This window comes from Desulfurococcus amylolyticus Z-533 (assembly GCF_000513855.1).
Taxonomy (GTDB): Archaea; Thermoproteota; Thermoprotei_A; order Sulfolobales; family Desulfurococcaceae; genus Desulfurococcus; species Desulfurococcus amylolyticus.
The window spans coordinates 803170-1033855 of record NZ_KI911318.1 but is presented as its reverse complement, the minus strand read 5'-3'; the positions used below and the strand labels follow the sequence as shown (position 1 = coordinate 1033855).

Here is a 230686-nt window from a genome sequence, read left to right as displayed (position 1 = left end):
GAAACGTGTTCAGAATCCCGTCGACATGTTTAAAATCCTGGAGGAAACCCTTATCGAGGATGGATACTCTGAAATATTAGTATTAAAAACATAGTGGAGTATTTTTCACTGCTTAGACTTTAACATAGGTGTACAATAGCTAGGGGGTTTAGGTCTTATATAGGTTTATATAAGCTTGTTTCATCCCATCGTTTTTGTTCCCCTGTATCCTGCTTGGGCTTGCATACGGCTTAGGGATGTTCGCGGGCACACCGGAGCCCCGTACATCTTGAATTAAGGGATTTAAGGAATAGATTCATGCGATTACATTCTTCAATACAATAAAAGAATTCAATAGTAAACCTATATGGAAACAGAAACAGCATATCGAGGCGGTAAAAAATATAATCCCAGTCCTGGATATTAAACAGTAAGCCTGCCGCCGTAGCTCAGCCTGGTGGAGCGCTGCCCTGGTAAGGCAGAGGTCCCGGGTTCGAATCCCGGCGGCGGCTTACCAACCAATCTCCTTTGGGCTTACACTATCTCCAGCTAGATAGGTTTATGTATTACTGGTTACAGGTATAGTAAACAGGTTCGAACCCATGGTGAGTAAGCTATGCATACTTACCTGGTTTTAAGGCTTAGGAAGAAATGTGCTAGGAATTTCTTAGTATTCCTAGTATTGATTCTACTTGTTTCGACATACGTGCTTGACACCTCGCAGCCTAAGCTGGTGGTTTCAACATATGACTTACTAGTGGATCAAAAATACAGTGATGTATTCTTACTAGTGGATGCAAACGGATACATCACTCCTCCAGGTCCATTCACTGTAAGGCAGAATGAAACAGTAGTTGTTAAACTACTCGTTGGCAACTTATCCCTTCCAATAAGCGAGTTATTGAACACTAATGGGACAGACCTATATGTTATAGATAATCAAACCAGTATATTTTTACCCTGGAAGAGAATAGAGAACCTCACGCTTGTAACGGATATAAGATTAGACCTCGGGATAAAACCCTACTATCCATACCCGCCAGCGTTTATCACGCTACTTGAACCAGGCCACTGGCTAGTGAACTTTCAATCCCCCTACCTATTTAACGTGTCAATCAACCTCTATATTTTACCCGTGGACCCAGTTGTAGAAATACATAATAATGGATGGGGAACGTGTAAAACCTATATAAAGATATATGGAGCGAGTACATTCATCAACACGATAAGCATCCGCGTTGATCCCAGGTCCAGCAGGACCATAAAGATAAATGGGACAGGGCAACCGGTAGTAGTGAATAGCGAGGTTTTATGGGGTCCCATGGTCTTCTCAATAGAGGATGGAAAACTAATTATGAATCTTCAATCATATATAATTCCAATACTCACTCTAGAGACTCTCATCACGGCTATAGTAATGTTCGCTGTATGCAGGAAGAAACAGGGTACTGGAAAAGTTAGGAGGAAGTAGCGGGGGGTGGATTTGAACCACCGACCTCGGGGTTATGAGCCCCGCGGGCTACCAGGCTGCCCTACCCCGCTATGATGCCCCGCTGTTTTCTATGTAATTATAACAAGGGATTATAAGTTTTTACTGTTTGCCATAGTCTAGTTATTAAATCAGTCAGCCGGCGGTATTTCCGCCGGCTGGGAAAAGCTGTAGCCTACCCCCGGATATCCTAGCCAGGCCAAACCCTCGGATATCCTTTAAACCCCGTAGGGTCCTACCCAGCTTTATACACTAGTTAATCTAGTGCATTTATAGCTGGGTTGCCTGGCTTCGGGGCTGGGGGTAATTAGCCGCTAATAAAATATTATTTTAAACCTACTAATAAATTTTTACAGCTAGAAGCCTGCCCTTATAGAGCTGAGAAGGCTGGGGCATGCTTTCACAGGTGAAGTAGAATGGGTTTAAAGAGGATTTGTGGTTGGATTATAAGGAAGAAAAGTATTGGAAGGATAATTATTATTGAGGTAAGTAGCGACAGCGTGAAACCAAGTGTCCTGGTATTAAAGGAGGAAAGGGAGCCTGAATTATTTAAGCTGGGGATGGAAATCGATATCGGCACAGCTCTCTGCTTCGAGGGGGAGGAGGCCCCAGAGCAAAGGAGTGCGAGAGGAGTAGAGTATATAGCTAGGAAGATAGAGGTTTACGCGAAACCCATTGAACCCCTCCCAGTCGACACCATGGGTAAGGTACCGGCTTTACTCGATACGAGGATAAAGTACAGATGGCTCTTAGTGAGAAACCCCGTTGAGAAGGCGATATTCATTATTAGGAATAGCTTACTCAATGCAGCCAGAGAGTATTTCTCCAAGAACGGGTTCATAGAGGTTCAAACCCCGAAGATCGTGGCTGCTGGTGCTGAAGGCGGTGCAACACTGTTTAAGATCCGGTATTTCGAGAACGATGCGTATCTTAGCCAGAGTCCCCAGTTATTTAAACAAATGTTGATGGCTGGCTTCACAAGGGTCTATGAGATAACCCCGTATTTCAGGGCTGAGAAATACAATACGACGAGACACCTGAACGAGTCATGGGGTATAGATGTGGAGCAAGGCTTTATAAATAGCGTCGAGGATGTTCTCCAAACGCTTGAAAACCTGATTACATACATCATAGAGTATGTGTCGAAGAACAATAAAGAGGAGCTGGAAATACTCGGCGCCACGCTTAAGAAACCCTCGTCACCGTTTAAGAGGCTAAAATTCCAGGAGGCAGTCGATATACTTAGAAGCGAAGGACTCGAGATCTCGGAGGCAGAGGACCTAAGCGACTACGCTGAGAAGAAGCTGGGAGAAATAATGACCGAGAAGGGATATGAGCTATACTTTATAGTGGGATTCCCATGGGCTTCAACGGGCTTCTACTACATGAGGGATGAGGACGGGGTCTACACTAGGAAATTCGATCTCGATTACCGCGGGCTGGAGATAGCGAGTGGAGGACAAAGGGAGCATAGGTATGAGAAGCTATTGAAAGCGTTGAGGGAGAAAGGTCTTAACCCGGAGAACTTCAGCTTTTACCTGGAGGCTTTCAAATATGGTATGCCACCACATGGCGGGTTCGGGCTAGGTGTTGAGAGATTATTGATGAGAATGCTCAACCTGGAAAACGTTAGGGAGGCCATATTATTTGTTAGGGATAGAACAAGACTGGTGCCTTAACCTTTTTGACACCATTTCTCCCTAGGTGTTCGCTCTAATTATACTATGTTCATGGTTTCACCTAGGGGGCTCCACCCAGCCCACCAACCCATATAAACCCCTCCTCTAAACACACAAAAAGATTTCAGCTCCTATAGAGCTTAAGTCATGTATCGGCTTTGTGTCCTCTTTGTAGCTAAAGCTTTTTAAACTATATTTATGATCATAAATATAGGTTGAAACCATGAGTACATCGAGAGCATATATCAGGCTCGTTAAAAAGCTCACGGTGGAGAATCTATGGCTCTATATAGTCAAAATACTCATGGAGGAGGGTAGGCCGTTGAGGGCATACGATATAAAGGTTAGGTTGAGGGAGAAATTCAGTATAGATCCTCCCGCTGTAACCGTGTATACTGTCGTATACAGGATGAGCCGGGATGGACTACTATCCCGGAGACAGGAAAACGGCGAAACACTGTACTCTGTAACAGAGAGGGGGATCAATGCATTCAAGAATGCGCTTGTATTGATCGAGGAGATTCTTAGTAAGCTTAAATTATAGGTGGTCGCCGTGATTCGTGTGGCTATAATAGGTCAAGGATTGGTTGCACTACACTTCGAGGTTGGATTAGAGAGATTAAAGAACAATGAGATACCTGATTACGGGGTTCCTCTGAGGGAGTGGCTTCCTTACAAGTATAGTGATATAGAAATAGTGGCGTCATACGATGTAGATGAATCAAAAGTTGGGAAGACGGTATACGAGTTGGCGAGAAGGGATTACCCGGGTGACTCGATACCTGGATCCCTGAAGGACATTGTCGTAAGCAGGGGTATTCATTTAAATAGCATGAAGGGACTCCCCTTCAAGGCTAGGGGGAGAGAAGAGGATAAGGGTATTGATGCCGCGTTAAACGAGTTGATCGATGAATGGAGGAATCTCAACGTAGACGTATTAATCAACGTTATGACTACTGAACCTGTTGAAGCCGTTGGTGATCCAAGGGAGATAGAGAGGAGGGCTTTGCACGGTGATCTAACCGCTAGCCAGACATACGCTTATGCTGCAACGCTTTACGCGGCGAAATATAGACCTGTAACATTCGTGAACGCGATACCCTCACCTCTAGCTAATGATCCAGGCTTCATCAAGCTATGTACTGAGAGGAAATGCACCATACTAGGTGATGATGGCTCAACTGGGGCAACACCCTTCACAGCCGACCTACTGGAGCACATGTATGAGAGGAATAGAAAAGTCATTGATATAGCGCAGTTTAATATAGGTGGCAACACCGATTTCCTTGCATTGAACCTGCCTGAGAGGAATATCATGAAGAAGAAGACGAAGAGCGGTATCGTAGAGGATATACTTGGCTATGAAGCCCCCAACTACATCAGGCCAACCGGGTATCTCGAGCCATTAGGGGACAAGAAGTTTGTTGCCATGATTGTTGAGTACTACAGCTTCGGCGAGTTCAAGGATGAGTTCTACATATTAATGAGGATAAATGACAGCCCGGCGCTGGCCGGTCTACTCGTAGATCTTGCTAGAATAGGAAGGATAGCGCTTGATAGACAGGCTTACGGCACGATCTACGAGGTTAACGCATTCTATATGAAGAGGCCTGGCCCCCATGGGTCGAGAGCGGTCTCGAAATACCATGCGTTCCAGAAACTATTGAACTGGCTCGGTATAAGTGATCCTAGGTATAAGGCATAGTTTTCACTCTCAGCCAGTATTCTCCATAATAATTAAATTACCGAAGATGAATCAATACTTAATGAGGTGGCTTTTAGTGAAGATAGTCTTAATAGGCGCCCCTGGGGCAGGTAAGGGAACCTACGCGCAGATACTAAGGGAGAAGTACTGTATTCCCCACATTTCAACCGGCGATATATTCAGGGAGGAAATAGCTAGAGACACCGAGCTGGGACGAGTGGTCAAATCCTATATAGAGAAGGGGTTACTGGTTCCAGATGAGATCGTTATAGAAGTTGTAAGCAAGAGACTGAAGCAACCCGATGCATTAAGAGGCTTCATCCTAGACGGATTCCCGAGAACCCTAGAGCAGGCCAAAGCCCTCGATAAAATAGTGGATGTCGACGCCGTGGTACATCTTGTTGTCTCGGAAGAAGTGGCTGTAAGGAGATTAAGCGGGCGGAGAATATGTCCAGTATGCAATAGAGTATATAATATATACTATGAGCCGAAGCCCAGGGAGGATGAGAAATGTGATTACGATGGAGCACAATTGATCAAGCGCCCAGATGACGAGCCAGAGGTAGTTAGAAACAGATATAGAGTGTTCTATGAGACGTTTAAACCAATAATCGAGTATTACAGGGTAAGTAGTAAGCTTATTGAAGTAGATTCAAACAAGTCTATCAAGGAGGTATTCCCGGTGCTGGAGGAGGCCTTAAGGAGGAATAAGATACTCCAGCTACAACCATGCAAAGAAGATGTTAGAGTAGGGTAGTGTTAATGCGTAAGGAGAAGAGTGTTGAATACGTTAGAAGTCTCATCTTGAAACTCTATGATAACCGGGATTACTATTTCTACGGCGATGAATTGAATAGTGAGGGGTGGAAGGTATTCGGGGAAATAATTTATCACACCCTTAAACAAATGCCGTGGTACAGGAGGAGAATAAGAGATCTAAGGAGAAAGCCGACCTATGAAAATATATTCGTATTCACCAAGGAGGCTTACGGCGTTCCATGAAGCCCAGAACCATTCTTAACCCTATTCCTGAGCACGGGTATACAGTTATTACATGGCGGATGATTGCACTCAGGATTGGGGTTCCTTATCTGGACTTTAAAGTCTGGGTGGAGCCTCCCGTATTCCACGTATATTTCAAGATCCCCGCCGGCTTCATCTCTCAATACATCTATAACTGATACAATATCACCCTTGTCTTTTCCATAGATCACTAGGATGGCCTCATCATCGCTCACCTTTAGGCCTGTTATAACCCTATTACATTTCGAGGCACTCGACAACAATTTCTCCACTTTATGTCCCTTCAACCTAACCAAGGCTGCAGTGTTTCCGGTGATAAGCGGTGAAACAGATAGGATGAAGCTTATCAAGCCCTTATAGGATAGCTTCCTAATCCTATCCCTTAAAGCAGTGTAATTCATATCTAAGTCGTCGGCAAGCCTCTTAATACTTATCCTTGGGTTTGCAGCAAGCTTCTTTGTTAGTTCTAGCTCCTTGTTTTCCAAGTCCTCGGTCACCATCGGGTTGAAGATTTATGTAAACCCTATTTTATTCCTTATCCACTATACCAGCAGGGGTCTGCCTAAAAGACGTGGAGGGCTTGCCTCGATAACTAGGCGTGTTTTCTCAGGTATTCAAGGTCATCGATACTCATCCACCAGCCTATTGAGCCCAGTATTTCCTTTACATGCTCTATATTCTCTGTCTTAGGCACGGCTATAACATTCATATGGCTCACCAGGTAGTTCAATGCCACCTGTATAGGTGTTTTACTATATTTCTCAGCCATTTTCTTTATGACGTTATTTATCACTACGTTCCCTCTTTCAAGAGGGGTATATGCTTGGAGAGCTATCTTCTTCTCAATACAGTAGGGTAGGAGTTCTTTCTCAACATAGTGCCTGTTGAATACACTGTAGTGAACCTGGTTTGCAACTATCTTGTACTTGCCTGTAGCCTCTATGGCTTCTCGCAGCATGGCTGGTTCGAAATTGCTTACCCCTATATACCTGGTTAAACCTTTCTCAGCGAGCACCTCGAAGTTTCTTACTTGCACCCTTATCGGGAGGCTTTCGTTGGGCCAGTGGATTAAGTAGAGGTCTACATATGGTACACCAAGCCTCCTTAAAGCCTCCTCAGCCGCCCTAATAATCTTCTCCTTGTCATCGAGTCTATTTGGTAGCATCTTGGTCGTTATGAATACGCTGTCCCGTCCAACCTCTTTAACCACTCTTCCAATGAACTCCTCAGCTCTCCCACCATCATACATTTCAGCAGTGTCAACCAGGTTTATGCCATGGGTTAATGCATAGATGAACGCGTCAAACGCCTTATCATAACTCTTGATACCATATGTGCCGAGCCCTATTGCTGAGACCTTATCGGACCCGATTACCTTCCACTCCTTGAACTCATACATGATGCATCCCTTAATAGTACATTTTTTATTACGTAGTGGAAACTAATTAAGTTTAGAGAAATACATGCAGGTAGGTTACTGCTGAAGGCACACCTGATCTATTACGGCTTCAAGGGCGCTGATAGGCTCGTAGCCCTTGTTAAAGATGTAATCGTAGAGAAGCCTATAGTGTATTGTTACCTCCTCGCTAAATTTTTCCAGCTCACTCCACGGTGGCTCCATCTCCTCGCCCACCCCGATACCAGGGCATATCCTTGAGACATACATCTTATCCTTTATCGAGGGGGAGATGGGTATGAAAGGGAATAGCCTGCATCTCCTCGGCCTAGCCGGGTAGATACTACATGTCGGCAAGCTGTTACTGGTTTGGAGAAATACGCATCTATTGTTGATGCCTCTTAAAACAGGTATGGGGATTTGATCGGCTATAACAGCGTAGATATATCTGCCAACCAGGCTCCTCCACTCTGTGTTAAGGAACCTGGCTATTCTACATATATCGAAGGCTGTTAAAGCCACATTAGGCCCGCTGCCGCAGCAGGTGCCGCTCCTGATACACTTATACCTTATCCTCTCCCCTCTCGAGACTATGCGCTCCAATATGGATTACCCACATAATCCTTTAAGTGGGCATCTAGCACAAGTGCTGCAACCGTTTGTTAAACTATATATTATTTCTTCATCGGCGTCGTCGAGTATCACGCCCGGGACGAATCGGTACTCCTTCTCTTTCTCCTTGTTCTTCATTATTTCCCCACCACTACTCCCTGCCATAATCGATTGGTTTTAACCCTATTATAACTTGTTTATACAGCGGGTCATCTTTAAGATCGGTTGACACGGGTTTCAAGGGTTAAAACGTGTCTAAACGGTGAGTTATCGGGTACTATATGTAGCCAATCGTCTTCATTGATGTATCCACGTGTTATCGCCACCTCACCTAAATCGCTGTTGATTATGCATGTATCGTCCTTAACCGATCCAAGGCTTTCACAGGCATCTAAGACTGGTTTCATTAATCCCTCTCTTAAACCTGTTTGTAAAAGCAACCAGTCTTCTAACCTTCCTTCTACATAGCTGCCTCCACTGGTGTATGGCTTCAGGTAGAATTTAAACACCATGGTGTTAACTATGTCGAGGGATAGCGGTCTTAAGCCAGCCTCTAAGAGAATATAAGTGCCTATTCCACCGTAGAATGACGCGTTTAATGAGAGATCCATCACGATGTTACCGGTCGATTTAATGCCATCTGCGATGCTTCTACATGTATCGAGGCATCTCTTATACCATTGAGGCTCGCGTATATTTGTCACAGTCCTCCATGCATCGCCCCTTCTGAGTATTGATACCCTGTAGTTGAGTATTGGTAACACCGACCACCCCTTATACCCCCTGTACGTAAAGGTTCCTAGGATTACTGTAAGCGGGCAACTATATAGCTCGCTGTACATCCACATAGTTTACAACCTTTATACCACTATTTCACTAGAGATGATGTTTAATAATTATTAACCTAACTTTATTATAGGAAAAACAACGGTGTTTAACGTGTTTACCTGGAGAGGTTTAAACCCATACCTGTTACTGCTGCTAGTACTCTGCATGCTCACTGGTTTAACCCATGTAGTGCTGGGTACGCAGCAGGGGATCGAGAGTGTCGAGTACGTTGTTTTCTATAACCCGATCGAGGGGACAGGGATTCTCAGTGTCTCGATCACTATGTCGCTCACGCCTGGTGAGATAGGTAATGTGGATCTACCCATCAAGATATTCAGCGACGCCTCCCTCTACTTCTTTAACTACACTATGAATCCTCCAACAGGTTCTCTGGTGGTAAATTACGATGATAACAGTGGGGTTGCATCACTCCTCGTATCCAATGCTTCGACGGTGACGCTGTATTTCACGGTCAGTAACTTAACTGAGGAAGCCTCGATAGGTTCTTATACAGCGACGCTGGATTTACTGGATTATGCCAGTGGAGCAGTGAACGTATCCGTGGAGATATACTTGACCGGAATATATGACGTCATAATAGACTCCTACCCTAGGGTATCTGGTTACAGTATTCAGACGTTAACTAATACAACAGTGATCCGAACACATGATCCAGCGATATATTTCATAGTGTTGAAGATACCCGTGAACACTGCATCCCCTTCCTCCACTCAATTCAATCTATTAAACTTACTGTTCCCCTTACTACTAATACTAATAACAGTAGTCGCGATAGTGATCATTGTTCTAAGGTGGAGGAGGACCAGTATAGGTAGAATCGAGAAGGTCGATGTCTTAAATGATCCCGTTTCGAGAAGCATATTAAGGGCCCTAGGTGAGGCTGGAGACGCTGGATTAACTCAGGCCGAGATAACGAATAAGACTGGGATACCTAAGTCAAGTGTGAGCAGAAGGATAAGGAGACTCGAGGAAGAGGGATTCATAACAGTTGCTAGGACTGGTAAATATAATTACTTAAGACTAACAGATAAGGGTAAGGAAGCATATAGGAGAATAGTGGAGAAAAAATGAGGGAGCCCAGACCCCTTTACGGCATGGGTTTCTTCCATGTATTGGAATCAGGCTGGATCAATGAAGTGGTGATTTTCGATTACCACGACCCGGATCACTACTACCATGGTTTAACAAGCGATGAGCTAGCGGAGGAAAAAGAAGCACTGGCTAAAAATATGCAGTTCTACCTTGACATGGAGGAGGTTAAACTCAACGGTAAGCCGTGTTTTCCAAGAGTTATAGGTGTCGACATAGGTTTTAGAGGTAGCATTGAATACCCATATATAGTCTTCATAATTGTGTTTAAAGGAGAGTTGAAACCAGGTGTAAACGTGTTCGAGGATATCTACGAGGAGGAAACGGTTGAATATGGCTATAGAGTATACTGGATGCTCCCTGAAACGGGTAGATTCATCGAGGCTGATCTAGGGGTTCCATATGTTATAACCAGTGGGGGCAGGCTACTGGTATTCAACGTGGAACCCGGTGTAAAAGTAAGAGGCTATGAGAAAATAGTTTTCGAGGTTAAAAGAATTAAATAGCCTGTTGCAGGTTCTGAATCCTCTCTGAATTCCTTGTAGATATTTTGGATGTGTTTATTCTCTTGGCGTCCTCACTCGTTTTCATTGATGACCATTACTTTTCTCCCGTGTGGTTTCTTCAGCTTCCCCCGGTGTTCTCTGGATGGGTATACTGGGTGTTTACACCTGATTTAACTATCTTCCCCCTCAAACACGTATACCCTGGTCAGGGAGCCCATCCAGGGTGACCCAGCGTCTAAAAACTTATAAACCTGTATACTCCTACTGTTACTGCTGGCTGAGAGCTGTACAAGCGTATGCAGGGGTGCCCGGGACCACCCCAAATCGCTCCCCCAGTGAACAATGAAGCCCGAGGAAGGGGGAGAGCAAGAAATAAGGGGATGAAGTAATTAAAAATATCTACAAGCGATTACAAATATCCACTAGACCCGAACCCTCAGTGGGTATAGGTCTACAACGCGGGAATGATGTATGGGGACCTCTATTGAAAATAGGGGTCGTCTGAAGAGTGATGTGGGGCCAAAGCGCTGAGCCCGCCTCCTATATATTTTATTTATGGTGATGAGTACGCTATCGGATGAACCGTGATTAAAACAGACCCCTCTGAAGAAACATATATGCCCAAAACATGTTCACATTGTTACAATAATATAACCACGATTATATCTCTCGGTATTTATACAACTAGGTAAAGGGAGGTAGAATGGCTCACATAGACTTGATTAAATACCCCTTTGTAGCTGGCCCCAGCGACTTTAGTCCAAGTAGGTTTGGATTACCTCGGGACACTGATTCCTCAACGATTATATCGATAATCATTAGAGGCGCCCTCGACAGGCTTCGCGAAATATTTCCATTAGTTCTCACAGATATTCTCTCAGAGAGAATGCGGGTTAACACGAAGATTTTCATGGATGAATATGAGAGTATCGCATGTTATAAGCTTCTTCTAGCGGTGGCTAAATCCATCGGGGATAGGAAACTAATTAATAGGATTGCCCTAGCATACGCTAAGTCAGCGAGGAGAAGTCTCTTCAAAGAGGATGACTCCGTCATCCTCTCCATAGCATCAAAAATAGGTCTCCACCTAGTGTACGTCGAGAATCCACCTGCGCTCCCGGTATTCACTAATAATGTTGGCGGGGGGAAGAATAGGGCTAGAGGTGCATTCTTACCGCTTAACTATTCCCTCCCGGTGATAGAGTTCACGGGGATCGTGGCGGAGAGGCTTTCACAGGACCCTGCATACTCTTTAGAGAATAATGTTGTCTCGGAGGGGAAGGTTTATATGAATAAGAGAATGATTCTGAGAATCCTTGAGGAAGCGGTGATCAAGCATATAATCACTGATGCTGTGTCTATGGATATTAGTTCACTGAATATACCTCTCCAGGATTTCATTGATAAGGCCAGGGAGAAACTAGTAGATGCCGGGTGGTTTAAATCCATCACTGCGAGAGGAACCATGGAAACCAGTGAAGTAGGCGGCCTGATCACCGAAGCCCTTCCACCATGTATATCTAGGATAATTAGTATTGTTGAGTCAGGGGGGAACCCGAGTCATGAGGAGAGATTTAACCTTGCAGCATTTCTAGCTAATATAGGTCTCGACGTGGATTCTATACTGGAGTATTTCAGGAAGACACCGGATTTCAATGAGAAAATAGCCAGGTACCAAGTAGAACATATCTCGGGTATGAAGGGTAGTAGGAAGAAGTACATGCCTTACAGCTGTGAGAAAATGAAGTCTACGAATATATGTCCTATAAGTGATAGGTGCAAGGGCGGCAGGAACCCGTTGTCTGTATACAGGTATAATTTGAAGCATGGTTTAAAGCGGGAAAGATGACATCATAGTACTTCTTGATGAGCCAGTTGATCACGGAATATACTATATATAAGACCGCGGAGACAGTCATTATAGTGAAAATAATCGAATCCATGCCCGGCTGTATATACTTAGGGGGTACTCCCTTCTCGCTCGCCACCGGGCTTCCCCCTGTATTCATGGGATTACTTAGATTAAACCATAGGATTTTACACGGGGTCTTCATACTATAATATATGGTTAACCCGTTGATCGTGGAATACCTGTATAACTCTATATTAGAGCTGATGTTCACCAGAGGGTCAAATGGACCGGCCTCTATGAAACAGTATGTGGGTTCATCGAATAATATAGTTATGGAGTTGTTTGTTGAATTTATGCGGGGGATATCATTTGAATTACCCAATGAGTTCAGATACACCAATATGATGCTGGGAGTGGTCGAGGAGTTCAGAGGTCTTAAATCTATTACCTCTCTTTTTACGATATCATAGAATATATCCTGGTAATTATTCAGCATCAACGTTAATGAGTAGAAGAAGACATCACCCTCGGGGCTTCTATTATTATATACTTGCGTATAGTATATTACTATCCCTGATAAGGGCTCGTAATATAGACTCCAGAAGCTCGAGTATATGGTGTGATTAAGCGTTAAGAAGGGGTTACCGCCTACCAAGTGCACTGTATCCACGTCTAGCCTCGTGATACCTGTCATGGTACCTGTCTTAGATATGTTATCCAGGGCTATCTCACCATTCCTGATGAATAAAACCAGTGGCGGATTAATACACTCATCCCCTTGTAGCTCAATACTATTACTCCATGAACCCAGTTTTTTTATCCAGTTTTCTGGTAGCTGTGTCGACCCTGTTACAGATACTATGTAAATGTGTATACTGCACGCGTAAGGTGTTAGCTCAGGGTGTGTAAACGAGATGTTTTCCTCAACCTTATATGTTATTGAAAGTGAAACTGGGCTTGAAATATTGAGGCCTATGACGTCTTTAATGGATTTACCCATGAGAGATAGCTCTATAACCCCCTCGTAGATAAGGGTCTTCACCACTAGATTACCGATGCTTCCCTGCGCCATGGGGATTATAAGTAATAGTATGGCTAGTACACTGATCACGCTACAGGCTATTCTAGGCGTCTCAACCACCATTAGTATATTAACTGTAACCAAGACTATTATGGCTTATTGTTTTAAGGGTTGCCCTAGATAATAGTGTTAGGGTGACCTAGTTTGAACGGGGAAGAATATGAAATAAGCCATACATCTACAGTAATATATGCTAGACTACCGGATGGGAGCAAGGCATATATAAGGTACAGCGTTGAAAACAACGTCATGAAGCTTATATCCACGTATACTCCTCCCCAGCACAGAGGTAGGGGTGTAGCGGGGAAGCTCATGAAGTATGCTGTAAAACTAGCCAGGGAGAATAAGTGGCTTATGGAGCCGATTTGCAGCTATGCCGTATACTTCTTCATGAAGAACCCCGGGGAAAGAGATGTATTACTGGAGAAATACAGGGAGTTAAGTGACGAAGAATGGAGAAGGCTACATGAGGAAGCATTAGCAAGGGAGAGAAGCAATGAAGGTGAGAGTTAGATACATGCTTTGGTTGGAGAGTAAGGCAGGCACTGGGGAGGAGGTTATAGAGTTGAATAAAGGGAGTACTCTAAGAGGACTCCTGGAGATTGTTAGCGAGAGGCATCCAGGGTTAGCTAAGTATATTAGTGAATTACTGCAGGGTACATCGCAGATTATAGTACTACATAATTCGAAGACTCCTGGAAAAGGCCTTGACACAGTCCTAATGGATATGGATACAGTTGTCTTAATGCCCCCTGTATCAGGTGGTTGAGGGAATATTTTTAAATCACTTAGCCTATGACTATCTGGATAGATGTGTTTACGGGTGTTAGACTTGAGGATACCCAAGGTCATAATAACGTACTGCCCTAAATGCAGGACCCATACCGAGCATAGCGTGACGATATATAAGCATGGCAAGAGGAGGAGCCTCTCAGAGGGAGAGCGGAGATACGCCAGGAAGAAGAAGGGTTATGGTTCCAAGAGGAAGCCTGAGCAGAAGAGGTTTGCCAAGGTAACAAAGAAGACAGTGTTGAAGCTGAAATGCTCGAAATGCGGGTATATAATACACAGGGAGGGCATCAGGCTTAAGAAGGCTGAGCTAGTAGAGGTGGGAGGGCGTTGAAGAAGACGAAGATATTGATACCCGCCCCGAGAAGCAGATTCTACAAGGTTATCTGTAGGACCTGTGGTGCCGAGAACATAGTATTTAGTCATTCGACATTTCCAGCGCGCTGCAAGGTTTGTGGAACACAGTTGGTTCAACCAACTGGCGGGAAAGCCAGGATACTCAGGGATAAAGCCGAGATAGTTGCTGAGCTGGGCTAGCTTTAACATCCTTTTCATATTTATTTATATATATTTCTCCTTTTATGAATAATACATGGATATTAATTAACGGGGGTTAGGGTTTTGAGTAGGGATCAAGTGATTGGATGGGGCCTGCTAGCAATATCGATCATTGTAGTGCTAATCTATGCCTACGTATTATTCTTCACACAGTATTCAGGGCTATTAATGCAGTTAACGCTACTAATAGCTGTTGCAGGAGTCTTCGGAATACTTGGATGGATAGGGTACACACTTGCAACAACACCTCCTCCTAAACCCATTGAGGAGATAGAAAAGGAGATCGAGGAGGAAGCAAAGAAGGAGAGCAGTGGACCTCAATCCCAGTCCAGCTAGTTTTCAAAAACAGTTTTTTCTAATCTTGTATATCCATGAATTAGTTGGTATCTAGAGGAATCCTCGGCTGGTTTAAAGTATGTCTTATACACTTGGTTTATAAGTACTATATGTTATCTCTTATCATGGCCGAGCTGATTTAATTATGCATGAATATGAAATTAGTATTATCGTGTTCGCATTACTGCTTATAGCAGTCATTACTGCTTCAGCAGGATACTCAATGTGGTATGACAGCTTAAAGGCGAACATTTACATTCATATAAGGAAGCCGTATCTTGAAATAGGCTCTTGGAAAGTATTTGCAGCAAATGAGTACGTGTGTAAAGGCGTGAATGATGTGGTTCTTTCAACCGATAATAGGTCACTTATGATCCATGTGGATAATGCATCCACGGTATGGGTTGGACTTGTCGTCGAGAACAATGATGTAGTTACAGCAACCCTAAGGAATATCAGTGTATCAATAGCTACTCGTGAAGGTGCAGTAAATCCCGTAATACAGATATACGTCTACCCTCCGGTTAAAACAGGTATTGGAAACAAGCCTTATTGGGGAGAAATAAAATGCAGTAACCTGCCTGTTCCAGGATATATTGGTAATTCGCTTAACATTGATGTCGAGGCAGGATTCAAGCTTGTTTCATGGATCGAGATAGTGACGGGCAATATTGTTAGCTATACCGCGAATATATCTATTAATTGATAATATAAAGATAATAGCGTATTAGGTAATTACTCAAGTTATTTAATATATATGTATAAACAATACATAAAAAATATTAATAACTAAAATACTATTTTAATCAGCAGCCGCTATTTTATTTCGTGTGCGTGGTAGTAATGAATAAGCAACATAGATCGAGCATTGATATTGTGGAATGTATCCTAGAGAATCTACGTAGGGAAGGAAAAAGCATCAAGACCCATATGCTGTATGCTTCAAACCTTAACACCATGGTATTCGAGAAGTATTTATCGATGCTCATTAGGAAAGGCTTCATACTGAAGATAGGGGATGCTTCAGAGTACATACTAAGTAATAAGGGTAAAATACTCTTAGAGCGGATAAGGAATTTAAAGAGAATGCTTTTGGAAGGTGATGAAGGCGACGGGCTTGTGGACAAGAAGTTAAACACTGTTATAGAGCGTAATCTGGGTTGTATGGTAAAGGTGCATGGATGGCAAGGGTACAAGGGTGTATCCGGGGCTTACCACTATGTCTATACTATTAAGAACTCGTCGGGAAGCTATATTGTGGATACTGTATTAAGTTGTGAACCAGATATACTTATGGAGGCGTGTATAAGGATGCTTGTGATATCCACCGATATAGGGGTCCCGGCTATACTGGTAGTTAAGGGGTCTAGTGAGAAACATGTTGTCACGGATCTCCTGGGAAAAATAGATGCGTCGAAAATAATGGTATTATCCATGTAGCTTTGCTTTATGTATTTTAAATATATATGTTAGATATGTAAATAATTTGGCTTAGATATTTAATAATCAAGGTATAATATGAAGTTCTTGGTGTAGTAAAATGAAAGCATTAAATACCGTAATGGGATTAGCCCTTGCAGGGCTAGCAATCCTAGCATTAGGAACAGCTATGGCAATGTGGTATGAAACACTACTAGTAAACACGTATGTCGAGACAGGGGAAGTCAAGGTAGCATGGGCCGATTGGCAATGCAGTGATAAGGGCCCAGACCCGCAGTTACCAGGCTCAAACTTCCATAACGATGAAGGAAAAGACGTGGCTCAATGTATAGTGGAGCCTGAAGAATACGATGGGGAGGGAAATGTGGTGAAAGTACATATAACACTCGTGAACGCGTATCCAGGTTATAACCCGGTTATAACCCTTACCGTGAAGAACATTGGCACGATACCAGTTAAACTCTTAAACCACGTCTTCACCGATGGTGGATATGATAACCAGGCCTTAAGCGTTACTATCACGGTACCCGAGAACACACAGCTCCATCCAGAAGGCACACATGACATAACAATTAATATAACGGTGTTGCAAACTGCTAGTGAGGATACAGATTACAGTTTCGGGCTTGAATTCACATATGCACAGTGGAACGAGGTACCATAAATCACGACAGTCAGCTAACCAATTCATGTAATACTAGGATCATTAATATATGCTTTTTCAAAGGCAACGGGGCTCATACCCGGACCCATTTAACACATAGCATTAGGTGTATTAGATATGAATAGAATATATGTAATAGTATTGGCCACCCTATTAATCATAGTAGGACTACTGCTTGGAGCATCAATGTGGCTGGATATATTAAGAGCAAACACATATGTTGGCACTGGTGAACTAGACTGGGAGATTGTGAAAGGGTCAACCATATGGCTGGATGCATGCGGGCTCCAGCCTGGCTTCGGATCCTATAAAGGTAACGACTGGAATGCCACACACCTACCTTCACCAGGCGTTCTCCAGCTTGATAAGGATGTAGGATGTACTGATGTAGCATTGATAGATAGTGATGGCGATGGAGACATGGATACCATGAATGTGAGATTGTATAATGTTTATCCATGGTATTATACCCACATAGCCATGAAGGTTCACAATGATGGTTCAATCCCATTGAAGATATGGAGAGTAATAATAGATGGACGATACTACTACGAGTTGAACGAGCAAGTGCTACAACAGGGTGTCGAATTAGATTTAAACAATGATGAAGCACCAGATATATTGATCTGGTGGGGAGACAACTTCGGCGCTCAGCTCCATCCCTGTCAATCAGCTGATATAAGCTTTGATCTAACAGTACTGCAGAGTGCTCCACAGAACACGGTACTTAGTTTCACGATAAGCTTGCAGGCTGTTCAGTGGAACGAGTACAGTGTCCCGGCGCAATCTCCATAAGTTGAATACGAGGTGGCTTTAATTGAATAGTCTTTTTTCCCGTAACACCTATCTAATTTCTTTGCTACTTTATGTGTCATGGATTATTTTCACGGCTTTATCAAAGTTTACCGGGTTACTCTACGGGTTCTCTTATTACCTGGTTCCATCCTCAATAGCCGTTGTCCTTGTAAGCGTATTCAGCACCTTGATGCCTGGAACCCGTGGTAGTATGGGTTTATACTACTATATAGCGTTTGCCTCGATACCTATCTCTTATATTGTTGTAGGGCTTCTAACAGGCTTTGGCATAAATACTCTCATATCAAGTCTTCCCCAGCATCTTGCCTCGATCTTCTATTATGTTTCCTCAGTAACCCTGATAGAATCATCAAGGAAAATTATTCTCACGCACGCACCAGCAACCCCGAACAATATTCTATTATACTCCACCTCGGTAGTTCAAGGCTTAGCTTATCTGTTTCTCCTTGAGAATGTTGATGCCTCGATATCAGTTGTGGCGAAGTCTTTGTACTGGATTGCATGGGGGATCCTTGGCACGATTACATACATTAGCAACGGGTTTAAGGCATCCCTATGTTTGTCCCTTATACAGGTATCAATGTATAAGCTCTCACCTGTTCTTCCATTGAGGATGAACGTGTTTCTAGCATATCTTCCTCTATTGGTCTCAACCATCCTTACTGGATTACTACTATTCATGGATCGCGCTGGAGCAATAGCTAATAATAAGATGCGTGGAATCCGCAGGCATGAACCCGCTTATCCTTCACTTATTCTCCTAGTAGTAGCATTACTCCTCGTCTTCTCTTTTCTACAGGGCTACAGGCTCCTAGTGATTTCCTCGGGAAGTATGACTCCAAGCCTTGGTATTGGTGATATAGTGGTTATTGAGCCCAAGAGTATCAAGAGTATCTCAGTTGGTGATATAGTAGCGTTCTCTAATGGGGTAAATATTGTTGTACACAGGGTTGTAAATGTAACCAGTGATGGTAGCTGCCTGATTACACGGGGCGATGCAAACAATGTTGACGACCCCTTATGGGCATGTATTAATACTATACTGGGTAGAGTGGTTTTTAGAGTTCCCTATATAGGTTATCCATTCATCATCGCTGTGGGTGCTATAGGCAGCGTTTACACTGTTCTTTTCCTGGCTTCATGTTTATTATGTTTAACCTTTATTATTTATATTGTTAAAAATATGTTGAGGTATACTTATCTTGGCGAATAAGTTACTAGTGAAAACAATGAGAATCCTAACTATTACACTTATCCTGGCACTCGCCGTAAGCATCGTAGTTATGGCTGTATCCTACAGGATCGAACCCTACAATGTGGTTGAACACGTGGTGAAGTACACTGATATAAATGGGGATGCATTGTTCACCATGGGTGTGAAGCCATCTATAATATACGACAATGCCTCAGTAATCTCCTCCAGCAGGGTCTTTCTCTCACTGGCACAATACTCCCTCTACAGGTTGAATGCTAAGGTGGTAATATACAATAACACGGAGCATGGTGAAGCAACCAGTATTGAGTGCAATATCAGTGCTTCAGGTGTCTTAAGATCCTCCCTATGGAGTAAAAGCCTCGAGCCCCAGTTAACACTTTTCTGTAGCCCTGGGAGCGTATATGTGAATGGCTCGGTTAATATAGAAGAGATATTGGAACTGGCCTCACGTATCGACAGGGAGATCTCCTCGGCATCCTTTAAGCTTGACTACGGGGTTGACATTAATGCCTCTTATACTGTTAAATACTCTGATGGATATATTGCTGTCTATCAATACAACCCCATAATACTATTCAGCATCGATAAACCAAACAACATATTGTCTGCATCATCATCGAATACAAGCAGTAGCGAGACCAGGACGGTGAAAAACATTGTGGAGAAAAACATGCCCCCGCCCTTTAACTTCATAAGTATTTATTCGGCAAGAGTATTAACACTATACTCAACACCCATCCTAGCTATTCTCACCGGTGCACTGCTCTACTTGAATAACCAGCATGAGAGAGTAAAGCATGGTATTCAGCACAGGCTACCTAGAGTGGCTCTTGATAAATCAGTGTTCAAGACTATACTAGTTGAAAAAGAGGAGACAATATACATGCTTGCGAAGAAAGGCTACGGGATCCCGGTAGCTAGCATAAGCGGTGATGAAATATACTTGCTAACAGGCACAGATGTACTCTATGTTTACAACCGAAAGCCTCGCCATTTATAGCGGGGGATAAGGTTTACAGGCTCTGTATTCTCTATCTTGTTTTTGGTGGTAAGTGTAGAAGCAGTGGGTATGAGGGTTGCCCCAACTACTGGATGAGGGTTCGGCAACCCCGATAAAACTCCAGATGGGGGATCTCTGGCCACCCCGGCTGCCCCGCAGATAACGTAAACCCTGAATAGATGCGGGGAACCAGTGAACCACCTAAAGGGCTGGGAAGGGGGGTCAGAGGTATCTCATGGTCGATCATAATCTATGGTCTGATCTCATTCCCGCCATGAAGGGACCTAGATCTTTTCAGTTGTGGTGTCACTGAACGTGTTTATTAATCCATTCTATTATATCCTCCAATACCTTCAACCATTCTGGCTCGTTGAGGACTTCATGGCGCATTCCCGGGTATATCTTTAATTCCTTATCGCTTACGCGTAGCCTATCATATAGTCTACGACTACCCTCGGGGTTCACTATTCTATCGTTTTCTCCATGTATTATCAGTACCGGTGTGTCTATCTCTTCGACAATCCTCCAGATCTCCTTCGATGCCCTGTATAATTCATATATTAGCTTGAGAGTTGGCTTCTTTAACACTAGTTCATCCATGGCGTATTTCTCCCCGACGCTTGGATCACTCGATAATAGTCCAGGATCTATCGGTAAATCTATCCTCTTCCTCGGGCTTAGCATGCTCATTAATTCAAGGAGGATTCTCTGTAGAACCGGGTATATAATCAATGTAGCGGCCCCGGTGACGACAGCGGCTTTAACCCTCCTGCGTCTTTTAGCCAGATAGTGGAGAACGATTAACCCACCCATACTATGTCCTAATAGTATAGTGCCCTGTATGCCTGAGTCCCTGATTGCATAGTCCATGAATGAGTCTAGGTCATCTATGAACTCGTTAAAGCTATCTATGTAGCCGGGTTCCTCTCCCCTGCTCTTGCCATGCCCTCTTAAATCATGGATGTAGAATGCATAGTTGTACCTACTTAATGCCTCGCCTACATGCAGATATCTTCCACTGTGCTCCGCGAATCCATGTACACCGATTACGAGTCCCCTGGCTTTATCCTCCGGTAGCCAGCTCCTGTAGAAAGCGTTTAATCCGGTGGGTAGTTCAACGTAGCCCTCTTTATACATGGCTCCCACACGTATGTATTTCATCCTTACCAAATATATTAGCTTTTACTACACGGGTTCTTTGATACTGTTTAAATTCCTCAGGTGTTGATCTAGATATCAGGAGGTACCGGTCTTGAGTGATGGCTATATTTTATCCATAGATCAAGGCACTACAGGCACTAGGGCAATCCTCTTCAATCATGAAGGTCTACCTGTTAAAATGGCTTACAGAGAACATAGACAAATATATCCGAGGCCTGGCTGGGTCGAGCATGATCCCCTGGAGATATGGGTTAACACGAGGTATGTTATCAAGCAGGTTCTCGAGGGTAGCGGTGTTAATCCAGGTGAGATTAAGGCTATAGGGGTCACGAATCAGCGGGAAACCATACTCCTCTGGGATCCCGAGACAGGTAATCCTGCCTACAATGCTATTGTGTGGCAGGATAGGAGGACTGCTAGGGAGGTTGAATACTTAAAGAGTAAATACATAGATCTCATACGCTCTAAGACCGGGCTTGTACCCGACAGCTACTTCTCTAGCACTAAGATATGGTGGATCCTAGACCACGTGCCTGGTGTAAGGGAAAAGGCGGTAAGCGGCCGGGTTATAGCCGGCACCATTGATACGTGGATTATATGGAATCTGACAAGGAATTCAAGAGATGTGTTGACACCAGAGAAGAAGGGGGCTCATGTAACCGATTACTCGAACGCTTCTAGAACCATGCTCTTCGACATACAGAGGATCGATTGGGACAGGGAGCTACTTGAGGTACAGGGTAGGATACCCTTGGAAATACTCCCGCTTTCACGCCCCTCAAGCGATAAAAGTCTTTACGGCTATGTGGGTCCAGAGATCGCTGATGAATTATTCCATGGATACAGGGTACCTATAGCTGGAGCTGTGGGTGATCAGCAGGCTGCATTATTTGGTCAAGCTGGATTCGAGCAAGGCGATATAAAGTGTACTTATGGCACCGGGAACTTCATACTGGTTAACACTGGGGCTACACCAGTTTTCTCTAAGCATGGATTGATCACAACGATCTACTATAGTATTGAACCTGGTAAAGCAGTATACGCCCTAGAGGGAAGCATATTTGTAACCGGGGCGGCGATACAATGGCTGCGCGATGGGTTAAAGATAATAGAGGTCTCAGCCGAGGTCAACCCGCTTGCAGAATCGGTGAGCGATACAGGTGGAGTATACTTTGTCCCAGCGTTCACCGGCCTAGGTGCACCCTACTGGGATCAATACGCTAGAGGCCTCATAATTGGTATAACAAGAGGCACCGAGAGGAAGCACCTGGCAAGAGCGGTACTGGAATCCATAGCCTACTTAACCAGGGATGTTGTTGAAATAGTGAAGCTTGAAACAGGTTCGGAGATAAAGGTCTTAAAGGCTGATGGTGGTGCATCTAGAAGCGACTTCCTGATGCAGTTCCAAGCTGATATATTGAATACAAAAGTAGTTAGGCCAATGGTGTATGAGACTACATCGCTTGGTGCAGCATATCTAGCAGGACTAGCTGTCGACTACTGGAGAAGCATTGATGAACTACGTAGATACTGGAGGGCCGAGAAAGAGTTTATCCCGAGAATCAGTGAGGAGATAAGGGAAAGGCTCTACAAGGGGTGGAAGGAGGCTGTTAAGAGGGCGTTAGGATGGGCCCGTGAAGTACCATGGGCCTATGGATATGAGTAAAGACGTTTAATCCCTTGCCTGATTATAGACTGATCATAGATTACGGGAGGATTCATGAATGAGGATAGTTATCATTGGAGCCGGTGTAGTAGGGTTATCCATCGCAAGAGTCCTCAGCATGTATAAGGGACTAGATATAGTTGTTGTTGAGAAAGAGCCCGATGTAGGCTGGGGGGCCTCTAAGGCTAATACATCTATAATTCACCCGGGACACGAGGAAGACCCCGAGTTACACCCTCTTAGAGCGAGACTCTGCGTGGAAGGTAACAAGCTCTGGCGTCAATGGGTTAAGGAGCTGGATATACCGGCAAAGTGGCCTGGTGAACTAATGGTCTTCACTAACAGCGAGGAAGAGAAGGAAGCGCTGAGATATATTGACACAGCCAGAAGAAACAATGTGCCAGGGGTTAGGGCGGTATATGGAGATGAATTAAGGAGACTTGAACCAGCTATAAGCCCGATGGCCGTGGGGGCAGTATATGCACCCACAGCTGGTAATATATCACCTTTTGAAGCTGTTGCCGCGCTAGCCGAGAACCTTGTTGAAAATGGTGGGAGAATACTCGTGAATACACTGGTTAAATCAGTCAGAATTAAAGACAAAGCTGTTGAAGGAGTTGAAACAAGTGGAGGGTTTATTCAGGCCGACATAGTGATTAATGCTGCGGGTGTTCATGCCGACGAGATTTCCCACAGCGCTGGTGTCGAAGAGGACTTCGTGATAAGGCCTAGGAAAGGGGAATATATAGTATTTGATGAGGATACCAGTGTTAAACCCTTAAGGCTTCTGCATACAACACCTACAAGTTTAACCAAAGGAGTTTACGCTATCACGACAACCGGGGGAGACTTACTCATAGGTCCTACGGCAGTGGACATGCCATACGAGTTGAAAGAGGATACCTCAACAACACTTGAAGGCATCGAGTATTTACTCAGGGAAGCAGGTAAACTACTGAGAGAGCTACCTCCTAGATCACTTATCACGAGGACATTTGCTGGTGTAAGACCTGAGCCCCCACATGGTGAATGGCTGATTAAAGTATACGAGGAGCCATGGGGCTTCATCAATGTTGCAGGGATAAGATCCCCAGGGCTCACAGCAGCCCCTGCAATAGCATATTATGTAGCAGACATGATCTCTAAATCATACGCGGTGAGCCTGGAGCACAGGAGTGACTGGAAGCCTTATAGAAGAGGATTCCCCAGGCTTCACGGTAAATCCCTACGGGAAATAGACGAACTAGTATCGGTAAACCCTGATTACGGCGAGGTAGTATGCTACTGTAGAACCGTATCAAAGGCGGAGATACTTGAAGCGGTTAAGAGGATTAAGACCATAGGAGCGCAGGTAACCCTTGACGGTGTAAAGTTTAGGACTAAAGCTGGATTCGGCAGGTGCCAAGGCTCCTTCTGCAGGTGGAGGATAGCGGGGATTATTGCTGGGTTGGAGGGTAAGGAGATGCATGAAGTTGTAGTCAAGATGGAGAGATATGGTTTGGGAGATGTTAAAAAGATGCTGAGAGAGGGGGCCTAGGATGGAGACCCTTGTATACGATGTAGTCGTCATCGGGGGAGGCCCTGCCGGGATAGCCTCAGCAATAAAAGCCGATAGCCTTGGCTTGAAGACAGCACTGATAGAGAACAGGGATATACTTGGGGGAATACCGCTTCAATGCATACATCCCGGCTTTGGAATACACTACTTTAAGGAGGATTTAACAGGGACAGAGTTTATTGAGAGATTGATTGATAGACTCCGTGTATCCAGTGTAGATGTATATACTAAAACCCATGTCCACGCAATAGATGTAATAGCCCATGATGAGAAAATAGTGAACACGGTTAGAAGAAGCGGTGTCACACGGTTTGTAGCAAAGACGATAATATATGCCACTGGTGCAAGAGAGAGACACCTATATGAAATAGGAGTAGTAGGAGATAGACCCGGCTCGGGCATCTATACAGCTGGCGAGGCTCAGGCCTTAATGGATATCTATGGTGTCCTCCCAGGTAGAGAAATAGTGATAATCGGCTCAGGCGATGTAGGACTCATAATGGCTAGGAGATTCAGTCTGGAAGGAGCCAGGGTGAAAGCTGTAGTGGAGATGCTCCCGTATCCAGGTGGGTTAACTAGAAACATTGTGCAATGCCTCTACGACTTTAATATACCTCTTTACCTAGGACATGTGGTTACAGGGGTTAAGGGTAGAAACCGTGTAGAGAAAGTCATAGTGGCTAGAATCGGTGAAAACGGTAAGCCGTTGAAAGAAACAGAGTTCGAGATACCCTGCGATACTGTGGTGGTTGCAGCTGGATTAATACCCAATGTAGGTTTACTCGAGAAAATAGGGGTTGCAATGGATCCCGCTACTAGGGGGCCGGTTGTAAACGAGCTCCTCGAAGCATCTATCCCAGGTGTATTCGTAGCAGGTAACGCACTCATTATAAACGATCTAGTGGACTACGTCGTTGAGCAGGGTGAACTAGCTGCTAAAGGAGCTAAGCTATTCATAGAGAATAATGGAGTACCATCAGTAGACTGGGTTAGAGTCGAGAAGGGCAGGAATATAAGGCTAGTTGTACCACACTATATCAGCGGCGAGAGAGACGTGGTTATTTATGCCAGGGTTCAACAACCAGAGAGAAACGTGTATGTCTCAATCCCTGAGATAGGGTACTTTATAAGGCTTACTAGTGTAAAGCCAGCTGAGATGCTTAGACTATGGATACCTGGGAGAATCCTCTCCAGGGTCGATACTAGAAGGATAACACTGGAGGTGAAGCCGGCTTGACTACAAGGGAGTTAACCTGTATAGTATGCCCCATTGGATGCACGCTAAGAGTAACAATCCTCGGAGATGGTAACATAAAGGTTGAGGGAGCTATGTGCAACAGGGGAGTAGAGTATGGTAAGCAGGAAGCAATCCAGCCTAAGAGGATAGTCATAACGGTTGTAAAAGTGAGAAACGGCGAGTTTCCAACAGTATCCGTTAAAACAAGTAAACCGGTGCCAAAAGAGTGCATATGGAAAGTTATGAAGGCAACAGCTAACATCGAGGTGGAGGCTCCGGTGGAAATAGGTGATGTAATAATGAAGGATATATGCGGAGCCGATCTCGTTGCCACAAGGAGAGTTAGGAGAATTATTTCACAAAAGGATTAACCGGGATCCTGGATTAAGGTTTTATCTCTAGGTAGTTTCTGATTCTAACAGGGTCATTCACTATGGCCTCATCAATTAACGAAGCTATTTCCCCATATAATGAATAATCGTATTTATACTCCTCGGTATCCCATACAACAACCCTGAGACCTAGTTCCCTGGCCTCCCTAACGTATTCCCTGAACACGTTGAACCCTATGACTAACGGGGCTACCACAGGGAGGTTGACACTGTAGAGTTTTATATTCCTATGTAGCTTTAATGCTTCCCTGGCTTCCTCGAGGCTTGCAACATTTAGTGCAAGCCTTAAACCGGGATCTAGTTTCCTGAACTCCACTAGTACATCCCTGATAAAGCTGAGGAAGACAACATCGCTGACCCTCTTATGCTTGACGGTTGCCTCATACACCTTATGGATGGCGTCAATATCTTTTACTTCAACATATAACCTGTATCCTTCTGGAACAGCCCTGTACACGTCTTCCAGTGTAGGTATACCCTGCCCCATTCCGAGATACAGCCTTCTAATTTCTTCAATGGTAGCGTTCTTTACATCTAGTTCTACTCCAGCTACTCTCCTTGTTGATCTATCATGGATCACGACTGGTACTTCATCCTGGGTTAACCATACATCCAGCTCTACTCCATGAGCACCATGGAGTATAGCGCCGAGGAAGCCGGCAATGGTGTTCTCAGGATATTTAGCGGGGAATCCCCTGTGACCTATTATAACATGTTTTAAAGCCATACCCGTTTCTCCTCCTCTCGCCCTGAAGAGGGTGCTTTCAGTCGTAAACTTAATTAATTTAGATCATAAATATATCTATTGGTGGGGATCTTGTGGGCTCTAATACTGCTCGGTGTAATAATACTATTTATACTCCTCGAAATACTACTAGCGTACATCGCATCCGTGAAACTAGCTAGACCCCCGAGGGAGATGGGTGGATGGAATCCTGGAGACCTAGGGTTGCAATACACTAGTATTGATGTAGTTACAAGGAATAACACCAGGTTAAAGGGGTGGCTGATCAAGGGTGGCAAAGCCTCCACAATCATAGTACTTCATGGGTATACGGCTAGCAAATACAATGAAACCTATATCAAGCCTGTTGTAAAGCTTCTCAGTGATGAGGGCTATAATATCCTAGTATATGATCAACGGGGGCATGGCGAGAGCGAGGAAGCATACACTACACTAGGCTATAGGGAGGTCGACGACTTAAACGATGTCATAGAGTGGCTTAGGAGAAGTCACCCTGAGATCGCTGGGAAAATAGGTGTAATAGGGTATAGCATGGGTGGCGCGGTAGTATTAATGTATGCAACTAAATATGGCGGTGTAGATGCCTACATAGCCGACAGCCCATACATTGATGTATTCGAGAGCGGGAAGAGATGGATTAAGAGGAGTAAGGAGCCGCTTAGAAGCATGCTTCTCCTAGTATTCCCTCTGATAGTTAAGTTTACTGAGGGTAGAGTAAGAGTGAAAAGCGAGGAGTTAAGGCTCTACAAATACGCGAAAACATTGAAGGATAACAGGATACTGGTTATAATTGGTAGGAGAGACGATCTTGTTGACGTAAGCGAGGTCACTAGGTTTGTTGAGGAGGCCAGGCAGGCTGGCGCCGAGGTAGAGTTATGGATAACTGATTCGATGCATGTGAGGAGCATTATCACCAATCCTGGTGAATACCGTGAGAAAGTTATAGGCTTCCTAGAGAGGTGTGGGTTATGAGTCAGGGGAGAACAGGATTAGTAATTCTAGCCCTAGCAATTCTGGTGCTACTCTACTTCTCGGCGGGCTATCTACTAGCATTCATTGTCGACGTATTGAAGAACAGCCCCATCATACCCGGGGTTGAAAGCTATGAAAAAGAGGCCTATATAGGGTATTTAAAGAGTATTCCACAGATTATTGGAACAGTGCTATCTATTCTCTGGGGTATTCTGGCAGATACGATTGGTAGAAGAAAAACAATGTCTCTAATGATAATGTTCATGTTTACAGGACTAGCCATCATACCTTTCGCAGTGAACTATGTGATGCTCCTAACATCCTTCATCATATTCGGGATCGGGTACACTGGGATAGCTCCAATAGTATATGCTTTCATAGCTGATGTACTGCCACCAGAGAAGAGGGGTGCCGGCTATGCTGCATACTATGCATCCAGTGTCCTCGGCTTTATAGGAGCATATGTGTTCTACCTTGCTGTGAAGCCGTGGCAGACTACTTACGGTGTTCTCGGTGCAATGGTGCTCCTCACAGGGCTCCTGCTACTAGCCGTGTCAAGAGGTGTTAGGATAGGGGGTGCTGAGAAAACCTCCGTGATAGAGTTCAAGCTAAGTGAAGCTGTTTCATCATTTAGAAAACCTAGCGTTATAGCTATCTTAGTGATGATTGTTTTCTGGACTATCCCGTGGGGGATGCTGACCACGTTTGCGATAGACTACATAATGGTGAAATGGGGTGTGTCAAAGACCATTGCGTCACTAATATTAATAGTCTCGGTGGTATCGATAGCCATAGGACACATTGTAGGCGGGATCTTAAGTGACAAGGTGGCTAGGAAGAAGGGTCCAGCAGGCAGAGTCTTCATCTCTATACTAGGCATAGGGATAGGCCTACCAGTGATGCTCTCCATGATAATATACCCGTATCCATGTGGTAATGTTGAATGGTCTATAGTGATACAGCCACTGCTCCTAGCAGCTTTTGGAATGATGTTCACGACTATAGCTTATCCTAATATAACAGTTGTCTTAAGCGATGTAGTCAGGGCTGAGCACCGCGGTACAGTGTTCTCAGTATACAACATACTCAACACACTTGGCTGGGCTATAGGGCCACTGCTATATCCTACACTGGCATACATCTACATGCCACCCGATATCAGAGCAAGCGACCTGCCTAGACTGATAACACTTTATGACCCAGAATCTATGAGGTACATCAATTCATGTATGAGTGAAATGGCGCCAGTGAGAAACGCTTACATGTACTCAGCTACAACCATAGTGTTATTGTGGATAATATCATTGTTAATATGGATTACGATCAAGATAACCTATGAAAAAGACCGTGTCTACAACTAGCTAAGTATATCGCTCAGGGGCCAGCATGTAGAACACACGTAGATCACAAGAGAGTGGCCAGAGGATTACTGAAGTGCTTCAAACACAGTAAAGAGTGTTCAACATGGTGTCAAAACACATACCCCTGAGTCCTTTAGGGCTGGAAGGGGGTCGGAATAGCTGGAATCACTAAAAGAGGCTGAAATAATGGGGGTTTAGGTCTTATATAGGTTTATATAAATTGGTTTCATCCCCTCGTTTTTGTTCCCCTGTATCCTGTTTGGGCTTGTATATGGCTTGATGGCGTTCAGGGTGACCCTGGGCACCCCACATCTTGAGTACTTTATGAATAGGTTTATGCATGCGATTACATTACTTCAATAAAAGAATTCAATAGTAAACCTATATGAAAGCAGAAACAGCATACCGAGGCACGGGCATTCACTACTCCTGCTATGAAGGGTGGGAGCATTAATGCTATGTCGAGGTAGAGGCTCCACATGATCGAGTCTTGTGATATCTCACGCGTGCCACTGGATATGTTGGCGTTATTTAAGATAGTGTTTAACCAGTAAGCCTTATCCTCTAGGTCTCCATCTGCAGGGGTGAAAAGCGAGATCCTGACATATAGGTTTCCCATGCTCGTTGGATACATGTATACGCTGTAAGCCAGGAGGAGCCTAATAGAGTCCTTCGATATCACAGCGTACACGATAGTTGTATTCCTTACCTTGCTCCACCATTTTTCAATATTATAGCCTTGATTAATTAGGCAGATCTGCCATCAATGGAACCTACTCGGCGACTCAATTACTTCAACATACCCCATGCCTATGTTACTGCCTGAAGAAATACCTATATTATACACTGATAAGGCGTCGAGCGCCTTACCTAGAAGGGGCTGGGCATATTCATCCTTAGAGAGGCTCGCATTAAGTATTGGGGTTTATCACTAGCACTAGTTCCATTAATAGGACTCGTGTTAAACTATACTCCATGGAGTATACGGTTAACCCCTGTACTGGTCTCTCTCACAGTGTACCCAGCAATACTGGCTTTCACAGCATCCTATAGGAAATTACGTGTTGCTGAGGAAAACAGCATCCCGTGGCCTATCAAAATCCGGGAAAAATAACATATACTTATTTCCAAGGAAATAAATAATAGCTAGATAGTTGTAAATGATGATCAAGGTGACCATTAATGAAGAGTATAGTTATAAGAGAAGACATAGAGAACCTACAGAAGCTGATACCGCTGAGTAAACTATTGAACATATTAGAGGTAGAGATTATCGAGTCAGTAATGCTGGAAGGAGGAGGGAAAATATTACTAGAGGTTGTAGGCAGGTATGCATCTGAGAATGAATATTATATGACCTACATCACTAATCAGGAAGGCACTTCATGCATGCTTCTCATGAGCGGCGATAGGATTCTTAACGCTGAGTGCCATCGCCCAGATGGAGGAGAAATCCCTGTTAACCCAGAGCTTATTAAAGGCCTCCTATACTCCAGCAATGTGAGGAAACTAGATATGTACAGGGTTAAATCGCCGTTTGTGAGGTGGGCTGAGAAATACAATATGGGAGTAGAACCTCTTGACACTGCACACAGGAATATGTTTGAGAAGTTCAATATGGTGATCAAGTATATACTAGATGGGGAATTAGGCAAGATACAGGAAGCCTTCAGAGAAGCATACAACGCCTCCATCGCACATTTCGAACTCGAGGAGGAACTCCAGGATAAATGTATGTATGATAAAAGAAAGAAGGAGTCCCATGTAAAGAGACACTTAGAGTTCAAGATGCTTATGGATAAACTGGCCTCCACTACTCATGCATCTCAGTTTGTCAAGTTGCTCACGGATCTATATACTTATATCGCATCATACCTTGACTATATGTTAAAGGATGACTTAGAGCTGGCAGAGCACTTGAAAAAATGCCTGGAGAAGGACGGGGACTGACCTCCCCCACTCCAAAGGGCGAGGGTTCCCTTTAGGGGGTTCACTGGTTCCCTCCATCTATTCGGGGATGTATCTTTTATCTGGAGGGCAGTCGATGGGGCCAGAGATCCCCCATCTGGAGCTTAGCTAGTGTTCTTCTCTCAATGTCTAGAATCACTATGCGGTCTCTGTCTCCCTCAAATCCGCACTTAGGACACTTAAATTTTCTATAACCATTTTCTCTCTCAGTTTTGCTCCACACTTCGGGCACGTGGTTTACGTCCCTCTCGGATCGACAGCTACTACTAGCACACCATGTTTTTCCGACTGCCAATCGATCCAGTACACAAGCTTTCTATAGGATAACAGTATTAGTTTCTTCCTATGGCTCTTCGGGGGTTCTCTCAGAGACTCTACTAGACTATTCAGATCCTCTCTAGCTACTCCATATAAATGATTCTTAGCTGCTCTAACAATCAGTAATCATAATTGCCTCTCTATAGCAGTCCTGGGCGATTCTAGAAGGCAGGTCGAAGTATTTCCTCAAGGTTTCATAGAGTAATTTATGGGCTCTAGAGATAGATGTAGTTTTGCCCTCTAACCCTCATCCCAACCGTTAGGGTTAGCACTCCCTCACCGCCCACGGCCGGGACACCAAAATATCTCTAAGGAAAAAAGCTTAAAACCTCTATTCCAGCCCTAAAGGACGAGGCTTTCGGTTGTAACACTGGTCTCTCCGGCTTAACCCTTTCCCAGCTTCTCCTTAACAGGTCTAACCTTGCCCTCTATCGATAACTCCTTATCCACCCTGTAGTCTATTGATAAATCTATTGAGACTCGTTTAACGCCTCGGGCAACCAGTTCATCCACCACCGACTCCAGTATCTTGGAGACCTCGCCTAGATCGCTGAGCTCTATTATCGTTGCTGAAGCCGTCAAGACATGCTTTAATCCAAGGGACGATAACACTTTCTCCACTTCAGCCACATAGCTACTAAGACTCGTAGAACAGGTTCCTATGGGTATAACCCTTAGTGTTAGAAGATATCTCACGTTCATCCCCAGGGTTCGGATCTGGTGGATATTTGTAATTGCTTCACCCCCTTATTTCTTATTCCCCCGTTCTGTCCGGCTTCACCCTTCACAGCGGAAGTGCTTTGGGTGACCCCCGGCACCCCTGCATACGCTTGTAAAGCCCTCAGCCAGCAGTGAAGGGAAGATAGTTAAACCTGGTGCAAACACCCCGTATACCCATCCAGAGAACACCAGGGGAAGCTGAAGAAACCACACGGGAGAAAAGTAATGGTCATCAATGAAAACGAGTGAAGACGCCAAGAGAATAAAACACATCCAAAATATCTACAAGGAATTCAGAGAGGATTCAGAACCCACAACGGGCTAGGACATGTTTTTAGGGGGCTTCGGGCTTCATAGGGTTTGATATCGAGTCCTCTGCACCTGGCTTCACTGCCCTCGGTATTCGTATCACTGGGCTCCGCTCGCTCGGAGTGACCCCAGCCCACGGCTCGCCCCTCATAGCTTTTCGAGGTCATAGCTGTGGGAAACCCCTGCACCCCGATTCACCTTCAACATACTCACTCTTCAATAAAAGAGTTCTATACCAACCTTCATAAACCTAAAAGTATGAAAACAGAAACAACAATCTGAGGCTTTGTTTGTGTTGTGGGAAAGATAGTGGGAAACATATTTAAGCATATTAATACATAATATACTTACCGGGGTGAAAGCATACAATGCTGGTGAAGCTATATGCTCCCCTGCAACCGGGAAGCAAGGAGGAGATAAGGCTCCTCGAGGCAGTATTATACACAGCGACAATATTCGGGCCAGGCCTCACTACACTGCTCTCCAGCAGCGAAGATAAGTCAAGCATTATCAAGGAGCTCTCCACAGCAGCAGCCGTCTTCGCGAGGTTCAAGGCCAATTACTCCTATGGCTTAATAAGCGAGGAGCTCGGGGTACCCGAGAAAACTGTTAGGAAATACCTGAGTATCAAGGACGCCCTCAGCAAGGCTGTTTCAGACGTGTTAAAAAAACTGGAGACTGGAAACGGCTTCATCGAAGTAGACATACCTGATGTAGAATCCTATGTTGCGAAACTAAGTAGCCTAGAAAGAGAAAACAATGAGTTAAGGCAGAGAAACCAGGAACTGGAGACACGGCTAGCAGAGTTAAGTGGGAAGCTGGAACTGGTTAAGAAGCACTTGGATGAAGTCTATAAGATGCTCTAATCATCATACCTTAAACGCTTAACATCGATACTGGATGTCATCAGGTATAACTACGCGCAGGCGGAGTCTACTGTATCTTTGAGTAATCTACGCGTCAATGGGGAAGCCTATTTATTTAGCATGGAGAATTAATTATTCCGGGTGCATCCACTTGAACCCGCCTCTAGTAGATCTCCACGAGGATATAGCGGCCTATGTTCTCTCAGGAAGCCTGCTCAACCCATTCCCATTGAAACCCTTTGATATCGATGAACCACTCCGGCACGCTGATATCCCGAAGTACCTCGCCAGCAACACAAGGCTCGTTGTCGCCAGCATCTTCCCCATGATACCCTGGTACTCCCGTGGTGGGAGGATATCTTACAAGCATTATCCGAGCCTTGAGCCGGTTTACGCAGGGTTGGACTTATACAGGAATATTGTGTTAGCCCACAGAGAGTTCAAGCTTGTATTAGGTAGAGACCAGCTTCAGGGACTCTTCAATGAGAAAAATGGTAGCATAGGCTTGCTTGTAGGGCTTGAAGGGGCTGATTCCTTGAGGAGCCCAGAGGACCTGGATCTCTTATATGCTGGCGGGCTACGTGTATTAGGGTTAACCTGGAACTATAACAATAAGTACGCTTCATCCTGTAGGACACAGATCGATAATGGCTTGACGAGGGAGGGTTTAGAGCTCATTGGGAGAGCCGTGGAGCTAGGGGTAGCAGTGGATCTAGCCCATGCAAGCGGGAAAACGGTGAAAGACACATACGAGGCAACAAGAAAGCCCGTAATAGTCAGTCACGCCAATACCAGATCGGTTCATAACCATCCTAGGAACCTTGATGACAAGACGCTGGAAGTAGTGGCAGAGAGCAAGGGGGTTGTAGGACTAGTATTCATAGCTTCATTTGTGTCAACGGGTGTACCAGATGTATCCAGCCTGGTCAGACACGCGGTATATATAAGAGATAATTATGGAGTGGACATATTAGCAATAGGCTCAGACTACTTCGGCTCACTTGATGCACCGCTTGTTAAAGGACTGGAATCCATCGATAAAATAGGGAGCTTATGGAGCAAGCTACTCGAGGAAGGCTTCACTAGAGAAGACATCGAGAAAATAGCCTGGAGAAACCCGCTCAGAGCACTTACAGCATGGCTGAAATAACTCATAATCCAACCCTACTCCAGTCCACGTAGGCCTTATAGCTAGGTTTTTATAGTTATACATAGAGATATATCTTGGGGAGGGTTATCCATGGTTAAATGCCCGTTCTGCGGAAGCGAGGTCAACGTGGCCCCCATTAAGGAGTGGAGATTCAGGTTCTACATAGTGAATGCATATATATGTCCCAGCTGTAAAGGCAGGTTCAACTACTATCACGGTGTAAGCCCCCGTGGTAGAGAATCATCATTCACAATAAGGGTGAAACCAAGGCCGAAGAGGGTAGTAGCAGAGGGTTAAGAGGCCACCTCTATCTCAAGTATTTTACTGAGTTCTCTTAGCAACGTATTTACTTTCTCATCTATATCTTCCCTATTGGCTCCATATACCTGTATCGTGATTTCCACAGGTTTCCTCGCATGAGTCTTTATATATGCCCACTTATACTTTACTCTCAGTGGTTCTAACAGTTTGTCTACCTCAGCTTCCACCTCATGTTTCGTGATCACTTTGAGAGTTGTAACACTTGTACCGGTTAACCTGGCTAGCCTCGGCATTACCTCCCCCTCGAATATGTTCTCCATCTCGGCTGGTACCCCAGGAAGTATGAATAGGTGTCTTCCATTGTAGACCAGATGGAATCCAGGTGAGACACCAACAGTATTCGAGAGAGGCTCGGCTCCTTCAGGAGGATAGACTACCTCGAGGTGCTCTGGTATCCTGCCTACAAGTCTATTCTTAACCATCTCGTAGACTACTGGCGAATAAACTCGCTTCAATCCTAGGGATTCAGCGATTACCGGTATCGTTATATCATCACTTGTGAAGCCCAGACCCCCGGTTGTAATCACTATATTGCATGCCTCAATGCAGGCTCTGAGAGCCCATGTTATCTCACTCATATCATCCGGTACCACGATAATCCTTCTTACATCAACCCCAATACTGGTCAGCCTACGAGCAAGCCAGTGAGAGTTAGTGTCCTGTATTATTCCCCTCGTGATCTCTGAGCCAATAGCTATGATGCAAGTGGTTAACCCGGTCAAAACCTCTCACCCTGTACCCTCACTGATAGCTTCAAGAGTCCCCTAACTCTCTCAACCCCATTGATCCTTTTAATGAACTCGGCTACGCTTGAGGGTACGAGGCTCTCCCAGTCTCCATCCTCAGCCATGAGCCTCCTAACCATGGTGCCACTGACACCAGGTAATACTGGTGTCTCAAGGGTTTCTAGTCCAAGTATTTTGAAGAGCTCCTGCACAAACCTATTGTTGCTGAATACTGTGTCAACCCTGGGTACATAGCTGAGGAGGTGGAGTGGCCAGAGGTAGTTGTTTGAAATATTATCAACTGGGATCACATAGCACCTTGAGTATAGGTCGCCTAGTCCAAGCTTAATCATCTCAACGCGCTCGCCAGCTGTGAAGGGGTTGTCCGCTGTGTAGTTGTATTGGGCGGCTGCCACAGCGATCACGGCTTCATCAAACCTCTCTAGTATATATCTGAGGGCATGCAGGTGGCCATTGTGAAACGGTTGAAACCTACCAATGAATAAAGCCCTCCTCAAGCATTACACCCATGAATAACTATATCATAGTGAAACAAAAACCATCTTCTACTGCTGGAGATCAATCCAGGGATGGTATCGAACCCCCCGCTGAGTGCCGAGGTCAACTGTATTCACCCATTTATTTCAAGGGCTCCTTGCTATCCTCCTTGGCTTTCAATATTATTGACTCCAGTGTTTTAAATGCCTCCACAGAGTCTTTTCTATCGATTACTATGATAGTGTCACTGTGAGCCGACATTATTTGGAGTATGTTGATCCCTTTCCTGGCTAGGAGTGTTGTTATATAGGATATAAAGCCCGGTGTCTCAATATTCTCGATTGGGCTTACTATTATGATTGCCGAGACATCTCTCTCAAGCCACACCGGCTCCTTATCCATCAGGCCAACTAAGTTATCTAGTAACTCAGTGTTCACTATTATAGTTATATTGTCTATGCCCTGTGAGATAGATATGAAGCGTGTCCTGCCAGCTAGCTCATGAACGCTCTTGAACACCTTATGGAGTACTGTATAATCATATGTCACTATAGCTAGGCCTGTCTTAAGCTCTATATTGCTCCTGGCTAGAACCCTAAAGATCCTTGACTTAAGGGATTGCCTAGCTACACTGCTCCTGCTGCGCAGTAGCGACATTTTAATGGAACTAGGTGTACATGATACCCCATACTCCTCTCTGATAACTTCGGCAAGCCTCTCCGATAGCTTGCTATAGTTCACGTATCCATTACTCAATGCTTCCACTAGGCATGGATCGCTCTCGACGATCTCCCTCACAATGTTGCTTACACTCGTGTTTCCCCTGGGCATGGCACCACCTATGACTAAATGTAACAAATATATTCCAAAATGTAACACTTCTTTTTAAAATGTTTCATATATGTAAAAAAGCTTTTATCTCTGTTCCATGAAGCCTTTTCTAACCATTGGTGGATAACTATGAATGCCAGGGGTACAATTGTCAAAGCCGTAGCAGTAATAGTGGCTTTACTACTGGTTGCACCATCAGTCAGCACAGTATCTACTGCGCAGTCTCAGAGCGTTTTCAGGGTAGGGTGGGGTGGTACCTCGCTAGATACATTCAACCCGTTTACAACCTATGCACAGATATCAACATGGATAACCCTTGACATCTATAGCAGGTTGGTAAGGGTCTCCAGCAATTATTCAACATATATCCCGGACCTGGCTGCTTCATGGGAGGTTATCGGTGGAGACACCGTTAGATTCCATCTTATAACCAATGCAACATTCCACGATGGAGTACCGATCACGGCTTCCGATGTAGAGTACAGCTTCCACCTAGCTAGTGAACCATGGTCATCCAGGGCGGCGAACGTCAAGATCGTTGAATCTATAAGAGTCATAGATAACTACACCATAGACTTCACCGTATCATCTATACCGTTATTCTTCGCCCTTGCAGCCAGCAATATACCAATAGTGCCGAAGCATATATGGAGTAATATAAGTGATCCATCAACATATAGCGGGTACCCACCCATAGGTTCCGGCCCCCTCAGGCTCACCGAGTACAAGGAGGGACAATACGTTGTGCTGGAGCCGTATAACAGGTTCTACTATCCATGGTATCTACCTAGGGTAGACCGGATCATAGTTAAGTTCTACCCCGATGTAACCAGTGCAGCCAACGCGCTGATAGCCGGGGACATAGATGCTGTTGGACCCTATATCCCGATGGCGATGCGTAATGTCCTCGTGAACAACCCGGGGTTCAAGGTGTTTACATCCCCTGGGACAACATACTTCTACATAGCATTCAACGTGGACCCCAATGGAACAGGTAATCCAACCCTGAAGGACTTGAATGTTAGAAGGGCCCTAGCCTATGCTACAAATGTAACTTACGTCTGTGATACAGCGTGGCACGGGTATTCAAAGTCGATAGCTTCTATTCTCCCAACCTCGAATATATATTATAACCCGAACCTCAAACCCTACGAGTTCAATCTTAACAGGGCAGCAGAAATACTGGATCAAGCCGGCTACAAGCTGGGCCCTAACGGTGTAAGGGCTTCCAGCAATGGTGTTCCGCTCTCATACACTATACTTGTGCCCAGCAAGTTCCCCGAAGCAGTTAACGCGGCACAGGTAATCGCGAACTGGTGGAAGCAAATAGGCGTCAACGTGGAGATCAAGACGATGGATACTGGTAGCATGAGCGCCATTATATGGAATAATGTGAATGGAGTTGTCAGGCTTGGACACGATATAGATATATGGGACTGGATAGTAAGCCCCAACGATGTATCACAATTCGACGTGTTTGCAACCGGGCGCACCCTCACAGGTGTCTCCGATTCAGGGTACAGTAACCCCGAGTATGATTCCCTCTATGAGAAAATATATAATGCGTCAAGTATGGATGAGATCAAGAATATAGCGTGGATGCTCCAGGAGATACTGTACAACGACCTACCATACATACCTCTCTGTGAAATAGAGGCTGTACAAGCACACTCAGTGAAATTCACCGGCTTCGACTACGGGTGGCCTGGCGGGCCATTCGGAGGTGATGACTGGCGTACGTTTCTCAACGCAACGCCTGTAGCCACTACTACAGCCCAGGGTGGCAACAGCGACTACCTAGTGATAGGTGTAGCAGCAGGAGTTATCGCGGTGGTTGCAATAGTGGTCTTAATTAATAGATTCAGGAGGTGATACCTGTGAACACCACGTTCCTTACTAGAAGGGCTTTTTCAAGCGTTCTCTCCATCTTCATATTACTATCTATATCATTCATTCTTTTCAGGCTTCTCCCAGGCGACCCTATTTCCCTGATGTTCAGGGATCCAAGGTTGACCCAGGATCAATTAGCTTACCTCAGGGAGAAATTCGGGCTCAATAAGCCGCTGTGGGAGCAGTACTTCATTTACTTATGGAATACCGTGAGAGGAGATCTAGGCATCTCATTCTACTATAAGCAACCAGTAACTGAGATACTATTAGAGAGGATCGTGAACACGCTGATGCTCCTTATACCTGCAACAATAGTGTCTATACTGCTTGGAGTACTAACCGGCGTGGTATCAGCTTGGAGGCATGGTGGTTTAGTTGACAAAGTAGTCAGCGGGTCGGCGCTAGTATTATACACTCTTCCAACCTACTGGCTTGGAGGATTACTAATACTGGCCTCAATAAACTACCTTCATCTCCCAGTTACCGGTATGCGTGACTATGGCGTACACTACTCCTCAATGCTTGAACACCTATACGACCTGGCATCCCACATGATACTACCATTCATAACCCTTGTCCTCGTGAACTACGGTGGCTTCACATTGCTAGTCAGGGCATCAATGCTTGACGTGTTGGGCGAGGACTATATCAGGACATACTATGCAGTTGGCTTCAGGGAGGGAAGAATACTCTTCAAGTACGGGTTGAAGAATGCTATGCTTCCAACTCTCACAGCTATATCTATAGCGATAGCTACCTCGGTTTCAGGTGCTGTACTCACCGAGACTATTTTCGCATGGCCAGGCATAGGAAGGCTAATATATGAAGCCGTATATAATAGGGACTACCCGCTTCTCCAAGGAGCCTTCCTCGTAATAGCCGTCTCAGTTGTACTAGCCAACCTCATAGCAGACCTATTATATGGATTGATTGATCCAAGGGTGAGAACATGACCACGGGTGGAAGCAGTAACAGGTTCGCTACTAGTTTAACAGTATTAGCGAAAGACATGCTATGGGAAATAGTATCGATCACCAGGAGGAATAGTAGTATCAAAATAGGTTTAACAATAATACTGGTATACATAGTGTTAACAGCCCTCGCACCCTATATCACGAGTTATCGACCAGAGGATACTGATCCATCCAGTATATTCCAGCCGCCAAACAGTAAGCACTGGTTTGGAACAGATGAGATGGGCCGCGACTTATTCACCTTGAATATTTACTCGATAAAGACCTCGCTGATAGTTGGCTTGTCAGCAGCAGCTATAACAGCTATAATTGGGCTGGTCGTAGGCCTGATCTCAGGCTATTACGGGGGCTTAGTAGATGAGGTGTTAATGCAGGTCGTGAACTTCCTCTTAACGATACCTTCAATAGTGTTAATGATCGTGATCGGCTCCATTATCGGGTCAAGCATAGCTTCGGTGATACTGATAATAGGCTTGCTGAACTGGAGCCCTATAGCACGTGTGGTTAGATCAATTGTGTTATCGCTGAAGGAATGGGCGTATATAGAGGCGGCTAGATCCCTCGGTGCATCTAATTCCTGGATAATAATAAGGCACATCCTTCCAGCAGTAATCCCTGTGACAATAGCTAATACAGTGCTCTCTGTTTCAACCGCGATATTCTCGCATGCAGCACTAGTGTTCATGGGTGTTGGGAGTATTGGCGACTGGAACTGGGGGTTAATCCTGTATAACGCATACACCTCAGGAGCGCTTGCAGCAGGCATATGGTGGTACTTCATACCACCTGGAACCATGCTGGTCGCATTAGCGTACTCCATAATGCTGATAGGAAACGGGCTAGAAAAGGAGTTTAACCCAAGGCTCCCGCAAACCAGTTCCCAGCATTAAAGCAATTGCCCCTTCCTAAAATACAGGGTCTGTAACTCAAAATATAAGATCGACGGAAATATCTACGCAGACTTTTAAACAGGTGATTAAAGAATGCGGGCCCGCCGGGATTTGAACCCGGGGCCTCCGGCTCCGAAGGCCGGCGCCCTATCCTGGCTAGGCGACGGGCCCTAGTTACTTAAATTATTGTTCGGGTTATTTATCTGGTTTAGTGGAGAAGTAGTTTTAATCACCATGTGAGTGGGAAGGAAATAGTTGAAGCGGGTGACGGATGTAAATTGCTATTGAAACCATTATTCCTGGATAATGACAATATATATCCTGAACTCTGAGCTTATATATCATATCGCGAATAAGTGTAGAGATTTTTGTCCATGTACCTAGATAAGTAGATATGAATTCATAACATCTTCACTACGTTATAACCGTAGCTCCTTGATGCATTTACTCCTGGAGTAGTTGTCTGCCAGGCGTATTGGTAGTGGTAGCTTTAGGTCTGGCTCCATGAGGTGTCTAACTACTTCCACCGCGTCTTCAAGCCTTATTAGGTATCCTATACTCACATATATTTCGCTGCCCTGGTTGGTTTCAACTACCTCACCCACTATTCTTCCATGCGCCCTCACGAGTTTCCTGCCATTTACTTCTTCTACCTCCCCGTAGAGCGGCTTCTTTGCCACCCCTATTGACGGGGTGCTGAGTACGAGACCTATATGTGTTGCTATGCCAAATGCTCTTGGATGGCTTAATCCGTGTCCATCAACCAATATTATATCCGGTTTAGCCGGCAACCTATGCAATGCCTTAATGTATACAGGGGCCTCCCTGAACGCCAGTAGACCTGGCACATATGGTATAGGGGGCTTCGATGCAAGACACGTATATGCCAGGGGCATCTTAGCCCTATAATCCATGAGTACAGCGCTTCCAACCTGAACTCCTCCCCTATATGATGCATCAACCCCTGCAACACTCCTTATTCTCGATGGATCAATCCTTGGAAACGAATCAAGCTCCGCTAGAACCCTCTCAGAGAGTATTCTCTGAAGCATTACAGCCCGCTGATAATCGAAGCCCATTCAAATACCCTTACTTAATTAGTCTGTTGCAGGCTCTAAATTCTTTTTAAATATTTTTGGATGTGTTTTATCTTCTTGGTGTCTTTACCACGGTGGTTTAAATGACTTACAGTATTGATGAACTCGCAGGCATTATGAAGACGCTGCAGGATGAAGGGGTTAAGGCTGTCGTAATAGGGGATACAGTGGTTCAGTTAGCTCTGGGCAGGAAGAGACTAGAAGGTGATGTAGACTTATTCGTGTACGAGCCAAGCCCCCTCCTCGAGCAGGATTACTATCAGGAGCTGGCGTCCAGGCATGGATGGGAGGTATCATCGACGGAAGTGGGCACGGTGAAGTTGATTGCACCGTTGAGCGAGGACTACCTGGAAATCGAGTTATACGAGAACTATATGGATATAGAGATACCTGATGAAATACTTGAGAAAGCCGATGTGATCAGGGTGGGCGGTATAATCATTAACGTGTTACCGGTGGAAGCCTACCTGGTGCTCAAGGCCCGCCAAGGAGTAGACACGGATAAGCTCGCGGAATACATTAAACAACTGAAGAACAGTATAAATATAAAGCTTGTGGAGGAGCTGATCGGATATTACCATGAAGAGGAGCAAGAGATCATAGTGAACAGGCTTAGAGACACTGGCCTGAATATATAGTCCTGGTACCAGGGAAGATTTTTAAATCGCTCAAGGTATTGAGGAGAAGAGTAGAGGGGTGCTTAATATATGCCGGTGAATAATCCAGAGCTACAGAAAATAGTCTTCAACAGAGTGTTAAATAAGATGGTGTGCAGGAGATGTGGTGCCCTGAACCCACCGGGCGCTACCAAGTGCAGGAGATGTAGATCCAAGGGCACGCTACGTCCTAAGAAAGCTGTTAGAACAGCTACAAAAGCAACTTAGAGTTTGTTTAATGTTTTAATGTAAAACCCAGCTTACCCACCTCCTAAGCTTGTTATCATATATTATCAGCGATATCAGCCCAGCCACGATTCCATAGTAATAGTATACAACCCTATACTTCACAACAACCGAGGGATCTAAGACTATTGATAATCCATATTCAGCTGCACCACTTCCACCAGGCGTAGGCAGGGAGCTAAATGACTGCATGATGAAATAGGCCTCGACAACTTTAACCACGGCGTCAACATTAAACACGTGGATGAATGGGAGTGCCGCGACACCCCATATTGTGTGGTAGAGTATTGTCAGCAGCCATAGTAAAGCCTTCTTCCCTAGGGATATCCTTGAAGCCATCTCGCTATAGCTAGAGGCGAAATCAAGGTACATTGCATACAGCTTGTTGAAGTGTTTCCTCATAAATCCAGGTATCCACCTTGGTGCTGCATCGGGTCCGCTAGGCATGTTCCTGCCAGCCCTCACTATTTTAAGCGATATGGAGAGCCATGAGAAGGACATGAATAACGATACTAGTAAGACAGGTGTGCTTAGAGGCAGATATTTAACGCTGAGGAAGGCACCAATAATGTTTACGGCTAATACATCATAGTAAACCTCGTAGATCACTAGTGCATAGGATTTAACAGTATCGACTCCTGTCCTTCTGGACAAGTAATATGCTCTGCCAGGCTCACCGCCTATCGAGGAGGGCGTTATATTCGCGGTTAAACCGCCTATGAGCCTAATAGCCAGGCTGTCAATTAATGGAAGAGTAATCCCCTTCATACTTGATTCAAAGAGTAATTTCAACCTGAGAGCCGATATAATCCATCCAAGCGTTATTACCAGTAGTGAGACAGGGGTATCCATGGAGTATAGTTCCAGTAGCGAGCTAAGGGAGGATGTGATAACACTGTAAGCTAGGATCACGAGGGTTACTACTATCAGGGTGATAATTAAGCCCCCGCCAAGTTTTCTCTCAACCTGCATATCTATGCCCACATATATCATGGGTTTACCTAGATATATTTAAACCCCCCAATATATACCATGTTATCCCGGTGTAAAAGGGATGAGCCTTTAGCTATAGTGAAGACCAAATAGAATCCATGAGAGTGGATAAGCAAAGGTTAAGGGAGATAATTAAGGAGTTGAAGAAGTGGAAGGCCCATGCAACGATATTGCTGAGCCTATATGTGCCGCCGGGTAGACCTATAGGTGATGTATTAAACCTGCTTCGTCAGGAGCTCTCGGTAGCCGATAATATAAAGCTTAAGAAGACAAGGAACGCTGTTGAGAGAGCGTTGTCGATAGCCATTGAGAGGATGAGCAAGATACCCAAGGTCCCTGATAAAGGACTAGTATTATTCGCAGGAGAAGATCCTGATACAGGGAAATCGATAACAGTTATGTTGATCCCACCAGAGGAGGTGCGGGTATTCTTCTATAGGACGGATAAGGTATTCCATACAGAGTTCCTCGAGGAAATGGTCAGCGAATCCAATATAATTGGCTTACTAATAGTGGAGCGTGATGCCGCTACAATCGGCCTGCTTAAGGGTAATAGGCTGCAGGTAGTTGAGGAGCTAGAGGACTATATACCAGGCAAGCATCAGAAAGGTGGTCAGAGCCAGCGTAGATACGATAGAATAATTGAGCAAATGGTTGAAGACTTCTATAAGAGGGTTGGTGAACACGCTAACAACGTATTCCTACCACTACTAGAGCAAGGCAAGCTTAAGGCCCTCCTAGTTGGCGGACCAGCCTATGCTAAATACGATTTCATGGAGAAGGATTACCTGGATTACAGGCTTAAGAAGATAGTGCTGCCAGAGTTCATCGATGTAGCCTACCAGGGTGAACCAGGCTTAAGGGAAATGATAATGAGAGCCGGGGACCTATTAAAGGAGCAAGAATATGCTGAAACACTTAAGGCAATCGAGGAGTTCAAGTATCACTTGGCAAAAGACGATGGGTTAATAGTGTACGGTGAAGAAGAAGTACGCAACGCTCTTGAAATGGGTCTTGTAGGCATCCTGCTAATAAGTGAGCAACGGGAGGATATAGAGGAGTGGCTTGAGCTAGCAAGAAAGCGAGGAGCTAAACCACTAGTCGTAAGCACCGATATACCTGAAGGCGAGTGGTTCGCACAAACCTTCAATGGGTTGGCCGGAATACTGAGAACCCGTGTATCATGGTAGCTTCCAACCGGTCAGCTAATTTAATTTTTAATTAGTAGAAATTATAAGCCTGTAGGAACAATATTAATTATGGTGGGGATTAGGAAATGATAGATCCCTCCTACAGAAGAGAGCTACTATCCCTGATAATTAATGCAGGACTAGAAGAAGACTTCATAGAATGGTTAAGCATACAGGGTATAAGACACCTAGTGGGACAAGTAGACAACATACCAGAGGAACTACTACTGGCATACGTTAAAGAGAAGAAGCTAATAGATACAGAAGAAGAGGATGAGATGAGCCTGAGAGAACCCTCCAGCGAGCCAGATGGAAACATATATATAAAAAGGAAAGGCTAAGCCCCCATCTCAAGGACATTGTTCCCTGATCATTCTAGAGACCCTGAGCCCTATGACTTTCGATTTTTTCTATAGAGTCTATCCAATAGCACAGCTGGATGTGAACAGTTTGGTTTTCGTCGATTAAAAAGCTCGTACTTGAAGCCCTAAGAGTCCGTGTTTTCTATGATGTTTGTTGTTCAATGTGAACGTTCGTGAACAAGCCACTTGTTCCCGTTGTTCGCGAACAACGGTGGAAAAGAATTATGAGCCACACTTACCTAGAACCCCTGGGAGTGTATGCTGGGCAGAGAGCGCACACCCACCTATGCTCTCTAACATTTATATAGCATCTCCAGCCCTCCTTCCTCATCTTATACCCTTTTAAAGGCGATTCCGAGTACCAGAGTGTTCAGCAGCCGTCTTTATCCATGTACTTACACCAGTACTCCGGGTATCCCTTGAGAAACCTACCTTATCAGCTGTATCGGTTAAACCACAAATATTTCTTAAAACATGTTCAGCCAACATATTAGATGAAATATAACACACGTCGGGCTCTACAACAGGGGATTCAACACAGCACCCGGAGCCATCTCCAAAATCAACGTAGAAAGAAGCTATGAAGGAACACGGATCCTCAATAGAGGGATATTCGGCATTGTAGCTAACAGATACAGCATTAATTAAAGATGCACGGGGCGGGATCATAGCGGCAACGAGAAGCGTAGCTATAAAGAGCATTGAGATACGGAACAAATTCTTATTAAACCAGTTACATCTTAACGAAAACTAAAAACCTTTATATCTTTTCTACCCTTATAAGCACGAGAAGCTCTTATCTCGGATGCTTTTATTTTCACCGATAGCTTACTGAAATAACTGCCATACCTGGCCATTATTCCACCGGTTCTACGTAAACCTACATTAATTCTAGTGAAGAAAGAAAGATAGGATAGTAAAAAGAAGTAAAAAGGTATTCAATGATCTAGGCTAGTTTACTAAGGGGGGTATATGTCTTGGCTGGATAGAATGGCAGAATATGTCTGGTTGTTTTAGGCGCATATACAAGTCCTTTCTTCACATAGTTCATTACGTCTTCTTTTGTTAATATTTTACGTATGAATAAATATGTAAGCCACCCTGATTTAAGGTCTTCCAACGCATCTGAGAGCTCACCATAGTATACCAGGGTGAATAATCCCTTCATATTAAGCTCGTTCAATACCTGGGAAACTATCTTCTGGCCTTCAATGCCTCCGCTTATCGCTCTGCAAAGGTTCTTTCCCAGTACTATAAAGGAGGATTCTTCAAGTAGTTTCACATCTATCTCTCCCAGCGTGTTGGGATCGTAGTTGCACATGGAGATCTTCAATCCCCTCCTTGATGCCTCGCTCAGCACTGGTTCAACCTCGCCTATTATGCCGGGTAACCACGTCTTCAGCTTTACCTCGGGGCTAAAGTAGTCTATGATCACGCATGGTATCTTCCTGTATCCGAGTGCTTTTACAGCTGCCCATCTATGGTGCCCGTCAACAATGAGGAATTTATCGGTGCCGGGTATAGGGGTGACTATTATTGGCATGTCTACGGCGTTCTCGCTCCGAATCTTATCAACTAGTTCCCTTAACCTTGCCTCAACTAGTTCCTCGTGGTTAACCAGTTTATCCACATCTATTAGTGTTGGCTCAACATACTTGTAGGGGATGCTTGTCTTAGGTAGCTTAATTATTACTTTACCTGCTTCACTACTCATAACTAGGCACCATGCTTCCTGAAATAGTCTATTATTTTCTCAGCAACCTCTATGCCGGCTTTTTCCTGCGCCTCCACAGTGCTAGCGCCTATGTGCGGAGTTAAAACTACGTTGTCAAGTTTTAGTAATGCATAATCCTTTGGCAAGGGCTCCTCCTCGAATACGTCTAGCCCGGCACCAGCAATCCAGCCTTCTTTCAATGCCTTTATAAGTGCATTAGTGTCTACCACCTGCCCCCTCGAGGTATTTATAAGTATCGCGGTTTTCTTCATGAGCCTTAGTCTCTTCTCATTTATCAAGTGTTGTGTTTCAGGTTTTAGGGGGACATGTATTGAGACCACATCTGATTCCTTTAGAAGAGTCTCTAGATCAACGTATCTAGCCCCCAACTCCCTCTCTAATTGTTCATTTCTACCGAGATCATAATAGAGAATATTCATCCCAAGACCTAGCCTGCATATCTTTGCAACAGTTGAACCTATTCTACCAGCACCAATTATACCAAGGGTCTTACCGTTCAACTCGATCCCCATAGCCTGCTTCTTCGGCCACTCGCCAAGCCGCATACGCCTGTCACTGAAGGCTATCTTCCTGGCCACGGCAATCATTAATCCCACGGCGAGCTCCGCAACGCTCACCGATGATGATGCAGGGGCATTGATGACCTCTATCCCCCGGGCTTTAGCAGCTTCGACATCTATGTTATCTAATCCCACACCGGCTCTAGCGATCACCTTGAGGACGTCGGATGATTCTATCACCCTCTTTGTGACCAAGGGTTTGCTACGGACTATAAGTGCGTGGAACCCCTTTATCATCGAGGCTAATTCATCCTCGCTTGGCTCCTCTCTTACAGTGACATCAAACCCGTTTGATCTCAACAACTCGATTGCCTTCTCATGAATGTGGCTTGCAACTAGAACTCTATACTTGTATGTACTCATCTATATCCCCTACTCATATCATATCATATTACTTCAACCAAATAAAAATATTAAGAAGGAATATAGCCACTCTTACAGCTTGAAAAAGCTTGGGAAAGGATTACTGTTTCCCGCCTACGCTCTAGGTCTTCGTTGGGTGGTTTATCACGGTTCCTCCCCGGCTCCCTCCCCGTAGACAGCCATGGGTCTCGGGGAGCTAAGGAGTCGCCAATAAACTCGTGTTCTTAGCTTGCAAAAACCTAAAGAACCTGTAAAACAAAACAGTATGTCACCCTGGTTTAAAGCCTAGGCTATGCCACTGTGTTTAAGGATAGATGAGAAATAGAGAGCCGCCGGCGGGATTTGAACCCGCGTCCACCGGCTTTCTCGACGAGCCTACCTAGTACTTGCTTACAAGGCCGGCGCTCCACCGGGCTGAGCTACGGCGGCCTATTTGAACCATGATTACTTTCAGGGTTTAAAATTATTTCATCGGAAGAACTAATGCGTTCTATACCCAATAGGTAGGGAGAGCAAGGAGAAGGTGGAGAAGCCCTACGGCAGAAAGTATATACAGTAATCATAGCAGAGGAATGGCATCAAATAATACAAACAAATATCAACAATTATAAACTATAACAGAAACAGTTTGGTTGGGGCTTTATAATTCTACTCAATAATATTTAATCCCGAAGCATGAATAAAGTTCGGTAGGTAATACGAACGGCGTCTATATGTATGAAACATAGGAAAAGAAGATTTAAACAAAGAAGACTACTATATAGAGGTAAATGCTCCCTCGTAGCCCGCAAGTGGGGGCCTGGGCAGTTCGTTATCTTCATGATCCATCCTAGAGGAGAACGAGTACCAATGTCTGTTGCTATAGTCAACGGCTCGAATATTGGGATGTTTATTAAGAAACTGGGTAAGACGAGTATCCAGCTATACAACGAGTTTAGAGTAGGCGATAGACTACTCGCTCTAGCAGGCCTCTTGGAAAGCCTATCGAGTTGAAGAACTACAATAGGGTTATACTAACATCTGACGCTGTATGTGGTCATGCCGAGCAGATCGGTTTAGCAGAGCACTTGATACACGAGTATATTAAATCCAGGAAGAAATGAGATGCTAGATTAGTCACCTAGAGTAGAGTTCGTAGTTTAGAATCTTTGTTAACGCCATTAGAGTAGCGGGCTTGGATCTTACAACAGCGTTTTTAGTCAATATCGATATAACCCCGGTTGAATCCCCTATGTTTCTAACAGAGTAAATACTCTCCACTATCTCTTCCAGTTCTCTAAACCAACCTTTCTCAATATCCTCGACAAACCACCTCGGTATTGCGAATGCGGGTGAGAAGCCTATAGAGCTTACACCATTCTTGTATATTACGTATTATCACTTTGTACACCATCACTATTTATACATCTTGCGGGTCAGCCAGGGGTTCAAGCCGTTCATCAATCACGTGCGGCAGGGCGTCTTCATCCAATAATTACTAAATAACCCTCTAGGAGATTTTATATCAATAGCGCTAGGGGAGTGGATGCCTTAATGCAGGGGGTATTCGATAATATAGTGGATAAGGTATTCAATGGTGATCTCTACATTGTATTTAAGCCTCTTGACCTCCAGCTACATGGATATCATTCAAAGGATAACATAGTGTTGAATATACCTAACAGGAGGAGTAGGAGAATAGGGTTTGGATTACTTGAGGTTGCCACAGAATCGAGTAGTGAGAGTGTTGATTGGAGGCTGAAACTCAACGGTATAAGTGTTACAAAGGAGTTCAAGCCCCATTACATGGTTAGATATAAGGATAGATTAATCTCTAAGTTCGTGTATGATGTAACACCCATCCTAAACACGGAGGAATCAATGAGGAGGGAATGGGTGAATCTAACAGTTAAACACGAGGGGGGTTCACCAGTAAAGCTGCGGAAGATCCAGCTTGCAGCATTATACGAGGATACAGATGCCTCTACAAGCCTTAAATACTGGACAGGGCTGCTCGTCCTATATCCAGGTGAGTCGTATCCTTTAGCAAAATGTAAGAATATAGGGGGCCATGGCATAAGGATTTCAAGCTACATTCCTCAGAGGACCAGTAGATTAATTATGCGCATTAATGGTATGAGGTATGAGCTGACGAGTCCGTATACTGAGGGATTCGAGGAATACATTATTAATAACATTAATACTTCACCAGGGGATGATGCGATAGCATTGGTTAATGAGGGAGAAGGAGGGGCAATCATCACATCCAGCATAATACTGTATTCAATAAGAATGCCTATTCCTGTTATCGAGGTTGAAGATATAAATGCGAGTAGAGCAGGAGGGCAACTCAAGATCACTGTCTCACTGATAAATAAAGGTGAGTCATCACCGGACTTCATTGTTTTCACAGTGCTATATAAGGGAAGCATGTTAACGAGCATGAAGATTGATAAGCCTTTAAAATCCAGTGAACGCAGTATTAGTGAATTAGTCGTTCCCGGCATAGTTAAAACAGGTGAACCCATCACGCTGAGGATTGTTTGGAGCAAGCTATCTAGAACATGGTTCACTGAGAAGCAGATACTCGTGCCCTAGATATATCTCAGGCTAAGCTTCTTCTCAGAGACATACTCCTCTAGTAAAGACCTATGCTCCTGCCTTGTCCCCTTCTTCTCAACTATTACTTCAACCGGTTTCACCACGCTCCTCTCAGTCATCTTATCCAGTACTACACGTGACATGTATTCGAGAGCGTATTTAGCCATTATATGCCCGTAACATACGGGCTCAGCCAACGCTAGCTCTGTATGCTTCCTAGGATAATGTCCACCCCCAATACCTATCACAGGGATGCATTCATCCCTGATGCCTCCCCGGAGAAACCCTATCACGGTATCGCCTACAACAGCGTGGTTTACTCTATCCCTCCATTCATCTAATCCACTGCCAATCTCTATGAATACAAGTGGCTTAGAGAGACTTGTGGGTCCGTGGTGCGTTGCCTCATAACTAACCTCGTACTCGTTTCTACTGTAGGCATCTCTATATGTTTTTAATAGCCTGAGAAGTAGCCAAGCTGTACGTGGCGAAGCAATTCCGAGTTCGCCGGGTCTTCCACCAGATAATGCCTCCCCTCCATAATTCCCGGTATGGTGGACAGTGTAGCTTTTAACCCCTGCCTTACTGCTATGCCGCGAGAGCACAATGTATTCGGAGACCATCGGTAGCCTCTCATCAAGGAAGTCAAAGTATATGACATCCTCATTGAAACCCGCTAAAACAAACCCATCTCCCTCATAGTATTCCATAGCATATGGGTTAGTAGTTCTATGCGGTTTAAGAGCCTCGACTATATATGATGCTATCCCTCTACCAGCCGGATCCTCGACACTATAAACTAGGCCTATCAATTAGCTTCACCCGCTGTCTGTTCTCCACTATTAAAAACCGTAGCTGGTTTTTATTGATTTTTAATTACATTGTCATCATTATTTTAATAGTTTCCCCTATGAATATGATCTTGACTTTCTTTTCCATACAGCTTTAATAGTTTCCCCGGCATTCTTTCAGAGAGTATATCAGGAACTTCCTCATGGTCTTAACAATTTTTGCATCAAACACTTATATGAGACCCGATGCTTTCACCATATTGATGATAGAGCTGACCTCCTCCCTGTCTTGAAGGGTGGTTCACTGGTTCCCGCATATATTCAGGGTTACATCTCTCATTTGCGGGGCAGTCAGGGTGGCGGGACCCCTACATCTCGGCTAGGGCATTCTCCAGCAAGGCAAAACAATATTGAGGAAATTGAGGAATACGAAGTAATCAAAGACATTGGCAGTGGCTTGAATGAAGATAGGAAAGGGTTTAAGAAGATACTGAAGCTGGCTACAGAGAGGAAAATATCCAAGATCGTCGTAGCCTAGGACGAGGAAGATACCTGAAGTACAGAAGCTCGTAGATGAAATATATGGGTTTGTTAGCTAAACAGCTAGCTTACTAACCAGCTGACCCTGGCTCCAGGGTTATAGAGTTATTCGAGAGCATCCCTAAGAGAATGAAGCCGTGGAAACTATTCTCCTAGCGTAACCCTCGACGCCGTACATTGGATCTCAACATCTTCACGACGCCCAGGATTTAAGACGTATTTTAGTCGTTGACCACTTGGATCATTAATACTGACTCTAAATCCCTGCTGTGAAGAATGAGTTATTGAATTATTGAAACACTAATGAAATATACCGGATACCGGGAAACGAATGAGAATATAAATCATACGTGACAAATATTGTATTATTTGGTGTAGCAGTTAATAGGGAGATGAGCAGCAGTGATCGAGGCCATTCTCCTTGTTACTACTAGGGATTGGGTTGAATGTGTTAAGAGAAATTTAGATAGGGTTGATATCTACCAATTTCCTAAACCTAGGAAGAGAAAACCCTTAGCAGGGCCCGGCTCCATAGCCATAATAATCGCTCATAATCCTAGCGAGTCTAGAGGTAACTGGTCTATCATAGGCGAGTTTAAGGTAACTAACGTTAGGTACGTGAGTAGAGATGAGTATGAGGAGCTTAAGAGGTCTGGTAGAGTATGTGAACCGCCGCTGCCCAAATACGGTAATGATGGAAAAGTAGCGGTTATAGAGTTTGAAGATCTCAGGATCTACCCCAGGGAGGTTAAGCTATCCGAGTTATGCGATGTTAAGAAAGCTGGAGCCAGTAAGCCTCTTTGTGAATGGAAAATAACGGGGGAGATGAGTGTTGATGAACAGCTAGTTGAAGGCATTAGGAGGAAGGTCTATGCCGGTACTGGAGAACATAGGGTAGGAGGTGACTTAGCGGAGAAGATCGCCGAGCTGGAGAAGAGGCTGTCTTTTATTGAAAGCCTACTAGGCTTAAGCGGTTCCACAGAGATGTTTCAAACCCATGAGTGTATCGAGCGTATGCTACTAGAGCTGGGAAAGGCGTTAGGGTTCAGAACCTATACTGCGGATCAATCGAGGAAGTGTGGGGACGTGAAGCTCGAGAAATTCGCTGATCTAGCTCAAAGCGATCTACCGCTTCCTGAAAAATTAAAGTACATTGATGTAATATGGCATGGCCAAGACGTCTACTACTTGTTTGAAGTAGTGTTAAAATCCGATATGGAGAAAGCGCTGCTTAGATTCGTTAATGCATCAGAACTTAACGCTAGATACTACATAGTCTCAGATGACAAAGAGTCATTTGACAAAGCAATAAACAGTAAAGTATTTGAGAGGGTAAGGGATAGAACGTCCTTCATAAGCCTAAACGAGTTGAAAAGAGATTACTACATAACCAAGCTATGGAGAACCAATATAGACAAACTCAAGCTACCCTACCTAAGCTGATATAAACAATTACTACGAGAAAAACTATGTATGAGAGTCATGTATAAGGAGAAGAAAGAAGAGAGAAAGATGGAGGTTAAAAAGCTTCCGAAGTGTAGATAGGGTCTTGGACATGAGTGCAATGCAATATTCATCAACAAGAAACACCTACATGAATCCATGGCTATAGCTGCTTAACTAGCGTTTCTATTTCATTGGTATGCTCTTGTGATACAGGGCCCTTGCTGCGAATGCCTTTTCCTATCTCTGCTAATCTTCTGTGAACTGTGTTGCCACTATCATACTTTGGTATCTTAATGCCTGCGGCGACAACAGGGTTGCCATTATGTAGACGCTTCTTCCAAGGTTTCTGTGGCAATGTAGTTTACTGTATAATCTGGTATTAAGCCTTTTCATCGACAGCGGGTGTAAACTCTTTTGCAACGTCTCTCCACATAACCTTGTACTTGGAGAATGCTTCTTTGTGTATTCTTTCAATGTGTCACCACTTCTTGCTCAAATGCCTGCCCGGCTTCTCTAGCGTGCATATACAAGTTACTAGACTTCGTGCTATGGTATGGTCCCATAGGTGTCTTCGTGTTAATGGCGAATGTTGCCGCGGTAGTAGGAGTCCTAGCTGTTTCCGCGTTCGCTAAGTTAATATTGTCATTCTATATAAGCGGCCTCATAATTCTACTGGTAATCCAACCACTAGTACTTGGATTAGTTGCAAGAGTGAACCCGCTTAGATTCTGGAAGAGGTTCTACCCTGCAATGTTGACAGCCTTCTCCACTGCAAGCAGTAACGCCACATTACCGGTCACTATAAGTTGCGCGATAAATGCTGGGATATCAAGGGATGTTGCAACAGTTATACTACCTGTGGCAGCAACGATCAACATGCAGGGAGCCTGTACGACTATCACATTATTCACCTTGTTCGCTTTCCAGGCACTTGGAATACCTATAGGATTCGGTGAAGTAATCACCTTGGTGGTCCTTGGATTCCTGGGTGCAACCGCGGCTGCTGGAGTGCCCGGTGGAGCAGCCATAATTGCCATAGCTACTGCCACAACGCTAGGTATCCCAGTAGAGGCAGCTGGATGGATGGTTGGTGTTCACCCAGCGGTAGATCCATTTGAGACTATGCTTAATGTAATAGGAGACCCTATAGGAGCCCTCATAGTTTCAAAGTACGTTACAAAAGACTTTGATGAAAGGAAGTGGAAACAGTAATAATTTTTTCAATTTCTCTAACCTACTATACCCATAAATACTATAAAATCCCTCCAAGAAAAGACAATTATAGATGATACCCTACAACGAGAGATGATTATATGAAAGTAGATAAGAATACGTGGCTTAAGCGGAAGATGTCCTTTTGGCATAGAATGTGGGAGGACTTAGAGATAGGCTACCTGGATAAAGATCTCCTGCCATTATTAATAGTCTTAAATATTGAGCAGGGGATACATACTATGAGTAGTTGCAGCGGTAGGATCGTTGCAAGCGATTCCAGATCACCATGGAGCCGTGAAAGTGACTCCACTATAATCTTCAAGAAGCATACGCCGGTTAAACCAGAGGAGATACTGGAGCTATATAAGATACCTGTCTACAGGAAGATATGGCTTAACGTTACAGGGCCCATAATCCACTTGTCAACAATGGATTTAGCCACAGCTATAAAAATACTCAGGATAGCTAGGCTAAGCGGCTATAAACACAGCGGTATAATAAGCCTTAGCAGTGATAAAGGGGTAGTCCTTGAATTGACAACGGGAGTCTACATGGCAACGCCTTTAAGAACTAGAAGCAAGGATATTGTTAAACCGGAAGAGGCGCCGGGACTAGTGGAGCTGGTTAACAATATACTGTATGAAGGTAAGAAACGGCTTGCAAAGCTATACGTGGAGTTAAAGAAGGCTCTACCATGGAGACCTGATGAGGAAATAGTTGAATACATCGAGAAACACGGTATAAGGGTTCATGAGAAAAGCCCTATCGAGGTCTTTGAAGAGTTATCAAGTAATTTAAGGGATAACTATAATTAATAACTAATCCAGGTGGCTCCCATGGAATTAATTGGAATAGATGAGTTCCAGAAGATTGATTTAAGGGTTGGACTGGTTAAATCAGCCGAGAAAGTCCCTGGTAGCGAGAAGTTGATCAGGCTCATAGTAGACCTGGGGGAACTTGGCGAGAGGCAGATTATAGCTGGACTCGGTAAGTGGTATCAGCCAGAGTTTTTCCAGGGCAAATATGTTATCATAGTGGCTAATTTGAAACCTAAGAAAATGATGGGTTTTGAGAGTCAGGGAATGCTTCTAGCAACGGATACTGATCCACCTGTTATAGCTACTGTTGAAAAAACAGTTAAGCCTGGGGCGAGGCTTTTCTAGCCTCCAGGTATCTTCTATACCATATCATTTTTGAAAGCGCGTAAACCGCTCTCTCAGGCGATGGATAAGCGGGTATATCATGTCTGTTCAGGTACTTTATTGCCTCATATGTGTCCTCGCCGCCTACGAAGCCGACTACCGTTGTCTTACTTATATGCTCTGATTCATAGAGCTCTACTATGGCCTTAGCTAGTTCGCGCGGATCCAGTACAGCTGTTCTACAATATAGTATGACTATGTTGTCGACCTCGCTTGATTCAGCAGCTATCTTTAATGCTTTAACATAGTTATCTACAACGGCCTGCCCAGTTAAGTCAACCGGGTTCTTAGCGCTACCGAACCACGGCATAGTGGTCTTAAGTCTCTCCTTGAGCTCCTGGCTTGGTTCAAGTAATTTCACATCATTAAATTCCGCGGCATCGGTGGCGAGGACTCCTACCCCGCCGCCATTGGTTATTATTATGGTGTTCTCGCCCCTGGGCAATGGTTGTGCCGCGAAGACTCTGGCTATGTCGAACATCTCCTCCACAGTATATGCCCTAATAATGCCTGCCTGCTTAAATGCTGCCTCATAGAGATTATCGCTGCCCGCCAAGCTACCAGTATGGCTCGCAGCTGCAGCTGCACCGCGTCTGCTTCTACCTGCCTTTATTACTACAACGGGCTTCTTTAACGTGACCTCCCTCATCTTTTTAATGAATTCCCCTCCTCTACCAGGCTTTATTCCCTCGAGATATATTGTTATAACCCTTGTGTCGGGATCATCTGCAAGGTATTCTGAGAGCTCAGCTACATCCAGGTCCGCCATGTTTCCTACGCTTAGCAGCGCCGACAAGCCTATTTCATTCATTATTGTCCAGCCCATTAACGCTATACCTAGTGCCCCGCTCTGCGAGATGAGTGCTATACTGCCTCTTGCAACCTCCAGGGGGCCGAAGGTAGCGTTTATATTTGAAGGCGTATACACATATCCGAAGATATTGGGGCCAAGAATCCTCATTCCATATTTCCTAGCCGTCTCAACAATTTTGTTCTCTAACTCTACGTTACCTACTTCGGAGAATCCAGATGTAATTACAACCGCTACTTTAACGCCTTTCCTACCCGACTCCTCGATTACTTCTGGTACATTATCGGCTGGCACAGTTACTATGGCTACGTCGACTTCATCTGGCACATCTAGTATCGATGGATACGCCTTATACCCCAGTATTTCATCTGCGTGAGGATTTATAGGGTATACTTTACCCTGGAACCCATATCCCTTGATGTTTCTAAGCACTATGTATCCTATTTTTCCTGGGGTGCGGCTAGCACCTATCACGGCTATGCTTCTGGGCCTGAATAATTCCTTAACCATGTTTCCACACCAATCAATGCTAAATAACATATGTATTTAAATATATGATATCTCTCTGTTCTACATGGTTAGAGTTGGAGCCATTCATCTTCTACCCTAATTGCTTAAAAATATTCTTCAAGACGTAAAACCGCCGGCACCCTATTTTAGAAAGATGGAGCTTCTAGGTGTAGATCACGTAGAAGATTTCTGAAGCTAATTATTTCCGCAGCATAGTCACCATCTCTGAATTCCACATATGCTAGGTAGTCCTTCTGAATACTGCCCGGCGCGATCACTCTGCCAGCCATACATGGGTCTCTGCATCCCCCGGCTAAGGTTAGCGATGGATTCACGGCCTCTATTATTCTCCCAGCTACATCACTATAGATGTTACAGCAGTCCATCATGAAGCCGGGTTTAAACGTGGCGAGAACATCTATTTTTCCATATACTTGGGTTATTGGTGAAGCCCCGAGCCCCGTTATTTTATGGTTCTTTAACTCGACTACCCTACCATCTAGTAAGCCTCCAATGCTTTTCAGATACTGGGGTATTGATTCATCGTCAAGCCTACCCGTAACCCCGAGTACTCTGAGGCCGCATTTCTCATAGAGCCATTTAATAATTAACGGGGATACCGTGTCACCTAGAAGAATAACTGCGTCAACGCCAAGGATTCTCGCCGCTAGACATGTAAGCCTGGATAAAGTCCTTGAAGCATTTAGCTCATAGAGTGCGAGCACTCTAAGTATATTGTTCAAGCAGTATCACCAGGCATGATGAATCCTTTCTCCTCCACTCCCCCAACTAGTATTCTACAAGTAGTATTGCTACATTGGAGAAGCCCCTTTACTACGGCTTTGCCACCCTCATAAAGTATGGGGATATACAGTGACTCAAAGCTCTCAATATATGTAACATCCATCAATGGCTTAGCGCCCTCGAAAATAGTATAATTCTCGACACCGCTTACCGAGGGATAGTTTAACGCCTCTATACCCCCCTTAATCTCCACCCTTGCTAGTACGCTTCCAATAGTTTTAAACTCTGCTTCACTAGTGAGAAAACCGCTTATATCATTATTGTACAGGATAGAGTACTCCCTGTCATTAAATAAGCCTCGTCTCCAGTTTCTATATAGGGATAAAACCTGCTTAAGCGTTAAACCTGTCTTACCAGCAATCCTGTGAGCCCATTCCAATAGCTTTCCCCCGGTGAACGGCTTAAATATATCTTTGTTCTCCCTAATCGATTCCACTATATCCACCGCCCTCCTCCACCCGTAAACCACTATATCAACATCACTGTAAAGCGTGTTATGTATACCGGGGAGAATAGAGCCTGAGACGCCGAGCCCCGTTAACCCGTTCACTAGGCTACCGAGTTGCTCTGTGAAGCCAACAACGTGTTCTTCCAAGCTGTCTCTAGGGGAACTAATTATCTCGAGTAAGCGGTTCACCGGGTCATAGAGATCAACTATGAAACCCCTTGGAACATATGGTAGTACTGCATCATAGTGGGGCACATAGATTTTCCACGGTGTAAAGCCGTGAACCTCTCTGACATCATACCATTTGACAAGCCTCTCCAGGGGAACACCTTTAAACACCCATATTGATGAGCCAGCTAGTGATGGACAGTATTTAACATACCCTACGAAGCCGTAGTCTAAGTGCTTGTTCCCTACCACGACGAATAAGCAATTGTTTACTAGCCTCAAGTAGTAGTGATCCAGTATACAGTGGTTAAAGCCTCTCATCCACCGTTATCCCCATGATTTTAATTAGAGTTACACACTGATATAAGTTGGGTGCTTTACATGGCTAAGATAGCTGTTGCATTAGATTACGATGGAGTACTCATCGATAGCTATAGGGGGATACCATTATTCTATCTTGAAGACTTCCCAGCTTTAACAGGGATGACTATAGATTACGCGAGGCAACTACTATACCTTGAGTATTTAACGGAGAGCCTTAGCGTATTAAGGGAGGATTTATGGCCTAGATACATTCCGGACTTCTCGAGTAGTTTATTCGATGAATTAATCACCAGGTATTGGGAGAAAAGGATAGAGTATTCGAGAAGCCTTCCAGGCGTGAAGCCGGTATTAAACACTCTGAAAAACCAGGTGGATCTGTACCACGTGGGGCACAGGGATGACATCTATGGGTTGAAAACACATAGAATCTATATAGATGGGTTTACAGATTATTTCAAATACATATACGTAGTCGAGGAGAACACCGAGTCAAGGCTTAAAGCACTCATGGAAATCCTTGAGACTCATGACCTGGTAATATATGTCGACGATAAACCAGTAAACCTAGCCGTGATAGAGCAAGGTTTGAAAGACCTCAGAGAACACGTAGTACTGGTTAGACAAGTCTTTAAATCCCTCTATGATACGCCATGGATTGATCCGGTTGAAAAATACATAGCTATTAATAATCTCTCCGAGTTAAGCAGGTTGATTAGGAGGCTTAGTCAGTAAGGCTATTCGAGAGAGGGCTCTGGTACCTCTCTAAGCTGCTCGATAACGTATCTCCTAATGTCTTCTATAGTAGGTGGCTTCCTTACCAGTTCACCATTATCAATGTATTTAACTAGAAGCGGGGTATATCCACTGGGTATTTCACCATGGTTCTCCATTAGTGTAACAATGTCATTTAACCCCGGCCTCTTCCTGAATACCTGTTTGGCTCCAGGTAGCTTACCCCTCTTTGTGAAGGGTCTCCATGCATCGTTATCGTATACCTCAACAATATCAGCACTGATGTCGACGCTGGGGGGCATCGATATACTTGTCCCAACACCGAAGGCGTCTACGATGTCTCTGAGCCTCACGATTTCCTTTTCATCCAGCCCTCCGCTTACAACTATTTTAACGTGTTTAAACCCGTTTACATCGAGGGTCCATCTAACCTCTTCCACTATTTGCCTCATGTCGCCGCGTCTACTGCTAGGCGTATCCAATCTAACGCCATATAGCCTATCACCCAATAATTTGGCAGCCATCAATGCTTCCTCGCGTTCATCGAATAACGTATCTACAAGCATAATCCTGGGTACACTAGGCTCTACCACATCATCAAATGCTTTCCACGCCTCTCTCTGATCGCCAAGGACCAGTATTAATGCATGAGGCATCGTCCCCGACGGCTTAATCCCCAAATATTTCTCGCTTAGAACCCCTGAGACGGCATCAGCCCCACCGATGTATGCTGCTCGATCAACCATAGGAGCTATTACAGGGTGGACGGCTCTAAGCCCGAAGAAGAGTATTGTTTTATCCATTGCAAGCCTCTTAATACGTGCCGCCTTACTAGCTATGCTCGAGTAGTGTCTAAGTATGCCAAGCACGGCTGTCTCATATAATGCGAAGTCATCATAGTAGCCTTCTATGATAAGTAACGGCTCGCCAGCCTTAAACAGTGTTCCCTCAGGCATAGAGTATACTGTCACCGGCTTATCCTTCAGTAAGTAAAGTACCTCCTCGAGTCCAGCATATACAGCCCATTCATAGCCCTTGGGCAGCCTCATTACATGGAATTCCATCCTAACCTTCTTCCTGACACCCTTGGCTTTAAGTATCTTATAGGTCCTCGTGAAGTACACGTCTGTTGCGGATCCATCCAGTATCTCGTTCTCGCAGGCTATATAGAACCTCATATCACTCACCAATAACTGTTATCACAACCTCCCTATTTGAACGTGGGCCATCCATTTCAACGAAAAATATATTCTGCCAAGTTCCTCTAGCTATCCTCCCATTTATAACCGGGATGATCCTCTCAGCCCCTATAATTGCTGAGCCAATGTGTGCATGAGCATTATCATCTATCATGTTATGCCTCCACCTTCTGCTTCCCGGCTCCGTGAGATCCCTTAGCTTATCAAGTATATCATTGATTAACCCCTCCTCGTGTTCATTAAGTATTATGGCTGCTGTTGCATGGGGAGCATGAATAAGGACGATACCGTTTAAGACGCCCGATTTAGCCACAGCCTCCTCGACCGTCCTCGTTACATCTATTAATTGGAACTGAGCGTTGGTCGAGAACCTCACAGTGTGATGGTATATTTTCACAGTGATCACCTAGGAAATAATATTATCCGCTAGCGTGTTTAAAATATTATTAAACTTAATATAGGCCGAATACACTATATTTTAGTAGTGGTGATACCCTGTGGAGGATGACTGGTGGTATCGTAGAAGGAGGAGGCCCTTCTGGAGCGAGGACCTCTTCGACGAAATAGACAAGATGTTTGAAGACATGGAGAGAATGGTATTGGATTTAATGCGTAGATTCAGTAGAGGACTCACCCCTGAAGAATTCAGGGAGATAGAGCGCCAGCTTGAAAGACAAGGTATAAGGCCGTATGTATACGGCTTCAGTATAACAATAGGCCCTGATGGAAAACCGGTGGTCAGGGAATTCGGCAATATGAGGAGGGAGCGCGGTAAGCCTGTGATCACAGAGGAAAGGGAGCCATTAATAGATGTATTTGAATCAGGCGATGAAGTCACGGTTATAGCTGAGATCCCCGGTGTAGAGAAAGATAAGATCGATGTAAAGGTATCCGATGACGGTAGAACACTTATCATCAACGCCAGTGATACGAACAGGAGGTATTATAAGGAGGTCGAACTACCGAGTAAAGTAGATCCATCCTCAGCTAAAGCCTCGTATAAGAATGGTGTTTTAGAAGTAAAACTCAAGAAAGCTGGTAAAGGGAAAGAGGGATTCAAGATTAGTGTCGAGTAGTTTCACTTGTGGAACCACGAATAGTTTTTCACAGCGCTTTTAAACCGTGGTGTCCTCGATGATCATTGGTGTATTAAGCGATACACATGACAATATTCATGCAACCAGGAGAATTCTTAGAAGGTTATCTGACCATAATGTAGAGCTCATAATCCACCTCGGAGACATTGTAAGTCCGTTCACCCTTAAAGCTATAAGGGAGGAGATCGGTGGTGTTAAACTTATTATTGTTAAGGGGAATAACGATGGTGACATATACTTATTGAATAAGCTGTCCTCGGGCTATGGATGGATATTCTATAGCGAGCCAACCATACTGGAGATAGGGGGTAGGAGAATATTCATAATGCATGGATACGGAGACGCATCTACAACGGAGAAAATAGTGGACGCCCTCGCTAAATCCATCGACACCGATATACTGCTCTACGGGCACACCCATATAGCTAGGAGTGAACACATAAATGGTAAACTAGTATTAAACCCGGGTGAGGCATGTGGTTACATAACTGGGAGACATACCTACGGGATCATAGATACCATTACCTTAAATACTGAAATATTCGAAGAAGATATAAAGTAAAATACAAGGGGGCAATGAAATGAGTGAGAGGCTCAAGAGCGCGAGTCGCCCCGAAAGCGAGGAGGGTAGACAATACCATTTACAAGTGAAGCCGGGGGATGTAAGCCGTTACATTCTCTTACCTGGGGACCCCGATAGAGTGCCATGGATAGCTAGCTTCTGGGATAAGGCATGGAGTGTTGCAAAGCATAGAGAATACGTGACGTATAGCGGCTATTATAAGGGAGTATTTATCTCAGCTGCAAGTACCGGCATAGGAGCACCGGCTACAGCGATAGCTATAGAGGAGCTTGCAAGAGTGGGTGGGGATACATTTATACGGGTCGGGACAACCGGGGCTCTCACAAGGGGTATAAGTGTGGGAGATATAATAATATCCACTGGAGCGGTCAGGTTAGAGGGGACCAGTAAACACTATGTTATGCCTGAATACCCCGCTGTAGCAAGCTATGATGTAGTCTTAGCACTGATAGAGGCTGCCGAAATTCTTGGAGTAAGATATCACGTGGGGTTAACGGCTAGCAGCGATAGCTTCTACGTGGGGCAGGAGAGACCAGGCTTCAAAGACTATCTACCCCCGTTTCAAAGAGGCCTCGTACAGTATCTCAGGAGCGTTAACGTGTTAAACTTCGAGATGGAGGCAGCCTTAATCTTCACGCTTGCAAATATATATGGGCTCAGAGCCGGAGCCGTGTGTGCAGCCATAGCTAATAGGGAGACCGAGGAATTCGTGGTGAACGCTGGGGTAGAGGACGCTATAAAAGTAGCTAATGAAGCAGTGAAAATACTGAGTGAATGGGATGAAGAGGTTAAGCGGAGGGGTAAGAAGTATATAAGTGCGTCAATTATTAAGCAAGCCGCATCTAAACACTAGGAGAGTCGTGACTATATATGGGTACCCCGATACATGTAAGCATAGGTAATTTTAACATAGACATAGCCGTATACATTGATAAAGCGCCAGGAATAGATGAAAGCGTGAACGCGAGGGACATCGATATAAGGCCTGGTGGGGCAGCCTCAAATTATGCCGTGGCTGTATCGCACTATGGACACAGGGCTGTGCTTGTAGCATCGGTTGCGGATCACCTACTGGTGAAATCCCACCTGGAATCAATAAGGAGACTAGGCGTTGACATATCACATATAACGTACCTCAATGCATCACCAGGGATTGTCATATCGGTGATTTACCCGGATGGCTCGAGATCTATGATTAGGAGCCTCGGCGCTAACGCATATCTATCACCGGATAAGATAAGTCAGGAAATACTTGATTCGGCCAGTGTAGTTCACATGGCTACTTTACACCCTGAGAGAGCAGCCGGAATCGTAGAAAGGGTTCATGGGGCAGTGGTGAGCTATGATCCAGGGATCTACGTGAATACCCGGCGAGGAACATTGGAAGCAGTGTTGAAGCACGTGGACACACTCTTCCTGAATAGTAGTGAATTCAACGAGTTAACTAGTAAAATAAAGCCAGGTGAACTATTTAAACTAGGGGTGGAGGTCTTAGTGATTAAACTAGGCAGTAAGGGGGCTGCTGCTGTACTAGGAGATGGCAGTATATATCACGCATATGTAAAACCCCTGGGCAACCCGGTTGATACAACAGGGGCTGGCGATGCATTTAATGCATTCTTCAACGCGTCGTATATTGATACAAGGGACGTGATGACAGCTCTTAGACATGGAGTGGCTGCAGGAGCATTAAAGACTCTCTGCAGGGGAAGCATTCTATGCTGGGATAGAGATCTATTTATTAAGCACCTAGAGCTAAGTACTATTAGTAAGGAGACTGGAATACCTGGATTCTAGTTATGGGCTATATAAAATGAAGATCAATGAGTTGATTAAAGACCTGATTGGGACGTGGGGGCGTGATTCTTTCAGGATTGAGGCATGTGAGCCCTACATCAAGATAGTTTTCACGGATCCTATACTGGTTAACAAGTATGGGAGGGAGTTATCGATCCTGACGCATACTATACAGCTGGTTCCGCCATTACTAGTGTTTGAGGAATCCGTTAACAGGTTGCTGAAGCTATACAAGTACCTGGCTAGCTTCGCCTCGAGCACAAGGTGCTTTAGCATATTGTTAATAATAAATGATTGTGGCACAGAGGATCAACACGTGATCACCGTTTACACTGCTTTATCGAGGATCATGGGTGCTGGAGAACTAGTGCTAGAGCTAAGCGTCACGATCTCGAAGCTCCTAAGATTCAGTGAGAGACTGAAGGAGCTTCGCAACATGAATGTAAGTGATGAAGAATACATTGAATATCAGAGGCTTCGAGGTGAAATCGAGAGATTAATCCTGAAAGGTATAAGATTAGCTGGTAGTGAAGCCAAGTTATTAAATGCCATCAGGCTAGCTGAAGAAGCCATAAAGAACACTGAAATCCAGGTCAACCATGCTGGGATACTGGACGAAGCATTCAGGCTGCTTATACACGAGAACATAGGGACTGCTAGATTATCCAGCCTCGTTCATAACTGCAGTAAGCCACACCTAGAATTATATCTCTCCGCCTTTAATAGATTATACTCCACGCATATATACACATACCTAGTAGCCACACCAGAATACTCTTTCCTGAAAAATATACCTGGATTAAGCGATAAGCTTATAGTAGTGGATCTAAATGGGCCACGGGATCAAGATATATAGGAATGAAGACGTAGAGGAAATAGTTGCATGCATACCTGAGGGGCATCGACATGTTAGATTAATACTCAAACTAAGCGATCAAATAATAATACTACAGGAGGCAACGGTTGCAGCTATAGTCAGGGCGTATCTCAATATCGCGCTTCACCCAACGCGGAAATACATAAGGCTAGTTAAACGCTGCCTCAGCGATTTAAAACAGGGATTTGCGAAAACCCAATTAATGGAGGAGTCCGAGGATAATAAATGCCTCGATATTCCTCTGGATAAATAGGAAAACGGTTATTAAAGCAGTGGAGACACTGCATCATGCCTCACGAACACTATGGACCAAGCTTTTTCCTCCGTTTCCCTTTAAGCCTTGCTTTAGCCTTATGCCTTGGATAGAATCTTACATCAACATGGTATATTAGTTCAGAGGAGTTCCTGATGGATCTCGTGATCCTCCTCCTTAATTCATGGATTTCATTTATCGTTGTATCTGGATCCACGAGTATTTTCACTGAGACAACGTAGAAGGAGCCTATTTTCCTAGCGTCGACATCATCTATCTCTAGGTTTTTGTTTTTATACTCGTCTATCAGTAGCTCTTTTACCCTTGCCCTTAATTCATAGTCTATGTTGGCCCCGCTCAGCGTCTTCACAACGTCTTTGAAGACCTCGAAGAGACTGTGTGCAACGAATATCATTGACATGAATGTGAATAAGAGTTCGACCGAGTAGTTTTTACTTAAATACGTTAAAACTATACCGAGCGATGCCAGTATAGAGGCTATGAAGTCTATTAGGGCGTGCTGGGCATCCAGTTTCAATAATTCTATTTTATACTGTTGATAATTTCTCTTTTGTATAACATGCATCAGGAGTGTGATCACCCCTCCGCCCACCGTGGCTATCAACGGTGTTAGGCTGCTTGTGGATACTTCCCCTGTTTCCACTATAGAGGAAATGTAATCCAGGAAGAAATAACCGTAAAGCCCCAGGATAACCAGTAGAGCCAGCGTAACAGAGATGCTCTCGATTATTACAATGGACCAGGGGAATTTCCTCCCAATTCTACTCGTTAAGTATATAACCAATAGAAATATTACCTCGAGAACTGTGTCAACGCTCCAATGGAGTAGATCTGTTAAGAGAATTATGCTGGGAGCTATTACAACTATTATTAACTCGATAATGAGCCCTATGAATGAGAGTACGGCAGACTTAATAAAGCCTTCACGTGCACTCCTTAATCTTAGCTCTACATTAGTATTAAACATTACGCCCATATATAATCACCTCTTCAAAAACTTTGAGCTAAAGTAAAAACAATTATGGTGCCTGCCCGGCATCTACCCTAAAATCTAATCAATTTAATTAATGGTTTCAATTATATATTTATCCGGCTCCAACACTACTAGAGCTACAGCTATAGGGGGATGCCAGTGTCCAGGGTATTGTTAATAGCTGGCTACGGCGGACACAGCGGCTTCGCCTATACTATTGGGTATTACCTGGTTAAGAAAGGCGTGGAGCTGGATATCCTTGTGCCCAAGGGTTATGACTGGGTTAAAGAGAAGTTAGGGGGGCTTGGTGAGGTATACGAGGTCACATTACCAAGGAGACCAGCCGAGCCTCTTTACAAGGGGATAGCGAGGTGGTTTCAGGCTTTCGGTGAGTCAGTAAAATTATGTAGGAATAATAAATATCCAGTGGTGTTTGCATCAGGCTCGAATTTTTCTATACCTCCATCACTAGTCTGCTGGTTGAAGGATTCAAGGATCTTAACGATTGAGGATGTAGCAAGGTTCACTAGGAGGTCCAGGGCTACAAGCATTCTCTATAGGCTGGGTGCAGAGGTATTCCTCCACTGGGATGAACAACTACAGCTGTATAGGAGGGGTATAGTAGCTGGGCCAGTATACGAGCCTGCAATATATGAATCAAGGGATGAAGGCTACATATTAGTCACCACAGGGACCTTCGGACATAAAGCACTCTTCAACATGTTGGATAGGCTGGAACCAGGTAGGAAAATAGTCCTGCAAACAGGTGATGTGGATCCGGAGCCGTATAAGAGGAGGCATCCAGAGTGGATAGTATTCCAGTATACTAGCGATATACATAAGTGGATAGCTGGGGCAAGCCTAGTGATCACTCATTATCCAGGCACAACAGCCTTAACAGCCAGGCTCTCATATAGTAAACCCGTTATAATGGTTTATTCCCCTAGACACAAGCTCGCCGCACCCAGGGGGGACTCCATCACCCTAGCTAGGAAACTAGGCGTTATATACCTGGATAGCATTGAACCCGTGAGCCTAGAGGAAGCCATCAGGGAAGCACCGTTATTAAAGCTGCCGAAATACCGTAATGGCGGCGAATACATTGCAGAATATATTATGAGAATACTCCGGGGTGCAGGGTAATGAAGAATTATTTCTCAACGCTCCTAAATGATCCAGAGATAAAGTCCTCTCTAAGAATCTCGTTACCACTGGTATTCGTGGAGCTGGTGAATAGCCTCTACTCATTGGCTGACACCTTCTTCGTTAAAGATCTTGGTAGTGAAGCATTAGCCGCAGTGGGTATCGCAGGCTACTTACTAATGCTATTACAGGTCTTCTTCACATTGTTTCAAACACCCTTACTCATACTGGTCTCGCAGAGTATTGGAGCAGGTTATAGGGATAAAACCAGGCTTATAACCGGTGAGATCCTGGTTGAGGGAAGCATTTGCGTGATTTTTCTATCCATTATATTCTATATAGTGGCGCCGGTATTCATCGCCATACAGTCAGGGGTAGCTGGCCTCGCGTTCCAATATACACTGGATTATCTCAGGATAAGGGTTGCCTGGTTTGTAATATTCTTTGTTTCAGCGTCATTCGATATTGTTTTCGTAGCCAGCGGGAGGTCAGATATATCATTAATATCAAATATCATTGGATTAGTCTCTAACATTATTCTAGACCCCATAATGATCTATGGGCTGGCAGGCTTCCCAAGGCTCGGAGTTGCTGGTGCAGCATGGGCGTCGGTCATCGCTTCATTCTTGACTATACCGATCCAGCTATATTACCTAGGGAAACTCCAGTTGCTACCCATGAGGCCGGGCTTATTTATTCTACCGAGGAAAATAATAGACCTCGGGTTACCAGCCTTCATAGAGAGGAGCGTTATCTCGCTGGGAAACAATATCTATGCTGGAATAATATCAAGGTTAGGCAATACGGTTATGGCGGCCCATAATATTGGGCTTAGAATCGAGAGCATAATATACATGCCGGGCTTCGCATTCGCTATGACGGCCTCAACAATTGTTGGAAGACATGTGGGCGAGGGGGATTTCAAACGTGCTAAGAGGATAGGGGAGAAGGTGATATATATGGGGGCTTCACTAATGGGGTTGCTGGGTGTCGTAGTCGCCTTATCCAGCTATTATATCACGACCCCCTTCGTGCCGACAAGCGAGATCCGTGAGTTGGCATCACTCTACCTTATTCTAGCAGGGTTCAGTGAGTTTGGCCTGGGATTGGCGATGGTTTCCAGTGGTGCTATAAGGGGAGCCGGCAACACCAGGTTGCCATTTATCACTAATACTGTTTCCCTACTATTATTCAGGGTCATCCCCTCACTAATCCTGGTGAAGTCTCTAGGGGTGCTAGGTCCTTGGATAGCGATGTTTATCGAGGTGTATGCGAGGGGTATTATGGCTTACACGATATTCAAACGCTATTTCAACCAGCTGGCCAGAAGACTTATTAGCTAACCTGGAGATAACCGAATAATAGTTAATTAGTGGCGGATCCCTTTGTCTGCAACTATTACCTCACTTATACTGGCAGGGGGTCAGGGTGAGAGGTTCCGCCCCTATACCGATATGATTCCCAAGCCAATGATACCTGTTGGGAGCAATGAGAAACCGGTACTAGAGTTGATCGTGAAATGGCTTAGGAAACACGGCGTAGAGGATATAGTGTTCTTAGTTAACTATAAGTGGAGATATATCTATAACTATTTCGAAGACGGCTCCCGCTTCAAAGTCAGGATAAGGTACTCCATCGACGAGGCAAACGGCTACACAAATACAGGGGGCTCAATACTGAAGGCTCATAGAGAGGGCTTGGTGAATGGGAGGACGCTTATATGGTATGGGGATATACTGGCTCCACTGGACATTCACGACCTACTTAAATACCATGCCGAATCAAAGAGCGATGTAACACTAGTTGTAACCAGTAGATATCGTGTCCCTGTTGGAGTGGTAAGGATGGATAGCGATAATAATATTGTAGAGATGAGGGAGAAGCCTGAACTCGATATAAATGCCACAATAGGCATCGCCGTTATAGAGCCATATATCTTGGAGCTGAAGCTAGAGGATGAGCTGGGCAAGGACTTCGACTTCATGGGGGATCTCGTGCCATGGCTTATTAACAATGGATACCGGGTCAAGGCATACATATATAATGGAGAATGGTTTGACGTGGGAAGCCTTGAGAGATATAAAAAACTGGATATGGAGTGGATTACACGGGTATTTGGCTAAGAGCCGAATGCCCTATCTCCAGCGTCCCCGAGACCGGGGACTATGTATCCTTTTTCATTCACCTCTGGGTCAACCGCGATAGTGTATAGTTTTAAGTCCACTCCGGATTCCTCGGCATATTTCTTCAACCTGCTTATAGCGTATGGTGTCGTTATAACTGATGCTACATAGTATTTCTTAGCAGTCCCCCTCTCCCTTAATTTCTCCAGCACGTTCACCAGTGTCGAAGCTGTGGCAATCATTACATCGCTTATGACAACTATATCCCTGTTTGTTATCCTCGGTGTTTTCACATAGGATACTTCTATCTCGAAGGATCCAGCCTTCATTCCTTTCTCCTCTACACGCCTGGCAACGACTACCCCCTGTCTAGCTGTATACAGGATCTTAATTAATCCCTCGGTTAGAGGCCAGGCTGCTCTAAGCACTGTTATTATTATAACGTTGTCTAAATCCTTTATCCTACAGCCATGTACCCTGGCACCCAGCGGTGTTTCAACCTCAATTGTTTCGCATTCAAGATCCTCAATTATTTCTAATCCAAGTATCCGTCCCAACCTCACTAGTCCCTTGCGGAACTCTATCTGGCTGGTGTTCTTGTCACGTAGAGTAGTGAGGATGGCCTGGGCATACTTCCTATTGACTAATCTAACCTCGAACATCTATACCCTGGTTTAAATATGCCATGGGAATTTTTAAAACTATGACTAGTGCTCTGTGTAGAGTGCCTCATAATATATAGTGTTATCTGGGAGCCCATTATTTAGCTTGGAAACCATGCCTCTAATAGTCTGTATATCGACTTCTGGAGAGGGCTTATATGATTCAACTGCATCGCTTAATACTGAGACAGGTATTCCTGTTACGGCTGAGTAGTAGCTTAGATATCTATATGGGTCCCTAATATATCTGTTAATGGAGTCTAAATATATCTTCCTAATTAACTCCATGGTTTCGCTGTCAAAGATATTGGATGCCGCGAGTGTACAGCAATTCCCAATACTTATCCCGGTTTTACTGGTTAAATCCTGGAACCCCTTATTCTTAAATAAATGATAAAGCGGGTGCCATAGGATAACATATCCCTTAATCCTGTTGGGACTGCTTACTAGGTCGGGATACTTGAAGTAAATTGTTTTAACTGAGCCCCTCAACCCTGATTTCTCAATGTATTCCGATCTAACATAATCCATGGTGCTAATTCTACTAGAGTAAACCACGGTGCCCTCTTCCTCGTTAGGTGACTTAAGAATCTTAAAGCCTCCTGTCATGCCGCCAGCGATTATCCTGTAGGATTTATATAATGGATACATGTATAGCTGGCTAACTAATGGAGAGAGAGCTAGGTCTATTTCACCCTCAGCTAGGGCACGCGTGGTATCTAATCCATCCTTGAATACCTCTACATGGACATTATATCCCTTATCCCTCATTTTATTAGCAAAGTACCCTAGGAATAAGTATTCGCTTGAGTAGACTATGCCGAGTCTAAGTGTTTTTAGCTCGTGCTTGATGGTTTTCTCAGTGATACCTTTTTTGATATAGATAATCTTGCTTCTACCAATGCTTCTCCTCTCTATAAGGCCATCACTCTCGAGCTCCTTAAGTATCTCGCTAACCCTGCTTTTGGAGGCGTTGAGCGCTCTATGTATGTATGACTGTGGTATCTCCCTGCCCTGCATACTGGAGAGTAGTTCCAGTATTGTTCTCCGTAAACCCTTATCCATACCTTATGCCTCTATCCATCTGGTTAAATTTATAAATCGCCCTTCATATTTTTATTTAATCGAACATATGTTCGGTGATCTTATGTTGAGGAGACTCTATATGCTGGGAAGCATAATCGTGATCATGGCTAGTTATATGGTGCCATATCTCATCCTGTATAATGCTAAGGGATTAGAACTACTTCTTTTCTGGGTCCTACTGACGATTACATGGATCATCGTCTCAATAATATACTTGAGACATGCCTAGGGTGAAGCCCATGAATACCTTGTTCATCGATATACTAGTGGTATATGTAATCATGGGCACTGTAATAGCTTATGCGTCCAGGAGAATGAATATTAAGACCACGAAAGACTACATTATTGCGGGAGGCAGGGTCGGCAGTATAGTTAGCTTCGGAACCTATGCAGCCACAACTTATAGCGCGTTTATGATGATAGGGCTAGTTGGATTAACCTATGCAACAGGGGTAGGGGCACTGGGCTTCGAATTGCTATATCTACTAGTAACAGTAATATTGCTTTCAACCATAGGCTACAAGATATGGGAGTTATCGAGGATGAATGGATGGATGACTCCCTCACAAATGCTCAGCGATCTATATTCATCGAGATACCTGGGCATGCTTTCAGCATTCCTCTATTTATTTGTAATGGTGCCCTATACCGCGGCACAAATACAGGGGCTTACAATAATCTTCAACTATGCGGGCCTAGATCCTGCGGTGGGAACCATTATAAGTGCCACTATAACATATACATGGATATTTATAGCTGGAATGTGGAGCATTGCTACAACTGATTTATACCAGGCCATTCTAATGTTGGCTGGTGGATTATTATTCATTGTACAGTTAACGCTTCCCGGAGCTGTATTTAATATTGACCCTGCAAAAGCGTTAATATCCAGCGGTGAGAAAGGCTTCCTCGGGATGACTAGTTTCTGGTCACCTCAGGTCTTTCTAGCATATACTATACCATGGATCTTCTTCGCTGTCACGAATCCGCAAGTTGTTATAAGGTTATTCATTCATAGGGATGAAAAAACCTATAAGAGGGGTGTATCATTATTCGCGTTCTACGGGTTACTCTATACTCTAATAGTCGTATTAGCTGGGCTCCTTGTAAGGGGATTCGCTGAAAACGGGTTGATTCCACAGAATCTTAGACGTGACGAGGTAACTATTTACCTGCTTAACTTATTCAACCCATCGATCGGCTCATTAATAGCTGTATCAATAGTTGCGGCAGCTGTTTCAACAGCCAATAGCATTATTCATGCAGTAGCCAGCAGTATTTATAGAGAGATGAGGAGCCATGGAGATAAGGGTTCCCTAGTGATACTCAACCTAACCAGCCTGGTATTGATTGCCCTCTCATCGCTTCTAGCGTATGCGAGGATAACCTATATCGTCGACTTAAGTGTGATGTCATCCGTATATCTCCTACCGCTAGCCCCGCTGACTATTCTTGGAATCTACCTGAATAAATATATTGGAAAATATACCAGAACAGCTGCCATTACCTCCATTGTAGTAGGGGTTTCCATAGCAGGCGTGAGCACTATTGTGAATGGTGGTAGTAGGGCATTTACATCGATATACATGGGTATCCCAATATCGCTCTGGGTGCTGTTGGTCTCCACGGCGATTCTTCTCATAGGACTCCTTATCGATGCTTATACACGTGTGTAGGCAAGGAAAAATTTAAAAATACTCAATGAAGACGTTTTTATCTAATGGTGAATTACATTGATTAATTTAAAGACTCTACTAGAGAATTTTAGAGAGTTTAAACCCCATGGAATTTATCGTCACGCATGCCCTAATTGTGGGGGTCCTATAGATGATTACAGGCTAATCTTTAAAGCTCCCTGCTCGAAGTGTTTAAATGAGGCGAGATTTAAAGCCGTAATTAAGGATTTAAATGGGGAGATCACTCGTTTTCAGCTTCTTAAACTCTACTATGATAAGTTAAATAAGAAGCTAAAGAAGTCCGGCGACTTAAAGAAACTCATGGATAACGAGAGAATGTTAAATGACTTCGAGGATTTCTTCGAGAAAGCAATAGGATTTAAAATGTGGAGTGCACAGAGAATGTGGGCCCGGCGTATTCTAAAGGGTTTATCATTCAGTATTGTGGCTCCCACTGGCATGGGTAAAACAGTTTTCTCACTTATAGCTACACTCTATCTCGTCTCACACTCTAGAAGCAAAAATAGAGAACAAAGGTTCTACCTAGTCTTCCCAACAACACCTCTCCTGCTTCAAGCCGAGAGGAAGATAAAGGATTTCTCGAGGAACCTCGGTATAAATGTCTGCATGGATGACAACTGGGGTAGTAACTGCCTGAGGATACTCTGCATCCATGGACAACAGGGTAAAAAAGAAAAAGAGGCTGCTTTAACCAGGCTCAAGGAGGGAGACTTCGATATACTCCTCACCACAAGCAAATTCATGCATAAGTATTACGAGCTCCTCAAGAACAAGAATTTCAAGTTAATAGTCATGGATGACGTCGATGCTGTGCTAAAAAGCGGGAAGGCTATCCGGAGAGTATTAAATATTATAGGTATTGAAGACGAATACATTGATAAGGCATTAACCCTGATTAAGGCAAGGTCCAAGCTGGCTGTTCTAAGCAGTGAGGAAAAAAGCGAATTAGAGAAAGAAGTGGAAAGCCTTGAAAAAGAGATCTCCACTGTGAAACAAAATATAAACACTATACTCTTAGTAAACACCGCAACCGGTAGGCCTAGGGGGATCTATCCGAAGCTATTTAAGATATTCATGAACTTCGAGGCCGGATCGAAGCCGGAGGCTATTAGAAACATAGTGGATACTTACATCGAGTCCATTAGAGACATTGAGGAAAAGATGGTTGAGTTAGCCCTTAAGCTCCGTGATGGATTACTGATCTTCGTTCCAGTTGATAGGGGGGTAGAATACGCTGAGAAAATAGCATCACTACTCAAAGAGAAAGGATTGAATGCGGAGGCATTTCACTCTGGGAAATCCGCTAAACTACTAGATGCGTTTGCGAGAGGGGAAATAAACATACTTGTTGGTGTGGCAACCTATTATGGAGTCATGGTCAGGGGGATAGATCTCCCGGAAAGAGTGAAATACATTATGTTCATCGGGGTTCCCAGACATAAGTTCACCCCGGAGCTTGAAGAGTTATCTCCAAGGGATCTACTCAGAATCCTCTCGGTGCTTCGCGATGCCAGCGAAGGGGAGAGGAAAGAAGCCATTGATAGGCTTATTGGTAGGTTATCAAGTAGAATCAGGAGAATGAGCCCCGGCGCATTGATGATGATTAGAGAGGAGCTGGCCAAGAAGCTCAGGGGGGAGCCCGTCGAGGAGACGCCGTTTCTGAGGGATGCTATGGAGGCATATAAAATAATCAAGGAGGAGCTCTCAAAGGATGAGACATGGCATAAAATATCTAGCCTAGGGGATATAGGCGTCATTAGAGAGGGTAATAAGTACTATATGTTAATACCGGATGTCGCAACATATATCCAGGCTAGTGGTAGAGCTTCAAGGCTTTATCCAGGCGGCATAACCAGGGGTTTGTCGATAACATTGGTTGATGATAAAAGACTATTGAACGGCTTAGTGAAGAGGATGAGATGGATTTTCGAGGACTTTAACATGGTGCCACTAGACCAGGTAAACTTAGAGGAATTAACAAGGCAGATAGAGGAGGAGAGAAGAAGGGTTGCCGAGGTCATTAGAGAGGGGATAAAAACCACTACACAGGTTGAACCGGTTAAAACAGCATTAATGATAGTTGAATCACCCAACAAGGCTAAGACCATAGCCAACTTCTTCGGTAAACCAAGTATTAGAGTCGTAAAGGATGTTCTACAAGCATATGAGGTAACTGTTGGAAACTACGTGCTCTCCATAGTGGCGAGCGCCGGGCATGTGTATGATTTAATCACCGATAACCCTGGTGAATCAATGGGTGAGAACCTTTACGGTGTATTAAAGGTAGAGAACAGGTTCATCCCGGTGTACACGGATATTAAGAAGTGCTCCAACGGACATCAATTCACGGATGAAGTTATAGATAATACGAATGAATGCCCCAAGTGTAGAATAAATGGTAAAGTATCCTATGTCACAAGAAAACTTGACATCGTAAAGGCCCTGAGAGAGTTAGCTGAAGAAGTCGACGTTGTCTTAATAGGCACAGATCCCGATGCAGAGGGAGAGAAAATAGCCTGGGATTTAAGGGTATTACTAGAGCCCTACGCCAGCGATATCAAGAGAATAGAATTCCACGAGGTCACTAGAAAAGCAATTCTCAATGCTCTCAAGAACCCGAGAGACTTTGATCTTAAACTTGTAGAATCCCAGATTGTTAGAAGGATAGATGATAGATGGTTAGGGTTCTCTCTCTCAGAGAAGGTTCAAAAATATGCATGGCTGAAATATTGCTCTGAGTACCTTAAGAATAAAACAGTGAAGGAAGAGAAAGACGATTCTGAGCTCCATGAATTCGACTGTTGTACCCAGAATAGGAATCTGAGTGCTGGAAGAGTCCAAACACCTGTCTTAGAATATATTGTTAAGGAGACGGAGGAAAGACGGAAGCCCGAGAGATGGTCTTATAGAATAAAAATATATGTTGAAGACGTAGGCGACTTCGTGGAAGTCACGATACCTTACATCGATGCCGAGGAACTGGGAGTTATAAAATCTCTTAACAAGAAGAAACTCCTACCAGTTGAAATAATAGTTATAGGTGAGGATGTAGAGGAGGTTAACCCGCTGCCACCATTTACAACAGACGCGCTATTAGAGGAGGCATCAAGGAGTCTCAGGCTCTCAGCTGTAAGGGCAATGGAGATAGCGCAGAATCTATTTGAGACAGGCCTCATAACCTACCATAGAACCGATAGTACAAGGGTAAGTGATACGGGCATCTCCATAGCTAGACAGTACCTGGAGGAGAAATACGGGGAGAAAGCTCAATTCTACTTTAAGGCCAGGATGTGGGGAGAGGGCGGGGCTCACGAGGCGATACGTCCGACGAGACCTATAGATGCCGACAGGCTTCTTGAATTGATCAAGGAAGGAGTGTTAACATTGTCTGTAAAATTCACGAAAGACCATATAAGGCTCTACGACCTCATATTTAGAAGATTTATAGCGAGCCAGATGAGGCCGGCTAAACTAAGGAAGTTGAAGTTTAAAGTAGTCATAAAGAACCGTGAATACTATTCTGAGGTATACACTGAAGCCGTTGAAAAAGGATACCTTGAGGTATACAAGAACATCGAGCTGGTCCAGGGCATCAGGTTAAAGCCCAGTGAGCCTGGCGGGAGGATTAACGGGAAGATCCATGAAGGCGAAGTAATTAAGCCGCCAATGCTGAGGTTCCATGATGTAGTGAGATGGATGAAGGAGAATGGCATTGGTAGGCCGAGTACCTATGCTAAAATAATTCAAACAATAATAGATAGGAGATATGTAATAGTAAGTGGAGAGGCGAAAGCCCTGATACCTGTAGAACGCGGTAGATACGTGTTGAAATTCCTTAAAGACCACTATGGCGATATAGTCAGCGTGGATACTACTAGGAGACTCGAGGATCTAATGGAGAAGATCAGTAGAGGCGAGAGGGATTACCAGGAGGTATTAGAAGAGATCTATAGAGAGGTAAAGAATATAGTACTTGAAAACAAGGACATCAATGATTCATTGGAGAAAGAATATAATGAAAGATGCGCCTCAACGACGTGATCCAGTTGAGCATCGAGGGGTTTAAACTAGTTGAACTATATAAAAGTATCTCCGGCCCAAGGCTCGGGATAGCACATATACCAATACTGTTCAACGCCTTCGGGATAAATCTCAACAATATACGTAAAATAGTTTTTTATGCTAGTGAGAGAAACATACATACACTTATCATACCATACTCAGCTGCATTCGGACCCGTTATCGAGTTATACTCGAAAAACATGAGGGCCGAGGAGTTTCGCAGGAGATATGGTATAGATGAGGAGCATCCATATCTTAGAACACTTAAATATCTCTCAGCTAACTACGGGTTGAATATTATTTCCCCCGCAATAATGGAGCGCTCGGGGAGTAAATACTATGTTTCCACGGTATTTATATCCTTCGAGGACGTGGAGGAGCATTCATCCCAGAGAAAAATACTTGTATCAAGCGATGAGGAGAAGATAGGTGTTAACCCTGGACGTGAAATAATAGTCTTCGATGACCATTACCTGAAGTACATGGCTCTTATATCGCGGGAAATCCTAGTACCAGAGTTCGGTAGAATAGGATCTATGAGGGGCTGTAATACATTAGTAGCTACTATATCACCATTAAAACCAGTTGAAAACTATGTCGACATCGTGAAAACACTAGCACAAATGCTGGATAGATGGGTTATTCATGTAGGCGGAATATTCGTTGTTGAAGACAATAAGTATGTGTTAAACTCCATGATAATGGATCCCGAGGGAAGGCTGGTTACAATATATAGTGATTCTGTCCCAGCATTAATATCGATACCCTATAAGGAGATGACAAGTAGAATACATGAGGCAAACAAGGAGGAAACAATAGGTATCCTTAAATTTGTGTCAGGACAATTAAGAAGACTGGAAAAATAAAGGAATATCCGGGATAATATCGGGGAAAGCTGGTGTAGGTGTCCACTTTGGAGGAAGTAGAGAAGGCTGTCCCAATTAAGGTTGCCTCATTAAACGACCTTGTGAGACTTGCAACGTCGACGATGGTTCCACACCAGTTTAACACGTATATTATTAAGTTCAAACACGGAGGGAAGACGTATCTGGGTATGCTAGGTGTTTTCAGAGATTATTATAAGTATTATGGAATCCCTGTATTCTACTATTATTCAACCGATATGGAGGGTATTGAGGAGGCGAACTATATTATAGTTAGCACCAGTGATGAAAAAATAGAGTTCTCCAAGAGCCCTAGGCCAGGCATAGCTATACCTATAATATCACTTGCTGAAAAACCGGTTTTCCTACCGGATGACATCTAGCGGGGACGGATGATAAGTCTCTTACCCATTACGACCCAGTATTCTACCTCTGAGCCTACTCCCAGCTTGTTTCTAATATCCTCCTCTATGGAGTCTTTTTCCACCTCAAAGGTCTCATACGTCTCCATATCCATAACCTGGTACATAGTGCCCATATCAGCTATTATTTGACCTACATGTTTCTCTATAACTGGGACCTCTACCTGGGTGTCGACAGGGGCTACGAGAGTTTTCTTAGCCTTTGAGAATAAACCTATCGCTACTACATTTGCTTTAGCACTTCCGTGTTTTCCCGTCTTAGCACGAGACATCTCGACTATTCTGCATGGTTCTCCATCTATTACTATAAAGCTGCCGACCTTCAGGTTTCCAAGGGTATCATATACCTTACTCATTGAACACCACCTATGCGAATTAGCTCACACATAAGCATTATTACACTATTTAAGCCCTAAAAATAAATTTCTCTTGATTAATACCTGGAATATTGGAACTGAAAGAATTATGGAGCATAAGTGTTACCAGATTAGTGAACTGAGAAAACCGGGTAAATAGCATATGAAACACCCTCGATTAAATCATGCCCCTTATTATAATCATACAGCTTATCCAGGGATATCCATGCATGAATTACGCCAATGAATGGATGAGTACTCACCATGTTTGCTTGCTCCACGTCTATAAGTATCTGGGATTCATGTAGCTGACTCAGCAATGCTGCTAGAGCGTCAAGCGTATCAGATGATGCGAATATTAGGGAGTACATGCCGCTGTCTTTATAAACATATTTCTTGCGTGTTAAGGCCACGGCATGTCTGGTGAAATGGTGGTATGTATCCCTTGCCCCAAGGCTCTTCTTAAGGGTTCCAACCAGGTCACTTGTTCTCCACCTGCCAAATATACAGGGGTTAAAGAGCCTGAATAACTCGAGGGCTATCACTTCATCTGCCTCATCAAGTAATATATCCTTATCAATGAATACGCTGGACTCCAGGAGTGTAAACCCGGGGTTTTGAACCACTTGTATAGGTACTAATACCTGTGATATTCTACCGTAAAACACGATCCTACATGCGTCAGCAGCTATAGATCTGGCATCTATCCCGCTATAGTCGTCTCTCACATAACTTATAATGGTTGGACGCGATGTATACGAGTAATAAGATATAATTAAAGGAGGGTTTCCGAGAAGACACCTCAGGCCCGTTGCCTTCTGCTTAAGTTCCCCAATAACTATGGAAACAGGTGTTTGCAGGCGATCTATAAAGACATTCAAGTATTTAACCAGTAGATTCTTCTTAATTAACGTATTCAGGTGCCTTGACAACTGGGTTCTATTAACACCAAGGGTTTTCGAAACAATGTTGAGGCTGACCCCGTTGTTAAGTAATGCTATAGCATTCATTAAAACCTCATGTGTTATCATTAAATATGCCTCTCCCGTCTCATTCAATAGTGGTTTCAACCCAGTGACTTAACAAGTAACTCCCAGATATATCTCGCCTCTGTTTGAACATTATTTATTCTTAGTGAGAGAACGGTCTCTTCATCTCTTACATCTATTTTCCATCCATCCTCCTCAAGCCGAGATGCCTTTTCACTGCTTAATGAATTTCTTAGAATTATCGTTAACCTAATAGAATTCGTACCCAGTCTAGCTATAACTACACTATCCTCCTTGATACCGTAGATCAGTCTAAAACCCATTGTTCCACTTGTAAGACTCTTCTCCCATATATCTTTAACTATGACCTTGTACTTGTTCTCAGCGAGAACACTTTTTATTGCCTCTTCAACTTCGGAGGCTACCATATCTCATCACTTACCCATCGGGGTATCTGTGCGGCCAAGGATCCTCATCCATTATGATACTGTATTCCTAAGCCTTAAAATAAATATAGTTTAAAATAACTAGCATCCTTTTTCTTTAAAAGAAAGTAGATAAAAGAGCCGCTGCTGATTCTAAATAACTTCTAAATATTTGCCCCGGGTGAGTAAAATAGATAGGATCATGGGTGATATTGAAGTCCTACTGGGGACACAAAACCTATCTTATCTTAAATAGAGTGAAAGCTGTGGAGATAAACGGCTCAGCCAAATGCCTTCTAATCACCACTCATTGACGGGAGTACTCGTCATCGCTGCATGATTTTATTTCAGTATCTCCTTTAATTTCTCTCTAACCTTTTCAGCTACGAGTGCTCCATCTATTCTACCCCTAACAGACTTCATGACCTCGCTCATAACTATCTGGAAGGCCTTCTCCCTTTTAGCGGTGATCTTATCCATGTTCTTCTTTATTGCTTCATTAATCAACTCGTCTAGCTCACTGATTGAGACAACGCCTAGTCCAAGCTCTTTTATAACATCCTTAATGCTCCTGCCCGGGTTCCTCGCTATACTTGACAATACATCTGGTATGGCCTCTTTAGCTATCTCATTGTTTGCCACCGCATCCAGGACATCCTCGATCACGTAGTCATCGATATTCTCGATGGGTACCCCGTCACGCCTCAATGAGGGAATAATGTTGACCAGTGTTGACGCTATAATTGATGCTGGTATCTTACCCATGTATTTCTCCACTAGTCTCTCATAGAGGTCGAGCCTTAAATCATTAATTACTGCTTTAGCTAGTTCCGTGCTTAATCCATGCTCCCTTACATACTTCTCCAACTTCTTCTCAGGGGGCTCTGGGATTAATTTGCTAGCTTTCTCCATGAGTTCTGGGGTAATATATATGGGTGGTATATCTGTCTCTGGATACATCCTGGCTGAGCCGGGGCGTGGACGCATGTATTTCGTTGTACCATCCGGGTTAGCGGCACGTGTTTCCTCAGGTACACCTATAACAGCTATCCTGGCTCTCTCGACCACCGCCTTTAATGCTTCCACAGCCTTCTGCTTGACATCTGCTACTATTACTATGGCATCTATACCTGGATCAGCCCCTGTCTTCACGTATAAAGCCTGAACCTCTTCCCTAGTGATCCCATAGTTTGGCAACTCATCCGTGTGAAAGATTCCGCCAACTCCTCCCCAGATCCTAGCATAGTCGGCTAGTTCGCTTCCAAATCTTCTCCCAGGCTGAATTTCTATCCCAAGTAATCCTTTAAAGCCCCGTAATACAACAGCGTATACACCGCTCCCAGGTATTGAGAGAGCCTTCTTCACTATCTTCGAACCTGTATCCCTGAATACATCTGTGACATCTATTATATTATCTGATATGTTCTCCGGACTCACGCCACGCTTAACTAGCTCGTCACGTATCTCGAGGAGTTTAAGCTGCCTTAACACCTCGTACTCTATCACTTTCGAGATCAAATATAAGTGTTGCACTCCTTTAATCTCTACTTTTGCACCGCCCTTGATACTTATGTTTAGATCCTGCCTAATGGTTCCCAGGCCTCGTTTAGCCCTTCCAGTGAGCCTGATTAACTGTCCTATTTTCAATGCTACCCTGACGGCTTGCTCCGGGTCATGTATATCCGGCGCCGTAGCTACCTCTACCAGTGGAATGCCAAGCCTGTCGATTCTATATCTTACAGTGGTCTCAGACTCATCGATCTTCCTAGCTGCATCCTCCTCCAGGCATAGTGTCTGTATGCCTATTTTCTCCTCGTTATCCATTATGTAACCGTTTACAGCGATTAACGCTGTACGCTGGAAACCACTGACATTACTGCCATCGATAACTATCTTCCTCATCACATGTATTTCATCAATGATCCTCATATTCATGGAGCTGGCTAATGCTAATACAACTAGTAATGCATCCTCATTTATCTCGTGGGGCGGCTCCTCATCGGCTTCAACAAGGCAGCTCGACTCCACAGGGGCCTCGTATTCATACTTCTTGTTCTTCTTCCATTCAAGCAGTGCAGCCCTATCTATCTCGCCTACCTCGCTCTTAGCCGGCCTAAGGTATCTCGTGAATACTTCTCGGGCCTCTGCCTCACTGAGGAGGGTTGGGCATTTACAGAAGAGCTTCCTCGCCGTATCTAATTGCACATGTATCTCGAGGCCGACCTTTAACCCGGTTTCACTATAGTTGATCCTACTCATGATTCCACCTCGGGTAGAGGTCTAGTATATGCCTCTCATTGAATTCTCCAGCGAGATTCGTGAGGAAAACTTTCCTAACTTCCTCAAGGTCCCTTGATACGCTGCCAAGGATCCATGAGAGCTTTACATAAGCTGTCTCGGGAAGTATATCAGAGCCCGGTATCACGCCGGCTTCGAGTAGTCTTCTACCAGTACTATAGACGTAGAGGTTGACGCGGCCGAAAAGGCATTGACTAGTCATTACCACGGGTATATCGTTTTCAACAGCCCTCGCTATAACTGGGATGAGCTTGTTAGGCATGTGTCCCAGCCCGCTTCCCTCTAGGACTATTCCATGGAAGCCCTTATCTATCAACGTCTCAAGCACCTCTGGTTGGAGGCCCGGGTAGACTTTAACCAGTGCTACCCTGTCATCAAACTTATTCTTTAACTGTGCCTCCTTGTTTTTACCACGGTGCTCAATGATTCTTCCCACGATCCGTACCTCCATTGTCTCAGGATACACCTTGGCTATCGGCTTATCGTTTATCGATTGAAATGCATCCCTTCTACTAGTATGCATCTTCCTGGCTTTCACGCCTCTATGTACCAGCGCGTATGTATCGGATGTTTCACCATGCATTACGATTACGGATTCAGCGAAGGACCCCTTGGAGGCAGCTATGAATGCGGCTCTTAGATTAAACGCTGAGTCACTGCTCGGCCTATCACTACTCCTCTGGGAGCCAACAAACACTATTGGAGCAGGCTTATTCACTATTGAGAATGCTAGGGCTGAAGCAGAGTAAGACATCATGTCCGTACCATGGGCTATTACAACGCCATCAACTCCTTCAACGAGCTCCTTATATACCTCCCGGGATAGGTTCTCCCAGTGAAGTGGCTCTATATCCTCGCTGAAAATACTCATTACCTCCCTAGCGTTAAAGACAGCTATTTCAGCCAGCTCCGGTACCCATTCAAGTATCTCGCCAGGGGTGAGGACCGGTGTAACTGCTCCCGTCTCATAATCAACTTTAGATGCGATCGTACCTCCCGTGCCCAGTAATACTATACGGGGTAATCCCTCAGCCCTCCCAACGGCTTCGACACCTACATGGTGATGAACCTGTTTCTTCGAAACCAGCCTTAAATCGCTTACCTCGTCGATGTTTAAACCTATATTATAGCCGTTATCTAGTTTTAAGACCAGCACAGGCCTCCCGGAATAGAGGACCTGACGGGGCATGAGGATCCCGTTGAAAACAGTTCCATCCTTCAACACTACGACTATTTTATCACCTGGTTCAACCCCTATACTTCTAAGTATCCTAGCCACATTACCACTATAACCATAATACAGCTCCATTCAATCACCGGTTAGAAAATATAGAACCTATTCTACTTAAATATCAATAAGTAGCATGATATACCTGCATCATTAAGGGGGCTCACACTTACAATGGATTGGGGTAGTTGATTTCACAATTGATACCATTTACCGTAAAAATAAAGTTATAAATAGACGGGTAAGTATAGTATATATGTCTATGGTGGAAACATATGGTAAAACATTGGGTAAAGGAGTACTATGGGTTAAAGCTCAAAGAATTAATTGAGAGAGGAGAGATATGGGAGATAAAGAGGCTTATGGGCCCCGCTGGTCCCCGTGCTATAGTTGATGGAAGAGAGGTCATAGTGCTTGCATCCAACAATTATCTGAATCTAGCCAATGACCCCAGGCTTAAACAGGCGGCCATCGAGGCCATGGAGAAATATGGATGGGGTCCAGGCGCGGTCTGGGCTATTGCAGGATACCATGAGATACTGGATGCTCTACACAAGAAGATAGCCGAGTTCAAGAGAACGGAGGCCGCGCTAGTCTTCCCCACAGGCTTCGCTGTGAATGCTGGCACTATTCCAGCCATAGTCGAGCAAGGAGACGTCATAGTCTCTGATGAATTAAACCATGGAAGCATAATTGATGGTATAAGGCTTTCAAGGGCTGATAAAGTAATATATAAGCACTGTGACGTAGCAGACCTAGAGGACAAGCTTAAGCAAGTACATGGGAAATACAAAAAGATCCTTATAATAACCGATGGAGTATTCTCAATGGACGGTGATATAGCGCCCCTGAGAGAGATAGTTAGGTTGGCGAGAGAATATAATGCAATGGTGTATGTGGATGATGCCCATGGTGAAGGGGTATTGGGAGAGGGACACGGATCCCCAGCCCATCTGGGTGTCGAGGAGGAAGTAGACTTCCACGTTGGCACGTTCTCTAAAGCCCTCGGCTCCTCGGGAGGCATGATAGGCTCAGACTATGAGGTCATAGAATTTATTAGGAACAAGGCTAGGACATGGCTGTTAAGCACTGGATTCCCGCCTGCAGTAGCCGCTGCCAACCTGAAGGCGCTTGAAATAGTTATGAGCGATGAAGGGAAGGAGAGGATCAGGAGGCTATGGGATAATAGAAACTACTTCAAGAAGGAGTTAGACAACCTTGGATTCAACACAGGGAAGAGCCAGACGCCCATAATACCAGTTATAATAGGTGACACTAAGAAAACACGTGAGCTAGCCAAGTCTCTCTTCGAGGAAGGAGTATTCGTCGTGCCAATAGTATACCCGATGGTTGCTAGAGGGACAGAGAGGATCAGGAATCAAGTCAATGCAGGGCACACCAGGGAAGACCTGGATAAAGCGCTGGCAGCATATGAGAAGCATGGAAAGAGGCTTGGAATAATATAGGGTGAATCTGGTAATATGCCCCATGTACTAGTGATCGGTGCAACAGGGCAGATAGGCTCAGCACTGGTGCCGGCTCTAAGGGAGAGGTACGGTAAATACAATGTTGTAGCAGGCTATCACTCTAAGAAGCCGGAGTTGCCTGAGCTCCTCGATGGACCGGTTGAACATGTAGATGTCTTAAATAGGGATGCACTTGAGAAAGTTATAGAGAGGTACAGTATTGACACGATATACCATTTAGCAGCAATACTTTCAGCTACAGGGGAAAAGAACCCTATGCTGGCATGGAGGATAAACATGGATGGTTTAATAAACGTGCTTGAAGCAGCAAGGGAGCACGGTATTAAAGTGTTCTGGCCTAGCTCGATAGCTGCATTTGGCCCCAGCTCTCCAAAGTACAGTACTCCCCAGTATACTATAATGGATCCAACCACGATGTACGGTATAACGAAATACGCTGGCGAACTACTTGGAAGATACTACGTGTTAAAGTACGGGGTTGATGTAAGAGGAGTCAGATACCCGGGTATTATAAGTAGCGAAGCCTTGCCAGGCGGGGGTACAACTGATTATGCAGTTGAAATATTCTACTATGCTCTAGAGGGTAAGAAGTACAAGTGCTACCTGAGAAGGGACACGATGCTACCGATGATGTATATGCCGGATGCAGTGAAAGCGGCGATACAATTAATGGAGGCCGATAGATCCAGGCTTAAACTCATGGTGGGTTATAATGTCACAGCATTCAGCTTTACACCGGAGCAACTAGCCAATGAAATAAGGAAGTACATACCTGACTTCGAAGTAGAGTACGAGCCAGACTTCAGGCAGGCAATAGCTGATTCATGGCCTAAATCACTCGATGACTCTGTTGCTAGGGAGGAATGGGGATGGCGGCCTGAGTGGAGTTTCGAGGCAATGGTTAAAGACATGCTTGTTAAGCTAGGTAGGAAGCTAGGTAAGAAACTCGTTATAGAATAATTTTTATCTCTAAGCAGCCTCCTTGGGCGGGCTTTCAATCCTCCTGATATACTCCCATTTATTCCTGATCCTAGGCGGTTTATTCTTCTTCGGCTTAGGCGGTATCTTAGGGGTTTGACTCCTTACTTTCCCAGCCTTTGTTAGCGAGCCATGGCTTGGCATATTGAACCACCTAACATGATAGTTATAGTTTAGGGATATTTAAATATGGTTTTATTTGATCTCTTAATTAGGAAGGCAGGTGTTATCGTGATGAATAAGGTTTATCTTGTAGAGAGCGTTATAGGGGTAATTGCTTTAAGCGATGACGGCTCAATAATAGCGTATGCTAAGTCACCTGAGAGCATCGATGATAACGTGGAATACCTGCTCAGCATTGAGAGAGGAGAGGAGACGCTACAGCATTCTGAGGTAATGGAGAAGCTGAAGGAGAGCGGTGTAACCAGTGTAATTGTTGAAGCATTGTCGCTAGCTAGAATAGCGTCTACTCATGGACTAAGCCCTGAGATAGTGCCAGGTCACAATATCTTCATAGATGTAAGGGGGGATATCGCTGAATTAGCGGTTAAACTAGGATACGTTGACTCGCAGGAGAAATTCTTCGAGAAGCTCCATAACATAATGCTTGAGTATACGAGGAGGAAATTAAGGAAGGAGGCTCAGAAAAGGGACTTACTGGCTGTGCAAGCGATAAGGGCGACCGATGACATAGATAAAACAATAAACCTATATGTTGCGAGGCTCAGGGAATGGTATAGCATCCACTTCCCAGAACTAGATGAACTAGTAAAGGAACACCCTGAGTACGCTAAGCTGGTATATGAGCTGGGACACCGCTCTAACTATACTGTGGAAAACCTCAGTAAACTAGGGTATAGCGAGGAAAAGGCTCGAAAGCTTGCTGAGGCGGCAAAGAACAGTATAGGTGCTGACCTAAGTGATTTCGACATGAACTATATAAAGATACTGGCTGGAATAATACTGGATCTCTACAAGTTGAGAAGTACTCTGGACGAGTATATTGATGCAGTAATGAAGGAGGTTGCCCCGAATATCTCTGCGCTTGTAGGGCCTAAACTAGGGGCGAGGCTACTGAGTCTAGCCGGGGGGCTAGAAAAACTAGCAGTCCTGCCAGCAAGCACCATACAGGTACTGGGTGCTGAGAAAGCATTGTTCAGAGCCCTGAGAACCGGTGGCAAGCCGCCTAAGCATGGAGTGATCTTCCAACATCCATTCATACATAAGAGCCCTAAGTGGCAGAGAGGTAAGATAGCCAGGGCGCTGGCTGCAAAATTATCGATAGCAGCCAAGATCGACTACTTCAGTGGCAGGTTAGCTGGAGACAAGCTGGTAAAGGAGCTCGAGGAGAGAGTTGAAGAAATAAAGAAACTATATCCTAAGCCTCCACCAAAGAAAGAGGAGGAGAAGAGGCCTAGACCGCCTCCTAAATCCAGGAGGAAGGGTGGGAGGTGATCCATGTGAGTCAACCAGTCTCGGTAAAACCACATGAAAAATACTACGGGGTATACGTTGTAGAGCTTGATGACGGTAGCCTTAAACTTGCCACAAAGAACCTGGTTCCAGGTCACAGGGTATATGGTGAGAAACTATATAGAATAAACAATGTCGAGTACAGGGAGTGGAATCTATACAGGAGCAAGTTGGCTGGTGCATTAGCCAATGGTCTCAGTGAGCAGCCGATCAGGGAGGGACATAGAATACTATACCTTGGAATAGCATCTGGAACCACTGCCAGTCACATCTCGGACATCGTCGGCTTAAAAGGCAGAATTTACGGTGTTGAATTCGCTCCCAGGGTTATGAGGGAACTAGTATTAGTTGCCGATGTGAGAAAGAACATTTATCCAATACTAGGCGATGCTAGAAAGCCGCATGAATATAGGCATGTTGTTGAAACAGTTGACGGGATATATGCGGATGTTGCGCAACCGGATCAAGCTGCTATAGTCGCAGACAATGCATTACTATTTCTAAGGGATGGAGGATACTTGCTTCTAGCAATAAAGGCTAGAAGCATTGATGTGACAAAGGAGCCTAGTGAAGTATACCGTAGGGAGATAGAGACGTTAAAGCAGAGGGGATTCGAGATAGTCGACGTTGTTCACCTGGAACCCTATGATAAAGATCATGCAATGATATACAGTATATACAGGAGAAAGTAGCTTAGACATGGAAAACAAATTCCCTTTTAAACATGTTTAAACATAATTTAGAAAACGGGGTCTGTTTTGTCTAGAAACAGGGGTACAGGGGACATCGCTGAAGAAGTCTCTAGAACCCTGAGGAAAGCTGGTTTCCGGGTCGAGTTTCTTTCATACCCTACCTCAGCTAGAAGCATTGATATCATTGCGTGTAGAGGCGATACCAGGGTTTTCATAAAGGTTTCACAGGATTTAAGGGAGGTCTCCTGGATAGAGGTAAATGACTTAAAGAAATCAGGGATAGTGTACGGTTCGAACACTATTATAGTGGCTGAGAAAAACGGTAGGCGGGAGCTTGAGGATGATGTAGTATATGTCAGGAACGGCGTCAACATCGTTACTACAAATCTTCTCGGCAACTATTTATTGAGGAACAGCAAGCCTATTGTTGTAAACATTAGAGGAAACTACCTCTTGAAGATTTCTGCTGGAAAATTCCAAGTGAAAATGAAGGAAGTAGGGCTCACAAGGGGCGAGTTAGCGGAGCTACTTGGAGTAAGCAGAAAAGCTGTCTATATGTATGAAAGAGGTGAGCTAATGGTATCGCTTCAAAGAGCTGTGGAATTAGCCAGGATAATGGGGGAGGACATATTTGAGGAGATAGATATACTCGGAGACAAGCCCCCGGAGCCTTATGCAGGTACGCTGGAAAACGAGTACTTGCCGGGCGATGAAATAGAGGCAGCCCTGTGGAGGCTCCTAGATAGACTCGGAGACCTCATAGTAAAATTATCTAGAACTCCAGTGGATATTGTTGTGAAAGGTGGAAACGTGATAACTGTGACCAGGCTGGATATGGCTGAGAATAAGGCTGAGAAACTAGAGAACGCTGAGAAACTAGTGAAGACAACCGGTTCCAAGCTCGTAGTTATTAGAACGAAAAACGACCTAAAAGAAATCCGTGACGTACATTTGTAAAGCATGGAGAAGGATAAAGAAGCCGGGCCCAGGTTGAGTGGTACGATGCATATTTAAACCCATCAATCTATGGGCTTCCATGGATCACTAGCCAGGTTCTAAAGTAAGGGGGGATTCATGAAAATCATTATTACAGGCCGCCCCGGTGTGGGTAAGTCGACGTTTTTCGAGAAGTTAATATCAGAGCTCAGAGAGAACAATCTATTGGTTGGCGGTATTAAAGCGCCTGAAGTAAGGGAACATGGTGTGAGGGTAGGGTTTAAAGTTATTGATTTATTAAGTGGTGAAGAAGCATGGTTAGCAAAAAAGAGTATACCTGGCTCGGTGAGGATAGGGTCTTATACTGTGCTCGTTGAAGAGGCATCCAGGATCATTGAGACAGCGTTAAGGAGGGCTCTTGGAGAAGCCAGCGTCATAGGTATAGATGAAGTGGGGCCCATGGAGCTTAAAATACCTGTTTTCAAGCCATTGCTCCTGGAGATCCTCGACTCCGGTAAACCAGTCATACTTGTCGTACATTATAGATTGACCGATAGAGATATACTGGGTAGACTTAGTGATGCCGAAAAAATAGTGTTAACCATGGAGAACAGGGAGCACGTTAAATCAAGTACGAAGGGGTTGATCAATAAAGTAATCGAGGCCCTGGCTCCGTCTCGATCCTGAGGGAGGATCTCAACCGTGGAGATATGGGGTGTATAGTCAATGACTGAAGTAAAGATACTCAGCCGTGAACAATTGATCCAGGAGGGATTAGCTAAGCTCGTAATACCCCGGATGGATGAGTATAGAAGACCCGATGGATCGATAGAGCCGGCTTGGATGCCTGTCTTCTATAATCCACAAGCCATAGTAAGCAGGGATGCGACCGTCTCAGTCCTCAGGACCCTGTATGGTTCGAGGAATATATTTTTCGTTGATCCATTAGCCGGCACTGGAATACGTAGCATTCGCATAGCGCTCGAGAAGGGTGGTGAGGGCATAGTAAACGATATTGATCCACATGCATTATACTACATAAGGAAAAACCTGCGGCTCAACAACCTATACCCTGGAAAACTACACGTGTACTCGCAGGAGGCAAATGTCCTTCTCAATAATTTAACCTTCACGGGTATATCACTCGACTATATAGACCTAGATCCCTACGGCTCCCCAGTCCCATTCGTGGACTCGGTGTTTAAACCCCTGGGTAAGAGGGCGTTGATAGGTGTCACGGCAACCGATACAGCCCCGCTCACATGTAGTCACTACAGGAAAACCCTTAGGAGATACTGGTTTACTTGTGTCCACACCGATTTCGAGAAAGAAATAGGGGCTAGGTTACTCATCGCGTACATAGTTAAACACGCTTCAGCACTCGACATTGCTGCTAGGCCATTGCTTATATTCATTTATAAGCATTATTACAGGGTTTTCTTTGAAACCCTGAGGAGCACGGGGGAAGCATATCGATTAATTAATGAATGCCTGGGTTATATATGGTACTGTCCATCGACACTGGAAAGAGGATATATTAAATCCCTGGATGAAGCCAGGGATTTAACATGTATTAATAACGAGAAACCGGTTCTAACAGGCGAAACATGGATCTGCAGCCTAGGGGAGGCTGAGTTCATTGATAAGGTATTCAATGAAGCCGATAAAATAAGCTGGCTTCACAAGGATTCGAGGAGAATACTTGGGCTCCTCAGGAATGAGACTAGGTTGAATAACCCGTATGTACGAATAGATAAGCTATGCTCTATTATTGGGAGAAATATGCCGAAATACGAGACCCTCATAGAGGCTTTGAAGCAACACGGCATCATGGCTTCCCGCACACACTTTGATCCACGGGGATTAAAGATAGATAGCGATGTGAAGGCCTTGACCGAGGTGTTGAAGAGTATTTAATCCTGTGGTTAACATGTAGCAAGATTTTTTACTCTTCACTCTTACTTAAACTATAATTGGGGATACTCTTGTCTCAATTATTCGATAAAATCCGTGGAATAGTGTCAAAACATATAAGTGAATCCTCCCAGGGCATCATTCTATCTATAAGGGTGAAACCTGGAGATGTAGAAGACTACATAACTATCGAGGGGGATGAACTGGTTTTCCACACAGCTGAGCAATCAGAGAAAGGCCGGGAGAATGCTGCACTAGTGAAGTACTTGGCAAGGGAGCTGAAGATCCCTGTGTCCAAGATAGATATAGTGTATGGTCGTCGTGAAACACTTAAGAAAGTACTACTCAATGATGTGGACCCTGATGAGCTAGTGATTAAGCTAGCTAAGCTGGTTAGACTCGTGTAGTCGTGGAGCCACCTATAATTATTTCTCCTATATCCAAGCTTTTAACTCAGCGTATAGGACATGGGTGGTTATAGTGGGTGATTTTGAAACAAGTAGGGAGAAAATAATAAGGCTATTAAGGGAGACCACTAGACCTTTAACTGTTAGGGAGATAATCAGTATTCTTCAATTGAACACTACGCCTAGAGAGGTATACGAGGATCTATTGCATATTGCTAAAAGCGTTTTCTCTAAGTCGAATGGGGAAGAAGTGCTTCTCATGGAGCCTCCTAGATGCAGGAAGTGTGGCTATGTATTCAAGGATCTCGGGAGGCCTAAGGAGGTTTCCCGGTGTCCCCGATGTAAAAGCGAGTGGATTGAGCCGCCTCGCTTCATAATTTCTAAACGCGGGAACCGTTAACAATATCTATTATCTCTCTGAGATCCGAGACCACGTGTTCGGCGAACCCGCAGGCTTCACCACATGGCTTTACAGCAATCGAGTGCCCCACGTTTCTGAATACTTCTATATCCCATTTACTGTCCCCGACATAATATGTGTCATGGATGCTTATCGAGAGGGATTCGGCCAGGTTCTTCACTATTCTAGGCTTCTCCCTTAATGGTACTAGTGCTTCTCCACCCGGTATTAATTCATCATTATGGAATGCAAGCTTATTGTAGAGGCAGAGATCCACTCCAAGCTCCCGGCAGACCCTCTCAACCAGTATGTCGATACCGCTGCTTACAACAGCGACTATGTAATCGGCATCCTTGAGTGCCCTAATAACCTCGGGGGCTTCCTGTTTAATCCTGATGGTTGATAATGCATTCTCAACATCCCGTCTCTTTATCGGCTTACCCCATGCATGTATCATTAATGCTATATCTATCTTCATCCAATCCAGGTATGTTATCAGGTTTCTCTCGTAGAGCTCGGCGAAATACTTATTGTCTCTGCTACCAAAGTACTCATGTAATTGCTGCCAACTACTATGGTTGTATGTGAGTACACCATCACAATCGAAGACTATTAATCCACTCGGCAATCCTCACTACCTCTTCCATTAATTCACTTGTTTCACTACCACGGTAATTCTTAGTGAAATTAATCTTCAACTTATATCCCTTCTTACTGCTTGAAACACGTAGTAGCCAACCACTGTGGGTCTCAGCCGTCAGGCTGTTTCTACCCCGTTCAATTTGTTTAAACAGATTAGTGTTTTTAAGCACGGATTCAAGCATACTTATTACATCCTCTTTCCTCCCTCCACCTGTTTCAACCTGTGTTTCTCTTTTCAGCGAGTCTAGGGCCTGGTTTAAAGCTTCTTCAACCTCCTTGATGCCGCTGTATGATGCTAATGCTTCACTCAGTATCTCTGTGATCAAGTATGTCATCCCAGCTGACTTTAATATGTTCACGATCCGTGTAAAATCATTGCTTTTAAGGAATGCGGCGAGGTTTCGTGGATCTCCATTATATATGCTGAACCTATATACTTCCTCGCTCTGTTGAAACAATTTCTTTACCTCTATTAAAACCCTGGTTTTCTCCTGGTTAACCATATACTTGTTTAACACCGGGTTCACTATGTGGCGGATGAAGTCAACGTTCAATTCTTACACCTGTTCTACATTAATCATGTTTAACCTATTATAACATGTATTGTTCTAACCTGTCTCTAAGCGATTAAAACCCCGGTGTATTAATTATAGTAGTAGGGATACCTGGTGTTAAAGGATCAGCTATGAGCAAAGTCTCCAAGTATTATGCAGCATTAAGGAGTAAAATCATGGATGAGGTATCCACAATTCTCAACGATGAGGAGAAGAAAGCATCCCTTAGAGACCCTCATTCAAAACGGGCTCCGAGACCCTGTGGCTTAACAATACACACTGGTATTGGGTGTACAATGGGGTGTTCATACTGCTACATAGGTGACATGGGGTTTCCAACGAACTCGATAAAGCCGTATCCTTTAAGTGGTGTGCAGCTAGTCTACGCGTTGCTTAATAATAAATACTTCCTCCCAGGTGAAAGGGGAACCCTGATCGCTATTGGTAGCGTAACAGAACCGTTTCACCCGGCAGTCCTCGTGAAGACCCTTGAATATATCTGGGCGGTGAAAAAGTATCTGGGCAACTATATTCAGTTCTCCACGAAAGCCTATATATCAATGAATACGGCTCTTAAAGTAGCTGCAATAGACCCAGGTATATCGCCATTGATCACCCTAGTCTCGATCAACTACTCTAGCGAGCTGGAGAGGAATGCACCTAGACCAGAGATCAGGCTTGAATCGATAAGAAATCTCAGGGAGGCAGGATTAAAGCCGGTATTGTTCCTGAGACCCATAATACCGGGGATAACCGATAAAGAATATGTAGAGATCATAGATAAGGCAGCCGAATACGGGGCAGTAGGGGTTGTTGCAGGGGGTTTAAGGGTAACTCCGAGAATCATTAGCAACCTAAAGGAGGCTGGAACCGATATAAGGGAAATAGAGAGAAGGCTACGTATACCTCTAGAGAAGATGCGTGAGGGAGTGCAATACAATATCGATGTAGCAGATATAAAGAAGAATATAGCGGCTTATACCAGGAGAAAAGGCTTAAAGTATTTCCCACTAGCATGCATGGCTAACATTTACAGTCATGGCGAGTCATGTTGGAGAATGATCTCCATGGGAATAACGGATACTGCAAAGCCGCTATACAAGCCCGAGAAAGATGTTGTCGAGGAGTTATTAAGGGAAATAGGGTGTCACGGTGGCTTCAAAGGGTTTTCAAACGGTTTCATCAGGGTAAGTATACGGTCTAAATGCGATAAGGTGCTGGCCGGGGAAGTGATCAAATACTGGTTCAGGGCCTGCCCTGTCTTCACGGGTAGCTAGGTTGGGTTTTCTCCCTGCAATTGCTTGCCAGGAGCCTCTCAAGCCCCCTTATCCTCTCCCTTAGTAAAATTATCTGGGCATACATTTTCAACTCATAATAACTCTTAGTGTCCTCGGGTAGAATACCCTTGGACTGAATCCTTCTAACCTGTCTCATAGCGTTTTCCACCGTGGTCTTTAAGGAGTCCGCAAATTCCTTTATATCACGTGAGCCGGCGAGGGCCTCTATTACGGTGTAATCCTGTGGTGGAATAGGTTCTTTGCTTGTGACGACCCCTAGTATCTTTCTGAGTAATCCATAAATGGCTGATTCAACAATTATCTCTAATTCCTCAGAGTCCACGAGATACTGGTCGCCCAGCTCTACGACCTTGACATCAAGCTCCCTTGCAAGCATCATCGCCGAGTCATCGGCGTAGCCCTTCGCAACGATAAGGGGCTTTAGACCCAGGAGTAATGCGTTGACGTATGCCTGCCTAATCCCTGCTACATCGATCCTGCCGGCTTTTATTTCAACCGCGTACTTCTCCCCACCAGGTGATATAGCTATAGCGTCAACCTCCCCTATCTCAACTCCTTCGATCTTTATCTTCTTCCTCGTTTCCTCGATTCTAAATCCTTGTTTCTCAAGGTATTCTAACGCTATTAGCTCACTGCTTCGCCATTTTCTACTGGAACTAATACTCACTTTCTAACCCTTACCCACGTTGTTTCAAGCCCCTTATCCATTAGCTGTATACCTATCTTTGATAAGTCGCTTCTTATAGTGTCTGATAAGTCGTATATGCCTCTCTTTCTGAGCTCCTTCCTGACATTTATAAGTATCTCTACCATGCTATCCAGTAATGCCTCACCCTCCTCCACTCCTTCCAGCTCCCTATCTAGTACGCCGAGCACTGTATTGAATTCCCTGAGTAACTTTATGCTTGTTGATACAAGTAGGTGTCTTGGATTATACTGTATATCCCTGAATAATATTGTAAGGTACTCGTTAACCACTGCAAGAGCCTCCGCCGTGTTAAAGTCATCGCTTAACGCGTTATGGAAGCGTGTGTGGAGTGATACAAGCTGGTTAAACACCTTCAAGTCCTCCTCGCGTGCATAGTGTAGGCCTGTTGACTCATGGGCCAGCCTCCTCAGTAGCTGGGCTGCTGTAGTTAGTCTCTCATATAGTTTCACAGAGTTTTCGAGAGCCTCCTCGGAGAAATATAGCGGCTTCCTGTAATGCGTTGAGAGATACCAGAGCCTCAGGGGCATGGGACCCCATTTATTGAATGCCTCCTTTAACGGTATAATATTCTTAAGGCTCTTACTCATCTTATCCTTGCCAACCATCACAAGCCCTGAATGCATCCATATGCTTACCCATGGCTTAGACCCGAAGAAAGCCTCGCTCTGAGCCCTCTCGTTCTCGTGGTGTGGAAATATCAGGTCGGTTCCACCGCCATGTATATCGAACCTGGAGCCCAGGTATCGGCTACTCATAACACTGCATTCTATATGCCATCCAGGCCTACCCCTTCCCCACGGGCTCTCCCAGTATGGTTCACCAGGCTTGGCAGCCTTCCAGAGGGCGAAGTCGTATGGGTTCCGTTTCTCTGAGAGGAACTCCTGCTCCTGACCCCATGTCTCCTTACTCACTCTACCGGATAGGTGGCCATAGTCATCGTACTTGTCTACATTGAAGTATACGCTTCCACTGGATGCGATATAGGCATACCCCTTGTCTATTAACCCCTGGATGAAGCCTATTATCTCATTGATGTGCTCTGAAACACGTGGATGATGATCTATTGTCACATTCAATTTCTCCAGGGCTGATAAATAGTCGCGTGTGTATTCATCCACGATTTCACTCCAATCCCTACCCTCATCCTGGGAGCGCTTTATGATCTTATCATCTATATCAGTGATATTCATGACGTGGACTACGTGGTATCCCCTTAGAGAAAGATACCTCTTGAACGCATCGTATATAACATACGTCTTCCCATGCCCTATATGTGTATAATCATAGACTGTTGGCCCGCATACATACATTTTAACTATGCCGGGCTCAATGGGCTGCAGCTCCTTTAAATCCCTGGATAAAGTATCATATATTTTTATAGCTGGAAGCATGCCTCCCAATCCTTCAATAATACTTGTGGAAGACATCGAGAACCAGCTTCGCAACCTTTAAGAAGACCTCGGCCAGCTCCTCCGTAGTCAAGTATTTCTTCATAGCTTCCTCGCCATGGAGTACATCGCTAACCACTAGAACACAGGCGGTCTCAAAACCCCTTAGCCAGCCAAGCGCGAATAATGCTGCAGCCTCCATTTCCACTGCAACAATCCCGTAGTGCGACAGCCTCTCGGCGAATGACGGGTCTTCAGCGTAGAATGCATCACTGGAGAAAACCGGGCCCTTCTTATATTCTATTCCATGCTCCTCCATAGACTCGATTATCCTTGTAGTTAACACGGGATCCGGTGAGGCGGCGCCGCATATTCCAGGCATGTACTGGCCTAGTCCACAGCCGTTGACCGTGTATGCTGCACCGGTTGCAACGATCACGTCACCTATCCTGGTATCTTTTCTCACACCACCGGTTGTACCTATCCTGACTATCCTCTTGGCCCCTAGCTGACGTAGCTCCTCGAAGACTATGCTGGCACTTGGGGCGCCTACCCCGTGTGTCGCGATGGTTACCTTCTCACCGTTATATAAGCCGGTAACTATCTTGAATCCCCGGTGGATGTTAACGGTTTTAACGTTGCTGAGTAGCCCGGAGAGTATGTCTACGCGTCCAGGATCACCGACAGCTATAACGTTCTCGGCTATATCGCCTGGGGAAGCCTTAATATGTATGGGCAAGTCGACACACCCCTACTTCCTCTTACTCTTCCCGCCTTTCTTTTTCCTTGTCTTACTTTTCTTTCTCTTGGTTTTTGAGGTTTTAGGCTTTTTCCTCCTAGCTCTCCTCTTGGTTGATTCACTGATTAGCTTCAACGGGGATAGGATTAGCTCATGGGGGAGGAGTATCCTTGTATCATCGGTGGTATCGATTAGTATGAGGTCGTATTGGAGATCAGGGTTCTTAATGTTGATGAAGCCGTCATATATTATTGACTCCTTCGAGGGCTTGAATTCATGTATAACACGGTATTTTTCAGGCTCTTCAACCTTAACGATGCGTATCCTCATTAAAGGCGATGGCTTAGGGGTAAGTATTGTCTCAACGTCTTTAACCGCTCCCTCACCAAGCGTGATGCTTGCTCCCGGAGCCTCGACATCGATGAACCTGTAGCACCCTGAGTCTTTCTCACTAGTCATCCACATGGTTAATTGGTTGCCGGCCATCTCGAGCATCTTCTCGAGTAGGCCTTCATTACCCTGCTCCTTAGCATTGAAACCGGGTTCCTCCGCCTCGGACCAGTGCCTGTCTCCCCTGGTATATAGTCTCACCTTTACTGTATCTGATTCCTCTTCGAAGGGGCATAGCTCGAAAGACTTTACGACCAGCTTCAAAAACATCACCTAGGTTAAATACTACTGCCTTATACAGCATAGATTTATTCCTGGCTATCCTAATATATAATCCCGGCGGGGGATCCTGGATGAGTGTCTCCCTGCATGTGGTGGATATAACTATACCGGAGGGCACGAACATTATAATAGGCCGGAGCCACTTCATAAAGACGGTTGAAGACATATATGAGGCACTAGTCACCAGCGTGCCTGGTATAAGATTCGGGCTAGCGTTCAACGAGGCCAGCGGTAAGAGGTTGGTGAGATACGAGGGCAATGATGAAGAGTTAACTAGGGCAGCCATCGATGCAGCGTTAAAGATAGGTGCCGGCCACACATTCGTTCTGTTTATAAGAAACGCGTATCCGATAAACGTGTTGAACCAGTTGAAGAATATACAGGAGGTGGTTTCACTATACGTTGCAACAGGTAACCCGGTGCAGGTTATCGTAGGGGAGACTAATCAGGGTAGAGTAATACTCGGCGTGGTGGACGGGTACCCGCCGCTCGGTGTGGAATCGGAGGAGGATAAAAAAGAGAGGAGGGATTTCCTGAGGAAGATAGGTTATAAAAAATAGTTTTTACCCGTTGCACTTCCTAATACTATCTTCTAGTAGCTGTATGTTTTTCAATACCTCGTCTTTACTACTAGTGGTAATCCAGCATGAGGACTCCTCGCCTGTTTTCAACAGGTAGAATACATGGTTGCTGCCGACTCTAAAGGCTATGGCATAGCATTCCGTGTTTTCCCCTATTTCCTCGTCCTCGAAGAGGATGGTTGTCCTGCGTCTTTGCATCAGTAGATCCATTATAAGCCATGCTTGCTGGCCTTCCACACGCTCTCCTGCCTCAAGCTTCTCCGCTACATCGACACCCAGGTTCAAGGCTATTTCAACGAATATATTGTTACTGATATTTCTCATTTGCTTCACTCAGGACTTCCAGGATTTCCCCGTATGCTACGTCGTCATTGACCTTGGTGATCCTTATCTTTACCTTTGAGCCGAGGCTCGCGTTGTAAACTATTATCTTGGCTCCCTTGTAGTCGACAACCCCGTTTCCATGTTTGTCTACGTCGCCTATTTCAACGGTTAGTATCTTGCCTGGTCTCAGGGAATCCTCGTGTGGTGTCTGTATTCTTGGATATATGCTGAACCTCTGGACATCACTCGTATATGGATTCCAGCTATGTTTTTTCTGCTGCCTAGACACGTCTATATCCCGCTCTACTATAGTTGACCTGCCCTATCAATTAAAGCATATAGGGGTTATTAATATTTATACCTCGCTAATGCTTATTAGGTCCATGACTTAATTAGAGGAGTAAAATAGGGTGGTGTTGTCATGCCTAAGACGATTAGTGTATTATTGAGAAGAGAATTATTGAAGCGTGACGTGGAGCTATTAGATATATACAGGTTCAAGGACAGGGAGTTTGTGAGGGTTAAGGATAGGGTGGCCGGTAGAGTCGTGTTATATGCTCCAAAGATAAGGCTGTCGTCTGTTACATCGCGGGAGGATCTAGCGAGGATCGTGGATGAGATAGCTTCAGCCTTGAGGAAGTAAAACGGTTTTCCACTGTGCGCGTCAGCTGTTTAATTCTTTCCCCCGGTTAAATGCTCCCTTAAGATGCCTAGGATGCTTTCCGAACTGTTTTTCAAGGGGCGTTCGGAGCTGATCCTCCTATAGTACTCGATCCTGCTGAATAATTCGAGTATTGACTCCACTAGTTTAACCGGTTCACACTTGGTCTTTATGATTATCTTGGAATCCATGGGTGTCTCAATATTGCTGCATACTATGATTGGGCGGGTGTTGTTATATAGCGTATTTAATACTATATGGCTCTCAATGCTTTCATCAATTATGAGTCCAGCTATTATGCGTTGGGTGAGCTTGAAGAGGTCGTCGGTTGCAATACTTATTATCCATGGTGTGCCACCGCAATCCCTTTCAGAGTAGTTTATGATTAATGGGTTAAACCTTACGCCTTCCAGTTCCCTTGCCACCTCGACTATATCCATGCATTTATCGCTGTGCGTGATTATTCCTCCATCCCTTGGCATCAGATCCCTTAATTCCCCGCCCCCGATAGTGTAGAAGGGGATGTTGACTACTGGTACTCCGGGTAGTTTTTCCCGGATGATCCTGTGGTCTCTTGATGTGAGTGTTACGATAAGTATTCCTGTGCCTCTTCTACGGCTCTCAATGATGGATTCGGCGGCGTCGTCTTCGGGTATGTTGTTGTGTTCGATGCTTATGAGGAGTCTTACCCTGTGTTTGCCTGTGTGGATATTGTTGAGGAGGTCCTTGAGGTCTTTATCGACTTTACCAGCGTATACGATGGCTTCGCCGTTTGATGGATTATATTTTTCTACTCTAACTATGGGTAACCCGGTTTCCTGGATGAGGTCCTCGATTATTCTACAGTAAGCTGGTGAAGTCTTACATATTAGCTGGATCACTATGGTTCAACACCTGTTCACAATATATAAAGATCCTGGAAGCCATATTATATCTTAAACACTAGTGGTTCGCTATAGATTATACAAGGGGTTGCTTGGTGATGTATAGCATAAGGTATAGGGATGGATGCCTAGAAGTCAAACGGGCAGGCGAGTACCTCTTGTTAAGTGGCTGGAACTACTCAATAGAGATACGTCCTCGAATCATAAGCGTCAAGGGGTTCAAGAGAGCCGAGGTCAAGGAAGTCTATGGCTCAAGAAGGAAAATAGTGTTCATCTACCATGATGCAGTGAAAGAACTCAGGGAATGCTATAATACAGTAGAGGAGATAGATCTAGGGGACCACCTGGTAAAAGCCACAAGCTTATTCACCGGGCACTACATAACCATAGTCACACCAGGCTACACACTCATAGACTACATAGTTATCACCGGAGATCAAACACTCATAATCCTACAAGGAAAGAGAAACATATTCCTCGAAGAACACAGAGACACCCTCACCCTATATTTAAACTAAGACAACACCATACAAACATCCAGCCACCCTCACAATTATATTCCAACACCACAATATCACACACCTAAATAACACCACCTCATGTGAAATAACCCTCAATTATTCCCATCTTAAACAAATATTTAAAAGAAATAGAGCTGACCCCTCCCCACAACCCTATCTCTTCAATTCTTTCTATTGTATTCGATTGAGTAAAAAATCATATGCGTTTAAACTTGGCTATGCGGATCATCTTGATTTCGCTAATGCGTATAGCTACCGTGTTTTCATCGTTCTCCAGCACTATTGATGATGACGTTAACGCCTTGACCCTCCCAATGACGCTTGCCAGCGATCTACTACGTGGAAATACCTGTACCACGTCGCCTTTACATATGTATAATCCGTAGACACTCATACATTCTAGTATTTTATCATCGAGTACGTGACTATTGTCACGTTCACCGTCATCACTCATCCACTTCCACCAGGTTTAGCGGACTTTCAATTCTTTCTATTGTATTCGGGGGCTAAAAAATAATGGTTGCGATCGGGGTTATTTTCTTCAATTCTTTCTATTGTATTCAGAAGACAGCTCGTTCACCCCGATAGGGTGTGATCAATGAGCTTTCAATTCTTTCTATTGTATTCTAGATCCACAGCATTACATATATCTGGTGGACAGGGAGCTACCTTTCAATTCTTTCTATTGTATTCTGAATACTTCGGTCCCGTAGTCGGTGGGGGCGGGTTGTTCAATCTTTCAATTCTTTCTATTGTATTCTGTTGGAGAAAGGCATCGATAGAATACCCTCAGGCGCGGATACTTTCAATTCTTTCTATTGTATTCGGATTTATAAACCCAGGCTCGGGTACTCTTAATTAGTATAATTGCTTTCAATTCTTTCTATTGTATTCTTCGCCCCAGAGACAGCCCCAGAGTCCGAGTGAGGTAGTATGAGTCTTTCAATTCTTTCTATTGTATTCTAGCGTGCGACGTCTCTCACTTAGCGCTAGTGTATGAGTCCTTTCAATTCTTTCTATTGTATTCCGCATCTCGAGGGATGAGTTCGTGAACATGCTGACTCAGCCTTTCAATTCTTTCTATTGTATTCATACTTAGAGAAATTGGAGAATCAACAAATTGAGACTCAAGCCGCTTTCAATTCTTTCTATTGTATTCTTCACGGATGCTACTACAAAGCAGAGGTACACAGTTATCTATATAAACTTTCAATTCTTTCTATTGTATTCTCATAGAAACAGATACCAACGTTTCCGTAGTAATTACTATACTTTCAATTCTTTCTATTGTATTCTCTCAAGCATGTCTTTTTTCCACATATCAAGGCTGTATTTCTTCTTTCAATTCTTTCTATTGTATTCTGGGAGACAGAATTTGATAGCCACGGTGGTGAGGTGGTGATACTTTCAATTCTTTCTATTGTATTCGTTTCAATAGCAGATGCGATCAGGAATGGTGAGGGAGCCTTTCAATTCTTTCTATTGTATTCAAATGTAAAAGTGGGTTTATGGTAAAGTTTAACTTTAAAGTTACTTTCAATTCTTTCTATTGTATTCCTCTTTGGGATTTCAATGCTATCGCCCCCGCCTCCCCCAGTCTTTCAATTCTTTCTATTGTATTCGATCGTAATGGGAACAGGGCTTTACTAGTTATGAGTGAACGCTTTCAATTCTTTCTATTGTATTCGAGACGTTTAAGGAAAAGCTAGCCCAGCTTGGCTATACTGAGGCTTTCAATTCTTTCTATTGTATTCTATGGTAGTGTCTACATTGGTAGTGTTAGTGTTGGCTCAGTAAGCTTTCAATTCTTTCTATTGTATTCAACGCTGGCGACTACGTGAGACTCACCGTTGACACGGGCCAGTACTTTCAATTCTTCCTATTGTATTCTAGAGTTCTTCAAGGAGCGTAGAGATCTCTTGAGATTCTACAATACTTTCAATTCTTCCTATTGTATTCTCAGCAAGATCGACCTGCCGTCTCGTGGAGCTCGCGGAGACCCGACTTTCAATTCTTTCTATTGTATTCACCTTTGTAGGTAGAGTGGACAGGATGCTGGAATGCTTTCAATTCTTCCTATTGTATTCGTACGTGTGGGTAAACGACGACGCCCTCCTCCTTGTCGGCCTTCTTTCAATTCTTTCTATTGTATTCTTATCCCAGATGAAATCCTTGAAACTCAACTCGATGAATGCGTACTTTCAATTCTTTCTATTGTATTCTCGCCTCGTCCGGATCCGTAACGGTAGTCGTGAACGCCTACGACGTGCTTTCAATTCTTTCTATTGTATTCTATTTTTGATCTTTGATGTATTCATGTTTATTCTTTTGGTGTCTTGGGTTTTAAATGTTTTGTGTTGATGTTGATTTATGGTTGTCATGTTGGGTTGATCAGTGATCGTGCCTCGTGTATTGGCTCGGTGAATTCCCTTTGAATCCTGGGATTGTGTCTGCTGGGTTGTTTTATGTTGTTCTAGTTCTTGAATTCTGTGATGGCTTGATTGACAGTTGTGATCATCCTGCCTCCCTGCTTCAGTTTTCTTTTATTCCCATGGCATGCTTGGGATTTTTAAGCCTGGTTGGGATATTTTTACTCTAGGTTATTGCCTATGCCTAGAGTCTTCTTGTCTCCCCTGGGCTTCCATGAGGATATCTTGATCAGGGCGCTAATACAGTTGAGGGCTTCTAGGCTGGACAGGCTCCTTGTGGTCTCCTGCAAGCCTCTCGTAGGTGGTGTTAGAAGGGCTTTCGACGGCTTGAAGGCCTCGTGTAGCAGACAGGACCTTCCGGAGCCGGGCCTCTTAGAAGTGGACTGCTCTAGGTTCTACGAGTCTATAGCAGAGGTGAGGAAAGAGCTGGGTAAACATGAGGGGGAGCTAATACTTCTCCTCGGAGCTGGGCTAAGAATACTCAGCCATATGCTGGAAGTCGCAGTCCTGGTCTCAGGGAGGCCTTTCAAAATATATTACGAGCCGGAGAGCGAGGGAGGAGAGAGTTCTCATAGATCACAGCCTTTACGAGAACCTATTAAACCGAGGCAAGCTATCGAACCTAGAGCAGAGAGTATTAAAGCTCGTCCTCGAGAAACCCGGTGTCACAGTAGTAGAACTAGCCAGAGAGCTCGGAGTCAAAGAGAAAACCGTGAGGAACACTCTCACGAAGCTCAAGAGCAAGGGGCTGGTGGCGAAGAAAGGAAGGAACGAAGGAGTCGAACCCACTTCAATAGCCATAGCACTTTATTCATAGACAAAAATCCCATTAGAAGCCTGGGAATCCCGGAGTCGTGAAGACCCCTATTAATAAATACCTGGGGATCCAGAGATGATCGCGGCGGAGAAGCTTGCTGAGCAGAAGGCTCATGCTTAGACTAGTGAGGAGGATCTACTCCTGGTCTAGAGCAGACCCTGTGGACGAAGAGCTAAGGGGTGATCAGGGCTACTTGTGCCTATAAACAACGCAGGCACGGCTTCCGATGCCTTTTTGGAGGAATGGGGATGTTTTTTTAATCCCGTGTGCTAATTATTATTATGTGGATTACAGTGTTAATGAATTGCGGGGGTGTTATATTATTCTACGCCGGCTTTTCGGTGGTACTAAAGTAGGTGACAAAGTAGGTGGGGATGCTTTAAGAAATATTTATATTCCAACCGGGTTCCTCCTCAGGGATAAGCCATTCACGCTGCTTGACCTCGTGGTTAGAAACGGTAAGGGCGTTGTTGCTAGGATAAGCGAGTTAATACTTTCAAGGGGGTATAGTATAGCTAATATTACTACACCGGGCATTGTCACTAGTGACATGGATAAAGCTAGACTATTTATCCTTGTAGAGGATTGTGATGAAGCCTGTGGCAGGGAGCTTGCTGAGGCTTTAAGGAGAGATTTAAAGGATATTATTTCATCGGTTGAATACCTCTCCGCGTTTAACATCTATATCTTCCCCAGGAATATAGTGCTGTATTTCATAGATGCAAAGGCCCACGTGTTTACTCATGGATCACTTCGTGAAGGCTTCCGAGAGATGTACATGTATCTATCATCCACGCCTGGCTTGGAGAGCCATATCCAAAATGCTTTGAGAAATATGGGTAAAGGGATTGGTAGACACTTGTTTAAGCGGTGGAACATGAGGATCGAGGATGTAGGTGGTTTCGAAGAATACGTTAAACAGGGATTGAGGTTCTTTGAGGCCATATATAATGCAATGGGGCTTGCATCCAGGGTTAGAGCATACACTGAGGACTACATTAACTATGTTATAGAAGTAGTAGATAACTGGGAGTGCTCAGCCTTATCAGAAGCCAGCTTATCCGCCATGCCGCAGATAACCCTTGGAATAATAGAGGGCTATCTAGGTGGGCTACTGGGTAAAAGAGTGGTGGCCACCGAGGAGAAGCATGCCCGGAGCCCTGGCGAAAGCTGTGTATATACGGCTAAATCACTTGAATCACATATTGAGTAACTAACCAGGATATTATTTACAGCTGAAAGCCTCGCCATTTATGGCGGGGCGAGTACTGGCACAGAGACGTGGTAGCTGTGTGGAACTTGCTCCTCAGAGCCCTGCGGGGCGGTGGGAGCGGTGCTCCAAGCCCCGCGGGCCTCAACCTAGATGGGAGCCCCGTGCCGTTGGGCTCGACCGCCGCCAATGAACCCACGGTGATAGCACGTGACCTGTGGGCGAGGCGGATGTCCCTAGAGGCGACCCTAAATGACCCTAAAAAGCACAGAACAGCCCTCTAGGGACAAACGGTAGTCGAGGAGATAAGTGGAGAATATGCCTCGACAACATGCTCGTTATGTAAGATGCATATAGATCATCAGGATATGGAGAGAGATGCTCAAGTGCTTCAGGCACGATAAAGTATTCAATGCAGACCTAGTTGGAGCATTCAATATATTATCTAGTAAGAAGCCCGTAGCCCCGAGCCCCGCGTTAAGCGGGGTAGGGGTAACGCGCCTAAGACCAGGCGCGGGGTTGAACCCTAACGGGGATGTAGCCTCAAAAATCCCTGCGAGAACCCTCGCTCTTTAGGGCGGGAAGGAGGTCAGATCTATAGCTAATTAAGTCTTTAAATATCTCAATGGTGATCAATTAATCTAGGGTGATTGATTTGAGCGAGCAGAAAACCGTTAAGGAGAAGCTATTAGAGTTTCTAAGCAAACAGGATAAGCCGTTAATGCCTAAGGAGATAAGCAGGTTAACCGGGATGAACTATAATACTGTGAGGGCTAGGCTCCATGATTTAAGGAAAGAGGGCCTCGTTGAGAGGGTGCTGGAAGGCTGGATTGCCAAAAAGACATAAATGGAAACCAGGTTACCCCCACTCTACTCCAGTTTTTCATCTGGTAATCCATCCAGTGTTTAAGCGGTGATTATTTAATGCAGCCTCATAGTGGTTTCATGGAGTTATTTACATGGAAAATGGTGAGCGACCCTATATACGGCTTCGTTTACTTCAACAGGGAAATCGAGGAACAGATTATTAATAGTAGCCTACTCCAGAGACTCCGCTACATAATGCAGTTGCAGACAGCCCACCTTGTTTACCCTGGCGCTGTTCACACCAGGTTCCAGCATAGCCTCGGTGTAATGCATCTAAGCGGGTTGGTTGCAGAGGATTTAACATGGAAGCTCGTGTCTATTTATGGAAGGGAAGCATTAGAAGACTACTCTCCTGCCACACTAATAGAGGCCAGTAGACTAGCCGGGCTACTCCACGATGTAGGGCATGCAGCCTTCGGCCACTCCTTCGAGCACTCTGTTCTATGGAGGAGGACGATGCCCAGTGAGTTAGCGAATCATGAGAGGATAGGACTCAAGCTAGTGGAGCTAGTCTTAGAGGATGCACTCATTAAACTAGAAGAGAAGTATGGTTTAAACGGTTTAAACGATGTCTTAAAGAAGCTACTGAAGGATAATTATGATGGCCCACCGCTTATCAGGATGTATAGGTGGGTTATCAAGGATGGATTGTATCCAACCGATATAGTCGACTTCCTCAGGAGGGATAGCTATTATGCTGGTACAAGCGAGTATGGTTATATAAGTCATGAGAGGCTCTACAGGAACACCTACCCCCTCATAGAGGGAGGCGGCTTCAAACCCATCCTAGATAGAACTGGTCTAGGAGAGTTTAAGCAATACATGATTGCCAAGGCAAGCATGTATGAGCACGTATACTATCACAGTGTTTGCAGAGCCTTCGATAAAATACTCGACACGCTCCTAGAGAGACTTGATGAGGAATACGGGCTCGTGGAAAGAGTGATCGCTATATCCAAGGGAAGGATCGAGGACTTCCTCGAGTTAACCGATGTATACGTATACAATATCCTCCTAGGTAAGGCTTTAAGGGAGGAGTCCGAAACCGGGCGTCTAGCCAGGTTGATGCTTATCGAGAGGAAGCCTGAGTGGAGGCGTGTCGGCGGAGACTACGTGTTAAACGGATACGGAGGACCGAGGTTCATTAGTGAAATACTTAAATTAATCTTTAACAGGGAGTGGAGGAGTAAAGTTGTATCCGCTCTCACGGAAGAATTATCTAGAAAGCTTAGTGGAATAGGGGTTACAGAGGAAGATGTATGGGTTGACGTACTCGATGTATCACCGGTGCCCAAGACCCTTCTGTACCCTGGTGGAGAAAACAGCATACCCGGGGTTGTGGTTTACACCGGTAAAATACTGGGCAGACAGATAGTCGTGGGGCAAGAGATAAATCTACTAGAGGGAGAGCTGCCTCTGGCAGTGATATTCAGGGCCTACGTGAGAAGAGGTAAGTACAGGGTTGAAGCAGAATCCATAGCCTCTAAGACCATTGGGGATGTCTTGGAGAGCCTGCTCAGGATAAACATGGATGAGTATAGGAGGAGTATTGAGGAAGCATATAAGTCTGCCACGGGTATTGATTACTCGAGATTCAAACTCACAATGTAACGGGGGCTAGTGTAAATGACTAGGCTGATAATCAACATGTATTTCAAAACCGATGAATATGTTGTAGAGGTGAGCAAGTATAATAGTGAAGGATTACTAGAGGAGTCGAGGGTTTACGAGGGTGTTAAACAAGTAGTCTTAAGTAACCTGGTTGTTAGAATAAACAGGCAGCTCCATGACCAGCCATGGAGCCTCATAGTGGAGGCCGAGAACCCGGTTATAGAGTTCAAGGAGAAAAGCCTCCTCTATGTGTATGAGAAGAGGTAACGTGTGATCTAGATGAGTAGCATAGGGTATTTTAAAATAGAGAACTCTAGAAGTAGGAGCGGTAAGCATGCCGCTTCAAGCACTCTGCTAATATATAGGAGGGGTATAGGGGTGGTAAAGCCTGGGAGGGAGAATATTATTGAGGAAACCGAGGCTAGACCCACATATGTCAAGGGCTCAGCTAAATCCATTAAGATCACTCTTACACATGGAGATTTCGCTATATATGGCTGGTTCGTGAAAAACTATATGGGAAGGATTAAAGGATATATTAGCATTTACAATCACAGGGGTGAACTAGTATATAGGGCTAAATACCTTAACGGTGTTGCCAGACGGGGAGTGGGGAGCCCGGTCTACGCCTGGCTTGCGAGAATATTTATCGAGACGCTGAATATACCTGTCTCCAAGACCCATTTAGGTGATGAGAAGTGAGTGATATAATTGTCCTGGCTGAACGCATGGCGAGGGCTTTTTCAAGATATAATTGCTTCATATTCGAGGAAAACGAGCTCGAGAAGGTTAGGGACCTTGTTATAGCAGCTGAGTTGAAGGGCCTCGTTGAGGTGAAGCAGGTGGATCCACGATACCCATACATATATATTGTAACACCATGGACCCGGAGCCTTGAAAAAGACTGTGTTTCACGCGTAAACATAATGCTTACAGAGGGCAGGCTAACACAGGAGGAGTATAAGAAGTATAGGGCAAACCTAATCGAGCAATGCATGGTCAGCGGGGAGGTCGAGGTCTCCAAGAGAATTGTCGAGGCTTTAACAAGGCATATTAATAAGTTGAAGAGTAGTAGCAACGAGAGGAAGAATCCATAGCTATATATCCACGGCTTCCACCCACTGTGAAGCAGTCTGGGTTCGAGTCTGGTAAATACCTGTAATTACCTATAAATACTTCTAATTGCTTGCCTCACCCCCTAGATGGAAATACAAACCAGAATAGATAGAGGAAACCGATGAACTCCCTAAAGGAAACCCTCATCCCTCTAGGGCAAAGAGGGGGGTCACTGTATACTACTGGCACTTCTCTTATTGGCTCGTGCGGCTACTTAATGGCCTTGTAGGGGTCCTCCACCATTAGAAGCACCGCTAATGGGTCGTTGTCAATGACTACGAAGTCCAACCCGATTCTGCTAAGCCTGATTACGGCAAACCTGTAGTTATCCGTACCTGTTCATGCATCACAATCATGTTGAAGCTCAACTTCAGCGCCTCACTAAGCTTCATACTCTCCTAATCGAGGAGATGGCTATTGAGCTGAAGCCGGGGTGGCCTACAGGGGACCACAATCTTTTCATACTCCTGCTTCCAATTCATTTGTACTAGCCTACATGAAGGAGTAATGTGGGGTTTAGTGTCATGAATACCAGATTAAAGCTCCTTATAGCTGTGTTAACGCTCATGACAGCTCATTTAGTGGCGTCGGCATTGCCCATAGGTGGGCTGGATCAGAGAGGTATGGTGATGCTGGGGATAGCCCTACTGGCACTCGTGTACTGGTCTACGGAGTGCGTTCCAATACCAGTAACGGGCCTCATAGTAATGTTGTTGCTCACGCTATACGGCATCTTTCCCTTCTCCAAGTCCGTGTCCTTCATAGCAAGTAAGGTGAACATACTCATCATAGCCGGCCTCGTGATATCTGCCGCGCTCTCCACACATAAGCTCGACAAGCTCCTGGGACTCAAAGTGCTCTCCCTAGTTTGAGTCAGGGTGCATATGGTAGTGCTTGGAATGATGCTTGCAACAGCCCTTATATCGATGTTGATGTCAAACACAGCTGCAGCGGCCCTCATGACCCCCGTCGCAGTAAGCATTCTCAGCATGGTGGGTGCTAAGTCAGGGGAGAGCAACCTTGGTAAGGCCTTAATGATAGGCATCGCATATGCAGCAACAATAGGTGGTATAGGAACGCCTGTGGGCACGCCGCCCGTGCCAATAACGATTGGAAATATTGAGAGCTCCTTGGGAATCAGGATAAGCTTTGTAAAGTGGATGATATGGGGGTTCCAATAGTGCTTGCACTGACTCTAACTGCCTGGAGAGTTCTCCTATTGCTCTACCCGCTTGAGCGGGAGGCCAAGACAGTGAACAGGGAGGCAATTGAAAGAGAGCTCAGGAGCATGGGGCCCCCTTACGCTGGTGTAAAAGAGGACCATAGCGTTGATGGCGCTTGCAGTCATACTCTGGCTCATTGAGCCGCTCGCAGTTTTGCTGCTAAGCGGACAGCAGTGGGTACTTGACTGGACCTACGCGGCCTCGCTGCTGGTAATAATGCTATTCTTCATGCCTGGCATTGGCGTCCTAGAGGCTAAGCAGATAAGTGAACTGGACTGGGGAGTAGTGTTCCTCGTAGCAGGCGGACTCGCTCTCGGCGAGGGACTCAGGGAGACGGATATTCTCAAGTTAATCGCCGACTCTCTGAAGAGCCCGCTTCAGGCCTATCCACAGAGCCTCGTCTCAGTAATAATTGCAGCTATATCGGTTCTGAGCATTGCTGTAATATGTAGCATAACAGCAACTAGTGCAACAATGGTTCCACTTGCCATTAGCGTGGCAAAGACGCTGGGTATGGACCCCAGGACAAGCACGGTGGTTACAGTAGCAGCTGGGCTTGCCTCGTGCTACGCCTTCCTGCTCCCAGTAAATACACCCCCAAACGCTATAACGTACTCCCACGGCTACTTCAAGAGCTATGAAATGGCTAAGGCAGGCATTATCATCATACTTGCAGGCATAGCACTAATAATCGTTATAATGCCTCATAGTATCCCTATTGATTTAGGAGGGTTTTTAAATTAAGATACCTGATAGGGGTTAATTGATCGTGAAAAGGTGTCTTCGATGGATACTGGGAGATGCCTTATAATAGCGAGGTTTCAGCCATTCCATTACGGCCACTTAAACGCTGTAGAGTACTGTTATAGAAACTATGATGAAACCATAATAGTGGTTGGGATGGCTAGTCAAAGCCATACACCTGAGAACCCGTTTACAGCTGGTGAGAGAATACTTATGATTAGGGAATCACTTAAATGGGCTGGACATGATTTATCAAGGTATATAACGGTTACTCTTCCCACACTCGAGGTGAATAGGGCAGCCATACACTTTGTTAGACAATACAGTCCTCCATTTAAATCCGTGATCACATTAAACCCGATAATACAGAGGCTCTTCATGGAGGAGGGGTATGTGGTGATTACCCCGCCCCTCAAGGAGAGGGATACATATAGTGGTTCAACCATTAGACGACTAATACTAAATAATGACCCCCTGTGGAAACAATTAGTTCCGCCACCAGTCGTGGAGATAATTGAAAGTATAGGAGGAGTGGAGAGAATAAAGATGCTTTACAGTGAGAGGCTACCAGGGTATTATGCCACCGCCTAGCCGGGATGAGATGTATTATGGAGGAGGAAATACCTGTATTCAAGTGCCCGGCTTGCGGACTGTGCTGCACATTTTCACCCGTCTCCATACTGCCCCATGAAGACGTGGTGCTTGAAATCATAGCTGGGGTACTCGATCTACCTTATAAGAGTCAACCAGGATACACGGTTTACGATGAGATCTCGGGTTTGAATATAGCTTTCAGCTATATAATGGAGCTCAACAACGGTAGATGCGTTTTCTTAAGCGGGGTTAGGTGCCTGATACACGATGTATACAAGCCGCTGATATGTAGGAGCTATCCCTATGTACCCCGTCACGTTAAATACAATATAGATGAGAGGGGTAGGTATATACTGGCAACAGCTGACTACGGGATAAGCTTAGCCTGTCCAATAGTTAGGAAGGATCGGGGTGTATTGGAGAAGTATTCTGAGAACCCCGGTCTAGTAATCAGGTATATGAAGAGAGAATATGAGGCGGCCGTTGAAATGGAGAATGCTCGGAACCTATTGTTAGGACTCCTCTCAAAACTATGGAGGGAGGGGTTAGTAGAGTTATCGACAGGTAAGAGAAACGCGCCTGTGGTAAACCTCTATGAATTTTTGAGGAAATACTACCCGGATCTCCCTAACATGCTTAACATTGATAAAGTCGTTGAGAAGATTAAACTATTAGAGGAGGAGAAGTAAATGAGTAGCGAGCTCGCATTAAAGCTTGAACTGGTGAGAATTCTCTCCGAGCACGACGAGATACCTATCTCCGAAGTGGTGAGAGAGATAGGTGTACAACAGGATGAATTAATCAGCATGATTAACGAGTTATCCAGGTATTACTTAATGGAGACCGCGAGATCCAGGGTTTCATGGAGCCCGGGTGATAATCCACGTAGATTAAAACCATGGGGTTGGAACTACCTATATAGAATTATAACAGGATCCACGATGACTTCAGCGAAACAGATGCCACCATGGAGTATAGTTGTATCAGAGATGCAGACACAGGGTAGAGGAAGACATGGAAAGACATGGATAGGGAATCTCGGAGGATTATGGATCACGTTCAAGATTAATACCACACCCCAGGTAACACAGGTTCTTTCAATAGCGATACCAGTCCTCCTAGTCAGGATGCTAAGAGATAAACTCGGTATAAATGTTGAAATCAAGTGGCCTAACGACATAATATTTGGGGATAAAAAGATCGCTGGGATACTCCTGGAGGGCGAGTACAAGGAGTCAGTAATGGTCACCTATATCGGGATAGGCATAAACGTTAATAATGACCCCCCGCTTGAAGTGGCTGAGAGCATTAAGAACATAGTGGGACACCTGATACCGCGTAACAGGATCCTCTCCTATCTCTCCGGGTGGATTGGCAGGTTGGATAGATTAGCCGGTAGGCCAGATGAGTTGAGGATGGAGTATATGGAGCATCTCTCCACACTAGGTAGAAAAGTCATAGCTATGACAAGCAGTGGTGAAATACAGGGGATCGCAAAGGATGTGACAGAGTATGGAGAGCTGATCATTGAAAACGAATCAGGCAGCCATAGATTGTCAAGTGGTGAAATACTTAGGTTAAGGCATGCCGAGTAACCACCTTACCTCCCAGCCACATTAACCCCGTGGATCCATAGGCTTGGGGAGCCAACCCCGTTATTCACAGCTAGGTCTCCTCCAACACCTGCAAGACCGTTGTTCAGCCACTCGTAGATGTTACCAGTGATTACTACTCCTTTAACTGGTTGAATAATCCTACCTTTTTCAACTAGCAATCCATGGCTCACTGTGGCCTTCACGACGCCGTTGACTGGGTTACTCATCCAATACCCGATCATCTCGTAAACCACTAGCGCTCTCCCAGCTTCATTAATGAAGCTGTTTAAATCACCCCTAACCGGCTGAAGTATAAGGTTGGTAACACCCGGTTGCACCGGGCTACCGGGTGAACGCCTGAACCCGTTTCCAGTAGTCTCGGTACTCATCCTAGATGCTGTATAATACGAGTGCAATGGTTGCTTGAACACTCCTTTATCAACCACTATTTTACTATATGTGCCTACACCTTCATCATCGAAACTCCTACTACCTAGTTCCAGGGGTATCAATGGGTCATCTATTATAGATACCTGTTGCGATGCAACCTGCTTACCTGTTTTATCCTTCAATGGGCTCCTTGACTCAAGAATGTTTAAGGCTGAGAAAGCCGGTGCCAACACGGTGGAGATGATTAATCCAGCTGCTTCTGGAGCCAGTATTAAATCGTAGACGCCGCTTTCCACTAATCCTGCATTAGTGAATAACGTTGCCAGCTCACCTGCTTCTTCAGCCTGCTTCAATATATATGATTCGTCGAGTCCGCGTTTAGCTATGAACATTGATTTATCGGATGAGCCGCTAGGTGATTCAGCGCTTAATGTAAGCCACATGCTAATAAATGTGCACTCCGAGCTAGTGTCGACTCCATGCAAGTTTAAAACACGTATCTTCTGGGTACCTAGGTTCAACGAGCCCTCGACGACGATGGCTTTCTCAACATGCTTCTCCATGGCCTTGCTTCTCAAAGTCTCCATGGTGTTTAATAGTAGTTTGAGGGCTTCTTCATCGCTTATATCAGTGATTCTTCTATCGAGGCAAGTAGTACTGCTAGCTCTACGTATTAATGGAGGAAAGCCAGGCCAATAAGGGTCCTCAGGGCTCGAGTTAACTATTCCAACTAGTTCACTCACGGCTTTTTCTGGCTCGATGTTTAACGTGGTTAAAGTAATGCCACCGATTTTCCTTCCAACCGCGCCCCTTAAACCTATATTTGTTATTCTCGAACGCGAGGCCTCCTTAACCATATTGTTTGATACAGTGAATGATAATATATTGGATTCAATGGAGTAAACCTCTACTTCGCTCAACCCTTTCCTAATACCTATCTCCAAGAGCTTCTCGAGCAAGCTTAGCCACCCCCAATAGTGAATCCCCTAACCCTGACATGTGGTCCTCCATCCCCTACCCTAACCATCTGTCCGCTCTTACCGCATCCACCAAACACGCTTGTTTTAACAACCAGGTCTTTTCCCACGGCATCCACGTTCTTCAGTGTCTCAAGTATTATACCACTTAACATGACTCCTTTAACTAGTTTAATAGGCTCACCGTTTTCAACTATGTAGCTTGGACCACTTGTAAACGTGAAGGCACCTGTTAACGGGTTTACCTCACCTCCCATCGCACCCTTACCCCTGATATATAGTCCCCTCCCCATATCCCTAATCATCTCCTCTGGTTTCCAATCCCTGGGCTCCATATAGGTGTTCGTCTGCCTCACCAGTAACGTGTTTCTAAAAGACATTACGCGGGCATTACCAGTAGGAGATGCTCCGAGTCCCCGCGCTGTTGCAAGACTATGGAGAAAGGATGACAACACGCCATTTCTCACCGTATATGTTTTAAGCTTAGGGGTTCCTTCATCATCATAGGGAACGTAGACCCCTCCCTCGACTCTTCCATCATCAATTATTGAGACAAGGGGGCTGGCCACGGTTTCCCCGATTCTACCGCCGAGGACGCTTCCACCGGCTTCAACTATGTCTGCCTCGCTTGCATGCCCAAATGCCTCGTGAAGCATTAGTCCCACAATCTCGTTATCCAGCACAATGTCATATCTACCCGGTTTCACATGCTCTGCCCTCGCTGCATCCACGGCTAGCTTACTGTTCTCAGCAACGTAGTTAAGCCAGTTGAACGACTTAATGAACTCCCACCCAGCTACACCTGACTCGCTTGTCCACAGCATCTCGTATCTACCCTCCACGCTGGCCACTGCCCTTACCCCTACCCCAATCATTCTCCGCGTGAAATCAATGTAGTCTCCCCTACTGGAGACGTATATCCTGTGATCCCTCTCATACCCGTATGGAATAATGAGGCTTGAAATACCCTGTACCCCTCTCCCAGCCTTATACATGTCGAATAATAGTTCCACCTTCTCTGAGAGATCCACGTTCTCAGGGTTTAATCCATAGTGACTCACAATCCTATCCCTGTAGACTGGGCGCTCGAGTAATCCCTGTTCCATCCCATGGTGCCCTAGTACCCTGGCCAATTTAATAGCTGACTCCACGGCCTCTCTCATACCTCTCCTACTTAGATCATTGGTTGAGGCATAACCCATCAGTCCTTTTACTAAAACTCTTACACCTATACCACTGGAGTAAGTGGCCGTTGCCTCTCTTAAAACACCATTGTCCACAACCAGGGATTCATAGTAGTAGTCTTGGTAGCGGACATCGATAAACTCCACGCCGAGCTCCAGCCCGGTTTTCACGATGTAATCTAGGTCTATCATCGGCTCCAAGAGGAACACCTTTATTGGGAGGCTAATTAAAAATAATTGTCTCTGTTAACAAATATATATTTCGTTCCCGGGAACTGGAGGCTGCAACTAGAGATTCATTGACTTGTAACGGGGATGGGCCTGGTGTTCAGGGATCCTCTGGTTAACGAGGTGGATGAGGAGCTTAGATCCAGGTATCCTGAGAGCGGGGTAGCTGTTATATATGAGAGAGTGGAGGAGACACGTGAACCAGAGCCTGGTCCAAGTATAGAGGAATTAGATCTACCCGGCGAAGTAGCCAGGATTCTTCACCGTAGAGGAATTAGGAGACTATATAAATTCCAGTATGAGGCATATCGTCACATTCTAAACAGGGAAAACACTGTGATATCAGCTGGTACAGGTACCGGGAAAACTGAAGCATTTCTGCTCCCTATCTTGAGGGAGATATATTATGTGAGGAAGAGTAATCCAAGAGCTATGATACTATATCCAACGAAGGCCCTTGCAAGGGATCAGCTTAATAGGTTTACTGATTACACTGTGTACCCAATAATAGGCTTCAGCATATATGATGGAGATACACCCAGGAGGCAAAGAGAGAAAATAGGATTGAATCCACCCTCACTCATAATATCGAATCCGGATATGCTACATATAGGGTTAGTGTATAGCTCATATATTAGGGGCTTCGTGGAGAACAGTGAGTTCATGGTTTTCGATGAATTACATGTCTACGAGGGAGTTCTAGGCAGCCACATACATCATCTTGTTGAGAGAATAAAGAGAACCAGCAGGGAGAAACCAGTATTCATAGGTTCATCTGCAACAATTGGTAACCCAAAGGAGTTCGCTGAGGAATTATTTGGTGAGGAAGTCGTTGAGGTGAGGGGTGAGGCGTTCAGAAAGGGCATGGTTACACATGTACTGGTTTCATCAGGCTATTTAAGCAGGTGGAGCGTCGTAGCTTATCTATGCTACATCCTGTCTAGGAGGGGTTTAAAATACATTGTTTTCGTTGATAGCCAGCAACTAGCTGAGTTGCTCACAAGGATTCTTAAGACCAGGTATAACGTAAACATTATGGTTCACCGTGCCGGCCTACCTGCTGATGTAAGAAGGGATATCGAAGTAAAACTGAGAAATGGCTTAATAGATGGAGTTGTAGCAACTTCTACATTAGAGCTTGGTATAGATATAGGAGCATTGGATGCTACTGTAATGGCTATGCCTCCCCCCTCATACTCGAAGTACCTACAGAGAGCTGGTAGAGCTGGTAGACGAAGGAAAGGCTATGTTTTCACAGTGCTAGGGGACGACCCGATAGATGTATACTATGCTAGATCCCCGGAACGGTTTTTCACGCAGTCAATTCCACCGTCCGTTATAGAGCCCTCGAATGAGGAAGTAGCTAAGACGCATCTAGTAGCATATCTTCTCCAATCATGGAGAGCCAGGATCGATAGCATACCTGGTGAATGGAGAAATATTATAGATGAGTTAGTGGCTGAGGGGATCGTGAAGAAGACTGGAGAGTATATAAGACCTATACCTGTCTCTGCTAGGAGGCTCCTAAGTACACAGGGTGGTTTAAGAGGGATGGGCCCTATTGTGGAGATAGTTGATTCTAGTAGTGGAGATACGTTGGCCACGAGGGAGTTACCTGTGGCACTCCTGGAATTATATCCCGGCGCCATCTACCTGTACATGGGGGAACCATATATTGTTGAGTCGTTGAACCTAGTGGAAAAGAAAGCACTTGTTAAGACACCGGGGGAAAATATAACGGTATATACCAGGCCATTATATACTGTTGACGTCGTTAACTACGATGTATTAATGGAGAGAAAGAGTAGCAGAGGAATAATGGCGTCTTATGCCAAAGTAGTATTAGAGCTAAGCGTGAACGGGGTAGTCGTCAAAGACATGTATACTGGTGAAACAAGATTCACAATGGATCTTGAAAAACCCATTAAATATCAGTATTCAACCAGGGCGCTTCTATTAAAATACCCTGCATATGAGGAGCTAGGGATAAAGGGTTGTGCAGAAGCATTTCACGCAATAGAGCATGCATTAATTTCAGCGGCGAGAGTGACATGCGGCTCCGGTTTAACAGATTTAGGCGGTATAAGCTATCCTAGTGGCGATATAGTAATATATGACTCAGCTATAGGTGGCAGTGGCTTATCTAAGCTACTCTATAAGAGACTGGAAGAGACAGAGGATGTAGCATTAGAAATCATGGGCAAGTGCGACTGCTATGATGGATGCCCAAGATGTATCTATAGTCCATACTGTGGTAATAACAACCAGGTACTCTCACGGAGGAAGGCAATATACGTACTCAGTAAAATTAGAGAAGGCAAGGCTCAAGCAGTAGCACACCCCCTTGAGTTGCGTGGGGGAAAGCCATTGGTTTAAGTAATTTAGCTCCCTAAAGCATTGATATAGGTAGTGATGAGGGTCCCGAATAAAGAGCCGTGCGGCTGTGAAGAGACTACAGGTGCTGAGTACTTTTTCAGAGGTAATTATGATGCATCATTTACTTGCAGTGTTTTTAAGAAATGAAGATGTTAAATGTGTAGGAACAGTAAGAAGTAGATAATATCATTCACCGCTAATATAATACTATACTTAAACGAGTAAACGGGGAGTACAGGATATTTTGCAGGAGTGTTAAGCTTGTAGAAGCAGTACTCCTCGATAAAGCCCCCTATTTCAAGCAGGCTTGCTACAGCTGGTGGTATCCTATTCAATGTTTTCTCTTTTTTAACGTATCCTATAGCTAGGCTTTCAGTAAATGATTTGAGCCCGTAAGGCATAAGCCTCCAGATCAATAATGGTATATTACCGACTCTTCTCGCACCAAGCTTGATAAGTAGTGATGAGATTTCCAGTGGTGAGACAATCATGAATGCAAAAGCCACTATCACAGAGAGGGCAAGTGTTTTAACAGCGATTAATGGTATCAGTGAAGCATCTACTGGGGCGAACCCTATGATTGATGCTATCAGGGCTGTAAGAGACATATACAGTGAGATTACTGATGAAAGAGCTAGGATAGATATAGTCCATTCATATCCCGGCGATATGAGTCCCAGGATTAATGAGAGCACAGCCATTCCGGTTAATGATCTTAGATTGTTCTCCAATAATATAAACACGGTCAAAGATAAGTGAAGCATCTTGACGACCCAGTGGGCTTGCCTAAATCCTGTATCACCCTTAAGAAAGAGTATTTTATAAACAATAGAGACAAGCCAGCTAATAAACCCCATAGTCTCAACCCACTCTAAACTCATAGTCAAGGAGCTTGATTACCCTCTCATCATGTGTAGCTACTACAACTGTTCTCCCCTCGTTGACTAGCTCTAATAGTACCTCAAGCACCCTTGATGCATTGGCTTGGTCAAGTCCTCCAGTTGGCTCGTCAATCAAGTATATATCGAAACCTCCTAGATACGCTGAAGCCAGTGCCAGCCTCCTCCTCTCCCCTGAGCTAAGTCTTGCCAGTGGGGTGTCTAGTATCCTAGAGATATCGAATATCTCAGCGGTTTCAAATACCTTCTCTTCTCTACCATTAGCCATGTAGAGCAGCTCCTCACGTGGAGTAGGCTTGGTGAAATATAGTAGGGGGTTTTCAGGTATGTATACTGGGGTACCGAGTCTATTAATAAATCCTTTGGTAGGTTTCAGTATCCCGGCTATGAGTTTTAGGAGCGTTGATTTTCCGGCGCCATTCCTCCCGGTTAAACCAGTGATCAATGACTTCTTAACCTGGAGTGATAAGCCTCTGAATAATGGTTTTTCACCAGGGTACTTAAACCAGATGTTTTCTATGTCCACGGCTACCTCATCGTTAACAACTCTCATAGTTTTACTTGGCTGATAGGATTGCTGGAGCACCGCGGTATCCCATTCACCATAATATTTAGTAACCCCATTCTCTAAAACCAGCAGCTTTCCCGCTAATTCCCTCCAGAATAATGGATCATGGTCTATAATGATTATGGAGGCTCCATTATCCCTTGCATCCCTAACCACATCTGCCACTATTCTCCTAGCCTCTCTATCCAGGTATACTAGTGGTTCATCCAGGATCAATACACTGGATTTCTTAGCTAGGGCCTCAGCCCATAGAAGCCTCTGAGTTTCACCAGCGCTTAGATTTATCGTTAATGAATCAATCTTACCTGCAAGCCCGAGTTTTTCAAGGAATACACTGTTACACTTTAATCCAAGCTGAGAGAGTATAAAGCAGTGTTCTGCATACACAGTGTAACCTACTAGCGCGTACCAGGGTTCCTGTGGTATGTATGTCACCAGCTCATATATTTTCTCAAACGGTATCTCTAGAAGTGGGTAACCATTAATTAGTATTGAGCCCTTGAATAAGCCGCCGCTTCTACCCAGTAACCCAGTCAATGCTTTTGCTAGCGTTGTCTTCCCGCTTCCCGATGGCCCGGTTACAACTAATACTTCCCCATTGGAGACATTGATATCTATTCCCCTAATGATGAATCCATCTATATAGCCGGCTATCTCTATATGTGCCTCAATCATTTCCAGCTCACTCGATATTTAGGAAGCGTTAATTAGGCGAGGTGTTAATTAATACCTTACTTTAAATACCCGGCTCTTCTAAGCCATGAGACAACCGGCAGTGCCACCACTATACCTGTAATAGCCTGCCCTATATTCACAGGTATCTCAATAACGGCGTCTATAGGTGGCCTACCCGTGTAGGGGTTCGAGATAAAGTATTCGTATATGAAGTAGCCCGTGACCATTATCATGCCTCCAGTTAATAGGGCCAGTGCTTCACCCATACTACTATACTTCATTAATAATGAGTAGATTAACGTGAAACCCAGGAGCATGCCTATGAGTAGCCAGATATACCATGGTATATTTACCTCGAAGCCTGTTAGGCCGACCTGCACGATGCCCGAGTACTTCACTAACGCGAACCCTGTGAACACGGAGGCGTACACTGCGCCCAGTAACCCACCAATGATTTTCTGGTGTCTCGACCTGAGTAATCTGGCAAGATACCCTGCTACCAGCCCCTCCAACAGCTTTATCATCAGTGTGCCCGGCGCGAAAATCTGGTAGCCAGTGGTTAGATCAGCTAATGCGGCACCTACTCCCCCAGCTATCCCGGCAACTATGGGTCCCGATGCGAGGGCCGCTACATATATCATGGATTCGCCCAGGTTGAAGTACCCGCCTGTGGCAGGCTGGTATATTTGAAGCACTATTGTTGCAGCGTAAACGAGTACGGTGAAGACCACTGTTTCAACTATAAGCCTGGTCTTCAATTACATCACCGTTACACGGGTATTTTATTGAACCTATTTAAGAGTTCGTGAACGTTCAATACATCTTCCCGGTTAGATGGACTGATAAATGTTATCCCCGATCTCCACGACTATGTTATCAATGCCCTCTATGGGTATGTAGTTCAACCCTTTCTTCACTATATATCCCACAAGTCTTGACACAGTCCTGGACACCTCCCCGCTCTCCAATGCTTCCTCGAGGCTAAACCATTTAACGTCTACGGCATCACTGCCAGGCCTAGCCTCACTCTTGACGCTTTCAGGATTGAATAATACATCCACTATGATATAATGGTATTTCACTCTTCTCGAGTTGTCTAGCACAATATTGTTTAAAATCCAGATTACTCCAACGGGCTCAGCATCAAGCCCTGTTTCCTCCTTCAGCTCTCTTCTAGCGGCATCACTTATTTTCTCACCGGGCTCTACAATCCCACCTGGCAGGCTCCATTTACCTCTAGCAGGCGGGCTACCTCTTTTAACCAGGAGTATCCTGTTATCCCTGATTAAGACTGCTCCTACAGCCCCTATAGCGAAACCCGGGTATTCTCTCCGCATCTTTTACGCCATGTCTCAATAATTGTCATGGAATTTATTTTTAATAATTGTTCGAAGTATTAAACATTACTCTATGGTGTGATCTAACCAGGTGGTTTACATGGAGGATAAGCCACGAGTTTTAATAATTAATGCTTCGCCGCGTAAATATGGGTCTTCAATGCAGTTATCCGTGGTGGCTTCGAAAGGAGTGATAGATGCTGGAGGTATACCAGAGATAATCAGCCTATACGACTACAAGATAAAGCCCTGCATAGGGTGCGTGTCGGATGGTAATAAATACTGTAGGTTTCCCTGTGTAATTAAGGATGACGACTTCAACTCGCTGGCAGAGAAGCTCCTGAACTCCCATGGATTCATAATATCTACACCAGTATATTGGTATGCCCCAAGCGGCGTCCTAAAAAACTTTATTGATAGGTTGACAAGTATGGAGCACATGATATTCCACAAGGGTAGAAGCCTGTTGGAGGGTAAGGTCGCAGGGTTCATTGCCACAGGTCTCGACAGCGGAGTAATGATGGCTATATCATATCTAGCCATAGTAATGAGTAGTATGGGTGTGCACATTATCCCATGGAGTATGGCGTACAGCCACCTAGATGACGTCACCAGGGATGAGCAGGCCCTAAGAGACTCCTATAACGTGGGATATATCGTGGCTAAGACCGCGAGGGCCCTGATGAATTATGAGTACATAGGGTATAATCCATCAGTTAACATAGTTGAATTAGCTGAACTAGCTCGTAAATACGCTATTGCAGAGTCAGCTGAGAGGGAGGAAAGAATTAGGAACCTTGAAAGCCTTCTGAATGGTTAACAATACTTGTTTTTTATCCTCTCGATAATCCTGCTAGAGCTCCACTCGCCTATCCTTGACTCCAGCTTCTCAACCCTCACGTTACTTAGCCCCTTTTTCTCGAGGAGGCTCTTCAATTCGTCTGGCTGGATCCATTGATCCGGCCCTAGAAGCACAATATCCGGCTTCAACTCTACAATTGGTTTTAAGAAGTCCTCTTCATCACCCATTATTGCTTTTGACACGTATTTCACGTTTTCCACGATCAGCAATCTCTCTTTTTCATCCATAATGGGTTCTCTCCCCTTGAACCTGGTGAAGTTTCTATTCCTTGAGACAACCACATATACTTCTCCAAGCTCCCACGCCCTCTTAAGCAAGTAAATATGACCTGGGTGGAGGAACTCGAAGCTGCCTGCCACGAGAACCCTAGGCCTCTTCAATAGTTCTGAGAGAGGCTTCCAGTTGAATGAGATAATGTTTTGATATCTCAGCGAGTCAAGGAGACCCTCCGCGTATGCTATGCAGGCTAGACTAGTGAAGCAGTCGTTTTTTTCGAGATAGTACTTTGCATCGCTTGCATAGCTACAGGCTAGCTCAATAATGTATCGATGCCTTGGATCAAGCTCCCTGATAGCGGTTGCTTGTTGGAGCACCTGTTCGACATTATCTATGTAGGCTTTAACTCTATCACATAGAGTGGTCATTCTATGTGTGCACCCGGTTATCCTTTACTGTGTCATAGAATATTGCTCCAAGTATTTAATCCGTGAGCTATAATAATCTTTAATGGTTTGAACCGAGGGTTGATTGTTTCATGGGTGAGGAGGGATATATTGATCAACTACTTGATTTCCTGCGATCAAGGAGCTTTCACAATGGGGAGGCTTCAATAATACCTGTCTTAACTCATCCCTGGAACGTGGCCAGTGTAGTTAATAGGCTCGGCGAGGAGCTAGGGATATTGGACTTTATTATTTTAACCAGGAAAGAACTAGTCGATGACGTGTATCAATCGCTTTCCCAGGAACCCGCCCTCACCAGTGAACTAAATATATACGTGGATCACATGTATGTGAAAAGCATATTGCATGACAGCGTATTCGATAACGCCGTAAGGCTTCAGTACTTTATAAATAATATTAGCGATAGAATCAGGAGAATATATATAGATTTAACCCTCACAACCGGCCCATTCGCGGTAACGCTTCAAGGAGTTTTTAGTAAGACAGGGAGTCACCCGATAATATATACCTACGTGGATACTATACCGTTACCGGGGCTCCCGCAATATCCTAGTAGCCCTAGATGGATGCATAGGGTGTATGTCTATGATGATGAGTCTCATCCTTTAGAGACCAAGCATGGTGGAACCGGGGATAAAACGCTCTCAGCCACTATTTCCGGTAAAATAATGTGGAAGGGAACGCGCGGTATATTCGAGGATATCTCCAGAATCATGAATAAGTTAATAGATGTCAGGTTGATGGAGAAGATAAGTGGTGAATTCAGGGAGGATATCTCAGAGTCCTCTCCAGTGCTTGTGGTAAACGCTTTGAACTCTGTGAACGGAGAGAGAAAGAAGATTATATCGCTTAAACTGATCGAGGGACCCGATGAGGATTCAGTCAATATGATGATGAGTAACTGGAAAATACTGTCGGAACTAGTCTATGAACTCCACAAGGACGCTGATAAGTCATCCATTGAGAGGATACTAATGCAGTTCCAGAGATATACTGGTGCAGTTGACCTAATAGCTAGGGAGCTCGAGGGGCAGAATGCCAGAGACTATGATGGCTGGAAGATGCACAGCCTCCTAGTAGATATGTATAGGAGGCTTAGAAGACCCATAGCCCTACTCCCCGACACCAATATGTTCTACCAGGGGCTACATATGACACTGTTGAAGGCTAGTATTAAAAACGGGAAGCCATGGAACCCCATCGATGGTGTCAGGATATATATACCTGTCTGTGCTGAGGCCGAGATAAACGGGAAAGTGGCAGGGGTTTCAAGCGAGACAACCGGAATCTCTAAGTACTCTTATATAATGGCTTTGCTTGCCAATAGAGCTATAGATGAGATCAAACAGTATTACAAGGGAGTACATCTGCCTGCTGTGAGCCAGCCTTGCGAGGCCTCAATAGCTGTGGTGGAACAGGGTTTAAGCGAGGAAAGGATAATACTGGTAACAGCGGATAAGAAAGCATATAATGCATGGGTAACCCTGAATGTCTGTAGGGACAGGGTTATATGTATATACGTGGGACACAGGAATAAGCCGTTGAACATAGATGGATTGTACTCTAAATTCTATGCTAGCATTGTGCTGGCAAGCCAGATTTACGTGGCTAGCTCTATAATCCCTCTAGAGCTCTCTATGGATAATAAAAGGATCCGCATGGTGCTTGAAACACTCCAAGGTGCTGGGGCCCCGGTATTAAACATTATTGAGGAACCTACTTCGTACCATAGAGCAAGTTGATCAGTCATGGGAAACTATGGGGAGATGTTGGGAGCATGGAGAAAGCGGTTCTCTACCCACTGCTCTCCCTAATAACATGGCGTCTTGGGTCTAGTGTTAAAGCTCGCTAAGAAAACGAGAGAGATAACCTGAAGGTATACTTTTTTACCGGTATTACGGCTACTACATTACTTAATGTAGTGTATACTTGGCGTCAATCCCCTATTGATAAGGGATCAATTTAATTAAAAACGATTGACACCCTTTCAGTCTTAGCAAAAATCTCGATTTCAGCCAGCTAGCTGGAACTACATTGGAGGTATCCTGGAGAATACCTCCTCGTATCTTACACCACGGTGCTTCATGTATATTGTGACAGCAATAAATAAGAGGAGGATGGCTCCGAATAACGATGTAGTCACTAATATATCAGTTGGTGAGGTATTGGCGCCAACGGTTAGCGCTAACCCGAATCCAATCGTTGAGGATGTGTAACCCACTATGTATAGTAGCCCCCTGCTTCTATATGTAAATCTATTGTACAGTTTCTCCGAGAACAGTGGTACAGAGATCAATGAGAGCCCTATGAAAACCAGGAAAATCGAGTATCCTAGATTTATCATTTTAAGGAATGAGAGCTCTAATTGCAGGTTAGACTTAATGAAGATTGTTGACAGTAGTATCAGGGTTGAGAGCACGTATATGAATAGGTTCGAATAGTGGGGTACACCGGTTCTATGTGATATCCTAGCCAAGAACCTCGGCATCAAGTGGTCTTGGCTCAGCGCAAGCAATATACGGATACCACTGTTCCAGATAGTCAGCATAGTGTTAAAGTAGAACAGGTATGCTACAGCAGTGAAGATTAACGAGGTATAAGTGTTATCAGTGTAGACCGATATAATGGTGACCAGGCTCGGTGAAGGAGGTGTATTAGTGCCCATAATAATCTCTAATACCCCGGGATAGTAGTGATAGAGGTAGCTGTACGCTGATAGGAAATCGTATCCAGCGATAAGCGTTATAATAACTGGTGTAACAGTATAGAGAGAGATTAATGTAGTGAAGCCAGTAATGTATCCTTTTAAATATGAGTTAACGGGGTCTTTAACCTCACCAGCTATGAAGCTAGCGTTCTCCAAACCTAGGTAAGCATACACAGCTACACCGAGCAACGCAAGCGTGGCATTCCACTCGCTTACAGGTTTAAGCGCATTAACGACTACTCCATTGACAACCCCGCCGTACTGGGCTATACTTATTATTTTCCCATAGGAGTCATTGAACAACGTGTTCCAGTTATTAATGAAGACCCTGCTGGAGAATGGGTAGAGTGATACGAGTATAGCTATGTATAATACCAGGGATACTGCCACGGATACATATAATAGTATTTTTATAACCCTCCTCCCAAAAATTGTTGCGACGAATAAGAATGTAATCATTATAAATGCTATAATGACTGTAAAGAGTACACTCTTCAGTGACTCCCCGAGCGTGGTGAGATAACTATTATTAGTGATATACCCGCTCATAATAAATCCATCGCTTAAGATCCCTGTGGAAGAGTAGGCCAGGAAACCAATGGTCAATAATCCCCCGCTTAGAAACAGGTATAATGCTATAGAGAGAAAACCTGGAAGCGCTCCGAAGGTCCTGCTCACCAGTATATAGGGGGATGCACTACGCGGAAGAGATGAAGCAGTAATCATGAATGATAATACGATGGGAATAAACATTAGCCCAGCTAATAGGAAGGCGTACGGTACTACTCCACCATAAAACCCGGGTGAGCCTGTTGCTGATACAGAGTAGTATAAGAGTCCTGAGGCCAATGGATTAGCTATAACCCATAGAAATATATCGAACCATGTAAATTCCCTTCTAAGTAGATATGCTCTGAAAACCGTGAAAGATGATTCCTCATCACTCATATAGCATACCTCTATCCATTCAAACTATTATTACACCTAGATTCTATATTTATGTTTGTAGAATATAAATTTTTGATGAAACAATAAACATCATATTTCCCATGATTTACCTGGATTGGAGATTGAATAAAAATACAAAATATCTTACTTTAAATAGAGCTCGCCATAATTCTAATCCAATACCACTAATGATTCCTCGTGTACGCTGAGAGATCCAGTAGCCCATGTCCGCTTAGATTGAATAATATTGTTGGTTTCTCGCTGGCACCCCTGTATTTCAACGCTACATCTATCACTGCTTTCACTGCATGAGAGCTTTCAGGGGCCGGAAGAATACCCTGGGTTCTGGCGAATACGAGTCCAGCCTCCAATACCTCGTCCTGAGGGTATGCAACTGGTTTTACGATATTGTTTTTCACAAGTATGCTTAGCGAGGGAGCAACGCCATGGTATCTTAATCCACCTGCATATATTGGCGGTGGGATGTAGTCATGTCCCAGGGTATACATTTTTAATAATGGTGTTAATCCGGCTGTATCGCCGTAGTCGTATCTATACTCACCCCTGGTCATAGAGGGAACTGTTTCTGGTTCAACAGCGATGAACACTGGTGGCTCGCCATTATTATAGTTGTAGCCTATGAATGGGTATGAGAGCCCAGCGAAGTTGGAGCCTCCTCCAACGCATCCAATAACATAGTCTACTCTCTCAACCCCTAGTAACTCTAATTGCTTAATGGCTTCTAACCCTATCACAGATTGATGCAGTAGTACATGGTTTAAGACGCTTCCAAGGCTATACTTAGCTCTACCCCCACTCAACACCACATCTTCTATTGCTTCACTTATAGCTATACCTAGGCTGCCAGGGTGATCAGGGTTCTCTGCTAAGAGCTTTCTACCGGTATTGGTCTTAGTGCTCGGACTAGGATATACTTCGGCACCATAGGCCTCCATCAGGATCCTTCTATAAGGTTTCTGAAGATAACTAGCCCTTACCATGAATACCCTTACCTTTAACCCGTATATGTTACCAGCTAATGAGAGAGCTGAGCCCCACTGACCAGCGCCGGTCTCAGTGGACACCCTTTCAACGCTTTCAACTGCATTATAGTATGCCTGTGCAACAGCTGTATTGATTTTATGGGATCCCGTGGGGAGTACACCCTCGTATTTAAAGAATATTCTTGCATTAGTCTTCAAAGCTTCTTCCAGTCTTCTCGCCCTTATCAATGGCGTGGGCCGTCCCAGCATAAGTAGTGTCTCTCTGACAGCCTCGGGGATAGGTATTCGGCTCTGTGTACTGATCTCCTGGTCCACGAGACTCCTGGGGAATAATACTTCCAGCTCGCTTCTTTTAACTGGCTCCCCGCTAGGATGAATCATGGGAGGTAGTGGTTCAGGTAGATCGGGTACTATGTTATACCAGTAGGATGGGAGTATATCGGGGGTTTGGGTACTTCTTAATTCCATTCCAACATAGTATCACCAGGAGGTAATATTTAGGGGGTTTGACATATAAATCTTTGCTTTTTGTATAATAATTAATGAGAAGATTATGTATAAAATATAGATGGCCACGGCTGAAAACCTCTCTCAAAGAGCGTGGTGCCGGGAAACATTTATAAGCCTTGTAATCGTGCTATCTATATCTCAGTATAATAATAAGTTTAGAGGTCGCGATCGGGCTGGAGGCATAGATACTTATGTCCTGGGCCCTGGATAAGGAGGTCTCTAGCTGTTTTTATTACTCTGCAGACGAAACATATACAGTGAACTAGTGGATCATCCCTGAAAGCAATGGGGGTCTAAATGAAATATGGACTTCTAACCGAGAAGCAGTACCTTGTGCTTAAATACAGGGCACAGGGGTTAACACAGGAAGAGATAGCAAGGATCCTAGGTATCTCTAGGAGCACTATTGCTGTAATAGAGAAGTCAGCCTTAAGGAAGATAAGGATGGCTGAAGAAACCATACGTCTATACAGGCTTCTCCATGCGGCAGGCTATATCGATATACCTGCTGGAACACATATGGCTGAAATACCAGGGATGCTTATCAAGAAGGCTGATGAACTAGGGATAAAGTTAAAGGGTGATTTCAACCTGATATATGGACAACTACGCTTACTCATAGGTGCACGAGTAACGAGGTTGCCGCGATACGTGAGGGCGGTAATTCATAGCGATGGCTCATATGAGTTCTACCTCCTGACCTAACCGTTCCCCGTTCTAGGTTATCATGAGGTCTCTGTAGGGTGGTTTATGGGTTGTCTAAGACTAGGTTTATAAGCGTTGAAAACCTTGAAAAAACTGCAACCCAGAAACTGCTTGCATACTCTACCACTCAACATCTCCCCCTGAAATCCATCAGTAATCCAAGTATGCCTGCTCCGAGGGGTTTAGGTCTTATATAGGTTTATTTAAATTGGTTTCATCCTTTCATCCTTGTTCCCCTGTATCCCCTTTGGGCTTGCATATGGCTTGAGGGCGTTCACTGGCACAACGGAGCCCCGTACATCTTGAATTAAGGGATTCAAGGAAGAGATTCATGCATGCGATTACATTCTTCAACAAAAGAATTCAATAGCAAACCTATATGAAAGCGGAAACAGCATACCGAGGCTTAAAAACTCTATTTATCTTTAAATCCATGATTTAAATTTACATCGATTAGACTCCGAGGATTATTTTTATCAATGCCATCCTCATGTAGAGACCGTTCTTGGCTTGTTCAAAGTATATCGCTTGGGGTAGCACGTCTACATCGGCGGTGAGTTCCCACACTCTTGGGAGTGGATGCATTATCATGGGTATCTTCTTGAAACGTGAGAGGTACTCGTATGTAATAATATAGCTTCCCTTAAGCCTCTCATACTCCTCTGGATTCATTCTCTCCTTCTGTAGTCTTGTCACATACAGGATATTCAGTTTCTCCATTACATCGTCTGGTTTTTCGAGGAGTTCGTACCTTGTCCTCCTCTGGTCAAGTATCTTCAATACTTCTTCACGGGGTCTTAGTGCCTGCGGTGAGATAAAGTATATTGTTACATCCCTAAAGTTGGATAATATATATGATAGGCTAGAGATGGTTCTACCATACTTTAAATCCCCCATTATCCCTATTGTTACCCCATCTATTCTACCCAAGCTCCTCCATATAGTGTAGACATCAAGTAGGGCTTGCGTTGGGTGTTCATTATATCCATCCCCGGCGTTCACCACTGGGGCTCTGCATATTTCAGCAGCCTTAGCCGCGAACCCGGGTTCCCTATGTCTCACAACTATTATGTCGGGATCGTAGCTATCAACTGTCCTGAGGGTGTCCTCAGGGCTCTCTCCCTTGGCTCTACTCGTGACCTCCTCGGGTCCTAGATCAATTACGTTGCCCCCTAGCTTAGCCATGGCGAACTGAAAGCTCAGTCGGGTTCTAGTGCTGGGCTCGAAGAACGCTGTGAAAAGTATTCTTCCCTTGGCCAGTTCTAGTTTTTCACCGTTTTCAACACGCCTCCTTAACTCCTCTGCTATGGTGATTAATTTTTCCACATCGCTCCTGGAGAACTGGAGGGCTGATATAACATCCATTCCCTTATACATGGGGTACACCACAACTACTTTATGGTGAGCCCCCGTTATAATTTAACTGGTCTAATCCATTTTCCAACAGGTTTATCTGTGATCACGCCATCACGGTATATCACCATCCCTCTGAGTATAGTGTACCTTATCTTACCCTTAAGCCTCCACCCTATGTATGGAGAGAGCTTATACTTGTATTCAAGCCACTCCTCCGTTACAACCGTCTCGCCACCCGGGTCGACGATAACTAGGTCTCCATCGAACCCTATATCTATCGAGCCCTTTCTAGGCCACAATCCCCATAGCTTAGCTGGGTTCTCAGATAGTAGTATAGGCATCCTGGTTAAGGGGACTACATTCCTTAAAGCTAGATCGAGCATTATGGGAAGCAGTGTTTGAACCCCGGGCATCCCTGATGCAGCGCTCCATATATCCCTCTTCTTCTCCTCTTGGGTGTGGGGGGCGTGATCTGAGCCAAGGGTGTCTATTAGACCGTTCCCCACGGCTTCAAGTAGTCTCTCCCGGTGAATGCCTCCCCTTATTGGTGGGTTAACCTTGATTAAGCTTCCGTGTTTCTGGTAGTCAGCCTTATCAAGTACGAGGTAGTGTGGGCATGTCTCTCCATATATTTCAACTCCCTCGCTCCTAGCTTTTCGAACGGCTTCAAGCGCCTCTATAGATGATATATGTACTATCAATACTCTCCCATGGGTTTGCTTCGCGATGGTGGCTATTTTAACAATACTGTATTCCTCAGTTATTGGCGGCCTAGCCTCGATATGGAGCCATGGATCCATTCCGCCTCCTGCCTTCACCTTCTCGGTGAAATATGTTACCAGTGAATGGTCTTCAGCGTGGAAGGCTATCGTAACTCCTGTCTTGCCTGATTTAGAGAGGGCCTCATATAAACCGCTATCACTAGGCGGCGGGATATTACCTGTCGTCGGGCCCATAAATATCTTGAAGCCTACTGCTCCTGCTGCGACAATGTCCTCGAATAAATGTATATTCCCATCGTGGAGGACGCCGAGAAGCGCGTAGTCAACATACGCCTTCGACTCAAGCAGTCTCGCCTTACTGGCTAATTTACCTGGATCCTCTACCGGTGGAAGCGTATTAGGGTGCTCTATAACTGTTGTAACGCCTCCTTTTAAAGCAGCCCTGGTTCCATGAGTGAAGTCATCCTTGTACTCTAGGCCGGGCTCCCTCATGTGTACGTGCTCATCTATTACACCGGGTAGTACAAGCATGCCTGATGCATCGATGACCTCATCCACCCCACTAGTGCTAAGTCCAACCCCTATCTCAGTGATAACCCCGTTCACTATTTTCACATCAGCCCTGAATACTCTCCGAGGAGTAATGAGGAGCCCGTTTCTAATGAGTAGGCTCATAGCTATCACATTATGGATCGATGATATATTGAATAAAAAATATTTATTTATTATAGCAATAAATTGACTTGAGGTGCACTTATGGCGGATTCAACCAGCCTCCTGGAGAAATGGCTCTCAGCAAGTGAATTCCTCGTTATAGGTAGGAAAGTGTCAAGAGTCGACTCCCTGGAAAAGGCTCTTGGTAAAGCATTATTCACTGAGGATTACTACATAGACTACTTCCTCGGTAATGCATTATACGTTAAGCAAGTGTTAAGCACTTATCCACATGCAAGACTGAAGAGTATAAGCCTACCGGAACACCTGAGGAGTAAGGGCGTGAAGTTGTTTACAGCTAGGGATATACCCGGGGAAAACCAGGTGGGATACGCGTTGCCTGATCAACCATTACTTGCAGAAGGAAAGGTGAGATATCACGGGGAAGTAGTGGCACTGGTTGCCTCCATAGATATGGATGAAGCTCTCAGGGCAGTTGAGGAGGTAAGGGTAGAGTATGAGCCCTTACCATATATACTGGATCCGTTGGAGGCTATGAATAGGAATGATATCCTTATCCACGAGGAAGCGGGCTCGAATATAGCGTTTAAGACGAGGGTTAGGAGGGGTAATGTCGAGGAGGGGTTTTCAAGAGCCCATGTCATAGTTGAGAATGAGTATAGGCTACACCACCAGGAGCATGCATACCTGGAGACTGAAGCGGCGTTGGCGATCCCGAGTATTGAGGGGGGCGTGACTATAATAGGTGGGCTCCAGTATCCTCACCTCGGGCAGAGAATAGTTGCAAGGGTCCTGGGTTTACCATTAAGTAAGGTAAAAATAGTTGCACCTTACATAGGTGGAGGCTTCGGCGGTAAGGATGACGAGGGCCCGTTGGCATGTGCTAAGGCAGCTCTTGTAGCCTACTTGACTGGTAAGCCAGCCCTACTGATATATAGTAGGGAGGAATCAATCAAGGTGCATCCTAAGAGGGAGGCGGCAATCATAAGGTATAGGAGCGGGGCTGATGCCGATGGGAGGCTCACGGCTATAGATGTAACAATAATACATGACACTGGTGCATACGCTAACAGAGGGCCCTTCATACTTTGGCGTGCAACAATGCATGCCTCCGGGCCCTATGTAGTACCCAATGCAAGGATCGATGGCTACGCTGTGTACACTAATAAAGTATACCAGGGCTCGTTCAGGGGCTTCGGCAACTTATCAATACAGTTCGCTGTTGAGAGGCAGATGGATCAATTAGCTGAGAGACTCGGGCTAGACCCAGTTGAATTCAGGTTGAAGAACATTGTAAGAGAGGGCTCTTTCACTATCACAGGGCAGCTACTAGACCACTCTGTTGGAGTAGCCGATGCCTTGGTAAAGGTTGCTAATACATGCCGGTGGCGTGAGAGGAGGCGTGAGATAGAGGAGTTCAATAAGCATAGTGAAAGAATTAAGAAGGGTATTGGTGTGGCCGTGGCATGGCATGGTATTAGCACATCCAGGGGTGTACCAGACTGGTCAAACGCATATGTGAAGATAGAGCAGGATGGCTCGGTCACGCTGTACACTGGCATCGTGGAGATTGGACAGGGCTCGCCGAGCTCAGCTCATGTACAAATAGTATGCGAGCTACTCGGTATAACACCCGACAGGGTCAGAGTAGTGTATGGTACAACGGATTCCCCCGATACCGGTGCAACCCATGCATCAAGGGGTAGTAGCATAGGGGGGATAGGGGTCTACGTAGCGGCTTCGAAGCTAAGGGAGAGGCTGAGCGAGCTGGCATCCAGGGTCCTAGGAGTGTCCGTGGAGGACCTAGTGTTCGCGGATAACAAGGTCTACTCGAAGAGTAACCCTGGTAAGCAGATATCGCTGAGAGACCTCGTTAAGGAGGCGATGGCCAGGGGTGTCGAGTTATCTGCAACAGGCTATTTCTTCCTACCAAAAGGTAGATTCGATGATGCTGTGGGGCAGGGATTCGCGTACCCAGCCTACAGCTATATCGTGGTAGTCTCTGAGGTTGAAGTAGATACATTAACAGGCGTTGTAAGGGTTACACGGGTATATCCAGGCCTAGCTGCTGGAAGGATAATCAATCCCCAGCAGGTTGAGGGACAGATAGAGGGCGCTGTAGCTCAGGGCGTGGGATATGCATTGATGGAGAAACTAGTGTTCAGTGATAACGGAGAGGTATTGAACACTAACCTAACGGACTACGTTATCCCGACGATCAAGGATGTACCGGAGATAGCTGAGCCGATTTACGTTGAAGACTTATTCAAGTACGGTCCCTTCGGCGCTAAAGGTGTCGGTGAAATGGCCCTCATACCTATGCCGGCCTCAATAGCTAATGCTGTAAGTCATGCACTAGGGGTCAATGTAACTAGGACACCATTGACCCCTGAGGAGGTGCTTAGATTGATTGGTAGACTATGAGGTGGTGACAGTGTTCTACCGGTTACCTGAGATAAGGTATTATAGGCCATCTACACTCGATGAAGCACTCAAACTACTCGGCGAACTGAGTGAGAAGGCTAGAATACTGGCCGGGGGCACGGATCTAGTGCTCGACCTGAAGATTAAGAGGTATAATGTGAGCGATTTAATAGATATATCCAAGTTAAACGAGTTAAGATACATTATTGACGAGGGAGACAGAATCAGAATCGGTGCCTTAACAAGTATACAGGAGATAGCGGATTCCAGTGTTATCGCTGAGAAAGCACCATCACTGAAAAAAGCTGCCGACGAGTTCGCGTACTGGCAGATAAGGAATATGGCTACTATTGGTGGTAATCTCTGTAATGCCTCTCCAGCAGCTGATACAGCGCCACCACTACTAGTCCACGAGGCCCTCGTGAAGACCGCCAGCATCGAGGGCGAGAGAATAATACCAATCACAGAATTCTTCAAAGGGCCCAGGCAGACGGCTCTCAAACCCAGTGAGATACTTGTCGAGGTGGCGATCCCAAGTAAGCCTCAACCCCCTTGGAGGCATGCTTATTATAAACTAGGTAGGAGGAGGGGACATGAGATCTCGGTAACATCGATAGCTATCGCTGCATCGATCGATGCCGGGGTCTTCCAGGATATTAGAATAGCCCTAGGATCAATGGCTCCAACACCTGTTAGGGCGAGAAGTGTTGAAGTGTTCCTAAAGGGAAGAAAGGTCAGCGAGTCGGTTATTGAGGAAGCCGTTGAGAAACTGAGTAGTGATGTGAAGCCAATAAGCGATGTAAGGGCGTCAGCCGAGTATAGGCTCCACGTGTCTAAGGCATTGCTGAAGGATATGCTTCTCAAGCTTGTTAAAGGAGGTGGTGAATAGTGCTCGTTAGGTTCAGGCTTAATGGTAGAGATATAGAGCTAGATGTGCCATCTAATGAAACCCTGATAGACACCTTGAGGCTGAGGCTGAAGGTAAAAAGCGTTAAAAGAGGGTGTGAAAGAGGTGAATGCGGATCCTGCACGATACTACTGGATGGCAGGCCGGTTACCTCCTGTATGCTGCTTACACCTCAGGTAAACGGCAGAGATGTAGTGACCGTGGAGGGGTTAGAGGGGGATCCATTGTTCAACCAGCTGGTTAAATCATTCATTGACAATGGAGCTGTGCAATGCGGCTTCTGTACACCAGGTATATTATTAACGGCGTGGGCAGCTATAAGGGAGAACAGGTTCAGGAGCATGGATGACGTAGCCAGATACCTGGGGAACCTATGCAGGTGCACCGGCTACATTAAGATAGCTAAAGCCGTGTGGAACGTGGCAAGTGGGGTGAGGAAGTAAGTGTACTCCTTCATTGGTAAGAGGAGTATTAGAAAGGATGCATTACCTAAGACCAGTGGCACCATTAAATTCGTCAACGACTTAGAGGCCCCGGGGATGCTTATTGGTAGGATACTTAGAAGCCCCTATGCCTTCGCCGATATAAGGAGGATAGATGCAAGCGAGGCAGAGAGACTTGGCGTTGTGGTTTTAACGCCTGATGATATCCCGCAGAAGCCATTTAATCCACGATTAGTAAGCATCCATGAGGTGACCTATAAGGATACATACGTCTTAACCAAGAAGCCGAGGTATGTAGGTGACGCTATCGCGGCTGTAGCTGCTCCAAGCGAGGAGCTTGCACAGAGGGCTATTGAATCGATTAGGATCGAATACGAGAGGATATATGAGCCGATACTGGATCCCTTTAAAGCAATGGAACCCGGTGCCCCGTTGATACATGAAAGGATTATGAAGGGCAGTGAATGGGTTAATGTGGAGAGAAATATAGCTGCTACGTTAAATTATGTCGAGGGGGATGTGGATAAGGCTTTCAGGGAATCTGATATCGTTATCGAGAGGAGGTTTAAGACCGGTAAGAGATACCATATGCAGTTAGAGCCTAAATCTGTTTTATGCATACCTGAACCAGGCGGTAAGCTGACAATATATGCGACGACGCAGACTATACATAACACCAGGATACTGGTAAGCCAGATCTTCGATATACCGTTAAGCAAGGTGAATGTGGTTAAGGTACCTATAGGCGGATCCTTCGGCTCCAGTATCCAGGTAAACTACTTGGTTCCAATAGCTGTAGCATTGTGCCTTAAATCAGGTAAACCCGTCAAGATATCTTATACACGTGAGGAGGATATACTAGACCACTCTAACTTCGTATTCCACTTCAGGATGAAGATAGGGGCTAGGAGAGACGGGGTGTTAATGGGTGCCGAATTCGAGAACATCCTCGACGCGGGAGCTCACCAGGTGCAGCCATATCCCCTCCTGGGCACGAGCCTTGGATGGTTTGTCTCGATGTATAAGTGGAGGAATATAAGGTATATTAGTAAAGCAGTGTACACGAATAAGGTGCCGGCCTGTGCTTTAAGAGGGTACGGGGCACCTGAGGTGCAATGGGCTGTTGAAACAATGATGGATGAGCTGGCTGAAGAATTGAAGATCGATCCGATAGAGCTCAGGCTGAAGAACTACGTTGGAAGAGGAGAGATATTCTGGGGGCAGGGACCCACAGTTAAATCAGTTATTAAATCAGATGGAGTCCCCGAGTTACTTGAAAAAGGAAGAAAGTTAATAGGCTGGGAGAAGAGGAGTCACCCAAGCAGGAAAAAGGGAAGATATAGGAGAGGCATTGGACTGGCCAGGGGCTTCCATACATCTGGTGCTGGGGGGCCTATCAGCGGGGAGGTAATAGATTATACCGGCTGCATACTCAAGCTCAACGAAGATGGGACACTTGACTATATAACAGCACTACAAGACCATGGAGGCGGCACCCTCGACGCACATGTCAAGATCATCTCAGAGGTCCTAGGGGTACCCCCGGAGCTAGTAAACCTTGCTACTGCTTCAACGGAGAACACGCCGTACGATGTGTGCACTCATGCATCAAGGGGAACTTACGCTGGTGGCGAGGCAGCTAGGAGAGCAGCTGAAATAGTTAGATCCAAGATATTCGAGTACGCGGCCAGGATCGTGGGTAGAGTCGTCAATCCGGAGGCATTCAAGATAAAGTACGATGAAGAGTTGAAGCAAGCCATTGTATACGTTGAAGGCACAGATATAAAGATCCCTCTTAGCGAGATAGCTAGGATAGCTTGGCAAAAGAACTGGGGAACAATAGGTGCCTTCGTATCCTATAGGGCTACCTCGGCTCCACCAAGCTTCACAGTCTACTTCGTTGAGGTTGAAGTAGATACCTGGACAGGTAAGGTGAGGCCTATAAGGGTTATAGCCGGCGCAGACGTTGGTACATTGGTAAATCCAGATATGGTTGAGGGGCAGCTCCACGGTGGCTTTGCAATGGCATGGGGTATGGCATTCACGGAGAACACTGTATACGAGGAGAACGGTGAGTTAGCTGGGAGAGGCTTGATAACAGATTACAAGATACCAACCATAACGGATATGCCCACACCGGAGGACTTCATTGTTATAACAGCTGATACCTATGAGCCCACGGGGCCCTTCGGCGCTAAGGGGCTTGGTGAGGCGGCTATGAACCCGGCTGTTGGCGCCATAGCCAACGCTATCTACAATGCTATTGGTGTGAGATTCTACGAGCTCCCCATAACGCCTGATAAAATAGTGAAGGCGTTGAGGGAGAGAGGTGAGATTCCATGAGTATTAAGCCATCGTTGATAAATTATAGGAACACGCATATAATACCGTTTAGATTCGAGTACTATGAACCGGGATCTCTTAAAGAAGTATTCGAGATACTTGAAAAACTAGGTAATGCAGCTAAGATACTTGCGGGTGGCACTGATCTACTGGTTAAAATGAAGACTAGGCAAGTGGAGCCGAAGGCACTCGTCAACATTAAGAGGATCAAGGAGCTGAAGGGCATAGTTGACGAGGGAGATAGGATCAGGATTGGCGCGTTAACAACCCTGAGAGAGCTCGAGGAATCATCACTAATAGCAATGCATCTCCCCGCATTACATGACGCGGTTAAACAAATGGCCAGTATACAGATAAGGAATATGGCTACTATTGGTGGTAATCTCTGTAATGCCTCTCCAGCAGCTGATACAGCGCCACCACTACTAGTCCACGAGGCCCTCGTGAAGACCGCCAGCATCGAGGGCGAGAGAATAATACCAATCACAGAATTCTTCAAAGGGCCGGGGCTTACAGTGTTGAAGCCAACCGAGTTACTAGTGGAGATCATTGTTAACAAGGAAAATGGTTCCTCAGCCTTTAGTAAAATGGGGAGGACAGCGATGGATCTAGCTATCGCCAGTGTAGCTATCTACTTGAAGACCAGGGGAGATGTCGTTGAGGATGTAAGGGTAGCTGCTGGCGCGGTAGCCCCTACACCGATTAGATGCCCGAGAACCGAGACCATGTTAAAGGGGCGTATGATAAATGAGGTAAGCGTTGAGCTGGTCAGAGTAATTGAAGAGGAGGTGAAACCAATAAGCGACGTTAGGGCGACGGCCGAATACCGTAGACACCTAGTGAAAATCCTGGCCTACGATGTCTTCCATAAGGCGGTTGAGAGGAGTAGGGGTGGTACTTAATGGTGAAAGTCGTATTCGAGGTTAACGGGAGAACCGTTGAGCTAGATATTGAGCCCAATGAGTTGTTGATCAACACGCTTAGGAACAGGCTTGGATTAACTGGTACCAAGTATGGGTGTGGAATAGGTGAGTGCGGGGCTTGCACTGTGCTTGTTGATGGAGAACCCATGCTCTCTTGCCTCTTGTTAACAGTCGACGTCAATGGTAGGCGTGTGGAAACCGTTGAGGGCTTGACAAGTGAGAGGAATCCTAGTGTAGTCCAGAAGGCATTCATGGAGGAGGGGGCTATTCAATGCGGTTACTGTACACCGGGCTTTATAGTTATGGCTGAGTACATGAGGAGGAGAAATGTAGAGCCCGTGGATGAGAATATCAAGGAATACTTGAAGGGTAATCTATGTAGGTGCACCGGCTACATCAATATATATAAGGCTGTTAGAAAAGCCCTTAAAGCCAGGTAGGTTTCCACCGGGTGTAATATTCATTGATAAAGGTAAAGGTTGTTTTCATCGGCATCATAGCCGAGGCTATTGGCACGCATATCGAGGAATACTCTATACAGGAGAATACGAGGTTAAACGAGCTACTTGATGTAATAGCGGAGAAACACCCCTTCCTCCAAGAGATACTTAGGAATATACCATTAATCAATACCTATGTTAATGGTAGGCATGTAGACTTAAACCACGTTTTAGAGGATAATGATGAAGTGATTATAGCTCCTCCGTTTTATGAAGGAGGTTAGTGCCACGATAACATGTTTAACTACGTCTTTAATATATATTTATCTCCTTGATTACAACATCACAGTAAGGGAGTAGAGTACTTCACCATGAATAAGCCTTATATTATGCCTGCTGTATCGGTTTTAATGTGGGTTTATGTGGTTGATATTAACTTTGCCTAAACCCTTATTCCTCAAAAAGCTATAAGGTATCTATATTGTAAGCGGGTATTGAGGACGACACTATGAACTTGGTTAGCAGTTACGAGGATGAAACCACTCAACGAGACAGAACCTCTTTCATGACCCGGTAGAGATCTAGATATTTCTGCAGGTATTATAATATCACAACCAGTTTAGGAATGTCTCAAGGAATCGATAGACTCCGGCCACATTAAGTTTCTCAACCGGTTGTAAGACTTATGTGGGAGGAAAACTTATATATTATTTATTCATAGAGTTATAAAACGGGGAAATATATGGGTGAAGAAATAGTATTCACTAGGAGAGCTTCTGGGCTAGTGAGAGAGTTAAGCTGGCTGGATATAGCGATATGGGCTATAGCAACACCTGCTGGTTCAGGCATGACGTATTACGCTGTTAAAATCCTCGGAGACCCAGCAGCCTATGGTGGAAGCCTTCCATTAGCGTTCTTCATTGCTGGACTAATGTTCCTACCACTCGTAATAGCCTTTGCAATGATAACTACATCGTTTCCTCGAAGCAATAGCTTATATGTCTTCGTCTCTAGAACTATTCATCCTGTGCTAGGGTTCCTACCATTCTGGTACTTCATCATTGGCGGAGGCTGTGCGATGACTGCTGGCTTCATGATGGTTGTGGGGCTTAAAGCGTTGAGCGGTCCACTTGTAGTTGCATCTGTATTAACCGGTGATCCAGCTCTGTTAAGGATTGGTGAAGCAGCTTCAGACCCCAATATCCAGCTTATAGTGGCATTAATACTTGTCGCTTTACTGTGGATAATAAACTATTTAGGGATGAAGGTGATAAAGTGGGTGCTGAGGATATTAACAATCGTCCCCATGGTCGTTACAATCCTAGTACTAGCATACCTAGCTATCCTGGGAGGTAATGCTGGTCTATCTAAGTGGGACCAGGTATTTGGAGCTGGTGTCGCCGAGGAGATAATGAGGGTTGCATATCAGGGTGATCCATCGTTAGGGGTACAGCCATTAACACGTGTTGACATGTGGTCCGGCACCTATGAGATGCTACTATGGACACTGTGGGCCTGGACCGGTCTTGAGATAGTGACTTTTGTTGGTAGTGAGGTCAAGGATCCATCTAAGAGCTATATTAAGGGGTATATCACAGGCTTCACGCTAGTGATGGTGTTATACCTGCTCAACGCTTTCATTATTCCATGGGTATTCAACTATGATTTTCTAGCGGCTTACGCCTACCTGAAGAGCGAGTATCCTGACGCGTTGAGCAAGATCATGGGTGCCTATGCGCTCCCCGATCCATCGGTGCCGCTGGTGGCATCTGTTGCTGTAGGCAATGCCGTCATAGCCGTATTGATAGGCTTATCATACTTCCTATGGTATGTTAACACTGCTCTACCAGTATGGGTTGGCGGAGTCAGGGGATTCTTCTCCATGGCTTTCGACAGGGTGCTACCGGAGAAAATGGCTGAGGTTTCGCCCAGATGGGCTGCACCAACATGGGCTAATCATGTTACAGCTTTAATCGCGTTATTCGGTGCTGTAATGACTTACCTGGAGAACCTCGGCTATGAGCTTGCAACGGCCTTAATATCATTCCTCGACTTCAGCCTCTTCATATTCGTGTGGCCGGTGGGACTGGCATTAATGCTTATCCCATGGTGGAAGCCGGAGTTGTTTAAGAGAATGACTATATCATCTCCTGTCGCAGCCACAGTTATCGGGGCAATAGTGTTTGCCCTTGGCTGGTACTTCATGATATATACGTCTTATAGCCAGCCATTAATAGTCCTGGTTAATATAACGGTTGGACTAATAGGTTTAATAATATTCACGGCTATGTCGGCTAAGAACAGGAGCAGGGGTATTGAACCAGAGAAAATCTATGGCGAAATACCACCAGCATAGCCCAGCCCGATCCAGACATTTTTTCTCTCTCATTCCTTTAAAGCTTATAAACACGTACAGCATTATCCTTGTATGATTGGACAGATGTGGGAATGATAGGGGTATGACATCTAAAATATTCTTCTCGGTGGATGTACATGGGTCTAGCATAGTGTGGAGGAAATGGATCCGTGCCGTGGAAATGTATAATGCGAACGTGTTGATCCTAGCAGGGGATTTAACCGGTAAGGTGCTAGTACCAATAATTAAACATAGTGATGGCTCGTGGACTGCTAGGTACTTCGGTAAAAAATGGATGTTCAAGACCGAGAGCGAGATCAGGGAATTCGAGGATAGGCTAGAGGGTGCGGGAGTGTATTATATCAGGGTTGATGAGAAGGAGTTAGAGGAGTTGAAGAATAATCCTAAACTAGTTGAGGAAGTAATAAATAAAAAAATAACTGAAAGGCTGAGAACGTGGCTAGACCTGCTTACAAGCCATGTAGATACAAAGAGCATTATCACCATAGTGATGCCCGGTAATGATGACGAGTTGTTCATCGATGACATAATAAGGGAATATGAGGATAAAGGCGTTATATATCCACTAGATAAGGTGTTTGAGATAGAGGGACACGAAGTCATTTCCTCACCCTACGTCAACCCGACTCCATGGAAGACTCCCAGGGAGATGGATGAGAAAAGCCTTGAGAAACACCTGGAGAGCCTGGTCTCAAAGCTGAGAAATGTGTCAAGCTCCATCTTCAACTTCCACCCACCGCCTTTCAACACTCACCTTGACCTAGCTCCCAAGCTTACAAGGGATTTGAGACCAGTGGTCGTAGCCGGCCAGATTCAATACGAGCATGTGGGGAGTAAGGCTGTGAGAAAGATCATTGAGAAATATCAACCCTTAATAGGCATGCATGGACACATCCATGAATCCGGGGGCATGGATAAGATAGGGAGGACCATAATTATAAACCCCGGCAGCGAGTATAGCGAGGGTGTTCTAAAGGGATTCATTGTAGAAGTCGATAGGGAGAAACTGGTTAACTACTGGAGGATTGAGGGCTGAACATGAGTGGTATAGGTGAACACGTGAAGTTATCTACCGAGGAATTCGTAAAGGAGGCCATTGAAATAGTGTCTAGAGCGGAATCCAGGAGTGTGAAACTAAGGATCCTGGGTGCATGCGCGATATATATTCACTCGATGCATGAGCAGAGAGCTATCAATATATATAGGTCGCTCGGGAGATTCACATCATCCGGCGCGTTATTCACAGACCTGGATTTAATGGCTTATAGTAAGCAGAGGAAGGATGTAATAAAGTTCTTTGAGGAGGAGTTGAAATTCAAGTATGATCCACTCATAAAGGCATTATTCTCTGGGAAGAGACTCATATACTTTCATCCACAGAACCTCTACCATGTCGACGTCTTCTTCGACGTTCTCGAATTCAACCACGATGTCTACTTCGGCAAGGAGCCGGGTAAGGGGAGGCTGGAACTGGATAATCCAACTATCTCGCTTGCAGACCTGGTCCTCGAGAAACTACAGATAACCAAGATTAACCTGAAAGACCTGGTTGACTTAGCCGTGTTGTTTAGGGCTCATGATATATGTGGTCAAGACATCCATAAGGAATGCATCGATGGGAACCATATAGCTACAATACTCTCGGATGACTGGGGCTTCTGGTATGATGCTACAAGTAATCTGGGAAAACTAACTAAATTCCTTGAGGAGAAACAGAGGGAGGGCTTATTGGATAATAGTGATGTAGAGGATGTAAAGTGGAAGACAGGGAAGTTAATGGAGTTAATTGATAGAACACCTAAGACAAAGAACTGGATAAAGAGGTCTAAGATAGGGACCTCCAAGCCGTGGTATAGGGAAGTAGAGGAAGTAGTGAGATAGGGTAAGGAAGACATAGATGAGCCTCATACCTTTATCGAAGAATACCACAGGGTTTTTCAAGGTCATCTAGAACAGAATATGTCCCAACGGTCATCAAGGAGGCATATAACTCTGTAGTTATCGATGTATATGGAAGAAGGTACATAGACTTCTCATCAAGCACATCAGTAGTGAACACCGGCTATAATAATCCAAAAATACTAGACGTCGTTGAAAAGCAGTTGAGGGAGCTGATTCATTACACTCATATATATGGCTTCAATGAGCCGGCATTAAAACTAGCTAGGAAGCTAATCTCTATAACAGGTGTAGTGGATGGAAAAGTAATCTTGGGTCTGAGCGGTAGCGATGCTAATGAAGGGCTGTTTCATTGTTGAAAATGGGTTGAGAATACTTGAGAAGCTATTGATGATGTGGAAAAAGGAAGGGTAAGAGATGATGTTGTAGAGATGGTGAAGGGATGGGGTGACTACTAGTATATTCTCTCCCCTCCTATATATGTCTCCAATACCTTAATGCCTCTAACCTCATCGATGTCTACTTCGAATGGATCTCTGTCAACTACTATAAAGTCTGCTAATTTCCCTTCCTCCAATGAGCCTAGTTCCTCTTCCTCACCTATCACGTATGCTGATCCATACGTATAATAGTAGAGGGCGTCCTCAAGAGTTAATGCTTCATTCCTCGTGTCCTCGTAGAAAAATATATTCTCATTCCTCCCCCTTGTAACAGCCGCATATATCGTCTCCCACGGGTTCAATGGCTCAACCGGTGAATCGGTGGAAAAACCTAGCATTACTCCTTTACTGGTCATGGTTTTAAATGGATATAACCACTTAATCCTCTCACTACCTAGTCTCTCCTTAGCCCACCAATCCGAGATCACGAAGTGTGGTTGGACAGAGATGACTATTCCCAGCCTAGATGCCTCCTCGATTTGATCCGGCCTTATGACAGAGGCATGTTCAATCCTGTGTCTAATCCTTCCGCTTACTCCGAGTTCTCTGTATACACTGAGTATTAGATCTATTGCCGCATCACCGATACCGTGTACCGCTACTTGGAAGCCTTGCTTAGAGGCTTTCTCAAGGACCTCGCGAAGCTCCTCCTTACTAATCAGCTGCCTCCCACTAACTGATGGCTTATCGCTGTAAGGCTTTGATAGCCAGGCTGTCCTAGCCCCTAGGCTCCCATCCGCGAATAATTTAACCCCCTTTATCCTCAGGTACTCGTTGCCGAAGCCCCCTTTAACACCCAGCCTGCTTACATCATTGAACAAGCCTGGCTCCATGTATACCCTAATCCTTGGATACCTCCATCCATTACTCTGAAATAATGTGAAGAGGGCTTCAAGCGAATATCTACCGCAACTCATGAATCCTATTGTTGTAACACCCAGTGATGACGCGTATTTCAACGCGGACTCCATGAGCCCGACTCTTGCATCCATGCTCATGGATCCATTAAGAATACTTAGCGCCTCGCCTACCGCGTCCTCAACTACTATGCCGGTTGCAACACCTGATTCATCCCTTACTATATTAGATGTCTGCTTGGTAAGTAAACCAGTTATCCCCATTGCCTTAGTGTTTAATACTGCTGCATGCCCGCATACCCTGATTAATATAACTGGTTTATCACCGATTACCTCGTCTATGTCCCAGCGTGTAGGCCATCTCTTCTCATCGAATAATTCCTGGTCCCATCCCCGGCCTATGATGATTCCCGGGTTCTTTTCCTCATTATACTCTCTAATCCTCTTCTTCAACTCATCTATGCTCCTTACCCCTCTGAGGTCGAGTGTAGCTAGCTGCAGGCCCAAGCTGTCCAGGTGCATGTGTGAGTCTATGAAGCCGGGTAGAATAATCCTTTCCCCGAGATCCACTATTTCCCCCTTAAGCATCCTGCAAATAGATAAAGCATCCTCGTTTTCCCCAACATATAGGATCCTGCCATATGCAGCGACAACGGCCTCCCTTACCCTCAACGGTTTAAACCCAGCATATATCCTTCCGTTAATAAAGCACTTGACTCCCTGCAAAACCGTCACCAGCACTCATCAATTATAACACAATAAGCTTATACACTTATAGCTGACCCGCCATGGTTCTAGAAACACTAAACCATCTCGGCATCAACTATAACACAATACTTGCTCCGTAATCCATCGGGGCCGCCTAGCCTGTTGAGGACTCTAAATTCTACTTTCCACCAAGGTATTCGTGAACCCAGATTATTTAACAGACCCACCTAATCTATTAATTACCGATGATGAGCTTTCGGTCGCCCTGATCCATGGTGACGAGTTTTCCTCTAGCTGATAAACAAGAGTAGTCATCAAATAATATTATCTATTCTATATTGTTTAACAACCCATGAGCATGAATCATGGAGTCATTGTGATGTCCCGGGGCCAGAGGCCCGTTTTCATCCACTCCCCGTTAAGGGGTGGTCTGCGGGCGTCTACTCATGGTTTAGGCCTAGTGTCCTTAATTATTTTTCTCTTCTAGAATCCTTTTTAATCTAAGCGCGAACTTCACGGCTTTCTCAAGGTCTTTTTCATTAGGGTGGCCCTTGTTTAAGCCGCCGATCCTTGCTAGCACACCATTTGTATCCCAACCTCTGCAGGTGAAGTCTCCGATGAGCCGGTATCTTTTCCCGACAAGTATCTTCTTCAAGGCTCTGTGATTAATCATCTTTAATGGTATTCCAGCCGTGGAAAATATAAAGGCCATTTTACCTGGTGCCGGCGGAAGCTTCTCAGCCAACCTTATGAGTGCAGTATGATGTCTCCAGTAGTATATACCTGATCCGAAGCCCGCTAACTTGTACTCAACTACTTCGTCTGGCTGTATCTCCCAGGGCTTAACTAGTCTAGCACCCAAGATGCTGGATATAGCCTTGGCGATCTTCTCAGTGTTCCCGTGGTGAACGGATACGTAGATAATCACGACGTCATCACTCATCTAGGGCACCCAGCATACATAATACCGCAATACACATCTCAACGATCCCTCTCGTGTCCAGTTATATCAGTGACGATAATTGAGAACCCTTTCTCAGTCAGCTTCTATACGATGCCCTTATCAATGCCTGAGCTTGTCCTTGTGATTATTGCTACCCTACGGGTCATTTCCCACATATTAGGTTAATTATTGTTAAACAATATAAAATTTCTAAAAATCCCCTGGAGACACAGAGGATAGAAGACTGTTTAACCGCTACATCAGCTTAACGATGGTTTTTAAACCATTTGTGGCCCTCGTAATAGGCTCTTACAGATTTCTCCCCTGCCTCTCCACGAATTATGCTTCTTATCGTATCCTCGACTACATGGTGGGGCAGTATATTCGTGGCTGCATTGAGCACCCCTAACAGTACCATGTTTAATGCTCTTGGGTTGCCAGCCTCCACGGCTATCTTCCTTGCTGGCACCACGACAGCATTATACCTGGCTAGCTCGGCTAGCAGGACGCTTCTCGAGGGTGCTCTACCAGTTATACTGGCCATTGATGGCGGCCTGTATTCATCGGCTACGATTATTAATCCACGATGCCTCAAATACCTCATGTTCCTAACACTCTCCGTTAACTCTAAGCCGAGTAATACATCTGCCTCGCCACTACCAAATATCGGTGAGTACGTGTTACCACCTATCCTCACGAAGCTCACAACGCTACCGTATCTCTGAGCCATTCCGAGGGTCTCACCTGTCTTAACGGAGAAGCCGGTTTTAACAGCTGCCTCAGCAAGTATCCTTGAGAGCGTTAAGCCTCCCTGCCCGCCGATACCCGCTATTAATATATTGAACACCTTATTGGACACCAGTACTCACCTCTCCCTCCTTACTATTGCGTTGTATTGGCAGTATCTAACGCATAAACCGCATCCATTGCAATCCTCCTCTATGATATACGCCTTGCCTTCAACCATGATTATTGCTGGACACCCCGTTGAAGCAATACATGCCCTGCACCCTGTGCACTTCTCCGCGTCAACCACATAGGGCTCTACATGCTTTGTCCTCCTCTCCTCAAGGGCACATGGGTGTTTAGCTATCACCACGTTTACACCTTTCCTAACGAGGTACTCGCCTATGATCCTCTCAGCCTCCTTCAGATTGTATGGATCAACTACGGCGACATTGTCAACGCCTATAGCCTTCACCAGCTCCAGTATACTGATCCCCCTTGTCTCCCTACCCGTCTCAGTCCTGCTCCATGCCGGGGTTGACTGATGACCAGTCATAGCGACTATGTCATTGTCCAGTATCAAGACAAGCATGTCAACCCTCTTGTGAACAGCCTCGATCAACGAGGGGATGCCGGCGTGAAAGAATGTTGAATCACCTATGACGGCGACCACGGGTTTCTCGAAGCCAGCTATCTTCAACCCCATCGCCATCGATATGCTCGCGCCCATACTGTGCTCAGTCCATATAGAGTTAAGCGGGGGGTTCACTGAGAGCGCGTAGCAACCAATATCCCCGAATACAGGTATATCGCTGGGCTTGAACCCGTTTCTCAGTAGTGCTGAGCGTAACGCTATAAACGTGAATCTATGAGGGCATCCAGGGCATAATGGGGGCGGTCTCTCAGGTATCTCTACACCTGGTTTCACCGGCTCAGCGCCCCCAGTCTCCCTCACACCAGTAGCCCTGGCTATGAATTCCCTAACTATTACAGGGTTTAACTCGCCTTCAAAGGGGAGCCAGCCAGCATGCTTACCCAGGATCTCTATATGTAGCCCGGCCCTGTAGAGCATCTTGGCCAGCTCTTCCTCTATGAAGGGGTCCAGTTCCTCAACCACAAGTATTTTCCTACAGCCCTCTATGTTCTCCAGTATGAACCTGGCTGGGAGAGGGTGTATCAAGCCTAGTTTAAGTATTCTAGTCATGCCAGATAAACCGAGGGATTCAACGGCTTCGACAACGTAATTGTAGGCTGCACCCCCTGTGACAATACAGAGGTCCCCGCTCCCCTCAACCCTGTTTAAACCATGCTTTCCCGTAACCTCCTCGACCCTGGAGAGTTGCTGGTCAACCCATTTATGTCTTTCAAGATTCCACTTCATCCCAGCCCTTACGTATCTCGGCGGGTCCCTCTTAAACCCCTTATACCTCCTCGGCTCCTTGAACTCGCCTAAGATAACTTCCCCAACGGCATGGTTCACCCGCGTCGTCGTCAGAAGCATTACGGGGAGCATTAATTCCTCGCTTATCTCGAATGCTACCCTCGCGTAATCCTTGGCTTCCTGGGGGCTAGATGGAGAGATAGTAGGGAGCTTGGCCAACTTAGCGAACCACCTGTCATCCTGTTCAGTCTGGGTTGTATGGGGACCCGGATCATCGGCTACCAGGATCACTAACCCGCCGTCAACACCACTGTAAGCAGCTGAGATAACAGGGTCTGATGCAACGTTTAATCCAGGAGCCTTCATCGTCGCGAGCGCGCGGGCGCCGCTGATGGCTGCTCCGAGGGCTATTTCGAAGGCTACTCTCTCGTTCACAGCCCATTCAACATATATCCCTAGATCGCCCCCATATCTCTGTATGGTCATTATAACCTCGCTGCTGGGTGTACCGGGGTAACCGGTTACAACGTAGACGCCTGCCTCTACGGCACCCCTGGCGATGGCTTCATTACCCATTAATGCTAGCTTGGTGCCGGGGAGAGCCTTTAAAGGGTTTAAGCTGCTCATAAAATTACCCCTTATAGAAATAATACCTGGATCCACTTAAAACACTATGATCCGTCTTCGAGGACAGTCCTTCCTACATCCATCGGGGATTTCCATGCCACTCCTGGGTCAGCCTAGGATGCGCTCCTCATTTACTGCTCAGATCCCCTGTTCATCACTCCCAGAATCTCCGGTATATATTTTATATATGGATATGTTTATAAGCAGGAACGTATATAAGACAGTCAGGGCTAAATGCCTGGAAAACAAGCTGTTTCAGTCTCTAGTGTGATTGGTGGAGAGGGTAAGCTATCTGATTTAAAGGTTTTCCATATCCTCGAATCATATAATATACCTCTAGCATCATACGGGTTTGTATCAACTCCGGGGGAAGCCGTTGAGATAGCTGAGAAGATAGGTTACCCAGTGGTCGTCAAGGTGGTTTCACCCGATATAAGCCATAAGAGCGATATCGGGGGCGTTAGACTGGGTTTGACGAGTAGTAGTGAGGTATACAGAGCTGTCGAAGAGATGAACAGGGTTATCCAGGTTAAGGCGCCGGGTGCTAGGATTGAGGGATTCCTAGTGCAGAAGATGATGCCTAAGGGTGTCGAGGTAATCATTGGCTCACTTAATGACGCGGTCTTCGGCGGTGTCGTGATGTTCGGCCTTGGCGGTATCTTCACAGAGGTCTTCAGGGATGTCTCATTCAGGGTAGCACCAATAGATGTCAGGGAGGCGTTGGAGATGATCGAGGAGCTGAGGGCGTCCAGTATATTCAACGGGTACCGCGGCATACCCCCAGTTAATAAGCATGCGTTGGCTGATATATTGGTTAAGGTATCCCACCTGATAGTAGAGAATCCCTGGATAGACTCGATGGATTTAAACCCGGTGATAGCATACCCTGATAAAGCTGTAGTGGTTGATGCTAGGATAATAGTACGCAGGTAGATTGCCCTTAGTGATGAGTGCCCGATAACCTGAGCACGGTGTTGATGAGAGAGGCCTCGGCTGACCAGTGCCCCAACCTGTTAATAAGGGATTTCAAGGAGCAGGATTTAGATGAGGTCGTGGAGATAGATAAGGAGTGCTTCGAGGAGCTCGTACGCTATGATGGAGTGTCTTCGAGTCCATACCCGGCGAACACGATGGCAATATCATTTTCTATGTTGCTGCATGTAATAATGGGTTAGGGTTCAGGTCTCATATAGGTTTATTTTTATTTAAATTGGTTTCATCACTTCATCCTTGTTCCCCCTGTATCCTGCTTGGGCTTGCATTTGGCTTGTGGTGTTCGCGGGTACACTGGAGCCCGTGCATCTTGAATTAAGGGATAGGGTAGCATGCCACCCTATCCCTGTCTCCGGTGAGCCCGTGCTCCGGGTACTTGAGGATCCTGTAGCCTTCTCGAAACACTTGGGATGAGGAGTCGAGGCTGGTTTGAGAAGATGAAACACCTACATGGCAAAATTATACAATAATATAATAATAGCAGAAGACTAACACCAACACATACAAACCATTATAAAACCAGAAACAACTTGATGAGACTGTGGAACCATGTTGCTAGAGGTTGCTACTGACAACGCTGAGGCCATAAGCTTCTACCTGGGACACGGGTTTAAGATAGTTGTATTTATCAAAGGATACTACTATGGTATTAAAGACGCTTATGTGATGGGGAGGATCCTCGGGAGTAAAAGGGTGTCTATTCATGGCTAAGTGCAGGAGGTGTGGTAGGGAAGCTGAGTACAGGATTTCCTATGCTAAGGCATGGTTTTGCAGGGAGCACTTCATAGAGTACTTCGAGGAGAGAGTAGTCGAAACAATCAGGAAATACAGGATGATAAAGCCCGGCGACAGCGTCGTGGTAGCTGTCTCAGGCGGTAAGGACAGTATGAGCCTCCTCACAGTACTAGTAAAGCAAGCCAGGGAACTTGGTATCAGGGAGGTGATAGGACTCCACCTAAACCTCGGGATAGGCGGCTTCAGCGAACTTGTCGAATCAGTGGTGAGAGAGTACTGTGAAAGGCTTGGAGTTAAGTGCCACGTGATCCACTTGAGAGATCTCCTCGGGCTATCCATCTCTGAGCTCGCCTCGAAGGCGCGGAGGCCCCCCTGTAGTGTCTGCGGGCTTGTTAAACGCTACATCTTCACTGTTTCAACTATGACTGTAAATGCATCTGTACTCGTTACGGGACATCACTTAGACGACGTGGTAAAATACGCGTTAAAGAATATATACGTGGGAGACTATAGGTCCCTCGCCAGCTTAAAGCCTGTTTCAGTGGAAGAGGGGCTACCCGTTAAAGCAAGACCCTTAATAAGCGTTGGTGAGAGGGATATAGAGACCTATGCCAAATTATCGGGGATACCATACGTGGAGGCGAAGTGCCCGTTTAAACATGAGGGCGATGCTGAGAAAGCGGTCAGAGTCTTCATAAGTGAGCTCGAGGAATCCAACCCGGGCGCCAAGCTAACCCTGTTATCCAGTATAAGCAAGTTGATCCATGAGTACATTGAGCCACGGGAATCAAGGGGTTTAACAAGGTGCAGTATCTGCGGTATGCCTTCCTCGAGCGATGTATGCAGCTTCTGCAGGCTGACTAAGAAGGTTTATGGTAAATACATGGGTGCTGACGTTGTATCGAAGATTGGGAAGTCCCTCAATGCTTCCTAGCGGTGCTCGACCCGTTTTAACTGGCTGCCCCTATTGCATCAACAGCCTTATCTCCCATTTATTCTTCGATTGCTGTAGAACTGGTAGTTTCTCCCTTACCTCACTTATGAGGGATGCATCTATCGTGTATTCAACGTATGCTTCCCTCCAGCCTAGATCCAGCTCCCTGTAGCCCCACGGATTGAACACGCCGCTTCTTCCCACGAACATATCGCCTGTTTGATCAGCTAGGACTATGTAGACAGTGTTCTCATGTGCCCTTATGCTTGCTAGTTTATCAAGTATCTCTTCTTTATGCGGTCCCTTCACCCAGCCTGCCTGCACGATTATTATCTCGCTGCCCATTAAAGCGGTGATCCTGTACAGCTCTGGGAAGCGTAGGTCGTAACATATCGTGAAACCTATCTTGACTCCTTTAATCGATATTATCTTACCCGGTGCATCGCCCGGCTTGAAGAAGCTTGACTCCCTGAAGCCGTATGCGTCAAACAAGTGCATCTTACTGTAGACCGGTATCGCCTCGCCTCTATCAGTCACTATTATGCTCGTGCTCATGGTTAGCGGTGGAGTATCTGTTTTCTCTATAAAATGTACCAGTATGAACACCCCTAGCTCTCCAGCAAGCTTAGCCATCTCAGTCAGGTACCTGCTTGTAAGCGGTGTCTCCGAGTAGCTGTATACTAGTCTTGGATCCCCTATCTTCAACGGGTTCAACATACTGTACTCGGGGAGAACTACTATATCAGCCTCCTTATAATTCTTCCTCACTATATCAATAGCCTTACCAGCGTTCTCCGCTGGGAGATCATTGAATCCTGCCTGCACTATTCCAATCGTGATCGATGACATAGCATCCCCTTTTTGAATAATGCATCATGGAAACCTATTTAACCAGTGAGGCCAAATATTATCCAAGATACTAGGGATTAAACACGATGCAGGAAATAAACCTGTTATAGAGAATATTGATACGCTTCTTAAGAAGCAGAAGTTTGTGGAAATAACGTAGGAAACCACATCTAGAGCTGGTACACCTTTAAAAATGTATACAAGTGGATAAGGAGAAAAACTAGTCTAATGGCTCGCCCTGTAGTGCTTTCTCTACTAGTTGTTTAGCGTAGTCGTATCTTATTCTACCGTCCCTGATCATTTTCTCGGCTACCTTATCTATTAGATCTCCTGATGCACCAGCCATTATAGCGAGGTTTCTGGCGTGGAGCCTCATATGGCCTTTCTGAATACCCTCTGTCACGAGGGCTCTTAGAGCGGCTAGGTTCTGGGCTAGCCCCACCGCAGCCATTACCTCGGCGAGCTCCCTAGCCGTGTTTACCCCTAGGATCTTCAATGCTATCTTTGCCACAGGGTGTACCTTGACTGCTCCTCCAACAACGCCTATTTGGAGAGGTATCTCAAGGCTTCCCGCAAGATAGTTATCGCTTGTTACCTCCCAGTAGCTGAGGGGCTTGTAGACCCCCGTTCTAGAGGCGTATGCATGGGCTCCAGCCTCTATGGCGCGGTGATCCTGTCCCGTCGCGAGGGCTACTGCTATTACTCCATTCATTATGCCCTTGTTATGGGTTACCGCCCTATAGGGATCTATCTCGGCGAGTATAGATGCCTCCATTATCCTCCTGGCTACTTCAAGGCCTCCCACTTCTTCGACAGGTGTCGCAGCCCATGCCCGTGTAACCCTGTATACTGCGTGGTTTGAAACTATTCTGAGCCTTGCTTCCCCACCCGTTATCTTCTCTAGAAGCGGGGCTATTGCTTCAGCCATCGTGTTAACAGTATTAGCACCCATGGCATCTCTGACGTCTACTACTAGGTGGACTATTATGACCCCGCCTAAAGCAGGGTGCTCCATTACTCTTACCTCGAGGTCCCTGGGACCCCCGCCGTACTTTAGCAGGGTTGGATCCTGCTGTGCCGCGTAGTCCAGTAGCTCCTTCTTGGCCTCGATAATCTTCATGGCTTTAAAGCGTGGGGAGTTTACTTTAACCAGGTGTATTTGGCTGATCATCTCCTGTCTCTCAGCATTTGCAAGTATCCCTTTCCCATGCCTAAGCATCCTGGCTGCATTGCTTGCAGCCGCTACGACGCTTGTCTCCTCTATAACCATTGGGACAAGGTAATCCCTCCCATTGATCAGGAAGTTTGTCGCTACTGCGAAGGGATAGCTCATCGCGCCTATAACGTTCTCAATCATGCTGTCCCCTATCTTAACTGGTAGATTACCGAATTCACTCAGTGTCCTGCACTCTTCCTCTGTTAGCCCAGCCCACTCGCAGACTGTCCTCCATCTTTCTTCAAGGGGAAGCTTGTAGAAGCCCTGTATACGGCTTGTCTTCTCCATGTATACGCACCATAGGTAACTATATTATGTAGAAATAAAATAAATACAGAGCGAGTGGTGTAGAGTCATGGTTCACGAGTGGGCTCTCGCAGAGTCAATAATATACCATGTTATGAGTCAGGGATATAGGAAAGTGAAGACGCTGAAGATAAGGCTGGGGATACTTCAAGGCATCGATAAGGAAATACTAGGGTTCAGCCTAAGGGAGCTGGCATCGATGAATAACATCGAGATCAAAGATATAGTGTTCGAGGACGAGGAACCCCTATTGGAGTGCAGTACATGCGGCTACAAGTGGAGCCTTAGCCCATCAGCACTAAGTGAGGAGGAGAGGGAAGCCATACACTTCGTGCCTGAAGCCCTCTACGCCCTGGTGAAGTGCCCTAAGTGTGGTAGCAGGGACTTCACCATAGTCAAGGGACGCGGAGTCTCCTCAATAGAGGTGGTGTCGGAGTGATCGAGGACCCGAGGATCCATAACATAGTCAGGAATCTCTCGAGCATAAGAAATGTATATGCTGTGGTGAGTAGCAAGGGGGGTGTGGGTAAATCAACTGTTTCGACACTCCTAGCTCTCCATGCTTCAAGGAGATTCGAGACAGGGCTGCTCGACATAGACTTCACTAACCCCTCAACACATATCCTGCTTAACTTGAACCCCGGCGAGTTAAAGTATGAAGAGGAGAAGGGGATCCTACCATATGATTTAAAAGGGTTGAAGTACTTCTCAATTGTAGCCTACACAATGGATAAACCCCTTCCTCTACGGGGTGAGGCGGCTAGGAGTGCTCTCAGGGAGCTACTGGCAATAGTTAAATGGGGCAGACTAAAACTCCTATTCATTGATACACCGCCAGGCATGAGTGACGAACACCTGGATCTAGTATACATGCTGAGAGACATCGTTAAACCCATAGTGGTTTCAACACCGAGCATCCTTTCTGTTAAAAGCGCCGCCAGATTAGTAAGCGTGCTGAGGGAGGCTGGGTTTAAATGGATTGGGTTTATCGAGAACATGGGGAATGAGTCTCTGAGAGGCAATGAGGTACTCGGGGATGTAGAGTACCTTGGCTACATACCTTACACACCGGGCATCGAGTCCTGCCTGGGCTCAAGGATGGTGGAGGCCTGTATAGATCCTGGGTTACTCGACTCGATCCTCTCCAGGCTCACTGAACTCTAGCCCCAGCCTCGGCTCGAAAGCCATGTCAGCGCTTAGGCTTCTATCTCCTGCGTCACCAATCCCTGGCATAATGAAATAGTTTTTATCGAGAACTGGATCCACCTCTATGGCTAACAATGGTATCTCGTCGAACCTTGAGTGGAAGTACTCTACCCCGTAGCGGGAGGCGAGTACTGTGGCTGCAATGATTCTTCCTCCTCCCCTGGCACGCACTTCTTCAACTACCCTCACCATTGTCCTTCCTGTGGCAAGCGTTGGATCCACTACTATAACTGTGTAAGCTGTGAGGTTGCTCGGCATCCTCTCATAATATATCTCCGCATCAACCCTGTTCTCACTGATCACTCTTCTCGCTGCAACTAACCCAAGTCCAGCCCAGGGCATGGCATCCCATAACCCGTGTGTGAAGGGTATCGAGGCGCCTAACACCCCTATTATGTAAACCGGTTTATATGGATAGAAGCCCTCAGCCCTCCCATGATCGGAGTCGACGAAGACCCTGTCCCACTCGAGTAGTCTTGAGACCTCGTAGCCCATTATGAATCCAAGTTTTCTCATGTACTCCCTGAAGAGTCCGGGTGTTGTACCTGGTTTACGGAGTAGTGTTAGATAGTATTTAGCTAGCGGGTTATCGATGACTATGAGTCTACCCATGTGTCTCACATTAAGATTTAATGTTTTCAGGAGGTTAAAGGCTTGTGTTTAATTAATCCTATAGCCGAGGTCCCTGAGCTGTCTATCTATCTCCTCAGCTATCCTTGGACCGAACTTCGGTAAGGAAGCTATCTTTGATAACGGTGTCTCAGCTAGATCCCTGAGGCTCTTGATCCCGTGTTGTATAAGTATCCTTGCCCTAACCCTTCCAATAAGCCTCAGTGTGATCAGCTCTAGTGCATCCTCCTTTACCCCTTCCTCGATCCTTCTCGACAACGTGTCGAGGGCTTTGTGGAACCTTATATCCCCCAGCACCGCTTCTACACGGGCTAATGCATGGATGATCCATGATGCTGTATCCCTCATGCTGTAGAGGTCTCCTGGGCCAATCATGTATCTTGATACTATTTCATCCTCTGAAACCTCGTTTATCCAGTCGTAGAGTATCATGGCATGCATGAATCCATCCAACCACTCCTCATAGTCTAGGCTGGTTTTCGAGGGCGGTGGTATCATCCCCTGATCAGCCATCTCGAGAGCAACGTCTTCTAATCTCTCCACGATCTTATCCTGTATATATGGCGAACTTCTCTTGAAGTCCGGTGTTAAGCAGGCCACGTGGAGCAGGTAGATGTCCGAAGGCTCGACTGGTTTCAGCTCTCTGTATATGCTTATGCTTAAGGGATCCAGGTAGGTGTGGGATGTCACCCTGCCCAGCCTGGTAGCTTTCAGGGAATTGTTACCGGAGTACTCAATCATGCCCAACTCCTCGAGTAGTTTAACGGCCCCCATTATCTTCGCTGATTGGAATGGTGAGACCTTAGCCTGCTTCATTGAGAGCGTGGATGAAAGGATCTCTGATACCTCATCGATGCTTGACGCCTCACCTGAAGCCACTAGTGATAAGACATGTATCCTGAGGCTTCTCTCACTGAGAAGCTTGCCTGCAACCGGCTCAGGGGATCCATTAATATACTTCAAGGCCTCGCTATTGCTTGATGCATCAGTGATCACTGATTCACCTATTTCATCATAGCCGGGTCTTCCAGCCCTCCCAGCCATCTGCTTGTACTCCGAGATACTTATATTCACCCTCCTACCCCTTGATGCATCATAGCGTTTCAAGGAGACCAGGACCCTTCTAGCTGGAAGGTTTACTCCAGCAGCTAGGGTCGGCGTCGCGTAGACTATCTTGAGAAGCCTGCTCCTAAAAGCCTTCTCTACAGTGCTCCTAGCTATACTGGATAATCCTGCATGATGGAAGCCAACACCTCTCCTGATAAGGTCTGAAAGCACGTCTCTCTCAATACTAGTTGGCGCATCCTCTAGTTCACTGATAAATAGCTTTACAGCATCCTCGGGGAGCATCGGAAGGTGTCTTGCGGCTTCTACGGCATAATCCTCTACCTTCCTCCTGTTATGTATGAAAACCAGTGTCTGTAACCCTAGTTCAACCACGTTGTGTAGTGGTATGTCTAAGAATGGATCCCCGTTCTCCAGGTCAACGCTCTCCACTCTATTATCCACGGGGAAGACTAATCCAGGCTTCTTCTTATCCAGGTATCCCTCCACAAGCCTCACAGGCCTCCAATCGGTGTTAACCAGCACAGCGTTAAGCCATTCTGCGAGAGCCTCTGGATTCCCTATTGTGGCAGAGAGACCTATGATCCTGGTGCCTTGCCTAAGGAGTCTGGCTGCTATAACCTCTACTATTGGTCCTCGTTCAGGGTCGCTAGCCATATGGATCTCGTCTATGACTACTAATCCGACATCGCGGAGCCAGCTCGGCTTCTGCCTTAGTATACTGTCGAATCTCTCGTATGTAGCCACTATTATATCGTACCAGCTCAGGTACTCGACTGGCTCATCGTAGTCGCCTGTTGAAACCCCTACCCTCACTCCTAGAGCCTCCAGTGTCTTGAACTCCCCATACTTCTCGCTGGCAAGCGCTCTCAACGGCGTTAGGTATACTCCCTTCCCATGGTTCAGCCAGTTGTAGACCAGGGCTAGCTCGGCTATGAGTGTTTTACCGGAGGCTGTTGGGGCTGAGACAACGAGATTTCCCCCGGTGAACAACCCCTTCTCCACTGCCTCGCTCTGAACAGGGTTCAGCCTTCTTATCCCCCTAGTCTTTAACAGCTCTATGTATCCTCGGGGGAAACCGTACCCTAGTAGTGCATCTATATCCATGGCTTGATCCACTTGACTCAGGTAATTAAATCCCGTAATGGATATGTATGTAGCCGGGGTGTTTTAATTGTCTAGGAAGATCTTCCACACGCTTCTCTCGACAAGGGAAGCAGTTGAGGAAGTTGTGAAACGGGTGAAGCCAGCCCCGAAAGGAGTAGAGGAGGTTGGTTTAGAGGAAGCCCTCTGGAGGATACTAGCAGAAGACATATATGCACCAGTTGACCACCCACCCTTCGATAGGAGTGAGGTGGATGGTTACGCTGTGAGAAGCATTGACATCGAGTGGAGTGATGAATTATCCCCGGTTGAACTCAGGGTGGCTGGCTCAGTAAGAGTTGATGAGGAACCCGGTATCGCATGTAGGCCTGGTGAAGCAATTGAAGTTGCTACTGGAGCCATGGTACCAATGGACTGCGACTCCATTGTAATGGAGGAGTATACTGAGAGAACCGGTGAAGTAATCAAGGTTTACAGGAGTACGAGTCCCGGTGAAAACATCTCGACTGCTGGCAGTGATGTATCAGCTGGAGACCTAGTCCTCCTCAAGGGTACTAGGCTCAGTCACGAACATATAGCTTTACTAGCTGGCCTGGGGGTTAGAAGGATCCCCGTGTATGTGAAGCCCAGGGCTGCAGTATACTCGACCGGCGACGAGGTCGTGGAGCCAGGTGAACCGCTGAGTGCTGGCAAGGTATATGATGTAAACGGCTACCTTGTAACAAGCTATCTCAAGGAGCTCGGGGTTGACGCTGTATTCAGGGGCCGTCTTCCCGATGACTATGAGATTCTGAGGAACACTATAGAAAGCGATCTCGGAAGCTATGACATGGTTTTCACTAGTGGAGGTACAAGCGCTGGGATCAGGGATCTCGTATACAGGGTGTTCGAGGAGCTGGGCGAGGTAGTGGTGCATGGTTTGAAGACCAAGCCGGGTAAGCCAACGGTTATAGCTGTATCCGGTGGTAGACTTCTCGTAGGTCTCCCAGGCTTCCCCTTATCATGCTACATGATACTGAGGGGTGTTGTGAAGCCCATTGTCTCGCTTATGACTGGCCTCAGAGAGGATGAGAGGATAGTGGAGGCTACTCTACCGGTCAGGGTGAGGAAGCAGGTTGGTAAGACCTGGTTGATACCTGTATCACTGGTTGGGGGGGCCAACGGGTATTCAGCATACCCTGTATCATTTAGTAGCGGCAGCATAGCTTCGCTTATCTATAGTGATGGATATATTGAGCTCCCAGAGGACCTGGATACCGCTGAAGCCGGGAGCAGGGTGAGGGTCTACTTGTTCAGGGATCCACCATCACCTGGGAGACTCAACATCATCGGGAGCAACGACCCATTACTCATGGAGTTGTTGAGGGCTACTGGGCTGGCTTACTCCAGCAGGGTGTTGAACACGGGTAGTCTTGCCGGCTGGCACGCCGTGGCAAGGGGTGAGGCGGATATAGCTCCAACCCACCTACTAGATGAGGAGACGCTGGTCTACAATATACCGTTCCTCAAGAAGTTCAACCTGGAGGGTAAAGCGGTATTGATCAGGGGCTTCGACAGGCTTATAGGGATAGTAACAGCTCCAGGTAACCCTAAGAAGATAGAAGGTATAGAGGACTTCCTTAGAAGCGACGTCAGGATAGTTAACAGGGTAAGGGGCTCCGGTATTAGGACTTACCTAGACCACCACCTCAAGAAGATACTTGATGAGAAGGGGGTGCCCTTCACAAGGGTGAGGGAGCTTGTTAAAGGCTATACATACGAGGTGAAAACGCATACAGCTGTAGCACTAGCAGTAAGGCAGGGGAGGGCTGATGCAGGAATAGCAGTAGGCTACGTGGCGGAACTATTCAACCTAGGCTTCAAACCGTTGACATGGGAGGAATACGACCTACTAGTACCCGTGGAGAAAATGGGGAAGCCAGGTGTAAGGAGACTCATAGATGCATTGGTAAACAAAGAAATAATCGAGCCGCTACTCCAAGGCAAATACGGTAAATACTACAGGATACCAGTGAACGCAGGAAAGCCGAAGCATAATAGATAGCCTAGGAGAGCAATACACTAGTTAATAGTAATTCCCCTGATGGTTAATGTTTATAAGATAAAATAACAAAAAATAAAAGTTATTATTGATTTCTTGTCTTAAGCGAGCATGGCACAAAGAATTAGAAGTGGTGGCGCGCTATATGTATTAAAACATGTTTTCTATGCCGCACAGGCTGATGCTACGTGCTTATGTAACATGAGGACATAGCTCGGATGAACACTCAGCTCGCTACGTCTAGTATTTTCATTACTGCGTGTACTGCTGTTCCCGCAAATACCCTGATCATTGCTTCTTTACCAATATCTCCTGTATCGTAGACTATGTCTGCCTTGCTGTCTATCGAGAATGCCTCCCTTATTATCCATGGTATTGACGCACCCTCTTTCTGCTTTACTTCTGCCGGTTCACGTGTTCTATCTATGTAGACTACCCTGTATCCTTTCCTAGCTGCTTTCTCAATGAACTCCCTACTGTAGGCTACGTTAACTACTGCCCTTAACTCTGGGTTGTGCTTCACTGCCTCTAGGAGAGCTCTTGCCAGGTGGCTCGACGCCCCCAGCTTCACGGGGCCCACCTGCTTCACCGTGCCCATGTACCGTACTATCCTACCTGCCACTGCTACAACGTCTTTTATTCCCCTGGCGTACAGGGGGTTTATGATCCTAGCTATATTCATCCCTACCTCGGGGACCAGATGCTTGAATACATCCCTGTTCTCTAGGACTAGTTCAACGGCTTCCTCTACATCCATTATAGCCCAGTATTTTTCAGCAGGTATAGCGAGCCATGCTGCAGGGTTCACTGGACAATATCCCTTCCCCACACTATACCCGTAGCTTATAGCCGTGGATATGAATTCCTTGGCCAACTTCACTGCCTCAGGGATCTCGAGTCCCTTGGCCAGCTCAGCGGCTATAGCCGCTGAGAAGCTGCATCCACCTCCATGGTTACAGGGCTGGCTCACCCTTGAAGCCCTGTACTCCCTATACCCGCCGCGCCAGTAGAGGACATCTATTGACTCCTCACCCTCCATATGCCCGCCTTTCACCACAACCGCCTCGACACCTGTTTCAACAGCTATTACCCTAGCAGCCCTCTTAGCATCCTCAAGGCTCCTTATCTCCATGCCCGCCAACACCTCTGCCTCAGGCTTATTCGGGGTGGCTACTTTAGCCAGGGGAAGTAGCTTCTCGACGAGTGCTCTAACAGCATCCTCTCTGAGGAGCCTGGCCCCGGTTTTAGCTATCATGACTGGATCTACTACGAGTGGGAACCCATATCTATTCACCGCTCTAGCCACGACCTCTATGATCCCGCTATTACTCAGCATACCTGTCTTGGCAGCATCAACCCCCATGTCCTCAGCCACGGCTTCTATTTGCTTATAAACGATCTCAGGCGGAATATCATGGATAGCCGTGACAGCCACTGTGTTCTGCGCTGTTACACTGGTGACTGCTACAGCACCGTGAACGCCTAGAGCTGTGAATGTCTTGAGATCCGCCTCTATCCCTGCTCCGCCGCCTGAATCGCTTCCAGCTATGGTTAACGCGACCGGAATGGGTTTCAAGTGTGTCTCCTCCATGATAACCAAGTATTACATGATACAATAACAAATTTATAAGTTTAACCTAGGATAGAAACAAGTGGTGAAACCATGAGCCTTGAATCCCATATAACCCGAGTCATATGGGAGGAAGCCTCAAGGGACTGGGTGGAGCTAAGCAGTTGCGATGTAGTAGTAGTAGGGGCAGGACCCTCAGGTCTTACAGCCGCTAAGTATCTGGCTGAGAAAGGATTGAAGACCCTCGTACTAGAGAGGAGGCTTAGCTTCGGTGGGGGAATAGGCGGCGGAGGAATGCTCCTCCACAAGACCGTAGTCGATGAAAGAGGATTAGGGATTCTCAGGGACTTCAATATAAGGTATAAGCCTTCAAGCATCAAGGGGCTATACGTGGTGGACACAGCAGAGTTAACAGCTAAGCTAGCCGCTGGAGCCCTTGATGCTGGAGCGAAGATCATACCAGGAATATCAGTAGAAGACGTCATTGTGAGATATAACCCGTTCAGGGTACAGGGAGTAGTAGTAGAGTGGAGCGCCGTCCAGTTATCAGGACTGCATGTAGACCCATTATTCATAGAGTCAAAAGCAGTCATAGATGCAACAGGCCACGACGCCGAGGTGTTGAGGATACTCGAGAAGAAGAACCCTGAGTCCAAGGTCAAGATACCCGGAGAGAAATCAGCATACAGCGAGAAAGCAGATGTAGACGTCGTAGAGTACACGGGGAGAGTGATCCCAGGCCTCTATGCTACTGGAATGGCGGTCGCAGCAGTACACGGCTTAAACAGGATGGGGCCAATATTCACAGGCATGCTACTCTCAGGGAGAAAAGTAGCCGAGGCAGTAATAAGAGACCTGGAATCAGCACCTAAGTAGCTTATTCAGGGCGTATCTCTGAGAGAGCCTTGAGCAGGGTATCGGGTTGAACAATATGCTTGGGTATCCTGGCCCAAGCTGTTTTCCTCGGATCCACTAGTTGACTCACACCAACGTCTACTCCAAGGCTTGCAAGCATGTATGCGTCAATCCAGTCTATTCTTAGAGCCCTTGATAAGGTTTCCACAGCTACTCTAGCCGCCTCCCTTAATGCATCATTGATACTGTCCATGGATACAAGTATGTAGAGTGAGCCACCGTAGTCTACAATAGGCCATGGAAGGGAAGTATTCTTCACTACACCCACTCTCACAAGGACCGAGCCCGATACCTCACATGCTGAAACACAGATCTCGCCGTGTCCCATTGACGCGTGGAGATCCCCGATGCCCAGCAAGCCTCCTTCGTGAAAAACCGGGAGGTAGACCCTTGACCCAGCTGTAATATACTTTGTATCAAGGTTCCCGCCGTGCCTCCCTGGAATCCCTGTTGAAGGCTTCTCATCACTGGCCACGCCTATAACACCGATCATCCTCCATGCAGGCAGCTTCAAACTCTTGAACTCCACGTAGTCACCGTTAACCATGCAGACCCTTGTCTTTGCCTTGTCAACTCTCTCACCGAGAACCCCTTCACCGGGCGCTGTTACAATTACTCCCCTCCCAGATACCTCGAGAGATAAGACATCAACTACGAGCACATCACCTGGACCAGTATCCTCAACGTAGAGAGGGCCTGTTGCAGGGTTTACCCTTGTGAAGTCTATTTTCTCAATAGTGTCCTCCTCGCTCTTAACTTGCCCCCCGAGGGCGTCGAGGGTTTTGAAGACAACTAGGTCGCCTGGCTTAACCCGTGCAACTGGTTCCAGCCCTGGATTAAACTCGTAGAATACATGTGATTCATCAATAACTACAAGCCTAGTCAAGTAATCCACCATTAATTAGTAATCAAAGCCGGAGAATAAATTTAACTTAACATGTGAACATCGATCATGAAATCTAAGGGCTAACTCTCCCCACGGTACTTTTAATTACTTTTTGATGATTTTAATTCCGTGAGGGGAAAAACGCTTGACTACCGACTCTCTCTGCTAGTGCTTTCCTTAGTTTCTCCTTGTCGCGCTTGTATGTTTTGAAGGCTGGTAGCCATAGTAGTGCGCACGGTATCCATAGAAGGCTTACCAGTAGCAGCCCGTAGTACATGCTTTCAGACTTAGTTAAACCCGTTGACTCATAGTACGCCATGAATGCGGCAGCTAGTGTGGGTCCTATTGCTGATCCTATATTGTCTGTTATATTGAAGAGCCCGAAGACTGTTCCCCTGTGCTCTGGAAGCGTGATCTCGCTTAGTATGGCCGGGACGTTTGGGGCTGAGAATGTTACGAACACCATTCCAAAAACTCCGAGCATGATCACCGGGAGCAGAGCTGTGAAACTTGAGTCGCCGTATGGATAGGGGTAGCTGATCAACGATATTACTGTGAAGGTTCCAGCTATGATGCCTATGAAAGGTATTATGAGCCTGGCTTTCTCAAAGCCCTTCCTGAGTAGAGCATCCGATAATACCCCACCCACGAAGTACCCAATCATCATTCCTATACCTGAAGTGAATATTATCAGGGTCGCTACTCCCGCATCTAAACCCCATTTCTCCTGGAAATAAGTGGGGGCCCAGTAAGGTATGGCACCCCATGGAAAGGTCCCTGGAACACCCTGGAGGTAAATAAAGATCAATGTGGGTGTCATGGTTACAGCAGTGAGAAACTCCCTCAGGTTTATCCTGAACCTGTACTCTAATCCAGCCTCGTATAACCTCCTTATCTCAGGCTCCCCGTAGCCTATCTTCACCTCTTTAACAAGCATTAAGAATAATGGTATAAGGATGAAGTTAGGAGCTGCTGCCAGCATGAACGGGATTCTCCAGGTTAAACCAGCGGAAAGGACTATACCAGTCATCAACATCCCTATGAGCACGCCGAAACCACTGCTGAAGTTGTAGATGGCATATCCTGTCCCCCTTTTCTCAGGAGGGTAGAGGTCGGCTATGATCGCCCTAGCTACTGGTGCGGCACCGTTTATACCTATCCCGGTTAAAGCGCGGAGGAAGAGCATCTCGTAGTAGTTCCTGGCGAAGCCTGTGAGGAAACATGGGATCTCGCCTAGCAGTACAGCTGTCGCGAAGAGCGTTCTCCTGTTTAGTTTATCTGCCAGGTATCCCCAGATGAATGTTGTAGCTATGCCTACAAATGTTGGAACTGTTGCCAGTAGGCCAGCGTAGAACCAGAAGTTGGGGGTTCCAATCCCGGGTATCATGCCGTCTTCCTCGAGGATTTTAAGCATTGGTGCTATAAGGTTTTGATCCGCGTATAACATGGTGAGAGATAATGCCATGAATAAGATCACTGTTTTCCCATGGCTCATGTTATCCACCATGATAAAATCTAAGTATATACTTGTAAGGAATGTATATAAGTTTAACGCTTCATCACTAATAATCATGTATAACTTGTGGGGGTATCGCTGGCTTGATGATCAAAGGAGTAACCATACATTATGCTGATGGATCAAGCGAGGACTGCAGTCAAATCGAGACTGGTGAAAACCATTACATGTATAAATGTGTAAACGGTATCGTGACGTTAAGGAATGAGGACGGGGTAGTTTCATTATCGGCCAGTACAGTGAAGCCCTTGAGTAGCCTCATAGCTCTTGATATATGGCTAGACCTAGAGAATGACTCGAGGATACTTGTATTGACAACGCATCCCGATGCTGGATCCATGTATGCCTCTGCCTTCGCATACTATAATAAGCTAGCTATTGGTGAGTCTCCTTCAGTCGAGAAGCCGCCTGATAACCCTGATTACCCACCTAGGTTCACTATGATAGATCACTTCTCATACATCAGGAGATTCCCTTGCTGGAGCTATCCGGTAATAATCCAGGGCTTCGATGAGATACCATTATACAGTATATTTGCTGTATACATGCGTAAAGGAGAATACATTATATTACTTCCCCTGCTAGGCTGCTCATTCACAGTTTACCTTGGACCTGGACCCAGGTTAATGGTATTCACTGGGAGAGAAGTCTTCGAGCTCCCAGAGACCCCTGTCCTCATAGCTGGGAAAGGCTTGAACCTCTACAGGGTTATAGAGGAAACAGTAGCAAAAGCATCAAGGATCACTGGCTTCAGGCTTAGAAGGGAGAAGCGTCTCCCCGTCTTCATGAATGGGCTTGGATGGTGTTCATGGAACGCGTTCCTAACAACCAGGTTAACCCATGACAACGTAGTTACAGTTGTATCTAGGCTCCTCGGGAAAGACATCCCATTGAAATGGGTTTTAATAGATGACGGATGGCAGGATGAGGAAGTGGTATCCGTACTGCAAGTGAGAGCGTTGAAGACCCTTAACACGGATAGGTCTAAGTTCCCAAGAGGCCTCAGCAACACTGTCTCCATGTTGAAGAACATGGGGATTAGGTATACCGGTTTATGGCACACTATTAACATTCACTGGGGAGGTGCAGAAGAAGAAGTATTCAGAGAGCTGGGTTCCAACGGGTATAGATCACCTGTTCTTAAAACCCTTATCCCGCAACCGGAGCTAGGGGATGCGTATCGCTTCTACAAGGGGTTCTATAAATGGGTGGGGAAGCAGGGATTCAACTTCGTCAAGGTTGACAACCAGTGGTCTGTGCATGCATTATATCTGGGCGACAAGGCCTCAGCCGAGGCCTCTAGGAGCATTGAGCTTGCCCTCCAGCTTGCTGCCGAGGAGAATGGGCTCGAGGTGTTGAACTGTATGTCTATGGTGCCTGAGAACTACTATAGCTTCCTACTGAGTAACGCGGTGAGGACCTCTATAGACTATGTCCCCTTCTGGAGAGGCGGCGCGAAACTCCACGCATTCTTCAATGTGTATAATTCACTCTTATTCAGCCATATAGCCTATCCTGACTACGATATGTGGGTAACGTATGACCCATACGCCAGGCTACACGCTGTCCTCAGGGTGTTCAGCGGTGGCCCAGTCTACATAACTGATGGAGACCCCGATAGAACAGATAGGGAACTCCTCGGGAAAATAGTGTTGCCGGATGGATCCATTACAAGGGTAGATGAGCCTGGTTTACCAACCCTAGACATAGTCTTCAGGGATCCCTACAATGAGGAGGTCTTGTTAAAGATCGCTTCAAAGATAGGTTTCTCAACGGCTATAGCCTTATTCAACATCAATAGGAATGAAAAGAGGATCAGTGATAAAGTAACAGTAGACACTCTTCCATACATTACGGAGGCAGAAGCATACGCCTATTACAAAGTATTCACAGGTGAAACAGGCGTCATAGATAGAAGCGGAGAGGTGCACGTGGAGCTGGAACCATTGGGCGTTGAAGTACTAATACTGTCACCGATAATAAACAATAAAGCCGTGATAGGGTTGGAGAATTACCTGCTACCACCAGCCACGGTGGAATCCCTGATTCTACCTGGTGAAATACTCGTCAAGGCCAAGGCTAAGGGGCGAATACTATACTATAAAGACGCGGGCTTCGCAAGGAAACAGGTTGAAGCAGGCGAGACAGTAAAGATCTAGCTTATGTTTTCTTCGATTTAAACCCACAATTTCTGTCTAGTAATTCAAGTAGTTCATTGAGGTACGGCATATCGTTTCCTCCAATCATATCGCTCCATACCTTTTTGTTTCATTAAGACATAAAGAGATACAGCTCGACACAGAAAGCTATAATCTAATGTTTCTACCCAAGTTCACCAGGCGGAATTTATATCGCCAGATGAATACAGGTGCTGAAATCTTTTTGTGTGTTTAGAGGAGGGGTTTATATGGGTTGGCGGGCTGGGTGGAGTCCTCTAGGTGAAACCATGAACATAGTATAATTAGAGCGAACAACTAGGGAGAAACAGTAGTATCCTTTATTATTCTAATTTCTACTAGTCCCCTGAGAAGACTGTTATGTACGTGAAAAACTCTCTAGGGAGCTGGGCCTGAAGGCGAGTTTATGATGATGCCCGGTGTCTCAGCTCTCCTTAGCGATGCTAACCCGGCTAGTGTTAAAGCATATATAAATGCTGCCCTCAAGTGTGGTGAATTCCACTCATAATTCAATGACTCGAGAAGTATTTCAGTGCCCATAGTATTTCATCTATTATAGTATATATGAGTAGCAGCAGGGACTCCGGGTTCGACTTGTTCGCTATATACTCCTGGATAACTGTATCTCTTAGTCTAACCCTGTATACAATCACTCTTTCACCATCACTTCTCCCTACTACTGGTTTACCTGTATATTCTACACGGGTGATGGTGTACTTGCCGGGTAAGTCGTGTAGCTTCCTCGAGATTAATGGAATCCTGAGCTCGCCGTGTCTAGCTGGCTTATGGTTTAAGGCGATTACTGTTATGGAGCCGGGTTCATTAATGTATACATCCTCTACACCGAGCTCCCCGAGGGACCCGGCATTAATTAGCTGTACAAGGTATCCTTTCACCAGTACAGTGAGCTCCTCCAAGTCTCCCTGGATGTCGGGATACGTGTTCAAAGCCTGCTCGATATTTATACCCATATTCCCGACCCATAAGATCTATATTTTTCAAATCTTTTTAAATATTTTGACCGTGAAATATATATTAATATATATTGACGCATTTAAGTTCGTAAACAATATACTATGGCAACCCAGGTCCAGGAATCAGTTGGCAACAAACTATAAACCCTGGGGCTCTACAAGTTCATGGAAAGCCCTAGTAGAGGCAAAGCCTCATCCTTTAGTGCGGGGAGCCGTTGACGTTGATCCCCTATGGCTTAACCAATTCCACCGGTAAATGGATATTAAAGAGTAGATGTAAGCCGTCAACATGTTCTCTAGGGTCATTGTCTTCCCAGAGTATACTATACTAGCTATTGTCATAGACATCATTAACAAGCCGGTTGCAAGCGCGCCTAGGGAACCGCTTGTAAGCCACGCGTGTAGCATGAGTATGCCTGGGATCAGGGTCACCGTGTTCCTCAGCTTCAAGGGGCCGATCAGCTTTTCATCAAGCACCGATGCCTCCTCAAGGTATATGAAGTCATGAAGCCTCGCCTCCATCCTACTCACCTACTCGTGGAGAATAACCCGAGTTCCTCACTAGTTGCAAGCACCTGTATAAATAGTCTCTTACCACCTGTCTTCAGCAAGCCGTAGCCTGGTGGAGCGTTTATAATGGTGTTTACCTCCGCATCGCTCAAGCCATATATCTCCCTTAATATATTCCTCCCCTCCTGCTCCTGCCTTAACACTAGTACAGTGGCTGATTGCTCCAGGATACTCCTGCCCTGCGGGGTTCTAGCGAGATCCTCTGCTCTCTGGGTTATATAGATGAATGCAACTCCATGCTTCCTTCCCCTTCTCGCGATGTTCTCCAGTAGCCCCATGAGAGATGGGGTTTCGAGGAACAACCATGCTTCATCAATGAAGAAAACCGATCTTCCTGTTTTAGAGAGTAGCTTATTGTACGTATATACACTGATAAGCGAGCTTATAAGCGCTTTCAAGCGCCTAGATCTAATATTCTTCAACCCGAATATAGTCGACCCCCTTAGCTCTGGGAGCCTCCCCCTGTACACATGGATATCGGGTGGTGCTAATGCTCCCTTGAGGAAGCCCTTTAACTCCTTGTCGCCGATGACTTCTATAAAGCTCTCTAAGTCAACCACTCTATCACTCTTAACGAATAATTCCCTCCTTAGAACACCTTGTAGCCTCGGGGGTATAGCGTAGAGCTCTGAAAGCACGTCGGCTACTTGGCCTAGTTCTAGGAATCCTTCTTTAAGTAGTCTAATGGGATCTAAACCCAGCTCCTCGCCCTCAGTGATCTCCACTGGTGTTGCATCAAATACCCTTGAAGCCCTCGTATACTCTGACTCTGGGTCGACACCAAAGTAAACTACACCCTTGTCAAGCTCCCTAAGCCTCTTCAAGTATATTTTGATAGTCATTGATTTACCGGCTCCCGAGACCCCTAGCACAACGAAGTTAAGGTTAGGTTTGCTCCAGAGATCCAGGATTACGGGACATCCAGAGCTTGAGACCCCGAGGAATACGCCCCGCTCATCCCTCACCTCCTCGTCCACTAGGAAGAAGAATGGTTTAATGGAGTAGGTATCCGTATATTTCTTCTCGAGCCCGGCGAGTAGCCCACTCGTCTTAAAGTAGTATAGATCCAGCTGCATGTAGGGGGCCTCAGCCTCCAGGCCATGCGTCTTCAATAAGTCTCTTAACTCTCCAGCCTTATCCTCTAGTGTCTTGTAATCCCGTGCTATCATAGTGAGGAGTAAGTGGAACTCATAGAGGTCTGCGCCCCTGATTATCCTCGAAGCTAGTTCCCCTGCGAGCTCTACACTGGCTTCCTCCCTAGCCCCCAGTATACCTAGCCTTCTCTTCCTCACCGAGTCAGCTATATGGATGGCCCTGGAACGCGGGATCCGTTTAAAGACTAATACAGCTTCATCACTAGAGGAGAGGAGCATGTATGTGAAACCCTCCGGTAGCTTCAATGGATACCTGTAGACAACGTATACTCTGGCCATCCTGCCATCCTCGAGTGAGAGTGTCCTAGGATTCATTAACCTAACTGCTCTCGGCCTCTTAGGTTCCTCTCTCGAGGCATTGAAGAATGAGAGGTTTACTCCGGGTGGGGCTAATGCATAGTACTTGTATTGTGCTGCATCTATAGAGTAGGCTCCATACCTGTACTCCTCAGTGATCCTCCTGGCTAGTAGCACTCCCTCCTTTATCACGGACATCATTGAACTCCATTCCTCGAGAACCAGGTCTCTCTCAGCATCGGTGAGGTTGAAGAATGACACGCCTGTGAGCCTCCACCATACATGGTTATACATTCCGGGCACCACACCTATACTGTAGGAGGGAGTCAAATAATCAGGGCCCTACACGGTATGCTCCTTATTTAACTCGTCTACGACACGTAGTATGGGTGGGATAATGGATCTCGTGTATCAATTACTCTACTCCCTACCAATAACAGTGACCCCTGAGCCACCGCCCGGCATAGGTGAAGCCGTCTCAAGGGTGCTCAGCTGGCTCTACTGGCTCTCATGGGTCGCAGTGCTCGGAGCAGGCTTCTATGGCGTCTTAAAGATCGTGACTGGTGACGGTGATGAAGGGAGAAGGTTTATCATCAGCGCTATCGTGGGAGGAGTACTACTAGCCTTCCTCTGGCTGATACTATCCGCTCTTATCTCATAGCGTCTCAGCCAGCGTGATACCAGTGCAACTATACCATGTATTCCCCAGGATCGGGGAGAAGCCGGATCCCAGCGCCCTGGGCTACAGGTTCACTTACTGCCTGTTGAACACCGGGGGAAGCCTAAGGGTATTCATCGCCACTGAGCTACCTAGGGATTCTCTCAGTAAATTCATGGATGTCAGGGAGTATAGTGTACAGGAGTTGATCGGGGAAACCGGCCTAGAACTATATGTTTCAGAAGCGAGGTTGAAGAATAGAAGGGATTTCTGGCTGAGAGACACGGTTATACTGGATCCACCGAGCATAGCGTCTTCTCTTGGAAGGCCTGGGTTGATGTGTATAGGGTTCTCCAGGGACACCGTGTTAGATGAGATATTCTTCTCGAGGGCTCGTGGGTTATTGAAGGCTAGAGGGACCCGTGGAGGCAGAGCGGAGGCTGAGACCATCCTTGATAGGGCTAGGAGGGGGCTATGGACCCTGAGGATAATGGGGGCGGCAAGGGATAGGATTACCCTTGGGTTGATCGAGGAGAAGTATTCCACGGCATCTTACACAGGCTTTAAATGGGTTAGGCATATTGCCAGAACTCCTGGTGAACTATGGGGGTACCTGAAGCCGTTGGAGACTGGTTTCTGGACCCGAGTTTTCCCCGGGGATATACCAGTTGTAACCAGTAGTAGGGTGTATGATATGATGGTTCTCCCTGATCCAGCTATACACAATGTTGAATTCGCAAGGAGGAGCCTTCTGCCAGAGGCTGTACCAGTTAGAAGCGGGGCCGATTGCTTCAGGATAGGCTCTACCCTTAACGGGAGGGAGGTAAGGCTCTGCATGAGTGACCTCGAGAGGCATGTCTACGTTATTGGCCAAACCGGTAGTGGTAAGACTAGTTTCCTTAAGCTTCTGGTTCACAGGGTGTATGAAACTGGTGGGGCCTCTATCATTGTGATAGATCCCCATGGAGATATGGCTTTAGAGCTAGGCAGTGAGATATCCGGTTCACTACTCTATGACCCGGTCGACAACCCGTTCAGTATCAATCCTCTCGACCTGCCTAAACACAGGGATAGGGATTACGCTGTATCAGTCGCCATAGACATACTCCTTGATATCTTCCGCGAGGTTTTAAAACTAGTGAACACGGCTGTGAACGTCAGGTACTTGCTTAGAGTCGTCTTGAGAGCTCTGTACTCAAGGAGTGATTCACCCACTATGGCGGACCTATATAATACTATACTAGGACTGTATGATGGTAGGGTTACACTGGGAGATCTAAGTGACTACGAGTGGAGGCGCCAAATAGGGGTGCTCAGGAGTATGCAGAGGCAGTCCCTTATCTCGGCATTATCGAGGCTGGAGCCGTATGCCAGGGATAGATTTCTCAGGGAGTTAACGAGCAGGACCAGTGTGGACTTCGAGGAAATGATGTCACCTGGATCACTGACATTATTCTCCATACCCAAGGCGGTTGTAGGAGGAGATTTAGCCAGGCTGATCGCCTCGACAATAGTTATCAAGACATGGTACGAGGCACTGGCTAGGTCGAGGCTGGGAAAGCCCAGGACACCCGTGTTCCTCATCATAGATGAGTTCCAATTTGTCTCCGATCTCCCATTAATAGACATTGTTTTCTCAGAGGCTAGGAAGTATGGTTTACATCTTGTTGTAGCCCATCAGCACACTGGTCAAATACCTGGTCAGCTAATCCAATCGGTACTTACTAATACAGGTGTGAAACTGGTGTTCCAAGTGGCTGGTGAAGACGCTGAGAAACTAAGCACCATCGATGCCGACTTCGCCAGACTACTCCGCAGAACCCTAACATCCCTGTCAACAGGTATGGCCGTATTAAAGATAGCTGGAAGACCTGGAGAGCAGCCTCCACCACCATTAATTGTTAAACTAGATTACCTCGGGTCCACCGGGTTGAAGCCGGGTTAGCTGACGGGGTTCAGGTCTTTATATATAGGTTTATATAAATTGGTTTCATCCCCTCGTTTTTGTTCCCCCTGTATCCCCTTTGGGCTTGCATACGGCTTAGGGGCGTTCACAGGTACCCTACATCTTGAATTAAGGAATAGGTTTATGCATGCGATTACATTACTTCAATAAAAGAATTCAATAGTAAACCTATATGAAAGCAGAAACAACATAACGAGGCTCCTCATCCTGAGGGGCGAGGACTCTATTCCTGCTGGAGCTTTCCTCATTTCTTCGGGTGTCCCTCACTGGGGCGGCATCACTTGTTCAGGGCCCACCGTCAGTCTGCGGGCGGTGCACAGCGAGTCTAGGAGACAATGAGCTGTACACCAACTCCAAGTATTGCTGTCTAGCAAAAAGCTTACAAACAAGCTCCACGCCTTGAAAGACGAGGCCTCATGAAGCTGTGAACCCCGGAAAAAAGCTCTTTAAGCTAGTGCCGGAGGTGCCTGCACTACCTGCTCCTGGGCTGGCTGTGGTGGCTTCAAGCTGAAGAAGGCTACTGCGGCTATTATCCATGCTATGAAAATCAGTATTAATCCCACTATTATGATCGTCAAAACAGCCCCGATCAATAATAATAGCCCTGCTGTCTCCAGGAGCTTCTCACCTGATTTAGTTGCTAGGAGATCAAGGGACTTCTTGTAGAATAATGCCTCTAATACTAGGATGACAAAGTATACCACGATGAAAAGTAGTACTGTACCAATTACTCCTCTCGCCATGTGCAGTGGTATACTGGGAGCGAAGGTTATTACGATCCCTACTATAGATATTGCTACAAACATTATTGTCACTAAACCTATTACACCGATTATCACGGCATATAAGGCATTCCTGAATATACCCTCCTCCCTGTATGTATCTGAGAGACCCCTCAACCCTATTAGTAACAGTATTAATCCCACTAGCGTCAGCAACGGGATAAAGACGCCTATTGCCATGAGGATTGATCCTATTCCGGCCAGTATCCTACTCGAGTCAAACTCCATTTCCCTTACCTCACTTATATATTAGATCTGTTCTAGACTTAATATAGCCTTATATAGGGCCGTGACGCACTGATTATTTCACTCCAGGAAGCATTCCTTCTCCAGGGATCTCTATGGATATGTTGTCTAGTTTACTAGGATACCTCGACTGGATTCTATGGGCTTTAAGCATTAGTGTTATAATAGTCTCAATCATCAAGCATGCCCTAGGACACAGGGACTCCGGGGCCTGGTTCCTCAGGGGTGTAGCCGGGCTACTCCTAGCTGGCTTCTCCAGCATCTTAGTTAACTCCCTCTATAATACATCGCAGGACATATTAGGGCATGCTCCCTACGGCTGGATCCTCTACGCGTCTTCACTGGGGCTCGTACTAATTGGTGGATTATATATTGCCATGGGCAGGATCGGTGAAGGCATCTCCAGTATTCTAGGGGGCATCCTCCTCATCGGGGTTGGGTTGATGGGTATTTACCTGGGCAGCAGCCTCCATGGAGACTATGGCGGGCCACTCTATGTCTACCTCTACACTGATAGGCAGGGCTATTATGTCGGGGAGGCAGTCGGCCTCTCGGTCTTCATCTCCCCTGGGATCAATGGTGCCTCCTATACTGTTTCATGGGGTGATGGGGTTGTTGAGGAGTTCGATGACGGCTCCTCCTTGAGGCTCAACCATGTCTATAATTCAAGCGGGGCATACGTGATACGGGTTAATGTGAACAGTAGTGGTTTAACAGGCTTTAATAGTATCGCTGTAAGTGTCTCGGATAAACCGTGGACGCCTCCATGGCCTTTCGACATAATAGTCTCCCCTGTAACCGGGTTCTTCAGCATGTTCTGGCAGGTTGTCTCAACACCCTTCAACCTTCAGTTGCTCACTACATCTCCCAGGCTTGAGGAGGGGTCGGCTGAATGGGGTCTCTATGAGTTAACGCTCTCCATCTCGATGAGTGGGCTAGGCCTCTACCTGGGGTTCAGGCTACTCCAGGCCGTCTTCGAGGGTGAGCCGAGAGGCTTCATCGATGTTGTTAGAGAAGCCTTGATAGTCGTTCTCCTATCTCTTACAGCCCCCTATCTCCATAATGCCTCGGTTGACATGCTTAACGCTCTCTCCCTCAAGGTGGTTGAGGGTGTTGATCCAATGCCTTCTATAGCCTCGATACTGGCACTTATATCAACAGGAGTGGCGCTCGGCTTCTTCATACCTGTAGCAGCGAATTTAGCCGTTGTATTAACCATTATGCTTGCCTCAGCCTCCGCGCTAGTCGTGATCAGGCACTGGCTCATACTCACCATAACAGTTTCAACACCAATACTGGCAGTCGCATACCTCCACCCGGCTCTACGTGGGGCAATGAAAAGGGTAATAGGACTCTGGGGCAGCCTGGTTCTCGCGGGCCCCTTAACAGCAGTGTTCATGAGGACCTGGAGCACTCAGGTCGGTGTAGCAGGGCAGGCTTTAACCAGTGTATTCATATATATGATACTACCCAATATAATAGGATTACTGGGTGGAGTGGGCCCGGTGATCACGAGGAGTGCCAGCATACTATTATACACCGTACTCAGAGCAATGAGAACAATAGAGGAGAGGAGGCAGACTAGAACACAGGGGTTGCAAGCTGTGGCAAACACGCCTCAAAGAATAAGATTGTTAAATCCGTATCAATCCAGGGTACCATCATGGAGAACCAGGGATACCAAATAATAAATTAAGCCAGCAACTTTAAGTTCCACAACTCAATGACCCTATCAAGCTTCTTTTCCGCAAGAGGTGTTGGAAGACCTATAATCCAGAAATGGTTATCGAACACTCCTTATTTGACTCCTACCCTTAGATCGACTCGTGGTGGTTGTATGAGGCGTGGGGTCAAGGGTATTAGTGAGGTCATAGCTGTAATAGTAATGATATTGATCGCTGTAGTTGCCGCATTCGGCATCAAGTCCTACATCGATTACCAGAGCACTAAGCTTCCATCAACAGATATGGCTGTGGCCAGGTATAGTATTACATATGGTTCCCCCGGAATCGGTGTAATCACATTGGTTGTCAGCAACCTATTACCCTCAAGCATTAGCGTTAACAGTGTAACCATAGTATTCTCCAACGGCTCCACTTATACACCACCATTAACGCCCCAGGTAGCCAGCGGTAAGAGTGATGTCCAGCTAGTATTCACAGTGCCTCTACAAAATGGTGTCACAATATCGAGGATACTTGTCAACGTGACTGATTCAGCAACCGGGCGTTCGCAAGTCGTCTTCGCCACAGGAGGTTAAGCCCGGCTTACCATTAATTTTTTCTCCACAAGGTGACCCTGTTTGCACACATCCTTCAAGCCCTCCGAACCACTATGTGGAGACATTGGTCGATGCTGGCCCGGATCCAGTGATCCAGGGGAGAATGGGATCTCCTCCCGGGACACTGGTATGATTGTCGCAGAGTACCGTGTTGGAGGCTACATGGTTAGGCTTGTGAAACACGGTGATGGAGTATTCAGATATGAAGCCAGGTTACTCGTGGATGAAGAGCTAGTAAACCTAGTTAAGTCGAGGCTTAGAGACATTTTGCTCCACATACGTAGAGGAGTCCCGGTGACTGATGTAGCATCAATGATCCTGGGGATCCCCAGGGAGAGCAGCCCCCAGGTTGAATACGTATTGAAGATGATCCTCGGCTACAGGGTTCTCCAGGTGTTACTTGATGATCCATACGTCGAGGATATATCAATAACGGGGCCCGGCACCATATGGGTTAGGCATAGGTTGGCCAGCATTGATCCAAGGGTAGACTTCATAGAGACTAATCTCAGGGTTGAATCAATAAGAGAGCTTGTGGAGCTACAGCAGTTAATAGCATTAAAGTGTAACACTTATATCTCGGCTTCTAGGCCAATAGTGGATGCACAGCTACCAATCGAGGATGGCGGTCACAGGGTACACCTTGTATCACCTATAGTGGCATACCAGCATCCAGAGATAGTTGTGAGGAAGAGGCCGGGTAAGCCACCCTCAATTGATGAGCTGGTGAAGGAGAAAGCGTTGCCCTTGGCTGTTGCAGAATACTTTAAGTTACTGATAAATAAGAGAATGAGCCTCATAATAGCCGGGCCCCCGGGTTCCGGTAAAACAACACTGCTTAGATCCATACTCTACTCATATATCCCGTTGGAGTGGAAGGTAGTCATCATAGAAGATACTGGAGAGATAGATCCACCTCCGGGTAGTGCCTGGGCAAGATACACTACTGTTGAAACAGGTAGCGTCAGAGTAGACTTGTTCACACTGGCTAAAGCAGCTTTGAGGTCCTCAGCCACCAGGGTGATAGTGATAGGTGAGACGCGAGGCTCTGAGGCGCAGGTGCTGGTGCAGGCAATGCTCTCCGGGATGAGTGGTTTAACAACATTTCACGGCGGTACCCCTAGGGAGGTGGTGACCAGGCTGATCTCCCACCCTATAAGTCTTACTCCAAGCCAGGTCGGGATGTTCACGGCTGTAGCGTTCATGGGCTTCTCAGATAACCCTAGGAGGATACTCACCCGTGTAGTAGAGTTAACATATGACCCCGGGAGAGATAGCGTGGAATACAGTGATATATGGGTTAGGGAGAGGGATGGCTTAGACATAACGCTAGAAGAGATCCTCAAGCGAAGCCGCAGGATCGGTGGGGCCCTGTGAAGAGGATGCTCGGGAGACTCATAGATAAAGTAGTCGATTATTACAGAGGTTGGACGGTGTTTCTTGATGAAGGGTTAGAGGAGTACTTGGAAGCCCCGTGGAAGCTGAAGAGTGCTATAGCGGTAACACTCGAAGGAATCCTAGTGATCCTCTTAACCTCAGCGTCACAGAGCCCGGGCACTCTAATACTTACAGTGGTACCACTATTGATCATTATTGCCTGGCTTCCAGTACTTGATAAATTAGCGGAGGCCAGGGGGATTCATGGACTCGTGGACAAGGAGCTGGCTTTCTTCATAGTCATGGCTTCGGCTACTTGTAGAACAGGTCTCGAGCCATTGGAGCTACTTAGATACGTCTCCGAGTCCAGGGTATTCAAGGGGTTCAGGGTAATCGGGGAGAAATTCACTTGTTTGGAAAAGATTATTGGAGTAGGAGATGCACTCCGAATTGTCTCCTCGGTTTTAAAGGGGATGGCTAGGACATTCTTTATAGAGTACTCCAGTGCGCTGTCTACTGGAACCGTTGTAGAGTATTTGATGAGGAGTGCCGGTGAAGCGGTTAAGGATGCCTGGAGTGGGCTCTCGAGGATTGTTGAGAAGAGGAGCGAGCTGGGAGTCTTAATAGCCGTGGTTGCATCGGTTATACCAGCATTAACCGTCGGCTTCACGATTCTAATGGATGCATATATATTATACTACACGTTGATCCCAATCCCAATCCTAGGAGTAGTGGGATCCACTATTATACCTAACTACCCTCTCCCATTCAAAGTACTCATCGAGAAGAGTGTCGGCAAAGTGTTATCACTGATGTATATTGTTGGGGTAGTGCTCTTAACATACCCATTAACATATATGGTGTTAACGGATAGGATGATGGAGAAGACGATCCTGTTATACCTAGGTGCTGCATCAATGATTCTTGGAGCACCAGGCTTCACACTGATTCTCACAGCCCTGTTTAAGACGTTTGAATTAAGGAATGTGCTTGAAGACGTCTCAGTAAATGTTAGAACGTATAGGTCACTCATATTTGTCGATGACGAACTCCTCTCACACCTGGGCTCAAAGCCTATACGTACCTGGTTAATAGATTATGTATGTGAGACCCTTAGATTCCATAGATCACTCGGTGAGGTAGAGCCAGATGTCTACACCTTGTTCACGGTTTTCACCAATGACCTGCTGAGAACTCTACGCTCATACCTAGCCGGCCTGACAATAATGATTACAGCCATACTATCCACTCCGTTCCTGATTAAGACTCTCTTAACCATAGCCCCATTCACATCAATCACACTGCAGGTAGCCTATTCAAGCATTCTCGCCACGGGATTCATTTCTTCAAAGTTAATGCTTGGAAGAAACATTAGTACACTGGTACCTGGACTACTAGTATTCATCTACGGGCTTCTATGACTCCTTATTAGACTCTAGTAGAGTAGCGCCTTGAGGAGGTGTCGTATACGAGGGGGTTGAGCAATATAGTGTCCTCAATACTTCTATTATTAGCCATAGTACCAGCCCTAGTATACCTGGTTAACACCGGCTTAACAAGTGCATCAATAGCCATGGAGACACGGATAGCGGCGAATCATGGATTACTCTACCTGGTTAGAAGCAACGAGGGCTACAGGGTCCTCATATATATTGGGAAACCCCCTGGCAAGCTATACCTGTATGATTCAACCGGTGTCAGGATAGATCTACTGGCTAAATGCGGTTTCACGGAGTCAAGGACATGCATATATCCAGAGCCGCTAGTGCTCAAGCCCCCGGTCTACATGTACATTGATGGAGTAATAATAGCTGGGGTGGTGGTCTCACCATGAGGCTCCAGGTCGAGGTATACGGTGCTATAGCTTTAACACTATTGTTAACAGCCGGGAGCGGGCTATACATAGGCTTGATTAAGCAGGCCGAAACTATTCTAACCGAGCTGAACAACTATGCAAGCGATGAGGCGTCAAGGAGTAGTGAGAAATTATTCTTCAGGCTCCACGGTGACACTGTGATAATAGGTTCCAGCACATATACTATCATTAGGGATATAGTAGTCTACAACTCGACGAGCATAATCTACGAGGATCACTCAGTAGATATAGCAATAGAGCCTGGTTCAAGCATTAATTATACATTACCGGGTAGCGTGGCTGATTCACTAGTGAATGATAGAGCCGTCCTAGGCGTGTTTACTGAAAGAGGTAATTTTATAGCATGGAGTCTTGCCGAGGCAGAATACATGTCACAAGTCTTCACGGGCTTCAGGAATACCAGTATCTACGTGGTAAACATTTCCACTTCAAGCCCTCATGAGGCATTGCTAGTCAACTACACGGGAAGTGGTATACTGGTGGAGCTCGTAGTGTACACGTATAGCTCACGTATAAACATAACGAGAATACTGGTCGACGGGATCCAAGTGAACAATGCCCCGATACTGGTTGGCAGCACAGGCAGTATGGTGCCGGCGCAATTCTCAACCCTACCACTCATGTTCCACACCGTGTTCACCAGGAGTATAGAGATATACGGTATTACGTATATCTCCGGGATGATTGAAGTCATCATTACAGTAGCCTGTTGCGGGTTCTAAATCCTTTCTAATTTGGATATTTTTGGATGTGTTTATTCTCTTGGCGTCTTCACTTGTTTTCCTTTGATGACTATTACCTTTTACTTTTCTCCCGGTATTCTCTGGGTGGGTATACGGGGTATTCCCCCGCTGTGAAGGGTGACGCCAGATGAAGCGGGGGAATTAGACATAAGGGGTGAAGCAGGTAGCCAGAAATATCTACAGGTAATCACAGGTATTCACCAGACCCGAGCCCCACCCCTAACTAGGGGGTTTAGTCCTGATATGGGTTGGTGCTGGTTGATGCCGTTCCCCCATTTCTTTTCCCCTGAATCCCTTCTCGGGCCTGCATTCGGCTTGGGAATGTTCAGGGTAATCTCCTTTAAGTGCCAACAAGAACTCTAGAAGATCTGGCAAAGTATATTTACATGAGAAGAAAAGTATACGTAGTAGTCGTAGAAGATCAATATCAACAACCATAAACCAATGTGAAAAACAAAAATAATAGTTAAAGACGCTATAAGCTGTAGAACCATGGCCATAGCTAGAGGAATAACTAGGAGTACTACGCCTTTGTCTCACTATATAGCATTACCAACTCGTTCGCTAGCCATAGTACTTTAACCCAGTCCTCAGCTTCTATTTTAATGCCTAGGTCTTTCAATGTCTTTGATAATTTATCCAGTATTAATTTGGAGATTTTCTCGTTTTTCTTGTTTATGAAGGCCTGTTTTTCAAGTAGCTTCTCTATGTCCTTAACAGCTTGGCCAATGCATTCAAGCCCCTTTACTGCATGCTCCTTGCTAAAGAATAGTGAGGCAAGATATAGTTGATTAATGCATTTCAGTGGTGTATTCATCACTGTTGCAGGATAAATATCCTTAATTGAGGGGGTCGGGGATAACATGTATATATCGGCCTCGATCACTTTAGGGTCGAGTCCAGGCTGCGGTTTACTACACTGGATATTTAAATATGGCTCCCGGTAGACGATTACACACCGGACTTCCCCCTCTACAAGTAGTTTAGAAGCGAGTATGGAATTATACTTGTTTCCCAGGTCGTTGAGAAGCGATAATACATCACTTAATGATTTATCACGTATACTTGCCACCAACTCTAATTCAAAGTATTCGAGTACATAATTTAGAGTAGTGAAACCGGTTGCATACAAATCTTCCTTTATATGTTCCTGAACCTGGTGAAGCATTGACATATAGTGAACACCAGCCTTATCAATAATACTGACTCCACTTAGTCATCTAGAGGCATCGGGTTTTAAGCCACTGGGCTACTTACTGGTTGGTCCTAGATTCAGGGGTGTCCTAAACCATATTGAGAGCTGGGGAACGGTATCTCTATGCCAGCGTTTGACACGGCTTTCACTATTAGCCAGGGCAGGTCCTTCGCAGCCTGATAATAATACTGCCTTGGCACCCAAGCCCTTATAGTCACTAGTAATCCGTTATCGCCTGCCGATGAAACAAATATGTCCGGGGAAGGCTCAACTAGTGTATAGGGATATTTGTCGATGACTTCCCTTATTACCTTGTATGCTTTCTCGATATCTTCACCATACGCTATCGGCACCGTGATCTCAATACGCCTAGCCATGGTCTTACTGTAGTTCTTCAACATTGAGGAAAGCAATAAGTTATTAGGAACAGTGACAATTATGCCATCCCAGGTCATTATCCGTGTAAACATTATTGAAAGGGAGATCACCTCCCCGCTCACACTGCCCACCTCCACAGCATTACCTGGCTGAACAACTTTTTCAGCCATAATATATAACCCAGCGAACACGTTGGCTAACACTGGCTGAAGGGCAACACCAACCACTAGACCAGCGAATCCGCCTGCCAGCATCAACCCTGATACGTCTATGCCAAGCGAGGTGAGAAACAATACTATGAGTATGAATAGGAGTGAGTAATATATGATCCTCAGCACAATAATGGTTATCTGCCTTGGGTATAGCTTTAGGAGAATCCTTGATGTAATCCTTGTAATGATCTTGACCACTACGTAGCCAACCGCTAATATAATCAGTGCGATGAACACCCTTAAGGCCAGGTCTCTACTCAATCCTAGAGATGTGAAGGCATTGATTACTGTTTCCAGTATCCATGAGAAATTAATCATCTCATAAACCCCATATCATCTCTGTTTTCCAAGCTATTATAGGGATAGGCGGGGGCCTTAGTTCAGCTGGAACATCAGCCTTCAAGTAACCCTGGGGCGGCTGGATCCTGGGATACATTATTTCCCCGATATCCCTGCTCTTTACAACCATCCTTATCTTACCAGCGTAGCAGTTGAAGGTATTTATTTCATAGTAGAGGGGCATATAGGATGCATCCACAAGTATCTTGGAGACTGTGATTGAATCCCCTAATTCGTTTACTACCTCAGCCTCAACTAGGCATTCCCCGGGTTCAACGCTTGTTTTCCCATTGTAACTCATGCTTCTCCAGTGCCTGCATAAGATCCCGCTTACCTCCTCGAGCGATGCAAGGGGACCATATAGTGTGTACTTATAATAATTGAGCAACGGGGCAACATCTATCAGCTTATAGAAGTCTCTTCCAACCATGAATACGCCTAGATCCACCGGGATCTTGATGAAGAAGCCTACCGAGGAATTTGGAGGGACAACTATTCTATCAACCAGCTCCACGAGCATATACTTTGTGTTGAAGCCCGGTATGTAGAGGGAGTGAATAGGTTCCGCGACGATACTATGCTCTCCCTGCAAGTCAAACGATACAGTTATGGAACCGTCCCTGCTCATCCTACGATACCTGCTCCTAGCTCCATCATATTCTATAATGTTATCCCCAATATTGATCCTACCACTTACCCCAATACCATACATTCCGAGAGCCCCGTAGTCTCGGCGAATCCCGTGCACTGACACTAAAATCTAGAAAGCTAAATATTAAGTCTTCGATTGCTTTTTAGTTTTCACATTTGGTTTATAAGAGTTGGTGTAGTTTCTCATTTCGTGCCAAGATTTATAAACTAGGAATAGGAAATGGTAGATAACATAGTGTGGATACATGGTGAAGGGCTTACAGCCCTCCCAAGGAGCCCTAGATGCATGATGTCCTAGGGTCGCTTTGAACATTCCCAAGCCGAATGCAGGCCCGAGAAGGGATTCAGGGGAAAAGAAATGGGGGAACGGCATCAACCAGCACCAACCCATATCAGGACTAAACCCCCCTATGAAACATTATCGGAATAGTGGCATGGGAAGGGTTGAGAAGAATTGCCGACATACCTTATTACAGTAGCTGGAGAAATACCTTTGAGATCCAAGAAGACTAGGTCGAGGCTCTACTACAGGCTCATCGATAATATAAGGAGGAGGCTTGCCCGGAGAAACATCACTCTGCAAGTAGCCAAGGTAATTGATGCCAAGATATTTGTTGAGACACAGGTCGAGGCTCTACAGGAGTTGAGCAGGGTATTCGGGGTCCATAGAGTATCGGAGGTCCAGGTGCTGGAATTCAGGGATCTTGGTGAGCTAGCCAAGGAGATAGCGTCTAGGACGATAGAGCATGTAAGGGATAGGAAGTTTGCTGTGAGGGTGAAGAGGAGTGGAAGACACGGATTCACATCCCTCGACGTAGCCAGGGAGGTGGGAGCATTACTGAAACCGTATTCGAAGGGCGTGGACCTGGAGAACCCGGATATAGAGGTAGAGGTTGAGGTCAGGGGTAATAAGGCATACTTATACAGCAATGTCGCTATGGGTCCCGGAGGTCTTCCACTCGGATCAAGTGGGAGAGCACTAGTCTTGTTTTCGGGTGGCTTTGACTCTCCTGTAGCAGCGTGGATGATTGCTAAGAGGGGGGTGGAGGTCGACTTCCTACACTATGTAATGGGCTCCAGCGAGGTCTCTCGCCAGGCATTCAGCGTGGCAAGGAAGTTATCCGAGGAGTGGCTCAGCAGCTATAACCCGAGGTTTATAACAGTTGATTTTACACCTCTTATAGCCGAGATAGAGGAGAGAATAGAGTGGAGTTATAGGCAGGTGGTTCTCAGGGCATTAATGTACATGGTTGCCGACAAGATAGCTACGGAGCTAGGATACAACACCATCGTAACCGGTGAGGCCCTTTCACAGGCATCCAGCCAGACGCTTGCCAACCTGGTTGCGGTAGAGAGTGCTGTTTCACCGAGGAGCATTATATTGAGGCCTCTAATAGGCTTTGATAAAGAGGAGATCATAGAGTATTCGAGAAGGATCGGGCTATACGACTACTCTTCCAGGGTTGCCGAGACGTGTGCAATAGCTCCAACACACGTGGTTACCAGGATTTCCAGTGAGAAGCTTAAATCATTAATTGAGAGGCTGGACGTGAGGCTTGTGGAGAGGATGGCGGGAGAGTACAGGGTGGTAGATGTATTCTCTGCAAGTCCTGAGGAGGCTGTACCAGGCTATAGTGAGGAAATAGATTCGATACCAGGCGATTCAATAATCATAGATGTCAGGAGTTATGAGGAGTATAAGAGGGATGCGTTACCGGGAGCAATTCATCTAAGCATGGTTGACTTCAACAATCTACCCAGAGATAAGCCGGTAGTACTTTATTGTACAACAGGGGGGATCAGCTTACTCTTAGCGAGGGAGCTCCGCGGTAAGGGGTTTAAGGCGTATAGCCTACGCGGGGGCTTAGCAAGATATAGGGCTGGCTTGGAAAAGACGCGGTGATCCTACTTGCTAACCCTGCGCTTCTTAATATAGTTCAACACATCCTTGGCTCGGGGGCCAGCCAGCCACTCCACAACTTCACTGGGTAGTCTATAGCTCTCGGCAAGTTTAGCAGCATATCTTGGATTGCTCCTGAAAATCACCCTTAGAAACGGTATTACATCACTCTTCACTACAGCCTTACTGGCAAGTATGTGGCTGGCTAATTGCTCGGCTAGGGCTTCCCGGATCTCCCTGGACTTCTTTGTCTCGCTCATCAGCTTGATTCTCTCGGGTTGCTTGAAGGGCTTCCACCTATACCTATATGTCTTCCTCGCGAATGCAACACCAGGTCCCATCATGTCTAATGCGTAGGTTAATAGATCCCAGTTATTGGTTTTAATTATCCTTCCCATGTATACGTCAGCCTTGCTTAATGCATCATAGGCTCTCGCGATCTCCTCTAGGTCCTCATAGTATGTTGGTATATGCTCGTTAATCCATACCATGAACTCGTCGGGGGTTAAATCAGTTGAGGTTGGGGCTTCCCTAGCCTGGAATATATACCTGGAGTTGAAGAGTTTCTGTAATGCCTCGTACGGTGCATAGGTTCTATCCCTGTATGTTGAGAATGATTTCACTAGCCCAAGAGTGATTCTTTCACTGGCTCCAGCCGTAGCTTCTAAATCATTTATAGCGCTTCTTAAGTCGCCCTCACTCCTCTTAGCTATCTCATCGAGGGCTTGATCCTCGCATACCAGTTTCTCAGCACCACATATCCTCTTCAACACTGTTACAACGTCTCTTGGAGTAAGTCTCTTGAAGGCTATCATCTCTGAGAGCTCTCTAAGGGGGCGTAGCATCTGTGAATACGGGTTATTAGCCGTCATTATTATCGGGTTAGCAGAAACCTTGATTACCTCCACCAGGGCTTCTACGCCACCGGCATCCGCCCTAACATCCATCCCATCGACTTCATCAAGCAGTATTATCTTCCTAGACCCGGTTAATGCTCCCGAGCGACTTGCTAATTTAACTATTCTCTCGATATCCTCCTTCCGCCTTGCGTCACTGGCATTCATCTCCAGTAACTGGTAGCCCTTACTCCTGGCTAGGGCCTCTACAAGGCTCGTCTTGCCGCAGCCTGGAGGACCATGAAGTAATGCTGCCTTCTTACTAGGCTTCCCCTTCTCCCATAAGCTGAGCCATTCCAGTAGCTTTGACTTGGCTTCATCCTGATTTACTACCTCGTCAAGGGTCTTGGGCCTATATTTTATTATCCACGGTACTCTCTCCTGGCTCAAGGGCTACCCCGTCTTGAATTTCTTACCTATTAAAGCTAGCCTGGCTAGAAACGCGTTCAACTGTATCTCGTCATCGGCTCCCTCGACAAGCCTGAACTGTATTTCACCAGCTAGATCAGCTATTAACACCCTTATCTCATCCGGTATTTTAACATCCTGACTGAATATCTCTCTATGTATCTGCTTCACAACGTCGAGGCCGCTGAGCCCGTATTCGATCATCAAGGTTCTTAACTTATTCCTGGCTTCCGTGAAGTTGCCCGCTAGTGCTGTATTTATCATCTCTCTGACTTCCCTGGGATGCGCCATCCCTAGTACCTTGTAGACGGCTTCCTCGACTACCTCGCCTAAGGCAGCTGCTGTCTGCAGGATGTTTATGGCCCGCCTCATATCACCCTCTGATAGCTCATATATTGTTTCAAGCGCTTTCTCAGCGCATTCTATCTTCTCAGCGTTGCATATATATTTCAACCTCCCTACAACATCCTCCCTGCTTAGCGGTGAAAACCTGAAGATGGCTGTTCTACTTTGAATAGGCTCTATGATCTTGCTTGGGTAGTTTGCCGTCAGAATAAACCTTGTTGTAGCACTATACAGCTCCATGAGCCTCCTCAGGGCTTGCTGAGCATCAGCCGTCATGTTATCGGCTTCGTCGAGAAGCACTATTTTAAATGGTACATCACCGACGACTCTAGTCCTTGCGAACTCCTTAACCTTACCTCTTATAACCTCTATCTTCCTCTCATCCGACGCGTTTAACTCCAGCATATACTTCCTATAGTCGTCGCCGTAGAGATCATGGGCTAGGCAATGAGCTATGGTGGTCTTACCTGTGCCAGGAGGTCCAGCGAAGAGCATGTGGGGTATGTTCTTCTCCTCAACGAACTTCTTCAGCCTGACAACTACTTCCTTCTGATTCACTACCTCGTCGAGTGTTCTAGGACGATATTTCTCAGCCCACAATAATTCTACTTCCTCACTCAAACTAGACACCTAAAGGCTTCATTATTAGGTATAATGTGGCTAGGATATTAAAGGGATTTCAGGGTATTATAACTAAATGGTGGATGCTTTGAATGGTTTACTTGAATTAATAGGCATCCTTACAAGTGATTTTATCGCAAGGGAGTATGAGGAGGAGCCAGTTAAAATACTTGTTACAGCACAGGATCTCAATGTTTTCATAGATGATGGATTTATAGAGCTTACAAAGGGCTCTGAACAAGTTGTACCAAGGTGGATTGCAAGAAAGCTCGCCGCGAAGAATCAGGCTAAAATAGTCGACGATGATATCAGCAGGGATATGTTATCGCAATTAGTCTTCAACGAGGATAGGTATAGGAATCAATTAAGGTTTGAGAAACTCAAGGGCTATTTCTACCACAGGATGAAGGATACACTTGTAAAGAATGTTGAGGAGTATGGGAGGTCACCAGATATAAAGCGACTACAAGAAGTAAGCGAGCTCGTGAGGATTATAAACGACTCAATGCTCTCTCTTACACGGTTTAGAACCAGGAAGATAGTCAACCTTACCATGACACCTGGCTATCCAGCCGACATCGTGGAGAACCTGAGTGAGGAGGAGAAGATACTCTTCAACGCATTGAAGACTATTCTAGATATATACTATAGGAGGTTCATAGGGGTTGAAACAATTGGATAGCGAGGCTGATGTACAGGTAAGCCTGAAGGGAGCCGAGCTCACCGAGGCATTCAAGAAGTTCCTGGAAACATACCGCTCTAAGGAGGGCCTACGTAAATACATGGAGAGAATAGGCCAGATGATTGTGACAGGGCAGAAGAGCCTGACAGTGGACTTCATGGATCTGATAGAGTATGATAGAGCCCTAGCAAGCATGGTGCTTGATAAACCTGATGAAGCCATTGAAAGGTTCGGTGAGGCAGTGAAACTAGTTGTCGAGAAAGAGAACCCGGAGTACGCTAGAAAAATAGTGAAGTTCTACCCGAGGTTTAGAAACCCGCCTGAGACGCATAGGATAAGAGATATATCGAGTGATTACATCGGCAAGCTCATCGCGATAGAGGGGATAGTTACACGAGTGACAAAGATAGATGCTAAAATAGTGAAAGCGACGTATAGGCATAGAGATCCTGAGACAGGTATACATGAATTCATATACCCTGATGAAGGCGAGATAGGCGAGAGGTTTGAGAAACCAGCGTACTGCCCTATATGTGGTAAGCCAGGTAGATTCGAGCTACTCCCGGAGAAGAGTACTTTTATAGACTGGCAGAAAATAGTTGTCCAGGAGAAACCAGAGGAGGTCCCAGGGGGTCAGATACCTAGGAGTATTGAGGTTATACTCACAGGCGACATAGTCGACGTCGCCAGGCCTGGCGATAGAGTAATCGTTATCGGGATACTAAGGGTTGCACCTATCTCCTCTCTAGAGAGGCACAATCCTAGGGTCTTATTCTCCTTCTACATAGATGCAAACAATATTGAGGTCCAGGAGAAGGTCCTTGAGGAAATAGAGATAACAGATGAAGACGAGAAAATGATAAGGGAGCTTGCTAAGGACCCGTGGATAAGGGAGAAAATTATCGCGAGCATTGCGCCAGGTATCTACGGATACTGGGATATCAAGGAGGCCATAGCCCTCTTACTCTTAGGTGGTGTGCAAAAGGTACTCCAGGACGGTACAAGGATCAGAGGGGATATACATGTCTTACTTGTTGGGGATCCAGGTACTGCTAAATCACAGCTACTTCAATTCACCTCGAGACTAGCTCCCAGGGGATTATACACGAGTGGTAAGGGCTCAACAGCCGCAGGATTAACAGCCACCGTCCTACGGGATAAGATGACAGGAGAATACTATTTAGAGGCTGGCGCGCTAGTAATAGCAGATGGCGGTGTAGCCTGCATCGATGAGATAGATAAGATGAGGGAGGAGGATAGAAGCGCCATACATGAAGCCCTCGAGCAGCAGACGGTTAGCATCGCGAAGGCTGGAATAGTTGCAAGGCTTAACGCTAGATCCTCTGTCCTGGCGGCCGGGAACCCTAAGGATGGAAGATACGATCCCACGAAGCCTGTAAGCAAGAACATAGATTTACCGCCCACAATACTCTCGAGGTTTGACCTCATATTCACTATCAGGGATGTACCAAACACTGGACAGGATAAAAGGCTCGCACGCCATATACTCGGGGTACATAGTGAAGCAGATAAGACGCGATCACTAATAGATCTCACGTTGCTCAAGAAGTATATCAGTTATGCCAGGAGATATGTGCGTCCACAGCTCACGCCTGAGGCAGCTAGGTTAATAGAGGAGTTCTACGTTAGCATGAGGCAGTCATCTATTTCAAGCGATCCAAGCCAGCCAACCGCGATAGCTATAACGCCGAGGCAGCTTGAAGCAATAATAAGGCTTACAGAAGCACATGCGCGTCTCTCGCTAAAGAATAGGGCTACAGTTGAAGACGCCGAGGAAGCCATAAGGCTCATGCTTGTTATGCTGAGCAAGATAGGTATAGATGTTGAAAGCGGACGTATAGATATAGATGTCATAGAATCAGGTGTATCAGCATCTAAAAGAGAAAAGAAGAGGAGGTTCAGGGAGTTCGTGTTCAGGCTCCTCGAGGATGTAGGGAAGATAAGTATAAGCGAACTAGTCGCTAAAGCCAGCGAGAAAGGCTTCGAAAAAGAATTCGCGAAAGAGGAGATAAGGGAGATGCTTAGACGTGGCGAGCTATACGAGCCTGAAAGCGGTTATGTAGCTAAAGCATAGCATTAGCTCACTAAGCTTGTTGACCCTGTATTTTCCCCTGTATCCACTTCTTCCTATGCCGCCATAGCGATACAGGTGTCCAGAGTATCCAGGCTGGTACAGCCTTTATGAACTCGTATGCTTCCTCCCAGCTCTCCAGTCCCAGTTTCTCAGCCAGCTCCTCGAGACCCATGGGAGTTTTCACGTATTCCTGTAGCACTTCAAGCGTTTTCTCATCTATGACTACCTCTTTATCACCGACCTTAACCACATAAACCAGCTCACTGCTCACATTAATCACCTTTATCCCTTAAACAACATCCTCTAAGTATTAAGAGGTCGAGGAGGTTTTAAAACCTGCCTTAGACGCCTCTCTCGTTTGCCGTTTGTCCCTAGAGGGTTATTCTATGTATTTTAGGGCTGTTTACGCTTGCCTCTAGGGGCTTCCGCCTCGCCCATAGGGATAAGCAAATCCCTATGGGTTCATGGGTGATCATCGAGTCCAACGCTGCGGGGTTCTCGTCTGTGGATAGATACCTCACTGTACTACGGTTCATCGCCAATAGAAAATTCAAAAGCATTTAAATAAATCCATGAGTTAAACTCATGTCCGCCCTGGATTCCACCACGTATTTATTCCATAACATGTAATTACTGAAACAAGGTGGTATACATGTCGATAGAGGTTGTACCTGGGTTATACTGTGAGGAAGAATACGTTGTCGAAGAAGCACATACAGCTAAACATGTTGGAAGCGGCGACGTCCAGGTTTTATCAACTCCTAGCATGATAGCCTTCATGGAGAAAACGGCGTTGAAATGCGTGGAGAAACACCTGCCCCAGGAATACACGACTGTGGGGACCATGGTTAACATCAGACATTTAAACCCGGCACCAAAGGGGGCTAAAGTAAAAGTATCCGCTAAGCTCATTACTGTAGAGGGTAAACGTTTACTCTTCGAGGTTAAAGCCTACTGGGGAACAATAACACTAGGCGAGGGAACACATGAAAGATTCATCGTGAATAGGGAAAGATTCATCGAGAAAGTGAGATCACTGATTAATCAGCAACAATAATTTTTAATTAATGGGGCCGCCGGGATTTGAACCCGGGACCACCGGCGCTCCGGGAGTCCTGGGCCACGGGGGTACTCCCCCCAGGCCGGCATCCTAGCCAGGCTAGACGACGGCCCCATTCACCGTATATCCATATAAATCATATGGGTTGCCTTATATAGTTAATCGTCCACCATATATAGCTCACTTTTCAATTCTGATATATCAGTGCCAGTGATCTTGAGAATGAATTCCATTAATATAGAGTTAACCCTTAGTGTTCCCCCTAGCGTATTTGAGGTTTAAAGGGTACAGATATATATGGTCGGTAAACGACGGCATCAAGAACTTCCTGCTCTCTAAAGGTTTTAGACCAATATGGTATCTGCCTGGATTAAAAAAGATTATTTATGCAAGAGAAATCTCGAACATGTCTTTCTATGTATGTATATAAGGATTACTCCTGCTATTTTTCTCTAGGTGTTTCATGATGAGTGCTGATAAGAGCTGGCATAGTCGAGATATTAATAGTGTTGTGAAAGAGCTTGAAACAGATTTAACAAATGGATTGAGCAGCTCAGAGGCATTGGAAAGGCTTGCTAGATACGGTGCCAACATGATACCGGTTAAGAAGAAATCCGTGTTTAAAATGTTTCTCTCACAATTCACTAACTTCCTGATATTGATACTCATCGTGGGCGCGGTTATATCCATGGCTCTTGGAGAACTACTCGACTCAATAGCAATAATCGCCATAGTTATCTTGATGGGCTTCATGGGATTCATCCAGGAGTACAGGTCTGAAAAGACATTGGAAGCGCTAAAGAAGCTTGTAACACCCATAGCTAGAGTACTCAGAGACGGTGAAGTCAATGAGGTGGAGTCGACCTATATAGTACCAGGCGATGTAATCCTGCTTCGCGAAGGGGACATCGTTCCAGCTGACGCTAGACTCGTGGAGGCTGAGATGCTGGAGATCGATGAATCCCCATTAACAGGAGAGTCAGTGCCTGTCGAGAAAGACCCTGATGAAATACTTCAGCCAGATACACCAGTAAGCGATAGAGTAAACATGGTCTTCATGGGTACCCATGTTGTTAAGGGGCGCGGTAAAGCAGTCGTAGTAGCGACCGGGGCTTCTACAGAGCTGGGTAAGATAGCTGCCCAACTAACCAGTAGTGAAGAGGAGAAGACACCCCTAGAGGAGGAGCTGGACTACTTCGGTAAGAGAATAGGGGTAGCGCTCCTACTGATATCACTCATAGTCTTCGCGGTAATGGTGTTCAAGGAAGAGGCCTCCCTGCTCGACGCATTCATGCTGGCTGTCTCACTAGCTGTTGCAGCAATACCTGAGGGACTTCCAGCAATAGCTACAGCTGTTTTAGCAATTGGGGCCAGGAAGATGGCTGAGAAGAAGGCATTAGTTAGGAGGCTTGCAGCCGTGGAAACCCTAGGCTCCGTTAACGTGATATTATCGGATAAAACAGGGACTATAACAAAGGGCGAGATGACAGTTAAGAAGCTGATGGCTGCAGGTGTAGAGTACGATGTTGAAGGCGTTGGATACGAGCCCCGTGGAGAAGTGAAGCCTCTGAACGGCGGTAGCAATAAACCCATTTTCCTAGCCAAGCTACTAGCAGCCCATATCTCCCCCGATGTATCACTAACCATGGAAAATAATACATGGGTTATCAAAGGATCACCAACCGAGGGTGCTGCACTGGTTTTAGCATATAAAGTGCTCGGCGAGAAAGGCGTTAGGGAAGCCGTTGGGGAGTTTCCCATTGTTAAAACAATTCCATTCGACAGGTTTAGGAAGAGAAAGACGACGATACATAGGTTTAACAATAAATACATTGCCGTATCCTCAGGGGCCCCGGACCTCCTTTTAGAGGTATCCAGGAGTATCGCTGTGGGGAATGATGAGGAATTACTCACTGAGGAACGTAGAAAAGAGTTATTAAAGTATATTGAGAGCATGGCTTCAAATGGGTTTAGAACATATGGTGTAGCCATCAGGGTACTGGATAACATAGACCTAGAGAATGCTGAGCCAGGCGATATCGAGAGGGATATGGTATTCTACTCTATTATGGGGATAATAGACTCACCGAGAGAGGGCGTTAGGGAAGCCGTTGAAACAGCTAGGAAAGCTGGTATAAAAGTGATAATGGTTACAGGAGACCACAAGCTTACAGCCATGGCTGTTGGTAGAATGATAGGGCTTAACGCCTCAGATGATGAGGTCTTGGAGGGTAAGACATTGGACTCAATGAGTGATGAAGAGTTGTTAAAAGTAGTTGATAAGATCAAGATCTTCGCGAGAGTGACACCAGAGCATAAGGCGAGGATAGCGAGGCTTCTAAAGGCCAAGGGCTATAGAATAGCGATGACTGGGGACGGCGTCAATGATGCACCGGCCCTGAAAATAGCTGATATAGGTGTAGCCATGGGTATCAGGGGTACAGAGGTAGCTAAGGAGGCATCACAAATGATACTACTCGATGATAGCTTTGTAACGATAATCGATGCTATAAAGGAGGGTAGAGTAATATATGAGAATATAAAGAAAACCATAAACTACCTCCTCTCATGCAACATGGGCGAGATAGCAGTCGTGTTCGGTGCATCGTTAGCCGGGATGCCACCGCCGTTAGAACCCATACACCTGCTCTGGATAAATGTCACAACGGATGCTTTCCCAGCTATAGCGCTGGGTATGGAACCCCCTGAACCAGGCATACTTGAGAAACCACCTAGGAGTAGCAAGGATAGGCTTATAACTATGAGGAAGATGCTGTACTATGTAGTAATGGGCTCGCTATTAGGTGGTCTCGCCCTGTTGTTATACAGTATCTTCGAGCCGACCTCTAGAATCCTTGCTGAAACAGTAGTGTTTACAACCATAGCAATATCAGAGTTTGGGCGTGCACTAGTATCAAGAAGCGAGAATCTGAATATATGGAAACTTAAACCTAATAAATGGTTGGTGCCAGCACTACTAGCTTCGCTAGTGCTACAGTTAATCATAGTATACACGCCTCTCAACAGATTCTTCAACACTGTTCCGCTAACCCTTGAAGCATGGATGTATATAGCAATTGTTCCATTGGTAATATTCATTACTGATGAAGTAAGAAAACAGCTGGGAATAAAGCTGTCACCAACATAGCTATCAGCTTAATCCCATGTTTTTCGGAAATAGTTCTCTTATCTTCCACTGACGACTATGACGCATTACCCCTAAACCACTAGTTTATCAACCAATGGTTTCAATCAAAATAATTTATACTGGTTAAATCTCAATGAAACAAGTTAAAACACGATTGAAACTCTCATGTTTTAAAGCATGAAGGAATTGTTTATTATCAGTAGCTATATCTCTAGGTTGAAATATCTTCTAACAACCAACCCTATGAAGAATGTTATAAATGCAGCGAACTACCCACTCGGAAAAGAAAACAGAGAGAAACCGAGAAAACTACACGAAAAGAAAGTATATGTAGTAATAGTAGTAGAAGAATAACATCAACCAAATAAACCAACTATGTAGCTAAAGGATTCCTGGTGTATTCGTTATTTTTTAATAATCTCTAAATATCCTTAATTGATTACTTCACCCCTCACACCGTTCCGACCTTCCAAAGGACAAGGGTTCTTGGGTGGTTCATCGGTTCCTCTGCCTGTTCGGGTTTACAAGGCGCTACAGGAGTATCTCCTCAAAGCGCCTTGTAAACCATTTAAGAGGCTACTCATGCTACTTAGGAGTACCTCTGTTATAGCTATGTTCATCGCTATAGGTTGTTATGAATATGCTCGACACTGACTTTATCAATCGAGGAATACAAGACCAGATAGCCCTAGGTAGATGCGTTGATACTGGTCTGTGCAAAGATTAATTTAGGATACGCCGGTAGTCTCAGTGATGGAGGAGGATGGCATACATGTACATGGTTAAGCTAGTATCATTCGACCTATGGGATACCCTTATATTTGATGAAGGTGTGGAACCCGAATCATACACTTTGAAAAGGCTTGAGGCTATCTGGAAAAGTATTCCAAGCGATAAAAAACCAGGGTTTAACAATGTACTCGAGGCATACAGGGTTGTTAAACATGTTAAGGGGTTTATCAAGCCAGAGGACTTCGTCAAGGCTATCCTACTTGTACTCGGACTTGATATAGGTTGGCAAGCAATGAGACAGGCTATTGATGCATACGAGGAGGCCTCTGGAAGCTACATGCCTCGAGTAGACCCGGATGCCAGGGATGTATTGAAGACCTTGAAGGAGAATGGGTTGAAAACAATGATTGTAAGCGATACCAGTTTCTCTGGGTCATCGGTTAAGAAGATGCTCTCTAATGTAGGGCTAGGTGAATACGTGGATCTGGTTATCACGTCAGCTGATACAGGGTTCTTAAAGCCCAATCCCAGGATATTTAAAGTAGGTCTTGAGAAGCTTACTGTAAACCCTTGGGAGGCCATACATGTCGGGGATTCCTGTAGCAGGGACGTCATAGGTGCATTGCTCACTGGTTTGAGACCCGTGTTGCTGGCTAGACGGATGGAATCGGTTGAAAATTGTGGGAAGACCGGGGTCACTGTGATTAGTAGATTAAAAGAGTTAATGGATTTAATAGGTTTTAAGCTCTGACCTCCTCCCCACCCTAAGGGCGAGGTTTTCAACCGTAACTAATGTGATTCGGCCCTATTTTAGATACATGTCTTTGTTTAGCCTCAATATATCTAAGACGTGGTGTAATGTTTTTCCTATGGTTTCTCAACTATACCACCAAGCATATATCTTCAGCTATCCCGGTCTTAGTCTTAATTCATCCACTCGTATTCACACCGCGTGTATACATGTATATACTCTGGATCGCTACCTAGTATAGGCCCAGTGTCCTGAGTATCTCACTGAATGTTTTCTCATCGATTGCCTCTATATATGTGTCTATCACGGAGAGAGCGCACTCAATACTACTGCACTTCTCTATGCTGCTCCTGATCCTGCGTAGTACAGCCACTATATAGATCTTTATCTCGGGGCCCATGGATCTCCCTCAACACGGTTTAGGAATATGAGGTTTATAAGTAGAGAGGGCGCCGAAAGTGCGGGGTTTGAATAGTGGATCACTGAAACTGCAGGGTCCTTTACTCCATTGAGGCGAAGGGGGCGGATCTCATCTCTAGTTTCCGGGGAGGAAAATTTATAATTTCTAATTTCTAAAATAGAAATTGGTGCCAACCATGAACCCCGGGAAATATACAAGCCTAAGACTAATAGAGAAGCTGGCATTTAGTATAGCGAAAATACTTACAGGTAAAAAACCGAGCCAGGGCAGGATACATCTCGCTGAAATGTATTGTGGAAACATAATAAATGAGATCAAGGAGCTAGCCGAAATAATAAACACTTATAGAAGATGCCCATTCTGCAACTATACTCCTGGTCCAAGATACTGGAGGCATGCCTTATACATACACTTAATTAGAAGTCATTTCCTCGATCTAGAGGAACTGGCAAGCACCTGCGGGTAAATAGTGATCCACCTACATTACTATGAGGGCTAAGACTCCTATCGCTACCTGTATCAGGGCCGTAAACAATACTACATCAGTTTCCCTTGCACACCTCTTCAACTTTTTCATGACTATCAGTGCTACATGTGTTAGACTGTAAGCTCTGCTATACGGGGGATCAAGACACCCCTCAATACTGGGTCTCCCGAAGTTCTCCTTGTAGACACCATGAATAAGCCCCCTTAGAAACAAGGCTAACTCGATAAAGTAGGGTGTAAATATTATCAACCCGAATTTCTCGAAGTTACCATATATTACCACGGAGGCGTAGAATGCACCAAAACCATAAGTGAATGTATTCCCAGGGAAAACCTTCGCCGGGTACCAGTTATACCTTAGGAACACTATTATAGACGCGATCATTACCAATAAAAGCGGTACAACAACCCAGATACCCTTCTTCAAGGCAAATAGGAGGCTCACCAATGAGATCACAAGAGCCTGTGATGCCTCTAACCCGTTATATCCAGCTATCATATTGAAGGCGTTACTAGCCCCCATGACTCCAACAGGGATTACTACCAACGGGTAGAGCAAGCCTAGGTCTAGGACGCCTATTAGGGGAAGCTCTATCGTGGAGTACCCGGCTTTCACCACCATTAGTGGAAATGCTATTGGGATAGTTAATATTACTCTTTTAACTTGACTCAAACCCTTCTTCCACCCTAACAAGTCATCCATCAAGCCTAGGAGACCGGCTAGCAAGAGTACCTGTGATACAGCAAGATAGGTGATGATCCCGGAGTCGCCCTGGACATAGATACTCAGCGCCATGAAGGATAGGATCCCGAAGACGGCTCCCAGAAGAACCCATATACCACCCGCTTCAACAGCATAGTGTTCTCCAGGCTTATTCATATCCCTGCCCTTGAAACCCAGCCTTAAACCTGTTCTAACCCACCATTCGAGCAGTATACTAGTGGTTGCTGCCGCCACCAAGACGGGTATTAGATAGCTTAAAACATCATCTCTCACTCTTTACTCCACCCCTTCCCCATTACTACTCCAAGGCGTGTTGAATAATAAGTATATCTCCTCAGCCCGTTTCTCGCCAATGCCTTCAACACTGAGTAACTCGTGCTTTGATGCATTGGCAAGGTTCTTAAGGGTCTTAAACCTTGCTAGGAGCTTCCTGGCAAGCACAGGCCCTATAATACTCTCAGCTACATAGAGTATCCTCTCCTGTATATCCATTGGCTTCTTCTCAACCCTCATCCTGTAGACACGCTTCTCCTCTGTTCTCCCCAGACTCTTAGCCTTAGATATGATCCACGCAATAGTGGCATCCTTACCCGGTGTGTTAAGCACAGGAATCCCCATTTCAAGTATCAGGGTATCCAGCACTCTCAGAATGCTCTGAATCCTCCAGCCCCTATACTTCTCCAAGGTACCCAGGTACCCCTCCAGTAGTATAAGTGGTCGATGCCCCCCTCTGCGGGCCTCCTCAAGCAGTAACTTGCTCTGTTCCCATATCCTGTTATCCCTTATACTGTTGGCTAGATCATCGACAGTCTTTCTCTCAACCAGTATTGAGTGCTTATCCTCTGGAGCCATTATAAGGAAGTCTCCAACAGGTAGCTCCTTTACAGCGGTCTTTAATCCCTCCCTTGTAAACGCTTCCCTGAACTCAGGGTGCTTACTATCCTCTCGGGAGTCTATTATAACATCCACGGGAACTAGGAGCCTTATTTCCACACTTAATACCCCGTGTCTCTGGCTCTAGGTTTTCCTTCTATAGTACAATGCAGCCCTTGGATAGTCTTCACCAGGCACGTCCCTGGCTGCTAGAGAGTAAAAGTTCGAGGCTGCCTGGGAGAGTAGCGGCGTATATCCTTTCAACATAAGGGTGTAAGAGATAACCCTGTAATCCTTTGCGGCCCCGCTGATTGTGAACCTAGGTGTCGAAACGGGTATGTTAATCCTAGCAAGATATCTCCTAACCATGTTTCCAAACCATAGATTCCCGGCTATCTCACTAAATAATTCCTGGCTAACGTCATACGAGTCTAAGAGTGCTAGGGATTCCGCTAGCACAGCCGGCATTATGAGACCTATATTATTCAACGCCAGTTTTAAAGCCATGGCCTTAGGGATCCCGCCAACCCAGTATATTTTACTAGAGTAGAGTAGCGCTATCTCCCTAGCCTTACCCTCTATCCCTGAATCCCCCGCGAGCATTGTGACAAGGTTGCATGCTGAGGCTTCATCGGTACTCCCGTAGACAGGCGCTTCAATGTATATGCCCCCGTGATCTCTAACCATCCTATACAGCATTAAACTAGTCTCCGGGCTTATGGTTGAAGAATTCATTAGAATACCCGTCCTGCTTAACAAGTTCTTCTCTATGAGCGTGTAAACGAAGTCCATGACGGCTTGATCGTCAAATAAGAAGATCACCGATGCATCAACGTTATTCATTAAATCTAGATCCTCAATGACCCTGCATTTAACGGTGGAGCAAAGGGATCTAGCCTTCTCAACGTTTCTATTGTAGACAAATACCTCGACACCACGGGATACCAGGCATCTAACCAGTGAAGAACCCATTAAACCAGCTCCAGCAACAAGGATCCTGTAAACCATAAATAGATCCCACCTATATCTATGAAGTAGTAGTTAAACAGTTTATAATGGTTCAGGTTAACGTCCTCCACTGCTGTGATCCGTTAGTTGTGAGATACGCTTATCACCACGGGGTCAAGAATCTGTTCCTAGAGAATCCAGGTGTTTTAGGTAGATTAAGCTCTTGTTGATTAGAAGTAGAGAGAAAACATGAAAATTACAACTAGATCCAAGGGAAATAACAAGCTTAAAAGAGCGCGAGAACCTCATGAAGAGCCACGTATGGAGAGATACATGGCTAGTGTATACATAATAGCTTTAAAAGCGAGAAGAATATTAAGCAGCATAAAGCAGTCATCAACCCTTATATTACGAAAACTAAAACAGTTTGGCAAAAGCATTGATTTTCGGTTTCTCATTTTGCAGGGTTAATTCCATGACGAACTCGTAACGATTATATCTTTACCTGGATCAAGCTTTAAACCAGATTATCATCACGGCTTATTCACGGGTTTGATGCAAGTATTAAGAATAATACGGCAAGTGTAACCATTAGCCCCGGCCTCTCCCTCCAGTCCCTGCATCCTATTAAGCCGTTGAATCCACCCAGTTCTCTCAATGGTACACCGGCTTTAGCCATGAAGTATGAGAGTAGCATGGCCAACTCGCCAAGGCGATCCCTTATGTTTTCACTGTATACTCGTATCTCATATATTATTGTTAAAAGCCTCTCCAGTGCCTTGTAGTCGAAGTCTACATCCCATAGTGTTAACTCTAGTTTCTCACCAAGCCTCTCAGCAAGCCCGGGCACATACTCTAAGGGGGCTATTGCCTCAAGGTATTCATTGAAGAGTTTAATGAATCCTGCTAACGCGTGTTCCTCACCTGTCTGCTTATAGAGACTAGCCATTACAACAATATCGTTTATAACATCGCGTATTCTCTCCTCAGGCCCCTGGAATATAATCTCCTGGGATGTGTTCAACCCAAGCATGGTCTCCATGAATGACTCCCTGTGTAATTGATGCTTTATGGGAAGGGTTTTAAGAAGGGTGGCTTCGTTGAAAAGGGTTTATAAATTTTTAGGTTGAATCCTTAAGTCCGTTTAAATCACTACGTCTTCGGGGCCGGCTTACAATTGCCAGTTATCAAGAATGCTGAGCGATGGCACTGGTTTTCTACATGATTTCAGCACACATATTATTTCTGACCATATACTTACAGCTATCTCTTCAGGTGTCTCAGCCTCTATATTTAGCCCAGCTGGCATATGGATCCTCTCCCTGAAACTACTTACATCAACACCCTCGGATACGAGTCTGTCAAGCATCCATTTAGCTCTGTTCCTGCTGCAGAGAGCCCATATATGTCCCTTGAACCCATTTAATACAAGGTGTTTGAGTACCTGGTAGTCTGTTTCAACTTCACCGAAAGCTATTACTGCTATATCATTCTCCGTGAACTCTATTGTCTTCAACTCATCGATAACGCTTCCAGATTTAACCGTCTCTGCATAGGGATATCTATCCTTGTTGGCTAACCCAGGATCCTTGTCGACAACGACTACCCTGAATCCCAATATATTGCCTATATCCGCTATAGGCTTCCCGACGTGACCGGCGCCCACCAGTATTAGACGGGGCTTGGGCTTCAACACGTTGATGAACACCTCCACTACTCCACCACACAACATGTTTGTAGGCATTGCGTCAGGCGGTATATTCTCCCTCCTGAGAGCCATTTTAACGCGTCTAGGCTTACCCTCCTTCAAGGCTGATAATGACTCCTTTATAACAAAAGCCTCGAATTCCCCGCCCCCAATTGTACCATACTTCAAGCCATCAATGGTTACAATCATTAGCGAACCCAGTCCACGGGGTCCGCTGCCCTCCTTATTAACGAGTGTGACCAATGCTACAGGTCTCCCCCTGTCCAATTCCTCAACAGCCTTAAACAGTATATCCCTATTATTCACTTCACATCCTCCTCTATAACTCTCAATCCATTGCTCTGAAGCATCCTTTTAACAAAGCCTTTATCACTGGATGATAGCTCCTTGGATAGCTTTATTATGACTGAGAAACCGCCTTGACCCAGTATAGGTGTGCCCTCGAAGAAGAAGACTGGGTCATACCCGTGTTTTAGTAGCAGGGGGTTTAATACGTCTAATATAGCTCTTATATCCCAGTAATTAAATGCCTCCTGGATCACTATTTGTGTGTTAGAAATCCTAGCTATCAATGCTCTCACTTAACCTCGTTTTATTATTTTATAATATACTTGAGATATTATATCCCTTATAAGCGTTGAATGAAACGGTGGAGTATATGAGCTTCAACCTAATGATTACGCATGAGCCAGGCTTGGAAAACTTCAGGTTTGTATTGGCGAAGCTGAGGAACACAGGGTTAAACTATGTCTTGGTTGATAAGGGGCCCTCGGTAATATTGTTAAAGGTCGATGACCCCTACGACTTCACATCGAGGATCAGGGAGGCAGTCAACGAGATCCAGGTGATTTATAGAGTAATACCTATAGATGTGGTAACGGATCCCTATAGATGTGGTAACGGATCCCTATGTTGAAATAGTTGCTGAGAAATCAAGAGAGCTGGCACTTGAGAAGATACCCGTGGACAAGACATACAGGGTGACACTACACGGCAGGCTCTACTGGCTTGAAACAAGGCTCCCAGCTCACACGATGGATGCTATAAGGGTGATAGCCGATAAGATAGATAGACAGGTGTCGCTAACCCACCCAGATTACCTTGTATACATTAGGAGCGTTAAATTATATCATAGGAGGAGATACGCTACAATAACTGTTACATCGCCAAGCAATATTATGGCATTAAAATCAGATAAACCATAGATAGTATAAGGAAACCGCGGGCTCAATAATTATAAGTCATTCTCTGGATCATCATTTATGAGGGAGTAATTGTGCCGGTAAACCTCGGTGACATATTTCCAAACGATACCATTGAAAAGCTCGAGGAATATGTCTCCATATCATCCAAGGTTGCTGAGAGATTCAAGCAGGCTGTAAACCTACTCAACAGATACCAGGTTGGCGATGCCAGGATGGTTCTCACCGAGCTAGTAGAGCTGGAGAATAGAGGTGAAAAACTGAGAAGCGAACTCGAGTACTCCATATCCTCGTTGAGGCTCGAGGCATCATTCATGAGTGAACTACTAGGTATAGTTTCAAGTATTGATATGATAAGCGATCATATTAAAGAAGTAGCAAAGGAGCTCCGTATAATCCCCTTCCTGGAAATACCACAGGAATTACGGGCCGGGTTACTCGAGCTAAGCGAGCTGGTTGTAAAAGCTGTTGAAATATATAACAAGGCTTTTAGAGCTGTTCTCAGAAGCAACTTCGAGGAGGCATTAAGACTACTTGATGAGGTAGTGAAGCTTGAGGAGAAAGCCGATGACATAGAGGTAAGGAACCGTGGCCTTATACTTGAATACGGAGATAGATTCAAGCCTTTGGCGATGGCAATAATGGTTCACAGCTTGAATAAAGCACTTGAAGACACTGCGGACATCTGCGCCCTAAGCGCTACCAGTTTAAAGATACTTGTAATGGCACGTTTACTCTAGCCCGGCCACCCTGTAGAAAGCCTCGAATAAAAAGTACTATGCTCCCAAAGGTCTCATGGGATAGACGTCTTGAACTCCTTGAGCAACATGCTTATTCTCCTTACCCCCTCCTCAATAAGGTCTTTCTCACTCATCGAGAAGTTTAGCCTGACAATGTTCCTCCCTGTCTCATCAGTATAGAATGCCGCTGCAGGTATAACCGCCACATTATACTTTTCTAAGAGTTGATCCGAGAACGCTCTTCCATCAATGCCTCCAGGTAGCCAGAGCAGTATAAACATGCCCGCAACAGGCCTCGTGTGTTTTAACCCCATTAGGTGTTTCTCTATGGCGGCGATCATTATATCTCTCTTAGACTTATACTCGGCCACGGCTTTCTCTCTTATAGGCCTGTATAACTTGTTCCTCAATAGGTTTAGAACAATGTATTGCGAGGGAACCGGTGGACACATATCCATTGGTCCCTTAGCTACACGGACTCTTCCAATTATCTCCGGGTGGGCCTCAAGCCATCCTATACGGAGACCTGTTCCAAATATCTTGCTAAAGGACCCAATGTATATCACACGGTCCTCGGTATCCATTGATCTAAGCGGCTTCACGTCTACGGGTTCGTACACCAGGTGATTATATGCTGCGTCCTCAGCCACTAGTAGATCATACCTGCTAGCTATTTCGAGCAAGTGCTTCCTCCTATCCATGCTCATGGTCACACCTGATGGATTCTGTCCTGTTGGTATCGTGTATATTAGCTTAAGCTTCTTGCCCTCACTATGGAGGCTTTTAACCACATCTTCAAGTTTCTCAGTGATCATTCCATTATCATCCATGGGTACACCAATTATCCTTACCCCATAGTGTTTCCAAACCAGTATCGTGTTAACATAAGAGGGGTTTTCAACGATGACGATGTCGCCTGGATCCAGTATTAGTCTCCCTAGGATGTCTATTGCCTGGCTACCCCCAAGAGTAACCACGATATTATCGGGCCCAGTCTTCACACCCTCATACTCGGCCATGAATTTAGCTATCTCAATCTTTAACTCGGAGAGTCCATCTGCAGGCGAGTAGTTAACACTTCCCTTCTCTTTAATAAATACCTCTTTGGCTAGTTCCCCATATAGTTCACGGGGTATGACATCCGGGTCTGGCTCACCAGCTGCGAAGCTTATTACCTTGGTGGTTTTAGATTTAGCCGCGATTTTTGCTACTGCATCTCGAATAGGGCTTTGCTCGATATAATTTATCCTACTACTAAGAAATCTATCGTAGACGGGTTTCAATACATCACCACCGAGAATAAATCACTCGTTCCAGAGCATATAAATCTATCTATATATTATATATTATCATGCATCAAGTATAAAACAAGTTACGCCTAAGGGCTGAAGTCTTTTTGGTGTTTAGAGGGAAAGTTTATATTAGGTTGATGGCGGAGTGAATTATCAACGTATGAGAGTACCAGCCTGGATGATGGAAGCCGTGCTCTGAGCCTTGATGGGCTAAACCTAGATGCGACCCACGTGCCGTTTGGGTCGAATACGATCCATGAACCCGCAGAAATAGCAAAGCTTCTGTGGACGGGGCAAGTCCTTCCTAGATGAAACCATGGATAATAATATAATTATGGCGAACACCTAGGGAGAAACGGAGTCATATATTAATTAAAGCTGGGTTACTCACTGATGCTGGGTCGTTGGATCCATTAATTAAACTCCACTACTCTCAACATGCCTGCTTTATCTAGTTTTTCAATCTTCAGGTATTTATAAGATATGTTTCTCAGGTTCTCATTGTCCCCCATGATCATCACTGTAATTAGCCTTGAATCCGTTTTCTTTAAGTTATACCTAACCATGTTTTCAGCTATTCTATCGACGCCATCGGTGATCAATATTATGTCTGACTCCCTAGCAATGCTCCCAGTCCTTATATCCGTACACGCTGTTATAATAGCCCTAGAGATGTCTGTGCCACCTGCTCCTTTAACCCTTGCCATGTAGTCTAGCAACTTAAGCACCTCATTAGGCTTGGAAATCCTCCCTATCCTATACAGAGGATACGGCTGGCTATCAAAGAATCTTAGATAGAACTCCCTATGTGTTTTCACAGCCTTAAGGTAGAGACTTATCGCTACAGCCTTACCCCAGGTTATCTTCACCCCATCCATGCTACCGCTTTTATCCAGTAGGACATACATGGGTCCGAGACTCTCCTCAACCACTTTCTCATAGAGGAGTAGCTTCCTCTGTGCAAATCTGGTGTAGAATACCTCACTCGGTAGAATCAGGTTCGAGGGAACTATTCTCTCGAGATCTCTCCCATACTCATACCCGGCTATCTCGCCGTGCTTAAACCTCCTCTTCTTCTTTTCTACGCTGAGCTCCCATGGCTTCAGCCCTTTCAGCATCTCGAGTATTCTCTTCACATCTATGTTCCTAGCCAGCTTAAGTACCTCAGCTACATCCTCATCCAGGGAGAGCTGGCTTGCGGAGCCGGGCTCCAGCCCTTCTACTATTGATTTAAGTTTCTTCACGTTTTCTATATCGATGTTCACAGTTGTAAGCGCTTTCTCAACTATTCTACTGACTTCAGTGTTTTCGTTAACATTCATTTGCTCACTTCCCACTTTACTCTTGCCTGCCACCTCCTCTAGTAGCTTTACCTCTGAGAGGAAGACGCTTGCAGCGATACTACTGATGAAGGAATCCATTATAGTTCTGCTCTTAACAATTGGGAAATTGGGGGAGTCTTTTAAGGCTCTTAGAACCCTGTACTCTTCTCCCCCACCTGGGTCATCTTCTCTGAGTAGTGGAACCGGTAAGTAGAACAAGTAGAAGATGTCGACTGCGAATTCATTGGAGATATCGAGTTTCCTCCCAGCGAATAACTCGGCCAACCTCTTTATCTTCCCTCCTCTATACCTTACAACAGGATCCCCGTAGTCCACGCCTCTTAAGTATCCTTCCTTATTCTCGGAGCTCATAGTACTAGCTTCCTCTTGATGAGGTCTATTGCATCATTTAATTCGCCCAGTACATCTATGGCTCGTCTCCTTACAACTTCATCGCCTGTCTCACGGGAAAGTTTCTCGAGTTTCTCCCTAAGGGTTTCGAAGCTCCTTAGATAATCTAGTAGCCTTGGGTCGAGCTCACTACTCCTCAGTATATATGCCTTCGCCTCTCTGAGATTCGCCTCTATCTCGCTTAACTCTCGCAGGTGTTTTTCCCGTGCCTCAACCTCGTCTAGGAGGATTGAGTATGCTTTCTCAGCCTCCTCTCTATCACGTGGCGCAACGTATTTTAACACATATAGGTCTTCCTCGGTAGCCTTCATTCTACCCTTTAGAAACGCGTGGGCAGCAATGGCTTTAAGCGCCTTCCCCTTCCTCCTATCTGTTAAATGCACTCCCTGATCCTCGAAGACAGCATACAGCTTTAACAATTTTTCCTTCACCCCGCTTACATCCACCTTGAAGATCATTGATGTAACCGCCCTGACTTCATCGATCGAGATAACGGGCCTAGCCTCCTGGTAGACTCCTTGTTCGATAAGCCATGAGGAATCCAGCAGTCTTCCCCACAAGTCCTCGCTCACCGGTTTAACGAAGTGACGTAATAGGAAGCGATCATATATAGCCTGGAGCTCTGGTTCGTCCGGGACATTATTACTGGCAGAGATCAAGGTTAGCAAGGGTATCCTTATCTCAGAGTAGCCATCGTAAACTACTCTCTCATTCATAAGGGTAAGTAGCATGTTGAGGACTGCTGAATTGGCATTGAATATCTCATCTATGAAGGCTATGTCTGCTTCAGGTAGCTTCCCCTTAGTAACCCTAATATATTTCCCATCCCTAAGGGCAGCTATATCCAGGGGGCCGAATAATTCATCCGGCTCCGTAAACCTTGTAAGCATATATTTGAAGAACCTGGCTTTAACTAAGTCAGCTAAACGACGCGCTAGAGCAGACTTAGCTGTGCCAGGCTCGCCAATTAATAAGACATGTTCGCCCGAGATAAGTGAGAGAACAAGTAGCTCCGCCTCCTCACTCCTACCGACAAATGGCTTCTCAAGCTCTACCAGTAGATTAATAATCTTATCCATTAGATATCTTGGCTCGAAAGCCATGCTCACCTAAATCACCCTTGAAATCATTCTCAGCTGAGTAACTCTTCTTCATTCTCACTCCGCTGAAACCGGGTTTCATCACCATAACAAGGTTATATTAGTAGAACCTAATATATTGTACTGGTGTAACACATCTTGAGGATAATACCTGTTAAAATAAATGAGGGCGATGTAGTCCATAGAAGTATCGAGGAATATATACGTAGAAACAGCTTGAAGGGAGGCATTATAACAGGGATTGGAGGCCTCATGGAAGCTGTAATAGGATTCTACAGCCCTGAGTCCAAGACATACTTGGAGAAAAGAATCAAGTCATCCGGGAGCGTCATCGAGGTGGCATCACTACAGGGAAACTACCTGGTTAAGCGGAACGGTGAGGTGAGCATCCATATACATGTAGTAGCAGGATTTGAGAACACTACTGTTGCCGGCCACCTGATCCACGGCACCGCTAAGCCGATGCTGGAAGTTTTCCTCATAGAGATCGGTGAGGTAGTTGGAGAAACATTCATCCATAGGGCTAGATGAGTACAGGAGGTCCTGCTACATACTAGTACTAGAGCTTCAAGAAGAGACAAGCATAGATTTAAGGCTCGGCAGGCAGAAACTAACACTAGGACCCGGTGTATACCTCTACATTGGCTCGGCGAAGGGCACCTGTGACGTATTTTGCAGGGTGCTCCGTCATCTTTCTTCATGGAAGAGGCTGCATTGGCATATAGATCAATTAACCAGTGACGCAAGAGTATTGAAACACGGGTTCTTCATTATTAAAAACAATCACGGTGACTGTGAGGCCGCTCTATCAGGCATCCTTAGAAGAATATTTGATTACGTGAATGGATTCGGGTGTAGTGATAAACCAGGCGATGTATCCCACCTATATATTTGTAGTGGCATCTTGGAGGAATGTATTATCCAAGTATACAGGGTTCTCGACGACTCCTGCTTTGAACCAATATGGATCCAGGTTGAGTTATTGCCGGAAGGATAATATTTAAAAAGCCTTACATGTATACGGTTAATCACCGTAACCAAATATGGGAGTCGAAACCGTAATGAGTTCGAATCCAAATAAGGGGGAAACCCCTCCTACAAATATAATAGATCTAAAACCAGGAATGGAGAAGGTAACCGTTAAAGCCAGAGTAATAAAGATAGAGGCACCAAGGGTCATAAGGACTAAGAAGGGTCCTAGAACAATAAGCAACGCGATACTAGGCGATGAAACAGGGAGAGTAGAGACAACACTGTGGGGAGAAAAAGCAGGTACCCTGCAAGAGGGAGACGCAGTCGAAGTACACGGCGCATGGACAACAGAGTTCAAGGGGAAGGTCCAGCTAAACATCGGCAAATCAAGCGAGATAGTGAAGATAGATGACAGTTCTGTACCACATTCTGGAGAGATCCCGGAGGACTCGCCGACAGCGCCCCCAGGCTCGGGAGGCATTAGCCGGCCGCCTAGGAGACAGTTCGGTGGTAGAAGAGGCCCTAGGAGGAGTGACGTAGATGAGTGAGGAGCATGTGCATGAACACGATCATCCAGGACATGAGGAAGCAATTAATAGGTTCAACGAGTTGAAGGATGTCAAGCCGGTTAGACAGGGAGAGTTCCTGGGAGAGGAGCAGGAGAAATTCTATGTTGCATTAAGCGAGGAAGAAGTATACGAACTCTCACCTCTGGCATATTATATATGGGTAATGTGTGATGGCGAGCATACAGTGAATGAGCTGGCTGAATCAATAAGTAAGGAGGCCCAGATAGACGTTAAGGATGTAATTGAGCCATTAGTAATGGCTCTCGACCAACTCTATGAAGCTAAACTCGTGAACTACTAGGCTAGGCAGTGCATCCATAATATAAAATTCAATCCATGTTTTTCAACGATTCCCCGGTAAGCCAGCCCAGGCAAATTCTTTAATACCGTCTGAAACAATATATTGTTTTATATAGATGGCCGGAGACTCCAGTACCGATAATGATGAGGAGACTCCACCCCTCGGGACGCTTCTTGTTCAGTCCAGAGTGTTTAAATAATTGCTGTATAATTTATTCTATCAAGGCAATGCATGTCTATCTTAGGGTGCGATTAGAAATGGATAGTGTATTCATAGTCGGAGTTGGCATGACCAAGATTAGCAGGTTTTACGAGCAATCCGCTAGAGAGCTTTTCTCCCAGGCACTATGGAAGGCTATCGAGGACGCTGGAGGAGTTAAGCCAAAGGCGCTTGTAATAGGCAACATGATGTCGAGTGTTTTAATGAACCAGGATAGCTTGGGTGCTTTACTAGCAGATTACGCTGGTTTAAGAGGAATACCGGCATTCAAGGTCGAGGCTGCATGTGGCAGTGGTGGGGCAGCCCTGTATGCAGGCTACGCGATGGTCAAGGCTGGAATAACTGATGTAGTCGCTGTCGGAGGTATCGAGAAGCAGACAGAGGCTACAACACCATATGTTACTCGTGCATTAGCCCAGGCAGCTGATGCTGACTTTGAGGTTTTCTACGGTGTTTCATTTACAGGGCTAAATGCGATGATCGCCAGGCTATATATGCAGTTGTTTGGTTATAGCGAGGAGGATTTATCACACTGGCCTCTTAAAATGCATGAATATGCCAGCTATAATCCATATGCACAACTACCTAGGAAAACAAGTATGAAGGAGATACTTGAAAGCCCCATGATCGCTGACCCGATAAGATTATTCCATGCAGCCCCGCTGGGTGATGGAGCAGCTGCCGTGCTCCTTGTAAGGGGAGAGGAGAAGGCACGCGAGATAGCGAAGTCGACTGGTAGAGATACACTTGTAGAGCTGGCCGGGATAGGCATGGCTACGGACAGCGTTGACCTGGCATCGAGAAATAATATACTTGTAATGGAATCCACTGTCAAGGCGGCACAGGAAGCGTTGAAAATGGCTGGATTAAGCCTCAAAGATATAGATTACGCCGAGATACACGATGCATTCCATATAACTGGCTATGCAGCATTAGAGGACATAGGCTTCGCACCGAAAGGAGAGGCACCTAAGCTATTCAAGGAGGGGCGTTTCCAGAAAGGTGATAAGCCCGAGGTGAACTTTAGCGGTGGATTAAAGGCAAGGGGACACCCAGTTGGTGCGACAGGCATATACCAGGTTGTTGAATCAGTGATGCAGTTACGCGGAGACTTTCCAGGGTTTAAGGCCAGTACCCCAGCAACGGCTCTAACACATAACATAGGTGGTGTAAGCACCATAGCAGTGGTATCAGTGTTGAAAAGGTGGAGGTAGTGAGTCACGAGGACTTATTGAGAAAGGTGAATGAGTACAGGGAGAAATCCATAGAGGGCGGTGGCAGGGATAAGATTGAACAGCAACGACAGAAAGGTAAGCTGTGGGTAAGGGATAGGTTAAACAGGTTACTTGATCCCGACTCCTTCACCGAGCTACAGTGGATGAGGACGCATAGATCAACATATTTCGGTCTGGATAAACTCAAATATTATGGCGATGGAGTTGTAACAGGTTACGGTGTGATCGATAAGAGACTGGTTTACGTTTATGCCCAGGATTTCACGGTTCTAGGTGGAAGCATAGGCGAAGTACATGGTGAGAAAATAGCTAGGCTAATCGAGCTAGCCATCAAGACAGGTGCACCGGTGATAGGATTATACGACTCCGGTGGAGCCCGCATACAGGAGGGCGTTGGATCGCTTCACGGATGCGGTAGGATATTTAATGCCAATGTAAAAGCCAGTGGAGTGATACCACAGATAGCCGTTATAATGGGGCCATGCGCCGGTGCTGCTGCCTATAGTCCAGCACTCATGGATTTCGTTATAATGGTTAAGTCGTCATACATGTTTATAACTGGTCCAGAAGTAGTTAAAGCTGCACTTGGCGTCGATGTAACATTTGAGCAGCTTGGTGGAGCTAATATCCATGCATCAACAAGCGGTGTAGCACACTTTATCACCGAGGATGAAGACTCAGCATTGGCCTTGGTCAGGAAGCTCCTCTCATATCTCCCCAGCAATAACATGGAGGAACCACCCTTCATTCAAACGGAGGATCCTGTAGATAGAAGAATAGATGAGATCTATGAGATTGTGCCAACAGACCCTGTCAAATCCTTTGATGTCAAGAAGGTTATTAGCTTACTTGTTGATGAAGGCGACTTCCTAGAGGTGCATGAACACTACGGTAGATCAGCGGTTGTAGGATTTGGCAGGATAGGCGGGTACACTATTGGTATAGTTGCCAATCAGCCAGCTGTGAATGCTGGCGTAATAGATATCGATGCAAGCAATAAAATAGCTAGATTCGTTAGATTCTGTGATTCATTCAACATACCAATAGTGACACTAGTAGATACACCAGGCTTTATGCCTGGAGTAGATCAGGAGCATGGTGGTATAATAAGGCATGGCGCAAAGGTATTATACGCGTACTCGGAGGCGACAGTACCAAAGATAACACTGGTTATGAGGAAGGCCTATGGAGGAGCCTACATAGCTATGGGTAGCCTCTCGCTGGAAAGCGATATAAACCTAGCATGGCCTACAGCAGAGATAGCGGTAATGGGGCCCGAGGGAGCTATAAGAATACTCTATAGGAAGGAGTTATCCCAGGCACCTGACCCCGAGGAGCTTGCACGAAAGAAGCTGGCCGAGTATAGGGAGACATTCGCAAACCCGTTTAGAGCTGCCGAGCTGGGATACATAGATGATATAATAGATCCAGCCTTAACAAGGTTGAAGATATATGAGGCGCTTAAGGCTTTAAAGAATAAGAGGGAAGAATTCCTAGGCATGATACCCAAGAAACATGGCAATATACCTCTCTAATATTCTTTTCCAGTATCATTTACCTTAATATGGCTTGCCCTCTCGACTACTCCATAGATGAAAGATACAGCCCCCGAATAGATGCAGGGAATCCCCCCGCTCTTCAGGGTGAGGAGGTCAGTTCTTAGGGGTTCAGGGTCTGATATTAAGTTTATGTTGGCTGTGTTGTCCCTTCATCTGGCTTAGGGGTGTTGAGGGGTATTCTGAGACCCTGTATCCCGGGCTTCTTTTGGAGGTGTCCTCAGCCCCTCACCTTATTATAATAAACTCTTCACAGCAGCAAACAACACCAACCAATACAAGCCCATATAAAAACCAAAACAACAGCCAAGGACTCATATTCCTAGTCATGGAGCACGGTGTCCCATATATTAGTATATTCCCTTATCTACAGCGTTTCCCCGCTGATGTTTTGTTAGCGGGGTTAGCCCCTGGCCTGGGCTCACTTGCTTCACCTAGACTGCATGGGGCTCGGTCGAGTCCAATGCTGCAGGGCCCCATCCGGGTTTCTAGCACGGCCCTCACCGCACAGCGGATCACAGGAGCTCTAAGTACTCTAGAGATATTAAAGTTATCTATAAATCCACAGCAGCCTATTACCAGGCAGAAGGCTCAGTGAACCCGTACAACTATTTCATTAGTTTAACCTTAACTAATTTATCCCCTTTGCTAATGGATACGCCTGGTTTGATATACACTGCTTCAACTACTCCTTTAAATGGTGATTTCACCTCGATAAGCATCTTCATTGATTCAAGCACTGCTATCACATCGTTTTCCCCTACTTCCTGTCCCTGCATTACTTTAACCTCTATTACTTTACCACTTATGGGTGCTGTCACCACTCCCTCTTCTACCTGGATCAGTTTTTCTTCTTTCCTTTCTTCCACTTTAACTGGCGAGACATATTCCTTTACTTTTTTAACTAGTATGGGCTGGAGGTCCACATATATTTTATCACCAACTATTCCTACGGAGGTGATTTTATCATCTATGTATAGCATGTATCGTTCATCGCTCTCCCTTAATACTCTCACCCTGTGCATCCTTCCCTCAGCATCCTTGACCACGATGAGGTCCTTGTCTTTTGTCAGAACTTCCAGCTCTATATTTTCATCGCTGAATAATACTATGCTATACTTCTTAGGCATCCCGACACCCCATCACTTTAATCAGCAACGCCAACCGTCTTCATTAATCCGACACGGGTTCGCTCATCACTATACTTAACTATTAGTTGGGAGTGGTTAAATACCTTTGATTTATAACTCTGTTAAAACATTAGTAGACATGAAGAGGTGAATGGTTTTGACTATAGACTGGGACGAAGTCAGGAAGAAGCGCGAGGAATTCTGGAGCAGTAGCCCTGTTTACAAGGCTATTTACGATAGGCTAGTGAAGCAGGGCTATCACTTAATAGGTACTATAGGAGCTGTTAAAAGATGCCACTGGAGCAAGGAAGCCGTATTGAGGAATAGGTATTGCTATAAGTGTCTATGGTACGGTATTGAGAGCCATAGATGTATACAGATGACGCCTGTAGTAGCATGGTGCTGGAATAGGTGCCTTCACTGCTGGAGGCTCCAGCCAGAGGATATAGGCATGCACTGGGATGACACGCGTCCCCCAGTGATCGATGATCCAGAGATCCTGGTCGAAGAAAGTATTAGGGCCCACAGAGAGATCATGGCTGGTTTCAAGGGTAATCCAAGGGCTGATCAAAAACTGGTTGAAGAAGCATTGAATCCTAAGCATGCAGCCATAAGCCTAACCGGTGAACCAACACTTTATCCAAGGCTTGGTGAGCTAATAAGCGAGTATCATAAGAGAGGCATCACTACATTCCTTGTCACACATGGTACAAGGCCTGATACTCTCAGGAACCTTGAAACAGAGCCGAGTCAGCTGTATATAAGTATAGAGTCATGGGATAAAGATAGCTACGAGCACTTTAACCGCCCCTTAGTACCAAGGGCATGGGAGTTATTTAATGAAACACTTGAATTAATACCCAGCTTCAAGTCTCCCACGGTATTCAGGTTCACGATAGTAAAGGGGTTCAACGATCATGAAATAGCTCTTAAGAACTTCGCTAAATTCATTGAAAAAGCACAACCATCATACGTAGAGGTCAAGGCATACATGTATATCGGGGGAAGCAGAGGTAGGTTATTCAAAAACAATATGCCAAGCCATATAGAGGTAAGGGAAATAGCCAGGAAAATAGCTGAGTTAACAGGTTACACAGTGATGAGCGAGTCCGTGCCAAGCCGTATAGTTCTCTTAAGCAGGGTAGGTAAGCCGAAAAGACATGGTAGGGGATGCCCTGATGGGGTGGAGAACCCTGAGAAATATGTACCGGTATTAACGGAGGAGTATGAGGAAATACAGGATTAGTCCTTCACAATATTATGGATCCTGCATTTCACGCGTTGACCAAGCGGTATTCTTTCCCAGCGTATAATATTACAAGCATTTCATTCCTCATCTCGTTTAAAAGTGTTTTCTCCAGGTTGCTCAACTTGCTTACTTCACTAGCCTTAATGGGGAACTTCTTCTTGAATTCCTCATAGAATACATGGTCCACTATGAGCGTGCCAATCCTGATCAACCTTCCCTCTAGCAGGTATTTGTCTAGCAGGGGTCCAAGCCTGCTCTGGGCTTCATTCATGTTCATCACAGGGGTTTCTATGACATATTGTCCCTCTCCACCGCTTTGGCTACCAGTGTGCTGAACCATATCATGGTGCTTCACAACCTCCTTGGCGAAGTTCTCTAGGCTCGTTAATCTTGCATCAAGATCTTTTATTTTAACCTCTAACTCCCTCAAGCGCTTGGAAAACTCTTCTAACTGTTTAACTAGTAAGCTAACGTGATCCAGTGTTTCAGGAGCCTGCTGCATCCGCCTCTCTGTCCTACTCTCCTGTCGCTTCTCGTCAACGGATTTCTCACTTGAGGCGGCTTCTTCACTTGCTGGGCTACCCTGTTTCTCCTGTGCAGTATTCTGTGGGGATATTGTTTTCTGTTTTGTTAACTCTGCTATAAGACTCCTCCCCCTTGTCGTTATAATATATCCTCTTCCTGCTTTCTCCACGTATCCACTGTACCTAAGTCTCTCAAGTATCTCCTTCGCCCTGGAGAAATCTATACCAAGTATCTCAGCTATCTCCCTGGATGAGAGGCTTGGCGTATTATTCAGTATCTCTAGCACTCTAAGAGTATATGATCTGGCCTGCAATAATTATACCCATTTTATAACTAGCCTATAGAGATCCTTATTAAGTTAATCCATATATTTTAAAAGGTGTTAAATAAAATAAATGTTAGATGGGCCTAACAGGTGATTACGATGGGAGGCTTATTCGATCCAGATACAGAGTCAGAGTTAAGGAAGATATTCCAGGCTTTTCCCAGAGAACTAAATGATATATTAGTGGTTTCAAGCAGTGGTGGAGGGCATGAACACCATGAAGACGAGGAAGAACATCATCATCACCATGGAGATTGTCCCACATGCGATGAGGCAAAAGTACTTGCAGAGGAAATCATGAGGATTAGCGGGGGGAAGATCAGATTCACGATATTAAACCCTGAGAATTTTTCGGGGTTGAGGCCAAGATATATTCCGGCATTCATTTATGATACCCCTAAGAGGAATATACGCTACTATGGCCTACCAAGCGGACAGGAGTTCGCGCCATTCATATTCATACACGACTATATATCTAACGGCGTTAAGCTATCCAAGAGCGTTATAGAAGAAATAGAGAGTATCGATGCTCCTCTCCATGTAAAGATATTCGTGACGCCAGAATGCCCGTACTGCCCACTAGTTGTAGACTTCTTCAATCAAGCCGGCATAGTTAACCAGAATATAGTTGTCGAGACAATAGAGGCGTTAGAACACCCTATTGAGGCAGACTCTTACGGGGTGCAGTATGTGCCATTCGTGGCGATCACTAAATTAAGCGATTACGAGAAATACGGTGCGAAGCCGGTTGAGGTGATCCCCGGATACCTGCCACCAGAGGAAAACGCGAAGATCCTGGTTAAAGCCGGGAATAAACTAAGGAGGATTAATTCCTGAGGATTAAAACCATGATCGGTGAGCGCTCAGAAGAATACCTGGAAGTAATATATGTGTTATCTATGAATGGAAGGCCAAAGGTCAGGGAGATAGCTAGGAGACTTTGTGTCAAACCAAGTAGTGTCGTTGAATTCCTGAGAAAACTTGCCAATGAAGGCTACATAATATATGAGAAAGGCGGTAAAATAGAGTTAACGGAAAAAGGCCTTAAGGTAGCTAGGGAGATACATGAGAGACATAAGCTATTGGGGTTATTCCTCGAAAGCCTTGGAGTACCCAGGGAGATCGCAGAGGAGGACGCATGTAAAATGGAGCATATATTGCATCCCGTAACGATCTCAAAGATACGCGAGTACCTGGTGAAAAAAAGTTTTTCCGAGCACTAACCTCCTCCCAGCTCTAAAAGAGTGAGGTATTCATTTGTAAAGCTAGTCAACGCATACACATAGGTGTTTAACCAGGATCACACCACGTAGACTCCTAACCTTTTTCATCAGCGACTCAAAATCACTGTATCTACCCCTAAAAGCGATAGTCATTAAACATCTCTCCTCATCGATGTGAATGTGGTTCTCAAAGAGTACCGAGCCAATGTACTCGTGCTGGATTTCAGTGAGCTCTCTATCAATGTCTCCCATACCATGTTTATATAGAACCATTATATAGCCGACTAGGTTGCACCCAGGTATCTCCTCGCTCATTAAATAGGTCCTAAGGGCTTCCTGAACCAGTGAGCTAATGCTTCTACCACCACGTCTCTTCAGGTATTCAATGACCAATTCTTCGAGGTCCCCTGGTAAATAAATACCTATTTTCCTGCCACCCATGACTATCACAAGGGTATCCTTACTCATTAAGATTAATTACCTTTTTCACACATATCATTACCATGGAATGACCGGAGCCCTCCTAAATGATTGATGATTGATTCACGGACCGGGGGACCGCTCCTCAATTACTAGTTATACATTGAATATAGGTCCAGGTATTACTGTAGAGCTTAATTTAAAACCCTTTTATAGTGGATAGTCTTCTCGGGATTTCAATGGATAGGATAGATAAAAGTATATACATTGATTTAAGAGCTAAAGAACTCGAGGACATGTTATTATATAGGTACCTCAGGTTGCTCGAGGAATTAAAAATCCTGGAGTCCAGCATTGATTCAAGTGATTTAAGCGATGAAGACAAGAATAAGTTGAAGGGTTTAATAGAAATACTTGGGGAAAGGATTCTCACGGAGCTCATGAATGCGAAAAATGAAAGAGAAAGAGTAGATGAGATACTATCTCAATCACATGTGCCAATTGAAGAAATTGAATAGTTTAAGCTTAAAAATCCTTAGTATTAATTGAAGACATAGTAAGCCTCTAGGTGTATGAAAAAGAGATGAATAGGGAAGAATGGGATATCAACGTAGCGAAAGAACTATGGGGACTGAACCATAGCATCAGGGGAAGCATTATAACTGTGGATGAAGAGGGATATCTAGTAATAAGTCTTGGAGAGCAGAAAATAAGAGTAAAAAACCTACTGGAAAAACATGGTTTCGATGTAGCATATATAAGGGTACTTCCATTAATAGAAAGGGCAATTAGGACAGTATACGAGGCATTCACAGAGCTGGCTAAAGTCCATGGTTTTAAAGGCAGTCTTCAACCAGTTTTCCCTATGAAGGTCAACCCTATAGAAGTAGTTATAGATGCTATATGGAGGTATGGTGAAAAATATAAATGGGGATTCAACACCGGCTCCCTTGGAGAGCTGGAATTACTCTCAAAGTACTTGGAGAAAGGCAGCAGGATACTCATATATGATGGAGTAGTTTCAGACAGTGTTATAAAGATCTTAGTAAGGTTCAAGGAGAATGGCTGGAGAGTAATAATCGACGTGGAAAGTGAGCACGACCTGGACATCCTATCAAAGTACCCCGAGTTCGAAATAGGGCTCAGGATAAAGCCTCTCTTCAGGCCTGGAGGTAAGTGGGCTCATTCAGCTGGGCTAGAAGGCAAGTTTGGGCTAACAGTAAACACTCTCATGAAACTCAGAGAGGAATACAAGTGGATAGAGGAGAGGGGTCGCCTCCTCCACATACACCCAGGATCACAAATCTATAAATGGAGTGATATGGAGGCATTCATTAATGAGGTTTACAATATATTCACACAGCTACAGTCACATGGATTCCCCAGTATAGAAATAGTAGACCTAGGTGGTGGGCTAGCCTACCCATACCTAGATACTAGGGATGGAACAATTGAGTCGCCGGATTATGGTTTAATAGAATACTTCAACCACATCCTTAAGGTCTTCAGCAGGCTTGAAAAACACCCAACCCTGGTATATGAGGGGGGAAGATACATTGTATCAGCTCATAGAATACTTGTTGCGAAAGTTGTCGACATCCGCCCTTATTCAACAGAGCAGGCACAATCCTTAAGAAGTGCCCAGGTGGAGGATTTCCTAAGTAATGTGAGATCTATAGATGACCTGAAGAAACTGGTGAACGAATACAAGAAGTATATTCACAAGAGTAAGCAAGTGCATCAATATACGTTAGAGGAGAGAGAGCTGGCTGAGGATGTAGTATCTAAGGTAAGGGATGAGTTACTAGCTAAAATATATGAGCTGGTTAGAAACAAGCCGTCCCAGATAGAATCCGTGATAAACGATCCCCTCCTATACAAGCTGGTCACCTCGCCTTCTAAAAGATACATTCTGAACTTCTCGATATTCGCCGATATTCCCGATTCAGTCCTGGTAAACCAGTACTTCCAGGCTGTGCCAGCGCAGAGACTAAACGAGAAACCCGATGTATTAGCGGTACTAGGGGATCTAACCTGTGACAGCATGGGGGAGATCAACGAGTATATAAGCCATGTAAAGACACCCCTCGAGGCATCCGACTGGTTTACTAAAATGGATCTAAGACTCATGTTGATCCCTGGTAGAAGACTCAAGCTTGGAGGAGTCCCATTACACCTGCCAATAAAGGGTGAGAATTATTATATCGCAATACTAGACACAGGTGCATACCAAGACCCCCTCGCTATGAAGCACAACCTCATCTATGGTGCTCCCGAGATAATACTAGATGAGAAAGACGGGGAGGTAGAGGTAAAAATCATTGAGAAAAACGGTAAATACCTCTAGTGCTCAGAGGTTTCTAAGAGATATAGGTTCACCAGACACGCTTTTAGCTGAGTATCCCTTCACCCTTACAGCTAGGATACTCCATAAAGGTATCTCCCCCTTAACCTTGACCGCGATAGGGTAACTACCTGGGAACCTGGCTATTGTATGGCTTGATGATTTTTTCTCAGCTATGAGATAATAGAGTATTGTACCAGGGGGAAGTATCCTCTTTAACATTATCTTATCAAATAACTGCATTACTCTTACCCGGTGGAACCTATAGAGATCCCTGTACTTCTTAAGCAAGTATTCAACCTCATCTCTCCTCAACCATAAAGGCGTGTTCTCTAGAACAGCTACTCTACGTATGTTCAGCCTTCTTACCATCAACCCTTCTCTAATTATCTTGGTTAAATACTCTAGATTCATGTGGTAGGTATTCCTTGATTCACCTGGCAAACCATAAATGAGGTTTATTCCAGGCAGTAGATGGGGCATGCCGTTCCATCCTCTTTCCCTTCCAACCCTATTTATTAAGCGTATAGCCTCCAATGCTTCATCAGGGTACACTTTCAAGTTATTTATATTAACCACTTTTTCATCGAAGCTCTCTATTCCCAGAGCCGCAACGTCTCCGGGTGTATGATATTTCACTATTGTCTTAAGTATTCTAATTGATTCCTCAGGGTAATGCACTATTGTACCTGGGTTTACATTATCTATATGTAATGTGATCAATCCAGGTGCAACGTTTCTTATTCCTTGGAAAAGTCTTTCAATAACCTCGGGATCCGGACGTGGAAACACCTGTTTACCGATGTCCCTAGCCATGTATGCCAATATATCAGGCTGCTTTCCCAGCCTGATGTGTCTAACTCCTAGCCTATATAATGCTTCCACCTCCTCAATAATACCCTTCAAGCTCCTCATTAACGGTCTTCCATGTCTGGGTTCAATACAGAATGAGCAACCTCCTGTTATCCACCTGCTGCAGCCCCTATACGTCTCTATCTCAACAACGAGATTTCTACCGTAGTTAGGATGTTGGAGGACTATTTTAGCCCCCAGCCTAAACGCTTTATCCGCTAATTCATAGTTCTCTCTGAGCAGCCATGGACGGGCCTTCTCGAAGCCGTATTGCATTAACTCGTCAATATATATCTCTGGATCGCCTCTCACTATTTCCGTGAATAAATTCCTCAGCCTCCCTGTTTCTACAGCTATATTTCCTCCCCCACTCCCGAATCCATGACTGGCCGCTGGACCTATGAGGATCCTGTTTACATCCTTAGTTAAGAGCAGTATTGTTTCAAGCTCCTGTATACTTAGTGGCTTGCCTCCAAGGTATTTACCAGGTACTTCAGCTCCTCCTATGACGACTAGGAGCTGGTTTTCCCTTGCCTGTTTTATAAATAAACCAAAGTTCCTTCTTGCATCATCTATCGTCCAGTATTTTATATCAGCATCCTTCACCCTATTCCATACTGCACCCGCAACGAGCCTCGGATAAGTGTTTATGTATGGAGGTACTCCAAGGCCTGCTGGCTCGTCAGTGTATCCATCCAGGATTACTATTTTACTTATCATTACTACAACACCGCTCCATGTAGCACAGGCATGTTTTCAGCCCATATTCTACAAGTACCCTCGGAGCTAACCATGCATGGTCCATACGGGTTGTTCGGGGTACAAGTCTTCATGAAGAGGGGGCATTGTGTTGGCTTAGCGAGTCCTAGAACCACCTTATCACATATGCAACCAGGATGCTTATCATCGGTTATTGTCTCCTTAAACCCCATTGACTCTAGGTAATCATGGTTGCTATACCTAGGGCTATGCACTGCGCCACTTAATGGAACTGATCCTATGCCCCGCCAATAACTGTCTTTCACAGTATATGCTTCACTAATAGCTTTTAATGCGTATGTGTTTCCATCCGGGTTGACAACCCTGGTGTACTCATTCATTAACCCAGGTCTACCTTCCTCAATACTCTTCAATATCATATAAATGGATAAAACCACATCGAGTGGTTCAAAGCCCGAGACAACTATTGGTATACCATACTCTTCAGCAACAAATCTCCACGAGTTGGCCCCGATCACTGCTGAGACATGGCCGGGAGCTATTATTCCATCAAGCCTTATCTCAGGGTGTTTCTCAAGGAGGAATCTCATTATTGGTGGTGTAAGCCTATATGCTGATAGAATATATAGGTTTCTAGGCATCTTCCCGCTTACAAGCGGGATGGCTGTAGCAGGCATCGTAGTCTCAAATCCAACAGCTAGGAACACATGTCTTTTACTCGGCTCCCTCACAGCTTCTTTAACAGCATCCTGAAAACTATATACTACCTTCACGTTTCCCCCATTGGCCTTAGCGTGGAAAAGGCTTCTTGGATACTTATTCCTGGAGCCAGGTAGCTTGAATGCATCCCCATACGTGAGGACAACGGTGTTTCTTTCAAAACTCGCATCGATTAATATATCAATGTAATATCCCGGGGTGATGCACACTGGGCAGCCCGGCCCAGCTACCAGGTTTACTGATGGGGGCATTAGGGATCTTAAGCCGTAATGCGTTATAGTCCATTCATGTGTTCCGCAGAAATTCATTATATTTAATTCATCCCTCCCTGTTTCTGCGAGTATCTTTTTTGAGAGCTCTTTGATCCTTTCTGATAACTGTACGGCTATATCTCTGCTTCTATACATTGATAAACCCCTATCTCCATGAATATTCCTTGACCCTGTTTAAATCAAGCACGGTATCTAGATCTAGCAGGACGCCTGGATAGCCTGTTTCAACAACCAATGTTTCACTAATATACTTCTCCACCACGGCTTTAAGACCCCTTGATTCCTCACTTATACCAGTTAAATCAATGAATAAATCACTTGAGAAAACTATCGGGTGACCCCTTCTACCCCTGTATGAAGCTACGGCTATTTTCTTACCTGACTCCAGGAACCTCATAGACACATAGTCGTATATGCCTGGGTGAACCCAGGCTACATCACCTGGGTTCACCATTATCCCCTTAAACAAGTGAAGCTCGCCCTGTAAAGACTCTACACCCTTCTTAATACTCGAACTCATCCCTCTTGTATACTCCGGGTTATATATTATCCTGATTCTTTTCTCTGAGTCGCCTATGTATTCCTTAACAGTCTCAGACACCTTGTCTGACTCATAGCCTGTTACAATTATGATCCTGGATACATACCTGGAGCTGGATATGTTCTTAACTGTACGTATAATAACGGGTTCCTCATCGAATAAATAGAGTAGTTTATTCCATGAAAACCTAGTACTTAGCCCTGCTGCAGGAACTATGCAGGCTATCAAAAAATCACCTATCCTGTTTGTGGTAAACCATATCTATCTCGATATAGTGAACAATCGGTAGATGTCAGCTATGTTCTCGAATACATCGCTTATTCCTTCCAGGTCCTCTATTATAGGCGGGATTACTACACACTCTGGTTTAACCTCCTTGCTGCAATACAGGTATATCTTTCCCACTGCTTCAAGTCTTAGCTCATCTATTTTCTTCTCCAGGAATTCTATCTCATGGGTTATTTCAAGCGCCTTCCTAGGATCCTTATTGATCGCCTCAAATAGCTCCAGGATCTTGAATGATGCCTCAAGGCTCTTATCCGCAATCTCCTTCATTAACACCTGGATCCCCTCTTGTATTGGTACACCTGACTCTAGCACAAGGAGTATTCTCTTACCAGCAGCTTTCGCGAAACCGAGGGCTTCGTCAAGGGATAAAACGAATCTCAGAATATTTTCCCTGTCCTCCGGATGCAGGTATGCCACCTTTAACTCCTTGATCATTTCTTTCTTTAACTCATCGCCTTTTTCCTCAATACTATTTAATTCATTATATAGCGTTGAGACCGCGCTGACTCCACTAGGTATATTAGAGACCAGTTCTACTAGTTTTGACATACCCTTATTGACTATCTTGGCATGCTCTATAACGCTTGAAAGTATAGCCTCGAAGTAGCGTCCTCTAGGTAAGCTCATATGATATCCACCGGTCATTATTTATAACATTTAACTATTCCTCCCTTAAAATCCTATGGCTCCCCTTAAGCTGCCTTAACCATAATACTCTATAACTAGGTTTAACCAGTTAGCTTAACAAGTGATCGCCCATGCTTATTAACTCGGTTAACTTGTTTGCTTGGTACTTAATGGTATCTTAGACACAGTATACTTTTTCACACGATCTCCTCCACATCCTGAAGGTTAGGCTTTCATTATGTAAAAATTTATAAGTTTTTAATACGAATTATTTAGTGAACACGGTGATTTTATGAGTAATATCGGATATGACAGTATATACGATATACGTTTCCTAATTAAACGCGGAATACTACTAACACCCCCATTACTGAAAACACTTGAAGCCGTAATAACATTAAAGAAAGTGACAGCTGAAGACGTCTCCAAGTATACTGGGAGAGCTAGGACAATCGAGTCTAGATATCTCTCCAGGTTGAACAAGATAGGTATAATTGCGAAGGTTAAAGAAGGGAGAAGGGTATATTATATAGAGCCCGTCCAGGCAGTACAGGAAGCTCTACGAAAATATGGGGAAAACATTATAGTAGAGCAGCTGGCCCACCAAATAAGTCTCCCAGCAGACATAGTGAAATTCATAGTGGAGCTAATAAGAGCGGGCAAGGTACCCTGATTAACCCAGAGTGTGGGCAATGCTTAACAAACGGCTTAATTTAAATTAAGCTGTATCGAGATAGTCTCCTTGGACTTAGTCTTAAACGACAATGTTATAGAGGTTATTTCCCCATTACTCCTCCTCACCCCCTCTGCAAGAGCCTCCATGACCCGTGTCAATAACAGTGTCCTGGATATTGAGCCCTGTCTTGCGACGAATTTATCAATAATCTCTAAATCCTCCTCGTTCACTCTCAGCGAAATCATTCTCTTCCTAGGCTTCAATGATATCTCTATTACATTTCCATCAATAATCACAGCGTTTTCACTGTTGTTACCGCGTATCTTGGCTAGTACCATTTATTACGCACCACAAGATCATTTTTGAATTCTAAATTAATAAATAGATCCTAGGATTTATCGAGTCATCATCATTAAAATATTTAAGTAAAACAAACATTATTGTTACTAAATACAAAAAATTCCATGAAAACTTAATGATTATATCACCCCAACCGTTTTATTTATAATGATCCCTGCAACACCCCCGCATCGGGGCAGGGATGAACAGGGAGGACTCCCCTGGGCTTTTCACATGTTTAAAAATCTAGTAAGCTACTTAATTATCTAGGTTGTAGGGTTCAAGCCTGGTGAAGAAGGTGTTGAAGAGAATAGTGCTGGACGTATTATACCCGGTTAGAGGTGTGTCAATAATCGACTTGGCTAAATCTATTATAGAGATAAGTGGTATTAACTCGGTTAGTATTACCGTTAAAGAAGTAGATGTGGATACACAGAACATATTAGTTATAATAGAAGGCATCAACATAGACTATGATGATGTGAGGAAAATCATAGAGAAAGAGGGCGGTGTAATACATAGCATCGATCAGGTAGTTGCAGGGGAAAAAATAATAGAGCCTCCTGAATACCTATTAAAGTGAGCAGTCTTGAATATAAACATCCTTGAAGTACTGGATAGCCTCTCGAGGCAGACATCAGTTATAATGGTTGGCTCGAAAAAATTAGTTGTCAAAGAATATGGAAGAGAGGTTGGATTAATTAAGTGGTTCATGGTTAACCTATCCTCATTCTCAATAAAAATGTACCCATTTGTCCTGAATCCGAGGAGCCGTATGGAGAGAGAGGTAGCATTTCTGAAAACTAGTACACCAGGCTTTAGTAAGCCTAGTTTATATATAGTGGATTATATAGGTAAGAGGATAATCAGGGGCTATGTAGAGGGCGAAAAGCTAACCTATACAATGCCTTTAGAGGTATACAGACTACTAGGGGAACTCCTAGGGCGATTACACTGTAGCAACTGGGCTATTGGGGATACAAAGATATCTAACTTTATACATAGTGGTGGAGAAATATACATCATTGATGCCGAGCAAGCAATTGAAACCAGGAATGTAGAACACTTTATATGGGATTTGATCGTCTTAATATCAACACTAGCCATAAGCTGTTATACCAACTGTATTTTAAACCAGAATACATACCTGGATAGACTCCAAGGGTTTATCAAGGGATATCTGGGCTCTACATGCATTCCAATGGAAACACTATCCAACATTATGCTGAGTGATGATGTGAAGATATTACTATACCTGTTAATACCCTTCCCATTAAACACTGCTACTGTGAAGACTTTAAACAACATGTTTTCAGGGAGAAACATACTGGATGAATAAAAAGAGCCATTAGGCAGCGGGGTGAGGAGAGACGAGGATACTCTTGGCCGGGGATACACATATACCTGATAGAGCCGAAAGAATCCATCCCTCTATTAAAAAACAATTAGAGTACAGGTCCCCCTTCGACTACTTGTTATTCACCGGTGATTTAACTTCAAGAGAGGTTATAGATTGGCTTAACAAACTGAGTGGGAGAGTACTTATTGTAAGAGGTAACATGGATTACCTCCCTCTACCGAGAAACCGTATAGTGAATATAGATGCCTGGAAAACCGGGTTAATTCACGGGGATGGAATTCATCCACGTGGTGATACAATGGGGTTAACCAGGGTCTCAATAGAGCTTGGTGTAGACATATTGGTTTCAGGTCACACTCACTCGCCATTCATTAAGACCGGTGTAAAGAGAAACATACTTCTCCTAAACCCAGGCTCCTTAACCGGTGTATGGGGCGGTGGAGGAGGATCCTTTAAACCATCATACATTATTCTCGAGACCGAAGGCTTTGATCTACATATAGAGTTACATGTATTAGAGGGAGGTAGTTTAGTTATCGAAAAATATATGGCTAAGCGGAGTGACATGAGCTGGAATATTACTCGGATGGAAGAACAATAATGTTTCTCCACGGTAAAACCAGCTCTATCTCGCTACCAGCACTCACCCCAACAGTATTAGGCAGATATGCCAGCAGGGGCAGCTTCCCTATCTTAATCCTGGCCTCTATCTTCTCACCGAGGAACATTGCAAAGTCAACGATGCCCTTAACCACGGTGTCGCCACTTGACCCACTGCTACCTAAACGAATCACTTCTGGACGTATTACAACGGATACCTTGCTCGGTAGCTTCTCAAACGGTGAAACACCTCGAACAACTATGTCTGCATCCTCAAGCCTTACTTCCACATAGTCCTTGCTATGTGCCACTAACTCGCCTGGATAAATACTGCTCCTACCTAGGAAATCAGCTATAAAGAGGCTGTGAGGCCTAAAGTACAACTCCTGCGGCGAGCCGACTTGTATCACCTTTCCCTTATTCATTACAGCCATCCTATCACTAAGGCTCATTGCCTCTACTTGATCATGTGTGACATATATGGTGGTTAAATTCAAGCTCCTCTGTAACCTCTTTAATTCTTCTCTCATCTCGATCCTGAGTTTTGCATCCAGGTTACTCAGGGGTTCGTCTAAGAGGAGTACCCTGGGTTTAACAACCAGGGCTCTTGCAAGTGCTACCCTCTGTTGCTGCCCACCCGAGAGTTGTAGTGGGTATCTATTCTCCATTCCCGAGAGCTTTACTAGTCCAAGAGCCTCCTTAACCATCTTCCGTATATCTTCATCAGTTAATCCAAGCTCCTTCTTCCTAAGCTTTAATCCATAAGCCACGTTCTCGAACACCGTCATGTGGGGCCATAGGGCGTAGTTTTGGAAGACCATTGAGGTATTTCTTTTATATGGCTTTACAAAGGTGATGTCTTCATCGTCAAAATAAACCCTTCCCTTATCAGGTGTTTCAAAGCCGGCTATTATTCTAAGAGTAGTGGTTTTACCGCACCCGCTGGGCCCTAGGATCGCGAAGAATTCACCGTGCTGTATTTCAATGTTGACATCTTCAACTGCTACCACGTTTCCATAGTATTTTGAAACACCTTCAAGTTTAACCCGTGTCAAATCCCCCACCCCTTCTTATACTCCTATAAAAGCGTACCTCTGTTTAAATACGTATACTACTATTACGACCACAATTAACTGGATGAATATAAGTATTGTGCCCATGGCAGCTACAAGCATTGGTCCCTGGCCAGCCGCACCCGCAATGTTTTGAGCCATGTAGTATGTTAATGGTGCCTGATCACTGTTCATCCCGCCGAAGGTTACACTTGTTGATACCTCTGTAGCCATGTATATGAAGCCTAGGAGCGCACCGCTTAATATATATCCAATTATGAATGGCAGTATAACTCCAAAGACCACCTTGAACCTGGATGCACCGAGATTCATTGCGGCCTCCTCAAGGTTCTCGTGAACCTGCTGGAAACCCGCGAATACTGATCTCACCACATATGGAAGTCTTCTAACACTGAAAGCTATGATGAACACGAACCAGACAGCGAAAGATAGACTGCCAGGCATTAGGTATGTTAGAGCCCCTGGTATAATCGGGGATAGAGCCTCTGCAAGCATGTAGAAGAAATAGTAGTAGCCAAGAGCCAGCACTAATCCCGGTATCGCTAGAGGAGAAGTAGATAATGCATCTAGAATGTTTGCAAGCCACTTTATCTTCAACCTGCTCACACTATAGCCTACAGCCGTAGCCAGGAATACCGCTAGTATCACTGAGATGCCGGCATATACCAGGGTATTGACCAGGTAACGATATATGGAGGGATCAGATAATACTTTGCTAATATATATGAAGATGTTATCAGGTATGGATAACTCGATGCCGGTGGCGCCTGGATAAGGCTTGAGTATTCCAAGCGATATCAGCACCACGCCTACCTGGGGAAGCATGGCGAATAATACTATAGGAAATATCGCGAGGTACACTATTATTAAGCCTAATACTCCAGGGCGTCTTATCCTGGGATTTAATCTACCTCCCCTACTGATCATCGCATAACTCCTTACACTGACATAGTTTCTAATGGCTAGGAATGAGACAAGAGTTATAAGTAGTAGTATAATGCCGAGCGCAGCTATTTCAGGTGCAATAATCCCCGTGGCCGAGCGTATACCCATGAATATCTTGTAGCTCATGAGACTCTGAGCATTAAAAACTATCGGTGCCCCTAGGTCCTCGAGGCTGAAGACAAATACTAATATCGATCCAGCCGCAATACCTGGCAAAGCGAGAGGCAGGGTCACCGTCCTGAATAACCTGAATCCTTTAGCACCGAGATTCTCGGCCTGCTCCTCTGTTGATGGATCAATGTTTATGAAGCTATTATACGCGTTGAGATATACTATTGGGAAGAAAGTCACTATTTGAGCTGCAATAACCCCTGCTAATCCCTGGATCATTAACTTGTACCCGAACAATGCATTGATCAAGGCTGAAACAGGTCCATCTGGTCCCCATATTAATTTAACCACATATGCATTGATGAAAGGAGTGTTAAATAATGGTATTAATGCTAGGATACGGAGTAACATATGCCCTGGGAACTTGTACCGGGCTAGCACGTATGCTACTATTACCCCTAGAATTGTGGCAAAAACCGTTACAACAGATGCAATAACCAGGCTATTAACCACCGGGCCATAGTCGACACCCTTCAAAACCAGTAGCTTCTCACCGCTAGGCATCTCTATTAGTTTCCACCAGCTTTTATCTATTGGCTCAAGGTTTACGTAGCTACGCGTCCTTAACACGTTGTAGAAGTTGCTCCACCATTCACCTCCAGCTGGTGGGGTAAAAGAATATAATAACACGAAGAATATTGGTACAATCATGAATAATACTAAGTAAGCTAGCCCGAAAACCATGAAGAACCACATTGTAGCATCAAGCTGGTTAATAGTATTCCGTATTCTACGTGCCAGCGTGATTCTTCCCTTACCAATAAGCGCTGTTCTCTTCCTCGACTCACGGATCTTATCCACTATGTATCCAGATACTCCTACGCCTATAAGTGGTGCTAGGAACCCTGCAATTGATAAGGGGTACCCGTAAGCGTCAATTAACAATATTATGAATAAGTATATGAGGGATGCTATCACGATGAAACTCATTGAGAAACTATACTTAATATACTCATAGCTATAGGCATTCTTTAAAACCATTATACACCCAGCTACTATGCCTGCTAGGATTAATAATTGATTCATCATTTTTGAAGCATCTGCCGTTAAAATATTATTAATAATAACTGATAACGTTAGAAACAACAAACTGGTAAGTAATAATAGTGTGTTGGGCCTACTCAATGGTGATCCCCGCCATGTTTTGTTTTATACATGATGGAGAAGGGGTTTTAAAAATACGGCTCTGAAATAAATTATTCAGCTAGAAGGGATTGGTTTTCCAGCTAATGCGTCATTTAACAGGTTTAATGCATTAAGATACCTCTGCCTAGCCAGCTGCTCCCATTGACTCATTAACGACTGGTACACCGCTGCATCCTTTTGAAGTCTCTGATTAATGAACACTGCGTAATCCAATGTGAAATTGGTTTGCTTACCCGTTACAGGATCCGTGAATGTGAGTGGTTTTGATATATACATGGATAAGTAGTCGAACCATTCCTTACTTATTTTACCATTCAAATAGGCTTGGGCTATTCTTGCCCATGTAGCTTGTAGATCGGCATGTGGATTCACTAATGTAGCCTTGAAGTAGTACATAATTGAGTATACCCAGTTTGTTGAAAGAGTCTCGTTGAATAATATACTCTGCGCATTCAATGCATCCTGGAAGGCTTGCTTTAAGTCTTGCCTGTTTTGACCCTGTGTTGTATTGAAGACGTATGGATTCACTGGCAGCCTATTGATATCAGTATTGAGCCAGACCTGTTGCCCGCCATACTCGTTAAGTACCCATGCAACAAACGCTACAGCATGGATCAGGTGCTTCGTGGTGTTTAGGATTGCTATTGGATCACTATTAATTATAGTTTCTCCCTGAGGTGCTATATACTTGCAATTAGGATTAACTTGCTGAGCCATGTAACCGTAGAAGTCTATTGTCGTACCTATAGCTACATCACCCTTTATCACTGCGTCGCGGGCATCGCTGCTTCCAGAATATATTATGGCATTTGCAGCTAGTAGTGTAAGAATCCTCCATCCCTCATCCCATCCTTTAGCCTGTAAAATTATCTCAAAGATCCTAGTGTTACTCGTACTCATGGTTGGATCAGCTGTAGATATCTGTGGTATATCGGGCAGGTACTTTGCGTAAACAGGGCTCGCTAGATCCTCCCATTTCTGTGGTATTGGTAATCCATACTGGTTTAAGCGTATGAGGTTCGCTGTGAAGCCGAAGCTACTTACACTAGCCCCGATCCATCGTACTAATCCATTCTGGTCAACCTTGTATGCCTCGGCCCCACCTATAATCCTCGGTATCTTATCCATCTCATATTTTATTGCCTGAAACTCAGGCTTACTTAGGTTAATAGGTAGGAGATATCCCAGGGAATCCATAGTGTTAAATAGTGTAGGACCGCCACCCCATGCTATGTCTATTGGCCTACCTGCCTTGGCAGCGTTATCAATATAGCTGGACCATAATTCAGCTG

243 protein-coding genes, 5 tRNA genes, 2 pseudogenes and 1 CRISPR repeat array (2 of these 251 running past the window's edge) are annotated in these 230686 nt (G+C 45.3%); of the genes and pseudogenes, 146 read left to right on the top strand and 104 right to left on the bottom strand.

The annotated features are described in order from the left end of the window. From SPHMEL_RS05380 to SPHMEL_RS05370, 3 genes are all read left to right on the top strand, one after another. Positions 1–94, top strand: the end of a protein-coding gene (locus SPHMEL_RS05380) for a hypothetical protein (RefSeq protein WP_042667654.1). The gene continues 1436 nt to the left of window position 1, outside the view; 94 of the gene's 1530 nt are visible here — the last part of the coding sequence; its start codon lies beyond the left edge, outside the window; it ends in the stop codon at positions 92–94. Positions 95–417: 323 nt separating this feature from the next. Next, positions 418–491: transfer RNA gene (locus SPHMEL_RS05375), tRNA-Thr, on the top strand. Positions 492–595: 104 nt separating this feature from the next. After that, positions 596–1450 (top strand): hypothetical protein, encoded by an 855-nt coding sequence (locus SPHMEL_RS05370; RefSeq protein ID WP_042667653.1) that lies wholly within the window; start codon positions 596–598, stop codon positions 1448–1450. On the opposite strand, the gene SPHMEL_RS05365 is transcribed toward SPHMEL_RS05370, so the two are convergent. After that, a tRNA-Met gene (locus SPHMEL_RS05365) sits at positions 1448–1521 on the bottom strand. The genes SPHMEL_RS05370 and SPHMEL_RS05365 overlap by 3 nt on opposite strands. A gap of 363 nt (positions 1522–1884) precedes the next feature. Here SPHMEL_RS05365 and aspS point away from each other — a divergent pair. From aspS to SPHMEL_RS05340, 5 genes are all read left to right on the top strand, one after another. Next, complete coding sequence (gene aspS / locus SPHMEL_RS05360) at positions 1885–3147, top strand: aspartate--tRNA(Asn) ligase (RefSeq protein ID WP_042667652.1); 1263 nt, start codon at positions 1885–1887, stop codon at positions 3145–3147. Positions 3148–3370: 223 nt separating this feature from the next. Further along, positions 3371–3691 carry a PadR family transcriptional regulator gene (locus SPHMEL_RS05355; protein ID WP_042667651.1) on the top strand — a complete coding sequence of 107 codons (321 nt, stop codon included), beginning with the start codon at positions 3371–3373 and terminating at the stop codon, positions 3689–3691. Between the two features lie 9 nt (positions 3692–3700). Beyond that, the gene (locus SPHMEL_RS05350) at positions 3701–4852 is read left to right on the top strand and encodes an inositol-3-phosphate synthase (RefSeq protein ID WP_042667650.1); all 1152 of its coding nucleotides are present in this window, start codon (positions 3701–3703) and stop codon (positions 4850–4852) included. 76 nt (positions 4853–4928) lie between these two features. Beyond that, entirely contained in the window at positions 4929–5609 is a 681-nt protein-coding gene (locus SPHMEL_RS05345; protein ID WP_198011724.1) for an adenylate kinase, read from the top strand. A 5-nt stretch (positions 5610–5614) separates the two neighbouring features. Continuing rightward, positions 5615–5854, top strand: a complete 240-nt coding sequence (locus tag SPHMEL_RS05340; protein WP_042667649.1) for a hypothetical protein — start codon at positions 5615–5617, stop codon at positions 5852–5854. Here SPHMEL_RS05340 and SPHMEL_RS05335 read toward each other — a convergent pair. The 5 genes from SPHMEL_RS05335 to SPHMEL_RS05320 all read right to left on the bottom strand — a co-directional run bounded on the left by SPHMEL_RS05335 (position 5839) and on the right by SPHMEL_RS05320 (position 8731). Then, positions 5839–6360: a winged helix-turn-helix transcriptional regulator gene (locus SPHMEL_RS05335; protein ID WP_232216774.1), complete on the bottom strand. Its 522-nt coding sequence runs from the start codon at positions 6358–6360 to the stop codon at positions 5839–5841. The genes SPHMEL_RS05340 and SPHMEL_RS05335 overlap by 16 nt on opposite strands. Positions 6361–6467: 107 nt before the next feature. Then, positions 6468–7274, bottom strand: coding sequence for an aldo/keto reductase (locus tag SPHMEL_RS05330; protein ID WP_042667647.1), 807 nt, complete (start codon positions 7272–7274; stop codon positions 6468–6470). 75 nt (positions 7275–7349) lie between these two features. Beyond that, positions 7350–7874, bottom strand: coding sequence for a YkgJ family cysteine cluster protein (locus SPHMEL_RS05325; RefSeq protein ID WP_012608571.1), 525 nt, complete (start codon positions 7872–7874; stop codon positions 7350–7352). Between the two features lie 6 nt (positions 7875–7880). Further along, a complete protein-coding gene (locus SPHMEL_RS07445; RefSeq protein ID WP_198011731.1) occupies positions 7881–8021 on the bottom strand; it encodes a hypothetical protein in 141 nt (46 codons plus the stop codon). 77 nt (positions 8022–8098) lie between these two features. Further along, positions 8099–8731, bottom strand: coding sequence for a hypothetical protein (locus SPHMEL_RS05320; RefSeq protein ID WP_042667646.1), 633 nt, complete (start codon positions 8729–8731; stop codon positions 8099–8101). A gap of 91 nt (positions 8732–8822) precedes the next feature. Between SPHMEL_RS05320 and SPHMEL_RS05315 the strand changes: the two genes are divergently transcribed. The 3 genes from SPHMEL_RS05315 to SPHMEL_RS05305 all read left to right on the top strand — a co-directional run bounded on the left by SPHMEL_RS05315 (position 8823) and on the right by SPHMEL_RS05305 (position 12176). Next, positions 8823–9803: a helix-turn-helix transcriptional regulator gene (locus SPHMEL_RS05315; RefSeq protein ID WP_232216773.1), complete on the top strand. Its 981-nt coding sequence runs from the start codon at positions 8823–8825 to the stop codon at positions 9801–9803. After that, positions 9800–10327, top strand: a complete 528-nt coding sequence (locus SPHMEL_RS05310) for a hypothetical protein (protein ID WP_012608567.1) — start codon at positions 9800–9802, stop codon at positions 10325–10327. The genes SPHMEL_RS05315 and SPHMEL_RS05310 overlap by 4 nt, the downstream gene beginning before the upstream one ends. A gap of 703 nt (positions 10328–11030) precedes the next feature. Next, complete coding sequence (locus tag SPHMEL_RS05305; protein ID WP_042667644.1) at positions 11031–12176, top strand: DNA primase; 1146 nt, start codon at positions 11031–11033, stop codon at positions 12174–12176. Here the strand turns inward: SPHMEL_RS05305 and SPHMEL_RS05300 are convergent. Continuing rightward, positions 12091–13344 (bottom strand): hypothetical protein, encoded by a 1254-nt coding sequence (locus tag SPHMEL_RS05300; protein WP_156915444.1) that lies wholly within the window; start codon positions 13342–13344, stop codon positions 12091–12093. The two genes, SPHMEL_RS05305 and SPHMEL_RS05300, sit on opposite strands and share 86 nt — an antisense overlap. 60 nt (positions 13345–13404) lie before the next feature. Here SPHMEL_RS05300 and SPHMEL_RS05295 point away from each other — a divergent pair, with 60 nt between their 5' ends. The 11 genes from SPHMEL_RS05295 to SPHMEL_RS05245 all read left to right on the top strand — a co-directional run bounded on the left by SPHMEL_RS05295 (position 13405) and on the right by SPHMEL_RS05245 (position 20079). Next, entirely contained in the window at positions 13405–13773 is a 369-nt protein-coding gene (locus SPHMEL_RS05295) for a GNAT family N-acetyltransferase (protein ID WP_042667642.1), read from the top strand. Beyond that, a complete protein-coding gene (locus SPHMEL_RS05290; protein ID WP_042667641.1) occupies positions 13757–14029 on the top strand; it encodes a MoaD/ThiS family protein in 273 nt (90 codons plus the stop codon). The genes SPHMEL_RS05295 and SPHMEL_RS05290 overlap by 17 nt, the downstream gene beginning before the upstream one ends. Positions 14030–14092: 63 nt before the next feature. Continuing rightward, entirely contained in the window at positions 14093–14383 is a 291-nt protein-coding gene (locus SPHMEL_RS05285) for a 50S ribosomal protein L44e (protein ID WP_042667640.1), read from the top strand. Beyond that, a complete protein-coding gene (locus SPHMEL_RS05280) occupies positions 14380–14586 on the top strand; it encodes a 30S ribosomal protein S27e (protein ID WP_012608558.1) in 207 nt (68 codons plus the stop codon). Before SPHMEL_RS05285 ends, SPHMEL_RS05280 begins: the two co-directional genes overlap by 4 nt. Positions 14587–14670: 84 nt before the next feature. Next, entirely contained in the window at positions 14671–14943 is a 273-nt protein-coding gene (locus SPHMEL_RS05275; RefSeq protein WP_042667639.1) for a transcriptional regulator, read from the top strand. A 145-nt stretch (positions 14944–15088) separates the two neighbouring features. After that, the gene (locus SPHMEL_RS05270) at positions 15089–15649 is read left to right on the top strand and encodes a hypothetical protein (RefSeq protein ID WP_042667638.1); all 561 of its coding nucleotides are present in this window, start codon (positions 15089–15091) and stop codon (positions 15647–15649) included. 137 nt (positions 15650–15786) lie between these two features. Next, a complete protein-coding gene (locus tag SPHMEL_RS05265; protein WP_042667637.1) occupies positions 15787–16383 on the top strand; it encodes a winged helix-turn-helix domain-containing protein in 597 nt (198 codons plus the stop codon). Between the two features lie 100 nt (positions 16384–16483). After that, positions 16484–17047: a hypothetical protein gene (locus SPHMEL_RS05260; RefSeq protein WP_042667636.1), complete on the top strand. Its 564-nt coding sequence runs from the start codon at positions 16484–16486 to the stop codon at positions 17045–17047. A gap of 117 nt (positions 17048–17164) precedes the next feature. Beyond that, positions 17165–17842 carry a hypothetical protein gene (locus SPHMEL_RS05255; RefSeq protein WP_042667635.1) on the top strand — a complete coding sequence of 226 codons (678 nt, stop codon included), beginning with the start codon at positions 17165–17167 and terminating at the stop codon, positions 17840–17842. Positions 17843–17864: 22 nt separating this feature from the next. After that, complete coding sequence (locus tag SPHMEL_RS05250) at positions 17865–19076, top strand: signal peptidase I (protein WP_051401014.1); 1212 nt, start codon at positions 17865–17867, stop codon at positions 19074–19076. Beyond that, positions 19066–20079: a hypothetical protein gene (locus SPHMEL_RS05245; RefSeq protein ID WP_232216772.1), complete on the top strand. Its 1014-nt coding sequence runs from the start codon at positions 19066–19068 to the stop codon at positions 20077–20079. The genes SPHMEL_RS05250 and SPHMEL_RS05245 overlap by 11 nt, the downstream gene beginning before the upstream one ends. A gap of 306 nt (positions 20080–20385) precedes the next feature. Here SPHMEL_RS05245 and SPHMEL_RS05240 read toward each other — a convergent pair whose 3' ends face one another. Next, complete coding sequence (locus SPHMEL_RS05240; RefSeq protein ID WP_232216771.1) at positions 20386–21216, bottom strand: alpha/beta hydrolase; 831 nt, start codon at positions 21214–21216, stop codon at positions 20386–20388. A 115-nt stretch (positions 21217–21331) separates the two neighbouring features. Here SPHMEL_RS05240 and glpK point away from each other — a divergent pair, with 115 nt between their 5' ends. Genes glpK through SPHMEL_RS05220 form a run of 4 tightly spaced genes read left to right on the top strand, consistent with a single transcriptional unit; the run spans position 21332 to position 26072 of the window. Beyond that, positions 21332–22906: a glycerol kinase GlpK gene (glpK, locus tag SPHMEL_RS05235; RefSeq protein ID WP_042667633.1), complete on the top strand. Its 1575-nt coding sequence runs from the start codon at positions 21332–21334 to the stop codon at positions 22904–22906. A 58-nt stretch (positions 22907–22964) separates the two neighbouring features. Further along, positions 22965–24443 carry an NAD(P)/FAD-dependent oxidoreductase gene (locus tag SPHMEL_RS05230; protein ID WP_042667632.1) on the top strand — a complete coding sequence of 493 codons (1479 nt, stop codon included), beginning with the start codon at positions 22965–22967 and terminating at the stop codon, positions 24441–24443. Between the two features lies 1 nt (position 24444). After that, positions 24445–25701 (top strand): NAD(P)/FAD-dependent oxidoreductase, encoded by a 1257-nt coding sequence (locus SPHMEL_RS05225; protein WP_012608547.1) that lies wholly within the window; start codon positions 24445–24447, stop codon positions 25699–25701. Next, positions 25698–26072, top strand: a complete 375-nt coding sequence (locus SPHMEL_RS05220; protein WP_042667631.1) for a DUF1667 domain-containing protein — start codon at positions 25698–25700, stop codon at positions 26070–26072. The genes SPHMEL_RS05225 and SPHMEL_RS05220 overlap by 4 nt, the downstream gene beginning before the upstream one ends. A gap of 13 nt (positions 26073–26085) precedes the next feature. Here SPHMEL_RS05220 and SPHMEL_RS05215 read toward each other — a convergent pair whose 3' ends face one another. Further along, on the bottom strand, positions 26086–26820 hold the full coding sequence (locus SPHMEL_RS05215) for a glycerophosphodiester phosphodiesterase family protein (RefSeq protein ID WP_042667630.1): 735 nt from the start codon (positions 26818–26820) through the stop codon (positions 26086–26088). Between the two features lie 81 nt (positions 26821–26901). Between SPHMEL_RS05215 and SPHMEL_RS05210 the strand changes: the two genes are divergently transcribed. Both SPHMEL_RS05210 and SPHMEL_RS05205 read left to right on the top strand, forming a co-directional pair. Then, the gene (locus tag SPHMEL_RS05210; protein ID WP_042667960.1) at positions 26902–27810 is read left to right on the top strand and encodes an alpha/beta hydrolase; all 909 of its coding nucleotides are present in this window, start codon (positions 26902–26904) and stop codon (positions 27808–27810) included. Then, positions 27807–29171: an MFS transporter gene (locus SPHMEL_RS05205; RefSeq protein ID WP_042667629.1), complete on the top strand. Its 1365-nt coding sequence runs from the start codon at positions 27807–27809 to the stop codon at positions 29169–29171. The genes SPHMEL_RS05210 and SPHMEL_RS05205 overlap by 4 nt, the downstream gene beginning before the upstream one ends. 346 nt (positions 29172–29517) lie before the next feature. Here SPHMEL_RS05205 and SPHMEL_RS05200 read toward each other — a convergent pair whose 3' ends face one another. After that, positions 29518–29853: a hypothetical protein gene (locus tag SPHMEL_RS05200; protein WP_156915443.1), complete on the bottom strand. Its 336-nt coding sequence runs from the start codon at positions 29851–29853 to the stop codon at positions 29518–29520. Between the two features lie 276 nt (positions 29854–30129). On the opposite strand from SPHMEL_RS05200, the gene SPHMEL_RS07440 reads away from it, so the two are divergent. Together SPHMEL_RS07440 and SPHMEL_RS05195 are read left to right on the top strand one after the other, a co-directional pair. Further along, complete coding sequence (locus SPHMEL_RS07440) at positions 30130–30285, top strand: DUF1616 domain-containing protein (RefSeq protein WP_232216770.1); 156 nt, start codon at positions 30130–30132, stop codon at positions 30283–30285. A gap of 68 nt (positions 30286–30353) precedes the next feature. Next, the gene (locus SPHMEL_RS05195; protein WP_042667627.1) at positions 30354–31121 is read left to right on the top strand and encodes a bacteriohemerythrin; all 768 of its coding nucleotides are present in this window, start codon (positions 30354–30356) and stop codon (positions 31119–31121) included. Between the two features lie 255 nt (positions 31122–31376). Here the strand turns inward: SPHMEL_RS05195 and SPHMEL_RS07690 are convergent, their stop codons facing one another. Together SPHMEL_RS07690 and SPHMEL_RS05185 are read right to left on the bottom strand one after the other, a co-directional pair. Beyond that, complete coding sequence (locus SPHMEL_RS07690; RefSeq protein WP_420865885.1) at positions 31377–31577, bottom strand: IS200/IS605 family accessory protein TnpB-related protein; 201 nt, start codon at positions 31575–31577, stop codon at positions 31377–31379. 264 nt (positions 31578–31841) lie between these two features. Next, positions 31842–32159 carry an MTH1187 family thiamine-binding protein gene (locus tag SPHMEL_RS05185; protein WP_042667626.1) on the bottom strand — a complete coding sequence of 106 codons (318 nt, stop codon included), beginning with the start codon at positions 32157–32159 and terminating at the stop codon, positions 31842–31844. Between the two features lie 695 nt (positions 32160–32854). Between SPHMEL_RS05185 and SPHMEL_RS05180 the strand changes: the two genes are divergently transcribed. The 3 genes from SPHMEL_RS05180 (at position 32855) to SPHMEL_RS05170 (ending at position 34799) form a co-directional block, all read left to right on the top strand. Next, positions 32855–33352 (top strand): transcriptional regulator, encoded by a 498-nt coding sequence (locus SPHMEL_RS05180; RefSeq protein WP_042667625.1) that lies wholly within the window; start codon positions 32855–32857, stop codon positions 33350–33352. 151 nt (positions 33353–33503) lie between these two features. Next, positions 33504–34502, top strand: a complete 999-nt coding sequence (locus tag SPHMEL_RS05175) for a dipeptidase (protein WP_042667624.1) — start codon at positions 33504–33506, stop codon at positions 34500–34502. A gap of 90 nt (positions 34503–34592) precedes the next feature. Continuing rightward, a complete protein-coding gene (locus tag SPHMEL_RS05170) occupies positions 34593–34799 on the top strand; it encodes a hypothetical protein (protein WP_012608538.1) in 207 nt (68 codons plus the stop codon). On the opposite strand, the gene SPHMEL_RS05165 is transcribed toward SPHMEL_RS05170, so the two are convergent. The 3 genes from SPHMEL_RS05165 to SPHMEL_RS05155 all read right to left on the bottom strand — a co-directional run bounded on the left by SPHMEL_RS05165 (position 34796) and on the right by SPHMEL_RS05155 (position 36877). After that, complete coding sequence (locus SPHMEL_RS05165; RefSeq protein WP_042667623.1) at positions 34796–35545, bottom strand: competence/damage-inducible protein A; 750 nt, start codon at positions 35543–35545, stop codon at positions 34796–34798. The two genes, SPHMEL_RS05170 and SPHMEL_RS05165, sit on opposite strands and share 4 nt — an antisense overlap. Then, positions 35542–36066 (bottom strand): nicotinamide-nucleotide adenylyltransferase, encoded by a 525-nt coding sequence (locus SPHMEL_RS05160; protein WP_042667622.1) that lies wholly within the window; start codon positions 36064–36066, stop codon positions 35542–35544. The genes SPHMEL_RS05165 and SPHMEL_RS05160 overlap by 4 nt, the downstream gene beginning before the upstream one ends. Before the next feature lie 121 nt (positions 36067–36187). Next, a complete protein-coding gene (locus tag SPHMEL_RS05155) occupies positions 36188–36877 on the bottom strand; it encodes an ACT domain-containing protein (protein WP_042667621.1) in 690 nt (229 codons plus the stop codon). A gap of 129 nt (positions 36878–37006) precedes the next feature. Between SPHMEL_RS05155 and SPHMEL_RS05150 the strand changes: the two genes are divergently transcribed. From SPHMEL_RS05150 to SPHMEL_RS05140, 3 genes are read left to right on the top strand one after another with little or no spacing between them, the layout of a single operon-like run. Continuing rightward, positions 37007–38749 carry an ABC transporter substrate-binding protein gene (locus tag SPHMEL_RS05150; RefSeq protein ID WP_042667620.1) on the top strand — a complete coding sequence of 581 codons (1743 nt, stop codon included), beginning with the start codon at positions 37007–37009 and terminating at the stop codon, positions 38747–38749. A gap of 5 nt (positions 38750–38754) precedes the next feature. Then, positions 38755–39720 carry an ABC transporter permease gene (locus tag SPHMEL_RS05145; protein WP_042667619.1) on the top strand — a complete coding sequence of 322 codons (966 nt, stop codon included), beginning with the start codon at positions 38755–38757 and terminating at the stop codon, positions 39718–39720. Continuing rightward, positions 39717–40631, top strand: coding sequence for an ABC transporter permease (locus tag SPHMEL_RS05140; RefSeq protein ID WP_042667618.1), 915 nt, complete (start codon positions 39717–39719; stop codon positions 40629–40631). Before SPHMEL_RS05145 ends, SPHMEL_RS05140 begins: the two co-directional genes overlap by 4 nt. 96 nt (positions 40632–40727) lie before the next feature. Here the strand turns inward: SPHMEL_RS05140 and SPHMEL_RS05135 are convergent. Next, a tRNA-Arg gene (locus SPHMEL_RS05135) sits at positions 40728–40802 on the bottom strand. Positions 40803–41050: 248 nt separating this feature from the next. After that, positions 41051–41710, bottom strand: a complete 660-nt coding sequence (locus tag SPHMEL_RS05130) for an endonuclease V (RefSeq protein WP_042667617.1) — start codon at positions 41708–41710, stop codon at positions 41051–41053. A 101-nt stretch (positions 41711–41811) separates the two neighbouring features. Between SPHMEL_RS05130 and SPHMEL_RS05125 the strand changes: the two genes are divergently transcribed. Together SPHMEL_RS05125 and SPHMEL_RS05120 are read left to right on the top strand one after the other, a co-directional pair. Next, positions 41812–42366 (top strand): nucleotidyltransferase, encoded by a 555-nt coding sequence (locus SPHMEL_RS05125; protein ID WP_042667616.1) that lies wholly within the window; start codon positions 41812–41814, stop codon positions 42364–42366. 69 nt (positions 42367–42435) lie between these two features. After that, positions 42436–42612: a 50S ribosomal protein L40e gene (locus SPHMEL_RS05120; RefSeq protein WP_012608529.1), complete on the top strand. Its 177-nt coding sequence runs from the start codon at positions 42436–42438 to the stop codon at positions 42610–42612. A 15-nt stretch (positions 42613–42627) separates the two neighbouring features. Here the strand turns inward: SPHMEL_RS05120 and SPHMEL_RS05115 are convergent, their stop codons facing one another. Further along, positions 42628–43623 (bottom strand): lysylphosphatidylglycerol synthase transmembrane domain-containing protein, encoded by a 996-nt coding sequence (locus SPHMEL_RS05115; protein WP_042667615.1) that lies wholly within the window; start codon positions 43621–43623, stop codon positions 42628–42630. Positions 43624–43721: 98 nt separating this feature from the next. On the opposite strand from SPHMEL_RS05115, the gene prf1 reads away from it, so the two are divergent. Further along, entirely contained in the window at positions 43722–44813 is a 1092-nt protein-coding gene (gene prf1, locus SPHMEL_RS05110; protein WP_042667614.1) for a peptide chain release factor aRF-1, read from the top strand. An 86-nt stretch (positions 44814–44899) separates the two neighbouring features. Further along, positions 44900–45154 carry a hypothetical protein gene (locus tag SPHMEL_RS05105; protein ID WP_042667613.1) on the top strand — a complete coding sequence of 85 codons (255 nt, stop codon included), beginning with the start codon at positions 44900–44902 and terminating at the stop codon, positions 45152–45154. Positions 45155–45517: 363 nt separating this feature from the next. On the opposite strand, the gene SPHMEL_RS07365 is transcribed toward SPHMEL_RS05105, so the two are convergent. The 4 genes from SPHMEL_RS07365 to SPHMEL_RS05090 all read right to left on the bottom strand — a co-directional run bounded on the left by SPHMEL_RS07365 (position 45518) and on the right by SPHMEL_RS05090 (position 48262). Then, positions 45518–45877, bottom strand: coding sequence for a hypothetical protein (locus SPHMEL_RS07365; protein WP_156915442.1), 360 nt, complete (start codon positions 45875–45877; stop codon positions 45518–45520). 244 nt (positions 45878–46121) lie between these two features. Continuing rightward, positions 46122–46889, bottom strand: a complete 768-nt coding sequence (gene serK, locus SPHMEL_RS05100) for an ADP-dependent L-serine kinase SerK (RefSeq protein ID WP_012608525.1) — start codon at positions 46887–46889, stop codon at positions 46122–46124. Positions 46890–46891: 2 nt separating this feature from the next. After that, positions 46892–47833, bottom strand: a complete 942-nt coding sequence (locus SPHMEL_RS05095; protein ID WP_042667612.1) for a D-2-hydroxyacid dehydrogenase — start codon at positions 47831–47833, stop codon at positions 46892–46894. Between the two features lie 327 nt (positions 47834–48160). Next, positions 48161–48262 (bottom strand) — tRNA-Thr (locus SPHMEL_RS05090). A 288-nt stretch (positions 48263–48550) separates the two neighbouring features. On the opposite strand from SPHMEL_RS05090, the gene SPHMEL_RS05085 reads away from it, so the two are divergent. Continuing rightward, complete coding sequence (locus SPHMEL_RS05085; RefSeq protein WP_051401010.1) at positions 48551–48826, top strand: hypothetical protein; 276 nt, start codon at positions 48551–48553, stop codon at positions 48824–48826. A 123-nt stretch (positions 48827–48949) separates the two neighbouring features. On the opposite strand, the gene SPHMEL_RS07210 is transcribed toward SPHMEL_RS05085, so the two are convergent. After that, positions 48950–49201, bottom strand: a complete 252-nt coding sequence (locus tag SPHMEL_RS07210) for a DUF84 family protein (RefSeq protein WP_084322162.1) — start codon at positions 49199–49201, stop codon at positions 48950–48952. Positions 49202–49366: 165 nt separating this feature from the next. Between SPHMEL_RS07210 and SPHMEL_RS05080 the strand changes: the two genes are divergently transcribed. Continuing rightward, positions 49367–50410 carry a hypothetical protein gene (locus SPHMEL_RS05080; RefSeq protein WP_042667611.1) on the top strand — a complete coding sequence of 348 codons (1044 nt, stop codon included), beginning with the start codon at positions 49367–49369 and terminating at the stop codon, positions 50408–50410. On the opposite strand, the gene SPHMEL_RS05075 is transcribed toward SPHMEL_RS05080, so the two are convergent. Further along, positions 50407–51225 (bottom strand): D-aminoacyl-tRNA deacylase, encoded by an 819-nt coding sequence (locus tag SPHMEL_RS05075; protein ID WP_042667610.1) that lies wholly within the window; start codon positions 51223–51225, stop codon positions 50407–50409. The two genes, SPHMEL_RS05080 and SPHMEL_RS05075, sit on opposite strands and share 4 nt — an antisense overlap. A gap of 319 nt (positions 51226–51544) precedes the next feature. Here SPHMEL_RS05075 and SPHMEL_RS05070 point away from each other — a divergent pair, with 319 nt between their 5' ends. Further along, entirely contained in the window at positions 51545–51742 is a 198-nt protein-coding gene (locus SPHMEL_RS05070; RefSeq protein WP_156915441.1) for a recombinase family protein, read from the top strand. 404 nt (positions 51743–52146) lie between these two features. After that, positions 52147–53187 (top strand): hypothetical protein, encoded by a 1041-nt coding sequence (locus tag SPHMEL_RS05065; protein ID WP_042667608.1) that lies wholly within the window; start codon positions 52147–52149, stop codon positions 53185–53187. 249 nt (positions 53188–53436) lie between these two features. Here the strand turns inward: SPHMEL_RS05065 and SPHMEL_RS07360 are convergent, their stop codons facing one another. Continuing rightward, positions 53437–53664 carry a hypothetical protein gene (locus SPHMEL_RS07360; protein WP_156915440.1) on the bottom strand — a complete coding sequence of 76 codons (228 nt, stop codon included), beginning with the start codon at positions 53662–53664 and terminating at the stop codon, positions 53437–53439. On the opposite strand from SPHMEL_RS07360, the gene SPHMEL_RS05060 reads away from it, so the two are divergent. The 3 genes from SPHMEL_RS05060 (at position 53641) to metG (ending at position 55568) form a co-directional block, all read left to right on the top strand. Continuing rightward, positions 53641–54402, top strand: coding sequence for a dicarboxylate/amino acid:cation symporter (locus SPHMEL_RS05060; protein ID WP_084322160.1), 762 nt, complete (start codon positions 53641–53643; stop codon positions 54400–54402). The genes SPHMEL_RS07360 and SPHMEL_RS05060 overlap by 24 nt on opposite strands. A gap of 101 nt (positions 54403–54503) precedes the next feature. After that, the gene (locus SPHMEL_RS05055; protein WP_042667607.1) at positions 54504–55220 is read left to right on the top strand and encodes a tRNA(Phe) 7-((3-amino-3-carboxypropyl)-4-demethylwyosine(37)-N(4))-methyltransferase; all 717 of its coding nucleotides are present in this window, start codon (positions 54504–54506) and stop codon (positions 55218–55220) included. A 21-nt stretch (positions 55221–55241) separates the two neighbouring features. Continuing rightward, positions 55242–55568, top strand: coding sequence for a methionine--tRNA ligase subunit beta (gene metG, locus SPHMEL_RS05050; protein WP_012608514.1), 327 nt, complete (start codon positions 55242–55244; stop codon positions 55566–55568). Here metG and acs read toward each other — a convergent pair. The 3 genes from acs to SPHMEL_RS05035 form a co-directional block, all read right to left on the bottom strand. Next, positions 55543–56928: an acetate--CoA ligase alpha subunit gene (gene acs, locus SPHMEL_RS05045; RefSeq protein WP_042667606.1), complete on the bottom strand. Its 1386-nt coding sequence runs from the start codon at positions 56926–56928 to the stop codon at positions 55543–55545. The genes metG and acs overlap by 26 nt on opposite strands. A 146-nt stretch (positions 56929–57074) precedes the next feature. Next, positions 57075–57671, bottom strand: a complete 597-nt coding sequence (locus SPHMEL_RS05040) for a metallophosphoesterase family protein (RefSeq protein ID WP_042667605.1) — start codon at positions 57669–57671, stop codon at positions 57075–57077. Continuing rightward, a complete protein-coding gene (locus tag SPHMEL_RS05035; RefSeq protein ID WP_042667604.1) occupies positions 57668–58669 on the bottom strand; it encodes a hypothetical protein in 1002 nt (333 codons plus the stop codon). The genes SPHMEL_RS05040 and SPHMEL_RS05035 overlap by 4 nt, the downstream gene beginning before the upstream one ends. A 60-nt stretch (positions 58670–58729) precedes the next feature. Between SPHMEL_RS05035 and SPHMEL_RS05030 the strand changes: the two genes are divergently transcribed. Next, positions 58730–59404 carry an HAD family hydrolase gene (locus SPHMEL_RS05030; RefSeq protein ID WP_042667603.1) on the top strand — a complete coding sequence of 225 codons (675 nt, stop codon included), beginning with the start codon at positions 58730–58732 and terminating at the stop codon, positions 59402–59404. 2 nt (positions 59405–59406) lie between these two features. On the opposite strand, the gene SPHMEL_RS05025 is transcribed toward SPHMEL_RS05030, so the two are convergent. Together SPHMEL_RS05025 and SPHMEL_RS05020 are read right to left on the bottom strand one after the other, a co-directional pair. Beyond that, positions 59407–60582, bottom strand: coding sequence for a nicotinate phosphoribosyltransferase (locus SPHMEL_RS05025; RefSeq protein ID WP_042667602.1), 1176 nt, complete (start codon positions 60580–60582; stop codon positions 59407–59409). 1 nt (position 60583) lies between these two features. Then, positions 60584–61000 (bottom strand): secondary thiamine-phosphate synthase enzyme YjbQ, encoded by a 417-nt coding sequence (locus SPHMEL_RS05020; protein ID WP_042667601.1) that lies wholly within the window; start codon positions 60998–61000, stop codon positions 60584–60586. Positions 61001–61100: 100 nt separating this feature from the next. On the opposite strand from SPHMEL_RS05020, the gene hsp20 reads away from it, so the two are divergent. The 6 genes from hsp20 to SPHMEL_RS04990 are packed head-to-tail and all read left to right on the top strand — an operon-like array spanning position 61101 to position 65210. Then, positions 61101–61679, top strand: coding sequence for an archaeal heat shock protein Hsp20 (gene hsp20 / locus SPHMEL_RS05015; RefSeq protein WP_012608507.1), 579 nt, complete (start codon positions 61101–61103; stop codon positions 61677–61679). 58 nt (positions 61680–61737) lie between these two features. Next, complete coding sequence (locus SPHMEL_RS05010) at positions 61738–62262, top strand: metallophosphoesterase (RefSeq protein ID WP_042667600.1); 525 nt, start codon at positions 61738–61740, stop codon at positions 62260–62262. 19 nt (positions 62263–62281) lie between these two features. Beyond that, entirely contained in the window at positions 62282–63136 is an 855-nt protein-coding gene (udp, locus tag SPHMEL_RS05005; RefSeq protein WP_012608505.1) for a uridine phosphorylase, read from the top strand. Positions 63137–63153: 17 nt separating this feature from the next. Continuing rightward, positions 63154–64080, top strand: a complete 927-nt coding sequence (locus SPHMEL_RS05000) for a carbohydrate kinase family protein (protein ID WP_042667599.1) — start codon at positions 63154–63156, stop codon at positions 64078–64080. Between the two features lie 16 nt (positions 64081–64096). Next, positions 64097–64936, top strand: a complete 840-nt coding sequence (locus SPHMEL_RS04995) for a hypothetical protein (protein ID WP_042667598.1) — start codon at positions 64097–64099, stop codon at positions 64934–64936. Beyond that, positions 64911–65210 carry a hypothetical protein gene (locus tag SPHMEL_RS04990; protein WP_042667597.1) on the top strand — a complete coding sequence of 100 codons (300 nt, stop codon included), beginning with the start codon at positions 64911–64913 and terminating at the stop codon, positions 65208–65210. The genes SPHMEL_RS04995 and SPHMEL_RS04990 overlap by 26 nt, the downstream gene beginning before the upstream one ends. Before the next feature lie 49 nt (positions 65211–65259). Here SPHMEL_RS04990 and SPHMEL_RS04985 read toward each other — a convergent pair whose 3' ends face one another. Further along, positions 65260–66207 (bottom strand): cation diffusion facilitator family transporter, encoded by a 948-nt coding sequence (locus SPHMEL_RS04985; RefSeq protein ID WP_042667596.1) that lies wholly within the window; start codon positions 66205–66207, stop codon positions 65260–65262. 150 nt (positions 66208–66357) lie between these two features. Between SPHMEL_RS04985 and SPHMEL_RS04980 the strand changes: the two genes are divergently transcribed. The 3 genes from SPHMEL_RS04980 to SPHMEL_RS04970 are packed head-to-tail and all read left to right on the top strand — an operon-like array spanning position 66358 to position 69470. Next, on the top strand, positions 66358–67347 hold the full coding sequence (locus tag SPHMEL_RS04980; protein ID WP_042667595.1) for a UDP-N-acetylglucosamine--N-acetylmuramyl-(pentapeptide) pyrophosphoryl-undecaprenol N-acetylglucosamine transferase: 990 nt from the start codon (positions 66358–66360) through the stop codon (positions 67345–67347). Beyond that, positions 67347–68690, top strand: coding sequence for an MATE family efflux transporter (locus tag SPHMEL_RS04975; protein ID WP_042667594.1), 1344 nt, complete (start codon positions 67347–67349; stop codon positions 68688–68690). Before SPHMEL_RS04980 ends, SPHMEL_RS04975 begins: the two co-directional genes overlap by 1 nt. 42 nt (positions 68691–68732) lie before the next feature. Further along, positions 68733–69470 carry a nucleotidyltransferase family protein gene (locus SPHMEL_RS04970; RefSeq protein WP_042667593.1) on the top strand — a complete coding sequence of 246 codons (738 nt, stop codon included), beginning with the start codon at positions 68733–68735 and terminating at the stop codon, positions 69468–69470. Here the strand turns inward: SPHMEL_RS04970 and upp (SPHMEL_RS04965) are convergent. Together upp (SPHMEL_RS04965) and SPHMEL_RS04960 are read right to left on the bottom strand one after the other, a co-directional pair. Next, positions 69467–70132 carry a uracil phosphoribosyltransferase gene (upp, locus tag SPHMEL_RS04965; RefSeq protein WP_042667592.1) on the bottom strand — a complete coding sequence of 222 codons (666 nt, stop codon included), beginning with the start codon at positions 70130–70132 and terminating at the stop codon, positions 69467–69469. The two genes, SPHMEL_RS04970 and upp (SPHMEL_RS04965), sit on opposite strands and share 4 nt — an antisense overlap. Positions 70133–70177: 45 nt before the next feature. Beyond that, the gene (locus tag SPHMEL_RS04960) at positions 70178–71197 is read right to left on the bottom strand and encodes a DUF7343 domain-containing protein (protein ID WP_042667591.1); all 1020 of its coding nucleotides are present in this window, start codon (positions 71195–71197) and stop codon (positions 70178–70180) included. 82 nt (positions 71198–71279) lie between these two features. Here SPHMEL_RS04960 and SPHMEL_RS07355 point away from each other — a divergent pair, with 82 nt between their 5' ends. Genes SPHMEL_RS07355 through SPHMEL_RS04940 form a run of 5 tightly spaced genes read left to right on the top strand, consistent with a single transcriptional unit; the run spans position 71280 to position 78244 of the window. Next, a complete protein-coding gene (locus SPHMEL_RS07355; RefSeq protein WP_198011722.1) occupies positions 71280–71447 on the top strand; it encodes a hypothetical protein in 168 nt (55 codons plus the stop codon). 10 nt (positions 71448–71457) lie between these two features. Further along, positions 71458–72894 (top strand): sodium:solute symporter family protein, encoded by a 1437-nt coding sequence (locus SPHMEL_RS04955; RefSeq protein WP_042667590.1) that lies wholly within the window; start codon positions 71458–71460, stop codon positions 72892–72894. Between the two features lie 57 nt (positions 72895–72951). Then, positions 72952–76956 (top strand): reverse gyrase, encoded by a 4005-nt coding sequence (gene rgy / locus SPHMEL_RS04950; protein WP_042667589.1) that lies wholly within the window; start codon positions 72952–72954, stop codon positions 76954–76956. Then, positions 76953–77843: a carbon-nitrogen hydrolase family protein gene (locus SPHMEL_RS04945; protein WP_232216769.1), complete on the top strand. Its 891-nt coding sequence runs from the start codon at positions 76953–76955 to the stop codon at positions 77841–77843. The genes rgy and SPHMEL_RS04945 overlap by 4 nt, the downstream gene beginning before the upstream one ends. Before the next feature lie 47 nt (positions 77844–77890). Then, positions 77891–78244, top strand: coding sequence for a hypothetical protein (locus tag SPHMEL_RS04940; RefSeq protein ID WP_012608491.1), 354 nt, complete (start codon positions 77891–77893; stop codon positions 78242–78244). Here the strand turns inward: SPHMEL_RS04940 and SPHMEL_RS04935 are convergent. The 5 genes from SPHMEL_RS04935 to gatD form a co-directional block, all read right to left on the bottom strand. Further along, positions 78241–78639, bottom strand: a complete 399-nt coding sequence (locus SPHMEL_RS04935) for a translation initiation factor IF-5A (RefSeq protein WP_012608490.1) — start codon at positions 78637–78639, stop codon at positions 78241–78243. The genes SPHMEL_RS04940 and SPHMEL_RS04935 overlap by 4 nt on opposite strands. A 131-nt stretch (positions 78640–78770) precedes the next feature. Continuing rightward, on the bottom strand, positions 78771–79697 hold the full coding sequence (locus SPHMEL_RS04930) for a Fis family transcriptional regulator (protein WP_232216768.1): 927 nt from the start codon (positions 79695–79697) through the stop codon (positions 78771–78773). 8 nt (positions 79698–79705) lie between these two features. Then, a complete protein-coding gene (locus SPHMEL_RS04925; RefSeq protein WP_042667587.1) occupies positions 79706–80056 on the bottom strand; it encodes a hypothetical protein in 351 nt (116 codons plus the stop codon). 339 nt (positions 80057–80395) lie between these two features. Next, complete coding sequence (gene gatE, locus SPHMEL_RS04920; protein ID WP_042667586.1) at positions 80396–82312, bottom strand: Glu-tRNA(Gln) amidotransferase subunit GatE; 1917 nt, start codon at positions 82310–82312, stop codon at positions 80396–80398. Further along, positions 82305–83660, bottom strand: coding sequence for a Glu-tRNA(Gln) amidotransferase subunit GatD (gatD, locus tag SPHMEL_RS04915; protein WP_042667585.1), 1356 nt, complete (start codon positions 83658–83660; stop codon positions 82305–82307). Before gatD ends, gatE begins: the two co-directional genes overlap by 8 nt. Before the next feature lie 194 nt (positions 83661–83854). Here gatD and SPHMEL_RS04910 point away from each other — a divergent pair, with 194 nt between their 5' ends. Then, positions 83855–85045, top strand: a complete 1191-nt coding sequence (locus SPHMEL_RS04910; protein WP_042667584.1) for an aminotransferase class I/II-fold pyridoxal phosphate-dependent enzyme — start codon at positions 83855–83857, stop codon at positions 85043–85045. Between the two features lie 15 nt (positions 85046–85060). Continuing rightward, positions 85061–86026, top strand: coding sequence for an NAD-dependent epimerase/dehydratase family protein (locus SPHMEL_RS04905; protein WP_042667583.1), 966 nt, complete (start codon positions 85061–85063; stop codon positions 86024–86026). 9 nt (positions 86027–86035) lie between these two features. Here SPHMEL_RS04905 and SPHMEL_RS04900 read toward each other — a convergent pair whose 3' ends face one another. Further along, positions 86036–86188, bottom strand: coding sequence for a 30S ribosomal protein S30e (locus SPHMEL_RS04900; protein WP_012608483.1), 153 nt, complete (start codon positions 86186–86188; stop codon positions 86036–86038). Between the two features lie 90 nt (positions 86189–86278). Here SPHMEL_RS04900 and SPHMEL_RS04895 point away from each other — a divergent pair, with 90 nt between their 5' ends. The 7 genes from SPHMEL_RS04895 (at position 86279) to SPHMEL_RS04865 (ending at position 91866) form a co-directional block, all read left to right on the top strand. Further along, positions 86279–87499 carry a hypothetical protein gene (locus SPHMEL_RS04895; protein ID WP_042667957.1) on the top strand — a complete coding sequence of 407 codons (1221 nt, stop codon included), beginning with the start codon at positions 86279–86281 and terminating at the stop codon, positions 87497–87499. 5 nt (positions 87500–87504) lie between these two features. Then, on the top strand, positions 87505–88209 hold the full coding sequence (locus SPHMEL_RS04890) for a fibrillarin-like rRNA/tRNA 2'-O-methyltransferase (RefSeq protein WP_042667582.1): 705 nt from the start codon (positions 87505–87507) through the stop codon (positions 88207–88209). Positions 88210–88275: 66 nt separating this feature from the next. Then, positions 88276–89166, top strand: a complete 891-nt coding sequence (locus SPHMEL_RS04885; RefSeq protein WP_012608480.1) for a helix-turn-helix domain-containing protein — start codon at positions 88276–88278, stop codon at positions 89164–89166. Positions 89167–89283: 117 nt separating this feature from the next. Beyond that, a complete protein-coding gene (locus tag SPHMEL_RS04880; RefSeq protein ID WP_042667581.1) occupies positions 89284–89832 on the top strand; it encodes an NTPase in 549 nt (182 codons plus the stop codon). A 39-nt stretch (positions 89833–89871) separates the two neighbouring features. Next, positions 89872–91062 (top strand): tRNA (guanine(26)-N(2))-dimethyltransferase, encoded by a 1191-nt coding sequence (locus SPHMEL_RS04875; protein WP_042667580.1) that lies wholly within the window; start codon positions 89872–89874, stop codon positions 91060–91062. Positions 91063–91130: 68 nt separating this feature from the next. Continuing rightward, positions 91131–91466, top strand: coding sequence for a DUF167 domain-containing protein (locus SPHMEL_RS04870; protein ID WP_042667579.1), 336 nt, complete (start codon positions 91131–91133; stop codon positions 91464–91466). Between the two features lie 73 nt (positions 91467–91539). Beyond that, on the top strand, positions 91540–91866 hold the full coding sequence (locus SPHMEL_RS04865; RefSeq protein ID WP_042667578.1) for a transcriptional regulator: 327 nt from the start codon (positions 91540–91542) through the stop codon (positions 91864–91866). On the opposite strand, the gene SPHMEL_RS04860 is transcribed toward SPHMEL_RS04865, so the two are convergent. Together SPHMEL_RS04860 and SPHMEL_RS04855 are read right to left on the bottom strand one after the other, a co-directional pair. Beyond that, complete coding sequence (locus SPHMEL_RS04860; protein ID WP_042667577.1) at positions 91847–92494, bottom strand: HAD-IB family phosphatase; 648 nt, start codon at positions 92492–92494, stop codon at positions 91847–91849. The genes SPHMEL_RS04865 and SPHMEL_RS04860 overlap by 20 nt on opposite strands. Continuing rightward, positions 92463–93062, bottom strand: coding sequence for a hypothetical protein (locus SPHMEL_RS04855; protein WP_042667576.1), 600 nt, complete (start codon positions 93060–93062; stop codon positions 92463–92465). The genes SPHMEL_RS04860 and SPHMEL_RS04855 overlap by 32 nt, the downstream gene beginning before the upstream one ends. Before the next feature lie 131 nt (positions 93063–93193). On the opposite strand from SPHMEL_RS04855, the gene SPHMEL_RS04850 reads away from it, so the two are divergent. Further along, positions 93194–94339 (top strand): radical SAM protein, encoded by a 1146-nt coding sequence (locus SPHMEL_RS04850; RefSeq protein WP_042667575.1) that lies wholly within the window; start codon positions 93194–93196, stop codon positions 94337–94339. Here the strand turns inward: SPHMEL_RS04850 and SPHMEL_RS04845 are convergent. From SPHMEL_RS04845 to SPHMEL_RS04830, 4 genes are read right to left on the bottom strand one after another with little or no spacing between them, the layout of a single operon-like run. Continuing rightward, entirely contained in the window at positions 94326–95027 is a 702-nt protein-coding gene (locus SPHMEL_RS04845) for a recombinase RecB (RefSeq protein ID WP_042667574.1), read from the bottom strand. The two genes, SPHMEL_RS04850 and SPHMEL_RS04845, sit on opposite strands and share 14 nt — an antisense overlap. After that, positions 95024–96496: a cysteine--tRNA ligase gene (gene cysS, locus SPHMEL_RS04840; protein ID WP_232216767.1), complete on the bottom strand. Its 1473-nt coding sequence runs from the start codon at positions 96494–96496 to the stop codon at positions 95024–95026. Before cysS ends, SPHMEL_RS04845 begins: the two co-directional genes overlap by 4 nt. Continuing rightward, a complete protein-coding gene (locus SPHMEL_RS04835) occupies positions 96474–97196 on the bottom strand; it encodes a purine-nucleoside phosphorylase (RefSeq protein ID WP_012608470.1) in 723 nt (240 codons plus the stop codon). Before SPHMEL_RS04835 ends, cysS begins: the two co-directional genes overlap by 23 nt. A 12-nt stretch (positions 97197–97208) precedes the next feature. Then, positions 97209–97856 (bottom strand): hypothetical protein, encoded by a 648-nt coding sequence (locus tag SPHMEL_RS04830; protein WP_042667573.1) that lies wholly within the window; start codon positions 97854–97856, stop codon positions 97209–97211. 83 nt (positions 97857–97939) lie between these two features. Here SPHMEL_RS04830 and SPHMEL_RS04825 point away from each other — a divergent pair, with 83 nt between their 5' ends. After that, complete coding sequence (locus SPHMEL_RS04825) at positions 97940–98428, top strand: adenosine-specific kinase (RefSeq protein ID WP_012608468.1); 489 nt, start codon at positions 97940–97942, stop codon at positions 98426–98428. A 3-nt stretch (positions 98429–98431) separates the two neighbouring features. On the opposite strand, the gene SPHMEL_RS04820 is transcribed toward SPHMEL_RS04825, so the two are convergent. Both SPHMEL_RS04820 and SPHMEL_RS04815 read right to left on the bottom strand, forming a co-directional pair. After that, a complete protein-coding gene (locus SPHMEL_RS04820) occupies positions 98432–98773 on the bottom strand; it encodes a hypothetical protein (RefSeq protein ID WP_042667572.1) in 342 nt (113 codons plus the stop codon). Continuing rightward, positions 98757–99062 carry a TRAM domain-containing protein gene (locus tag SPHMEL_RS04815; protein ID WP_042667571.1) on the bottom strand — a complete coding sequence of 102 codons (306 nt, stop codon included), beginning with the start codon at positions 99060–99062 and terminating at the stop codon, positions 98757–98759. Before SPHMEL_RS04815 ends, SPHMEL_RS04820 begins: the two co-directional genes overlap by 17 nt. Positions 99063–99194: 132 nt before the next feature. Between SPHMEL_RS04815 and SPHMEL_RS04810 the strand changes: the two genes are divergently transcribed. Next, the gene (locus SPHMEL_RS04810) at positions 99195–99416 is read left to right on the top strand and encodes a hypothetical protein (RefSeq protein ID WP_042667570.1); all 222 of its coding nucleotides are present in this window, start codon (positions 99195–99197) and stop codon (positions 99414–99416) included. Between the two features lie 29 nt (positions 99417–99445). On the opposite strand, the gene SPHMEL_RS04805 is transcribed toward SPHMEL_RS04810, so the two are convergent. Further along, entirely contained in the window at positions 99446–100315 is an 870-nt protein-coding gene (locus SPHMEL_RS04805; protein ID WP_042667569.1) for a hypothetical protein, read from the bottom strand. 101 nt (positions 100316–100416) lie between these two features. On the opposite strand from SPHMEL_RS04805, the gene SPHMEL_RS04800 reads away from it, so the two are divergent. After that, the gene (locus tag SPHMEL_RS04800; protein ID WP_012608463.1) at positions 100417–100836 is read left to right on the top strand and encodes a hypothetical protein; all 420 of its coding nucleotides are present in this window, start codon (positions 100417–100419) and stop codon (positions 100834–100836) included. A gap of 199 nt (positions 100837–101035) precedes the next feature. Here SPHMEL_RS04800 and SPHMEL_RS04795 read toward each other — a convergent pair whose 3' ends face one another. Continuing rightward, positions 101036–101293, bottom strand: coding sequence for a hypothetical protein (locus SPHMEL_RS04795; RefSeq protein ID WP_042667568.1), 258 nt, complete (start codon positions 101291–101293; stop codon positions 101036–101038). A 23-nt stretch (positions 101294–101316) separates the two neighbouring features. Next, positions 101317–103132: a CRISPR direct-repeat array (repeat unit 24 nt; unit sequence CTTTCAATTCTTTCTATTGTATTC). Positions 103133–103448: 316 nt separating this feature from the next. On the opposite strand from SPHMEL_RS04795, the gene SPHMEL_RS07695 reads away from it, so the two are divergent. The 13 genes and pseudogenes from SPHMEL_RS07695 (at position 103449) to SPHMEL_RS04730 (ending at position 113045) form a co-directional block, all read left to right on the top strand. After that, positions 103449–104126 carry a hypothetical protein gene (locus SPHMEL_RS07695; protein ID WP_477174906.1) on the top strand — a complete coding sequence of 226 codons (678 nt, stop codon included), beginning with the start codon at positions 103449–103451 and terminating at the stop codon, positions 104124–104126. Positions 104127–104389: 263 nt separating this feature from the next. After that, positions 104390–105298, top strand: coding sequence for an ACT domain-containing protein (locus SPHMEL_RS04785; protein ID WP_232216766.1), 909 nt, complete (start codon positions 104390–104392; stop codon positions 105296–105298). A 375-nt stretch (positions 105299–105673) separates the two neighbouring features. Beyond that, the gene (locus SPHMEL_RS04775) at positions 105674–105871 is read left to right on the top strand and encodes a hypothetical protein (protein ID WP_042667565.1); all 198 of its coding nucleotides are present in this window, start codon (positions 105674–105676) and stop codon (positions 105869–105871) included. Positions 105872–105941: 70 nt separating this feature from the next. Continuing rightward, the gene (locus SPHMEL_RS04770) at positions 105942–106142 is read left to right on the top strand and encodes a helix-turn-helix domain-containing protein (protein ID WP_420865879.1); all 201 of its coding nucleotides are present in this window, start codon (positions 105942–105944) and stop codon (positions 106140–106142) included. 77 nt (positions 106143–106219) lie between these two features. Next, the gene (locus SPHMEL_RS04765) at positions 106220–107773 is read left to right on the top strand and encodes an HD domain-containing protein (RefSeq protein ID WP_012608432.1); all 1554 of its coding nucleotides are present in this window, start codon (positions 106220–106222) and stop codon (positions 107771–107773) included. Between the two features lie 15 nt (positions 107774–107788). After that, a complete protein-coding gene (locus SPHMEL_RS04760) occupies positions 107789–108040 on the top strand; it encodes a hypothetical protein (RefSeq protein ID WP_042667563.1) in 252 nt (83 codons plus the stop codon). 12 nt (positions 108041–108052) lie between these two features. Next, complete coding sequence (locus SPHMEL_RS04755; RefSeq protein WP_042667562.1) at positions 108053–108475, top strand: hypothetical protein; 423 nt, start codon at positions 108053–108055, stop codon at positions 108473–108475. After that, positions 108472–108870, top strand: coding sequence for a hypothetical protein (locus tag SPHMEL_RS04750; RefSeq protein ID WP_042667561.1), 399 nt, complete (start codon positions 108472–108474; stop codon positions 108868–108870). The genes SPHMEL_RS04755 and SPHMEL_RS04750 overlap by 4 nt, the downstream gene beginning before the upstream one ends. A gap of 543 nt (positions 108871–109413) precedes the next feature. Continuing rightward, the gene (locus SPHMEL_RS07640) at positions 109414–109761 is read left to right on the top strand and encodes a transporter permease (protein WP_338084904.1); all 348 of its coding nucleotides are present in this window, start codon (positions 109414–109416) and stop codon (positions 109759–109761) included. A 12-nt stretch (positions 109762–109773) separates the two neighbouring features. Then, a pseudogene (locus SPHMEL_RS07635) lies at positions 109774–110856 on the top strand (SLC13 family permease). A 42-nt stretch (positions 110857–110898) separates the two neighbouring features. Then, entirely contained in the window at positions 110899–111447 is a 549-nt protein-coding gene (locus tag SPHMEL_RS04740) for a nicotinamide-nucleotide adenylyltransferase (protein ID WP_042667560.1), read from the top strand. 17 nt (positions 111448–111464) lie between these two features. Beyond that, positions 111465–112139, top strand: a complete 675-nt coding sequence (locus SPHMEL_RS04735; RefSeq protein WP_042667559.1) for a YkgJ family cysteine cluster protein — start codon at positions 111465–111467, stop codon at positions 112137–112139. Beyond that, the gene (locus SPHMEL_RS04730; protein WP_042667558.1) at positions 112140–113045 is read left to right on the top strand and encodes a biotin--[acetyl-CoA-carboxylase] ligase; all 906 of its coding nucleotides are present in this window, start codon (positions 112140–112142) and stop codon (positions 113043–113045) included. A gap of 5 nt (positions 113046–113050) precedes the next feature. Here SPHMEL_RS04730 and SPHMEL_RS04725 read toward each other — a convergent pair whose 3' ends face one another. Both SPHMEL_RS04725 and SPHMEL_RS04720 read right to left on the bottom strand, forming a co-directional pair. Continuing rightward, positions 113051–114394, bottom strand: a complete 1344-nt coding sequence (locus SPHMEL_RS04725; RefSeq protein WP_042667557.1) for a TldD/PmbA family protein — start codon at positions 114392–114394, stop codon at positions 113051–113053. 2 nt (positions 114395–114396) lie between these two features. Next, complete coding sequence (locus tag SPHMEL_RS04720) at positions 114397–115788, bottom strand: TldD/PmbA family protein (protein ID WP_042667955.1); 1392 nt, start codon at positions 115786–115788, stop codon at positions 114397–114399. 123 nt (positions 115789–115911) lie between these two features. On the opposite strand from SPHMEL_RS04720, the gene SPHMEL_RS04715 reads away from it, so the two are divergent. After that, complete coding sequence (locus SPHMEL_RS04715; RefSeq protein WP_198011721.1) at positions 115912–118200, top strand: DEAD/DEAH box helicase; 2289 nt, start codon at positions 115912–115914, stop codon at positions 118198–118200. Between the two features lie 152 nt (positions 118201–118352). On the opposite strand, the gene SPHMEL_RS04710 is transcribed toward SPHMEL_RS04715, so the two are convergent. The 4 genes from SPHMEL_RS04710 to SPHMEL_RS04695 form a co-directional block, all read right to left on the bottom strand. Then, positions 118353–119057: a hypothetical protein gene (locus SPHMEL_RS04710; protein WP_232216764.1), complete on the bottom strand. Its 705-nt coding sequence runs from the start codon at positions 119055–119057 to the stop codon at positions 118353–118355. A gap of 4 nt (positions 119058–119061) precedes the next feature. After that, positions 119062–120342 carry an ATP-binding cassette domain-containing protein gene (locus SPHMEL_RS04705; protein WP_042667556.1) on the bottom strand — a complete coding sequence of 427 codons (1281 nt, stop codon included), beginning with the start codon at positions 120340–120342 and terminating at the stop codon, positions 119062–119064. A 56-nt stretch (positions 120343–120398) separates the two neighbouring features. Further along, a complete protein-coding gene (locus SPHMEL_RS04700) occupies positions 120399–121100 on the bottom strand; it encodes an ECF transporter S component (protein WP_042667555.1) in 702 nt (233 codons plus the stop codon). 72 nt (positions 121101–121172) lie between these two features. Then, on the bottom strand, positions 121173–121679 hold the full coding sequence (locus SPHMEL_RS04695; protein WP_042667554.1) for an NUDIX hydrolase: 507 nt from the start codon (positions 121677–121679) through the stop codon (positions 121173–121175). A gap of 100 nt (positions 121680–121779) precedes the next feature. Between SPHMEL_RS04695 and SPHMEL_RS04690 the strand changes: the two genes are divergently transcribed. Beyond that, complete coding sequence (locus tag SPHMEL_RS04690) at positions 121780–122499, top strand: flavodoxin family protein (RefSeq protein WP_042667553.1); 720 nt, start codon at positions 121780–121782, stop codon at positions 122497–122499. Here SPHMEL_RS04690 and SPHMEL_RS04685 read toward each other — a convergent pair. Beyond that, positions 122496–123185 carry a DUF357 domain-containing protein gene (locus SPHMEL_RS04685; RefSeq protein ID WP_012608415.1) on the bottom strand — a complete coding sequence of 230 codons (690 nt, stop codon included), beginning with the start codon at positions 123183–123185 and terminating at the stop codon, positions 122496–122498. The two genes, SPHMEL_RS04690 and SPHMEL_RS04685, sit on opposite strands and share 4 nt — an antisense overlap. Before the next feature lie 110 nt (positions 123186–123295). On the opposite strand from SPHMEL_RS04685, the gene SPHMEL_RS04680 reads away from it, so the two are divergent. Further along, positions 123296–124966, top strand: a complete 1671-nt coding sequence (locus tag SPHMEL_RS04680) for a hypothetical protein (protein WP_042667552.1) — start codon at positions 123296–123298, stop codon at positions 124964–124966. Between the two features lie 287 nt (positions 124967–125253). Here SPHMEL_RS04680 and SPHMEL_RS04675 read toward each other — a convergent pair whose 3' ends face one another. Further along, positions 125254–126879: an APC family permease gene (locus SPHMEL_RS04675; protein ID WP_042667551.1), complete on the bottom strand. Its 1626-nt coding sequence runs from the start codon at positions 126877–126879 to the stop codon at positions 125254–125256. A 185-nt stretch (positions 126880–127064) separates the two neighbouring features. Continuing rightward, positions 127065–128351, bottom strand: coding sequence for a TrpB-like pyridoxal phosphate-dependent enzyme (locus SPHMEL_RS04670; RefSeq protein WP_012608412.1), 1287 nt, complete (start codon positions 128349–128351; stop codon positions 127065–127067). A 339-nt stretch (positions 128352–128690) separates the two neighbouring features. On the opposite strand from SPHMEL_RS04670, the gene SPHMEL_RS04665 reads away from it, so the two are divergent. Together SPHMEL_RS04665 and SPHMEL_RS07350 are read left to right on the top strand one after the other, a co-directional pair. Continuing rightward, entirely contained in the window at positions 128691–129098 is a 408-nt protein-coding gene (locus tag SPHMEL_RS04665) for a Tfx family DNA-binding protein (RefSeq protein ID WP_012608411.1), read from the top strand. Between the two features lie 50 nt (positions 129099–129148). Next, positions 129149–129295 (top strand): hypothetical protein, encoded by a 147-nt coding sequence (locus tag SPHMEL_RS07350; protein ID WP_156915435.1) that lies wholly within the window; start codon positions 129149–129151, stop codon positions 129293–129295. 256 nt (positions 129296–129551) lie between these two features. On the opposite strand, the gene pyrB is transcribed toward SPHMEL_RS07350, so the two are convergent. After that, positions 129552–130475 carry an aspartate carbamoyltransferase gene (gene pyrB / locus SPHMEL_RS04660; protein WP_042667550.1) on the bottom strand — a complete coding sequence of 308 codons (924 nt, stop codon included), beginning with the start codon at positions 130473–130475 and terminating at the stop codon, positions 129552–129554. A gap of 35 nt (positions 130476–130510) precedes the next feature. Continuing rightward, positions 130511–131851, bottom strand: coding sequence for an allantoinase AllB (allB, locus tag SPHMEL_RS04655; protein ID WP_042667549.1), 1341 nt, complete (start codon positions 131849–131851; stop codon positions 130511–130513). A gap of 81 nt (positions 131852–131932) precedes the next feature. Between allB and SPHMEL_RS04650 the strand changes: the two genes are divergently transcribed. From SPHMEL_RS04650 to SPHMEL_RS07205, 11 genes are all read left to right on the top strand, one after another. Then, positions 131933–134275 carry a xanthine dehydrogenase family protein molybdopterin-binding subunit gene (locus tag SPHMEL_RS04650; RefSeq protein ID WP_042667548.1) on the top strand — a complete coding sequence of 781 codons (2343 nt, stop codon included), beginning with the start codon at positions 131933–131935 and terminating at the stop codon, positions 134273–134275. Continuing rightward, positions 134262–135164 carry an FAD binding domain-containing protein gene (locus tag SPHMEL_RS04645; protein ID WP_042667547.1) on the top strand — a complete coding sequence of 301 codons (903 nt, stop codon included), beginning with the start codon at positions 134262–134264 and terminating at the stop codon, positions 135162–135164. The genes SPHMEL_RS04650 and SPHMEL_RS04645 overlap by 14 nt, the downstream gene beginning before the upstream one ends. Beyond that, complete coding sequence (locus SPHMEL_RS04640; protein ID WP_012608405.1) at positions 135164–135625, top strand: (2Fe-2S)-binding protein; 462 nt, start codon at positions 135164–135166, stop codon at positions 135623–135625. Before SPHMEL_RS04645 ends, SPHMEL_RS04640 begins: the two co-directional genes overlap by 1 nt. After that, positions 135626–137968 (top strand): xanthine dehydrogenase family protein molybdopterin-binding subunit, encoded by a 2343-nt coding sequence (locus SPHMEL_RS04635; RefSeq protein ID WP_042667546.1) that lies wholly within the window; start codon positions 135626–135628, stop codon positions 137966–137968. After that, a complete protein-coding gene (locus SPHMEL_RS04630) occupies positions 137965–138870 on the top strand; it encodes an FAD binding domain-containing protein (protein WP_084322156.1) in 906 nt (301 codons plus the stop codon). The genes SPHMEL_RS04635 and SPHMEL_RS04630 overlap by 4 nt, the downstream gene beginning before the upstream one ends. Beyond that, the gene (locus SPHMEL_RS04625; RefSeq protein ID WP_012608402.1) at positions 138870–139331 is read left to right on the top strand and encodes a (2Fe-2S)-binding protein; all 462 of its coding nucleotides are present in this window, start codon (positions 138870–138872) and stop codon (positions 139329–139331) included. The genes SPHMEL_RS04630 and SPHMEL_RS04625 overlap by 1 nt, the downstream gene beginning before the upstream one ends. Positions 139332–139354: 23 nt before the next feature. Continuing rightward, positions 139355–139615 (top strand): MoaD/ThiS family protein, encoded by a 261-nt coding sequence (locus SPHMEL_RS04620; RefSeq protein WP_042667545.1) that lies wholly within the window; start codon positions 139355–139357, stop codon positions 139613–139615. Positions 139616–140073: 458 nt separating this feature from the next. After that, positions 140074–141687: an APC family permease gene (locus SPHMEL_RS04615; protein ID WP_042667544.1), complete on the top strand. Its 1614-nt coding sequence runs from the start codon at positions 140074–140076 to the stop codon at positions 141685–141687. 103 nt (positions 141688–141790) lie between these two features. After that, positions 141791–142744 (top strand): metallophosphoesterase family protein, encoded by a 954-nt coding sequence (locus SPHMEL_RS04610; protein WP_042667543.1) that lies wholly within the window; start codon positions 141791–141793, stop codon positions 142742–142744. 2 nt (positions 142745–142746) lie between these two features. After that, positions 142747–143589, top strand: a complete 843-nt coding sequence (locus SPHMEL_RS04605; RefSeq protein WP_042667542.1) for a hypothetical protein — start codon at positions 142747–142749, stop codon at positions 143587–143589. A gap of 41 nt (positions 143590–143630) precedes the next feature. Then, positions 143631–143966 carry an aminotransferase class III-fold pyridoxal phosphate-dependent enzyme gene (locus SPHMEL_RS07205; RefSeq protein WP_084322154.1) on the top strand — a complete coding sequence of 112 codons (336 nt, stop codon included), beginning with the start codon at positions 143631–143633 and terminating at the stop codon, positions 143964–143966. Positions 143967–144061: 95 nt separating this feature from the next. Here the strand turns inward: SPHMEL_RS07205 and SPHMEL_RS04595 are convergent, their stop codons facing one another. From SPHMEL_RS04595 to iorA, 4 genes are all read right to left on the bottom strand, one after another. After that, positions 144062–145645 (bottom strand): amidohydrolase, encoded by a 1584-nt coding sequence (locus tag SPHMEL_RS04595; protein WP_042667541.1) that lies wholly within the window; start codon positions 145643–145645, stop codon positions 144062–144064. 433 nt (positions 145646–146078) lie between these two features. Then, positions 146079–146555, bottom strand: coding sequence for a flavodoxin family protein (locus SPHMEL_RS04590; protein ID WP_042667540.1), 477 nt, complete (start codon positions 146553–146555; stop codon positions 146079–146081). A 265-nt stretch (positions 146556–146820) separates the two neighbouring features. Beyond that, positions 146821–147414: an indolepyruvate oxidoreductase subunit beta gene (locus tag SPHMEL_RS04585; RefSeq protein WP_042667539.1), complete on the bottom strand. Its 594-nt coding sequence runs from the start codon at positions 147412–147414 to the stop codon at positions 146821–146823. Between the two features lie 6 nt (positions 147415–147420). Next, entirely contained in the window at positions 147421–149289 is a 1869-nt protein-coding gene (iorA, locus tag SPHMEL_RS04580) for an indolepyruvate ferredoxin oxidoreductase subunit alpha (RefSeq protein WP_042667538.1), read from the bottom strand. A 234-nt stretch (positions 149290–149523) separates the two neighbouring features. On the opposite strand from iorA, the gene SPHMEL_RS04575 reads away from it, so the two are divergent. From SPHMEL_RS04575 to SPHMEL_RS04565, 4 genes are all read left to right on the top strand, one after another. Then, entirely contained in the window at positions 149524–150222 is a 699-nt protein-coding gene (locus tag SPHMEL_RS04575; RefSeq protein WP_051401008.1) for an acetate--CoA ligase family protein, read from the top strand. A gap of 44 nt (positions 150223–150266) precedes the next feature. Next, positions 150267–150464, top strand: coding sequence for a hypothetical protein (locus tag SPHMEL_RS04570; RefSeq protein WP_042667537.1), 198 nt, complete (start codon positions 150267–150269; stop codon positions 150462–150464). Between the two features lie 367 nt (positions 150465–150831). After that, entirely contained in the window at positions 150832–150993 is a 162-nt protein-coding gene (locus tag SPHMEL_RS07345; RefSeq protein ID WP_012608390.1) for a GNAT family protein, read from the top strand. After that, positions 150986–151951 carry a TIGR00269 family protein gene (locus SPHMEL_RS04565; protein WP_042667536.1) on the top strand — a complete coding sequence of 322 codons (966 nt, stop codon included), beginning with the start codon at positions 150986–150988 and terminating at the stop codon, positions 151949–151951. Before SPHMEL_RS07345 ends, SPHMEL_RS04565 begins: the two co-directional genes overlap by 8 nt. A 30-nt stretch (positions 151952–151981) precedes the next feature. Here SPHMEL_RS04565 and SPHMEL_RS04560 read toward each other — a convergent pair whose 3' ends face one another. Further along, positions 151982–152800, bottom strand: coding sequence for a carbon-nitrogen hydrolase family protein (locus SPHMEL_RS04560; RefSeq protein WP_042667535.1), 819 nt, complete (start codon positions 152798–152800; stop codon positions 151982–151984). Between the two features lie 220 nt (positions 152801–153020). Further along, positions 153021–154304, bottom strand: coding sequence for a hydroxymethylglutaryl-CoA reductase, degradative (locus tag SPHMEL_RS04555; RefSeq protein WP_042667534.1), 1284 nt, complete (start codon positions 154302–154304; stop codon positions 153021–153023). Between the two features lie 67 nt (positions 154305–154371). Here SPHMEL_RS04555 and hypA point away from each other — a divergent pair, with 67 nt between their 5' ends. Next, positions 154372–154761 (top strand): hydrogenase nickel incorporation protein HypA, encoded by a 390-nt coding sequence (gene hypA / locus SPHMEL_RS04550; protein ID WP_042667533.1) that lies wholly within the window; start codon positions 154372–154374, stop codon positions 154759–154761. Further along, entirely contained in the window at positions 154758–155486 is a 729-nt protein-coding gene (locus SPHMEL_RS04545) for a P-loop NTPase (protein ID WP_012608385.1), read from the top strand. The genes hypA and SPHMEL_RS04545 overlap by 4 nt, the downstream gene beginning before the upstream one ends. Here SPHMEL_RS04545 and upp (SPHMEL_RS04540) read toward each other — a convergent pair. Continuing rightward, complete coding sequence (gene upp / locus SPHMEL_RS04540; RefSeq protein WP_042667532.1) at positions 155448–156140, bottom strand: uracil phosphoribosyltransferase; 693 nt, start codon at positions 156138–156140, stop codon at positions 155448–155450. The two genes, SPHMEL_RS04545 and upp (SPHMEL_RS04540), sit on opposite strands and share 39 nt — an antisense overlap. A gap of 48 nt (positions 156141–156188) precedes the next feature. Further along, positions 156189–158330, bottom strand: a complete 2142-nt coding sequence (locus SPHMEL_RS04535) for a DEAD/DEAH box helicase (RefSeq protein ID WP_042667531.1) — start codon at positions 158328–158330, stop codon at positions 156189–156191. A gap of 67 nt (positions 158331–158397) precedes the next feature. Here SPHMEL_RS04535 and SPHMEL_RS04530 point away from each other — a divergent pair, with 67 nt between their 5' ends. Then, a complete protein-coding gene (locus SPHMEL_RS04530) occupies positions 158398–160371 on the top strand; it encodes a molybdopterin biosynthesis protein (protein ID WP_042667530.1) in 1974 nt (657 codons plus the stop codon). Positions 160372–160594: 223 nt separating this feature from the next. On the opposite strand, the gene SPHMEL_RS04525 is transcribed toward SPHMEL_RS04530, so the two are convergent. Then, positions 160595–161959, bottom strand: coding sequence for a bifunctional hydroxymethylpyrimidine kinase/phosphomethylpyrimidine kinase (locus tag SPHMEL_RS04525; RefSeq protein WP_042667529.1), 1365 nt, complete (start codon positions 161957–161959; stop codon positions 160595–160597). A 72-nt stretch (positions 161960–162031) separates the two neighbouring features. Here SPHMEL_RS04525 and SPHMEL_RS04520 point away from each other — a divergent pair, with 72 nt between their 5' ends. After that, positions 162032–162814: a sulfide-dependent adenosine diphosphate thiazole synthase gene (locus tag SPHMEL_RS04520; protein WP_042667528.1), complete on the top strand. Its 783-nt coding sequence runs from the start codon at positions 162032–162034 to the stop codon at positions 162812–162814. A 1-nt stretch (position 162815) separates the two neighbouring features. Here the strand turns inward: SPHMEL_RS04520 and SPHMEL_RS04515 are convergent, their stop codons facing one another. Together SPHMEL_RS04515 and SPHMEL_RS04510 are read right to left on the bottom strand one after the other, a co-directional pair. Further along, positions 162816–163748 (bottom strand): acetamidase/formamidase family protein, encoded by a 933-nt coding sequence (locus SPHMEL_RS04515; RefSeq protein ID WP_232216814.1) that lies wholly within the window; start codon positions 163746–163748, stop codon positions 162816–162818. Positions 163749–163860: 112 nt separating this feature from the next. Next, positions 163861–165234 carry an MFS transporter gene (locus SPHMEL_RS04510; RefSeq protein WP_232216762.1) on the bottom strand — a complete coding sequence of 458 codons (1374 nt, stop codon included), beginning with the start codon at positions 165232–165234 and terminating at the stop codon, positions 163861–163863. Between the two features lie 107 nt (positions 165235–165341). Between SPHMEL_RS04510 and SPHMEL_RS04505 the strand changes: the two genes are divergently transcribed. Next, positions 165342–167414, top strand: coding sequence for a Sip1-related alpha-galactosidase (locus SPHMEL_RS04505; RefSeq protein ID WP_042667951.1), 2073 nt, complete (start codon positions 165342–165344; stop codon positions 167412–167414). Between the two features lie 396 nt (positions 167415–167810). Here the strand turns inward: SPHMEL_RS04505 and SPHMEL_RS07340 are convergent, their stop codons facing one another. From SPHMEL_RS07340 to SPHMEL_RS04490, 4 genes are all read right to left on the bottom strand, one after another. Continuing rightward, on the bottom strand, positions 167811–167972 hold the full coding sequence (locus SPHMEL_RS07340; RefSeq protein WP_156915432.1) for a hypothetical protein: 162 nt from the start codon (positions 167970–167972) through the stop codon (positions 167811–167813). After that, positions 167942–168403 (bottom strand): hypothetical protein, encoded by a 462-nt coding sequence (locus SPHMEL_RS04500; RefSeq protein ID WP_042667525.1) that lies wholly within the window; start codon positions 168401–168403, stop codon positions 167942–167944. The genes SPHMEL_RS07340 and SPHMEL_RS04500 overlap by 31 nt, the downstream gene beginning before the upstream one ends. Before the next feature lie 195 nt (positions 168404–168598). Continuing rightward, entirely contained in the window at positions 168599–168928 is a 330-nt protein-coding gene (locus SPHMEL_RS04495; protein ID WP_042667524.1) for a hypothetical protein, read from the bottom strand. Between the two features lie 5 nt (positions 168929–168933). Then, the gene (locus SPHMEL_RS04490) at positions 168934–170721 is read right to left on the bottom strand and encodes a VirB4 family type IV secretion system protein (protein WP_051401007.1); all 1788 of its coding nucleotides are present in this window, start codon (positions 170719–170721) and stop codon (positions 168934–168936) included. Between the two features lie 103 nt (positions 170722–170824). On the opposite strand from SPHMEL_RS04490, the gene SPHMEL_RS04485 reads away from it, so the two are divergent. Both SPHMEL_RS04485 and SPHMEL_RS04480 read left to right on the top strand, forming a co-directional pair. Then, positions 170825–171088, top strand: a complete 264-nt coding sequence (locus SPHMEL_RS04485; RefSeq protein WP_232216761.1) for a hypothetical protein — start codon at positions 170825–170827, stop codon at positions 171086–171088. Positions 171089–171110: 22 nt separating this feature from the next. After that, positions 171111–173030, top strand: a complete 1920-nt coding sequence (locus SPHMEL_RS04480; protein WP_232216760.1) for an ATP-binding protein — start codon at positions 171111–171113, stop codon at positions 173028–173030. 467 nt (positions 173031–173497) lie between these two features. Here SPHMEL_RS04480 and SPHMEL_RS04475 read toward each other — a convergent pair whose 3' ends face one another. After that, positions 173498–174061, bottom strand: coding sequence for a DUF996 domain-containing protein (locus tag SPHMEL_RS04475; RefSeq protein ID WP_042667521.1), 564 nt, complete (start codon positions 174059–174061; stop codon positions 173498–173500). 113 nt (positions 174062–174174) lie between these two features. Between SPHMEL_RS04475 and SPHMEL_RS04470 the strand changes: the two genes are divergently transcribed. The 6 genes from SPHMEL_RS04470 (at position 174175) to SPHMEL_RS04445 (ending at position 180335) form a co-directional block, all read left to right on the top strand. After that, positions 174175–175767 (top strand): PKD domain-containing protein, encoded by a 1593-nt coding sequence (locus SPHMEL_RS04470; protein ID WP_042667520.1) that lies wholly within the window; start codon positions 174175–174177, stop codon positions 175765–175767. Between the two features lie 149 nt (positions 175768–175916). Further along, entirely contained in the window at positions 175917–176339 is a 423-nt protein-coding gene (locus tag SPHMEL_RS04465; RefSeq protein WP_042667519.1) for an archaellin/type IV pilin N-terminal domain-containing protein, read from the top strand. Positions 176340–176381: 42 nt separating this feature from the next. After that, a complete protein-coding gene (locus tag SPHMEL_RS04460; protein WP_232216759.1) occupies positions 176382–177737 on the top strand; it encodes a type II/IV secretion system ATPase subunit in 1356 nt (451 codons plus the stop codon). 5 nt (positions 177738–177742) lie between these two features. Beyond that, a complete protein-coding gene (locus tag SPHMEL_RS04455) occupies positions 177743–179158 on the top strand; it encodes a hypothetical protein (RefSeq protein ID WP_232216813.1) in 1416 nt (471 codons plus the stop codon). Between the two features lie 56 nt (positions 179159–179214). Next, positions 179215–179571 carry a hypothetical protein gene (locus SPHMEL_RS04450; RefSeq protein WP_232216758.1) on the top strand — a complete coding sequence of 119 codons (357 nt, stop codon included), beginning with the start codon at positions 179215–179217 and terminating at the stop codon, positions 179569–179571. Then, a complete protein-coding gene (locus SPHMEL_RS04445) occupies positions 179568–180335 on the top strand; it encodes a hypothetical protein (protein WP_042667517.1) in 768 nt (255 codons plus the stop codon). The genes SPHMEL_RS04450 and SPHMEL_RS04445 overlap by 4 nt, the downstream gene beginning before the upstream one ends. 544 nt (positions 180336–180879) lie before the next feature. On the opposite strand, the gene SPHMEL_RS04435 is transcribed toward SPHMEL_RS04445, so the two are convergent. The 3 genes from SPHMEL_RS04435 to SPHMEL_RS04425 form a co-directional block, all read right to left on the bottom strand. Beyond that, on the bottom strand, positions 180880–181530 hold the full coding sequence (locus SPHMEL_RS04435; RefSeq protein ID WP_042667515.1) for a hypothetical protein: 651 nt from the start codon (positions 181528–181530) through the stop codon (positions 180880–180882). 98 nt (positions 181531–181628) lie between these two features. After that, on the bottom strand, positions 181629–182459 hold the full coding sequence (locus tag SPHMEL_RS04430) for a mechanosensitive ion channel family protein (protein ID WP_084322152.1): 831 nt from the start codon (positions 182457–182459) through the stop codon (positions 181629–181631). A 1-nt stretch (position 182460) separates the two neighbouring features. Continuing rightward, a complete protein-coding gene (locus SPHMEL_RS04425; protein WP_042667514.1) occupies positions 182461–183192 on the bottom strand; it encodes a DUF432 domain-containing protein in 732 nt (243 codons plus the stop codon). Between the two features lie 393 nt (positions 183193–183585). Between SPHMEL_RS04425 and thiI the strand changes: the two genes are divergently transcribed. Further along, on the top strand, positions 183586–185034 hold the full coding sequence (thiI, locus tag SPHMEL_RS04415) for a tRNA uracil 4-sulfurtransferase ThiI (RefSeq protein WP_042667512.1): 1449 nt from the start codon (positions 183586–183588) through the stop codon (positions 185032–185034). Positions 185035–185036: 2 nt separating this feature from the next. Here the strand turns inward: thiI and SPHMEL_RS04410 are convergent, their stop codons facing one another. Together SPHMEL_RS04410 and SPHMEL_RS04405 are read right to left on the bottom strand one after the other, a co-directional pair. Beyond that, positions 185037–186317, bottom strand: coding sequence for a replication factor C large subunit (locus SPHMEL_RS04410; protein WP_042667511.1), 1281 nt, complete (start codon positions 186315–186317; stop codon positions 185037–185039). A gap of 3 nt (positions 186318–186320) precedes the next feature. Then, entirely contained in the window at positions 186321–187310 is a 990-nt protein-coding gene (locus SPHMEL_RS04405) for a replication factor C small subunit (RefSeq protein WP_420865878.1), read from the bottom strand. Between the two features lie 70 nt (positions 187311–187380). Between SPHMEL_RS04405 and gins23 the strand changes: the two genes are divergently transcribed. Together gins23 and mcm are read left to right on the top strand one after the other, a co-directional pair. Then, positions 187381–187983 carry a DNA replication protein Gins23 gene (gene gins23 / locus SPHMEL_RS04400; protein ID WP_232216812.1) on the top strand — a complete coding sequence of 201 codons (603 nt, stop codon included), beginning with the start codon at positions 187381–187383 and terminating at the stop codon, positions 187981–187983. Beyond that, complete coding sequence (gene mcm, locus SPHMEL_RS04395; RefSeq protein WP_042667508.1) at positions 187976–190078, top strand: minichromosome maintenance protein MCM; 2103 nt, start codon at positions 187976–187978, stop codon at positions 190076–190078. The genes gins23 and mcm overlap by 8 nt, the downstream gene beginning before the upstream one ends. 10 nt (positions 190079–190088) lie before the next feature. Here the strand turns inward: mcm and SPHMEL_RS04390 are convergent, their stop codons facing one another. Beyond that, positions 190089–190349, bottom strand: coding sequence for a hypothetical protein (locus tag SPHMEL_RS04390; RefSeq protein WP_012608353.1), 261 nt, complete (start codon positions 190347–190349; stop codon positions 190089–190091). 381 nt (positions 190350–190730) lie between these two features. On the opposite strand from SPHMEL_RS04390, the gene SPHMEL_RS04385 reads away from it, so the two are divergent. Next, positions 190731–191135, top strand: coding sequence for a thioesterase family protein (locus SPHMEL_RS04385; protein ID WP_042667507.1), 405 nt, complete (start codon positions 190731–190733; stop codon positions 191133–191135). A gap of 11 nt (positions 191136–191146) precedes the next feature. Here the strand turns inward: SPHMEL_RS04385 and SPHMEL_RS04380 are convergent. Continuing rightward, positions 191147–191252: transfer RNA gene (locus tag SPHMEL_RS04380), tRNA-Pro, on the bottom strand. A gap of 352 nt (positions 191253–191604) precedes the next feature. Here SPHMEL_RS04380 and SPHMEL_RS04375 point away from each other — a divergent pair. From SPHMEL_RS04375 to SPHMEL_RS04370, 3 genes are all read left to right on the top strand, one after another. Further along, positions 191605–194286, top strand: coding sequence for a cation-translocating P-type ATPase (locus tag SPHMEL_RS04375; RefSeq protein WP_042667506.1), 2682 nt, complete (start codon positions 191605–191607; stop codon positions 194284–194286). 177 nt (positions 194287–194463) lie between these two features. Continuing rightward, complete coding sequence (locus tag SPHMEL_RS07330; protein WP_156915430.1) at positions 194464–194640, top strand: hypothetical protein; 177 nt, start codon at positions 194464–194466, stop codon at positions 194638–194640. Positions 194641–195058: 418 nt separating this feature from the next. Then, positions 195059–195769, top strand: coding sequence for an HAD family hydrolase (locus SPHMEL_RS04370; protein ID WP_198011720.1), 711 nt, complete (start codon positions 195059–195061; stop codon positions 195767–195769). Between the two features lie 232 nt (positions 195770–196001). Here the strand turns inward: SPHMEL_RS04370 and SPHMEL_RS07430 are convergent, their stop codons facing one another. Then, positions 196002–196169, bottom strand: coding sequence for a hypothetical protein (locus SPHMEL_RS07430; RefSeq protein WP_198011719.1), 168 nt, complete (start codon positions 196167–196169; stop codon positions 196002–196004). A gap of 196 nt (positions 196170–196365) precedes the next feature. Between SPHMEL_RS07430 and SPHMEL_RS04365 the strand changes: the two genes are divergently transcribed. Next, positions 196366–196656 carry a hypothetical protein gene (locus tag SPHMEL_RS04365; RefSeq protein WP_042667504.1) on the top strand — a complete coding sequence of 97 codons (291 nt, stop codon included), beginning with the start codon at positions 196366–196368 and terminating at the stop codon, positions 196654–196656. 12 nt (positions 196657–196668) lie between these two features. Here the strand turns inward: SPHMEL_RS04365 and SPHMEL_RS04360 are convergent, their stop codons facing one another. The 6 genes from SPHMEL_RS04360 to SPHMEL_RS04335 all read right to left on the bottom strand — a co-directional run bounded on the left by SPHMEL_RS04360 (position 196669) and on the right by SPHMEL_RS04335 (position 201510). Further along, positions 196669–197673 (bottom strand): MraY family glycosyltransferase, encoded by a 1005-nt coding sequence (locus tag SPHMEL_RS04360; protein WP_042667503.1) that lies wholly within the window; start codon positions 197671–197673, stop codon positions 196669–196671. Between the two features lie 3 nt (positions 197674–197676). Next, positions 197677–198393, bottom strand: a complete 717-nt coding sequence (locus SPHMEL_RS04355) for an ERCC4 domain-containing protein (protein ID WP_012608343.1) — start codon at positions 198391–198393, stop codon at positions 197677–197679. Positions 198394–198417: 24 nt separating this feature from the next. Next, the gene (locus tag SPHMEL_RS04350; protein WP_042667502.1) at positions 198418–199281 is read right to left on the bottom strand and encodes an NAD(P)-dependent oxidoreductase; all 864 of its coding nucleotides are present in this window, start codon (positions 199279–199281) and stop codon (positions 198418–198420) included. Between the two features lie 484 nt (positions 199282–199765). Further along, entirely contained in the window at positions 199766–200263 is a 498-nt protein-coding gene (locus SPHMEL_RS04345) for a hypothetical protein (protein WP_042667501.1), read from the bottom strand. A gap of 129 nt (positions 200264–200392) precedes the next feature. Continuing rightward, positions 200393–201235, bottom strand: coding sequence for an XdhC family protein (locus tag SPHMEL_RS04340; protein ID WP_012608340.1), 843 nt, complete (start codon positions 201233–201235; stop codon positions 200393–200395). Further along, positions 201232–201510 (bottom strand): hypothetical protein, encoded by a 279-nt coding sequence (locus SPHMEL_RS04335; RefSeq protein WP_051401005.1) that lies wholly within the window; start codon positions 201508–201510, stop codon positions 201232–201234. Before SPHMEL_RS04335 ends, SPHMEL_RS04340 begins: the two co-directional genes overlap by 4 nt. Positions 201511–201587: 77 nt before the next feature. Between SPHMEL_RS04335 and SPHMEL_RS07680 the strand changes: the two are divergent. Then, positions 201588–202134 (top strand): annotated as a pseudogene (locus SPHMEL_RS07680) (THUMP domain-containing protein). A gap of 71 nt (positions 202135–202205) precedes the next feature. Further along, complete coding sequence (locus tag SPHMEL_RS04325) at positions 202206–202871, top strand: DUF47 domain-containing protein (RefSeq protein ID WP_042667499.1); 666 nt, start codon at positions 202206–202208, stop codon at positions 202869–202871. Between the two features lie 53 nt (positions 202872–202924). Here SPHMEL_RS04325 and SPHMEL_RS04320 read toward each other — a convergent pair whose 3' ends face one another. The 3 genes from SPHMEL_RS04320 to SPHMEL_RS04310 all read right to left on the bottom strand — a co-directional run bounded on the left by SPHMEL_RS04320 (position 202925) and on the right by SPHMEL_RS04310 (position 206999). Further along, positions 202925–204154 carry an aminotransferase-like domain-containing protein gene (locus tag SPHMEL_RS04320; protein WP_042667498.1) on the bottom strand — a complete coding sequence of 410 codons (1230 nt, stop codon included), beginning with the start codon at positions 204152–204154 and terminating at the stop codon, positions 202925–202927. 422 nt (positions 204155–204576) lie between these two features. Beyond that, on the bottom strand, positions 204577–205857 hold the full coding sequence (locus SPHMEL_RS04315) for a vWA domain-containing protein (RefSeq protein WP_042667497.1): 1281 nt from the start codon (positions 205855–205857) through the stop codon (positions 204577–204579). After that, complete coding sequence (locus tag SPHMEL_RS04310) at positions 205854–206999, bottom strand: AAA family ATPase (protein WP_042667950.1); 1146 nt, start codon at positions 206997–206999, stop codon at positions 205854–205856. Before SPHMEL_RS04310 ends, SPHMEL_RS04315 begins: the two co-directional genes overlap by 4 nt. Before the next feature lie 135 nt (positions 207000–207134). Between SPHMEL_RS04310 and SPHMEL_RS04305 the strand changes: the two genes are divergently transcribed. The 6 genes from SPHMEL_RS04305 (at position 207135) to SPHMEL_RS04280 (ending at position 211827) form a co-directional block, all read left to right on the top strand. Then, a complete protein-coding gene (locus SPHMEL_RS04305) occupies positions 207135–207527 on the top strand; it encodes a PCC domain-containing protein (protein WP_042667496.1) in 393 nt (130 codons plus the stop codon). Next, on the top strand, positions 207496–207993 hold the full coding sequence (locus tag SPHMEL_RS04300) for a GIY-YIG nuclease family protein (protein WP_042667495.1): 498 nt from the start codon (positions 207496–207498) through the stop codon (positions 207991–207993). Before SPHMEL_RS04305 ends, SPHMEL_RS04300 begins: the two co-directional genes overlap by 32 nt. 64 nt (positions 207994–208057) lie before the next feature. Continuing rightward, on the top strand, positions 208058–208516 hold the full coding sequence (locus SPHMEL_RS04295) for an OB-fold nucleic acid binding domain-containing protein (protein WP_042667494.1): 459 nt from the start codon (positions 208058–208060) through the stop codon (positions 208514–208516). Next, complete coding sequence (locus SPHMEL_RS04290) at positions 208509–208838, top strand: PqqD family protein (RefSeq protein ID WP_012608329.1); 330 nt, start codon at positions 208509–208511, stop codon at positions 208836–208838. The genes SPHMEL_RS04295 and SPHMEL_RS04290 overlap by 8 nt, the downstream gene beginning before the upstream one ends. Positions 208839–209095: 257 nt before the next feature. Then, entirely contained in the window at positions 209096–210271 is a 1176-nt protein-coding gene (locus SPHMEL_RS04285; protein WP_042667493.1) for a thiolase domain-containing protein, read from the top strand. Then, positions 210271–211827, top strand: coding sequence for an acyl-CoA carboxylase subunit beta (locus SPHMEL_RS04280; RefSeq protein ID WP_042667492.1), 1557 nt, complete (start codon positions 210271–210273; stop codon positions 211825–211827). Before SPHMEL_RS04285 ends, SPHMEL_RS04280 begins: the two co-directional genes overlap by 1 nt. Positions 211828–212456: 629 nt before the next feature. On the opposite strand, the gene SPHMEL_RS04270 is transcribed toward SPHMEL_RS04280, so the two are convergent. After that, positions 212457–212978 (bottom strand): biotin/lipoyl-containing protein, encoded by a 522-nt coding sequence (locus tag SPHMEL_RS04270; RefSeq protein ID WP_042667490.1) that lies wholly within the window; start codon positions 212976–212978, stop codon positions 212457–212459. A 151-nt stretch (positions 212979–213129) separates the two neighbouring features. Here SPHMEL_RS04270 and twy1 point away from each other — a divergent pair, with 151 nt between their 5' ends. After that, positions 213130–214224, top strand: a complete 1095-nt coding sequence (twy1, locus tag SPHMEL_RS04265) for a 4-demethylwyosine synthase TYW1 (RefSeq protein ID WP_042667489.1) — start codon at positions 213130–213132, stop codon at positions 214222–214224. Positions 214225–214252: 28 nt separating this feature from the next. On the opposite strand, the gene SPHMEL_RS04260 is transcribed toward twy1, so the two are convergent. Further along, on the bottom strand, positions 214253–215065 hold the full coding sequence (locus tag SPHMEL_RS04260; RefSeq protein ID WP_042667488.1) for a winged helix-turn-helix domain-containing protein: 813 nt from the start codon (positions 215063–215065) through the stop codon (positions 214253–214255). Between the two features lie 111 nt (positions 215066–215176). Between SPHMEL_RS04260 and SPHMEL_RS04255 the strand changes: the two genes are divergently transcribed. Both SPHMEL_RS04255 and SPHMEL_RS04250 read left to right on the top strand, forming a co-directional pair. Then, entirely contained in the window at positions 215177–215914 is a 738-nt protein-coding gene (locus tag SPHMEL_RS04255) for a thioredoxin family protein (RefSeq protein ID WP_042667487.1), read from the top strand. A gap of 11 nt (positions 215915–215925) precedes the next feature. Next, positions 215926–216300, top strand: a complete 375-nt coding sequence (locus tag SPHMEL_RS04250) for a metal-dependent transcriptional regulator (RefSeq protein WP_042667486.1) — start codon at positions 215926–215928, stop codon at positions 216298–216300. A gap of 42 nt (positions 216301–216342) precedes the next feature. Here SPHMEL_RS04250 and SPHMEL_RS04245 read toward each other — a convergent pair whose 3' ends face one another. Next, positions 216343–216768, bottom strand: coding sequence for a CopG family ribbon-helix-helix protein (locus SPHMEL_RS04245; RefSeq protein WP_042667485.1), 426 nt, complete (start codon positions 216766–216768; stop codon positions 216343–216345). A 191-nt stretch (positions 216769–216959) separates the two neighbouring features. Here SPHMEL_RS04245 and SPHMEL_RS04240 point away from each other — a divergent pair, with 191 nt between their 5' ends. Next, positions 216960–217238 (top strand): hypothetical protein, encoded by a 279-nt coding sequence (locus SPHMEL_RS04240; protein ID WP_042667484.1) that lies wholly within the window; start codon positions 216960–216962, stop codon positions 217236–217238. Positions 217239–217303: 65 nt separating this feature from the next. Continuing rightward, positions 217304–219067, top strand: a complete 1764-nt coding sequence (locus tag SPHMEL_RS04235) for a type III PLP-dependent enzyme domain-containing protein (protein ID WP_042667483.1) — start codon at positions 217304–217306, stop codon at positions 219065–219067. A 3-nt stretch (positions 219068–219070) separates the two neighbouring features. Here the strand turns inward: SPHMEL_RS04235 and SPHMEL_RS04230 are convergent, their stop codons facing one another. Genes SPHMEL_RS04230 through SPHMEL_RS04215 form a run of 4 tightly spaced genes read right to left on the bottom strand, consistent with a single transcriptional unit; the run spans position 219071 to position 223084 of the window. Further along, positions 219071–220636 carry a radical SAM protein gene (locus tag SPHMEL_RS04230; protein ID WP_042667482.1) on the bottom strand — a complete coding sequence of 522 codons (1566 nt, stop codon included), beginning with the start codon at positions 220634–220636 and terminating at the stop codon, positions 219071–219073. Between the two features lie 2 nt (positions 220637–220638). Further along, complete coding sequence (gene hypD, locus SPHMEL_RS04225; protein ID WP_042667481.1) at positions 220639–221763, bottom strand: hydrogenase formation protein HypD; 1125 nt, start codon at positions 221761–221763, stop codon at positions 220639–220641. 10 nt (positions 221764–221773) lie between these two features. Next, positions 221774–222397 (bottom strand): nucleotidyltransferase family protein, encoded by a 624-nt coding sequence (locus SPHMEL_RS04220; RefSeq protein WP_042667480.1) that lies wholly within the window; start codon positions 222395–222397, stop codon positions 221774–221776. A gap of 33 nt (positions 222398–222430) precedes the next feature. Beyond that, on the bottom strand, positions 222431–223084 hold the full coding sequence (locus SPHMEL_RS04215; protein ID WP_042667479.1) for a DUF47 domain-containing protein: 654 nt from the start codon (positions 223082–223084) through the stop codon (positions 222431–222433). Between the two features lie 292 nt (positions 223085–223376). Between SPHMEL_RS04215 and SPHMEL_RS04210 the strand changes: the two genes are divergently transcribed. After that, entirely contained in the window at positions 223377–223757 is a 381-nt protein-coding gene (locus SPHMEL_RS04210; protein WP_012608313.1) for a TrmB family transcriptional regulator, read from the top strand. 35 nt (positions 223758–223792) lie between these two features. Here SPHMEL_RS04210 and SPHMEL_RS04205 read toward each other — a convergent pair whose 3' ends face one another. Then, positions 223793–224098, bottom strand: coding sequence for a hypothetical protein (locus SPHMEL_RS04205; RefSeq protein WP_042667478.1), 306 nt, complete (start codon positions 224096–224098; stop codon positions 223793–223795). Positions 224099–224388: 290 nt separating this feature from the next. Here SPHMEL_RS04205 and SPHMEL_RS04200 point away from each other — a divergent pair, with 290 nt between their 5' ends. The 3 genes from SPHMEL_RS04200 to SPHMEL_RS04190 are packed head-to-tail and all read left to right on the top strand — an operon-like array spanning position 224389 to position 226060. Next, positions 224389–224682: a DUF211 domain-containing protein gene (locus SPHMEL_RS04200; protein ID WP_012608311.1), complete on the top strand. Its 294-nt coding sequence runs from the start codon at positions 224389–224391 to the stop codon at positions 224680–224682. 6 nt (positions 224683–224688) lie between these two features. Beyond that, complete coding sequence (locus SPHMEL_RS04195; protein ID WP_042667477.1) at positions 224689–225438, top strand: BUD32 family EKC/KEOPS complex subunit; 750 nt, start codon at positions 224689–224691, stop codon at positions 225436–225438. 43 nt (positions 225439–225481) lie between these two features. Then, positions 225482–226060 carry a YfcE family phosphodiesterase gene (locus SPHMEL_RS04190; RefSeq protein WP_042667476.1) on the top strand — a complete coding sequence of 193 codons (579 nt, stop codon included), beginning with the start codon at positions 225482–225484 and terminating at the stop codon, positions 226058–226060. On the opposite strand, the gene SPHMEL_RS04185 is transcribed toward SPHMEL_RS04190, so the two are convergent. The 3 genes from SPHMEL_RS04185 to SPHMEL_RS04175 all read right to left on the bottom strand — a co-directional run. Continuing rightward, complete coding sequence (locus SPHMEL_RS04185) at positions 226038–227114, bottom strand: ABC transporter ATP-binding protein (protein ID WP_042667475.1); 1077 nt, start codon at positions 227112–227114, stop codon at positions 226038–226040. The genes SPHMEL_RS04190 and SPHMEL_RS04185 overlap by 23 nt on opposite strands. Before the next feature lie 15 nt (positions 227115–227129). Then, positions 227130–229373: an ABC transporter permease gene (locus SPHMEL_RS04180; protein WP_051401004.1), complete on the bottom strand. Its 2244-nt coding sequence runs from the start codon at positions 229371–229373 to the stop codon at positions 227130–227132. Between the two features lie 75 nt (positions 229374–229448). Beyond that, positions 229449–230686 carry the 3' portion of an ABC transporter substrate-binding protein gene (locus tag SPHMEL_RS04175; RefSeq protein WP_042667474.1) on the bottom strand. It continues 343 nt past the right edge of the window, so the window shows 1238 of its 1581 coding nt (coding positions 344–1581); its start codon lies beyond the right edge, outside the window; it ends in the stop codon at positions 229449–229451.

Bases quoted from the DNA above. Each gene is read 5' to 3' on its own strand.
- SPHMEL_RS05370 (WP_042667653.1), top strand. From the start codon at position 596: ATGCATACTTACCTGGTTTTAAGGCTTAGGAAGAAATGTGCTAGGAAT.
- aspS (WP_042667652.1), top strand. From the start codon at position 1,885: ATGGGTTTAAAGAGGATTTGTGGTTGGATTATAAGGAAGAAAAGTATT.
- SPHMEL_RS05355 (WP_042667651.1), top strand. From the start codon at position 3,371: ATGAGTACATCGAGAGCATATATCAGGCTCGTTAAAAAGCTCACGGTG.
- SPHMEL_RS05340 (WP_042667649.1), top strand. From the start codon at position 5,615: ATGCGTAAGGAGAAGAGTGTTGAATACGTTAGAAGTCTCATCTTGAAA.
- SPHMEL_RS05330 (WP_042667647.1), bottom strand. From the start codon at position 7,274: ATGTATGAGTTCAAGGAGTGGAAGGTAATCGGGTCCGATAAGGTCTCA.
- SPHMEL_RS07445 (WP_198011731.1), bottom strand. From the start codon at position 8,021: ATGAAGAACAAGGAGAAAGAGAAGGAGTACCGATTCGTCCCGGGCGTG.
- SPHMEL_RS05320 (WP_042667646.1), bottom strand. From the start codon at position 8,731: ATGTGGATGTACAGCGAGCTATATAGTTGCCCGCTTACAGTAATCCTA.
- SPHMEL_RS05310 (WP_012608567.1), top strand. From the start codon at position 9,800: ATGAGGGAGCCCAGACCCCTTTACGGCATGGGTTTCTTCCATGTATTG.
- SPHMEL_RS05305 (WP_042667644.1), top strand. From the start codon at position 11,031: ATGGCTCACATAGACTTGATTAAATACCCCTTTGTAGCTGGCCCCAGC.
- SPHMEL_RS05290 (WP_042667641.1), top strand. From the start codon at position 13,757: ATGAAGGTGAGAGTTAGATACATGCTTTGGTTGGAGAGTAAGGCAGGC.
- SPHMEL_RS05270 (WP_042667638.1), top strand. From the start codon at position 15,089: ATGCATGAATATGAAATTAGTATTATCGTGTTCGCATTACTGCTTATA.
- SPHMEL_RS05265 (WP_042667637.1), top strand. From the start codon at position 15,787: ATGAATAAGCAACATAGATCGAGCATTGATATTGTGGAATGTATCCTA.
- SPHMEL_RS05260 (WP_042667636.1), top strand. From the start codon at position 16,484: ATGAAAGCATTAAATACCGTAATGGGATTAGCCCTTGCAGGGCTAGCA.
- SPHMEL_RS05255 (WP_042667635.1), top strand. From the start codon at position 17,165: ATGAATAGAATATATGTAATAGTATTGGCCACCCTATTAATCATAGTA.
- SPHMEL_RS05240 (WP_232216771.1), bottom strand. From the start codon at position 21,216: ATGTATAAAGAGGGCTACGTTGAACTACCCACCGGATTAAACGCTTTC.
- SPHMEL_RS05230 (WP_042667632.1), top strand. From the start codon at position 22,965: ATGAGGATAGTTATCATTGGAGCCGGTGTAGTAGGGTTATCCATCGCA.
- SPHMEL_RS05225 (WP_012608547.1), top strand. From the start codon at position 24,445: ATGGAGACCCTTGTATACGATGTAGTCGTCATCGGGGGAGGCCCTGCC.
- SPHMEL_RS05215 (WP_042667630.1), bottom strand. From the start codon at position 26,820: ATGGCTTTAAAACATGTTATAATAGGTCACAGGGGATTCCCCGCTAAA.
- SPHMEL_RS05205 (WP_042667629.1), top strand. From the start codon at position 27,807: ATGAGTCAGGGGAGAACAGGATTAGTAATTCTAGCCCTAGCAATTCTG.
- SPHMEL_RS05195 (WP_042667627.1), top strand. From the start codon at position 30,354: ATGAAGAGTATAGTTATAAGAGAAGACATAGAGAACCTACAGAAGCTG.
- SPHMEL_RS05185 (WP_042667626.1), bottom strand. From the start codon at position 32,159: ATGAACGTGAGATATCTTCTAACACTAAGGGTTATACCCATAGGAACC.
- SPHMEL_RS05180 (WP_042667625.1), top strand. From the start codon at position 32,855: ATGCTGGTGAAGCTATATGCTCCCCTGCAACCGGGAAGCAAGGAGGAG.
- SPHMEL_RS05170 (WP_012608538.1), top strand. From the start codon at position 34,593: ATGGTTAAATGCCCGTTCTGCGGAAGCGAGGTCAACGTGGCCCCCATT.
- SPHMEL_RS05155 (WP_042667621.1), bottom strand. From the start codon at position 36,877: ATGCCCAGGGGAAACACGAGTGTAAGCAACATTGTGAGGGAGATCGTC.
- SPHMEL_RS05150 (WP_042667620.1), top strand. From the start codon at position 37,007: ATGAATGCCAGGGGTACAATTGTCAAAGCCGTAGCAGTAATAGTGGCT.
- SPHMEL_RS05140 (WP_042667618.1), top strand. From the start codon at position 39,717: ATGACCACGGGTGGAAGCAGTAACAGGTTCGCTACTAGTTTAACAGTA.
- SPHMEL_RS05130 (WP_042667617.1), bottom strand. From the start codon at position 41,710: ATGGGCTTCGATTATCAGCGGGCTGTAATGCTTCAGAGAATACTCTCT.
- SPHMEL_RS05125 (WP_042667616.1), top strand. From the start codon at position 41,812: ATGACTTACAGTATTGATGAACTCGCAGGCATTATGAAGACGCTGCAG.
- SPHMEL_RS05120 (WP_012608529.1), top strand. From the start codon at position 42,436: ATGCCGGTGAATAATCCAGAGCTACAGAAAATAGTCTTCAACAGAGTG.
- SPHMEL_RS05115 (WP_042667615.1), bottom strand. From the start codon at position 43,623: ATGATATATGTGGGCATAGATATGCAGGTTGAGAGAAAACTTGGCGGG.
- prf1 (WP_042667614.1), top strand. From the start codon at position 43,722: ATGAGAGTGGATAAGCAAAGGTTAAGGGAGATAATTAAGGAGTTGAAG.
- SPHMEL_RS05105 (WP_042667613.1), top strand. From the start codon at position 44,900: ATGATAGATCCCTCCTACAGAAGAGAGCTACTATCCCTGATAATTAAT.
- SPHMEL_RS07365 (WP_156915442.1), bottom strand. From the start codon at position 45,877: ATGCTCTTTATAGCTACGCTTCTCGTTGCCGCTATGATCCCGCCCCGT.
- serK (WP_012608525.1), bottom strand. From the start codon at position 46,889: ATGAGTAGTGAAGCAGGTAAAGTAATAATTAAGCTACCTAAGACAAGC.
- SPHMEL_RS05095 (WP_042667612.1), bottom strand. From the start codon at position 47,833: ATGAGTACATACAAGTATAGAGTTCTAGTTGCAAGCCACATTCATGAG.
- SPHMEL_RS05085 (WP_051401010.1), top strand. From the start codon at position 48,551: ATGAAACATAGGAAAAGAAGATTTAAACAAAGAAGACTACTATATAGA.
- SPHMEL_RS05080 (WP_042667611.1), top strand. From the start codon at position 49,367: ATGCAGGGGGTATTCGATAATATAGTGGATAAGGTATTCAATGGTGAT.
- SPHMEL_RS05060 (WP_084322160.1), top strand. From the start codon at position 53,641: ATGCTTCTTTGTGTATTCTTTCAATGTGTCACCACTTCTTGCTCAAAT.
- SPHMEL_RS05055 (WP_042667607.1), top strand. From the start codon at position 54,504: ATGAAAGTAGATAAGAATACGTGGCTTAAGCGGAAGATGTCCTTTTGG.
- metG (WP_012608514.1), top strand. From the start codon at position 55,242: ATGGAATTAATTGGAATAGATGAGTTCCAGAAGATTGATTTAAGGGTT.
- acs (WP_042667606.1), bottom strand. From the start codon at position 56,928: ATGGTTAAGGAATTATTCAGGCCCAGAAGCATAGCCGTGATAGGTGCT.
- SPHMEL_RS05035 (WP_042667604.1), bottom strand. From the start codon at position 58,669: ATGAGAGGCTTTAACCACTGTATACTGGATCACTACTACTTGAGGCTA.
- SPHMEL_RS05030 (WP_042667603.1), top strand. From the start codon at position 58,730: ATGGCTAAGATAGCTGTTGCATTAGATTACGATGGAGTACTCATCGAT.
- SPHMEL_RS05025 (WP_042667602.1), bottom strand. From the start codon at position 60,582: ATGAGGTTCTATATAGCCTGCGAGAACGAGATACTGGATGGATCCGCA.
- SPHMEL_RS05010 (WP_042667600.1), top strand. From the start codon at position 61,738: ATGATCATTGGTGTATTAAGCGATACACATGACAATATTCATGCAACC.
- udp (WP_012608505.1), top strand. From the start codon at position 62,282: ATGAGTGAGAGGCTCAAGAGCGCGAGTCGCCCCGAAAGCGAGGAGGGT.
- SPHMEL_RS05000 (WP_042667599.1), top strand. From the start codon at position 63,154: ATGGGTACCCCGATACATGTAAGCATAGGTAATTTTAACATAGACATA.
- SPHMEL_RS04995 (WP_042667598.1), top strand. From the start codon at position 64,097: ATGAAGATCAATGAGTTGATTAAAGACCTGATTGGGACGTGGGGGCGT.
- SPHMEL_RS04990 (WP_042667597.1), top strand. From the start codon at position 64,911: ATGGGCCACGGGATCAAGATATATAGGAATGAAGACGTAGAGGAAATA.
- SPHMEL_RS04985 (WP_042667596.1), bottom strand. From the start codon at position 66,207: ATGGGCGTAATGTTTAATACTAATGTAGAGCTAAGATTAAGGAGTGCA.
- SPHMEL_RS04980 (WP_042667595.1), top strand. From the start codon at position 66,358: ATGCCAGTGTCCAGGGTATTGTTAATAGCTGGCTACGGCGGACACAGC.
- SPHMEL_RS04975 (WP_042667594.1), top strand. From the start codon at position 67,347: ATGAAGAATTATTTCTCAACGCTCCTAAATGATCCAGAGATAAAGTCC.
- upp (WP_042667592.1), bottom strand. From the start codon at position 70,132: ATGTTCGAGGTTAGATTAGTCAATAGGAAGTATGCCCAGGCCATCCTC.
- SPHMEL_RS04960 (WP_042667591.1), bottom strand. From the start codon at position 71,197: ATGGATAAGGGTTTACGGAGAACAATACTGGAACTACTCTCCAGTATG.
- SPHMEL_RS07355 (WP_198011722.1), top strand. From the start codon at position 71,280: ATGTTGAGGAGACTCTATATGCTGGGAAGCATAATCGTGATCATGGCT.
- SPHMEL_RS04955 (WP_042667590.1), top strand. From the start codon at position 71,458: ATGAATACCTTGTTCATCGATATACTAGTGGTATATGTAATCATGGGC.
- SPHMEL_RS04935 (WP_012608490.1), bottom strand. From the start codon at position 78,639: ATGAGTAAGGTATATGATACCCTTGGAAACCTGAAGGTCGGCAGCTTT.
- SPHMEL_RS04925 (WP_042667587.1), bottom strand. From the start codon at position 80,056: ATGGTAGCCTCCGAAGTTGAAGAGGCAATAAAAAGTGTTCTCGCTGAG.
- gatE (WP_042667586.1), bottom strand. From the start codon at position 82,312: ATGAGTAGGATCAACTATAGTGAAACCGGGTTAAAGGTCGGCCTCGAG.
- gatD (WP_042667585.1), bottom strand. From the start codon at position 83,660: ATGGAGCTGTATTATGGTTATAGTGGTAATGTGGCTAGGATACTTAGA.
- SPHMEL_RS04910 (WP_042667584.1), top strand. From the start codon at position 83,855: ATGGTAAAACATTGGGTAAAGGAGTACTATGGGTTAAAGCTCAAAGAA.
- SPHMEL_RS04905 (WP_042667583.1), top strand. From the start codon at position 85,061: ATGCCCCATGTACTAGTGATCGGTGCAACAGGGCAGATAGGCTCAGCA.
- SPHMEL_RS04900 (WP_012608483.1), bottom strand. From the start codon at position 86,188: ATGCCAAGCCATGGCTCGCTAACAAAGGCTGGGAAAGTAAGGAGTCAA.
- SPHMEL_RS04895 (WP_042667957.1), top strand. From the start codon at position 86,279: ATGAATAAGGTTTATCTTGTAGAGAGCGTTATAGGGGTAATTGCTTTA.
- SPHMEL_RS04880 (WP_042667581.1), top strand. From the start codon at position 89,284: ATGAAAATCATTATTACAGGCCGCCCCGGTGTGGGTAAGTCGACGTTT.
- SPHMEL_RS04875 (WP_042667580.1), top strand. From the start codon at position 89,872: ATGACTGAAGTAAAGATACTCAGCCGTGAACAATTGATCCAGGAGGGA.
- SPHMEL_RS04850 (WP_042667575.1), top strand. From the start codon at position 93,194: ATGAGCAAAGTCTCCAAGTATTATGCAGCATTAAGGAGTAAAATCATG.
- cysS (WP_232216767.1), bottom strand. From the start codon at position 96,496: ATGTCTTCCACAAGTATTATTGAAGGATTGGGAGGCATGCTTCCAGCT.
- SPHMEL_RS04830 (WP_042667573.1), bottom strand. From the start codon at position 97,856: ATGTTTTTGAAGCTGGTCGTAAAGTCTTTCGAGCTATGCCCCTTCGAA.
- SPHMEL_RS04825 (WP_012608468.1), top strand. From the start codon at position 97,940: ATGAGTGTCTCCCTGCATGTGGTGGATATAACTATACCGGAGGGCACG.
- SPHMEL_RS04820 (WP_042667572.1), bottom strand. From the start codon at position 98,773: ATGAGAAATATCAGTAACAATATATTCGTTGAAATAGCCTTGAACCTG.
- SPHMEL_RS04810 (WP_042667570.1), top strand. From the start codon at position 99,195: ATGCCTAAGACGATTAGTGTATTATTGAGAAGAGAATTATTGAAGCGT.
- SPHMEL_RS04800 (WP_012608463.1), top strand. From the start codon at position 100,417: ATGTATAGCATAAGGTATAGGGATGGATGCCTAGAAGTCAAACGGGCA.
- SPHMEL_RS04795 (WP_042667568.1), bottom strand. From the start codon at position 101,293: ATGAGTGATGACGGTGAACGTGACAATAGTCACGTACTCGATGATAAA.
- SPHMEL_RS07695 (WP_477174906.1), top strand. From the start codon at position 103,449: ATGCCTAGAGTCTTCTTGTCTCCCCTGGGCTTCCATGAGGATATCTTG.
- SPHMEL_RS04775 (WP_042667565.1), top strand. From the start codon at position 105,674: ATGCTCAAGTGCTTCAGGCACGATAAAGTATTCAATGCAGACCTAGTT.
- SPHMEL_RS04765 (WP_012608432.1), top strand. From the start codon at position 106,220: ATGCAGCCTCATAGTGGTTTCATGGAGTTATTTACATGGAAAATGGTG.
- SPHMEL_RS04760 (WP_042667563.1), top strand. From the start codon at position 107,789: ATGACTAGGCTGATAATCAACATGTATTTCAAAACCGATGAATATGTT.
- SPHMEL_RS04755 (WP_042667562.1), top strand. From the start codon at position 108,053: ATGAGTAGCATAGGGTATTTTAAAATAGAGAACTCTAGAAGTAGGAGC.
- SPHMEL_RS07640 (WP_338084904.1), top strand. From the start codon at position 109,414: ATGAATACCAGATTAAAGCTCCTTATAGCTGTGTTAACGCTCATGACA.
- SPHMEL_RS04740 (WP_042667560.1), top strand. From the start codon at position 110,899: ATGGATACTGGGAGATGCCTTATAATAGCGAGGTTTCAGCCATTCCAT.
- SPHMEL_RS04735 (WP_042667559.1), top strand. From the start codon at position 111,465: ATGGAGGAGGAAATACCTGTATTCAAGTGCCCGGCTTGCGGACTGTGC.
- SPHMEL_RS04730 (WP_042667558.1), top strand. From the start codon at position 112,140: ATGAGTAGCGAGCTCGCATTAAAGCTTGAACTGGTGAGAATTCTCTCC.
- SPHMEL_RS04720 (WP_042667955.1), bottom strand. From the start codon at position 115,788: ATGATAGACCTAGATTACATCGTGAAAACCGGGCTGGAGCTCGGCGTG.
- SPHMEL_RS04715 (WP_198011721.1), top strand. From the start codon at position 115,912: ATGGGCCTGGTGTTCAGGGATCCTCTGGTTAACGAGGTGGATGAGGAG.
- SPHMEL_RS04710 (WP_232216764.1), bottom strand. From the start codon at position 119,057: ATGGGGTTTATTAGCTGGCTTGTCTCTATTGTTTATAAAATACTCTTT.
- SPHMEL_RS04705 (WP_042667556.1), bottom strand. From the start codon at position 120,342: ATGATTGAGGCACATATAGAGATAGCCGGCTATATAGATGGATTCATC.
- SPHMEL_RS04695 (WP_042667554.1), bottom strand. From the start codon at position 121,679: ATGCGGAGAGAATACCCGGGTTTCGCTATAGGGGCTGTAGGAGCAGTC.
- SPHMEL_RS04690 (WP_042667553.1), top strand. From the start codon at position 121,780: ATGGAGGATAAGCCACGAGTTTTAATAATTAATGCTTCGCCGCGTAAA.
- SPHMEL_RS04685 (WP_012608415.1), bottom strand. From the start codon at position 123,185: ATGACCACTCTATGTGATAGAGTTAAAGCCTACATAGATAATGTCGAA.
- SPHMEL_RS04680 (WP_042667552.1), top strand. From the start codon at position 123,296: ATGGGTGAGGAGGGATATATTGATCAACTACTTGATTTCCTGCGATCA.
- SPHMEL_RS04675 (WP_042667551.1), bottom strand. From the start codon at position 126,879: ATGAGTGATGAGGAATCATCTTTCACGGTTTTCAGAGCATATCTACTT.
- SPHMEL_RS04670 (WP_012608412.1), bottom strand. From the start codon at position 128,351: ATGGAATTAAGAAGTACCCAAACCCCCGATATACTCCCATCCTACTGG.
- SPHMEL_RS04665 (WP_012608411.1), top strand. From the start codon at position 128,691: ATGAAATATGGACTTCTAACCGAGAAGCAGTACCTTGTGCTTAAATAC.
- pyrB (WP_042667550.1), bottom strand. From the start codon at position 130,475: ATGTATAAGGGAATGGATGTTATATCAGCCCTCCAGTTCTCCAGGAGC.
- allB (WP_042667549.1), bottom strand. From the start codon at position 131,851: ATGAGCCTACTCATTAGAAACGGGCTCCTCATTACTCCTCGGAGAGTA.
- SPHMEL_RS04650 (WP_042667548.1), top strand. From the start codon at position 131,933: ATGGCGGATTCAACCAGCCTCCTGGAGAAATGGCTCTCAGCAAGTGAA.
- SPHMEL_RS04630 (WP_084322156.1), top strand. From the start codon at position 137,965: ATGAGTATTAAGCCATCGTTGATAAATTATAGGAACACGCATATAATA.
- SPHMEL_RS04625 (WP_012608402.1), top strand. From the start codon at position 138,870: ATGGTGAAAGTCGTATTCGAGGTTAACGGGAGAACCGTTGAGCTAGAT.
- SPHMEL_RS04615 (WP_042667544.1), top strand. From the start codon at position 140,074: ATGGGTGAAGAAATAGTATTCACTAGGAGAGCTTCTGGGCTAGTGAGA.
- SPHMEL_RS04610 (WP_042667543.1), top strand. From the start codon at position 141,791: ATGACATCTAAAATATTCTTCTCGGTGGATGTACATGGGTCTAGCATA.
- SPHMEL_RS04605 (WP_042667542.1), top strand. From the start codon at position 142,747: ATGAGTGGTATAGGTGAACACGTGAAGTTATCTACCGAGGAATTCGTA.
- SPHMEL_RS04590 (WP_042667540.1), bottom strand. From the start codon at position 146,555: ATGAGTGATGACGTCGTGATTATCTACGTATCCGTTCACCACGGGAAC.
- iorA (WP_042667538.1), bottom strand. From the start codon at position 149,289: ATGAGCAGCTTAAACCCTTTAAAGGCTCTCCCCGGCACCAAGCTAGCA.
- SPHMEL_RS04575 (WP_051401008.1), top strand. From the start codon at position 149,524: ATGCCTGGAAAACAAGCTGTTTCAGTCTCTAGTGTGATTGGTGGAGAG.
- SPHMEL_RS04570 (WP_042667537.1), top strand. From the start codon at position 150,267: ATGAGAGAGGCCTCGGCTGACCAGTGCCCCAACCTGTTAATAAGGGAT.
- SPHMEL_RS07345 (WP_012608390.1), top strand. From the start codon at position 150,832: ATGTTGCTAGAGGTTGCTACTGACAACGCTGAGGCCATAAGCTTCTAC.
- SPHMEL_RS04565 (WP_042667536.1), top strand. From the start codon at position 150,986: ATGGCTAAGTGCAGGAGGTGTGGTAGGGAAGCTGAGTACAGGATTTCC.
- SPHMEL_RS04560 (WP_042667535.1), bottom strand. From the start codon at position 152,800: ATGTCATCGATCACGATTGGAATAGTGCAGGCAGGATTCAATGATCTC.
- SPHMEL_RS04555 (WP_042667534.1), bottom strand. From the start codon at position 154,304: ATGGAGAAGACAAGCCGTATACAGGGCTTCTACAAGCTTCCCCTTGAA.
- hypA (WP_042667533.1), top strand. From the start codon at position 154,372: ATGGTTCACGAGTGGGCTCTCGCAGAGTCAATAATATACCATGTTATG.
- upp (WP_042667532.1), bottom strand. From the start codon at position 156,140: ATGGGTAGACTCATAGTCATCGATAACCCGCTAGCTAAATACTATCTA.
- SPHMEL_RS04535 (WP_042667531.1), bottom strand. From the start codon at position 158,330: ATGGATATAGATGCACTACTAGGGTACGGTTTCCCCCGAGGATACATA.
- SPHMEL_RS04525 (WP_042667529.1), bottom strand. From the start codon at position 161,959: ATGGAGGAGACACACTTGAAACCCATTCCGGTCGCGTTAACCATAGCT.
- SPHMEL_RS04520 (WP_042667528.1), top strand. From the start codon at position 162,032: ATGAGCCTTGAATCCCATATAACCCGAGTCATATGGGAGGAAGCCTCA.
- SPHMEL_RS04510 (WP_232216762.1), bottom strand. From the start codon at position 165,234: ATGAGCCATGGGAAAACAGTGATCTTATTCATGGCATTATCTCTCACC.
- SPHMEL_RS04505 (WP_042667951.1), top strand. From the start codon at position 165,342: ATGATCAAAGGAGTAACCATACATTATGCTGATGGATCAAGCGAGGAC.
- SPHMEL_RS07340 (WP_156915432.1), bottom strand. From the start codon at position 167,972: ATGGGCACTGAAATACTTCTCGAGTCATTGAATTATGAGTGGAATTCA.
- SPHMEL_RS04500 (WP_042667525.1), bottom strand. From the start codon at position 168,403: ATGGGTATAAATATCGAGCAGGCTTTGAACACGTATCCCGACATCCAG.
- SPHMEL_RS04495 (WP_042667524.1), bottom strand. From the start codon at position 168,928: ATGGAGGCGAGGCTTCATGACTTCATATACCTTGAGGAGGCATCGGTG.
- SPHMEL_RS04490 (WP_051401007.1), bottom strand. From the start codon at position 170,721: ATGTATAACCATGTATGGTGGAGGCTCACAGGCGTGTCATTCTTCAAC.
- SPHMEL_RS04485 (WP_232216761.1), top strand. From the start codon at position 170,825: ATGGATCTCGTGTATCAATTACTCTACTCCCTACCAATAACAGTGACC.
- SPHMEL_RS04475 (WP_042667521.1), bottom strand. From the start codon at position 174,061: ATGGAGTTTGACTCGAGTAGGATACTGGCCGGAATAGGATCAATCCTC.
- SPHMEL_RS04470 (WP_042667520.1), top strand. From the start codon at position 174,175: ATGGATATGTTGTCTAGTTTACTAGGATACCTCGACTGGATTCTATGG.
- SPHMEL_RS04465 (WP_042667519.1), top strand. From the start codon at position 175,917: ATGAGGCGTGGGGTCAAGGGTATTAGTGAGGTCATAGCTGTAATAGTA.
- SPHMEL_RS04455 (WP_232216813.1), top strand. From the start codon at position 177,743: ATGCTCGGGAGACTCATAGATAAAGTAGTCGATTATTACAGAGGTTGG.
- SPHMEL_RS04445 (WP_042667517.1), top strand. From the start codon at position 179,568: ATGAGGCTCCAGGTCGAGGTATACGGTGCTATAGCTTTAACACTATTG.
- SPHMEL_RS04435 (WP_042667515.1), bottom strand. From the start codon at position 181,530: ATGTCAATGCTTCACCAGGTTCAGGAACATATAAAGGAAGATTTGTAT.
- SPHMEL_RS04430 (WP_084322152.1), bottom strand. From the start codon at position 182,459: ATGATTAATTTCTCATGGATACTGGAAACAGTAATCAATGCCTTCACA.
- SPHMEL_RS04425 (WP_042667514.1), bottom strand. From the start codon at position 183,192: ATGTATGGTATTGGGGTAAGTGGTAGGATCAATATTGGGGATAACATT.
- SPHMEL_RS04385 (WP_042667507.1), top strand. From the start codon at position 190,731: ATGTCGATAGAGGTTGTACCTGGGTTATACTGTGAGGAAGAATACGTT.
- SPHMEL_RS04375 (WP_042667506.1), top strand. From the start codon at position 191,605: ATGAGTGCTGATAAGAGCTGGCATAGTCGAGATATTAATAGTGTTGTG.
- SPHMEL_RS07330 (WP_156915430.1), top strand. From the start codon at position 194,464: ATGAAGGAATTGTTTATTATCAGTAGCTATATCTCTAGGTTGAAATAT.
- SPHMEL_RS04370 (WP_198011720.1), top strand. From the start codon at position 195,059: ATGTACATGGTTAAGCTAGTATCATTCGACCTATGGGATACCCTTATA.
- SPHMEL_RS07430 (WP_198011719.1), bottom strand. From the start codon at position 196,169: ATGGGCCCCGAGATAAAGATCTATATAGTGGCTGTACTACGCAGGATC.
- SPHMEL_RS04365 (WP_042667504.1), top strand. From the start codon at position 196,366: ATGAACCCCGGGAAATATACAAGCCTAAGACTAATAGAGAAGCTGGCA.
- SPHMEL_RS04350 (WP_042667502.1), bottom strand. From the start codon at position 199,281: ATGGTTTACAGGATCCTTGTTGCTGGAGCTGGTTTAATGGGTTCTTCA.
- SPHMEL_RS04345 (WP_042667501.1), bottom strand. From the start codon at position 200,263: ATGGAGACCATGCTTGGGTTGAACACATCCCAGGAGATTATATTCCAG.
- SPHMEL_RS04315 (WP_042667497.1), bottom strand. From the start codon at position 205,857: ATGAGCTCCGAGAATAAGGAAGGATACTTAAGAGGCGTGGACTACGGG.
- SPHMEL_RS04310 (WP_042667950.1), bottom strand. From the start codon at position 206,999: ATGGCTTTCGAGCCAAGATATCTAATGGATAAGATTATTAATCTACTG.
- SPHMEL_RS04295 (WP_042667494.1), top strand. From the start codon at position 208,058: ATGAGTTCGAATCCAAATAAGGGGGAAACCCCTCCTACAAATATAATA.
- SPHMEL_RS04290 (WP_012608329.1), top strand. From the start codon at position 208,509: ATGAGTGAGGAGCATGTGCATGAACACGATCATCCAGGACATGAGGAA.
- SPHMEL_RS04285 (WP_042667493.1), top strand. From the start codon at position 209,096: ATGGATAGTGTATTCATAGTCGGAGTTGGCATGACCAAGATTAGCAGG.
- SPHMEL_RS04270 (WP_042667490.1), bottom strand. From the start codon at position 212,978: ATGCCTAAGAAGTATAGCATAGTATTATTCAGCGATGAAAATATAGAG.
- twy1 (WP_042667489.1), top strand. From the start codon at position 213,130: ATGGTTTTGACTATAGACTGGGACGAAGTCAGGAAGAAGCGCGAGGAA.
- SPHMEL_RS04255 (WP_042667487.1), top strand. From the start codon at position 215,177: ATGGGAGGCTTATTCGATCCAGATACAGAGTCAGAGTTAAGGAAGATA.
- SPHMEL_RS04250 (WP_042667486.1), top strand. From the start codon at position 215,926: ATGATCGGTGAGCGCTCAGAAGAATACCTGGAAGTAATATATGTGTTA.
- SPHMEL_RS04245 (WP_042667485.1), bottom strand. From the start codon at position 216,768: ATGAGTAAGGATACCCTTGTGATAGTCATGGGTGGCAGGAAAATAGGT.
- SPHMEL_RS04240 (WP_042667484.1), top strand. From the start codon at position 216,960: ATGGATAGGATAGATAAAAGTATATACATTGATTTAAGAGCTAAAGAA.
- SPHMEL_RS04235 (WP_042667483.1), top strand. From the start codon at position 217,304: ATGAATAGGGAAGAATGGGATATCAACGTAGCGAAAGAACTATGGGGA.
- SPHMEL_RS04230 (WP_042667482.1), bottom strand. From the start codon at position 220,636: ATGATAAGTAAAATAGTAATCCTGGATGGATACACTGACGAGCCAGCA.
- hypD (WP_042667481.1), bottom strand. From the start codon at position 221,763: ATGTATAGAAGCAGAGATATAGCCGTACAGTTATCAGAAAGGATCAAA.
- SPHMEL_RS04215 (WP_042667479.1), bottom strand. From the start codon at position 223,084: ATGAGCTTACCTAGAGGACGCTACTTCGAGGCTATACTTTCAAGCGTT.
- SPHMEL_RS04210 (WP_012608313.1), top strand. From the start codon at position 223,377: ATGAGTAATATCGGATATGACAGTATATACGATATACGTTTCCTAATT.
- SPHMEL_RS04205 (WP_042667478.1), bottom strand. From the start codon at position 224,098: ATGGTACTAGCCAAGATACGCGGTAACAACAGTGAAAACGCTGTGATT.